Consider the following 224854-nt stretch of genomic DNA (forward strand, 5'->3'; position numbering starts at 1 on the left):
TGCGAGGGCGCTGCGCGGGAGGCGGGGGTGGAGATGCGGGAGCACCGGCGTTATCGCGCGCACCTCACGCTGGCCCGCGGCCGTGACGCGGCGGACGTGCGGCCGTATCTCGACCGGCTCGACGAGTTCGCGGGGCAGGCGTGGACGGTGGACGAGCTGGCACTCGTCCGGAGCAACCTGCCGAGGTCGGGGGTTCCGGGGGAGCAGCCCCGGTATGAGGCGGTCGCCCGTTGGAGCCTGGGGGCGGGCGGCTAGGCTCGGGCACGTGGACCCGAAAACCCGGAACCGGATCATGGCCGGTGTGCTCGTGCTGTTGTTCGTTGTCGTTGGGCTCGCGGCTGCGCTCGGCAAGTGAAAGTGAGGACCGGGGAACTGCGGGTCGGATATCGGCTGTGGGCCGGATGTGGCTGGTCGCGCAGTTCCCCGCGCCCCTGAAAGACGGGGCGTTTGCCCTCACGGCGTCTACCAGGCGAAGGCCTCCGGAGACGGGCCCGGGCCCGGGAAGATCTCGTCCAGCGAGGCGAGGATCTCCTCGCTCAGCTCCAGCTCCACGGCCCGCAGCGCGGACTCCAGCTGCTCGGCGGTGCGCGGGCCGACGATCGGGCCGGTCACGCCGGGACGGGTGAGCAGCCAGGCCAGGGCGGCCTCGCCGGGCTCGATCCCGTGCTTGTCGAGCAGATCCTCGTACGCCTGGATCTGGGCGCGTGAGGTGGGGTTGGCGAGGGCGTCGGCGGCCCGGCCGGAGGCGCGGCGGCCACCCTGGACCTCCTTCTTGATGACCCCGCCCAGCAGCCCGCCGTGGAGCGGCGACCAGGGGATGACCCCGAGGCCGTACTCCTGCGCGGCCGGGATGACCTCCATCTCGGCGCGGCGCTCGGCGAGGTTGTAGAGGCACTGCTCGCTGACGAGGCCGATGGTGCCGCCGCGCCGGGCGGCGATCTCGTTGGCCTGCGCGATCTTGTAGCCGGGGAAGTTGGAGGAGCCGACGTAGAGGATCTTGCCCTGCTGGATGAGGGTGTCGATCGCCTGCCAGATCTCCTCGAAGGGCGTCGCCCGGTCGATGTGGTGGAACTGGTAGATGTCGATGTAGTCGGTCTGGAGCCGCTTGAGGCTGGCGTCGACCGCGCGCCGGATGTTCACGGCGGAGAGCTTGTCGTGGTTGGGCCAGGCGTCGCCGTCCGCGGCCATGTTGCCGTAGACCTTGGTGGCGATGACGGTCTTGTCGCGGTGGTCGGGGCTCTTGGCGAACCAGCTGCCGACGATCTCCTCGGTGCGGCCCTTGTTCTCGCCCCAGCCGTAGACGTTGGCGGTGTCGAAGTAGTTGATGCCCGCGTCCAGCGCCGCGTCCATGATCGCGTGGCTGTCCGCCTCGTTCGTCTGCGGTCCGAAGTTCATCGTGCCGAGGACCAGTCGGCTGACCTTGAGGCCTGTGCGTCCGAGCTGCGTGTACTTCATGAGTACTTAGCCAACGACTTCGAGTGCGCTCTATGCAAGGGGGGTCAGTCGCGGGGGAACTCGGCGGTGGTGAGGGTGAGGCCGACCACGGTGCCGGTGAGATCCATGTCGTCCCCGAAGGCCACCTTCGTCTCGGTCGTGTAGTCGTCGCCCTTGGGGTGGGTGTAGATGTGGCAGCGGCCCTGGTACGGGTCGGCGATGACGTAGACCGGGACTTCGGCGAGGGCGTACGCGGCCTTCTTCGGGCCGTAGTCGTTGACGGCGGTGCCCTTGGAGATGACCTCGGCGACGAACTCGACGTCCTGGTGGCGCCAGCCCCCGCCCTCCGTCTTCTCGGCGCCCTCGGTCATCACCGTCACGTCGGTCGCGAATCCGTTGAGGTGACCCGGGTAGTCGATACGGACGTCGGACTTCACGCGCTTCCGGGGGTACTTGGTCCGCAACTGCTCGACGATATCCAGGATGATCTCCCAGTGGGTGTCCCGCTGTGGCGACATGAAGACGGTCCCCTCGACGATCTCGACCTTGTATCCCTCGGGGGCGGGCATCTTCTCGATCCGCTCGAACCACTCGTCGAGCGTGATCTCGTCGTCGCTCTTGGCCATCGCGATCCTGTCTTCAAGGACGGTCATCCTGGCGCTCCTCCCCGGCCGCCCTCCGCACGAGTGCGGCCGCGCGGTACAACGATACGCACGGTGACCGGGATGCGGAGTGATCACGCCATCGTCACCGTCGTTATTCGGTTGCCGCCCACGCCCCCACCCCCGACCCTGGCCGCCGTGACCAAGCCGACGAACGCGGACACGGACACGTACTTCATCTGCGCCACCCCCCGAACCGGCAGCTCCCTCCTCCTCGGTCTGCTCGACTCCACCGGGGTCGCCGGGCACCCGCAGGCCTATTTCCGGATGCCGGACGAGGCGGCGTGGTCGGAGCGGTGGGGGGTGGCGCATACGCCCCAAGAGGCCCTGGATTACGCGGAGTTCGTACGGGCGGCGCTGCGCGAAGGCCGGACCGGTAACGGAGTCTTCGGGGCCAAGCTCATGTGGGGAACGCACGCCGAACTCGCAACTCGGCTCGCACGACTGCACCCCGACCTCACGGGGGACGAACTGGGCCTGTTGAAGCGGGAGTTCGGGACGCGGATCCGGTTCGTGTATCTGCGCCGGGACGACGTTCTCGCCCAGGCGGTCTCATGGTTGCGGGCGGAGCAGACCGGGGTCTGGTTCGTCGGCGGGAAAGGCGAGATCGGCGGAGGTGCGGGTGGCATCGATGCTCAGCCCCGCTTCGACCGCGACGCCGTCACCCGTCTCCTGCGCACCATCGAGGAGCACAACGCAGGTTGGGAGCGCTGGTTCGAGGCCTACGGCATCCAACCGCATCGCATCCGGTACGAGGACCTCTCTGCCGACCCGCACGCCGTCACGCACGGTGTTCTCGACTTCCTCGGGCTCGCCCTGCCGACCGGACGGCGGATCACCCCCAGTCACCGGCGTCAGGCCGACCGGCTCAATCAGGAGTGGGCCGAGCGCTATCGCCGGCCGGCCGAGGTCACCGCGTCGAAGTCAAAGGTGCCGCCGCCGTCGCCGCCCTCCCCGCCGTCATCCTCGTAGTACTCCTCGCCCCACCCCCACGCCTGATGCATCGCCCCCGCGAACGCCGCCGCGATCTTGTGCTCGCCGGACGCGTTCGGGTGGGTGCCGTCGTACGTGTCGTGGTTGACGTCGTACGACTCCGGGAGGGAGGCCAGGAGGAGGGGGGAGCGCGGGTCGTCGAGGTCGGCGACGGCCTTCGCCTGGAGTTCGTTGAAGAGGGTGACCTCGGCGCCGAAGGGGGCGTCCGTGAGGGCGCGGATGTTCGGGATCACCGGCAGGAACACCATCCGTACGGACGGCTTCGCGGCGCGGGCCTCGGCCACGAAGGCCCGTACGTTGTCGGTGGTCTGCCGTGCGTTCGTGTAGAAGCCCAGGTCGATCAGGCCCAGGGCGACGAGCAGGACGTCGGCCCGGCAGCCGCGTACCGCCTCGCCGATCAGCGGGGCCATGTGCAGCCAGCCCTCGCCCCAGCCGGCCAGGTGGGCGCGGGGGAAGTCCGGGTCGGCGTACTCGTACGAGGTCGGCGTGTCCGTCGCCTTGTCGTACAGCGTCTCGCGCGGGCCGACCAGCGTGAACGGGCCGCCGTATGTGTCGCGCAGGTGCTGCCACATCCGGTAACGCCATGTGTGTTCGCCGGCGCTTCCGATCGTCTGGGAGTCGCCGACGGGCATGAACCTGAGCATCCGCTCATGATGGACGATCGACGGCGGCCGGAGGGCCGGGCGGGGTGTGAGGCCTGCCACCTCGCCGGGGACCGAGACCCGCTGGGCCCGGCACCTCGCCGGAACGCGGGCGCGGGATGGCAGGCTTGGGGCATGCGCCGACCGTTCGCCCTCATCGCCGGGGTCCTGCTCGTGGGTGCCTTCGCGCTCCCCGCTTCCGCCGCCGACGGTGACAAGGGATTCACCATCAAGGACTCACGCATCACGGAGTCCAGCGGTCTCGCCGCCTCCCGCCTGCACCCCGGCATCTACTGGACCCACAACGACAGCGACGACGGGCCCTACCTCTACGCCGTCGACAGCGCCACCGGCGAGACCGTCGCCCGGCTCACGCTCACCGGGATCGGCTCGCCGCGTGACGTCGAGGCGATCTCCATCGGGCCCGACAACCAGATCTACGTCGGCGACATCGGCGACAACCTCGGCGGCACCTGGCCGTACGTGTGGATCTATCAGCTGCCCGAGCCGAAGGTGCTCAAGGACCAGACCCTGCGGGCCACGCAGTACGTCGTGAAGTACTCGGACGGGGCCCGCAACGCCGAGTCGCTCGTCGTCGACCCGAAGACCGGGCGCGCGTACATCATCGACAAGAACGAGGACGGCGGGCACCTGTACGAGGGCCCGGCGAAGCTCTCCGCCTCCGGCACCAACATCTTCAGGCCCATCGCCACGGTCGACCTCTGGGCCACCGACGCGGCCGTCTCCCCGAACGGCAAGCAACTCGCCGTGCGCGGCTACTTCGGCGGCATCTACTACGACTGGAACGGCGGGAAGATCAAGCGCGCGGGCCGCCTCAACGTGCCCCTCCAGGGCCAGGGCGAGTCCGTCACCTACACCGACGACGGCACCAAGCTGATGTACGGCAGTGAGGGCTCCGACAGCTCGGTGCAGGCGGAGGACGCGCCCGGCGGATCCTCGTCCGGCTCGTCCAAGTCGCCGTCCGGGGGCGGGAGTTCGGCGAGCGGTGACAACGGCTCCGGCACGGACGGCACGCTCAAGGTCGGCGTGGTGGCCGTGGCCGTGGTGGCGGCCGTCTTCGGGCTACGACGGCTGTTCCGCCGTAACTGACGGGCGGGGGCGGGCGGTTGACTCCGGAGCCGCCGGGTCGGTGAACGCCTCGCCGTCCCGCTTCGCGCGTACGCACAGCCAGATGTAGGCCAGGTCGAGCACGCTGCACATGATGCCGAGGCCGAGCAGGAACCCGCTGTCCTTCAGGGCGCCGAAGAGGATCGTGGGCGCGAGCGTGCCGAGCCACTTGGCCACGGCGATCGTCACCGACTGCCCGCGCGGTCCGCGCCGGGCGACGAACATCGCGATGAACAGGCCCGACATCAGCAGGTTCTGGAGGAACGCCGCGTACCCCGCCCCGTCGTCCGCGCCGAACCTCGCCAGGAACAGCCACTGCACGGCGAACGACATGGCGAACAGCACCACGCCCCAGCCGACGAACATCCACCGCGTGACGAAGGCCGGGAACTCGGCCCGCCCGTACCGGAAGAACGTGTAGACGATCACGACGTCGGCGAGGCCCCACACCAGGTTGACGCCGGCCTGCGCCGACGGGTCGACGGCAAGGCCGCGCACCGCGTACGTCCACTCCCAGGCGAAGTTCAGGCCCAGCGCCACGGCCGGAATGGCGTAGGTGCGGTCCCGCAGTCCGAGCCGGCTCGCCTCGATGTACACGATCGTCCAGGCGATGCCGCTCACGAGCGTGAGGAACATGTGCATCGGGTTCGTCTCCTGTCGTGGGCGCGTCCCGAGCATTCACCCACAGGCGACCGGAGGACAGAAGAGGCGCCACGCGGCTGAACCAGCCGCGGGGCGCCTCTTGTTGACCTGTTCGAGGTGGCTACAGCTTCTCGATGACGTAGTCGACGCACTTCGTCAGTGCCTCGACGTCCGCCGGGTCGATCGCCGGGAACATCGCCACGCGCAGCTGGTTGCGGCCCAGCTTCCGGTAGGGCTCGGTGTCGACGACGCCGTTCGCGCGCAGCACCTTGGCGACCGCGGCCGCGTCGATCTCGTCGGCGAAGTCGATCGTGCCGATGACCTGGGAGCGCTTGGTGGCGTCCGTGACGAACGGGGTCGCGTACTTGGACTCCTCCGCCCAGCTGTACAGGCGGGTCGAGGAGTCCTTCGTGCGGGACGTCGACCAGGCCAGACCGCCCTGGCCGTTGATCCACTTCAACTGCTCGTTGAGGAGGAACAGCGTGGCGAGGGCGGGGGTGTTGTACGTCTGGTTCTTACGGGAGTTGTCGATCGCCGTCGGGAGGCTGAAGAACTCCGGGACGTGGCGGCCGGACGCGTGGATCCGCTCCGCGCGCTCGATCGCGGCCGGGGAGAAGACGCCGATCCACAGGCCGCCGTCGGAGGCGAAGGACTTCTGCGGGGCGAAGTAGTAGACGTCGGTCTCGGTCACGTCCACCGGCAGACCGCCCGCGCCGGACGTGGCGTCCACGAGAACCAGTGCGCCCTCGTCGGCTCCCGCGACCCGCTTGATGGGTGCTGCCACACCCGTCGACGTCTCGTTGTGCGTGAAGGCGTAGACGTCCACGCCCGCTTCGGCGGCCGGCTCGGGGTGCGTGCCGGGGTCGCTCGCGACGACCGTCGGCTCGGCCAGCCACGGCGCCAGCTTGGCCGCCTTGGCGAACTTCGAGCTGAACTCGCCGAAGGTCAGGTGCTGCGACTTGTTCTCGATCAGACCGTGCGTCGCCACGTCCCAGAAGGCCGTGGAGCCGCCGTTGCCGAGGACGACCTCGTAGCCCTCGGGGAGGGAGAACAGGTCGGAGATGCCCGCGCGCACCTCGCCGACGAGGTTCTTCACCGGAGCCTGCCGGTGGGAGGTGCCGAGGAGTGACGTGCCGGTGGCGGCCAGGGCGTCCAGCGCCTCCGTCCGCACCTTGGAGGGACCCGCGCCGAAACGTCCGTCCGCGGGCTTGATGTCAGAGGGGATCTCGATCTCAGCCACGAGAAGGAGGTTAGCCGCTGGAGGAAACCTGGGTGAAACGTCGTCCGTCGGGTGAGACGGCGTCCATGGTCGGTCGGGCGGCGACTTTGATTTGCTGGAGTCATGACGGAACTCCAGGCAGCGCTCCGCAAGGCCGTCCGCGGCGAAGTGCGCTTCGACGTCACCGCCCGGGCGCTGACCACCATGGACGCGTCCAACTACCGCCGGGTCCCGCTCGGGGTGGTCGCGCCGCGGGACGCCGACGACGTGGTCGCCGTGCTGGAGGTGTGCCGGGAGCGTGGGGTGCCCGTTGTCGCCCGGGGCGGAGGGACCTCCATCGCCGGGCAGGCCACCGGGACCGGAGTCGTGCTGGATTTCACCCGCCGTATGAACCGCATGTTGACGATCGACCCCGAGGCACGGACCGCCGTCGTCCAGCCAGGGCTCGTTCTTGACCGGCTTCAGGAGGCCGCCGCTCCGCACGGGCTGCGGTTCGGGCCCGATCCGTCCACGCACAGCCGGTGCACGCTCGGCGGGATGATCGGCAACAACTCCTGCGGCTCGCACAGCGTGGCGTGGGGGACGACCGCCGACAGCGTGCGCGAGCTGGACGTCGTCACCGCGGGTGGGGAGCGGTTGCGGCTCGGGCAGGAGTGGGCCGGGGCGCCGGAGGGCCTGCGGGCGCTGGTGGAGGGGGAGTTGGCGCGGTTGCGGACCGGGTTTCCGGAGCTGCCCCGCCGTATCTCCGGGTACGCGCTGGACGCGTTGCTGCCGGAGAAGGGCGCCGATGTCGCCCGTTCCTTCTGCGGGAGCGAGGGCACGCTCGGGATCCTCACGGAAGCGGTCGTAGGGCTCGTCGAGGCGCCACGCGCGCGTGCGCTGGCGGTGTTGGGTTACGTCGATGAGGGCGCCGCCGCCGAGGCCGCGGCCGGGTTGTTGCCGCACCGGCCGTTGACGGTGGAGGGGATGGCGGCCGATCTGGTGCCCGCGGACGCGGTCGGGCTGCCGCGCGGCGGGGCCTGGCTGTTCGTGGAGACGGGCGGGGAGTCGGACGGGGAGGCACGCGCGCGTGCGGAGGCGATCGTGCGGGCTGCCGACGTCGTCGACGCGCTCGTCGTCACGGACCCCGGCGGGCAGCGGGCGCTGTGGCGGATCCGGGAGGACGCCAGCGGTACGGCGACCCGGATGCCGGACGGCAGCGAGGCGTGGCCGGGATGGGAGGACTGCGCGGTGCCGCCGGCGCGGCTGGGCGCGTATCTGCGGGACTTCCGGGGGCTGTTGACCTCGCACGGGCTGCGCGGAACGCCGTACGGACACTTCGGGGACGGCTGCATCCACGTCCGGATCGACTTCGACCTGCTCACGGAGACGGGCATCGCCCGCTTCCGGCGCTTCTCGGAGGAGCTCGCCGAAGTCGTCGTCGCGCACGGCGGATCGCTCTCCGGGGAGCACGGGGACGGCCAGGCCCGGGCCGAGTTGCTCCCGAAGATGTACGGCGAGGAGATGGTCGATCTCTTCTCGCGCGTGAAGGGCGTCTGGGACCCCGACGACCTCCTCAACCCCGGCATGCTGGTCCGCCCGGCCCCCCTCGACGCCAACCTCCGCTTCGCCGTCCTGCCCCGCGAACCGGTCGACGTCACCTTCGGCTACCCCTCCGACGGCGGCGACTTCTCCGCGGCGGTCCGCCGCTGCGTCGGGGTCGCGAAGTGCCGTACGACGTCGGTGACCGGCTCCGCCGTCATGTGCCCGTCCTTCCGGGCAACCGGCGACGAGACGCACTCCACGCGCGGTCGAGCCCGGCTGCTGCACGAGATGCTCGCCGGTGAGGTGGTGACGGACGGCTGGCGGTCCGAGGAGGTGCGGGACGCGCTCGACCTGTGCCTGTCCTGCAAGGGGTGCCGCTCCGACTGCCCGGTCGAGGTCGACATGGCCACGTACAAGGCGGAGTTCCTGCACCACCACTACGCCGGCCGGCGTCGCCCGGCCGCCCACTACAGCATGGGCCGGCTGCCGGTCTGGCTGCGCTGGGTGGACCGTACGCGCACCGCGCCGATCGTCAACGCCCTTGCTTCCGTACGGCCGTTGGCGTGGGTGGCGAAGCGGATGGGCGGGATCGCGGCGGAGCGGGGGATCCCGCGGGTGGCGACGCAGACGTACAGCCGGTGGCTGCGGCGGCGGTTCAGGAAGCGGGTGCGGACCTGGCGGGACGAGCTGCGCGCGGGCGGGCGGCCCGGCGTCCCGGAGACGGCCGCGTTCCTGTGGCCGGACACCTTCACCGAGCACCTTGCGCCGGAGGTCGGGCGGGCGGCCGTACGGGTGTTGGAGGCGGCGGGAGTGTGGGTCATGGAGCCGCCGACGCGACCGTGGCGCGTGCACCGGTTCGCCGAGGGCGGGCTGGCGGGCGTCAGCGTGCCCTCGCCGCTCGGGCGCCGCCGGAGCCGGGTCTGCTGCGGACTGACGTACATCTCGACGGGTCAACTCGACCGCGCCCGCGAGGTGTTGCGGCACACGTTGGACCTGATGGACCCCTTCCTGCTCCCGGAACTGGACGAGACCGACCCGTCGCCGGTCGTCGTCCTGGAACCCAGCTGCGCCGCCGCCCTCCGCACCGACCTCCCCGAACTGCTCCACGACGACCCCCGCGCCGCCCGCCTCGCCGCCCGCGTCCTTACCTTCGCCGAGGCCCTCGAACGTCTCGCCCCCGACTGGACCCCGCCCCGCCTGGACCGCCCGGTCACCGGCCAGACCCACTGCCACCAGCACGCGGTCCTGGGCGACGCGGCCGACCGCCGCGTGCGCGCCGCCGCGGGCCTGACCGGTGAACTGACCGGCGGCTGCTGCGGGTTGGCGGGCAACTTCGGCTTCGAGAAGGGGCACTACGAGGTGTCCGTGGCCTGCGCGGAGGACCAACTCCTGCCCGCGGTAAGGGAGTCCCCGGCGGACGCGGTGCTCCTGGCGGACGGCTTCTCGTGCCGGACGCAGTTGGAGCAGGTGGGCGGGGTGCGGGGGCGGCATCTGGCGGAGGTGTTGGCGGAGGGGCTGGAGGGGGAGTGAGGTGACCTTGGGGTATGAACTGGGGTGGGCTGCCGTGGTCACATCGCGGGACCGGCGTCCATGACAGCGCGGGGCAGGCTCGCCCGTACCTCCCACTGACCGGAGCCCGCGCCACCGGCCCAGAACGTGCCGTCGAGGGCCTCGACGCGTTCGCGCAGACCGGTCAGGCCGAAACCGCCGCGGCCGCGCTGATCATGACGGGTGTCTTCGGCGGCTTCGTCGGCGGCGCCGACGCCATGATCAAGTCGCTCGGCCTCGGTCTGGCCGCGGCGGTCGTCTTCGACGCGTTCGTGGTCCGCATGACCATCGTGCCCGCCGTCCTGGCCCTGCTCGGCCAACGGACCTGGTCGCTGCCCGGCTGGCTGGACCGGCGCCTGCCGCACGTCGACATCGAGGGCGAGAAGCTCGACACCGCGATCCCGGCCTCCTCCGAACCCGGCCACAGGGACGCCGACTTCACCCCGACCCACTGAGCGTGTCGCTGAGAACGGCGAACGCCTCCCTGAGGCGGGACTCGTAGGCTGACGGACTCCGTCACCGTAAGGAGCCCCGCCCGTGACCGCCCTCCACCTCCGGCCCATCACCCCCGAAGAGCACCTCGCCTTCGTCGCGACCCTCCCCGCCGCCAGTCACATGCAGGTCCCCTCCTGGGGCGAGGTGAAGCCGGACTGGCGGGCGGAGGGTCTGGGGTGGTTCGAGGAGGACGGGCGGCTGGTGGGGGCGGGGCTGGTGCTGTACCGGCCGTTGCCGAGGGTGAAGCGGTACCTCGCGTATCTGCCCGAGGGGCCGTTGATCGACTGGGCCGCGCCCGATCTCGTCGAGCGGTGGCTGGTGCCGATGCTCGCGTACCTGAAGGGACAGGGCGCCTTCTCGGTGAAGATGGGCCCGCCCGTCGTCGTACGCCGCTGGAGCGCGGACGCGGTGAAGGCGGCGATCGCCGACCCGGACGCCCACCGGCTGCGGGACGCCGAGCCGACCTCGTACGAACCGGGGGCCGTCGAGATCGGTGACCGACTGCGCGGCGCGGGGTGGCGGCAGGCCGAACCGGGCGGTGAGGACGGCGGGTTCGCGGCCGGGCAGCCGCGTTACGTCTTCCAAGTGCCGTTCGCCGGACGGTCGTTGGCGGAGATCCACCGGGGCCTCAACCAGCAGTGGCGGCGCAACATCAAGAAGGCCGAGAAGGCGGGCGTGACGGTCGTCAGGGGCGGTTACGAGGACCTGCCCGCCTTCTACGAGCTGTACGCCGAGACCGCCGAACGCGACCGGTTCATCCCGCGCCCGCTGCCGTACTTCCAGCGCATGTGGACCGCCCTCACCACCGAGGACCCCGACCGGATGCGCCTCTACCTCGCCCGGCACGACGGCGAGGTCCTCGCCGCGGCCACGATGCTGACCGTCGGCGACCACGTCTGGTACTCCTACGGTGCCTCCACCGCACGCAGGCGCGAGGTCCAGCCCAACAACGCCATGCAGTGGCGCATGATGACCGACGCCCACGAACTCGGCGCCTCCGTATACGACTTCAGGGGCATCACCGACACCCTGGAGGAGTCCAACCACCTGCTGGGGCTGCTGCGCTTCAAGGCGGGCGCCGGCGGCGAGGCGATCGAGTACCTCGGGGAGTGGGACTTTCCGCTGAGCCGGGTGCTGCACAAGGCGCTGGAGCTCTACATGGCCCGCCGACCATAAGGCTCCTCTCAGGTTCATAAGGGAACTCTCAGGTTTGGCGCCCGCTCTCAGGGAATGCCAAGGTTTTCACAGGGGTTGTTTGCCTTTCGGTCGCCGACTTTGCCGCTCCTTGGGTTCTGATCCGTGTAGGTTCCTGGGTGTCGGGAATTCCCCGGGCGGTAACACGCTCGACTTTGACGAAATAACCACTGCACAACCCTAGGAGTCCGGAATGAGCCTCAAGAAGCTCGCCCCGCTGCCCCCGAAGCCCAAGTCGAAGCAGCTCCCGCCCCCGCCCCCGAAGCCGCGGAAGAAGCACCAGCCGAAGCCGCTGCCGAAGCCGCTGCCCGGCCAGGACAGCTGATCCGGCGGTAGGAGGAGGGCCGACCCACGCAGTCGGCCCTCTTTTCTTTCCTGAATTCGAACCGGAGCCCATGAATTAATTCCGGTGATGTGGAGCGATGGAAAGCGGAGGGGATGCGAAATGGGCATTGAAGCGGCTGACCTCGAATACGAGGACGATGAAAGCGACGAAACTCCCACCATTCCCGCCCGCACGGCCTTCCGCCGCTTCTGGCCGCTGACCCGCGGCCTGCGACGCTGGCTGATCCTCGTCTGGGTCTGCACGGTGCTCGCCGCACTCGCCGAGACCGAGGCGATCCTGCTCTTCGGCGATCTCACCGACCGCGCCCTGGCGAAGGGGTCGCTGAGCGCGTTCTGGAGCCCGGCGATCAAATGGCTGGGCGTGGCGATCGTCGGCGCGGTCGTCGCGTACGCCGGCAACTCTCTTGCCGCGTGGGCGACCGAGCGCTTCGTGATGCGGCTGCGCGAGCATGTCTTCGACCACGTACAGCAGTTGCCGCCGCACTTCTTCCAACGGCACCGCCAGGGCGACCTGTTGTCCCGCCTGACGAGTGACGTCGAGGCGATCGAGACGCTGGTGGTGTCAGGCGTCGTGGGCACCGCCTCCGCCCTCTTCTCCGCGATCTTCTACGCGGCCGCCGCGTTCTGGTTGCGCTGGGACCTGGCCGCCGCCACCTTCGTGCTCGCGCCGCTGTTCTGGCTGGCGGCCCGCCGTTTCTCCGGCTCCATCAAGGACGTCTCGCGCGAGGGCCGGGTCGCGGACGGCGCGATCACGTCGGTGGTCGAGGAGTCCCTCGGCAACATCGTGCTGACCCAGGCCTACGACCGCCGGGACGCGGAACGCCGGCGGCTGCACGAGGAGGCGACCGCCTGGTTCCGCGCCTCGGTCCGCTCGACGCGGCTGAACGAGGCGTACGAGCAACTCGTCGCCGTCATCGAGACGGTGTGCGTGCTCGCGGTGATCGGCATCGGCGCCTGGGAGATCTCCACCGGCCGCATGACGCTGGGCCAACTCCTCGCCTTCTCCGCCTTCTTGGGCTACCTCTACCCGCCCGTACGCGGCCTGGCCCAGCTCGGCCTGACGATCACCGCGGCGACGGCGGGCGCGGAACGGCTCATCGAGATCCTCGACGTACGCCCCTCCGTCGCCGACCCCCGACGCGGCGCGGACGTCGGCCGCCCCGACGGCACGGTCGAGGTCACGGGCGTCTCCTTCACCTACCCCGGCGCCGACGCCATGGCCCTCTCGGACCTCTCCTTCACCGTCGGCCAGGGCGAGTTGGTCATCGTCACGGGCCCGAGCGGCGCCGGAAAGTCGACCGTGTCCAAGCTCCTGCTGCGCTTCTACGACCCCGACGCGGGCGACATCCGCCTGGACGGCGTCCCGCTGCGCGAGTTCCCGCTCGCCCGCCTCCGTGAGTACGTCACCCTGCTCCCGCAGGAGACGCTCGTCCTGCACGACACGGTCCGCGCGAACATCGCCTGCGGCCGGCCCGGCGCCAGCGAGCAGGCGATCGAGGACGCGGCGCGGGCGGCCGACGCGCACGACTTCATCGTCAAGCTCCCCGCCGGCTACGACACGAGGATCGACCCGGGCACCGCCCGCCTCTCCGGCGGCCAGCTCCAGCGCCTCGCCATCGCCCGCGCGATCCTGCGCGACGCCCCGGTCCTGGTCCTCGACGAACCGACCACCGGCCTCGACGCGATCGCCGCCCGCCGGGTCGTGAAACCCCTGCGCCGCCTGATGGCCGGCCGCACCACGATCATGATCACCCACGACCTCAACCTCGCCCCCGACGCCGACCGCATCCTGGTCGTCGACGGCGGCCGCATCGTGGAGACCGGCCGCCACGAGGAGCTGCTCGCGTGGGGCGGGGCGTACTCCCGCCTGCACCGTTCGCAGAACAACGCGGTGATGGACACGGGGGAGCTGCGCCTGCCGCTGGACCTGGTGCAGTCCGGGTACGGCCACGAGGGCCAGGTTCCGTCCGGCACCTGGCAGGAGCCGTCGTACGCCTACGGCCATCAGCCCCAGGAGTACGCCGCCCACGACCCCTACGCCTGTGCGGCGATGCCGACCACGCTCCCCGACGGCCGCCCTCTCTACCGCGACGAGGTGCCCTGGCCCGGCATCTGATCAGGACGGCCGAGTCCAGCATTCAGGACAGTTCCATAATGGGTTTTCACGCCTGACGAGGTCCACTACCCTGGACTCGACAGTGCATCATGATGGACGTACCCGGAATTGCCGACCGAGCCCCAGGACAGCCCGTGACCACCCCCAGCACAGCCACCACCTCTTCCGCGCCCGCATCAGTGTCCGGCGAAGCGACCGCGCACCGCCGTGGCTCCCTCGGTCCCGTGGGCCTGGTGCTGGCGGGCGGTGTCTCCGTCCAGTTCGGTGCGGCGCTCGCGGTGGGTCTGATGCCGAGGGCGGGCGCGCTCGGAGTGGTGACCCTGCGCCTGCTCGCGGCGGCCGTCGTCCTCCTGGTGATCTGCCGCCCCCGCCTGCGCGGCCACTCGCGCACCGACTGGGGCACGGTGATCGTCTTCGGCGTCACGATGGGTGCGATGAACGGCCTCTTCTACCAGGCGGCGGCCCGTATCCCCCTGGGCGCGGCGGTCACCCTGGAGGTCCTGGGCCCCTTGGCCCTGTCGGTCCTGGCCTCCCGCCGAGCGATCAACTTCGTCTGGGCGGGGTTGGCCCTGGCGGGCGTCTTCCTGCTGGGCGGCGGGGGCTTCGGCGACCTGGACCTGGCCGGAGTCGCCTTCGCGCTGGGCGCGGGCGCGATGTGGGCGACGTACATCATCTTCAGCGCACGGACGGGCAGACGCTTCCCACAGGCGGATGGGCTCGCGCTGGCGATGGGGGTGGCGGCGCTGCTGATGCTGCCGCTGGGGGTCGTGGAGTCGGGCACGAAACTCCTGGACCCGGTGACGATCGCGCTCGGCTCGGCGGTGGCGATCATGTCCTCGGTCCTCCCGTACACCCTCGAACTCCTGGCCCTCCGCCGCCTCCCCGCCTCCACCTTCGCCATCCTCATGAGCCTCGAACCGGCCCTCGCGGCAACGGCCGGCTTCCTGATCCTGAACCAGGCGCTGTCGGCGGTGCAGGCTGCGGCGATCGCGCTGGTGGTGGTGGCGAGCATGGGGGCGGTACGGACGCAGGTGGGGCGGCGGGGGAAGGTGCGGTTGCCGGTGGAGTAGGCCGCACTGGGCGGGAGCCCGCCGGAATCAATCGGCGATCTTCTCCCACACCGACACATGCCGCCGACTCTCACTCGTGAACGGCGTCCGCGCCCAGTCCTCCCACCGGTCCCGCAACCGCATCCCGGCCAGCCGGGCCATCAGGTCCAACTCGGCGGGCCACACGTACCGGAACGGGATGGACGAGTACGAGGCGCTCCCGCCCGGGTCGATCCTGACGTGGTGTGAACTCATCGCCTGGGTGGCGACGTCGTACGTGTCGAACCCGAGCCGGCGCTCGCCCACGTGGAACGGCACCGCGTCCTGCCCGGGCGGCAGCCGCCGCAGATCGGGAACCATCACCTCTACGACGAAGCACCCGCCCGGCACCAGATGCGCGGCGGCGTTGCGGAAGCAGTCGACTTGGGCGTCCTGGGTGGTCAGATTCATGACCGTGTTGAACACGAGGTAGGCGACCGCGAATTGGCCGTCCACGGTGGTGGTCGCGAAGTCCCCGATCGCCACCCTGACGTCCTCGCCCCCGGGCTTCTCCCGCAACCGAGCCACCATCGCCCGGGACAGATCGATCCCGCACACCTCGACACCCCGCCGCGCCAACGGCAACGCGATCCGCCCGGTCCCGACCCCGAACTCCAGCGCCCGCCCGCCCCCGGCCAGCCCCGCCAACACCTCCACGGCCGGCCCCACCACGTCCGCCCCGAACATCTCCGCCGACGACTCGTCGTACGCCGCCGCCACGGACTCCCCGAAGTAACCGTCGTCATCGACCATCGGCCGACCGTACTGCCGGGCGTGTTCGGGGTGCGCGGGATTTTCGGCGCCCCTTTGCAGACCCAGGGATCAGCTTGCCGAAAGGCCCTTGACGGCGGCGCGGACGAAGGCGGTGAAGGCGGCAGGGGTGAGGGTGAGGGCCCCGGCCGAGGGGTTCTTGGAATCGCGGACGGCTATGTGGGGGGTGAGTTCGGAGACCTCGACGCACTCGCCTCCGGTGTCCCCGCTGTAGGAGGACTTGAGCCAGGCGGCCGAGCCAAGAGGGGCGCACTCGACGCAGTCGCCCCCGGTGTCCCCGCTGTAAGACGACTTACGCCAGGTCGCGCCCGTCAGGTTCCGGTTGGTTGCCATACCGCTCCTCCATCACACGGGCGATCAGAGCCGCCGAGTCGTCAACGGAGAACGCGGCGGCCTGCAGATGATCGTAACGGACCGAACCCTCCTTGACGGCTTCCGGATTGGCCGTCATGTGCCCCTGCACGAAGTCCTCGGTGTAGACGATGTCGGGGTCATTGGTGAAACGCAGAAGGTTGAAGGAGCCCATCAGGCCCGTGTGCGCTCCCGCGCCGAACGGGAGGATCTGGATCTCCAGCCACCGCCGCTTCTGCATCGCCAGGATGTGCGCCAGTTGCTCGCGCATGACTTCCCGGCCACCCACTTCCTGGTGCAGTACCGCCTCACTCAACACCACCCACATCACCGGCGGTTCGTCCCGATCCAGAATCCGTTGGCGGTCCAGCCGAGCTGCGACCTTGCCGTCGATGTTCCCTTCGTCCCGTGCGCCGAGCACCGCGCGAGCGTACGCGGGTGTCTGAAGCAGTCCGTACACCAACTGCGCCTGGAAGCTGGAGATGTACGCCGCCTTCGACTCCATCTCCGCATACGGCTGGAACCAGTTCGGCAACTGACTCCGCAGCACCAACCCGACCAACCTTGAAAACGTCCCGTCCGTCCCCAACCCCGCGTCGACCCGTTCGGAGAACTCCCGCGTCGGCACCTTCAACGTCGTCTCGATCTGTCCGATCAGTGATCCCGAACAGAAGACGATCGAGCCCAGCTGCGCCAGCGTCATCCCCGCCGCCTCCCGATGCCGCCGCAGCTCATATCCGTAGTAGTCCAACGGCGACGCACTGGGGTCGAGCTCCCGAATGTTGGCCACAGTCACCACCACCTCCAATCACCGAGAGTAGCCACAAGACCACACGTCGACATCGAGGTTGTGGAAAACCAAATCAATACAAGCACGCTTGATTGGTTCTGGCGTCGCTGCCATGCTCCTCCCATGGCCGACCCCACGCCCGTCATCGACGACCTGCGCGCGGAGAGCGAGGAACTCGACGCCCTTGTGGCCGAGTTGCCCGCGGAGCGCTGGGCTCTGCCCACTCTCGCCGCCGGTTGGACCGTCGCTCATCAGATCGCGCATCTCGCCTGGACCGATCACCACTCCGTGCTGGCCGTGACCGACCGGGAGGCCTTCTCCCGTGAGGTCGAGAAGGCGTTGGCCGAGCCCGGCGAGTTCGTGGACAACGGGGCGGAGGCGGGGGCGGAGAAGGCGCCGGCGCAATTGCTCGCGGACTGGCGTGCCGGGCGGGAGGCGCTCGACCACGCCTTGCGCGCCGCCCCCGACGGTGCTCGTTTCCCCTGGTACGGGCCGCCCATGGCCACCGCCTCCATGGCCACCGCCCGGCTCATGGAGACCTGGGCCCATGGCGGGGACGTCGCCGACGCGCTCGGTGTCGACCGCACCCCCACCGACCGGCTCCGGCACATCGTCCGGCTCGGCGTCCGTACCCGTGACTACGCGTTCGGCGTGAACGGGGCGCAGCCGCCGTTCGAGGAGTTCCGGATCGAACTCACCGCACCCTCAGGGGACTTGTGGGTCTACGGCCCCGAAGACGCCGCCGACCGCGTCACCGGCCCCGCCCTCGACTTCTGCCTCCTTGTCACCCAGCGTGCCCACCGAGCCGATCTCGCCCTGCACGCCGACGGCTCCGACGCCGACCGCTGGCTCGACCTCGCCCAGGCCTTCGCAGGGCCGCCGGGACCCGGCCGCGCCCCGAAGGGTTCCGCCCCGAAGGGAACCGGCCGGTGACCGCACCTGAGGTCCACCCTCTCCGCATAGGCAACGCCTCCGGTTTCTACGGCGACCGTTTCGACGCCCTGCGCGAGATGCTCACCGGCGGCGAACTGGACGTCCTCACCGGCGACTACCTCGCCGAACTGACCATGCTGATCCTGGGACGGGACCGGCTGAAGGATCCGTCCGGCGGTTACGCCCGTACCTTCCTGCGGCAGTTGGAGGAGTCCCTCGGTCTCGTCCACGAGCGCGGGGTGAAGATCGTCAGCAATGCCGGTGGGCTGAACCCGGCCGGACTTGCCGGTCGTGTACGGGAGTTGGCCGACCGGCTCGGCATCCCCGTTCGCGTCGCCCACGTCGAGGGCGACGACCTCACCGCCGCCCACCCCGGCAGCCTCGCCGCCCACGCCTACCTCGGCGGCTTCGGTATCGCCGAGTGTCTGCGGCAGGGCGCGGACATCGTCGTCACCGGGCGCGTGACGGACGCGGCCCTGGTCACCGGTCCCGCCGCCGCCCACTTCGGCTGGCAGCCGGGGGCGTACGACCGCCTGGCGGGCGCCGTCGTCGCCGGCCACGTGCTGGAGTGCGGGACCCAGGCCACCGGCGGCAACTACGCCTTCTTCGCCGAGACGTTCGCCAAGGCCCCCGGAGACCTCCGCCGCCCCGGCTTCCCCCTCGCCGAGATCCACGAGGACGGCACCTGCGTCATCACCAAGCACCCCGGCACCGGCGGCCTCGTCGACGTCGGTACGGTGACCGCCCAGCTGCTGTACGAGACCCAGGGCGCCCGGTACGCCGGACCCGACGTCACCGCCCGCCTCGACACGATCAGGCTCAGCCCGGCCGGGCCGGACCGGGTCCGTATCGACGGCGTGCGCGGCGAGGCCCCGCCGCCCACCCTCAAGGTCGGCCTCAACCGCCTCGGCGGCTTCCGCAACGAGGTCGCCTTCGTCCTCACCGGCCTCGACATCGAGGCCAAGGCCGCCCTCGTGCGCGAGCAGATGGAGCCCGCGCTCGCCAAAGTCGCCGACGCACGCTGGGAGTTGGCCCGCACCGACCGCCCCGACGCCGACACCGAGGAGACCGCCAGCGCACTGCTGCGGCTCGTCGTACGGGATCCGGAGGAGCGGGCCGTCGGACGTGCGCTGAGCGGGGCGGCTGTGGAGCTGGCCCTCGCCAGCTACCCCGGCTTCCATGTGCTCGTCCCGCCCGGAAAAGGCTCGCCCTACGGGGTCTTCGAGGACGCGTACGTGCCGCAGGGAGACGTGGCCCACGTGGCGGTGCTCCCCGACGGGCGACGGATTCCGGTGGCACCGGCGCTCGAAACCGTCGTACTGGAAGAGCCGCCGCAGCCCCCGCTCCCCGCATCCCCGCCCTCGACTCCCGCCCGCCGCGCCCCCCTCGGACTCGTCGCCGGGGCGCGCAGTGGTGACAAGGGCGGGAACGCCAACGTCGGTGTGTGGGTGCGGACCGACGAGGCCTGGCAGTGGCTCGCGCACACCCTCACCGTCGAGCGGTTCCGTGAACTCCTGCCGGAGACCGCCGACTTGACCGTCGTACGGCACCCGCTCCCCAACCTCCGCGCCCTGAACTTCGTCGTCGAGGGAATCCTCGGCGCGGGCGTCGCCGCCCAGCACCGCTTCGATCCGCAGGCCAAGGCCCTCGGCGAGTGGCTGCGCTCCCGCCACCTGGACATTCCGGAGGCCCTCCTGTGACGGTCATCGACTCCGCCCTGGACGTCAACAGCCCCGACTACCGCGCCCATCGCGAGGCCCTCCTCGCCAAGCTCGCCGATCTCGACACCGAGCATGCGAAGGCATTGGCCGGCGGCGGACCCAAGTACGTCGAACGGCACCGCAAGCGCGGCAAGTTGCTCGCCCGGGAGCGCATCGAGCTGCTGCTGGATCCGGACACGCCCTTCCTGGAGTTGTCGCCGCTCGCGGCCTGGGGCAGTGACTACGCCGTGGGCGCCTCGCTCGTCACCGGGATCGGCGTCGTCGAGGGCGTGGAGTGCCTCATCACCGCCAACGATCCCACTGTGCGCGGCGGCGCCAGCAATCCCTGGTCGCTCAAGAAGGCCCTGCGCGCCAACGACATCGCGCTCGCCAACCGGCTGCCCTGCATCAGCCTGGTGGAGTCCGGCGGGGCCGATCTGCCGTCCCAGAAGGAGATCTTCATCCCCGGGGGCGCCATCTTCCGTGATCTGACCCGGCTTTCGGCCGCCGGGATCCCCACGGTCGCGGTCGTCTTCGGCAACTCCACGGCCGGCGGCGCCTACATCCCCGGCATGTCCGACCACGTCATCATGGTCAAGGAGCGCGCCAAGGTCTTCCTCGGCGGTCCGCCCCTGGTCAAGATGGCGACCGGCGAGGAGAGCGACGACGAGTCGCTGGGCGGCGCCGAGATGCACGCACGCGTGTCGGGGCTCGCGGACTACTTCGCCGTCGACGAGCAGGACGCGCTGCGCCAGGCCCGGCGGGTGGTGGCCCGGCTCAACCACCGCAAGGCGTACGAGGATCCGGGCCCGGCCGCGCCGCCCAAGTACGACGAGGACGAGCTGCTCGGCGTCGTCCCGGGGGACCTGCGCGTCCCCTTCGACCCGCGCGAGGTCGTCGCCAGGATCGTCGACGGCTCCGACTTCGACGAGTTCAAGCCGCTGTACGGGACGAGCCTGGTGACCGGCTGGGCGACCCTGCACGGCTATCCCGTCGGCATCCTCGCCAACGCGCAGGGCGTGCTGTTCAGCCAGGAGTCCCAAAAGGCCGCCCAGTTCATCCAGTTGGCCAACCAGCGCGACATCCCGCTCCTCTTCCTGCACAACACCACCGGCTACATGGTCGGCAAGGAGTACGAGCAGGGCGGCATCATCAAGCACGGCGCGATGATGATCAACGCGGTCAGCAACAGCCGCGTACCGCACCTCTCCGTCCTCATGGGCGCCTCGTACGGGGCCGGGCACTACGGCATGTGCGGGCGGGCGTACGACCCGCGCTTCCTCTTCGCCTGGCCCAGCGCCAAGTCCGCCGTCATGGGCCCGCAGCAGCTCGCCGGCGTCCTGTCGATCGTCGCCCGCCAGTCCGCGGTCGCCAAGGGCCAGCCCTACGACGACGACGCGGACGCCGCCCTGCGCGCCATGGTCGAGCAGCAGATCGAGTCCGAGTCGCTGCCGATGTTCCTGTCCGGGCGGCTGTACGACGACGCCGTCATCGACCCGCGCGACACCCGAACCGTCCTCGGCCTGTGCCTGTCCGCCGTCCACACCGCGCCCTACGAGGGCGCGCGCGGTGGCTTCGGCGTCTTCCGGATGTGAGGTCCCAGTGAGTGATTCCATCGCTTCCGTCCTGGTGGCGAACCGGGGCGAGATCGCCTGCCGGATCTTCCGCACCTGCCGTGAACTCGGCATCCGCACCGTCGCCGTGCACTCCGACGCGGACGAGAACGCGCTCCACGCACGCGTGGCCGACGCGGCCGTACGGCTGCCGGGATCCACGCCCACGGACACCTACCTGCGCGGCGAGCTGATCGTGAAGGCGGCCGTCGCGGCGGGCGCGGACGCCGTGCACCCCGGCTACGGCTTCCTCTCCGAGAACGCCGACTTCGCACGCGCCGTCCTGGACGCGGGACTTGTATGGATCGGGCCGCCCCCGGAGGCGATCGAGGCGATGGCCTCCAAGACCCGCGCCAAGCACCTCATGGGCCTGGAACCGCTCAAGGAGGTCACCGAGGCCGACCTGCCCGTCCTGGTCAAGGCGGCCGCGGGCGGCGGTGGACGCGGCATGCGGATCGTCCGCGAACTGTCCGCCCTGGACGACGAGTTGGCCGCCGCCCGCGCGGAGGCCCTGAGCGCCTTCGGCGACGGCGAGGTCTTCGTCGAGCCCTACGTGGAGGACGGCCGCCACGTCGAGGTGCAGATCCTCGCCGACACCCACGGCACGGTATGGGCCCTCGGCACCCGGGACTGCTCCCTCCAGCGCCGCCACCAGAAGGTGATCGAGGAGGCCCCGGCGCCGGGCCTCTCCGAGGAACAGGCGCGGGAACTGCACGAGTCGGCGGTACGCGCCGCCCGCGCGGTCGCCTACGAGGGCGCCGGAACGGTCGAGTTCCTGGTCGCTCCCGACGGCAAGGCTCACTTCCTGGAGATGAACACCCGCCTCCAGGTCGAACACCCCGTCACGGAAGCCGTGTTCGGCGTGGACCTGGTGGCCCTGCAACTGCGGATCGCCGAGGGCGAGCCCCTCGACACCGACCCGCCCCCCGCCCGCGGCCACGCCATCGAGGCCCGCCTCTACGCCGAGGACCCGGCCCACGACTGGACCCCGCAGACCGGCACCCTGCACCGCCTCGCCGTCCCGGACTCCGTCCGCCTCGACACCGGCTACACCGACGGCGACGACATCGGCGTCCACTACGACCCGATGCTCGCCAAGGTCGTCGCCCACGCACCCACGCGCGCGGAGGCCGTCCGCAGACTCTCCGGCGCCCTGGAGAACGCGGTCGTCCACGGCCCCGTCACCAACCGCGACCTCCTCGTACGCTCCCTGCGCCACAAGGAGTTCACGACCGCGCAGATGGACACGGGCTTCTACGACCGCCACCTCACGACACTGACCGAGCCCGCCCCCGACCCGCACGCCCCCTTGGCCGCGGCCCTCGCCGACGCCCACGGCCGCTCCCGCTTCGGCGGCGGCTGGCGCAACCTCGCGTCCCAGCCACAGCTCAAGCGGTACGCGGCGAACGGCACCGAGCACGAGGTCCAGTACCGCCACACGCGGGAGGGCCTGACCGCGGACGGGGTGCGCGTAGTGCACGCCGATGCCGACCTCGTCGTACTCGAAGTGGACGGCGTACGAAGGAAGTTCGAGGTAGCGAGGTACGGCGACCAGGTGTACGTGAACACGACCGCGCTGACCGCTCTGCCTCGTTTCCCCCTTCCGACGGCCCAACTGGCACCCGGCTCCTTGGTTGCCCCCATACCGGGCACGGTGGTCAAGATCGCGGAGGGCTTGAAGGTAGGAGCAGCGGTCCAGGCCGGAGACCCCCTCCTCTGGCTGGAGGCGATGAAGATGCAGCACAAGATCGAGGCCCCGGTCACAGGAACACTGACGGCTTTGCACGCCGTAACGGGCCAACAGGTAGAGCCAGGCTCTCTATTGGCAGTAGTACAGCCGACCTAGGGGCGCGGGGAACTGCGCGACCAGCCACATCAAACCCGCACCCCGAAGGAAACCGAATGACCCACATAGAATCCGAAGAACACAAGGCCCTCCGATCCGCAGTCGCCGCCTTCGGCAAACGCTACGGCCGCGACTACATGACAGACATCGTCGACTCCGGCGGCTACCCCAAGGAACTCTGGCTGGAAGCAGCCAAGTTGGGCTACCTGGGCGTCAACCTCCCCGAGGAGTACGGAGGCGGCGGCGGAGGCATAGCCGAACTCTCCATCGTCCTGGAGGAACTCGGAACCGCAGGCGCCCCCCTCCTCATGATGATCGTCTCCCCGGCGATCTGCGGCACGGTCATCGCCCGCTTCGGCACAGCAGACCAAAAGCAGGAGTGGCTCCCCGCGCTAGCGGACGGCACCCGCACGATGGCCTTCGGCATCACCGAACCCGACGCCGGCTCCAACAGTCACCGCATCACCACCACCGCCCGCCGCGACCCCGACACCGGCGACTGGCTCCTGACCGGCCGCAAGGTCTTCGTCTCCGGCGTCGACATCGCGGACGCGACCCTGATCGTCGGCCGGACCGAGGACGCCCGCACGGGCAACCTCAAGCCCTGCCTGTTCATCGTCCCGCGGGACGCGCCGGGCTTCACGCGCCGGAAGATCGACATGGAACTGCACGGCGCGGAGAAGCAGTTCGAGCTGGCCCTGGACGACGTACGGCTGCCCGCCGAGGCGCTCGTCGGGGACGAGGACGCGGGCCTGCTGCAACTGTTCGCCGGGCTCAACCCCGAGCGGATCATGACGGCCGCGTTCGCGATCGGCATGGGCCGTTACGCCCTCGCGCGGGCCGTCGAGTACGCGCGCGAGCGTGCCGTCTGGAAGACCGCGATCGGCGCCCACCAGGCCATCGCGCACCCTCTCGCGCAGGCGCACATCGACCTCGAACTCGCCCGCCTGATGATGCAGAAGGCCGCGCATCTCTACGACGCCGGGGACGACGTCGGCGCCGGTGAGGCCGCCAACATGGCGAAGTACGCTGCCGGAGAGGCCTGTGTGCGGGCCGTCGACCAGGCCGTGCACACCCTCGGCGGCAACGGGCTCACCCGTGAATTCGGGCTCGCCACCTTGATAACCGCCTCCCGCGTGGCTCGTATTGCTCCGGTGAGCCGGGAGATGATTCTCAACTACGTCTCCCACCAGACCCTGGGCCTGCCCAAGTCGTACTGATCCAGCACAGCGTTGTGCGAGGAGGAACCGTGTTCCGCAGCGAGTACGCAGACGTTTCGCCCGTAGAACTCCCCATCCACGAGGCGGTGTTGGGGAGGGCCGCCGAGTTCGGTGACGCGCCCGCCCTGATCGACGGCACGAACGGCACCACGCTCTCGTACGAGCAACTGGACAGGTTCCACCGGCGGATCGCCGCCGCGCTGGCCGAGACGGGCGTGCGCAAGGGCGATGTCGTCGCCCTGCACAGCCCGAACACGGTGGCCTTCCCGACCGCGTTCTACGGGGCCACGCGTGCGGGGGCGTCGGTGACCACCGTGCATCCGCTCGCCACGGCGGAGGAGTTCGCCAAGCAGCTGAAGGACTCCGCGGCCCGCTGGATCATCACCGTGTCACCGCTCCTGGAGACGGCGCGCCGGGCCGCCGAACTGGCGGGCGGGGTCGAGGAGATCCTGGTCTGCGACAGCGCGCCGGGACACCGCTCGCTGATCGACATGCTGGCCTCCGACGCGCCCGAGCCGGTGGTCGACATCGACCCCGCCCAGGACGTGGCGGCGCTGCCGTACTCCTCGGGGACGACCGGCATACCCAAGGGCGTGATGCTCACCCATCGGCAGATCGCCACCAACCTCGCCCAGCTCGAACCGATGATGACGGCCGGCCCCGGCGACCGCATCCTCGCCGTGCTCCCCTTCTTCCACATCTACGGCCTGACCGCGCTGATGAACGCGCCGCTGCGCCAGGGCGCGACGGTCGTCGTGCTGCCCCGCTTCGAGCTGGACACCTTCCTCGCGGCCATCCAGGACCACCGCATCACCGGCCTGTACGTGGCGCCACCGATCGTCCTGGCGCTGGCCAAGCATCCGCTGGTCGAGCAGTACGACCTGTCGTCCCTGAAGTACATCCTCAGTTCCGCCGCCCCGCTGGACGCACAGCTCGCGGCGGCCTGCGCGCGGCGGCTCGGGCTGCCGCCGATCGGCCAGGCCTACGGCATGACCGAACTGTCGCCGGGGACGCACGTCGTGCCCCTGGACGCCGTCCGCGAGGCCCCGGCCGGCACGGTCGGCAAGCTCATCGCGGGCACCGAGATGCGGATCGTCTCCCTCGACGACCCCGACAAGGACCTCGACATCGGCGAGCCCGGCGAGATCCTCATCCGCGGCCCGCAGGTCATGAAGGGGTACCTGGGCCACCCCGACGACACCGCCGCGATGATCGACAAGGACGGCTGGCTGCGCACCGGTGACGTCGGTCATGTGGACGCCGACGGCTGGCTGTTCGTCGTCGACCGGGTCAAGGAGCTCATCAAGTACAAGGGCTTCCAGGTGGCCCCCGCCGAGCTGGAGGCCCTGCTGCTCACCCACCCGGGCATCGCCGACGCGGCCGTCATCGGCGCGTACAACGACCAGGGCAACGAGATCCCGCACGCCTTCGTCGTCCGCCAGCAGGCCGCGCCCGACCTCTCCGAGGGCGAGGTGATGATGCACGTCGCCGAACGCGTCGCCCCCTACAAGCGGGTCCGCCAGGTCACCTTCATCGACACCGTCCCGCGGGCCGCCTCCGGCAAGATCCTGCGCCGCGAACTCAGGGAGCGCACATGACGTTGATCGGACGGGCACGCACGCGTGGCGTCGAGACCCTCGCCCTGGACTCGCCGGCCAACCGCAACGCTTTGTCGGCCGCCCTGGTGGGTGAGTTGGCCGACGCGCTGACGGACTGCGCCAAGGACACCGACGTCCGCGCGGTCGTCCTCACCCACACCGGCAACACCTTCAGCGCGGGCGCCGACCTCAAGGACCCGCCGCACCCGGACGCCCTGGTGGGCCTGCTGCGGCAGATCGTGGAACTGCCCAAACCGGTCGTCGCCCGGGTCACGGGACACGTGCGCGCGGGTGGCCTGGGGCTGCTGGGCGCCTGTGACATCGCGGCGGCTTCGACCGCGTCGACGTTCGCGTTCACCGAGGTGCGGATCGGGGTGGCTCCGGCGGTCATCTCCCTGCCGCTGCTGCCCATCACCGACCCCCGCGCACTCGCCCGCTACTACCTGACCGGCGAGCGCTTCGACGCCCCCGAGGCGGCCCGCATCGGCCTGCTGACGGCGGCGGGCGAGGACGTGGACGTCGTACTGGAACCGATCCTGGACGGTCTGCGGCGCTCCTCGCCGCAGGGCCTGGCCGAGACGAAACGGCTGCTCACGGCTAGGGTGCTGGAGGCATTCGACCGGGACGCGGCCGATCTCACCGCGCTCTCGGCCCGGCTGTTCGCCTCCCCGCAGGCCCGCGAGGGGATGACGGCCTTCCTGGAACGACGGGATCCCGCCTGGGTGGATCCCGCGTGGGCGCGATCCACGGGGACGGTGTGAGCACGCGATGGGTGTGAGTACGGCGGAACGCGACCGCGCTCCCAAGCAGGACCGCAGCCGAGCCACCCGGCAGCGGCTTCTGGAGGCCGCCGTGGCCTGTCTCGCCGAGTACGGCTGGGCGGGCTCCACGGTCTCCGTGGTCGCCGAACGCGCCGGCGTCTCACGCGGTGCCGCCCAGCACCACTTCCCGACCCGCGAGGACCTCTTCACGGCGGCCGTCGAGTACGTCGCCGAGGAACGCTCCACGGCCCTGCGCGCCCTCTTCCCGGAGGGCGCAGGCGAGGACCGCCGGGTGGTCGTGTCCGCCCTGGTCGACCTCTACACGGGCCCGCTCTTCCGGGCCGCCCTGCACCTGTGGGTCGCCGCCTCCGACGAGGAGCAGCTGCGCCCGCGCGTGACGGAACTGGAGTCGCGCGTCGGCCGCGAGACCCACCGCATCGCGGTCGAGCTGCTGAATGCCGACGAGTCCAGGCCGGGCGTCCGCGAGACCGTCCAGGGTCTCCTCGACATGGCGCGCGGTCTGGGCCTGGCCAACCTGCTCACGGACGACCGCCCGCGCCGCGACCGCGTGGTGGCCCAGTGGGCGGCCCTGCTGGAGGGGGCGCTGGGCTGAGCAGCCCGGGCGCCCGGTCCCGTTGTCAGTGGCGGGAGCTACGTTTCGGACATGCCGTCACGGGCTCAGCCGCTCCACCCGCCAGCCGCCGTCCGGCTCGGTCGTGTAGCGCAGGCGGTCGTGCAGCCGGTTCTCGCGGCCCTGCCAGAACTCCACCGACCGCGGGGCCACCCGGAAGCCGCCCCAGTCCGGCGGGACGGGCACCTGCTCGCCCTCGGGGTAGCGGGCGGCGAGCTCCGCGTAGGAGGCGTCGAGCTCGGCGCGGGAGGCGATGACGCTGGACTGCGCGCTGGCCCAGGCACCGAGCTGGGAGCCGTGCGGGCGGGTGCGGAAGTACGCGGCGGTCTCGTCGCGGCCGGTGCGCCGGGCCACGCCCGAGACGATGACCTGGCGGGCCATCGGATGCCACGGGAAGAGCAAGGAGACGTAGGGATTCTCGGCGAGGTCGGTCGCCTTGCGGGAGCCGTAGTTGGTGTAGAAGACGAAGCCCTGCTCGTCGAAGTGCTTGAGCAGCACCGTGCGGGAGCTGAGCCGGCCCTCGGCGTTCGCCGTGGAGACGACCATGGCGTTCGGCTCGAAGAGCTGCGCCTCGGTCGCGGCCTGCTCGAACCAGCGGGCGAACTGCTCCACCGGGGTGGCGGCCAGGTCGGTCTCGGCGATGCCCTCGGCCCGGTACTGCTTGCGCATCGTGGAGGGATCGAGGGGGACGGCGTCTGGGTCGGTCACCTTGTCATCCTGCCGTATCGCGGGTGCCGTCCGACGCGGAGTCCACGACAGCCGAGTGGCACTCAGTGCCGCAGGGCTCCCCAAAGGTGACACTCCGGGATATCGTGCTGATGCCGTTCCGGTTGGATGACCGCCAGCCGCACGGGGCATCACCAGGACGGCCACACGGGCCGCGAGTCGGGACCGACCGCGGATCCACCGGCCGAGTCGCAGTTTCCGCCGTATGACACGCCGTATGACACATGGTCTTCCCACCCCATAGCGCCATCTGTCGCACACATCACGAGGAGCCGCCTGATGTCCGACTTCGACCCCTCCTTCGTACCTGGCCTCGAGGGAGTCGTCGCGTTCGAGACGGAGATCGCCGAACCGGACAAGGAGGGCGGCGCTCTGCGGTACCGGGGCGTCGACATCGAGGATCTGGTCGGCCACGTCTCGTTCGGCAACGTCTGGGGCCTGCTCGTCGACGGCGCCTTCAACCCCGGCCTGCCGCCCGCCGAGCCCTTCCCGATCCCCGTGCACTCCGGCGACATCCGGGTGGACGTCCAGTCCGCGCTGGCCATGCTCGCGCCCGTGTGGGGCCTCAAGCCGCTGCTCGACATCGACGAGGAGCAGGCCCGCGACGACCTGGCCCGCGCCGCCGTCATGGCCCTGTCCTACGTCGCCCAGTCGGCCCGCGGGCAGGGCCGGGCCATGGTGCCGCAGAGCGAGATCGACAAGGCGCAGTCCGTCGTGGAGCGGTTCATGATCCGCTGGCGGGGCGAGCCGGACCCCAAGCACGTGGCCGCCGTCGACGCCTACTGGACCTCCGCCGCCGAGCACGGCATGAACGCGTCCACCTTCACCGCGCGCGTGATCGCCTCCACCGGCGCCGACGTCGCCGCGGCCCTCTCCGGCGCCGTGGGGGCCATGTCGGGACCGCTGCACGGCGGCGCCCCCTCCCGCGTCCTCGGCATGATCGAGGAGATCGAGCGGACCGGCGACGCCGAGGCCTACGTCAAGCAGGCCCTCGACAAGGGCGAGCGCCTGATGGGCTTCGGGCACCGCGTCTACCGCGCCGAGGACCCCCGCGCGCGCGTGCTGCGCCGCACCGCCCGCGAGCTGGGCGCCCCGCGCTTCGAGATCGCCGAGGCACTGGAGAAGGCGGCCCTGGCGGAGCTGCACGCCCGCCGCCCGGACCGCGTCCTGGCCACCAACGTCGAGTTCTGGGCGGCCATCGTCCTGGACTTCGCGGAGGTCCCGGCGCACATGTTCACGTCGATGTTCACCTGCGCCCGCACCGCGGGCTGGTCGGCGCACATCCTGGAGCAGAAGCGCACCGGCCGGCTCGTGCGGCCGTCCGCGCGGTACATCGGCCCCGGCACCCGCAACCCGCAGGAGATCGAGGGGTACGGGGACATCGCGAACTGACCGACACCGCAACGGAGTTCACGCGGGAGTCAGGAGCCCCGCGTGATGCCGTTCCGCCACCAGCGGGTGCGCCCGCAGCTTGCCCTTCAGCTCGTGGTGGCCGTACTCGGCGAAGAGCGGGTTCGCGGGGTCGTCGGTCACGCCGGGGGCGGCCGAGGCGTACGGGAACGGGAGCGGTTCGATGCGGGCGTCCAGGCGCGGGTTGTAGAAGAAGGGCACGGAGAACCGCTCGGTGGCGCCGGGCGGGGACACCACCCGGTGGTCGGTGGCGATCAGGTACCCGCCGGTCGCCACCTCCAGCAGCTCACCCAGGTTGACCACGAACGCCCGCTCCAGCGGCGGCACATCGTGGTTCTGCGTCAGCAGGGTCAGAAAGCCGTGGTCCTTGCGGGCCGCCGCACGACGACCTACTCCGCCGCTGCCCGGGTGCCGCACGAGCTTGAGATGCGGATGCGCGTGCTCGCCGAGGACCGGGTCGTAGAAGTCGGCGGGCGCCCCGATCGCCGTGAGCAGTTCGTGCAGCAGTCGCCGGGCGACCGCGCTCAGCCGGTCGATCCAGGTCAGCGCGGCGGTACGGAGTTCGGGGAGGGCGGCGGGCCACTGGTTCGGCCCCTCCAGCCACCAGTAGGCGGGCTCGCCCGGCACCGGCACGCGCACGGGCCGCTCGGCGCCCAGGTCCAACTGGTCCCGTGTATAGCCGCGGAAATGGGGCGAGTTGACGTTGTCGAGGGCCAGCCGGTCGGCCTCGGGCAGCCGGAAGAAGGCACGCGTGGCCCGGATGAGCGCGTCGGCCTCGGCGGTCGGGACCCCGTGCCCGACGAGCTGGAAGAAGCCCACGTCATGGGCGGCGCTGTGCAGTTGGGCGTGGAGCAGCGCCCGGGCCTGGGGACCGCGGCCGGCGGCGGAGAGGTCGATGATCGGGAGCCGGTCGTAGGACGGAACCGTCGCGGGATGCGTCATGAGATGCGTCCGAAAGAAGAAGAATTGGGCATACGGGGGCTGGGTCAGGCGGAGCGCCGACAGCCCATGCTCGTGACGCGCACGTAGTCCACGTGCCGGCGTCGAACAAGCATCGGAAGCATTGGCCCAGACTACTGCGCGAGCAAGGATCCGTACCCCGCGCGGTTCAAGGTGGCCGGGGACTCCGTCATGAACGCAGACGACCCGCGAACTCGGGTCCCCCGCCTGGTGGCGGAGGAGCCGGCCGGACGTACCGGCGAGCTCGCGGGTCGGGTGACTGCACTGGATTGGGCCGGCTGCGTGCGACGCGCGCACGCTGGTCCGGCACCGCACAGGGTGGGGTGCTGGGCCTCAGCCCGCAGCCACCTCGCGCGTCCGGGTTTCACTCATGTACCCGATCACCTCCTCTCATGCGTGAGCCACACACTAGGAACCGATCGGCGACCGTTCAACCGATTTACCGGAAGAGGCTTCCGCCTACGATCACCGCATGAATCGACGTGATCCATCGGGGCCGGTCGTAGCCGCGTACGCCGCCGTGTTCGAGAAGCTGTCCGCCGCCACCACGGGCCGCACCCGCCGCGGCCCCGACGGGACGGTCCTGGCGATCTCCGGCGCGCGGATCGCCTCGCTGAACGCGATCATCAGCCCGTCCCCGGACCCGAGCGCCGACGAGATAGCCGCCCTGGCGGCCTCCGAGAGCCCCTGGGAGCTGCCCTGGAGCATCCACGTCCGCGGAGTGCCGACCCCGCCCGTCACCGCGCTGGCGGCCCGCCACGGCCTGACCCGCCTCACCCGCGAACCCCTCATGGTGCGCCACCCCGACCAGGGCCCGCCGCCGGAGCCGGAGATCGACTCCCTGGTCGTGCGGCCCGTGTCGGGCGACGAACTCGATCTCTACGCCGCCACCCTCGCGGACGGCTTCGAAGCACCGCGTGACCTCTTCGGGCTGCTCACCGATCCGTCCCTGGCGAAGATCGACGGCATGACGTTCTACCTGGCGGAACTGGACGGCGTACCGGTCGGCACGGGCATGGCGGCCGTCTCCGGCGAACTGACGGGCCTCTTCAACATCACCACCCTCCCGGCCCACCGCAGGCGCGGTTACGGCCGGGCGATCACCCTGGAAATGGTCCGCGCGGGCTTCACCGCCGGCGCCACCACCACCTACCTCTACGCGAGCGAGATGGGCGAGCCCGTGTACGCGGCGGCCGGCTTCCGCACCGAGGAGTACCTGACGGTGATCTCCGGTGAGTGATCTGCGGATCGAGACCGTACGGGGCGACGCCATGCTGGAGCAGTGGCGGCACGTCCACAACGTGATCGTGCCGCCGGCCGCCATGGACCTGGCCGGGGCGCGGGAGCGGGCGGAGCGGTATCTGCTGGCGAACGCCTACCTGGGGGACGTCCTCGTCGGGTGCTCCACCGTGCGGCCGCCGGAGCGGGCGGGCGGCGCGGCGACGGTCATCGCGCGCGTGCTGCCCGAGCACCGGCGACGCGGCCACGGGACGGTCCTGTACGAGCACGGTCTGGCCCACGCGCGCGTGCTGGGCGCCGGGGCGGTCGAGACGTGTGTGCTCGCCGTGAACGAGGACGGGCTGCGGTTCGCCGAGGCGCGTGGTTTCGTCGAGTTGGAACAGTACGTACTCGACGGGAAATCGGATGTGTGGATCGACCTGAGGTTGGGGTAGGCGCAGCCGGACGGCGGCGTACAACGATTCTCTCAATCTTGGGGAACTCGGTGTGGGCTGCGTCACGTTGAAGTTAGATGATTGTGAGTGAGCGAACCGACGCGCCGTACGTGCGGACGCAGCTTGGCAGGGGGTCCAGGTGAGTGCTTCCCGGCGTAGTGGGGCCACCGACGAACTCGGGCCCGATGAGCCCGAGCGGGCCGGCCCCGTGGGCCCGGACGGCTCGGATCTGCTCGCGGCGCTGCTGGACGGGATGGACGCGGCACTCTGCGCCTTCGACGCGGACGGGGTCGTCACCCACTGGAACCGCGAGGCGGAGCGGATCCTGGGCTGGACCGCGGCCGAGGCCGTCGGGCGGCAGGGGTTCGCCGGCTGGGCCGTGCGCAGCGCCGACGCCGAGGAGGTCGAGGCGCGGCTGATGTCCGCCATGGAGGCCCCCGGGCGCCAGGTGCACGAGTTCGCGCTGCTGACCAAGGACGGCGGGCGCGTGCTGGTGCGTACCCAGTCCGCCGCGGTGCGCGGCCCCGACGGGAAGCCCGCCGGGGTGTACTGCGCCTTCAGCGAGGTGCACACCCAGATCGACCTGGAGCGGTCCATCGCGCTCAGCGAGGCCCTCTTCGAGGACGCCTCCTGGGGTGTCGTGCTCGTCGACGCCGACCTGCGCCCCGCCGTGCTCAACGCGCACGCGGCCCGCTCGCTGGGCATCGGCCGCACCGCCGCGCTCGGCCGCCCCCTCGGTGAACTGCTCGCCCAGGGCGTCGAGGAACTGGAGAGCGCGCTCACCCATGTGCTCGCCGAGGGCGCGCCGCCCGCGCCGGCCGAGATCTGGGTCGGCGTGCGCACCCCGGAGGGCGAGCAGCGCCGCTGCTGGCGCTGCGGCTTCGTCCGGCTGGCCTCGCCGCTCGCCGAGGAGCCGGTGCCGCTGGGTGTCGCCTGGCTCTTCCAGGACGTGACCGAGAGCAAGCAGGGCGAGCAGGAGGCGGCCCAACTGCGCTTCCGCACCAACCAGTTGCACCGCGCCGCCCGGGCCGCCGCCGAGTGCGAGGACCCCGCGGAGGCGGCCACCGTCCATCTCGACTTCGCGCTCGCCGGCTTCGCCGACCACGCCCTGATCGACCGGGTGGCGGGCGGTTCGCTCGCCGACGGCGAGGCCACGGCGGCCCTGCGGCTTGTGCGGGTCGCGGCCACGCCCTCCGGGGCGCCAGGACCGAGCCTGCTGACCGGCCGGGCCGGGCTGCCCGTCCGGTACGCGCAGGGCCATCCCGCTCTGCAGTGCGTGGAGCGGACCGGGTCGGTGCGGGCCAGTGTGGGCGCGGTGCCGCCCGAGCAGGCCCGTGAGTGGGCGGCGGCCCGCCAGTGGCCGACGGACGCGGTGCACGCCCTGTGCGCGGTCCTGCGCAGCCGGGGCCGCACCCTGGGCGTCGTGACGTTCCTGCGCGGCGGCGCCCGCAGCCAGTTCGAGCGCGCGGACGCGGTGTACGCGGAGGACGTGGCGGTCCGGATCGCGGCGGCACTGGACCTGGCGGGGGCGACGGAAAAGACGTAGCGCGCGGGCCCGTACCCCCAGACTCCGTACCCCCAGACCCCGTATCCCCGGCCGCGTGCCGCCTCTACCGCTGGTAGAAGATCCGGTCCGCGTACTCCTTGAAGACGCGTCCGTTCCACTCGTGCCCGCCGTCGACGTTCCCGGACCGCAGCAGCGGGGGTTCGATGCCGCGGTCTGCCAGGGTCGCGGCGGTGGTGGCCATGACGGACTGGAGGATCGCCGAGGTGACGACCGTGGAGGCGGGGGCGAAGGGCGCCGGGATGGTGTCGAGGGTGAGTTCCGCGTCGCCGATCGAGATCTTCGAGTCGAGGACGACGTCGCAGTGGTCGCGCATGTACGTGCCCGAGGTGTGCCGGGACCGGGTCTCGGACGCGTACGCCACCGAGGTCAGGCCGATGACCTTCACGCCCAGCGCGCGGGCGTTCATGGCCATCTCGACCGGGAGGGCGTTGCGCCCCGAGAGGGAGATGATCACCAGCGCGTCGCCCGCGCGGATCGGCGAGGTGTCCAGGACCGCGCTCGCGAGCCCGTCCACCCGCTCCAGCGCGGAGCCCAGCGTGGCCGGGATCTCCACGCCGACGGCACCCGGCACGGCGAGCAGGTTCATCAGGGCGAGCCCACCGGCCCGGTAGACGACGTCCTGCGCCGCGAGCGAGGAGTGCCCTGCGCCGAAAGCGAACAGGCGACCGCCCGCGGCCACGGTGTCGGCGAGCAGCGTGCCGGCCGCGGCGATGCTCTCCGCCTCCTCTTCCCGCACCCGTTGCAACAGGCCGATCGCGGCGTCGAGGAACTGGTCGGCCGGTGTGCCGTCGCTCATGCGGGTCCTTCCAAGGCGGCGTGGGGCGGTCTGTGTCGCGGATCACGGTGCGGTCTGGACCAGCGCCCTGTCAATACGGCGGTGAGGCGCCGGCGGGACGGTGGTGAAGCGCTCGTCGCCGCACAGGCGACGTACCTGTGCGAATGTCGACGCAGACACCGCGGTGCCCCGCGTAACGCCTTGGTTTCAACGGCGCGGCACGGTTGTCAGTGCTATGCGTCAGAATTGAATCCAGGGCCAGCGCACGCGCCGGGAAGCCGTGGCGCTTCCGGCAGATCTCATCGAGGGGCACGTATGTCCGGACTGATCGACACCACGGAGATGTATCTCCGCACCATCCTCGAGCTGGAGGAGGAAGGTGTGGTCCCCATGCGCGCCCGGATCGCCGAGCGGCTGGACCAGAGCGGACCGACCGTCAGCCAGACGGTGGCGCGGATGGAGCGGGACGGACTGGTGTCCGTCGCCACCGACCGCCACCTGGAGCTGACGGACGAGGGCCGCAGGCTGGCCACGCGCGTGATGCGCAAGCACCGGCTGGCGGAGTGTCTGCTGGTCGACGTGATCGGCCTGGAGTGGGAGCAGGTGCACGCCGAGGCCTGTCGTTGGGAGCACGTGATGAGCGAGGCGGTGGAGCGCCGCGTGCTGGAGCTGCTGCGCCACCCCACCGAGTCGCCGTACGGCAACCCGATCCCGGGCCTGGAGGAGCTGGGCGAGAAGGACGGCGCGGACCCGTTCCTGGACGAGGGCATGGTCTCGCTGGCGGACCTCGACCCGGGCCTGGACGGCAAGACGGTCGTGGTGCGCCGGATCGGCGAGCCGATCCAGACCGACGCCCAGCTGATGTACACGCTGCGTCGCGCGGGCGTGCAGCCCGGCTCGGTGGTCAGCGTGACGGAGTCGGCGGGCGGAGTGCTGGTGGGCAGCGGCGGCGAGGCCGCCGAACTGGAGGCGGACGTCGCCTCGCACGTGTTCGTCGCCAAGCGCTGAGCGAGCAAGGAGCGAGCACGCGGCAGGCACGGAGCAAGCACCGAGCCGGCGACGAGTAAGCGCCGAGAGCGTTTCCTCGCGTCAACTGCCGTGATACGGGTGGCAGTTGCGAGGCTCCAAGATTCAGTCCGTCGAATCGCAGCGCTCGGACGCTTCGCGTGCAAGGCTGTCGCGTGAGGCATATGACCTGAGGGGGCGGGAAGATGTGCCGGAGACGTGCTGAGGGCCCCGGCGCCTTACGGCGCCGGGGCCTGCCCTCCCCTGTGCTGACCCGGAGCCCCGAGCTCCCAGGGTCAATCCCCTCGGACCGTTTTCCCCGAGTGGTCCGCCTCCCGCTCAAGATCTCCCCTCGGCAGCGGCGATCATTCCTTGAGGGGGGTCACTCAAACGAGGGGTGTTGCTCACGGAGAGAGTAACTTCGAATGCCCATTCGATAGCCTGCGAGTGACGCGAAACGCGGAATGTGCGCTTCAGGAGTGAGCGCGGAAAGGCAGCTGCACGGCAACGGCAGGACACGGTGCACAGGGCCGACGGCTCGTTCGGTCCGAGCGGAGCTAGGGGGGTGCCAGGACCAATGGCGCGGCGTATCGACGTGACCGGAGCGGGCGGCGTACGCCTCGCGGCCTGGGAGTTCGGGGACCCTCCCAAGAGCGACCCGGCCAAGCTCGTACCGGACCAGCGGGGACCCCTGGACCGACCCGGCCTCCCCGAGCGGACCGGCGGGGCGACCGGCGCCGAGGACACACCCGGCGTGCTCTTACTGCACGGCCTGATGGGCCGCGCCTCGCACTGGGCGTCCACCGCCCGCTGGCTCTCCGGACGCCATCGCGCCGTCGCACTCGACCAGCGCGGCCACGGCCAGAGCGACAAGCCCCCACAGGCCTCCTTCACCCGCGAGGCCTACGTCGAGGACGCGGAAGCCGCCCTCGAACAGCTCGGCCTCACCCCAGTCGTCCTCGTCGGCCACGCGATGGGCGCCCTGACCGCCTGGCAGCTCGCCGCCAAGCGGCCCGACCTGGTCCGGGGCGTGGTCATCTGCGACATGCGGGCCTCCGCCCTCGGCGCTGCCTCGCAGCGGGAGTGGGCGGACTGGTTCAGGGCCTGGCCGATGCCCTTCGCCACGCTGGCCGACGTACGCAAGTGGTTCGGCGAGGACGACCCCTGGGTGGAGCGGCCCAATCCGGCGCGCGGGGAGTTCTACGCCGAGGTGATGCACGAGTGCGCCGACGGCTGGCGGCCCGTCTTCGACCCCGACCAGATGCTCAAGACCCGGGAGACCTGGGTCTACGACGCCCACTGGGAGGAGCTGGCGCAGGTGCGGTGCCCCGCGCTGGTCGTACGGGGGCTGGACGGGGAGCTGGGCCGCGCGGAGGCGCAGGAGATGGTGCGGGTGCTGCCGCGCGGGGAGTACGCGGAGGTGGCCGACGCCGGGCACCTGGTCCACTACGACCAGCCCGAGGCGTGGCGCGCGGCCATCGAACCGTTCCTGGACGCGGTGCTCACCGTCTGAGACAGGGCGCCCGGAGGAGGCGTCGGGAAACGGATACGCCCGCGATACGGGCGCCCGTCTTCAATGAGGGCATGGACAACAGCACCTCCCTGCCGACCCGGGCCCCGCTCCCGGCCCCGCTCCCGCCCCGTCGTACGCGCGGGATCGTGATCGCCGGTCTGGCGGTCCTCGGTGTGGCGGCGCTCGCCGTGTTCGGCCCGCTGCGCGTGGTGCCGCGGATGCTGTCCATGCCGCTGCACTCACGGGAGTCGTTCGTCTGGTTCGGCACGTTCAACGGCATCGCCCTCATCACGGTGATCGCCCTGCCGCTCGCCGCGCTGACGGCATGGGTGCTGGCCCGTCGTCGTGCTGCCGCAGGCGACCCGTCGCCGTGGCGGACGTCGTCGGCCGAGGTCGGCATCGTCTACGGGACCGTGCCGTGGGTCTGGATGATCCTGCTGCCGGGCGACGAGGACGGCGCCGTCCTGAGCCTCGTACCGCTGCGGGACCTGGCCACGATGGACGCGGGCCAGATCGTCGGCAACCTGCTGGTCTTCGCGGCCCTGGGCTTCCTCGTCCCGCTGCGGTTCAGGGCTCTGGCGTCGGTCTGGCGGGTCCTGGCCCTCGGGGCGGCCTGCTCGGTGCTGGTCGAGACCGCGCAGTACGTCCTGCGCCTCGACCGGGTGTCCTCCGTGGACGACGTGCTGCTCAACGCGGCCGGCGCCGGGCTGGCCGCGCTGGCGTCACGACCGTGGTGGCGTGCGACGGCCGAACACTCGTAGAACTCGAGGACGTGTCGGGTTCGCATACGTCGGCGATATCCCGTCCTGCCTAGGCTGCGGGTATGCGTGTGCTAGTCGTGGAGGACGAGCCCTACCTGGCCGAGGCCGTCCGTGACGGTCTCCGGCTGGAAGCGATCGCCGCGGACATCGCCGGTGACGGAGACCTGGCCCTGGAGCTGCTGAGCATCAACTCCTACGATCTCGCGGTCCTCGACCGGGACATCCCCGGGCCCTCCGGCGACGAGATCGCCCGCCGTATCGTCGCGTCCGGCAGCGGCATCCCGATTCTCATGCTGACCGCCGCCGACCGGATCGACGACAAGGCCTCCGGGTTCGAGCTGGGCGCCGACGACTACCTCACCAAACCGTTCGAGCTGCGCGAACTCGTCATGCGGCTGCGGGCGTTGGACCGCCGGCGCGCGTACGCCCGGCCCCCGGTCAGCGAGATCGCGGGCCTGCGTCTCGATCCGTTCCGCCGGGAGGTCTCCCGCGACGGACGCCATGTCGCGCTCACCCGCAAGCAGTTCGCCGTGCTCGAAGTCCTCGTCGCCGCCGAGGGCGGTGTCATCAGCGCCGAGGAACTCCTGACCCGGGCCTGGGACGAGAACGCCAACCCGTTCACCAACGCCGTCCGCATCACCGTCTCCGCCCTGCGCAAACGACTCGGCGAACCCTGGCTCATCGCCACCGTGCCCGGCGTCGGCTACCGCATCGACACCGGCACGGACACACCCGAACACCCCGACGGCACCGACGAGTAGCCGCCGGCAGCGTCAGCCCCCGTTCACCCCTTGCTCACCGCCGACAGGATCTCCGGCAGCCGGGCCGCCGTCCGCGGAGCCGCAAGGCGCAGCCCCGACCACGTGAGACCGGCTCCGTAGACCGCTCCCAGGGGCAGCAGGACCCAGCTCCACCGGTCACCGCCCTCGATCACGTTCAGGGTGATGGTCGCGACGATGACGGGGGCGCACAGCAGGGCCGAGGCGATCATGCCGCCGAAGATGGAGATCCAGGCGATGCTGGACTGGCCGGGGGCCACGTTCTTGTAGCCGTCCTGCGGGATGGAGTACGGGAACCGGGCCGAGGTCCACGCGCCGGTCGCCAGCATCGCGCCGAGCAGCGCGAAGGACAGGCCCAGCACCTCGGGCAGCCGCGCCCAGTCGCCGAGCATCGCGGTCGTCACGACGGTCACGAGCGTGGCGTACGGCAGGGTGATCACCAGCAGGGCCAGCGCCCGGGCGCGCAGTTCCTCGTACGCGTCGCGCGCGGAGGAGATGGTCGTCGCGACCATCCAGAACGCGGACGTGTCCTGCCCGAACTGGTTGTACATCTGGATGCCGAGCATCCCCGCCGCGAAGCAGGCGAAGTAGATCGAGCCGGTGCCCTGGAGCGCGTTGAAGACCGGCACGATCAGCCCGATCGCCAGCGAAGTCACCCACGCCGCCTTGGTCTTGGGGTCCCGCCACACGTACCGCAGACTGCGCTCCATGACCGTCCCGGTGCGCCCGGCGGGCAGCAGCCGGGCGAGGCCGCCGGAGCCGGTGCGGTCGCGGGCGACGGGCTCGGCGGACTGGAGGGTGGAGCCGTCGGGCGCGGTCATCAGCCGGGTCAGATGGCGCGACCAGACCCCGAGCAGCAGCACCAACGCGGCGACACTGAGCGCGAGTTGGGCGGCCGCGATCCCGTACGAACCCTCGCTCACCGAGTCCACCGCGCCGATCGCCGACGCCGGCGGCACCCACCGCAGCACGTCGGCCACCGGGTCGAGCTGCGCGAGCCCGGACGAACCGAGGCGCTGCGCACCGAAGTTGACCAACTGCGCCCCGATCGCGATGACCAGCCCGCTCAGCACCGCCAGATCCCGGCCCTTGCGGCTGGTCAGCAGCCGGATGTTGGCGACGGCCACGGTCCGCGCGAGGGCCACGCACACCAGCAGCGCGAGGCAGAGGGCGAACACCCCGACGACGTAGGCCGCCGCGCCGTGCGCGACCGCGATCACCGAGCCGGCCAGCAGGCAGAGCGTGAACAGCGGCCCGATGCCGACCAGGGAGGCCGCGAGGAGCGCCCGCACCAACGGCCGGGGCCGCAGCGGCAGCATCACGAGCCGGGTCGGGTCGAGGGTCTCGTCGCCGCCGGGGAAGAACAGCGGCATCACCGCCCAGCCCAGCGCCAGTACGGCGATCAGCAGCACGACCAGCGACTCGGCGTGCGCGTGCCCGCGCAGCGCGATCAGTCCGAGCAGTTGCAGCGCCCCGAAGAGCAGCACGACGACGGCGGACGCGATGTACGCGGCCCGCCGCCCACCGGACTGCCGCAGCCCGTTGCGCAGCAGGGACAGCTTCAGCCGGACGAAGACGGGCGTGATGTCGGCCGGTACGAGGGGGCCCTGTGCGCGCGGGGCCGGTGCGAGTGGCGCCGTCATCGCGCCCCGCCCCCCAGCCAGTCGAGGTCGGATCCCGTGTCCCGGCCGCCCGCGCCGACGAGTTCGAGGAACGCCTCCTGCAACGAGGGGGCGTCGCCGCGGACCTCGGCGAGGGTGCCGTGGGCCCGGATGCGGCCGGCGGCCATCACGGCCACCCAGTCGCACAGGGACTCGACCAGCTCCATGACGTGGGAGGAGAAGACCACGGTGGCGCCGGAGCCGGTGTACCGCTCCAGGACCTGGCGGATGGTCTGCGCGGAGACCGGGTCGACGCCCTCGAACGGCTCGTCGAGAAAGAGCACTTCGGGGTTGTGGAGGAGCGCGGCGGCGAGCCCGATCTTCTTGCGCATACCGGTCGAGTAGTCGACGACGAGCTTGTGCTGGGCCCCGGCCAGGTCGAGCACGTCGAGGAGTTGCGTGGCCCGCTTGTCCACCTCACCACCGGGCAGCCCCCGCAACCGCCCGCTGTACGCCAGCAGTTCCCGCCCCGACAGCCGCTCGAACAACCGCAATCCTTCGGGCAGCACCCCGATGCGCGCTTTGACGGCCACGGGGTCGCGCCAGACGTCGTGCCCACCGACCTCGACGACCCCGTGATCGGGCCTGAGCAGCCCGGTCACCATGGAGAGCGTGGTGGTCTTCCCGGCTCCATTGGGCCCGACCAGCCCGATGAACTTCCCGGCAGGCAACTCAAGATCGATCCCGGCGACGGCGATCTGTTGCCCGAACCTTTTCCAGAGCCCTTCAACGCGTACGGCAGACGTCATGGCAGAACCCTACGGCCAGGCGTCCGACCCAAAGGGGCGCGGGGAACTGCGCGACCAGCCCCACAGACCCGCAGCCGCCGAACTACCGATCCCGCCCACACGCATAGGCGAGCGGCGACGCCAGTTCCTCGGCATCAGGCAGCCACCGATTGGCCGCAGTCGGCCGGCAGGCCCACTGCACAGCGCCCCGGGACCCGAACCGCGTGGGCGGCGCGGCCACATACGCCCCTTCTCCGAGCACCGTCAGATCAAGAGACGAGGGAGACCAGCCGAGCTTGCGCACCAGTTCCGGGAACTTCACCGACGCACCCGGCAGAACAAAGAACCGCATCCGACGATCGGGCGTCAACGTGACAGGACCCAGCGTCAACTCCATGCGCTCCATGCGGGCCAGCGCGAGGAACCCCGCCGTCTCCGGGACGGACACCGCGTCGAAGGTCCGCCCCGTGGGCAGCAGGATCGAAGCCGTCGGCTGCTTCTGCCACATCCGCCGGGCGACGGTCGCGCTGCCCGTCGCCTGCGTCGCCCAGTCCTCACGCGCCGGATGCGCGCCGGGGGCGGCGCACGCGGCGTCGCCGCAGGAGCAGCGCTGCACCCCGTCGACGGCTTCCAGCCAGGTGCCGGGGAAGACGTCCCAGTGGCGCTCCTCGGCGTAGCGTACGGCGGTCTCCAGCAGCGATTCCCCGCGCTGCTTCGGAATCTGAGCGGCTTCGGTGCCCGCGATCGTCTCTTCCACGGTGAACACAACTCCCGCACCCACCTGGAGTTACGGGCGTAGCGCGCGCGGGGGAGGGGCATCGATTCCGCAACTGGGGCGCATGGATGCACGTGAGGGGGCGCGCGGGAGGAACCGCGGCGTGGGCTGGGTAGCCAGGAGTGGGGGGTCGGCTGATGCCTTTACCCCGGCAATCCTCGCATGTCTCGCATTGTCGGTATGTCCGCGGGGCATTGATCTTCACGGCCGGATCTTTTCGCTCCAGAGGTTCGCAGGGGGTTACGCCATGGCCGCAAGGCCTCTCGTCGCGCGACAGCCGAACGAACGGTTGCAGGCGCTCATCCAGGAGGCGGGGTGCTCGAACGCCGGGCTCGCCCGCCGGGTCAACATGTGCGGTGCGGAGCACGGGCTCGACCTGCGCTACGACAAGACGTCCGTCGCCCGCTGGCTGCGCGGACAGCAGCCGCGGGGCCGCGCGCCGGCGATCATCGCGGAGGCGCTGGGCCGCAAGCTCGGCCGTACGGTCACGATCGACGAGATCGGCATGGCCAACGGCAAGAACCTCGCCTCCGGCGTCGGGCTCCAGTTCTCCCCGACCGTCCTGGGCGCCATCGAGCAGGTCTGCGAGCTGTGGCGCAGTGACGTGGGGCGCCGGGACTTCCTGTCCGGCTCCTCGGTCGCCGCGTCCGCGCTGGTCGAGCCCAGCCGCGACTGGCTGATCTCCTCGCCGGACTCGCAGGTGGCCCGCTCGGCGGGACCGCGCGTGGGCCAGTCCGACGTGGCGGCCGTGCGCGCGATGACCCAGGCGCTGGTCGACCTCGACCACCAGTACGGCAGCGGGCATGTGCGCCCGGTCGTCGTGCACTACCTCAACAGCGTCGTCTCCGGCCTGTTGGCCGGGTCGTACCGGGAGGCGGTCGGCCGCGACCTGTTCGCCGCGGTGGCCCGACTGACCGAACTGGCCGGGTACATGGCGATCGACACCGGCCAACCGGGCCTGGCCCAGCGGTACTACATCCAGGCGCTGCGGCTCGCCCAGGCGGCGGGCGACCGCGGCTACGGCGGGTACGTCCTCGCCGCGTCCATGAGCCACCTCGCCGCGCAGCTCGGAAACCCGCGGGAGATCGCGCAGTTGGCGCGGGCGGCGCAGGAGGGGGCGCGTGGTCGGGTGACCCCGCGCGCGGAGGCGATGTTCCACGCGGCGGAGGCCCGGGGGCACGCGTTGATGGGCGACGCGCGGGCGGCGCAGACGGCGTCCGGGCGGGCGGTCTCGGCGCTGGAGTCGGCGGATGCCGCGTCCGGCGACGACCCGGCGTGGATCACGCACTTCGACGAGGCGTACCTGGCCGACGAGTTGGCGCACTGTCACCGCGACCTCGGCCAGGCCGAGGCGGCGGCCCGGCGCGCGGAGGAGGCGCTGGCCGGGCTTCCCGAGTCGAAGGCACGCCGACGGGCCATCGGATACGTGTTGTTGGCCACCGCGCAGGTGCAGCAGCGGGAGATCGAACAGGCCTGCAACACCGGCCTGAAGGCCGTCGAACTGCTCGAATCCGTCCGCTCCAACCGGGGCGCGGAGTACCTGGAGGACTTCCAGCAGCGCCTGGAGCCGTACCAGGAAGAGCCGGTGGTACGGGAGTTCGGGGCCCGGATGGAGCTGCAGGCGGCGGCGTGAAGGAGGTTGACGCGGGACCGGCCGCTGCGTGAATACGCGGGGAACGGCCGGTTGACGCGCAGGAGCGAGCAGCGGGTGGACAGACGCCACGGCCTGTACAGGTCCGCTGTTAGTGCTGTCACAGGTAAGGAGGTTGAGGCCTGAGCTGCGTGGCACCCGGCTCGGGGGACCCGGTAGCGTGAGCCGATGATTCCGAAGGTCCCCCATTCGTAGGAGTCCCGGTGACGCAGAGTGGACAGGGCGAGGAGCCCTCGGCGCGGCAGCCGCGCGAAGGCATCGTGCTGCCCTCCGACGGCGGAGAGCCCTTGCTCCCGGGCATGGCGGGCAGGGCGACCCCTGTCCCACCGGGCCCACGCGCCGGCTCCTACGGCGGCCGACAGGACGGGACCTACGGCACCCAGCAGGAGGGGCCGGCCTACGGCGCCGCCCAGCAGGACGGCTCCTACGGCGCTCAGCCGGGCGGTTCCTACGGAGCCGAGCCCGGCACGTCGTACGGCGCCCAGTCCGGCGGTTCCTACGGCGGCGATCAGCAGCCCGGCCCGTACGGCGGCCACCAGGGCGGCTCGTACGCCGGTCAGCAGCCCACCGGCCAGTACGGCGACCGCCAGACCGGGGCCTACGGCGCCGAGCCGGGCGGTTCCTACGGCGAGCAGCACGCCGGGACCTACGGTGACCAGCAGAGCGGCCCCTACCCGGGGCAGCAGCCCGGCCCGTACGGCGGTCAGCAGAACGGCTCCTACAGCGGTGGCCAGCAGTCGAACGGGCCGATACCGGCCTCGGCCCCGCCCAGCGGCCAGGCCTGGGGCACGCCCTGGGGCCCCGACCAGCCCCAGCCCCAGCCCCAGCCCCCGGCGCAGGACCAGAGCTGGCCGGCCCCGCCGGACCAGACCTGGGACACCCCCGCCCCGGACGCCTACGGCACCGACGGCTACGGCGCCTCGACCCCGAGCGCGCCCCTGCCGCCGATCGTGAACGGCCCGTACGGCACTCCGGAGCCCGGTTCCGCCGTGGTCCCGTCCGCTCCCGGTGCCTTCGCCTCCCCGCTCCCGCCCGCCGTCGACGAGGGAGCCACCCAGCTCATCCCGCCCGTGCCCGCCGCGGGCGCACCCGGTGGGGACGAGGGCGCCACGCAGTTCATCCCGCCGGTACCCGCCGCGCCCCTGAACAACGAAGGTGCGACCCAGCTCCTGCCCCCGGTGGGGCCCGGCGCGCTGCCGCCCGAGGTGGGCGGGCCCGCGCAGGGTGAGCAGACGCACTTCCTGGGACGGCCGCCGCAGACGGCGGCGCAGGCCGGGCCCGGTCCGTTGCCGCCCGCCGCGGGCCCCGACGCCGAGGCCACGCAGTACATCCCGCCGGTGACCGACCAGCACCCCGGCGCCGCGTACGGCGAGCGGCAGCCGCCCGCCGAGTTCGACAACCTCTTCCGCAGCGGACCCGGCGGCGCGCAGCCCGCGCCGGCAACGCAGCACCTCCCGCGCTTCGCGCAGCCCCAGGCGCAGCCGTACCCGCAGGCCGGCGGTCCGGGTTACGGCCAGCAGCCGCCTCAGAACGGGTACGGGCAGAACAACGGCCACGAGCCGCAGGACTCGGGCCGTGGCGGCGGGCGTTCGCGCTCCCGTGTGCCGCTCATCGCCGCCGTGGGCATCGGCATCGTCGTGCTCGGCGTCGGGGCGGGCGCGCTCCTCGGGGGCGGCGGGAGCGACGACTCCAAGGACAACAACCAGACCGTCTCCGCGACGGCACCCGTGACCGACGACGGCTCCGGCTCACCGGCCGCCGACCCGGCGAAGGCGCAGGCGGTCGCCCTGGACAAGCTGCTGTCCGACAGCGGTGACAGCCGGGCCTCGGTGATCAAGGCCGTCGCCGACGTGAAGAGCTGCGACAACCTGGGCCAGGCCGCCTCGAACCTGCGGGACGCGGCCAAGCAGCGCACCCAGCTGGTCACCCGGCTCTCCGGTCTGTCCGTCGACAAGCTGGCGGACCACAGCGCGCTGACCACCGCGCTCACCCAGGCCTGGCAGGCGTCCGCGTCGGCCGACAACCACTACGCGGCCTGGGCCGACCAGACCGCCGGCAAGAAGGGCTGCCGCAAGGGCCAGGCCCGCTCCACCGGCCAGACGGCGGCGGGCAACCGGGACAGCGGCACCGCCAGCGCCCAGAAGGCCAAGGCCGCGCAGCTGTGGAACGCGATCGCGAAGACGTACGGCCTGACCCAGCGCCAGCCCACCCAGCTGTAGCAACAGGCCGCCCGGGAGGGTCAGTTCACCTCGGCGGTCTGCAGGGTCTTCGTGACGTCGAGGAAACCCTTGCGGGCCGCGACGAGTTGACCCTTGCGGACCACCTGGAGGGTCACGTCGGCGTTGACCATGCGGGAGAAGCCGATCGTGGCGAGCTTCCCCTGGAAGCCCCACTTCAGCGTCGGCGTGAGTCCGCCCGTCTCCACCTCCAGCCCGTTGTTCAGGGCCCGGCGGACGGTTTCCGCGGTCACCTCGCCGCCGTCCAGGGACTCGATGACCGTCTTGAGGACGGTGTACGCGATCCAGGTCGTCTGCACCCCGGCGTCCGCCGCGTCGATGCGGTTGTCACCGAAGGCCTCTTCGCTGATGACCTTCTTCATCGGGTCCCAGAGCCTGTCGGTGGCCGCCGGGTACCAGCCGGTGATGTACGACCCTTCGTACGGACTCGACGCCCCGCCCGACTCGTTGATCACCGTCTGGTCCACGTTGCCGAGCGTGGCCGCGGTGCTCACGGCGGGGTACTGGTCGCGGGCGCGCCGGAAGGAGTCCATGAAGGTGCCGGTCCGGTCCCCGAGCGTGGGTATCACGCACCCCTTCTTCTCGGGGTCGTCGCTCGCCGCTTCCAGGGCCCGCTCGGCCGGCGTCGAGTACTCGGTGGTGTCGTCCGCCGCGCGTAGGTCGATCGCGACCGCGTGCTTGTTCCACGTCAGGCCCGAGTCGAGCATGGGGGCCAGTTCGTCGCCCGCGATGGTGTCGGGCCGCATCAGCACCACGGGACCGCAGCCGGCGGCCAGTTCCTTGCCGAGACCGGCCAGCAGGGCCGGCTGGCCGCCGTTGACCGGGTAGGACAGCGGGCTGGTGAACTCCGAGTTGGTGATGCCGTAGCCGCCTATGTAGGGGATGCCGGCGCCCTCAAGAGTGGGCAGGTAGGAGTCGCCGTACTGGCTGTAGGAGCCGACGACCGCGACGACGTTGCGCTTGACGGCGATCCGGGCGCACTTCGCGGCGGCCACGCTGTCGTTGTGCTCGTTGCAGGTGAGGACCTTGAGCTTGCGGCCGTTGATCCCGCCCTTGGAGTTGATCCAGCGGGCGTAGGCCTGCGCGAAGGCGGGCATGCCGGGCTTGTTGGTCGCCTTCGTGTCCGAGGGCGCCCAGGTCATGACGGTGATCGAGTCGTCCCCGGCCGCGGCGGTGCCGGGGATGACCCCGCAGCCGACGGCGAGCGACGTACACGCGACCAGGGCCCCCGCCGCGCGGGCGGTTCTCGTGCCGGCCCCGGTGAACCTGGGGAGGAAGGTGCTGCGGGTGCGTCGACTGCCGGTCATGTACGCACACGCTTCCGGGACCCCGCCAATGCACGGGTGACCCAGGGTTAGCGATCGGTGACCTGGAGGTGAATTACGGGGGGCGGCGAGGGGCCGCGCGGTAAGAACGTACGATCGGTGACCGTGCAAGGTTCGGAGAACTCTTCCCGTCGCGGCCGTCGCTCATCCACCATGGGCGACATGCCACAGAACGACATGCCGTGGTGGCGCTGGCGCAGCAATGTGCGCTCCGCGCTGCACATGCTCTCCGACCCGGCCTTCCAGCAGAACGTCTGGCTCGCCGGTGTCGACGGATACGGTGACGTCACCGACGCCGTGTACCGCCTGGTCGAGGACACCTGGCTCGACAACTGGTCCGCCGAGAAGTACGTCGGCACGATCTTCCGGGACTCCCAGGAAGCGGCCCTCGTCGACACCGCCGTGCTCCGGGTGCTGCGGATCATGCACCAGGTCGGACCGGACGCCCATGTCTCGGCGTACGTCGAGCACCAGGCCTGGCCGGACGCGGTACGGGCGGCGCGGGACGCGCACGTACGGCTGGCGGTGGCCGACGGCGACGACCCGGACGTACCGCCGCGCACGCTGGAGGTGCTGCGGATCATGACGAGGTCCGCGTAGCGGACGGCTCGGCTGAGGGTTCGGCCAGGTGTGGGACCCTGTCCTGCATGAATGAGCAGTCCAGCCGAGCGACGGTCGCGTCCGAGCAGTACGTCCTCACCCTCTCGTGCCCCGACAAACAGGGCATCGTGCACGCCGTGTCGAGCTATCTCTTCATGACCGGCTGCAACATCGAGGACAGCCAGCAGTTCGGCGACCACGACACGGGTCTGTTCTTCATGCGCGTCCACTTCTCGGCCGAGGCTCCCCCACAGCCGAAAGCGCGGGAGGTACCCCCAGTGACGGTGGACAAACTGCGGGCCAGCTTCGCCGCGATCGGCGACTCCTTCCACATGGACTGGCAGCTCAACCGCGCCGACGAGAAGATGCGCATCGTCCTCATGGTCAGCAAGTTCGGGCACTGCCTAAACGACCTGCTGTTCCGGGCCCGCACGGGAGCCCTGCCGGTGGAGATCGCGGCGGTCGTCTCCAACCACACGGACTTCGCGGAGCTGGTGGGGTCGTACAACATCCCCTTCCACCACATCCCCGTCACCAAGGACACCAAGGCGGACGCGGAGGCGCGGCTGCTGGCGCTGGTGCGTGAGCAGAACGTCGAACTGGTCGTGCTCGCCCGCTATATGCAGGTGCTGTCGGACGACCTCTGCAAGCAGCTCAACGGGCAGATCATCAACATCCACCACTCCTTCCTGCCGAGCTTCAAGGGCGCGAAGCCGTATCACCAGGCGCATGCGCGGGGCGTGAAGCTGATCGGGGCGACGGCGCACTACGTGACCGCGGATCTTGATGAGGGCCCGATCATCGAGCAGGAAGTCGAACGGGTCGGGCACGAGGTGACGCCGGACCAGTTGGTGGCGGTGGGGCGGGATGTGGAGTGCGGTGCGCTGGCGCGGGCGGTCAAGTGGCACGCCGAGCGTCGTATTCTGCTGAACGGCCGGCGGACGGTTGTGTTCGCCTAGGAGCTCGATCCTTCTGGTTCGAGGGCGGCTGCGGGTGTGTGGGGGCGGTTCGCGCAGTTCCCCGCGCCCCTAAAAGGCCTCTTAAGGGGCGCGGGGAACTGCGCGACCAGCCACGAACTACCCGCAGCCGCCCCCCTACATCCGGCTCAACGACGCAGCCGCGAACAACACATCCCTGATCGCCTCACGATCCCCGAGCTGCCCAGCCGCCGCCTCCGCCGGAGGCACGTGCCCCGCCGCGAGGTGGCAGAACTCCACCCCGTCCAACGCGATATGAGCCACTTCCTCCCCGGCGGAGCCCACCGCGGAGCCGAGCGGGCCATCGAGCGGGATCAACCACTCCCCACCCCCCGACCCCTCGATCTCCAACCTCAGCGTCCGACCGACCTTCCCCGCGCCACCCGAGGGACGCCTCGCCGCGAGGGCGACCGGCAGCATCCGCGCCGCAAGGTCGATCATCCGGTTCAGGTGCCGCCCGGACGGCGGCCCGTAGGGATAGTCCACCGCCTCGGCGATGTCCTCCGCGTGGACCCAGCACTCAAACGCCCGGTCGAGCATCGCGTCATGCAGCGGCAGCGAGAAGTCCCCGTAGGAGACGGCGAGTTTGGCCGAGCCGGAGTCGGAGCCGCCCGCGAAGGACACCGTGCGGACCAGGTCGTGGCTCTGCTCCCGCCACGGCGTCCGGACGGACCGCGTGGGCGGGAAGTGCGAGGTCTGCCAGTACGTCTCCGTACGGACCGCCGGCGCCCGCGTGGGCGCCTTCACGTCGGCCAGCGGGTCGTCGAGGCCGAGCGCGAGCGCGACCAGACCGTCGACGGACAGCAGGTGGGCGATGACCCCGGCGACGGTCGTACGACGGCTCGTGGGGTGTTCGCCGTCGAACCAGCGGAGTCGTACGGGCGCGTGCCACTCGGCGTCCCCTATGTCCTGGAGCAGGGCGTCCAGGCGGGCCGTCTCGGCGTCGTACGGGGCCGCCCACTCGGGCACCGGGATGCGCGGCGGGCGCCGGTCCAGGCAGCTCTCCAGGACGCGGGTGCGCAGGGCCGGGTCCAGGTCGAGGCTCTCCGGCGGATGCAGCAGCCCGACCGCCTCGCGCAGCCGCAGCGCCTCCTCGGCGCAGCTTCCGCAGTCGCCGAGGTGCTCCTCGACGGCCACGGCCTCCGCCGCCGAGCACGCGGCCAGTGCCCACGCCCCGAGCAGCGACTTCAGCACGGGGTGCGCCAGGACGAGGGTCGCCGGGACGGGCGGGTTCTCCTCGGCGGACAGGGTCGGCAGCGGCCGCTCGCCGTCCTCGACCGAGGCGCGGGGCGTGGGTATGCGGGGCGCGCGGTCGGGCGAGGAGGACCGGTCGGCGCCGGTGCCGTCGGCCGGGCCACCGGGGCCGTTCCCCCTGGTCGGGCCGCCGCGGCCGGGCTGTCGGTCATCCTCCGGCCGCTCCTCCTCGCTCCCGTCGTCGGAACGGAACGCGTCGCTCACACCGCACCCCCGTACCCGGGCGGAGCCGCGGCCGTGCCGGCGTCGTGGGCGGTGGACAGGAGCTGGAGGCCCAGGCGGAGCCGGCGTCGGGCCTCGTCTTCGGTGACGCCGAGGTCGACGGCGGTCTGGCGGTAGTCCCGGCGCTGGAAGTAGGCGAGGTCCAGGGCGGCCCGCAGCGGGGCGGGCATGGACGTGACGATGTAGTCGGCACGGGCGGCGACGGCGGCGCGGCGCACCTTGCGCTCCAGTTCCTCGGTGGAGCCGCCGCCGTCCTCGGCCAGCGCGGCGGTCTCGGTGGCGCGCAGCCGCTGCACGGCGAGGCGGTGGGTGAGGGCGGCGACCCAGGAGCGCAGGGGGCCCTGCTTGGGGTCGTAGCTCTCGGGGTGTTCCCAGACGTGGGCGAAGACCTCGCGGGTGATGCCGTCGGCCGCGACCTCGTCGCCGAGGACGCGGTGGGCCAGGCCGTGCACGAGGGAGGCGAACCGGTCGTAGAGCTCGCCGAGGGCGGCCGCCTCACCGCGTGCGAGCCGCTGCTGCATCTTGCGGTCCCAGCGGGGCGGTGCGTCCTTCTTCGTCATGCGGCCCCCTCACCTGACCGTGTGTGTGCCCAGCCTGCGTCCACTGTCACCTCGAATGTAGTCGGCACGTCCGAGAGCGCACGCCCCTTTGTTGCAATGCGCGCCCCCTGAGGGGCCGCAGGTGGTAGTGGACCTTCATCTTCCGTTCCACACCTGATCGAACAGGATCGAAGTCGACTAAAACAAGCCTCTTTCGTTCGCTTCCCGTTTCTCTTGCCGTGTTTCAGGGAACGGCCGGTGGGCAGCCGCGCTGCATGGAAGCGAAGGTGAGGCTTCCGTTTGCGGGGGTGACGGCGAGCGAAAGGCGTGGTGGTGGCGTTCTACGTGATCGACGACGAGCAGGGCGACTGGACCGTGCTCCGGGTCTCCGGCGAACTGGACCTGGTGACCTCGCCCGCGCTGCGCCAGCGGGTGCACGACGCGGTCGCCGAGGGCCGGCACAGCCTGGTCCTGGACCTCTCCGACGTGTTCTTCTGCGACTCCAGCGGCGTCGGCGTGCTGATCGCCGCCCGCCGTCTCATCCGCTCCTGCCAGGGCCGGCTGCGCCTGATACTGCCGGCCCGCGGCGCGGCCGACGGCTCGCACGTCAACCGGGTCCTGGGCGCCCTCGGCGTCCGCCGGCTCTTCGACGTGTACGTCGACGTGGACTCGGCCGTCACGGCGGAGGCGGACCCGCTGTCGGCGTGATCCGGCTCACCCCCACGGGCGGTTCTTTGCCACATCGTTGCCCCAAAATTCCCCCGGTCTTGGCACAAGCGCCGCTTTCCCGCTCCCGGGGACACCTTGCCGTCGTACGCTCCGTACCGATGCACCCGACGTGACGTGAGGCGGCACGAAAAGACATGGTCAGCAGCGAGTACGAGCGCAGGATCGCCGCCCGGTTCGCCGTCTTCGACCAGGACGGCAACGGCTACATCGACCGGGCGGACTTCAGTACGGCGGCCAAGGCGCTGCTCGCCGAGTTCGGCACGGCGGCCCGGTCCGACAAGGGCCAGGAGCTGTACGCCGGCGCGGAGGCGTTCTGGCAGGGCATGGCCGGCATAGCGGACCGGGACGGCGACCAGCGCATCACGCGCGACGAGTTCGTGAACGGCGCGGTCAAGCGCCTGCGCGACACCCCCGACCGCTTCGCCGAGATCGCCCGCCCCTTCCTGCACGCGGCCCTCGCGGTCGCCGACACGGACGGCGACGGCGAGGTCACGGTCGACGACACGGCGCGCGTCCTGCGGGCCCTCGGGGCGAGCGAGGACATCGCCCAGGTCGCCGCCGCCAGCCTCGACACCGACGGCGACGGCAAGATCGGCGAGGCCGAGATCGTGCCCGCGTTCGCCCGCTACTTCACGGTCCCTGAATAGCGCTCCCGCAGCTTGTACTTGAGCACCTTGCGCAGCGCCTCGTTGCGCGGAAGGGCGTCCACGATCTCCAGCTGCTCCGGCAGCTTGTGCACGGACAGCCCTTCCGCGCGCAGGTAGGCCGTCACGGCGGACAAGGTCAACTCGCTCGCCCCGGGCGGCTGTTCGACCACCGCGCACACCCGCTCCCCGCGCTCCGCGTCCGGCAGTCCCACGACGGCCACGTCCCCGACGTCCGGATGCGCGGCCAGCAGATCCTCGATCTCCTTCGCGGAGATGTTCTCGCCCTTGCGGATGATCACGTCCTTGAGCCGCCCGGTGAGGATCAGATGCCCGCTGTCGGTCACCCGCCCCAGGTCCCCGGTGCGCAGGAACCCGTCCGCGTCGAAGGCTTCCGCCGTCTGCGCCGGGTCCACGTACCCCTGGCACACGGCTTCCCCGCGCAGCCGCACCTCCCCGCCCTCGGCGATCCGTATCTCCATCCCCTCCGGCGGCCGTCCCTCGGTCGTCGCGAGGTTCTCGGTCGTGTCCTCCGGGTCGCCCATGGTGATCATCGGGACCTCGGTCATGCCGTACCCGTGGGTGAGCTGCACCCCCATCTCCCGTACGACGGAGTGGTAGACCTCCGGCGGCTTGGGAGCGCCACCGCCCGCGAGCAGCCGTAGCGAAGGAATGACCTTCGTCCCCGGCTGTTTGCGCTGCTCGGCGAGGAACATGGAGTAGAAGGCGGTCGACCCGCCGGCCACCGTCACCCCGTGCTTGCGGTAGCCCTCCAGCGCGTCCGGCAGCGCGAACTGCTCGAACATCACCGCCGGGAAGCCGTACAGCAGCAGCATCACCGTGTAGTCGGGCCCCGCGATGTGCGCGAACGGGAAGGCCATCGAGCCCACGTCGTCCGCCGTCAGGCGCAGCGCGTGCGCGAGGCACGAGCCGCCCGCGAGCAGTGAACGGTCCGTGTGCAGCACGCCCTTGGGGTCGGAGGTGGTGCCGGAGGTCCAGTAGATCCAGCGCACGGAGGTGCCGTCGGCGGGCGGCGGGGGGAGCACGTCCGGATCGCCGTCCGGGAGGGTCTCGTACGCCTCGAAGATCCCCTTGGCGCCGAGCCGGCGGGCCAGCGCCGTGTGGTCGAAGCCGCGCCAGGTGCCCGGTACGGCGAAGAACTCCGCCTTCGACTCCCGTAGCGCGAAGGCGACTTCGCGGTCCCGGTAGAACGGGATGATCGGCGTCTGTACGGCGCCCAGGCGGGCCAGCGCGAAGGACAGCAGAGCCGTCTCGATCCGGGTGGGCAGCTGCCAGGCGACCACCGTGCCGGGGCGTACGCCCATGTCGTACAGGCCGGCCGCGACCCGCTCGGAGCGGTCGCGCAGCTCACCGAAGCTCAGGGCGCGGTCGTCCTGGAGGAGGACCGGCCGGTCGGGGGTCAACTCGGCGCGGCGGACGACCAGTTCCCACAGGGTGCGGGAGGAACTCAGGGAGTGCGGCGTCTCGTTCATGGTCCCCCTCCTTGGCTGACGACTCGTCAGGTGACATGCTATCTGACGGGTCATCAGATAAGTACCGTCCCGGCGGAGGGGAACCCATGGCCACCGAACTGCCCCGCATCATCAGCGTCGACGATCACGTGATCGAACCCGCGCACCTCTTCGAGACCTGGCTGCCGAAGAAGTACCGGGACCGCGGCCCCCAGCCGCTCACCGCGGGCATCGGCGAACTCGCCTACGTGGCAGGCAAGTACCAGATCACGATGGACCCGGACGGCCCGCCCACCGACTGGTGGATCTACGAGGACCTCAAGTTCCCGTACAAGCGCAACATCGCCGCCGTCGGCTTCGACCGCGACGAGATGACCCTGGAGGGCATCACCCGCGCGGAGATGCGGCGCGGCTGCTGGGACCCCAAGGCGCGGCTCGCGGACATGGATCTCAACCATGTCGAGGGCTCCCTCTGCTTCCCGACCTTCCCCCGCTTCTGCGGCCAGACCTTCGCCGAGGCGCACGACAAGGAGGTCGCCCTCGCCTGCGTCCGCGCCTACAACGACTGGATGGTCGAGGAGTGGTGCGGGGACAGCGGCGGCCGGCTCATCCCGCTCTGCCTGATCCCGTTGTGGGACGTCGAGTTGGCGGTCGAGGAGATCCGGCGCAACGCGGCGCGTGGGGTCCGCGCGGTGACCTTCAGCGAGATTCCGACGTATCTGGGGCTGCCGTCCATCCACTCCGGCCACTGGGACCCGTTCTTCGCGGTCTGCCAGGAGACCGGCACGGTCGTCAACATGCACATCGGCAGCAGCTCCCAGATGCCCGCCGCCTCCCCGGACGCGCCCCCCGCCGTCCAGGCCTCGCTCTCCTTCAACAACGCGATGGCCTCGATGATGGACTTCCTCTTCAGCGGGGTCCTGGTGAAGTTCCCGACCCTCAAACTCGCCTACTCAGAAGGCCAGATGGGCTGGATCCCGTACGCCCTGGAGCGCGCGGACGACGTGTGGGAGGAGCACCGCGCGTGGGGCGGGGTAAGGGATCTCATCCCCGACCCGCCGTCGACGTACTACTACCGCCAGATGTTCTGCTGCTTCTTCCGCGACAAGCACGGGGTCGCCTCGCTGGACGTGGTGGGGCGGGACAACGCGACCTTCGAGACCGACTACCCGCACGTCGACTCGACCTTCCCGCACACCAAGGAGGTCGCCCTCGACCATGTGAAGGGCCTCGACGAGGAGACGGTCTACAAGCTGATGCGGGGCAACGCGATCCGCATGCTGGGCCTGGACCTCGACCGCTGATGGACCTCTCGTACACGCCCGAGGAGGAGGACTTCCGCGCGCGGCTGCGGGAGTGGCTGGCGAAGGTGCTGCCGACGCTCGGACCGAAGCCGTCCCCGGACGACTGGCCCGGCCGCCGCGCCCATGACCTGGGCTGGCAGCGGATGTTGTACGACGCCGGGTACGCGGACGTCCACTGGGACGCGTCCCCGACCACCCGCCTGATCTTCCTGGAGGAGACCGAGCAGGCGGGCGCGCCCTACGTGGGCGCCAACTTCGTCGGGCTGCTGCACGCCGGACCGACCATCGCCGCCGAGGGGACGGCCGAGCAGCGGGACCGCTGGCTGCCGCCGATCCTGCGCGGCGAGGAGGTCTGGTGCCAGGGCTTCAGCGAACCGGGCGCCGGCTCCGACCTCGCCGCCCTGCGCACGCGTGCGGTGCGGGACGGTGACGACTACGTGGTCACCGGCTCCAAGATCTGGACCTCGCACGCGGAAGTCGCCGACTGGTGCGAGCTGTTGGTGCGGACGGATACGGATGTCCCGAAGCATCGGGGGATCAGTTGGCTCGCGATGCCGATGGACGCGGCGGGCATCACCGTACGGCCGCTGCGGACGCTCGCCGGGTCCGCCGAGTTCGCCGAGGTGTTCCTCGACGAGGTGCGGGTGCCTGTCGGCAACCGGGTGGGGGACGAGAACGACGGGTGGCGCGTGACGATGGTGACGCTGTCGTTCGAGCGCGGGACGGCCTTCGTGGGTGAGGTCGTCGCCTGTCGGCGGGTGTTGGGTGAGTTGGCCCATGAGGCGCGGCGGAACGGGCGGTGGGACGATCCCGTGCTGCGGCGGCAACTGGGGCGGTTGAACGCGGAGTTCCGGGCGTTGTGGCGGCTCACGCAGTGGAACGTGAGTGAGTCGGAGGCGAGTGGGGGAGTGCCGGGGGTTGGCGGCTCGGTCTTCAAGTTGCGGTACTCGCACGCGCGGCAGGAGTTGTACGACGTGGCGGCGGAGGTTCTGGGGGCGGAGTCGCTGGATCTGGATCGGGCTTGGGTGCTTGATCGGTTGTCGTCGCTCTCGTACACCATCGCGGCCGGCACCTCGCAGATTCAGCGGAACATCGTGGCCGAGCGGATTCTTGGGTTGCCGAAGGGGAGGTGAGCGGTGCGGTTTCAACTGACGGGAGAGCAGAGGGCATTGCAGGCTGCTGTGCGGGATGTGATCGGTCGGCGGTCGGGTGCGGGTTCGTCGTGGCTGGTCGCGCGGTTCCCCGCGCCCCTGGACGGCGATGCAGGGAACGGTGTTTCTCAGCACCGTCTTGATCGGGGGCTGTGGCGGGCCCTTGGGGACCTCGGGTTCTTTTCCCTGCGGTTGTCCGAAGGTGACGGAGGAGCCGGACTCGGGTTGGCCGAAGCCGTGTTGGCGTTCGAGGAGACCGGGCGCGCCCTGGTGTGTGGGCCGTTGGTGGCTACGCACCTTGCCGCCGGAGTGGTGCCAGGGGCCGCCACGGGAGAGACCGTGGTCGCCGCTGCCGATGGGCGGCTCGTGGAGTGGTTGGACGAGGCCGATGTCGTGTTGCCGGGGGCCGAGGGGGCCGTGCCGCTGCGGTCGGTGGATCCGTTGACGCCGTTGCACCGGGTGCCGGCCCCGGCGCGTACCGACCCCGTCGCCGTGCTCCTCACCGCCGCCGAGCAGCTCGGCACCGCCACACGCGTGTGCGAGCTGGCGGTGCAACACGCCCGGACCCGCGAGCAGTTCGGGCAGCCCATCGGCGCCTTCCAAGCGGTCAAGCACCTGTGCGCGGGGCTGCTGGTGCGGGCCGAGGTGGCCCGGGCCGCCGTCTACGCGGCCGCCGTGACCGCCGACCGGACCGACATCGCCGCGGCCCGGCTGCTCGCCGACGAGGCCGCCGTGCGGGGCGCCCGGGACTGCCTCCAGGTGCACGGCGGCATGGGCTTCACCTGGGAGTCCGAGGTGCACCTGCATCTGAAGCGGGCGTGGGTGCGGGAACAGCGTGGTGGCGGGGGCGCGGAGTGCGAGGAACTGCTCGCGGCGGAGCTGGTGGCCTGAGGCGCTGGGGCCGGGTCGTCCGCGGGACCGCTCCCACTTCATGTCGCGGATCGTGGCATGCACCTATCACAGGACACATCACAGAGCGTTGATATCGGGTTGTGTCCTATGTGTGACTCGTCACGGCCCGGAGTCGGGTGTCAGCTCCGGTACCTTGTGTGAGATGCGAGTGGTTCCGAGCATGAGCCATGCCGGTGTTGCCTCTGGGGCGACTCCGGACCGGGCGGTGCGCGCCGCTGCTCGCGAGGCGGGAGAGGTCGACACCCCCGCCTGTTCGACTCCTTATGGCGAGCGTCGCACAGTATGCCGCACGGGTACTCCTTCGCGCTGGAATATGCCCGAAGCGCTTGTTGGGGTGACGGAACGTCAACCATGCTGTCTCGCAAGGGATTCACGTTCCGTGACCCTTGCTCTGGCCACTGTTCTGGCCATTGTTCTGGCCATGCAGAAAATGGCTACGATCGTGGCCCTCGTCGCGGCGCGTGCGTGGCGCGGGGTCATGTGTCCGCCGGTTCGGATGGTGTGAGCGGTGCAGGTGCTTCAAGTGCAGCTGGAGATCCGGCCCGACCCCGCCGAGGTGGGGCGCGCCCGGCGCTGGGCACGTTCCCGCCTGGCGGGGTCCGGCATAGCGGCCGACGAGTCGCTCGCCGAGACGTTGGTCCTGCTCGTCTCCGAGCTGGTCACCAACGCCGTGGTGCACACCGGCTGTCCGGCCGTCCTGCGGCTGTCGCTGCCCCTGGCCGCCGCCGACTCGGCCACCGTCCGCCTGGAGGTGGCCGACACCAGCGACCGGGCCCCGGTGCCCCGCTGCGTGGACGGCGACGCGACCGGCGGCCGGGGCCTGGCCCTCGTCGACGGACTGGCCGACCGTTGGGGCTGGAGCCCTGAGGGCGGCGGCAAGCGCATCTGGTGCGAGCTCGACCGATGTACCGAGCCCCGGGAGACCGCGACGGCGTACGGCGGTGGCGTATCGACGTACGAGGTGCTGGCTTTCGACGTCGTGTGACCCCCGGGGTGAGGCGATGCGCCGGGACGTGCTTCTGTGCGCGCCCACGGCAAAGAGGGCGTAACTGACATATCCCCGTAGTGCTGTTGACGCGTCGTGACCGGCTGATCACGCTGGTGGTCAGCGATTCGCCGCGAGGGGACGGCGAGGGTTTCGTGACGGGGAGCCCTCGGCGAGTGTGGGTCGTGGTTCGGCGTCGGGCGGGAACGCCGGAGTCGGGCCGGCGGCGCGATCGAGGGGTGGGGGTAGGCGCGCCGCCGGCCGATGGCTCTCCCGTCGGTCTCGTGAGTCGTTCACAGGATGGCGACCGGCGCGACCGGAGTGCCCGTCGCGCCGACGAAGGGCTCCGGCATCGCGGACAGCAGGAACGCGTACCGGCCCGCTTCTCCACAGGCTGTGGACAACTCTTCGAGATTCCAGTTCTGGCCCTGCAGCATGCCCATCTCCACCAGGTCCAGCGCGTGCACGGGCAGCCACAGATCCTCGATCTCGGGCGGAAAGATCTCGAACGTCAGCGTGTCATTGGCGACGGCGGCGACATCACGCGCATGGAACCACTCCGGCGTCCGGACCGACAGACCGGGCGAGGGATAGCCGTACGCCTCCTTGTTCCCGGCGAGATAGACCTGCACCTGCCCGGTCCGTACGAGGACGATGTCGCCGGCGCGCACGCGCGTGCCGGCGAGTTCCTCGGCGGCCTCCAGGTCCTCCGGGGTGACCGCGTGCCCGCCCTCCAGTCGGCGCACCCCGCGTGCGCGGGCCACGTCAAGGAGCACGCCCCGCGAGACGATGTGCCGCGCCTTGTCGATGCCGCTGAACTCGGCGCCGCCGTGCGGGGTGATGGTGGTGGCGGGGCGGCCGTTGTAGAGCTGGCCCGAGTGCGAGACGTGGGTCAGCGCGTCCCAGTGGGTGCCCGCCTGCAGGCCCATCGTCACGGCGTCGTCGCTGCACGCGATCGTGCCGGGGCCGAACAGCTCCTGGTTGATCTGCACCATCGCGTGCAGCGGATTGACGCGGCCCGGGATCATGCCGGTCTGCACGCCGTCCTGCTTGAGGGGGAGGGCGAGGGGGATGCGGCGGCCGGTGCGGACGCTCGCGGCGGCCTCCCGTACGACCTCGTCGGTGATCAGGTTGAGGGTGCCGATCTCGTCGTCCGGTCCCCAACGGCCCCAGTTGTTCACGCGCTTGGCTATGTCGTGGAACTCGGCAGGCAGTGACATCCGGTTCCTCCCCGGGGCTTGTGTCCGTGCGTCGGACGCGACATAAAATCTAACGGTCCGTCAGAAACCGCGGGAAGGGGCCGGCGTGGGGAACTTCTTGGCAGGCAAGGTCGTCGCCGTGACCGGTGCCGGGCGGGGCATCGGACGGGCGGTCGCGCTGGCCGCGGCGGCCGAGGGGGCGAAGGTCGTCGTGAACGACTACGGCGTCTCCGTGGACGGCGCGTCCCCCGCGAGCGAGATCGCCTCCGCGGTGGTGAAGGAGATCGAGGCGGCGGGCGGCGAGGCTGTCGCGGTCGCCGACGACATCTCCACGATGGCGGGCGGGCAGCGGGTCGTGGACGTCGCGCTCGCGTCGTACGGGCGGCTCGACGGGGTCGTGTGCGTCGCCGGGATTCTGCGCGAGCGGATGTTGTTCAACATGTCCGAGGAAGAGTGGGATCCGGTGATCGCCACGCATCTGAAGGGCACGTTCACCGTTTTCCGGGCGGCTTCAGCGGTGATGCGGCAGCAGCGGGCGGGGGTTCTGATCGGGTTCACCAGCGGGAATCATCAGGGGTCCGTTTCGCAGGCGAATTACAGCGCGGCGAAGGGCGGGATCATTTCGCTGGTGCGGAGTGCTGCGCTTGGGCTGCACAAGTATGGGGTGCGGGCCAATGCGGTGGCCCCTGTGGCGCGTACGCGGATGTCTGCCAACGTTCCTGTGGAGTTGGCGGAGATGGGGGAGCCGGAGGATGTGGCGGCGCTTGTCGTTTATCTGTTGTCCGAGCGGGCTGCGGAAGTGACTGGGCAGGTTTATACGGTGGCGGGGGCGAAGATTGCGGTGTGGGCACAGCCGCGGGAGCTTCGCGCTGCGTATGCCGAGGGTGGGTCTTGGACGCCGGAAAAGATTGCGGAGTTTCTGCCTGGGTCTGTTGGGGTGGATCCGATGCCGATGCTTTTGCAGTTGTCCGCGATGGAGAAGGCTGCGCGGGGTGGAGATCGGCCCAACGCCTAATGACTCGGGGGGTGTTGTTCGGTGGCGGGTGCGGGTTTGTTGTGGCTGGTCGCGCAGTTCCCCGCGCCCCTGAGTTGCCCGATCCGACCGGCGTTTTGAGGAGACCCTCGTGGAGTTTGGGTTCAGTGGTGAGGATGAGGCGTTTCGGGTTGAGGCCCGGGCTTGGCTTGCTGAGCATGTCGATGTGGGACAGGAGCGTCGGGACTGGGAGCGGGAGCTTGGTAAAGCTGGGTGGATCGGGCTCGGTTGGTCCGAGGCCGGATATGGGAATCGGGTTGCCGGGCTGACTCAGCAGGTTGCCTGGGCCGAGGAATATGCGCGGTCGGGGGCGGCGCCTCGGTCCGGGCATATTGGGGAGAATTTGTTGGGGCCGACTCTTCTTGCTCATGGCAGTGAGGAGCAGAAGGGGCGGTTTCTGCCGGCCGTCGCGGCGGGGGACGAGTTGTGGTGTCAGGGGTACAGCGAGCCGGGGGCCGGGTCGGATCTGGCGGGGGTGCGGACTCGGGGTGAGCGGGATCGGGACGGCGGGTTTCGCGTCACCGGGCAGAAGATCTGGACCTCGCTCGCGCATGAGGCCGACTGGTGTTTTGTGCTCGCGCGGACCGAGGTGGGGTCTGTGCGGCATCACGGGCTGACTTTTCTGCTCGTGCCCATGGACCAGCCCGGGCGGATCGAGGTGCGGCCCATTCGGCAGATGACCGGGACGAGCGAATTCAACGAGGTGTTCTTTGATGGGGCGGTGGCTCGGGCCGAGCATGTCGTGGGGGGTGAGGGGGGTGGCTGGAAGGTCGCCATGAGTCTGCTCGGGTTCGAGCGGGGGGTGTCCACGCTGGCCCAACAGGTCGGGTTCGCGGAGGAGTTGGGGCGGGTGGTGCGGGAGGCCGTGGAGAGCGGGGCGGTGCGGGATGCCGTCGTGCGGGAGCGGTTGCTGCGGCTGTGGGGCGAGTTGCGGGTGATGCGGTGGAACGCCCTGCGGACGCTGGGGAGTTCAGGGGACGCCGGGGCGCCCAGCGTGGCCAAGCTGTTGTGGGCGGGGTGGCATCAGCGGCTGGGGGAGGTCGCGATGCTCGTACGGGGGGCCGGGGCGACCGTCGGGCCGGGGGACTGGTCGGCGGCGGCGCCGTACGAACTCGATGTCTCGCAGCGGCAGTTCCTGTTCTCGCGGGCCGACACGATCTACGGCGGCTCGGATCAGATCCAGCGCACCATCATCGCCGAGCGGGTGCTCGGTCTGCCGAGAGAGCCCAAGGGGGTCGTGTGATGCGCGGTGTGGTGTTCGACGGCAAGCAGGTGGAGGTCGTGGACGACCTCGTCGTACGGGATCCGGGACCCGGCGAGGTGCTGGTCGCGATCTCGGCGGCGGGGTTGTGCCACAGCGATCTGTCCGTGATCGACGGGACGATTCCCTTTCCCGTGCCGGTGGTGCTCGGGCACGAGGGGGCCGGCGTGGTGGAGGCCGTGGGCGCGGGGGTCACACATGTGGCGGCCGGCGATCATGTGTCGCTGTCCACGCTCGCCAACTGCGGTACCTGCGCCCAGTGCGACCGGGGGCGGCCGACCATGTGCCGACAGGCGATCGGGCGGCCGGGGAAGCCGTTCACGCAGGGCGGGCGGTCGGTGTACCAGTTCGCGTCCAACTCGGCCTTCGCGGAACGGACCGTGGTGAAGGCCGTACAGGTGGTCCGTATCCCCAAGGACATTCCGCTGCCGTCCGCCGCGTTGATCGGGTGCGGTGTGCTGACCGGTGTGGGGGCCGTGCTCAATCGGGCCAAGGTGGACCGGGGCGAGTCGGTGCTCGTCATCGGCACCGGTGGCATCGGGCTCAACGTCATCCAAGGCGCCCGGATCGCGGGGGCGTTGCGGATCGTCGCCGTGGACGCGAACCCGGCGAAGGAGGCGGTGGCCCGGCAGTTCGGGGCGACGGACTTCCTGACGTCGACGGAGGGCGTGAAGGACCTGCTGCCGACCGGGGCCGACCATGCCTTCGAGTGTGTCGGGCGGGTCGAGTTGATCCGGCAGGCGATCGACCTGCTGGACCGGCACGGGCAGGCGGTGGTGCTGGGGGTGCCGCCGGCGAGCGCCGAGGCGTCCTTCCTCGTCTCGTCGATGTACCTGGACAAGTCCATCCTCGGGTGCCGGTACGGGTCCTCGCGGCCGCAGCGGGACATCGCGCTGTACGCCGAGTTGTACCGGGCCGGGCGGTTGCTGCTGGACGAGCTGGTGACGGAGACGTATCCGGTCGAGGACTTCGAGAAGGCGCGGGCCGACGCGGAGGCGGGGCGGGTGGCTCGGGGGGTGCTTACGTTCTAGCGAAGTGGTGCGCCGCGGTGGAGTTGTGCGCTGCGGTGAAGTGGTGTGCGGCGGTGCGGAGTTGGCGGTGATTCTTACGAAGCCCGGACGTCGGGCTTCTTGTGGGTCATTTGCCCGCTTATATGCCTTGAGTGAGGCCTAGCGTTGCAGTCGTCCGGCGATGAGCGTGCCGGCTTCTGCTTTCGCATTTCGCACCGAGGAGTACTCACTCATGACTCTCGCCAAGGCTCGTGCCGCCCGCATCGTCCGCACGACAGGTGTGGGCGCTGTCGCCATCGCCGCCGCCGCGCTCTTCGCCGCTCCCTCCGCCAGCGCCGCCAGTGGCGCCGGAGGTTCCACCGTGTTCGTGCAGACCGACGACACGACCGCGAACACCGTCGTCGCCTACGAGCGTGCCGCCGACGGCACTCTGCATCAGAAGGGCGTCCACCGCACCGGGGGCAGGGGCGGTGTGCTGGCCGGCACCGTCGTGGACCACCTGGCCTCGCAGGGGTCGCTCGCCTACGACCGGCGCCACCACCTGCTCTACGCCGTCAATGCGGGCAGCGACACCGTGACCGTCTTCGCCGTGCACGGCACCGACCTGCGGCGGGTCCAGGAGATCTCCAGCGGCGGGAAGTTCCCGGTCAGCGTCACCTTCCACGGCAACCAGGTCTACGTCGCCAACGCGCTGGGCGGCGGTTCCGTGCAGGGCTTCGTGCGGACCGGCGAGCGGCTGGTGAAGGTCCCCGCCTGGCACCGCGAGCTCGGTCTGGACGCGGCCGCCTCGGCCGTCGGGCAGATCGCCTTCACGCCCGACGGTTCGAAGCTCGTGGTCACCACCAAGGCCTCGGGGCAGAGCATCGACGTCTTCCCGGTCGGCGGGTACGGCAGCCACGGCGGACCGTCCGCCAAGCCGGTGGTGACCTCGCTCCCGGGGGCCGTGCCGTTCGGCTTCGACTTCGACTCCGCCGGGCGGATCCACGTGACGGAGGCCGGGACGAACTCGGTCGGCACCTTCGTCGTCGGCCGGGACGGGAAGTTGACGGCGAAGGGCACGGTGCCGACGGGCCAGACCGCCACCTGCTGGGCGGTGACCGCCGGAGGCCACGTGTACGCCTCCAACGCGGCCAGCGGCACGCTGTCCGGCTACCGGGTGGGCCCCCAGGGCAAGTTGACCGCGCTGGGCAACACGGCCACCGACGCCGGCACGGTGGACGCGGCGGCCTCCTCGGACGGGCGGTACCTCTACGTCCAGACCGGTGCCAAGGGCATCGTGGACGAGTTCCGGGTCAACGGGAACGGGTCGCTCACCTCGATCGGGTCGGTCGTGGTGCCGGGTGCCGTCGGTGGCGAGGGGATCGTCGCGGGCTGAGCGATGGGGTGAGGTGCCCGAAGACGCGGGTCCGGGGCGCGGGTCGAGGGGGCGGGTTCAGGAAGCGGCGTCCAAACCGCCGTAACCCTCGGGCCTGTTGCCCCGGATTCCGCTCACGATCCCGGTGCGGAACGTGCGGCGGTAGGTCGTCGGCGTGACGCCGAGCGCCGCCTGGAGGTGCTGCCGCATGGACTGGGCCGTGCCGAAGCCCGCGTCCGTGGCGACCTGGTCGATGGACAGGTCGCTGGATTCCAGGAGGTGGCGGGCGCGTTCGACGCGCTGCTGGGTGAGCCACTGGCCGGGGCTGACGCCGACCTCCTCGCGGAAGCGGCGGGTGAAGGTACGGACGGACATCGCCTCCTGCTCCGCCATGTCGCGCAGTTGGATCGGCTCGTGCAGGCGGCCCAGCGCCCAGGCCCGGGCGGCCGTCGTGGTCGCCAACTGCGGGTCGGGGACCGGGCGGTGGATGTACTGCGCCTGACCGCCGTCGCGGTGCGGCGGTACGACGGTGCGGCGGGCCACGTCGTTGGCGACCGCCGTGCCGAAGTCCCGGCGGACCATGTGCAGGCACAGGTCGATGCCGGCCGCGACGCCCGCCGAGGTCAGCACGTCGCCGTCGTCGATGAACAGCACGTCCGCGTCGACCTCGATCTGCGGGAAGAGCCGCTGGAAGCGTTCGGCGTCCGCCCAGTGCGTGGTGGCGGGGCGGCCGTCGAGACGGCCGGCGGCGGCGAGGACGTAGACGCCGGTGCAGATCGAGGCGAGACGGGTGCCGGGGCGGATGTGGGCGAACGCGGCGGCCAGCTCCGGGGTGAGGACGCCCTCCTCGAAGACCGGGCCGAGCTCGTACGACGCCGGGACGATCACCGTGTCGGCGGTGGCCAGGGCCTCCGGGCCGTTCGGGACGTGCAGGGCGAAGTCGGCGTCGGTGTCGACCGGGCCCGGCGGCCGGATCGAGCAGGTGGCGACCTCGTACAGCAGCCGCCCCTCGGCGTCCCTGGGGCGGCCGAAGATGCGGTGCGGGATGCCCAGCTCGAAGGGGAGCAGGCCGTCGAGGGCGAGCACGACGACGCGGTGCGGGCGGAACTCCGGTTCCTGGCGATACTCCGGTTCGGGGCGGGTCTCCGGCTGCTGGCTCATGGCCCGATCCTAGCGAATACTGTCCTCCGGGCCAGTCGTCCGGAGCGGGCGGAGGCCGGAAGCTGTATGTCGTGACCCAGACAACCGAGGCGGGCGCCGCCACCGAGGACACCCGGCCGGGCAAGCCGATCAAGAAGCACCGCATCCATCGTGCGTGGTTCGTGGCCGCCGTCACCTTCGTGACGATCATCGGTGCCGCCGCGTTCCGTTCCCTCCCCGGCCTGCTCATCGACCCGCTGCACCAGGAGTTCGGCTGGTCGCGCGGCACGATCGGCGCGGCGGTCTCCGTGAACCTCGCGCTGTACGGACTCACCGCGCCGTTCGCGGCGGCGCTGATGGACCGCTTCGGCATCCGGCGGGTCGTCGCGGTGGCCCTGAGCGTGATCGCGCTCGGCGCCGGGCTGACCGTGTGGATGACGGCCGCCTGGCAACTCATGCTGTGCTGGGGGCTGTTGGTGGGACTCGGCTCGGGCTCGATGGCGCTCGCCTTCGCGGCCACGGTCACCAACCGCTGGTTCACCGAACGCCGGGGCCTGGTCACCGGCATCCTCACCGCCGCGTCCGCCTCCGGCCAGCTGATCTTCCTGCCGGTGCTGTCGTGGATCGTCGAGAAGCACAGCTGGCGCCCGGCCGCCGTGACGGTCTCCCTCGCCGCCCTCGCGGTCGTCCCCTTCGTCTGGCTGCTGCTGCGCGACCACCCGGCCGACGTGGGCCAGAAGCCGTACGGCGCCACGGAGTTCGTGCCGAAGCCGGCGCCGGTGCAGGGCGCGGCCCGGCGCACGATCAAGGTCCTGCTCTCGGCCTCCCGCACCGGTACCTTCTGGCTGCTGGCCGGCACCTTCGCGATCTGCGGTGCCTCCACCAACGGTCTGATCCAGACCCACTTCGTGCCGGCCGCCCACGACCACGGCATGCCCGTCACGGCGGCGGCCTCGCTGCTCGCGGTGATCGGCGTCTTCGACGTGGTCGGCACGATCGCCTCCGGCTGGTTCACCGACCGCTTCGAGCCGCGCCGCCTGCTCGCCGTCTACTACGCCCTGCGCGGCGTCTCGCTCCTCTTCCTCCCCATGCTCCTGGCCCCCTCGGTCCACCCGCCGATGCTCTTCTTCATCGTCTTCTACGGCCTCGACTGGGTCGCCACCGTCCCGCCCACCGTCGCCCTGTGCCGCGAGCAGTACGGCGAGGACAGCGCGATCGTCTTCGGCTGGGTCCTCGCCTCCCACCAGGTCGGCGCCGCCCTGGTCGCCTTCCTGGGCGGAGTCGCCCGCGACGCCTTCGGCTCCTACGACATGGTCTGGTACGCCTCCGGGGCGCTGTGCGCGGTGGCGGCGCTGATGGCGTTGGTGATCCGGCGACGGCCGGTGGGTGTGGGGGCGGTGGCGGTCGCGTGAGGGAGGCCCGCACGATGGGCACCCTTGTATTCGGCGCTCGGGGGAACGTCGGCCGCCATGTCGCCGGAGGCCTGGTGGCCGTCGATCTCGAGGTGGCGGCCGTCGCCAACCGCGCCACTACATCGACGCACCGGCACCGTCCCCCAAATCCGTGGTCGCCACGGAGCTCAACTGCCTACGCTCCCATCCATGCGTACGGTCTTCGTGTTCCCCACAGGTGAGCGAGCTGAGACCGTCGCCTCGCTCGATCGGCATCTGCCCGAGCAGCGCGATCCGTGGACTCTGGACGGCAACCTCTACATCGACATCGACGATGGGCAGACCGGCTACCTCTTCGCCGACTGGGACCCCGAAGATGTGGCGATCCTCGAAGCGGGCATCGGACATCACCCCACGTGGGCGGTCCGGATCGACATCTCCGGGCGGATCGATGGCACCGCAGAGGTTCACCAATTGATCGCTCTGCTGCTTGAGGATGGAGGGGTGGCAACGGACGACTACACCACCCACCCATGGACCCTGCCGGAAATCCTGTCCGGAGCAGTGGCCGACGGCCTGCGCTTCTTCGACTTTCGCGGCTATCACGAACTCAAGCGCGAACACGGGCGCTCCTGACTCGATCACTTCACCAGCGAAAGTTCAGAGAAGCCTGCGTTCGCTGCTTCACGATCCGCCGCATGGCGACCAAGGGGGCAGATTGGCCGAGATTCGCGACAACCTCCTGGCCCGCGTCGTCGGTGTGCCGCGCAAGCCCTGCCGGAGGCCGGCACACCCCTGGACATGGCCGCGCTGGCTGTGATGGCGCTGAACGAGCCGGGGCACGGACACCAGGCCTACACGCTGTTTCTGATCAATCGGCGTCGGGAGCCACATAGCAGACGGCGTCGATGTGTTGCCCCGCACCGTAGTGGTGCGTGGCTTGGCCGGTCCTGAGCCAGCCGAGGCGTTCGTAGAGGCGGATGGCGGCAGAGTCCTTGGCCATCACGTCGAGGACCAGGCGGCGGTTGGTGCTCAGCCCGTAGTCCATGGCCGCTCGGACCAGCCGCTCGCCCAGGGCGTGTTGGCGTGCTTCCCGCACGACGAAGAGGCGAGCCAGTACGCCGATGTGCTGCTCGTCGGCCCCGCTCTGACCGGTCCACAGGGACACTCCGTCTTCGCCGTTCGGGCGCATCACCGCGACGTGGCCGACGATCCTCCGGTCGGTCTCCGCGATCCAGGAGGCCAGTACGTCGTCCGACCACAGCCAGGCCTCCGGACGGGCGACGCCTTCGACGGGGTACCCGTCGGTGGCGTGCACTTCCGTCAGCGCCGCTGCCGCACCCGGGAGGTCGGCGGCGCCGAGGGGTCGGATGACGGTGCTGTCCATGCGGGGCTCCTCGTGGGCTGGGAGTTCACTCGACGGGCAGTTCGTAGAGCAGGCCAGTGCGATCGGCGCGGTGTACGTAGCGCGACACCTCGAACGGCTCGCCCTCCTGGTCGAGGCTCGTGTGCAGGACTTCGAGCACGGGGACTCCGGGGAGCAGTTCGAGAACCGCTGCCTCCGCCGGTGTCGGCATGCGCGCGGTGATCTCGTCCCGTACGCGGGTCATCACGTGGCCGAGGTCTTCGAGGCGGCCGTAGATTCCGTCCTTGCCGGTCCTGGCCTGCGTCAGCGGGGTGTTCTGTGCCTCGTCCCACCGGAGGTAGGTCGACACGATCTGCATGGGTTCGTCGTCGGCGAAGTAGTGGTTCTCCCGATGCAGCACGCTCTCGTCGTCGGCCGGGACACTCAGGCGCTCCGCGATGTCCTGGGGCGGCCGTTCCCTGGCGACGCTCACGACGTCGATGCGGGCCTCCTTGCCCTGGCGTCGGGCTTCGAGTCGGAACGGGGTAAGGCCGGTCTCGCGGTTCTTGTGCGCGTATCGGTCACTGCCGAAACGGAACAGCCGCTGTGGCTCCCGTACGAAGACGCCACTGCCGTGACGGGCCGTCACCAGGCCTTCTTCCGCGAGGATGCGAATTGCCTCGCGGGCCGTGTTGCGTGCGGCTCCGTACTGCTGGGCGAGGGCGCGTTCGGAGGGCAGCTTGTCGCCGGGAGCGAGGCGACCTGCCTGCACTGCGGCTCGCAGTTCCTCCGCGATGCGCCTGCTCGGCGGCTGGTTCGAGGAGTGGCTGGAGGTTGTCATACCCGCAGCATAACAACTGGCTTAAGCCAGCCGCTTGACGCCTGTGACCCTCCGTGGGCAGACTGGCTTAAGCCAGTAGTTGGCCGATCTCCTCGGCCGGACCACGCCGGGACGGTGCCCTACCGCCAAGCAGACGCACCGTCCCGGTTCCCTTGGAAGGGAGCTTTCATGATGCCTGTGACACCGGTGGTCGCGGGAGGGGTGAGCGCGTGAGCCACGACCGAAACGGCGTCTCCGCCAGTCCCTTGGGGTTACGGCTGCTGCCCTGGGAGACCGAATCCGGCAAGCCCTGCTTCCTGTCCACGGACGGTACCCATGGTGTGTTGTCCCGCCTCGCCGACGAGATCGAGACGTCTCAACTCCGCGACGGAGCACAGGTTTTCGCGGGTGCGCGGACGGTCTTGGACGATCGCAAAGCCGGCGAGTACGCGCTACGGCGAGCGCTGCGGGCGACCACAGAGGTACTCGGCAATGTGCTGCGCGTCGCCGAGAGCCGGGGCGCCCGACTGCCCCAGCCGGATGGCGATGACGGGGCGGGTGATGAGAACAAGGGCGAGGGCGTCGCGAAACGCGGCGGTGATTACCGATGACGGCAACCAGCGCGCCTGCGCTGTCTGTTGAGTGCACGCTGGCGCGCAGGTCCGGCTACGAGGACGCACACGCCCAGTGCCGCCAACTCAGGGACGTGCCGCTGCCGCACTCCTTGCAGGTACTGCTTGTCGCTCGTTGTCGCTGCTTGTGCCACCGGATGCCGGCGCCGACGAACCGTTTGTGAGGGCGGCCATTGTCGGGTCGTGTGCGCGACCGTGATCACCGATCAGGTCCACGCTTTGGTGCCGGCGTGGGCGTTGTGTTGATGAACACGACCCCTTCGATGCACCCCCATGGCGGCCGCTCCGGGTCAGGGCCGCACCTCCAACTCCCGTACGCCGTTGATCTCCACGACCAGGAAAGAGGCCGATTTCGACGACCGTCGGCGACCCGCGGGAAGCGTTCCCGCATGCGTCCGAGAGCAGGTGCGTGCCCTGAAGTAGCCTTCGCGCCGTCCGACGCCGCCGCCTCAGAACTCCTGACGAAATGAGTGGCGGGGAACGTTAGGCTCGGTGGCCATGAGTCAGAGTGGTGCGCAAGCGGCAGCATTCTTCCGAGACGTTCGCCAGAGCCGAGTGGTCTGGCTTGTCCGGGATGACGATGGAAGTCCCACCCCTCTCGCCGCGGATGGCACGCGAAGTCTTCCTTTCTGGTCGACCTCGGCTCGCGCCCAGAGGGCGGCGAAGATCTGGGGGCATGGGCTACGGGTCGCATCCATGTCCCTGGAAGACTGGCGCGCCTGTGAACTGCCCGATATCGCCCGGGAAGGGCTCATGATCGGCATCAACTGGAGTGGGCCGCGCCTCGTCGGCTGGAGCTTCACCCCGATGGAAGTGCTCAACCGACTGGCGGCGGCTGACTAGTTCACGGGGTGGCTCGCCAGAGCGCCCGGCCGCCGTCGGCAAATGAGTCCGCGGAGGTGCGTGTCAGAGTTCTATATCGGTATCGATCAGACTCGCGTCCCAATTGTGTGGGGCTGCGTGGGCTATCCGCTCCACCAGCCGTCCGCAGAAGACAGGAACGCTGACCAGTACTCGATCTGTTTGAGAAGTGTCGACTGCGTAGGCCGTTGCGTCAGGGGTCAGCAGCACCGTCCTGCCGTTCACATCGCTGGGCTTTGGTGGGCCGTAGCCGTGCAGAAGGGAGCAACGCAGCTTGTAGATGATCCTCGCGTCGTCCGCTGTGACGCCGTGAGAAGTGAGCAGACGGTTCCACCGGTCGCCGACCGGGCCGGAGCCGGAGAGTGTGTCGAGCACCGTCATCGCCAGACTCAACCCGATCCACGATGCGTTGCCCTCTCCCGCTCCTGTCACGAGGTCACGACCGTTGGCCTGTCGCATGTCACGCAAGGCGAGTACGAGGCTGGGGTAGAGAGCGGATCTCCGCAGCTCGCACCGGAGCATGGACGGCGCTGGATCATTCCCGCGGTCGAGTTGTGTCGTCATGAGTGCAAGGTAGACGGAGCAAGTGGTTCTGACGGTGGTGTCTCTGTGTGACGCATCCCAGACGGCGCTCGCGGGCGCCTGCCCGTCTGACGGCCTGTACGTGAGACGCGTAGGCGGCGTCGTTCAGAGGAACCGCCCCTTGTGGAACAACAGCGGCTCTACGTCGGTGTCGTCGCCCGTGCCCAGTGCTTCCACCCGCCCCACCACGATCAGGTGGTCGCCGCCGGTGTGCACCGCGTGGATCGCGCAGTCGATCCATGCGACGGTGCCCGCGAGGCGGGGTGAGCCGGAGATCGGGGACGCGTCGTACGCCACGCCCGCGAACTTGTCCGCGCCGCGTACCGCGAAGCCGCGGCACAACTCGCCCTGGCCGGCGCCCAGTACGTTGACGCAGAAGGCGCCGGCGCGGGCGATGCGGGGCCAGGTGGTGGACGTACGGCCGACCATGAAGGCGATCAGGGGCGGGTCCAGGGAGAGGGACGAGAAGGACTGGCAGGCGAAGCCGGCGGGGCCCGTCTCGGTGTCAGTGGCGGTGGCGGTGATGACCGTGACGCCCGTCGCGAAGTGGCCTAGGACTCGGCGGAACTCGGTCGCGTCGAGCGGTGCGCGCTCGTCCTCGCCGACGCACCGCAACTCCGGTCGGGGCAGCGCCTCCACGCCGGCCGGGGTTCCGGCCGACCTGAGGTAGCGGACGGCTGCCGCTGCTGCCCCTGCGTGTCCCATCACGATTCCATCACCGTTCCCATTAGAGCTGACGGTTCGTCAGAGTGAAAGGGCTAGCGGCCCTTGTAGTCCGGAGTCCTGCGCTCCACGAAACTCCGTACCCCTTCCTGCGCGTCCCGCGTCGTCATGTTGATCTCCTGGGCCGCTGCCTCTGCGGCGAACGCCGTGGCCCGGTCGCTGTCCAGGGAGGCGTTGACCAGCTGTTTGGTCAGGGCGAGGGCGCGGGTGGGGCCGGTGGCCAGGCGGGTGGCCCACTCGCGGGTCGTTTTCTCCAACTCCTCGTCCGGGACGACCCGGTTGACCAGGCCGAGGCGTTCCGCGTCCGCCGCGCCCAGCGCGTCGCCGAAGAACATCAGCTCCTTCGCCCGGTGCGGACCGATCAGCCGCGGCAGCAGATACGCGCCGCCGCCGTCCGGGACCAGGCCCCTGCGCACGAACACCTCGATGAACCGCGCCGACTCCGCGGCCAGGACCAGGTCGCAGGCGAGGGCGAGGTGCGCGCCCAGGCCCGCCGCCGTGCCGTTCACCGCCGCGATCACCGGTTTCTCGCAGTCCAGGACGGCCGCGATCAGGCGTTGGGCGCCGAGGCGGATCGTGCGGGCCACGTCTCCGGGCACCCGTCCGCCGTTCGCCGTCCCGCCTGCCCGCAGATCCGCGCCCGCGCAGAAGCCGCGCCCGGTGCCGGTGAGGACCACCGCCCGTACGGACGGGTCGGCCGACGCCTCCGCCAACAGGCCGATCAGCCGGTCCCGTTGGTCCGGTGTGAGGGCGTTCAGGGCCTCGGGGCGGTTGAGGGTGAGGTACGTGACCTGGTCCGCGACCGTGTGGACGAGGTCGACCGCAGGCTCGGTCGTCGGCTCGGTCATCGGCACACCGCCAGCGCGTCCAGCGCCACCGCGCCCTGTCCGCGGGGCAGCACCATCAGCGGGTTGATGTCCAACTCGGCGAGGTCGTCGCCGAGTTCGAGTGCCATGCGCTGCACCCGCAGGATCACCTCGACGAGGGCGTCGAGGTCGGCCGGCGGCCGCCCCCGCACCCCGTCGAGGAGGGCCCGTCCGCGCAACTCCGCGAGCATGTCCCGGGTCTGTTCCTCGCCGAAGGGCGGTACGCGTACGGCCGCGTCGTGCAGGACCTCGACCAGCACCCCGCCGAGCCCGGCCGTGACCGTCGGTCCGAACAGCTCGTCGTGCGTGACGCCGACGAACATCTCGACGCCCCGCTCGACCATCTGGCAGACCAGGACACCGTCCAGCGTGACCCCTTCGTAGCGGGCGATGTCGGTCAACTCGCGGTAGGCGTCCCGGACCTGGCTGGCCGAGGTGAGGCCGATCTTCACCAGGCCGAGTTCCGTCTTGTGGGCGATCTGCGCGCCGGAGGCCTTCATCACCACCGGGTAGCCGACCAGCCCTGCCGCGCGGACGGCCGCCGCCGCGCTGGTCACCAGTTGCTCGCGGGGGACGCGGATGCCGTAGGCCCGGAGCAGTTGTTTGGCCGCGTGTTCGCTCAGCTGCTGGCCCGGGCGCATCAGGGCCTGTGCCTTGCGGAAGGACGGGGAGTGGGTGCGGGGGGCCTCGTCGAAGGGGGAGCGGTAGCGGGCGGTGAAGCGGTGGTGGTCGAGGTAGGCGCGGACGGCGGTGACGCAGTTGCCGGCCGTGCGGAAGGTGGCGACCCGGGAGGAGCCCAACAGCACCTCGCGGTAGGCCGGTTCGGTGCCGACGGGGGAGCCCCAGACCACACAGACCAGCTTGTCGGTCTGCTCGGCCGCGTCCACCAGGTCCCGCACGAGCCGGTCGCTGAGCGGCGGGAACGGGCCGGTGATCGGGCAGATCAGGACCCCGACCGACGGGTCGTCGAGGATCGCGTCGATGATTTTGCGGCCGCGGTGGTCGCCGACCGGGTGGCCGCCGTTGTCGACCGGGTTGGCCACGCTCAGGAACTCCGGTATCCACTGGTGCAGTTCGGCCTGCTTGGCCTCGGACAGCACCGGCAGGGACAGTCCCGCCCCGGTGGCCAGGTCGGCGAAGTGGGCGCCCGTGCCGCCGGAGATGGAGTAGACGACCACGCCGTCGGCCTGGGGTGGACGGGCGCGGGCCAACAGGGCCGCGGTGTCCTGGAGTTCGTCGAGACCGTCGACCCTGATCACGCCGAACTGCCGCATCGCCGCGTCCACCACCGTGTCCGCGCCGGTCAGCTTGCCGGTGTGGGAGGCGGCCGTACGGGCGCCGGTCTCGGTGCGGCCGACCTTGACGGCGACCACCGGCACCCCGCGCCGGGCGGCCCGGTCGGCGGCGAGCAGGAAGGAACGGCCGTCCTTGAGGCCTTCGACGTAGCAGGCGATGGCGCCGACCTCGGGCAACTCCGCGAAGTAGGAGAGGAAGTCGGCGGTCTCCAGGTCGGCCTCGTTGCCGGTGGGCGCCCAGTGGGAGAGGCGGATGCCGAGCTCCTGGAGCGCGAAGACGGGCCGCCCCTGGTGCCCGGACTGGGTGATCAGCGCGATCGCGGGACCGTCGAGGTCGTCCCGGAACCGCTCGAAGGCGTTGAGGTTGGTGTTGGGCCCCAGCAGCCGCATCCCCGACCGCCGCACGGCGGCCGCGAGTCGGGCCTGTGCGGCCGCCCCCTCGGCGCCCGTCTCCGCGAACCCGGAGGCGAAGACGACCGCGAACTTCACCTTGGCCTCGGCGAGTTCCTCGATCACGGGCAGTGGCTCCGCGACCAACAGGACGGCGAGGTCGACCTGTTCGGGCAGATCGGCGACGGTCGCGACGCACGGCAGCCCGAAGACGGACGTACGTGTGGGATGTACGGGGTGCAGGCGCGCCCCGACCCGCTCCGCCCAGGCCACCAACTGCCGGGTGACACCGGTGTTCGGCCGCCCCTCCGCGTCCGAGGCGCCGATCACTGCGACGGACTCGGGCCGGAAGAACCGGTCCAGATCGGGTACGCCGGCATACAGCGGCCGGCCCCCGACATCGAGGTCGTCCACCTCGGCGGGCCTGCCGTGGACGGCAGGCGCGGGTTGCTCGCCGCAGGCGATGACCCGGGCCCGGCGGGAGTCGGTGGTGAGAGTGCCGTGGGTTGATCCAAGCATCGTCCGCCCGCTCCTGTGAGACAGCCAAATAACTGACGCACTGTCAGATTACTGAACTGACGCGGTGTCAGGAACGGGCGTGCGTGCAAAGTTGAACTAAGTGGTGTGGGTCAGTGCCCCCGGAGGCTCACGCACCGGCTCCCGCCGAGGCGGGCGGGCCGACTCACAGCGCCGCGAGCACCTCCTTCGCCGCCCGCTCGCCGGAACGCACCGCCCCGTCCATGAACCCGTTCCAGTACGTCGACGTCTCCGTGCCGGCCCAGTGGATGCCGTCGACCGGGGTGCGCAGGGCGGTGCCGTACTCGGTGAGGACGCCCGGAGGGGCGTAGGCGACCGGGCCGCCTCGGGTGAAGCCCTCGTTGTCCCAGCGCTGGAGGACGAAGGAGGTTGGGGTCTTGGCCTTTTCGCCGAAGTAGGTGGCGTAGTCCTTGAGGACGGCCGCCTTCACGTCGGCGACCGACGCGGCGTCGTACTCGCGCATCTCGTCGGCCTCGATGAAGCCCATCAGGGCGCCGTAGGAGGCGTCCGGCGGGGAGTTGTCGAAGGTGGAGCGGACGGCGCCGGTGTCGCTGACGACCTGGCCGTTGAGGCCGTCGGCGCGCCAGAACGGGGTGTCGTAGACGGCGATGGCCTTGCCGATGGAGCCCATCGGGAGGCGCTGGCCCAACTGGTCGCGGGCGGCCGGGAGGAGGGGGTCGAAGGTGATGCGGCCGGCCAGCGGGGGCGGTACGGCGACCACGACCTTCTTCGCGGTCACCGTCACACCGTCCGCCGTCACCACGTACTTGGCACCGGACTTCGTGATCGAGCGCACCGGCGCGCTCAGCACCACGCGGTCGCCGAGGGTGGCCGCGAGCTTGATCGGCACCTGCTGGGAACCGCCGACGAAACGGGACTCCTGGGCGCCGTTCGCGGTGTCGGTGAGGCGTTCCAGGGTGCCGGGGGTGGACTCGTTGCCGGCGGCGGCGATGTAGAACAGCACGAAGAGCAGGGAGAGTTCGCGGGGCTGGGCCGAGAAGATGGACGTGGTCGCCACGTCCAGCAGGAACTTCGCCGACGGCACGATCGCGTTGGCGTTCAGCCAGCTCTCGAAGGTCTGCTTGTCCCACTCGGCGGCCTTCGCCGCGGTCCAGGGCGCGTTCACCGGCACCTTGGTCGCCATGTCGTCGAGCGCGGCCTGCACGATCGCGGCGTTGGCCAGGCCCGCCACGTCGATCGGCGGGACCGAACCGAGGAGGCCGTCGGTGGCGTAAGGAGTCTTCTTGCCGTCCTTGTAGAGCAGGTTCTTGCCGGTGTTGTACGTCGTGAAGGTCGCGACGCCGAGCGAGTCGGCCAGCGCCTTGATGCGGTCCTGGGTGGGGCCGATGAACTCGCCGCCGCCCTCGGTGACCCCGCCGTTCGCGAGCGCCAGGTTCACCACCCGGCCGCCGACGCGGTCCCGGGCCTCCAGGACGGCCACGGTCTTGCCGGCGGCGACCAGGTCGCGGGCCGTCGTCAGCCCCGCGAGCCCGCCGCCGACGATGGCGACGTCCACGTCGCGGGTGGCGGCGGCGGCCGTTCCCGCGGCGGTGCCGGTGAGGGCGACGGCTCCGACGGTGGCGGCCGCGCCGCCGATCAGGGAGCGTCGGGAGAGCGATAGCTGTCTTTCACGTGCCACGTGCGTCCTCCGTCGATGAGCGAGAGGTGGGCGGAGCTGAAAGATGCGCACCGGGTGGGGGAACGGGCGCGAAAAGCTGAGCAGCGCTCACATTCTGGACCCATGGCGGGGCGCGGTACAGCTCCTTAACCACATCCGTCTCGGACGTAACAGGAGTCGCAGGTCGGGAAGTTGACGGAACTTACTTCTCGGTATGGGACCGGTTTCTCACGACCGCGTGCGCCGGCGGTCCTTCACGACCGCCTTCGCGATCTTCTCCGCGTCGATGGCCATCTCGCGGAGCATGCCGCTGATGGGGTTGGTGAAGCCGGTGAAGTACAGGCCGGGTGCCTGGCTCGGGGTGCGCGAGCCGTGCACGACGGGCTTGCCGCGCTCGTCCAGTACGTCGAGATGACCCACGAGCCCTTCGAGTCCGCGCGCGTAACCGGTGGCCGCGACGACCGCGTCCGGCGACAGAAGGCTCCCGTCGGCGAGCGCGACCTTGCCGTCCTCGAAACCGGCGACGGCGGCCACGACCTCGACCCGGCCCTTGCGTACGGCGTTGATCAGACCGACGTCCAGGATCGGCACGGAGCCCTCCTTGACCCGGCTGTAGAGCCCGGTGTCCGGTCTGGGCAGCCCGTGCGCCGACAGGTCCGGGATGCTGAGCTTCGCCATCGGCCGGGCCAGCCGGTCGACCAGACGGACCGGCAGCCGTCGTACCAGCACGCTCGTGTACTGGGCGGCCCAGCCGGCCGTCGAGCGGCGCACCATGTGCGGGGTGGTGCGCACGGCGAGCCGCACGCGCGAGGCCCCGCCCTCGACCAGGTCCACGGCGATCTCGGCACCGGTGTTGCCGACACCGACGACCAGCACGTCACGGCCCGCGTACGGCTCGGCGTTGCGGTACGCGCCCGCGTGCAGGAAATCGCCCTTGTACGTGTCGAGGCCGGGCCAGTCCGGGACGTTCGGGGTGTGGTTGTAGCCGGTGGCGACGACCACGGCGGCGCCGGTCAGTTCGCGACCGCCGGTGGCGTGCAGCAGCCAGCCGTCGCCGTCCGCGGAACGCTCGACGCGGGACACCTCCACGCCGGTGACGATCTCCAGCTCGTGGTGCTCGGCGTACTTCTCCAGGTACCGCACGACGTCGTCCCGCGACACCCACCGCCCGAACCGGCGCGGCATCGCCAGCCCCGGCAGCGACGACAGGCGCCGGGTGGTGTGCAGGTGCAGCCGGTCGTAGTGCCGCCGCCAGGACGCGCCGACGTGGTCGGACTTCTCCAGGACGACCGCGCGCATACCGCGGGCACGCAGCGCGTACGCGACGGCCAGGCCGCCTGGACCGCCCCCGATGACGTATACGGGGCGGTTCGTGTGCGTGGGTGCGGCGGCTGGTGCGGACGCTGTGGAGTCGGCCATGAGCGCGAGCGTAATCACGCGCCCCGTTGATGGGTCTCGGTCAAGAGGGGAATTGGTTGCGGATTGATCACGGGTGGGGGAGGAGTGGGTGGGTTATGTGGCGTAGAGGGGTCGGCTAGGGGTGGCCGGTCACCGCGGCGAGGGCCGACGCGGATACGGCTCTGGCGCGACCACTGGGCCAGAGGAGGCCGTCGGGGGTGCGGACGACCACCCATTGGCCGGGGGCGGGGAGGCCGATGACCTCGACGGGTACAGGGTCCTCCGTGCCGAAGGGCGGGTCGCCTTCGTCGACGCGCTTGGCGTAGAAGGAGTGGGGCAGCGCCAGGCTCAACTCATCGGACCACAACACGACGTGCGGGCGCGGGGCTTCGGTGATCGATTCGATGTCGTATTCGTCGTACTGAGAGGGCTCGACATAGACCTTCAACAGCATGCGGGTGACAGGCAGCGCCGGGAGCCGGAGGAAGCGGTGCAGGTGGAAGAAGATCCAGGTGACGTTCACGGAGGCGATCACGGTCGACAGGCTGACGAGGGCGAGGAGGAGCACGACGACCAGCGCGATCTTGCGCCAGTGGCTGTGGTCATCCCAGGCCAGCAGCCGCACGAACAGACTCACGGATGCCGCGCAGCTGAGCAGGGATGCCAGCGCGAACCACGCCTCGCGCGTGAGCCTGCGGTAGACGGGGTCGTGGGATTTGAGGGCGGTGTGGGTGCCCTCGGTCCTGGTGGGCCGGACGGCGGTGGGCCAACTCCCGTTGGTCCGCGCCCGCTTGAAGCCAGCCAGTTGCTTTGCTGACCAGGTCACGATTCCCGTGCCGTCGGGCAGGGCGAACCGCACGTCCCCGACCGGTGTCACCGACGAGACCGGCCGGACCTGTTTCCGACGGATCGTGAATCGCTCCTCGGCGAACCACCACCCCTGAGCCTTACGCCTGCCCCCGGCCGCGACCAGTTCGTCCCGGTGGACGGTCAGCGTCCCCTCCGGTTCGGTTAGCAGGACATGCAGTACCCCGCTGAAGTGGCTCTCGACCATGGGGCGTTCGCTCACGCCGTGGGCGTTCGTGAACAGGGGCCGCAGGTCCGGGAAGTCGGCGACATCGGCCCGCTCCGGCGTCCGCCGCGCCAGCGCCACATGCCCCGCCCGCCCCTCCGTCTTCATCTCCGGGTGCTGCCCCGACCCCCGCATACGGTCATCCACGTACCGATAGACGTCCTCGACCGTCACATACCCGTCCGCACCCACCGCCCCGTGCCGCAGCCCCGCCACCAACGCGGCCGTGAACGGGCTCGGTTGACCGTCATCCGCCGCGTCCGCCGCCGTCTCCAGCAGTCCGCATCCGGTCATCACGAACCGCCCCCGGCCGGCGAACCGGGCCGCCGCCTCGTCCCCCTTGGCCGTGGCCGCCCGTCCGCTGAAGCAGCAGTCCAGGACGACGACGATCGCGCGGGCCGCGCAGTCGTCCATCAGCTCGTTGACGTACGACTGCCGGACCGCGCGGGTGCGCAGCCAGTCGATGGTGGTGTCACGGGTGCACAGGTGCAGCCGGTTGTGCAGGTCGAGTCGGCCGTGGCCGCTGTAGTAGAGGAGCAACTGCTCGCGTGCGGTGGCCCGGTGGAAGAAGGTGAACAGCGCTTCCTGGACCTGCTGGGCCGTCCCGTCCAGGACCGAGGTCACCTCCCAGGGCAGCCCGGCCTCGGGATCGGTGAGCGCGGCGCGCAGTTCCGAGAGGTCGTTCGCCGGGCCGCGCAGCCGCTCCAGCGCCGGTTCGTCGGGGAACTCGGCGTTGCCGATCAGCAGGGCGCGGTACGCAACGGGGGCCTCAGTCACCGGAGTTGCCCGCCTCAGCCAACGGATTCGCCGTCCGGCTCCGGCTCCGCTTCCGGCTCGTCCGCCGCGCCCTGCCCGGCGGAGCCCGTCGCCGCCCGCAATCCATGCTCCAGCGCTGCCTGCAACGTGGCGTTGTCCGCCGTGGAAGCCGTGGCCGTGAACTCGCCCTTCTCGCCGTTCACTTCCCAGGCGAGGTGGACCGTGCGGTCGCGGTCGCGCACCAGCCAGGCCTTCACCACCGCCACCACGCCGGCGACCACGGCCGGGCTGAGCAGTAGGGCGACATCCGGCAGCCAGCCACCCTTCGTGCCGGGTCGGACAGCGGTCGGCCGCCCGGTCACCAGCGGCGTCTGCTGCCCCAAGTCTTCGTGCAGCAGCCGTACTTGGGACAGCCATCTGTCGTCATCGGCGTCGAAGCGATCGCTGGTCGCCGCGACCGACACCCGTAGTTCCTCCACTTGCGCACCACCCCCAGCGGGAGCGTACTAGGGCGCGGTCGTACGTCGTGTCAGATCACGGCGAGCCGGTCCACCAGCAGTTCCGCCCTCCGGTCGGCGTCCCCCGGCGGCAGCCGTCCCGCCCGGGTCAGGGTCGCCAGTCCGTGCAGGGCGGCCCAGAACAGCTCGGTGAACAGTCCCGGGTGGACGCCTTCCCCGGCGACCTCGGCGAGCGTCTCCAGCAGGGCGGCGAAGGCGTCCTTCAGCGGCGCCGGGGTCTCCTCGGCCGCGAACGCCAGGCCGCCGTCGAGCTGGAACATCGCGTCGTAGACCGCCGGATTGCGCTCGGCGAAGTCGAGGTAGGCGCGGGCGAGGGCGGTGACCCGGGCGCGCGGGCCGTCGGCGGCGGAGGCCGCGGTCCGCAGTGCCGAGGCCATCTCGGATGCGCCCTCCAGGGCGACCGCGCCGATGATCTCGCGTTTGCCGCGGAAGTGGCTGTAGAGGACGGGCTGGCTGTACTCGATGCGCTCGGCGAGCCGGCGGGTGGTGACCGCGTCCCAGCCCTGCCGCTCGGCGAGTTCGCGGGCCGTCGCCACGATGAGGCGCTCGCGGACGGCCCGTTCGCGCTCCTTGCGTTCCTGTACCGACATGACTCGATCCTAGCACCGCTAGACAATCAAGCGGCAGTAGGTCTAGCGTTGCACCATCGGCTAGCAACGCTAGATTCGAAGCCGGCACCACTGGATTCCTGAAGGGGCAGTCATGCTGAACGCGCTTGAGATCGGCACCACCGTGATCGTCGGCCTGATGGTGGGCGTGGAGTTCTCCGTCGCCTTCGTCATCAACCGGATCCTCAACGCCCTCCCCGACGACAGCAACCAACTCGGCCGCGCCCACGGGGGCCGGATGCTCGGCGCCGTCATGCCGTTCTGGTACATCGGCTCGCTCGTCCTCGTCGCGGTCTGGGCCGTGGCGGGACGCGACCACGACGGCGTCGGGCTCGTCGTCACCGCCGGCGCGCTGCTGATCGTCAGCGTGGTCATGTCGGTCCTGCTGCTCGTCCCGATCAACAACCGGGGCAAGACCTGGACCCCCGAGAACCGGCCCGCGGACTGGAAGGAGCAGATGAACCGCTGGGACCGCTTCCACTACGTCCGCGTGGCCGTCATCGTCGGCGCCTTCGCTCTGCTGGCCACCGCCCTCGCCTGACCGGACGGTGCTACTTCCGCGCACCCCGATGCCCGGTCACCTGGGCGATCCACTTGATGAAGTCGCCCGGGTCGGTGTTCGCGCCGTGGCCCTCGTCCCAGTAGTAGAGGTGGTTCACGTCGTCGCCGAGGTTGTCCAGGCGGGCCGCCAGATTCGCCGACACCGTCAGCGAGGTGTCCGAGTCCTTGGTGCCGAGGCGGATCCACCAGTGCTTGGAGCGCTTGGAGTTGACCTTCTCCACCAGGTGGTACATCGGGTTCATGAGGTGCAGCAGCTCGGGGATGTCGCTCGCGACCCGCTTGCCGCTCAGGCCCGTCGAGTCGTTCTTCGCGCCGTACGCCGTGAAGTGCCGGGCCAGGGTCGTGCCCGCGCCGAACTCGTTGTTCTCGCCGGCCGACAGGTCGAAGGCGTCGAAGGCGGGGGCGTCCTTCTTGCGGGCGCCGACGTGGGTGAGGAAGTCGGCCCAGGTGAAGGTGGCCTTGCCGCCCGACCAGGTGATGAAGGTGTTGGCGGCGAGGTAGGTCTCGCGGGCCGAGTCCGACAGGGCCGCGAGGTACGTCGTCGCCGACGGCTCCAGGTACTGCTCGACCAGGTACGCGTCGAGGTTGCGGGCGTTCAGCGGCCCGAAGCCGCCGAGGCCGCGCAGCTTCAACGAGGCCTGGTACTCGGCGAATTGAGCTCGCAGTGCCTTCGACACCGTCTGGTCGACCTGCTTGCCGGTGCTGAGGTCGTTGCCGCCCCAGTTCCACTCGTAGGAGCCGTCGGCGTGCTCCAGGTCGGTGATCGGGCACCAGGCGCCGGTCGCGAAGATGGCGTCGGAGGCGTCGGCCGCGCCGATCTCCTTGAGGTACTTGTCGTAGATCGGGCTGTCGCCGGACGCGCCGAGCAGCGAGGACAGGGCGCCACCGGCGCTCGTACCGGCGGAGACGATCCGCTCGACGTTGCCGGGGATTCGGCCCTTGTTGGCCTTCACATACCGGACCGCGGCCTTGAGGTCGACGATCGCGGCGGGGGCGGTGCCGTAGTACTCGCCACTGGAGTTCTTGAGGGTACGGCCGCGGGCGCCGGGCTCGATGACGACGTAACCGGCGGCCAGCGCGAGGAGTTGGTTGCCGGCGGTCGCGCCGCCGGTGGCGTTGGTGTTGCCGTTGGCACCAGGCGCCGAAGCGGAGGCGGAGGCCGAGGAACTGGGCGCACCGCTGGGAGCCGCGCCGCCCCCGCCCATCGCCGAACCCCCGCCGCCGACCTCGGTCGCGTCCGCCACGGAGGCGGGCAGATAGCCGCCGATGGAGTTCGCGAGCAGAATCGGGGCGTTTGCGGGGTCGACCGTCTCGCCGTCGATCTCGACCGGGGCGCTGACGATGAGCGACTGGTAGGTGGCGTCCACCGGGTTCGCGACGTAGGTGATCGCCTTCCAGAAGTGGTAGACGACCGTGTGCTCGTCGCCGTCGGTGTCCGTGACGGTCTTGGTCAGCTTCGTGTAGGCGTCCGGGTCGAAGACCAGGGCGTCCGAGGAGGACGCCGAGGATGCCGAGGACGACGAAGACTTCGCGTCGCTCGCGTTCGCGCTGAGTGCGATGCCGCCGACCGCCGCGACACCGGCGGTGGCGCCGAGCCCCATGACCACTGTCCTGCGCTTCACTGCCCTGCGCTTCACCTTGCTGCCTCTCGCCGCTCCGACGTCATGGCCTGACTTCCTGACCTGACTTCCTGGCCTTGCGCTTGCGAACGTAAGTGGTCGCGAACAAAATCGTCAACAATCCGCGGTGCCTTCATGGGGAGCCCACAGCCCCCTCCTGGACTCACAGGTTTTTCCGACGCTCCCCTCGGCTTCCGCACAGATCTGACGTACCGTCAGATGCCATGGACACGATCTGGCTCAGCGGGGCGGAATGGCTCGCGGTCCTTCGTATAGGACTCGGCCTGTGGTGGCTGGAGAGCTGGCGGCACAAGGACAAGAAGGGCTGGTTCGAGCGCGGGACCGGCATCGAGTGGGCGGCGGGCGTGGCCGCCAAGCACCGCTGGAACGCGGTCCGTTCGGGCTTCGACGTGGTCGTCCGCCCACGCCCGCGGACGATGGCGTACGTCGTCGTCTACGCCGAACTTGCCCTGGGCCTCGGCCTGGTGGCCGGCCTCCTGACCCCCGTCGCCCTGATCGGCGGACTGCTCCTCAACGTCCTCTACTTCACGCTCATGATCCACGACTGGGCCGAGCAGGGGCAGAACGCGATGATGGCGCTGATCTCCCTGGTCGCCCTGTTCGGGATGGCCTGGCAGACCTGGTCGGTGGACAGCGCGCTGGGCTGGTTCGGCGGATGACGACGACCGAGCCCCCGCGCGGTTTCGACGTCCCGGAACCGGACGCCTTCACCCGCGCCTACTGGGAGGCGGCGGCGCGGGGCCGGCTCCTGATCCGCCGCTGCGCGAGCTGCACCCGCGCCCACCACTACCCCCGCGAGTTCTGCCCGCACTGCTGGAGCGAGGACGTGACCTGGGAGCCGGCGACCGGCCGGGCGACCTTGTACACCTGGTCGACCGTCCACCGCAACGACCTCCCGCCCTTCGCCACCCGCACCCCGTACATCGCCGCCGTGGTCGACCTGGCGGAGGGGCCGCGGATGATGACGGAGATCGTGGGGTGCGGGGAGGGGGAGCTGCGGGCCGGGATGGCCCTGGCGGCGACCTTCCCGGACGGCGTCCCGAAATTCAGGCCGCACGGCACGGCTCCAACGACTTGAATGGCCGGATGGCCCACGCAGACGCCCACCACGCGACCGATCCCGCCGACTCCCCGTCCCCCTCCGCCGCTCCCTTCCCCGAGCTGCGGGGCCAAGGGCTCCGCCTGCGCCCGTGGGACGCGGACTCGGACGCCGACGCCGAGGACTGGCTGCGCGGGGTCGCGGACCCGGAGTTCCAGCGCTGGAACACCCCGCTCACGCTGATCAGCGACCTGGACGGCGCCCGCGGGCTGCTGCGCGACCGGGTCCGGCAGCAGGCGGAGGGCACGACGGCGTCGTACTGCGTCACCGACGAGTCGAGCGGTACGACGCTGGGGCACATCAGCGTCAACGGCATCAGCCACATCTTCAGCAACGCCCACATCGGCTACTGGGTCCTGCCCGAGGCCCGCGGCCAGGGCGTCGCCACCCGCGCGCTGCGCCTCGTCGCCCACTGGGCCTTCACCGACCTCGGCCTGCACCGCCTCGACCTGGGTCACGCCCTCGGTCACGACGCCTCCTGCCGCATCGCCGAACGGTGCGGCTTCCGCTACGAGGGGACTCTGCGCGGCTCGATGTTCGAGGCGGGCCGGCACGACGCCTTCCGCGACAGCCACCTGCACGGGCGGCTGGCCACGGATCCGGAGGGGCCGTAGTGGTTCGGAGGTGCGGGCCGCTCCACGGTCGCCGCGGCCGCCACGACCCCTGCGCTCCCTACGGCCAGAGCAGCTCTCGCTCCCAAGTCCCGTCCGTGCGACGGTAGTTCACCCGCACGTGCCGCCGCCGCTCGTCCCCCTGGAAGAACTCCACCGCGTCCGGCCGCAGTCGGTACAGCGTCCAGGACGGCACCGGGGCGTCCGGCTCCCGCTGGGCCCGGTCCCAGGCGGCCTGCGACGCGCTCGCCAACTCCTCCAGTGAGCCCAGGACTTCGCTCTGCCGGCCGGTCAGGGCGGCTGCCAGGGCGCCGGTGGAGCGGGCGTGGAGGTCGGCTCGGCCCTCCTGGGACGGGGCCGCGGTCACCGGGCCGCGGACGCGGACCTGGCGGCCCAGCACGGGCCAGTAGAAGGCGAGCGCGGCGTGCGGGCGGGCGGCCAGGTGGGTGCCCTTGCGGCTGGTCGCGTGGGTGGCGAAGGACCAGCCGTCCTCGTCCGCGCCGTGCAGCATGACGATCCGCACGTCCGGGTCGCCGGCGGCGTCCGCGGTGGCCAGGGACATGGTGTGCGGCTCCGGCTGGCCCGCCGCGACCGCCTCCGCGAACCACGCCGTGAAGAGGGCGAGCGGGGTCGCCGGAGCCGTCGTCGGGTCGAAGGGCGGCAGTGAGGTGACCTCCGGGTCCCACACCCGCAGTGACCTCAGCAGCTCGTGAAGATCCGTTTCCGTTCCCATGCGGGGATTGTCCCGCGGATCACCACGTCGGACGTTCCCTGGTCAGAGCGAGCCCAGGTCCGACGACAGCCACCGCTCCGGCCGCATCCGGACCAGCACCTGGTCGCCGTGGTTCTTCTCGGCGAACTCGACGTAGCCGTCGACCTTCTCGGCGGGCAGATAGCGCGCGCTCATCTCCCGCAGATGGTCGGTCGTGGAGGGCTCGGTCGCGATCACCGGGCCCTCCACCGACACGTACCGGATCGTGGGCTCGAGCCGGTCGATCATCAGGGAGAAGCGCCCCGCCGCCTGGATCAGTTCGTTCTTGCGGGAGTTGAGCGCCGTCATGATCCAGACCGTGCCGTCGGGTTCGTACTGGTACCAGATCGGCACCGTGAGCGGCGCCCGCCCCGCTCCGGCGTCCACCGCCAGCGCGGCGACGTGCGGCTCGGCCAGGAACTGTTCGCGCTCTTCGCGGTTGAGGGCCATGCGGGTTTCCTCCAGCGGCTCGGCGGCGTCGAACTACATCCATACAACGAAGTTCGAGCAAGCCCGTGTTCCCTGGGCCGTGTCGTCCTACTGGCGCCGCCCGCCCAGCACGCAGAACTCGTTGCCCTCGGGGTCCGCCAGGACCACCCACGACTGCTCGCCCTGGCCGATGTCCACGCGCTTCGCCCCGTGCGCCTCCAGGCGGGCCACCTCGGCGTCCTGGTCGTCGGGCCGGAAGTCGAGATGCAGCCGGCTCTTGGCCTTCTTGTGCTCGTCGACCCGTACGAAGTCCAGCCCCGGTACCCGATCCGGCGCCGGGCGGATCTCGAACTCGTCGTCGGAGGAGTGGACGACGACCCAGACGAGAGCATCGGCCCACCACTGGCCCAGGGCCGCCGGATCCAGCGAGTGCACGATTACCTGTTCCCATTCCAAGGTCATCCGGTGAGCTTAGACGAGCCGCCCCGACCCCCTCACCGCCCCAGCACCACCGTCCCCGCCGAGCAGAACCACCCCCCGGTCCCACTCGCCACCCCCAGCCGTGCCACCTCCCCGTCCCGCCCCCGCACCTGCCGCGCCCCCGCCTCCCCGCGCAGCTGCCGCACCGCCTCCACCAGCAGGAACAGCCCCCGCATCCCCGGGTGTTGGGCCGACAGCCCGCCCCCGTCCGTGTTCACCGGCAGCTCGCCGCCCTCGACCCGCAGCCGCCCCTTCTCCACGAACGCCCCGCCCTCGCCCTTCGCGCAGAAGCCGAGGTCCTCCAGCGTCACCAGGGTCATGTAGGTGAAGGCGTCGTAGAGCTGGGCGAAGTCCATCTCCGCCGCTGTGACCCCGGCCCGCTCGAAGGCGAGGCGGCCGCTCACCGCCGCCGGCGACACCGTGAAGTCCGGCCACTCGGACATCGCGGAGTGCGAGACGTGCTCCCCGGTGCCGAGCACCCACACGGGCGCGGTACGGCAGTCCCGTACGTACTCCTCGGCCGCCAGCAGCACCGCCGCGCCGCCGTCGGAGCGGATGCAGCAGTGCAGCTTGGTGAAGGGGTCGGCGATCATCGGGCCGGTGAGGACGTCGTCCACGGTGATCGGGTCGCGGAACATCGCCTCGGGGTTGAGCGCCGCGTTCGCCCGGGCCTGGACCGCGACCTCCGCCAACTGCTCGATCGTCGTACCGAATTCGATCATGTGACGGCGGGCCGCCATCGCGTACTTGGCGATCAGCGTGTGGCCGTAGGGGACTTCGAACTGGAGCGGGCCGCGCGCGCCGAAGGAGAGGTTGCCGGTGCGGCGGCCCGCCTTGATGTCCGCGCGGGCCGTGGAGCCGTAGACCAGCAGGACGGCGTTCGCGTGGCCCGCGGCGATCGCGTCCGCCGCGTGGGCCGCCATGACCTCCCAGGTGGAGCCGCCGACCGCCGTCGAGTCGACCCAGGTGGGGCGCAGGCCCAGGTACTCGGCCACCTCGACCGGCGGGAGCGTGCCCAGGCCCGCCGAGCCGAAGCCGTCGACGTGCCGGCGCTCCAGGCCCGCGTCCGCGAGCGCGCGCCGGGCCGCCTGGGCGTGCAGCGCGTACGGGGTCGCCTGGTCGACCCGGCCGCAGTCGGACAGGGCCACGCCGACCACGGCGACCTTCCGGCCTCCCCGTGTCCCGGCCGGTGTCGCGGCGGAGGTGCCGACCGATGTGCCGACCGGTGTCATGAGGGGCCCGCCTTCCTCTGTGCATATCGTTCCCGGACTCCTAATATGACGGACCGTCAGATCCGGAGGGAAGTGCCATGGACGCGAGCTTCACCGCCGAACAGGACGAGATCCGCCGTACCCTGCGCGAACTCCTCGACAAGCGGTGCGGGTACGAGGAGTTGCGGGCCGCCGTCGACCTGCCCCGCGGGCACGACCCCGCCCTGTGGACGGCCTTGGCCCGCCAACTCGGCCTGCCCGGGCTCGCCCTGCCCGAGACGTACGGCGGTGTCGGCTGCTCGGCCACCGAACTCGCCCTCGCCTGCGAGGAGACGGGCCGGGCGCTTGCCCCCTCGCCGCTGCTGGCGACCGCCGTGCTCGCCGCGCCCCTCGTCCTCGCCCTCGGTACCGACGCCCAGCGCGCCGAGCTGCTGCCCCGCCTCGCCGCCGGCGACCTCACCGCCGCCCTCGCCGTCCCCGGCACCGCCCTGGCCGCCGCCCTCGCCCTGACCGGCGACAACGGCGGCGAGTGGGCCGGCGGCGGACGGGCCGGCGGGGTGCAGGCGCGGCGAGTGGGGGACGGCTGGCGGTTGTACGGGCAGGCCGACCAGGTGCTGGACGGGCACAGCGCGCGGCTGTTGGTGGTCGCCGCGCACGCTGGTGGGTTCGCCCGGTCCCGGACGCTGTTCTTCCTGGTGGCGGAGGAGGCGGAGGGGCTGGTGCGGGCGCGGCAGACCACCCTGGACGCCACCCGGCCGCAGGCCCGCGTCCAACTGCGGGATGTGGAAGCCGAGTTGTTGGGAGAGGAGGACGGGCACGGTGTTCTCGCCGCGCTGTCCTCCGTCGGTGACCGGGCCGCCGCCGCGCTCGCCTGTGAGGCGGTGGGGGCGGCCGACCGGGCGCTGGAGCGGACGGTCGAGTACGTGAAGCAGCGGGAGCAGTTCGGGCGGGCGATCGGGTCCTTCCAGGCCGTCAAGCATCGGCTGGCGGATGTGTATGTGCAGGTCCAGGCGGCCCGTTCGGCCGCCTACTACGCGGCCTGGGCGACCGTCCACGGGGAGCGGGTGGGCGGGGTGGCGCTCGCGCAGGCCCTGGAGGCGCTGCGGGACTCGGCCGCCGAGGGGATCCAGCTGCACGGCGGCATCGGGTTCACCTGGGAGCACGAGGCGCATCTGTACTTCAAGCGGGCCTGCGGCGACGAGCTGCTGTTCGGCCCCGCGCACCGGCTGCGGGCGCACGCGGCGGACGCGGCACGGCTCTTCGAGGGACGGGAGGTGACGGTGTGATCGGCGTCCGGGTGGTGCAGAAGGTCTCGTCGACGCGGGGGTTCGCGAAGGTCGCCCCGCATGTGATCCCCGCGCTCGACCGTGCCGTGCACCGGCTGACGCGGGGGAGGGTGCTGCTCAGCGCCCAGATGCTGCCGGGGGTGATCCTCTCCGCGACCGGCGCCAGGAGCGGGCAGGTCCGGCGTACCCCGCTCGCCTGCATGCCGGAGGAGAAGGGCCGCACCTGGATCCTCATCGGCTCCAACTTCGGCCGCACGGGCCACCCCGCCTGGACCGCCAACCTCCTCGCCCACCCCGATGCCGAGATCAACTGGCGGGGCACGGACATCCCGGTCACGGCCCGCTTGCTGGAGGGGGAGGAACGGGCGGAGGTCTGGAAGAAGCTGCTCGTGTTCTGGCCGCCGTACGCGACGTATCAGGAACGCGTCGAGCGCGAGATCCGGGTCTTCAGGATCGTGGGGAATCCAGGAGTGCGGGGAATCCAGGAGCGCAGGTGATCCGGGAGCGTGGGGAATGACACGGCAGGCGGTGGTCCACCGGGGTGGACCACCGCCTGTCAGACAGGACTTGAGCCGGAGTACTGGAGGTCGAGTACTACTTGGTCGGCTTCTTTCCGGTCACGCCGAGGTGCACCAACAGCGCCAGGTTCGGCTTGAGTTCGGCCTGCTTGACACCCCAGGTCTGGAAGCCCTTCTGGTGCGAGGCGACGGCCGCGAGCATCGCGACCAGTGAACCGGCGACCGCCGCCGGGTTCACGTCCTTGTCGACCTTGCCCTTGGACTGCAACTCGGCGACCGCGTCCGAGAGGGAGTTGTTCACGGAGTTCAGGATCTTCATCCGGATCTTGTAGAACCGTTTGTCGCCCTCGGCGGCACCGAGGTCGACGACCCTGAGGATCGCGTCGTTGCGCCGCCAGAACTCCAGGAAACCGTCCACGAGTTCCTGCGAGGTGGCCCATCCGGCCTTGCCGACCCACGACCGACCGTCGAGCAGCGCCGTCAACTGGCCGCCCTCCGTGGCCATTTGCTCGGCGATCTCCAGGACGGCGCCTTCGACGTCCGGGAAGTACTGGTAGAAGGTGGCGGGCGAAGTGCCCGCCTTCCGGGCGACATCGATGACTTTGACGTCCCGGTAGGGGGAAGAGCTGAGCATCTCGCTCAGGCAGTCGAGCAGCTTCTGCCGGGTCGCCTGCCCACGCCGGCCGGCCACGCGGCCGTCGACGGTACGCACTTGTCCTGTCATGCCGTCAGCTTACCGAGGGGTGATCGGAGCGCGATTCGGCCGACTGCAAATGGGGTGCACGGGTGCTCAGAGGCGGGTGTGCCTGGTCTGCGGGGTGCGTGAGTCGCCGTTAGCTTGGCGGTATGGCCGAAAACAGGGCATCCGCGTACGGAGAGGGCGTCCCCTGCTGGATGGACGCGCAGCTTCCCGACGTCGAGGCGGGCAAGCGGTTCTACGGTGGGCTCTTCGGGTGGACCTTCGAGGAGGCGTACGGGGGGTCCGTGTGGGCCCGCCAGGACGGGGAGCCCGTCGCCGCGCTCGCGCACAAGACGGACGGGCGGATGCCCACCGTATGGACGGTGTACTTCGCCACCCCGGACGCGGAGGCCCTCGCGGACCGGGTCTGGGCGGCCGGCGGCCAGGTCGTCACCGCGCCCCTGCCGGTCGCCGAGCTGGGCACGACGGCGCTGGTGACGGACCCGGAAGGGGCCGTCTTCGGGCTCTGGGAGCCGTCCGGGCACCCCGGCTTCGGGCGGCGCCACGAGCCGGGCACCTTCGCGTGGGTCGAGCTGTACACCCGGGACACCGAGGCCGCGAACGACTTCTACGGCGGTCTCTTCCACGACGCCCTGTTCGGTCCTGACGCCAAGCCCGACTTCGGCCGTGCGGCCGTCTCCGACGTCTTCCCGGCCGAGATGCCCCCGCATTTCCTGGTCCACTTCGCCGTCGAGGACTGCGCGGCCGTGATCGGGGTCGTCCAGCGTCTCGGTGGGCGGGTGCAGGCTCCGCCATTCGAGACGTCGTACGGAAAAGTGGCGGTCGTCACGGACAATCAAGGGGCGTCGTTCGCGGTCCTGGAGCGGCTTCAGGGGTAGTCGGGGGTCGATCGGGGCGGTATCGGGACGGAATCGGGGTGGCATCCGGGGTGGATCGGTGATGGATCATGCCGTTTTGCGCGAGACATCCCGATATGTTCCCGGGTTCGCAACCTGTGGCCCGGACAGGAAGAATCAGGGTGCGTGCCGCCAGGGCGGTGCGGTGGTGAGACGCTGCACGGGGTCGCGTACATATGTGGGTGGCGCGGCCCGTACGGGGAGGTGGCAGGCAAGTGGTGGATCAGCTGACGCAGCACGATCCGCGGCGGATCGGTCCGTTCGAGGTGCTGGGACGGCTGGGTGCGGGCGGCATGGGGCTGGTCTATCTCGCGCGCTCGGCGTCCGGCCGGCGCGTGGCGATCAAGACGGTCCGTACGGAGCTCGCCGAGGACCAGCTCTTCCGGGTCCGCTTCACGCGTGAGGTGGAGGCGGCCCGGGCGGTCTCCGGCTTCTACACGGCGGCCGTGGTCGACGCCGATCCCCGCGCGGCCGTGCCGTGGCTGGCCACCGCGTACGTTCCCGCGCCCTCCCTCGAAGAGATAGTGAACGAGTGCGGGCCCATGCCGGCCCAGGCGGTGCGCTGGCTGGCGGCCGGGGTCGCGGAGGCGCTGCAGTCCATCCACGGCGCCGGGCTCGTGCACCGGGACCTGAAACCCTCCAACGTCCTCGTCGTCGAGGACGGCCCCCGGGTGATCGACTTCGGTATCGCCTCCGGTGTGTCGAACACGCGTTTGACGATGACGAACGTGGCGGTGGGCACGCCCGCCTACATGTCTCCCGAGCAGGCGAAGGACTCCCGCAGCGTCACCGGCGCGAGTGACGTCTTCTCGCTCGGCTCGATGCTGGTCTTCGCCGCCACCGGGCATCCGCCCTTCCACGGGGCCAACCCGGTCGAGACGGTCTTCATGCTGCTGCGCGAGGGCCCGGACCTGGAGGGCATGCCGGACGAGCTGCGTCCGCTGATCGAGTCCTGCATGCAGATGGAGGCCACCGGCCGGCCCAACCCCGCCGACCTCCAGTCCCAGCTCGCTCCGCACCTCTTCGGCTCCGGCTCCGACGACAGCGGCACCGCCTCCGCATGGCTGCCCGAGCGGGCCGTCAGCCTGATCGAGGCCCGCCGCAACGGACGCCCGCCGGCCAAGCCGGGCCCCGGCGGGCCCGGCGGCGGCCGCAGCGGCGGACGTGGCGCCCTGCCGCCCCCGCCCCCGCACGACCCGGTGATCCCGGCCCCCGTCGGCGCCCCGGACACCGGCCCGGTCCGGCTGGCCGGCGGCCAGGTGCCCATCGGCCCCGGGCCCCGCGTCTCCGACGTGCGCGCCGCCGCCGTACAGGCCCCGCGCCCCGAGACCGCCCTGGCCGCCTCCTGGGCCAAGGCCCGCCCCGGCGTCAACGGCGCCGACCCCGGTCTGGGCGTACCCGCCCTGCCGCCCGTTCCGCCGGAGACCGCGAGCGGCTGGCGGCCCTGGCGGTTCCGTATGTCGAACGACGTCTGGGGCACCCCCTCCGTCTCCGACGCGCTCGTCTACGTCACCTCTTTCGAGGTGCACGCCCTGGACGTGGCCACCGGCCGGCGCAGCTTCAAGACGCGGGACGTGGCCTGGTCGATGGCGGTCGCGGACGGCCGCATCCACGCCTCCGACGGGCCCACGCTGTACGCCCTGGACGCCCGCGAGGGCGGCGATCTGTGGCGGCTGTCCCTCGACGCCTGGGTGTACTCCCTCAAGGCCGACCGGGGCACGGTCGTCACCGGCACCCGCGGCGGTGGCGTCCAGGCCTGGGAGGCCTCAAACGGCCAGAAACTCTGGGAGCTCACCGGCTGTCAGAGCGACTTCGAGTCCCCGGAGGCCGGGCCCGCCGTCCACGAGGGCACGGTGTTCGTCTGGCAGGACGCCCGGCTGCGCGCCCTGGACGCCCGCACGGGCGAGGAGCGCTGGTCCTACCCGATCGGCGACGCGGCCTCCTGCGGCGGGGTCCCGGTCCGGCTGACGTACGCGCCCGACGGCTATGTGTACGCCAGCGCCGGCACCCGCGTGCTGGCCATCGACGTGGCGACCGGCCGGGTGAGGTGGCACTTCGAGGCCCCCGCGGCCTTCCTGTGCGCGCCCACCTTCGCACCGGGCCCGGCCGTCACCGGCGGTGGCGTCTACCTCGCCGACTACCTCGGCACGGTCTACGCCCTCGACGCCACCGACGGCCGCGACCGCTGGCGCATCGCCACCGAGTCCCGGGCCTCCATCGAGCCGGTACTGGTGGCCGCGGGCCATGTCCACGTGGGCAGCGGCAAGGGCCTCTACACCCTGGACGCGGTCACCGGGACACCCAAATGGCGGTTCCAGGCGGGCGGCGACATCGTGGGTGCTCCGGCGGTCGCCGAGGGCCGGATCCACTTCGGCTCCACCGACCACCTCCTTTACACGCTCAAGGCCGACGACGGCCGGCTGCGCTGGAAGCTCGCCACCGGCGGCGAGATCACCGGCTCCCCGGTGGTCAAGGACGGCGTGGTGTACGCGTGCAGCAAGGACCGCTGCGTGTACGCGCTGGACGCGGAGAAGGGGACGGGGACGGCGCGGACGTCGTAGCGGACGTCGGCGGATCCATGGCGAGGGCCGGCGGATCCATGGTGGGCGTCAGCGGATACGGAACTCCCTGTTCCGCTGCGTGAACAGCTCCGCCTGGCGTTCCCCCGGCAGATTCCCCAGCGCCACCAGGTGCGGTGCCTGCGCGAACCCGGCGGCCACCGCACTCTCCCGCGCGGCCCACAGCGCCCGCACGGTCCCCTGGACGCCCTCGGGCGGATACCCGGCGAGCACGGCCGCGCACGCCGTCGCCGCCGCCAACGCCCCACCGGGCTCGGTGAGTTCGGAGACCAGGCCGATGTCGTACGCCCGCTGCGCCCCGATCCGCTCGGCGGTTCCCATCAGCATCATCCGGGCGACCTCCCCGTACGGCATCCGCTGCGCCATCAGCACCGACTCGTAGGCGCTGACCATGCCGTACGTGGTGTGCGGATCGAAGAAGCTCGCGCTCGGCTCGGCGACCAGGAACTCCGACTCCCCGAGCAGATAGAACGCGCCCCCGCAGGCCATGCCCCGCACGGCGGCGACGACCGGCTTCCACAGGTCGTTGGCCTTGGGGCCGACGCGTAGCAGCGGATCGTCCGCCATGTAAGGGGAGTTCGGCTGGGGGACGTCCGCGTCCCGGTCGAGCCCGGTACAGAAGGCCCGCTCCCCGCTGCCGGTGAGCACGACGGCCCGCACCGAGTCGTCGAACCGCAACTCCCCCCAGACCTGCTGGAGTTCGTCCCGCATGACCAGATCGATGGCGTTGAGCCGCTCGGGCCGATCGAGGGTGACGACGGCGATCCCGGTGTCCTTGTCGGTGTCGAGCAGGACGGTGTTCATGGCACCTCCGGGGCGCGCGGCGGCCGCCCGGGCGGACGACTCCGCCGCCGCGCGGCCCGCCTTCATGCCCGCTCCAGAACCCACTGCGGCAACCCCGAATCGTCGAAGACGACCTGCACCCGAGCCCCGATCCGGATCCGCTCCGGCGGCACCGAGTCAAGGCGTGCCCCCGCCTCCGCGACCAGGTTGCCGACCAGGCGGATCCTTGGATGCTCGGCGAGTTCGACGACGATCACGTTGTACGGGGCCTGCTCGGCGTAGTCCGGCAGGAGCGGGGGGTGGGGGACGACGTAGGACCAGATGCGGCCGTGGCCCGAGACCCGGCGCCACTCGCTCGCGAAGGACTGGCAGTGCGGGCAGCAGGGGCGGGGCGGGAAGCGGGGTTCGGCGCACTCGGCGCAGGTCTGGACGCGGAGTTCGCCCTGGGCCGCGTACTGCCAGAAGGGGGCGCCGTCGGCGTCGGTGACCGGAGTCAGCATGGGTCAGCTCCTGTTGGTGAGCAGCAGCGCGGAGGTCGGGACGCCCTCGCCGGCGGTGACGAGACAGGTCGCGGCTCCCGGGATCTGGGCGGTGCTGGTGCCGCGGAGCTGTTTGACGCCCTCGTTGATGAGGTTGAAGCCGTGCACGTACGCCTCGCTGAGTCCGCCGCCGCCGGTGTTGATCGGCAGCCGGCCGCCGATCTCCAGGGCGCCCTGCTCGGTGAACGCGCCGCCCTCGCCGCGCCCGCAGAAGCCGTAGCCCTCGAGGGAGAGCGGGACCAGGGCGCTGAACGCGTCGTAGATCTGGGCCACATCGACGTCCTGGGGCGTGAAGTCGGCGTGTTTCCACAGGTGTCGGGCGGCGCTCCAGGCGGGCCCGGTGAGCGGGTCGTCGTTCCAGTAGTTGACCATGCCGTGGTGCTGGGCGGGCAGGCCCTGGGCGGCGGAGTGGATGTGGACGGGCCGCCGGCGGCAGTCGCGGGCGCGGTCGGCGCTGACTACCACGCAGGCCAACGCGCCGTCCGTCTCAAGGCAGTTGTCGAAGAGGCAGAGGGGCTCGCTGATCCAGCGGGAGGTCATGTACATATCGCGGGTGAGGGGGCGCTCGTACATGATCGCGGCCGGGTTCTGGTTGGCGCGGTTGCGGCAGGCGAGGGCGACGTTGAAGAGGTGGTCGCGGGTGGCGCCGTACTCGTGCAGGTAGCGGCGGGTGAGCATGGCGATCTCGTCGGCGGGGCGGAGCAGGCCGAAGGGCCGGGTCCACTGGCCGGGGGTGGGGAGTTGGCGGGTGGTGTTGGACCACGGGCGCGGTCCGCTGCCGCGTTTGCGGGAGCGCCAGGCGACGCCGACCGTGGCCTGGCCGGTGGCGATCGCGGCGGCGAGGTGCGCGACCGTGGCGCACGAACCGCCGCCGCCGAAGCCGACCTTGCTGAAGAAGGTGAGGTCGCCGAAGCCGACGGCCTTGGCCAGTTCGACCTCGTCGGTCTCCTCCATCGTGTACGAGGCGAGCGCGTCCACCTCGCCGGGGGCGATGCCGGCGTCGTCGAGCGCGGCGAGCACGGCCCGGCAGGCCAGGGTCCGTTCGTCGTCCTCGAGGTGTTTCGCGAACGGGGTCTGGCCGATGCCGACGATCGCCGTGGCGTCCTTGATGGTCACGCTGCACGCACCTCCGCACCTTGTGAGGCCTGCTGACAGCCCGTCAGGCTACAGCTAATCTGACGGGTAGTCAGCTAATGCGTCGGACGTTGGAAGTTCAGGTGCGGGGAGGCCGATTGTGGAGTGGCGCAGCATCCCGGAGCTGGTCCGTGCGGCGGCGGAGCGGTACGCGGACACCGAGGCGGTGGTGGACGGGCGGACCCGCGTCTCGTACGCCGAGTTGGGCGCGCGGGTGGAGCGGGCGGCGGCCGCCTGTGTGGCGAACGGAGTGGCGCCGGGCGACCGGGTCGGCATCTGGGCGCCCAACTCCCTGGACTGGATGGTCGCGGCGCTGGGCGCGGTCTCGGCCGGCGGGGTGCTGGTGCCGCTCAACACCCGCTTCAAGGGCACGGAGGCGACGGACGTGCTGCGCCGCAGCGGGACGCGGCTGCTGTTCGTGACCGGCACGTTCCTGGGGACCTCGTACGTGGCGGCGCTGCGGCGGGCGGCCGGGGAGGGTGCGGGGGAGGGACCGCTGCCGGGGCTGCCGGCCCTTGAGCAGGTGGTGGTGCTCTCCGACGACGCACCGGCCGACTTCCGTTCCTGGAAGGACTTCCTGGCGAGCGGGGACAAGGTGCCGGAGGCCGAAGTCGCCGCCCGCGCCGCGGCGTTGGACGGCTCGACGCCGTCGGACATCGTCTTCACGTCCGGCACCACGGGCCGCCCCAAGGGCGCGGTGATCACGCACGCGCAGACGCTGCGGGGCTACGAGATCTGGAGCGAGCTGGCGGGCCTGCGGCACGGCGACCGCTACCTGATCGTGAACCCGTTCTTCCACACCTTCGGCTACAAGGCGGGGGTGATCGCGTGCCTCATGCGCGGCGCGACGATGATCCCGCAGCCGGTCTTCGACATCGACACGGTGCTGGCGAACATCGCGGCGGAACGGGTGTCGGTCCTGCCGGGCCCGCCCACCCTCCACCAGTCCCTGCTGGACCACCCGGCCCGCGACTCCCACGACCTGCCGGCCCTGCGCCTGGTGGTGACCGGCGCCGCCGTGGTCCCCCTGCGCCTGGTGGAACGCCTGCGCGGCGAACTGGGCGTGGGCACCGTCCTCACCGCCTACGGCCTGTCCGAGGCGAGCGGCATCGTCACGATGTGCCGCCGCGGCGACCCGCCCGAGGTGATCGCCTCGACCTCGGGCCGCGCGATCCCCGGCACGGAGGTGAAGGTGGACGCGGCCCCCGGCGAACCCGGCGAGATCCTGGTCCGCGGCTTCAACGTCATGCGCGGCTACTACGAGGACGAGGCGGCGACCGCCGAGGCGGTGACGCCGGACGGCTGGCTGCGCACGGGCGACGTCGGCGTCCTGGACGGCGCCGGCAACCTCCGTATCACCGACCGGATCAAGGACATGTTCATCGTCGGCGGCTTCAACGCGTACCCGGCGGAGATAGAGCAACTCCTCGGCCTGCACGCGGATGTGGCCGACGTGGCGGTGATCGGCGTCCCGGACGCGCGGCTCGGCGAGGTCGGCAAGGCGTACGTGGTGCGGCGCGCGGGCGCGGTCACCACGGGCGAGGACCTGATCGCCTGGGCACGGCGGGAGATGGCGAACTACAAGGTGCCGCGGACGGTGGAGTTCGTGGCCGGACTGCCGCGGAACGCGAGCGGGAAGGTGCTCAAGAGGGAGCTGCGGGCGCGCTAGCGGGGTGCTTGGGCCAGGTGCCCGGACATGCCTCGGCCGCGACGGCTCCCCCTCGGTGCCGCCGCGGCCGGGTCCCCCGTCGGGACGTCGCGTGTACCGGGTCAGACGGTCTCGTCCGAGGCGTGGTTGTCCAGGAGACGGGCTTCCTCGCCGGAGGCGTGGTTGTCCAGCGTGGTCACCTGACCCGGGGTCTGGGTCGTGGCCTGCGGCGCCTTGTCCTTCGCGGCCGTGATGAGGTTCTCCTCCACCAGGGAGGCGTGGTTGTCGAGTGGCTTGACGACGTCGTCGTTCTGCTCGGGCTGGGTCATGATCATCAACTCCTGCGAGACGGTGCACGAAATCTGAGCGGCCCGTCCGACTGCTCCCCCGGGGGCTGTCGGACGGGCCGTCGCGGGCCGTTCACCCTAATGGGGCGCCCTCATCGAGATCCGTCTGCCCCCCGACGCGACGGATCGACTGAGGCAAGACTGGCGCGCGCCGATAAACGAACGATGAACGCGCTATGCGGCGGCCTTCGACGCCAGCAGCGCCCGGACCTCGACGGCCTCGGCCGAGCCCAACTGCTCGTAGATGGTGAGGGCTTCCCGCCAGCAGGCCTGTGCGCGGTCGGACTGGCCGAGCCGCGCCAGGGCCCTGCCCAGGACGGTGAGGACCGTCCCGCGCCGCCACTCGCCGCCGATCCCGCGCAGCGCGATCGCCTGTTCCGCGTGGCTCGCGGCGAGGGTGGGCTGCTGGGCCGCGAGGTGCATCTCGGCGATCCGGAAGTGGGTGACGCCCTCCCAGAGCGGCTGGCGGTGCTCGTGGAACAACGCCAGTGCCTCGGTGAGCTGGTGGAGCGCCTCGGGCAGGCGCATGGCCTCGGTCAGCGCGATGCCTAGGGCGTAACGGCCGTTGGCCAGGCGCAGGGTGAGGCCCATCCGGTCGTAGATGTCGATGCCCTGCTGGGCGAGTTCGATGGCGCTCGCGGTACGGCCCATGGCGAGCCGGATCCGGGAGAGGTTGCACAGCGCGCTGGCCTCGCCGACATCGCTGCCGTCCGCCCGGAAGTTGTCGATGGCCAGCTGCAGATAGCGCTCGCCGTCGGCGTGCCGGTTCTCGTAGAGGGCGATGATGCCCCGGTCGTTGGGGGCCCAGCAGCTCGGCAGCGGGTCGTTCGCGTCGGCCGCCAGGGCCATGGCGTGCTGGGCCTCCTCGTCGGCCTCCTTGAAGCGGCCCGCGATCAGGTGGACGGTCGTCAGCACCGTGCGGGCGCGGCCCTCCGCGTGGGCGTTGCCGACCTCGTGGGCGGCGTCCCGGACGGTCAGCGCGGCCAGTTCGTACACGCGGGCGTTGGCGCCCGACTCGGCCAGGTCCTTGGTGGCCCACAGGAGGTCGACGGCCCGCCGCAGACTCCGGTCGTGGGCGGACTGCCGTACGCAGGCCATCAGGCAGTTGGCCTCGGAGTAGAGCCAGTCCTGCGCGGCGCGGGCGGAGTCGAAGGTGAGCCCCGGATAGGCGGTCCGCTCCAGATGGTGCACCAGGCGGTCGCCGGGCCGTTCGATCGCGTAGACGCCCGCGGCGGTCGCGAGATAGAAGTCCAGCAGCCGGGACATGGCCGCCTCCCGCTCCGCGGGCGGCAACTCGTCCCGTTCCGCGCAAGAACGCGCGTAGAGCCGTACGAGGTCGTGGTAGCGGTAGCGGCCGGGCGCCGCCGACTCCACCAGGGAGGTGTCGACGAGGGACTCCAGCAGGTCCTCCGTCGCCTCCACCGGGAGATCCAGTACGGCCGCGGCGGCGGCCAGCGAGATGTCCGGGCCGTCGGCCAGGCCCAGCAGGCGGAAGGCGCGGGCCTGGGCCGGCTCCAGCTGGCCGTAGCCGAGTTCGAAGGTCGCCTTCACCGCCAGGTCACCGGCCTGGAGTTCGTCGAGCCGGCGCCGCTCGTCCGCCAGCTTCGCCGCCAGCACCGACACCGTCCAGGTCCGGCGCGCCGCCAGCCGGGAGGCGGCGATGCGCAGCGCCAGCGGCAGGAACCCGCAGGCCGCGACCACGTCCAGGGCCGCCTCCCGCTCCGCGGCCACCCGCTCCTCGCCCACGATCTTCGTGAACAGGGACAGCGCCTCGTCAGGGGACATCACGTCCAGGTCGACGAGATGGGCCCCGGCGAGATCGACCATCCGCACCCGGGCCGTGACCAGCGCCGCGCAGCCCGCGGTCCCCGGCAGCAGCGGACGTACCTGCGCCGCGTCCCGCGCGTTGTCCAGCAGCACCAGCACCCGGCGCCCGTCCAGGACGGACCGGTACAGCGCCGAGCGCTCCTCCAGGGTGGCCGGTATCGCCGAGTCGGCCGTGCCCAGGGCGCGCAGGAAGGACCCGAGTACGGTCTCCGGTTCGGCGGGCCGCGGCCCCGCGCCCTGGAGGTCGACGTAGAGCTGCCCGTCCGGGAAGGCGGCCCGTGCCTCGTGGGCCACGTGCACGGCGAGGGTCGTCTTGCCGACACCGCCGATGCCCGCGAGCGCCGACACCGCCATCACCCGGCCCTCCGCCGAGGCGAGGACCTGGCCGAGTTCGGCGACGAAGGCCGAGCGGCCGGTGAAGTCCGGGACCGTGGCGGGGAGTTGCGCGGGGCGGACCGATGCCGTGGCGGGCTCCGGCTGCGGCGCCGAGGGCTCGGCGAGCCCCGGGTCGGCCTGGAGGATCCGGTGCTGGAGCTCGCGCAGGCCGGGGCGCGGGTCGACGCCGAGTTCCTCGGCCAGCAGGCGGCGGGTGTCCGCGTACACCGCGAGGGCCTCCGCCTGCCGGCCGCTGCGGTACAGGGCCAGCATCAGCAGCTCGCGCAGCCGCTCCCGCAGCGGATGCGCCGCGGTCAGCGCGGTCAACTCCGAGACTGCCTCCGCGTGGCAGCCCTGCTCCAGATCCATGTCCAGCCGGGTCTCGGTCAGTTGCAGCCGCCACTCCTCCAACCGGACCCGCTGCGCCTCCGCGTACGGCCCCGGCACCCCCGCCAGCGCCTCCCCGTCCCACAGCGCCAGCGCCCGGCCCAGCACCTCCCGAGCATGGCACAGGTCACCGGCGTTCTTCGCCTTCTCCGCCTCGGCCGCCAACTCCTGTGCCACCGCGAGGTCCAGCGCGCCCTCGTCGAGTCCGCGCACCGCGTAGCCGCCGGACTCGCTGACCAGGACCCCGGCGCCCAGCACCTTCCGCAGCCGGGAGGCGTACGTGCGCAGCGCGGCCAGCGCCTGCGACGGCGGCTCCTCGCCCCACAGGGCGTCGATCAGCTCGGCCGCGGTCGCCATCCGGCCCTCGCGCAGCAACAGGGCCGCCAGCAGGGCGCGTTGCTGCGGGGAGCCGGTGCTCAGCTGCTCCGCGCCGCGCCGGGCGCGCACCGGGCCGAGCACACCGAAGCCCAGCGCCTCCGGGTCCGCGACATCGCGGCGCCGCTGCTCCGGTACTCGCGGTACTCGCGGTACGTCCATGGCCGTCCCCCTAGAGCCTGTCTTCAACCCCGTCAGTTTGCCTTGTTCATGGCGGATGCGTCAGCTGTGGAGGGCACGGTCACAGCCGGCCGCGCGGGATATCACAAAGCCCTCACACGCTCTGTGCATACATCTGCGCGGAGCGGCGGGCCGAGAAGCCGCCAAGAAGCCGTCATCCACCTAGCTGACGACCCGTCAGATCGGCGCTACCGTGGCCGCCATGGACACCCACGACACCGCCCAGGCCGAGTTCCCCCTGATCATCTCCGTGGACGACCACACCGTGGAGCCCGCGGACGTCTGGCAGGACCGCCTCCCGAAGAAGTACCTCGACACCGGACCCCGCATAGTCCGCGCCCCGCTGAAGGAAATGACCTTCCTCGGCGGCCGGTTCGCCCCCGTCATGGGCGAGCCGGGGGACGACGGCCCCATCGGCGACTGGTGGGTCTACGAGGACCTGCACCGCCCCCTGACCCGCCTCGACACCGCCGTCGGCTACAGCAGGGACGAGATCAAACTCGAAGTCATCACCTACGAGCAGATGCGCCCCGGCTCCTTCGACGTCCCGCAGCGCCTGGCCGACATGGACGTCAACCACGTCCAGTCCGCCGTCTGCTTCCCGACCTTCCCGCGCTTCTGCGGCCAGACCTTCACCGAGGCCACCGACCGCGAACTGGGCCTGCTCTGCGTCCAGGCCTACAACGACTGGATGGTGGAGGAGTGGTGCGGCCCCGCCGCCCGGGGCCGCCTCATCCCGCTCACCCTGATCCCGCTGTGGGACCCGGAGTTGGCCGCGGCCGAGGTCCGCCGCAACGCGGCCCGGGGCGTGCGGGCCGTCGCGTTCTCCGAGATACCCCCGCACCTGGGCCTGCCGTCCATCCACACCGACGACTGGGACCCCTTCCTCGCCGCCTGCGACGAGACCGGCACGGTCGTCTCCATGCACATCGGCTCCAGCAGCCGGATGCCCTCCACCTCCAAGGACGCGCCGCCCGCGGTCGGTTCGACGATCACCTTCGCCAACTGCTGCTTCTCGATGGTCGACTGGCTGATGAGCGGCAAGTTCGAGCGCTTCCCGAACCTCAAGGTCATGTACGCGGAGGGCCAGATCGGCTGGATCCCGTACATCCTGGAGCGCGCCGACGTGGTCTGGGAGGAGAACCGCGCCTGGGGCGGGGTCGCCGACAAGGTCCACCGCCCGCCGTCCGAGCTGTTCGCCGAGCACGTCTACGGCTGCTTCTTCGACGACGCCTTCGGCCTGAAGAACCTCGACTCCATCGGCGTCGCCAACGTCCTGTACGAGACCGACTACCCCCACTCCGATTCCACCTGGCCCAAGTCCCGCGAGGTCGGCGAGGCCCAGATGGGCCACCTGGCCCCGGACGTGGTGGAACGGATCGTGCGCGGCAACGCCATCGACCTGCTCGGCCTGACCCCCGAGGGACTGTGGCGGTGACCGCCCCCTCGTACGGCATCCAGCTCCCGGTCCAGTCCCAGAGCACGATCTACGCCGAGCCGTGGGAGGCCGCGGCCGGCGTGACCGACCTGGTCGAGATCGCCCGCGCCGCCGACCGGGCCGGCTTCGGCTACATCGCGGGCTGCGACCACGTCGGCGTCCCGCGCCGCCTGGCCGCCGCGATGGGCACGACCTGGTACGACCCCGTGGCCACCCTCTCCTTCCTGGCCGGAGTGACCGAACGCGTCCGCCTGCTCAGCCACGTGGCGGTGGTCGGCCTGCGCCACCCCCTCGCAACCGCGAAGCAGTACGCCACCCTCGACCACCTCAGCGGCGGCCGGCTGATCCTCGGGGTCGGCGCCGGGCACGTACGGGAGGAGTTCGAGGCACTGGGCGTCGACTTCGACCGGCGCGGCCCGGTCCTGGACGAGTGCGTGGACGCCCTGCGCGAGGCGCTCGGCCCGGACGAGTTCCCCGAACACCACGGCAAGCTCTACGACTTCGAGGGCCTGGGCCAGCGCCCCCGCCCCGCCCAGCCGCGCGTCCCCCTCTGGGTCGGCGGCTCCTCACCCGCCGCCGTCCGCCGCGCCGCGCTCAAGGGCGACGGCTGGCTGCCCCAGGGCGACCCGCGCGACCGCCTCCCCGCCCAGTTCGCCCGCATTCGCGAACTGCGCGAACGGGCGGGCATCGAGGGCCCGTTCACGAACGGCGCGATCACCGAGCCGCTCTACGTCGGCACCGCCGGCTGGGACGTCGGCCGCCGCACCCTCACCGGCCCGCCGGACGCCCTCGCCGAGTCCCTGCGGGCGTACCGGGCGATGGGCGCGCACCAGATCCAGGTCCGCTTCCGCTGCCGCGACCGCGCCGAACTCACCGACCAGATCACCGCGTTCGGCACCGAGGTGGCGCCCCTGCTCTGATCACCCCCTGTTTGAACATGGTCACGCCGAGCCGCGTATGTACGGACGTACGGACGTGATGGCTCCGGCGGAAGGACCCCCGAAGTGCGATCCCTCCAGCGGCTCTCCGTCGTACTGGCCTCCACGGGGGACAGCTGGCCCTACGACGACTGGCCGGCCCCGGACGACGCGTTCGTCGGCAGTCTGCTGCGCGTTCTCCCGCCCTACCGCGGGCTGCGCGAGACCACGGCGGACGTCGTCCTGCTGCGCTGCGAGGATCCGGCGGAGACCTTCCCGGGACTGCTGGCGCACCTCGGCGCCCGGGGCGTTCCGGTGGTCGTCATCAGCCCGCGTCAGGACACCGGGACGGTGGTCGAGGTGTTCCGCAGCGGGGCGGGCTATCTGGTCGAGGGCGACTACTGCGACCAGGTGCTGTCCTCGGCGGCCATGGCAGCCTCCGTCGGGCACACCTACCTCTCGCCGTCCGCGTCCGCCGCCCTGCGGGAGGGTGCCCGCCGGATGGCCGCGACCGACGGCGCGATGCAGCGGCTGCGCGGCCTGCTCTCGCCGCGCGAGCAGCAGATCATGGAGCTGCTGTCGACCGGCCTGGGCGCCCGGCAGATCGGCCTGCGCCTGCGGCTCAGCGAGAAGACGGTCCGCAACAACCTCAGCAACATCTATGCCAAGTTGGACGCCCGCAGCGGCACGGACGCGGTCCTGCGCTGGCTGGGGACCACGCCCGTGCTTCGCACCTGAGAACCGATGCCGGTGGCGGTCAGGGGGCCGGGATCTCCGTCAGCGGTATTTCCACGTCGGTGACATCGGCGCCGCCCTGGCCGAATCCGGGCTCTGACCGGACGGCCTTCGTCGAGTTCGGGACCGCTTCGGCCGCGGCGGTTCCGCATTTCACGTTCCGCAGCCAAAGGCGCCCGTCGGGCGTTCCGTTGTTCAGGATCTGCGGATAGAAGACGTGCACGGTCGCGGCGCCCTCGCTCGGTGAGAAGAACACCGTCTGCCCGTCCTGCGCCTCCTTGTACGTGGCCCGCAGGAATCCGCTGACATCGGTGCGCTTGGCGGACCACATGAAGAAGGCGGTGCTGTCCGCCTGCACGGTGTCCGTCCGGCTGAAGGCCAGGGTGGTCGTCTTGTCGTCACGCGTGATGTTGATGGTCGACGTGCTGTATTCCAGGCCGACCTCGAAGAGCGAACTGCCGAGTTTCGTACCGGCCTCGGTGACGGTTCCCTCCTCCACCTGAAGCGTCCTGGTCACCGAGGTGCTCACATTGAAGGTCTTCGTGGCCGTGCTCGTGGAACCGCAGTTGTCGGTCACCGGGGAGACGCGTTCGTTGGGTCCGAGGCTGTTCGCCTTGAACTGGACATCGACGAACTGGCAGTCGGCCAGCCTGTCGGAGTCCGAGGAGCAGTCGGCCGCCACCTCGGACGGGGTGGCGGCACTCGCCTGGTTCATCAGCGGGACGATCACCGCCAGCGCCGCCACGGGCGCCAGGGCGAGGGTGATGCGCTTCTTCCTGCTCCGGTGGCTTCTGGTGCGGCCGGTCCGGGTCATGGGTGTCTCCAGTAAGGGTGAAGTGGGGGTGAGCTGCGGTTGCTTGACGACCGGCCGGAGGCTCAGCAGTCCTCCAGGACCGCCTTGGAGGTGCCGTCCACGACACCTGGGGCGCCGGCGGCGCCGGGCAGGACGACGGGTCCCTCGACCACGTCCGGCGCGACGAAGTTCTGTTCGGGGGAGGGGTTCACCGCGAAGCTGCCGGGGTCGGCGTCGATCCGCACCCGCCACTCGCCGGTCATGCGCTGCACCTTCGGCGTGAACTCCATGTGGAGCACCTTCCCGACCGGTACGTCCCGCGCTTCCGTGTCCCCGGCCGTCGCCGACTTCACGGTCATGTCCAGGGTGCCCTTGTGCTTGGTCCAGGACCCGCTCAGGAATCCGAAGAGGCCACCCGCGGCGCCCTGTTGGGTGGAGACGTACGTGCCCTGTCCCTGCGCCACGGTCGACGACCAGGTGACGGACACCTTGGCCGGTTCGGTGGCGTTCGGCTCGCAGTTCGGGAAGTCGATGGAGGCCTTCTCGGTGGGCCCGTCGAAGGTCTCGAAATTCGTCTCGACGAAATCGCAGTTGTCGGCCTGGAAACCGTCCGCGAACGCGCCGCCGAAATCCTCCACCGACCGTTGCTCGCCATTCACCACCGCGGACCGCTCACACATGGTCATGATCTGGTCCGCCGTCTTCTCCTCGGCCGCGTTCGCCGACGGAAGCAGGGCGACGACCGCCCCGCCGGTGGCGAGCGCCGCGCCGATCGCCACATACCTGACTTTCCTGTTGCGCAATCTCCGCTGTGCCATACCCGGCATTGTTGGAGCCGAGCAGAGGTATGGCCAGGGTCAAATATCCCTACCCGTAGGTCACTTGATGTGTGCTTGTGCAATGGTCGGACGACTGTCTGACGCTCCGTCAGATCCGGCGCTACGATGCCGGTATCCACCGATGCGAAGGAGTGCGCCATGGGCAAGCTCGACGGACGCGTCGTCCTCGTCACCGGGGCGGCGCGCGGGCAGGGGGAGCAGGAGGCGCGGCTGTTCGCGGCCGAGGGCGCGAGCGTGGTCGTGGCGGACGTGCTGGACGAGCAGGGCAAGGCGCTGGCCGAGGAGCTGGGCGCGCTGTACGTCCATCTCGACGTCGGCGAGGAGGAGGGCTGGGGCGCCGCGGTGGCCGCGGTCAAGGAGGCTCACGGGCGGATCGACGGACTGATCAACAACGCCGGGATCCTGCGCTTCAACTCCCTCGTCGACACGCCCCTGGACGAGTTCATGCAGGTCGTGCGAGTGAACCAGGTCGGCTGCTTCCTCGGCATCAAGACCGTGGCGCCGGCGATGGAGGACGGCGGCACGATCGTCAACACGGCCTCGTACACGGCGGTGACGGGCATGGCGGCCGTCGGCACGTACGCCGCCACCAAGCACGCCATCCTCGGACTCACCCGCGTCGCCGCCCTCGAACTCGCGGACCGGCACATCCGGGTCAACGCCATGTGCCCCGGCGCGATCGACACCGCGATGTCCAACCCGGCCCAACTGGACCCGGGCGCGGACGTGGAGGGGATGTCGAGGGCCCTTGACGACCTGTACCGCAAGCTCGTGCCGCTCGGCCGGATCGGGCGCCCGGAGGAAGTGGCCCGACTCGCCCTCTTCCTCACCTCCGACGACTCCTCCTACATCACCGGGCAGCCCTTCGTGATCGACGGGGGCTGGCTCGCCGGGGTCTCCGTCATCTGACTCCACGTCAGGTATTGACCCTCCATGCGCGTGGTGCAACAGTCGGGCCAACTGAGCTGACGGATCGTCAGAAACCGTGGACACCAGAACCGGGGACGGTGAACCTCCTTGGAATTCGGGCTCTTTGTACAGGGATATGTGGGCAAGCGCGCCGAGACCGACCCGCTCGCCGAGCACAAGGCGCTGATGGAGGAGACCGAGTACGTCATCCAGGCGGACAAGTCCGGCTTCAAGTACGCCTGGGCGTCCGAGCACCACTTCCTGGAGGAGTACTCGCACCTCTCCGCCAACGACGTCTTCCTCGGCTACCTCGCCCATGCGACCGACCGCATCCACCTCGGCTCGGGCATCTTCAACCCGCTGGCCCAGGTCAACCACCCGGTGAAGGTGGCCGAGAAGGTCGCCATGCTCGACCATCTCACCGGCAACCGCTTCGAGTTCGGCTCGGGCCGCGGGGCCGGCTCGCACGAGATCCTCGGCTTCCTCCCCGGCATCACCGACATGAACTACACCAAGGAGATCTGGGAGGAGACGATCGCCGAGTTCCCCAAGATGTGGCTCCAGGACGAGTACGTCGGCTTCCAGGGCAAGCACTGGCAGCTGCCGCCGCGGAAGATCCTGCCGAAGCCGTACGGGAAGTCGCACCCGGCGATGTGGTACGCGGCGGGCTCCCCTCCGTCGTACGCCATGGCCGCGCGCAAGGGGCTCGGCGTGCTCGGCTTCAGCATCCAGAAGGTCTCCGACATGGAGTGGGTGCTGGAGCAGTACAAGACGGCGGTCGTGAACGCGGAGCCGATCGGTGACTTCGTCAACGACAACGTCATGGTGACGACGACGGCGATCTGCGCGCCGACGCATGCCGAGGCGATCGAGGTCGCGGTGAACGGCGGGCTGCACTATCTGCCCTCGCTGGTGTTCCGCTACCACGACACGTTCCCTCGTCCCGAGGGGTTCCCGGTGTGGCCGGAGACCCTGCCCGAGTACAACGCGGAGTTCGTGGAGCTGCTGATCGAGGAGGAGTTGCTGATCTGCGGCGACCCCGACGAGGTGCTCACGCAGTGCAAGCGGTGGGAGCAGGCCGGGGCGGACCAGTTGAGCTTCGGGTTGCCGGTGGGGGTGCCGAAGGAGGAGACGTTGCGGACGATCCGGTTGATCGGGGAGCACGTGATTCCGAAGATCGACACGGATCCGATTCATCGGACGTCGCGGTTCCGTCAGTCCGTGTAGGGGGGATCCGTTCCATGCTCGATCACGTCATCAAAGGTGCCACTGTCGTGGACGGCACGGGTGCGCCCGCCCGTACCGCCGACGTCGGCATACGAGACGGTCGGATCGCCGTCGTCGGCGCTGTCACCGAGGAGTCCCGGACCTCCGAGGACGCCTCCGGGCTCGTTCTCGCGCCCGGGTTCGTCGATCCCCATACCCACTACGACGCCCAGCTCTTCTGGGACCCGTATGCCACTCCCTCCCTCAATCACGGCGTGACCACGGTCGCCGCCGGGAACTGTGGGTTCACTCTCGCCCCTCTCAATCCCTCCCGGCCCGCCGACGCCGACTACACCCGGCGGATGATGTCCAAGGTCGAGGGGATGTCGCTGGTGGCGTTGGAGGAGGGGGCGCCCTGGAGTTGGAGTTCCTTCGGGGAGTACCTCGATGCCCTTGAGGGGCGGATCGCCGTCAACGCCGGTTTCATGGTGGGGCATTGCGCGCTGCGCCGGCACGTGATGGGGCCGGATGCCGTCGGCGGGCAGCCCAGTGAGGAGCAACTGGCCGAGATCGTACGGCTGTTGCACGAGGCCATGGAGGCCGGGGCCTGGGGATTCTCCACCACCCAGTCCTCCACGCACTCCGACGGGGACGGACAGCCGGTCGCCTCGCGGCACGCGAAGCCCGCCGAACTGATCGCGCTCTCCAAGGCCGTCGGAGAGCACGAGGGGACGCAGATCGAGGCGATCGTGGCCGGGTGTCTCGATCAGTTCAGCGATGCCGAGATCGAGTTGTTCGCGGAGATGAGCGCGGCGGCCGGGCGGCCCCTGAACTGGAACGTGCTGACCATCGACGCGTCCGTGCCCGAGCGGGTGCCCCGGCAGTTGTTCGCGAGCGAGCGGGCGCGGAAGGCCGGGGGGCGGGTGGTCGCGCTGACCATGCCGATCCTCACGCCGATGAACATGTCCCTGGGCACGTTCTGCGCGCTGAACCTGATACCCGGCTGGGGCCCGATCCTGGGCCTCCCCGTGCCGGAACGGATCGAGCGGCTGCGGGACGCGGACGTGCGGGCGGAGATGCTGCGGCGCGCCGAGTCCAAGGAGGCGGGCGTCTTCCGGCGGCTCGCGAACTTCGCGCGGTACGTCATCGGCGACACCTACAGCGAGGCGAACGAGGGGCTGACCGGGCGGGTCGTCGAGGACATCGCGGCGGAACGCGGGCAGGACCCCTTCCACACCCTGGTCGAGATCTGCGCCGCCGACGAGTTGCGTACGGTCCTGTGGCCCATGCCGACCGACAACGACCCGGCGTCCTGGACGCTGCGCGCCGAGACCTGGCAGCACGAGGACGTCATGCTCGGCGGCTCCGACGCGGGCGCGCATCTGGACCGGATGTGCGGGGCGCCGTACACCACGCGGTTCATCGGCGACTGCCTGCGCGGACGGAAGCTGGTGGGTCTGGAACAGGCGGTGAAGATGCTGACCGACGATCCGGCGCGGCTGTTCGGGCTGCGGGAGCGCGGGCGGGTGGCGGAGGGCTTCCATGCGGACCTGGTGCTCTTCGACCCGGAGCGGATCGACGCCGGCAAGGCCACCCTGGTGCACGACCTGCCGGGTGACAGCCCGCGCCTGGACGCCAAGGCGATCGGGATACGGGCCGTGTGGGTCAACGGGGTCGAGGCGATCCGGGACGACGTGGTGAGCGGGTCGGTGCCGGGGAAGGTGCTGCGGTCGGGGCGGGACACCAGGACGGTGAGCACCAGGTGAGCGAGGCGACTCGGCCGGGCCAAGTGACCGAGGGGCAGCGGCTGTTCGTCGGCGGCGCCTGGGTGGAGCCGGACGGCGGGCACTACGAGGTCGTCGACCCGGCGACCGAGGAGACCGTCGGCTGGGCGCCGGAGGCCTCGCGGGATCAGGTGCACGCGGCCTGCGCCGCGGCCCGCGAGGCCTTCGGGCCGTGGTCGAGCACCTCGCCCCAGGAACGGGCGGCGGTGCTGGGGCGGGCGGCGGACATCATCGCGAGCCGGTTCGTGCCGTACGCCGAGCTGGCCCGGGCCGAGACCGGCGCCACGACGGGCACGGCGCGCGCGATGCAGGTCGGGGTGGGCGTCGCCCGCTTCCGGCGGTACGCGCGCGTGGAGAGCGCCGAGTGGGCGATCGCGCCGCAGATCAACGAGGCCGGGCCGATGGGGAAGGCCGGCGTCATGGGCGCGCTCGCCGTACGCCAGCCGGTCGGGGTCGTCACGTGCATCACCTCGTACAACAACCCGTGGGCCAACCCGGCGGGCAAGGTCGCGCCGGCCCTCGCCATGGGCAACACGGTGGTCGTGAAGCCGGCCCCGCAGGATCCGCTCTCCGTCTACCGGATGGCGGAGGCGCTGGAGGCGGCCGGTGCGCCGCCGGGCGTGGTGAACGTCGTCTCCGGCGGCTCGGTCGGGGTCGGCGAGGCGGCCGTCTCCTCACCCGACGTCGACATGGTCAGCTTCACCGGCTCCACGGCGGTCGGGCAGCGGATCGCCGAGGCGTGCGGCCGGGACATGAAACGCCAGCTGATGGAGCTGGGCGGCAAGGGCGCGGCGGTCGTCCTGGACGACGCGGACATCGGCTCGGCGGTGGCCGGCATCGGCACGACCTTCTCCTTCTACAGCGGCCAGATCTGCACGGCACCGACGCGCGTGCTGGCCCAACGGGGCGTGTACGGCCGCTTGGTGGAGCAACTGGCCCTGTACGCGGGCCGATTGAAGGTAGGCAACCCCCAGGAACCCGACACGGTCGTCGGCCCGGTGATCTCGGCCGCCCACCGCGACCGCGTCGAGTCGTACGTCGAACTGGGCCGCAAGGAGGGCGCGGTGGTGATGGCGGGAGGCGAACGCCCGCCCCTGGACCGCGGCTTCTACGTCACCCCGACCCTCCTCGCCGAATGCAGCAACGACATGCGGGTCGCCCGCGAGGAGATCTTCGGCCCCGTGGTCGTCGTCATCCCCTTCGACGACGAGGAGGAAGGCATCGCCCTCGCCAACGACTCCGACTACGGCCTCATCGACTACGTCTGGTCCGCCGACGTCGCCAAGGCCTTCCGGGTAGCCCGCCGCCTCCGCGCCGGCGGCGTCGGCATCAACACCGTCGGCCGCAACATGGAGGCCCCCTTCGGCGGCTTCAAGAGAAGCGGGGTGGGCCGGGACGTCGGCTCGTACGCACTGCACGCGTACAGCGAGGTACAGGCGATCGTCTGGCCGGGGTGAGAGAAGGGGCTGGAGAAGAGGCGAGAGGAAGAGGCGAGAGAAGAGGTGTTCACCCCTCCAGATCCACCCGCACGGTCAGCAACCCCGCCCCGATGGCCCGTACCGACCTGCTGTTCATCCGCGGCAGTGTGCGCAGGCGGGCCGTCGTGTCGTCCTCCGGCATGAGGTGGGCCGTGCCGGTGTGCCACCGTCCCCGGATCCGCACCCGCACCCTCGGGTCGGCCTTGATGTTGCGGATGTAGTGGGAGCGTTCGCCGAACTCGGAGACCAGCCAGAAGGTGTCGCCGATGCGGCGGCCGCCCACGGGGGTCGGGCGGGGCAGGCCGGAGGTGCGGCCCGTGGTCTCCAGGACCGTCTGGAGGGGCAGGCGGCACATGACCGGGTTGAGGAGGCGTTGGAAGGAGCGCGCCTTCCGGTACTTGTTCTCGGCGTTGCTGGACATGGCCGCTGAGACTCCTGTCTCGTGTCGTCTCTTTTGTCGTCCGATTCCCGGCGGGCGCCGGTGGCAGCGGCTTCAATGGTCCCAGCGTCCGCTGCAGGCAGGTGAAGGGGTGTCGGCGATGCGTGTGATGACCTGGAACCTGTGGTGGCGGTTCGGCCCCTGGGCGGAGCGGCAGAAGGCGATCCTGGCCGTGCTGCGGGAGACCGACGCGGATGTCGTCGGGTTGCAGGAGGTGTGGGCCGCCGACGGCGAGAACCTCGCCGGGTGGCTGGCCGGCGAACTCGGTCTGCACTGGACCTGGGCCCCCTCACCCGCCTCCGACCGCTGGCAGCGCCGGATCGGCCGGCCGGGCGTCGAGGTCGGCAACGCGGTACTGAGCCGCTGGCCCGTCGTCGAACAGGACGTGCTCCGACTGCCGGCCCCCGAGGAGTCCGACGACGGCCGACTCGCCCTGTACGCGCGCGTGGACGCCCCCGGCCACCAGGTGCCCTTCTTCACCGTCCACCTCACCTCCCAGCTCCACCTCTCCGCCCTGCGCGGCCGCCAGGTCACCGCCCTCGCCGAGTTCGTCGCCGCGCACCGCTCCGGCACCGACTTCCCACCGGTCGTCACCGGCGACTTCAACGCCGCGCCGGACTCGGACGAGGTCCGCCGCTTCGCCGGGACGAGGACAGCGCCCGTCGTACCGAGGCAGGTGTTCTTCGACGCCTGGGAGTACGCCGACCCGTCGACGCCGTCGACCACCTGGGACCACGCGAACCCGTACGTCCACCCGGGCCTCGGCCCCAGCACCCGTATCGACTACGTCCTGGTGGGCGGCCCGGCAGGCCCCGACGGAATCGGCACCGTGCGGGACGTACGGCGGACCGGCCACGGCCCGGTCGACGGCGTCTGGCCCTCCGACCACGCGGCGGTCGTCGCCGACCTCCAGTCGGTCAGCGACGACCCAGGAACACCGGGTTCGTGAACGCCGCCATCACCCCGGGCAGTGGCCCGACCACCGTCTCGTGCCGTAGTTCGGCCCGTACGTAGGTCGCGTACCCGGCGGTCGTGCGCCACTCCACCGTGCCGGAGCCGGAGACCGGCAGTGGGTCGCTGGTGAACAGCACGCCCTGGTCGGTCACGAGGCGGACCGTGCAGCGCGGGGCGCCCTCGGCCGTCAGGCGCACGGTGACCGGGGTGTCGGGGTCGGTCTCCAGCCGCTCGCCGATGCCCGAGACCTGCCTGTCGGCGGACGCGGTGAAGTCCAGGGACACGGACCGCGACTCGGCGACGTACGACCTCCCCGCCCGCAGCCCCTCCAGGAGCGCCTCCCGGGTCAGCTCCTCGGCGTGGACGACCGTCTGCGGCAGCCCGACCACGTCCGGATCGCGGTGCGCGTCACTGTTGCCCATGGCCGGCAGCCAGCCCCGCCCCTCCTCGCGGTCGCGCACGGACGCGACGAGCCCGCCGTCCCACTCCGCCAGCGCCGCCTCGTCGTCCGGCGTCCAGGGCCCGTTCCACACCTCGACGGCGTCCGCCTCCCCGAACCCGAACTTCCAGCCGCAGCCGATGCAGGGGGCGTGCGGATGGGCCGGCACGACGAGCCCGCCGGCGTCGCGGATCCGCCGGGCGAACTCCTCCCAGCGGCCGTCGCGGGCCCGGTACCGCCAGTCGACCCAGGTGCCGGGCTCGATCCCGAGGGCGAGCACGTGCCCGTTCCTGGTCGTCACCTCCTCGCCGAGCAGGATCAACAGGTCCTCGCCCGCCTCGGCGGCCCAATGGGCGTGCGCGGAAGGCGTGTTGTGGTCGGTCGACGTGATGAAGTCCAGCCCGGCCGCCCGCGCCCGCGCCGCGATCTCGGCCGGGGTCCGGCGCCCGTCGGAGTACCAGGAGTGGAGGTGACAGTCGCCCCGGTACCAGCCGGGACCCCGGCCGACGACCCGACCGGGCGGATACGCCGGCTCCGGCGCCGCGTCCCCGGGCTCCCCGTACGTGAACGTGACCACGACCTCGTACGACAGCCCCTGCGGCGCGACCGTGTACGGCCCCAGCGCGACATGCCACGTACCGGCCCGCACGGGCCCCGGCAGATAGCCGGGCGTCGCGGCGTCCGCCCGCACGAAGAACTCGCTCCGGGCCCCGCCCGACCACCCCCGGAAGCCCGCCCCGCCCACCTCGGTGCCGCGCTCGTCGAAGAGGCCGATGTCGAGGGCGTTGCCGAGGGTGCCGGGCGGTACGGACGGCCGGTCGTAGGAGTACGAGACCCACAACTCCCGGACGCCGTCGGGGACTTCGAAGGGAACGTAGACATAGTCCGGCGCCCCTGGGGGAAGGGTGCCGCTGAAGGTCCTCGTTTCCTGTTCCCGGTCGAGGGTCACGCGTCCACCGTAGATCCCGGAGTGGTCTTCGTCACCGGCATGGATGAGGCCGACCGGTCGGTATGGACATCTGAGGGCGCGGCCGGTACAGATGGGGAATGCGCATCGCCGTAACGATCTTCCTCACCGACGAGACGATCGCCCCGACCCGGCTCGCTCGTGAGCTGGAGCAGCGCGGGTTCGCCGGCCTGTACCTGCCCGAGCACACGCACATCCCGGTCGAGCGGACGACTCCGTACCCGATGGGCGGCGAGCTGCCGCCCGAGTACGGCCGCACCCTCGACCCCTTCGTCGCCCTCGCCCAGGCCGCCGCGGTGACCGAACGGCTCGACCTCGGCACCGGCATCACCCTGATCGCCCAGCACGACCCGATCGACCTCGCCAAGCAGATCGCCACCCTCGACCACCTCTCCGGCGGCCGCTTCACCCTCGGCCTCGGCTTCGGCTGGAACGTCGAGGAGGCCGCGGACCACGGCGTGACCTGGCGGACGCGGCGGGAACTGAGCCGGGACCGGATGGGCCTCATGCGCGCCCTCTGGTCGGCCGAACCCACCGCCTACGACGGGGAGTTCGGCGGCGTACGGGCCAGCTACGCGTTCCCCAAGCCGGCCCAGAAGCCACGCGGCCCGGTCATCGGCCCCCGCACCCTCATCGGCGGAGCGGCGGGCCCGAAGCTCTTCGCCCACATCACGGAGTACGCCGACGGCTGGATGCCGATCGGGGGGCGGGGCCTGACGGAGACACTGCCGGTGCTGCGGGGAGTGTGGGCGGACGCGGGCCGCGACCCGGCGGCTCTTCAGGTTGTCCCTTACGCGATCTACCCGACGGCGGGCAAGCTCGCGCATTACGGGGACTTGGGCATAGAGGAGGTGGTGGTCCAGCTGCCACCGGCGGGAGAGGCAGAGGTGCTTGGGGTCCTGGACGAATACGCAGAGCACTTGTAGTCGAGGGTCATGGCCAACCGCCTCAGGGGCGCGGGGAACTGCGCGACCAGCCACAACGAACCCGCACCCCGCAACGCACAGCAGCCTCCCTGCACCCCCCGGACCCTGCTGAACAGGCGGAGCCGATACGTATGCTCACTAAATGACGACTTCCGCGACTCCTGGAACCGGGCCGACCGACAACTCCATGCGCCGCGCCCTCAAACGTGCCCGTGACGGCGTCGCCCTGGATGTCACTGAGACCGCTGTCCTGCTCCAGGCCCGCGGCGAAGCACTCGACGACCTCATGGCATCGGCGGCCCGAGTACGCGACGCCGGCCTCGCGGCAGCGGCTCGCCCCGGCATCATCACGTACTCGAAGAGCGTCTTCATCCCCCTCACCCGCCTGTGCCGCGACAAATGCCACTACTGCACCTTCGTCACGGTCCCCGGCAAACTCCGCCGAGCCGGCCACGGCATGTTCATGTCCCCGGACGAGGTGCTGGACATCGCGCGCAAGGGCGCGGCCCTGGGTTGCAAGGAAGCCCTGATCACCCTCGGCGACAAGCCCGAGGACCGCTGGCCCGAGGCGCGCGAGTGGCTCGACGCGCACGGTTACGACGACACGATCGCCTACGTCCGCGCCATCTCCATCCGCATCCTGGAGGAGACGGGCCTGCTGCCCCACCTCAACCCGGGCGTCATGAGCTGGACCGACTTCCAGCGGCTCAAGCCGGTCGCACCGAGCATGGGCATGATGCTGGAGACGACCGCGACCCGGCTCTGGTCCGAGCCCGGCGGCCCCCACTACGGCTCCCCGGACAAGGAACCCGCCGTACGTCTGCGGGTGTTGGAGGACGCGGGCCGCTCGTCCGTCCCCTTCACCTCCGGCCTTCTGATCGGCATCGGCGAGACGTACGAGGAGCGCGCGGAGTCCCTCTTCGCGCTGCGGAAGGTGGCGCGGGCCTACCACTCGATCCAGGAACTGATCATCCAGAACTTCCGCGCCAAGCCGGACACCGCGATGCGCGGCATGCCGGACGCGGAACTCGACGAACTGATCGCCACGGTGGCCGTCGCCCGGCACATCATGGGCCCCGGCGCCAACATCCAGGCCCCGCCGAACCTGGTCGACAGCGAGTACGAGCGGCTGCTCGGCGCCGGCATCGACGACTGGGGCGGGGTCTCCCCGCTGACCATCGACCACGTCAACCCGGAACGCCCCTGGCCGCAGATCGAGGAGCTCACGGCACGCTCCGCGGCGGCCGGTTTCGAGTTGAGGGAACGTCTCTGCGTGTACCCGGAGTTCGTGCAGCGCGGCGAGCCCTGGCTGGACCCGCGCCTGCGCCCGCACGTGGCCGCGCTGGCCGACCCGGAGACCGGCCTCGCCCGCCCGGACGCGGTGGTGGAGGGCCACGCCTGGCAGGAGCCGGAGGAGGCCTTCGTCTCGACCGGCCGTACGGATCTGCACTCCACGATCGACACCGAGGGCCGTACGTCCGACCGCCGTGACGACTTCGACGAGGTGTACGGCGACTGGGGCGCCCTGCGCGAGGCGGCCGCCCCCGGCATGGTCCCGGAGCGCATCGACACGGACGTACGGCAGGCGCTGGCGACGGCGGCGGACGACCCGACGAAGCTGACCGACGCGGAGGCCCTGGCGCTGCTGCACGCGGACGGTCCGGCGCTGGACGCGCTGACGCGGATCGCGGACGACGTACGCAAGTCGGTGGTCGGCGACGACGTGACCTACATCGTCACGCGGAACATCAACTTCACCAACGTCTGCTACACGGGCTGCCGTTTCTGCGCCTTCGCGCAACGCCGTACGGACGCGGACGCGTACACGTTGTCGTTGGACCAGGTGGCCGACCGCGCCCAACAGGCGTGGGAGGTCGGGGCAGTCGAGGTCTGCATGCAGGGCGGGATCCATCCTGACCTGCCCGGGACGGCGTACTTCGACATCGCGAAGGCGGTCAAGGAGCGCGTCCCCGGGATGCACGTCCACGCCTTCTCGCCCATGGAGGTCGTCAACGGCGCGACACGGACCGGCCTTTCGATCCGCGAGTGGCTGAGCGCGGCGAAGGAGGCGGGCCTGGACACCATCCCCGGCACCGCCGCCGAGATCCTCGACGACGAGGTCCGCTGGATCCTGACCAAGGGCAAGCTGCCGACGGCGACCTGGATCGAAGTCGTCACGACCGCCCACGAGTTGGGCATCCGGTCGAGCTCGACGATGATGTACGGCCACGTGGACCAGCCGCGGCACTGGCTCGGCCACCTGCGGACGTTGGCGGGCATCCAGCAACGGACCGGCGGCTTCACGGAGTTCGTGACGCTCCCCTTCATCCACACCAACGCGCCGGTGTACCTGGCGGGGATCGCGCGGCCGGGCCCGACGATGCGCGACAACCGGGCGGTGACGGCGATGGCTCGTCTCCTCCTGCACCCGTACATCCCCAACATCCAGACGAGCTGGGTGAAGCTGGGCACGGAGGGCGCGGCGGAGATGCTCCGCTCCGGCGCGAACGACCTCGGCGGCACGCTGATGGAGGAGACGATCTCCCGCATGGCCGGTTCCTCGTACGGCTCGTACAAGTCGGTGAAGGACCTGATCGCGGTGGCGGAGGCGGCGGGGCGTCCGGCGCGGGCGCGTACGACGTTGTACGGCGAGGTGCCCCAGGAGCGGCAGCGGGCGGCGGCGGCCTCGGACGGGCACCTGCCGGAGCTGCTGCCGGTCCTGGACTGAGAGGCCGGAGGCTTCGGGCCGGGCGGCCGGAGGCTGTCGGCTGGGCGGGCGTCGAGGTCGGGGCCGGTACGATGATCCGACGCCCGTTCTCCGTTTGACGGGGATCCTTAGTCGAGGAGATGCGAGCCGTGCCAGCCCCGAAGGTCTGGGTTACCGGTCTGACGGTGGGAGCGATCGCCGCTGTCGTCGTCCTGGCCGTGCAGGCCGACAAGGGAACGAAGCCGGAGGCGGCCACCGCCCGGCCGAGCGCGTCCGCGACGGCGCATCCCAAGCCCACGAAGACGGCGGCACCGGCGGCCGTGCCGGACGGCTCCGGTACGGGGCGCCGGATCGTCTACTCCCTGGGCCAGAAACGCGTCTGGCTGGTCGGCGCGACCGACACCGCGAGCCGCACCTTCGCCGTCTGGCCGGGGACGGTCGCTCCGGACGCCGGCACCTACACGGTCGGTCAGCGCACGGAGGGCCCGCTCACCGGCTCCGACGGCGTGCGGGTCGAGCACGTCCTCTACTTCACCGTGAAGTCCGGCGTCAACGTCGCCTTCTCCAACGCGGTCGACGGCTCCTCCCCACCGCCCGCCTCCGGCGTCCAGACCGGCGGCATCCGCATGGGTACGGCGGACGGCGCGGCGGTGTGGACGTTCGGCTCGGCGGGCACGAAGGTCGCGGTCGTCGACTAGGGGCTGTCGTTCGCACGCCGGGCGACCGCGCTTTCGCCGCAGTTCCGCCGTGTGATCGGATCGGCCCGTATCAGCAGGCAGCGGCCCGGGGAGGGGCCGCCTAGGGGGGAATTCGTGATGCCCGATATCGCCAGAGAAACGACGCAGTCGTGCCCGGAATGCGGCACGGAGATCCGCGGCGACAGCCGGTTCGCCGTCTGGTGCGCCGCCTGCGACTGGAACGTGGATCCCGAGGAGTCGCGGCCGGACAAAGGACGGCTGGACCGAGCTGAGCGCGCGCTGGCGCGACGACATGGCGAGCAGCTGCTCGCCGAGATGCTGAGCGGGCGGGAGACGCGCCCGCGGCGCGACGCCTCGGCGGTGGCGGCCACCGCGCTCGCCCTGACCGTGCACGGCGTCACCCTCGCGCTCGCCGTCGGTGGTGTCTGGTGCGTGGTGGCGGGCTGGGGCGGCATGGGCATGGTGGCGGGGCTGGTGCTTCTGGCGCTGGCCTGGGCGCTCGCCCCGAAGGTGCGCCGCCTGCCCGACGACTGGCCCGTGCTGCTCAGGGCCGACGCGCCCGAACTCTTCGCCTCGGTGGACGAGGTGGCGCGGGCGGTCGGCACCCGGAGCGTGCACGCGATCGCCGTGGACGGGAGTATCAACGCCGCCGTCATGACGTACGGCGTGCGCCGCCGGCGGCTGCTGGTGCTGGGCATGCCCCTGTGGGAGGTCCTCACGCCCGGGGAGCGGATCGCGCTGCTCGGCCACGAGCTGGCCCACTACGCCAACGGTGACACGCGCAACGGCCTGGTGGTGGGCAGCGCGATGCGGACCCTGTCCCTCTGGCACCACACCTTCCAGCCGATTCCGCACCCGTCCCTGATCGAGATGGCCGTCAACGCCCTCTACGTGGTGCCACGTCTGCTGGTCCGGGGAGCGCTGGTGCTGCTCGTCCGGTTGACGTCACGGGCCGGGATGCGGGCCGAGTACCTCGCCGACCGGCTGGCCGCCCGCACCGCTTCCACTCAGGCGGCCGTGGGCCTCATGGACCGGTTGCTCATCACCGGCTCGCTCGATGTCCTGCTGCGCAGCGAGGCCAACCGTGCCGGCCTCGCCGGGTCGCGGTCCGTCCGGGCGGCCACGGCCCGGGCCGACGAGCTGTGGGGGCTGCTCACCGCGTTCGTGGCGTCCGTCCCCGAGCGCGAGTACGAACGGCAGCGGCGCGCCGGAGTCCGGCGCGGGCACCAGGTCGACGCCACCCATCCGCCGACCCATCTGCGGCGGGCGTCCCTGCTCGTCGGGGAGCCCGTGGCGGCGGCGGTGCTGCCGCGAGCCGGCCGGACCGAGCGGATCACCGCGGAACTCGCCGCGGCCCGTACCGAGGTGGCCCGGCGCCTGCTGCGCGACGGCCCCGGCGCCTGAGCCTCGCGGGCCGCCTCGCCTCGTCCGGGGCCGCTCAACCGGCGTCGGGCGCGGCGCCGGGCAGGTGGATCACCAGCAGCACCACCCCGCTCAGCACGAACACCCGAGCCGCCGCCTCCAGCCCGTTCCAGTCCTCGGACTGCCACATCGCGAACCACTCACCGCCGATCCCGATGAACCCGGCCCCGAACAACACCATCAGCATCAGCAGCCCGTACGTGGAGACCTGCCGGGCCCGCCCGTACTCCCGCCGCCCCCAGAACCAGGTCCCGCCGATCAGCACGACCGCGGCCACGACCTCCCAGGCGATGATCACGACATACGCGGCGTCCTGCAGCCCATGACTGGTGACCGCCCGCCACATCAGGTCGTCGTCCTTGAACGTCGTGTCCATCGCCAGCACATGCCGCACGAACTGCTGATTGCTGTCGAAGTCGGTGATGTTCCCGAACGCGACCAGGGTGATGTAGAGCGCGACGGTCGCCGTGAGAAGGGTCGCGGCGAGAGGAAGGGCACGCGGGGCATGCGGGGCGCGTGAGGTGGGAGTGGTGGTCATGGGGGATGTCCTTCCCCACATGACGGGGTGGGTCGCGTCGGCTTTGAGCCAGAACTTGTTCGGTGGCGCGGACATCGGCGGCGCGGACAGGGGTCAGTCGGTGTCCTTGGGGTGGCGGGTGGACGCGTACACCAGGTGGACCGTGCGGCGGATCTCGTCGACCAGGTAGCGCACGCGACCCCCTGCGGTCACCTCGTACTCCCACTGGGGATACTCCTGACCGCCGAGGCTGCCCGTGGCCAGGCGACCGCGCAGCCGGTGCTGGCGGTCGGGATCCGCCCGGCACAGCGGGTCACGGCGCAGCGCCTCGAAGCAACGCCGGGTGTTGCCAGGTGCCTCCGCGCCCAGCTCGCCCCAGCCTTTCGCCGCTTCGTTCGTCGCGAACCGCAGGCGCCATTCCTCGCCCACCGGCGGAGGCGCGGCGTCGTCCCCCCGCTTCGGGCTCACGGCGCGGTCACCTCGCCGTGGTCCTCGCCGGGCAGCCGGCGGGTGAGCTGCGTGGTGAGCTCGGGGTCGGCGAGGACGCGGGCCGTCGCGCGCCATTCGACGACGACTCGATGGAGGTTGGCGTGGACGTCCAGCTGGGCCGCGTCGTACGTGGCGTCGATGAGCTCGACGACGAACTCCTTGAGCTCGTCCGCCGACAGATGACGGACCCACGGGAACACCGAGGGAAGCGCCCGCAGTATCGCCCGCTCACCGGCATCACTGCGCACGAGCGCGGCGAGGAGACGGGCCGTGATGTCCGCAGTCTCCTCGCGCTGCTGGTCATGGCGTGCCGTCGTCAGATAGAGATCCTCACCGTCCCGCCGCGTGATGTGCACGCGCTGGGCCCGGTCGAGCGTGTCCGCGACACGCTTCGAGTTCTTCGAGAGCTCGGAGAAGGCGACCGTGGGAGTGGGCATGATCCGACGGTACTTCGGAACGTATTCCGAAGTCAATCGACGGGCTTGCCCTTCCCCACCCTTCCCCACCCTTCACGGACGCTCACCGCATGCGGCGACGCGGCGCTCCCGCCCGTACGGCCGCTGGGCGACAATGGCCCCACCCGGCCCCAGAGGCACCCGCCCGACAAGGGAGCGTAAGCGTGGCGCAGGCTCGGCCGTCGATGCAGGAGCTCATCCGGCGGCGCCGGCGGGCCGGGTTTGTCGGGCGGGGTGCTGAACGGGCCGTCTTTCGGGGGAACTTCGATCTTCCGCCCGAGGACGAGCGGCATCGGTTCCTGTTTCATGTGCACGGCAATGCGGGGGTCGGGAAGACCTTCCTCGTGCGGGAGTTGGAGCAGATCGCCCGGGAGAAGGGGGCGCTCACCGCGTACGTCGACGAAGGTGTCGGCGGTCTGCCCGAGGCCATGGGGGTCATCGCGCGCCAATTCGCCTCCCAGGGGCGGCGGTTGAAGGAAGTCGAACGGCTGCTTGCCGCGCAGCGGGCGCGGCGGCACGAGGCCGAGGCCGGCCTCGCGCTCGAGGGGGAGGCGGGTGGGCCCTCCGTCGGGAGCGTGGTGGCGGCGCGGGCCGGGCTGGTCGGGCTGGGGATGGTGCCGGGAGTGGGGGCCCTCGCGGGGGTTCTCGACGCAGGTCAACTCGCCCAGGGGGCCGAGCGGTTGAGAGCCGGGCTCAGTGCGCGCTTCCGCAGTCAGGAGGACGTGCAGTTGGTGTTGGCGCCCGAAAGAGTGCTCACGCCGGTGTTGCTCGGTGAGCTCAACGAGGCGGCGTCGGCCGTTCCTTGGGTCGTCCTGTTCTTCGATACGTTTGAAAGGACCGGGGTTTTCCTCGATGAGTGGCTGCACGACCTGATGGACAGTGATCAGTACGGGACCCTGGCCCCCAACGTCGTCGTCGTGACTTCCGGCCAACGCCCCTTCGACACCGCCCGCTGGGGCGCCTTCGCCGACTTCATGACGGACCTGCCGCTGGGGCCGTTCACCGACGCGGAGGCCCGAGGGCTGCTGGCGGGCAAGGGAGTCGTGGACGAGCCCGTGGTCGAAGAGGTGCTGCGGCTCACCGGCGGGCTCCCGGTACTGGTGTCGACGCTGGCCGAGCAGCACCCCGCCGACCCGGACGACGTGGGCGATCCCAGCGCCACGGCGGTCGAGCGCTTCCTCAAGTGGGAGCAGGACCCGGTGCGCCGCGCGGTGGCGCTCGCGTGCGCGCTGCCCCGCAGCCTGGACATGGACGTGTTCCGGGCCGCCGCCGAATGCCCGGCCGAGGAGGCGGACGCACTGTTCGCGTGGCTGCGCGGGCTGCCGTTCGTGGACGACCGGGGTGGCGATCGCGTCCGCTACCACGACCTCGTGCGCGAGCCGATGCTCCGGCTGCAACGCCGCCGCTCCCCCCGCGGCTGGGCCGAACGGCACAACCGGCTCGCCGAGGTCTTCGCCCGGTGGCGAGCGGAGGCCGAACTGGGCCGCGAGCCCGCGGAGTTCAGGGCCGACGAGGAGTGGCGCGCACTGCGCCTCGCCGAGTCGTACCACTCCCTGTGCGCCCGGCCCCGGACCGCGCAGACCATGCTCCCCGCCGACCTCGTCGCCGCCTGCGCGGACGGGGACGACGTGGTGGGGCGGTGGGTGCGGCTGGTCGCGGAGGCCGGGGAGGACACGGACGCCGAGACCGTACGGACGTACGGGCGGGCCCTGACGGACGCGTTCGCGGACGGTGGGGCGGCGGGGCTGCTGCGGCTGTTGCTGAGTCGCGCGCGAGGGGACGAACCCTGGCGGGCCGAGGCCTGGGCGCACCACGGCGACGCCCTGGCCCGGGCCGGTGACTTCGAGCGGGCGCTGGAGAGTTGGGACCGTGCGCTCGCCCTCGAGCCGGACCTCGTACGGGCTCTGCGGGCGAAGGCCGTGACGCTGGGCGGGATGCGTGACTACCGGGAGGCGCTCGACGCGCTCGACCGGGTGGTGGCGCTGGAGCCGGCCAACGGCTACCACCACATCCTGCGCGGCGAGCACCACCGTATGGCGGGCCATCCGGACGAGGCGGTCCGGGACCTGGACGAGGGGCTGCGGCTCGACCCGGGCAGCGACTTCGGCTGGGCGTCCCGTGGCACCGCCCACTTCGCCCGGGGCGAACTCGACCTGGCCCTCGCCGACTTGAACCGCGCGCTGGACCTCAAGCCCGCCTACGCCTGGGCGCTCGTCCGGCGGGCCCGGGTGTGGCGCGACCTCGGCGACCCCGAGCACCGGCTGGCCGACCTCGACCGCGCCGTCCAGCTGCAACCCGACTGGGCGTGGAGCTACTGCGAACGCGGCGACGCCCTGCGCACCACCGGCCGTGACGAGGAGGCCCTCGCCGACTTCGACCGGGCCGTCGCCCTCGACCCCGACTACGCGTCGGCGTATGCCAGCCGCGGTGCGAGCCTGGCGAACCTGGGCCGCGACGAGGAGGCCCTGACCGACCTGGACCGCTCCCTGGAGCTCAACCCCTCCTCCGCCTGGGCCCAGGAACAGCGGGCGGCCGTACGGCGACGGCTGGACGCGATATGACCGGATATGGCTGATGTTCGACCGTTCATGGCCGACCATCGAACATTCCGTGCATCCTCCCGCCCCCTCAACCCACCGTCCCCGTTCGATTACAGTGCTGTGCTGTCGTGCGTAGAGGCGGTGCCGTCGGGGAGGTCTTGGTGGGTGCGACAGCCGGGGCCGTCTGGGGCCGTGCCGAGCAGCAGGACTTCCGCAGCCGGGTGCGCGGGACGCTCCTCGGGGTGTCCGTCGGGGACGCGCTGGGCGCGCCCGTCGACGAACTGGACCTGGAGGAGATCAAGGAGGCGTACGGCGCGGAAGGCGTCGCCGACCTCGTCTTCGCCTACGGGCGGCGCGGTGCCGTCACCCACCTCACGCAGCTCACGCTGTTCTCCGTGGACGGGCTGATACGGGCCCAGGTACGCCGTGACACGGGCGCCTGGCATCCGCCGACCGATCTGCACCGGGCGTATCTGCGCTGGGCCTCCACCCAGCGGGACTGGGGGCCGGACGAGCGTCGCAAGGACGACGGCTGGCTGGCGCGCGAGGAGTGGCTGTACGCCCGGCGCGAGCCGACCCGCGCGCTGCTCATCGGGTTCGGCGACGACACCATGGGCACGCTGGAGTCCCCCAAGAGCCCGGCCGAGCTCGGCCCGGAGGCGACCGCCCGCTCGGCGCCCTTCGGGCTGCTCGTCGGCTGGGAGCCGCAGCTGGTCGTCCAGCTCGCCGTGGAGTGCGCGGCGCAGACCCACGGGCATCCCACGGCGTACCTGTCGGCGGGGGCGTACGCCGTCATCGTGCACGGGCTCGCGCGCGGTGAGAGCCTCGACGCGGCCGTGCAGCGGGCGCTGGGGCTGCTGGCGGCCCGACCGGGGCACGAGCACGTCTCCGACGCCCTGCAGCACGCCCTGGGCGCCGTCCGGCAGGGCATGCCTACGCCGGCGCGGGTGGAGGAGCTGGCGGCGGACGGCTCGGCGGACGGGGTGCTGGCGGCCGCCGTGTACTGCGCCCTGGTCGGCGAGGACGTCCGGCACGGTCTGTGCCTCGCGGTCAACCACGACGGTCCCTCGGGCGCGACCGGCGCCCTCACCGGCGGCCTCCTTGGTGCCCTGCACGGCGAAACGGCCCTCCCGCCGGCCTGGCTGGCCGAGCTGGAGGGCCGTCCCACACTGCTGGAACTGGCGGACGACTTCGCGATGGAGATGACCCAGGGTCCGGCGCTGCACGGTCCCGGGGGATCGTCCCCGGGGTGGCTGGTGCGCTACCCGCGGGCCTGAGCGGTCGGTCCCTGGCCGGTGACGTCGGTCAGTCCTTGGTCGGTGACGTGGCGACCGTGTCCTCGACCGGGCCGGCCGGGGCCGGTACGGCGACCGCGGTGCTGTCGTCGTCCGTGTTGATCGTCTCGATGACCGCGAGGCGCTCCGGGGTGTCCTCCGGCTTCAGGTAGCCGACGAGGATGTACAGGACCAGCGACACGGCCAGCGGGATCGACACCTGGTACTGGAGCGGGACGCCGCCGTCGACGTTCCAGTTGATTGGGTAGTTGACCAGCCAGAAGGCGAGCAGACCCATGGACCAGCTGGTGAGCGCCGCCGTCGGGCCGGAGCGGCGGAACGGGCGGAGCAGACCCAGCATCATCGGGATCGCGATCGGACCCATGAGACCGGCGACCCACTTGATCACGACGGTGATGATGTCGTTGAAGGTGGGGGAGTTGACCTGGGTGGCCACCGCCATGGACAGACCGAGGAAGAGGACGGTGGTGACACGGGCCGCGATCAGCCCGGCCCGCTCGTTCCAGGCCCGCGCCGCCTTCGACACCACCGGCGCCACGTCACGGGTGAAGACGGCCGCGATCGCGTTGGCGTCGGAGGAGCACATGGCCATGGTGTGCGAGAAGAAGCCGACGATGACGAGGCCCAACAGACCGTGGGGGAGGAGCTGTTCGGTCATCAGGGCGTACGAGTCGGAGCCGTCCGGCTTCTTCGCGGTCACCAGCAGCGGCGACATCCACATCGGGAAGAACAGGACCACCGGCCAGATCAGCCACAGCGCTGCCGACAGCCGGGCCGAGCGCTCGGCCTCGCGCGGGCTGCCCGTGGCCATGTAGCGCTGGGCCTGGTTGAGCATGCCGCCGTTGTACTCGAAGAGCTTGATGAAGAGGAAGGCGAGCAGGAAGACCGTGCCGTACGGGCCGACCAGCGGCTTGCCGTGGCCGTGCAGGGCCGGCTCGTCCCAGGCGCCGAGGAAGCCGATGCCCTTGTCGTTCAGCTTCAGCACGACGGCGACGAACATCGCGACGCCGGCCAGCAACTGGATGATGAACTGGCCCAGTTCGGTCAGCGCGTCGGCCCACAGGCCGCCGATCGTGCAGTAGACCGCCGTGATCGCGCCGGTGATGAGGATGCCCTGGTTGAGGGAGATCCCGGTGAACACGGACAACAGGGTCGCGATCGCCGCCCACTTGGCGCCGACGTCGACGATCTTCAGCAGCATGCCGGACCACGCGAGGGCCTGCTGCGTCTTCAAGTCGTAGCGGTTCTTGAGGTATTCGAGCGGGGAGGCCACGTGCAGCCGTGAGCGCAGCCGGTTGATGCGCGGCGCGAACAGCTTGGAGCCGATGGCGATGCCCAGCGCGATCGGGAAGGACCAGGTGATGAACGACGTGACGCCGTAGGTATAGGCGATGCCCGCGTAGCCCGTGAACATCACCGCGCTGTAGCCCGACATGTGGTGCGAGATGCCGGACAGCCACCAGGGCATCTTGCCGCCGGCGGTGAAGAAGTCGCTGACGTTGTCCACTCGCTTGTGCGACCAGACGCCGATGGCGATCATCACGCCGAAATAGGCGATGAGCACAGCCCAGTCGAGACTGTTCATGGGTCCCCTTCCATGTTCCCGCTGCCGGGGTCGGGCATGTGAACTCTGGGCGGGGTGGCGTGCCCACGGCAAGCAAGTGGAAGGTCAAGAGACTGTAAAATCGTTCCGATTGCTGTCCTGGGTTTATGTATCTGAACAGTCGATCGACTGCGAAAGTGGCGTCATCGCATCAACTCACCCGCGTTGACCAGCAAAGACTGTCCCGTGATCGCCCGCGCGCGGTCCGAGGCGAGAAAGACGGCCGCGTCCGCCACGTCCTCGTCCGTGGCGAGGTCCGGCAGCGCCATCCGATCCGTCAGCCGCTTCAGTACGTCCGCCTCCGGCACCCCCTCCGTGTGCGAGGTGAATTGCACGAACGCCTGCACCGGCGGCCCCCACATCCAGCCGGGCAGCACGGTGTTGACCCGGATCCGGTCGGGCCCCAGCTCCCGCGCCAGCGAGTACATCGCGCTCGTCAGCGCCCCCTTGGAGGCCGCGTACGCCGCCTGCCGCACCTGCGAGGGCGCCGCCACCGCCGACTGCGTCCCGATGAGGACGACGGACCCGCCCCCGGCCGCCCTGAGCCCCGCCAGACAGGCCCGCGCCATCCGCAGCGACCCCAGCAGGTTCACGTCGATCACCGACAGCCAGGTCGCGAAGTCGGCGTCCTCCACCCCGCCGAAGTAGCTGTCCCAGGCGGCCACCTGGACCACCGCGTCGATCCGCCCGAACCGCTCCAGCGCGAGCGCGGCGAGGGCCTCGCACTGCGCCTCGTCGGTGATGTCGGTCGCCCGGTACGCCGTGTGCGCCCCGTCCGGATCGATGTCGGAGGCGCTCTTGGCGAGGTTCGCCTCGGTGCGCGCCCCGAGCACCGCGTTCCCGCCGTCGCGCACGACCGCCGCCGCGACCTGATGACCGAGCCCGGCGCCGACTCCCGACACGACGACCGTCTTGCCCGTGAGCAGTGACATGAGAGACCTCCGACCCAGCGCTTCCCTGACCCTGGCGCTTTTTCTGACGGGGCGTCAGAGTATGGGCGACCGGCGGACGAAGGAAGGGGAGCGCCCATGTCCGAGGGCCCCGAAAAGACAGACACCCGCAGTCAGACGTACGCCGAACTGGCCGCCGTAGGCCCGTACGGAGTCCGCCCGGGCCACGCGCTGATCACCATGGTCGAGCCGCACCCGGGCCACGAGTACGCGTACAACAGGTGGTACGAGGACGACCACTACTACGCCGGTGCGATGGCGATGCCCTGGATGTACGCCGGGCGCCGCTGGGTCGCCACCCGGGACCTCCAACTCCTGCGCTACCCCGAGAAGTCGGCGATCGCCCAGCCGGTCGCCGCCGGCTGCTACCTCTCCACGTACTGGATCACCGACGGCCGCTACGACGACCACATGAAGTGGACCGTGGGGATCAACAAGCGGCTCAACCGGGACGCCCGGGTCTACCAGGACCGCACGCACGTCTTCACCGCCTTCCAGGACCACGAGGCGAGCGTGTACCGGGACGGGGCGGCCGGGCCGCGGGACTTCCACGCCCTCGACCACCCGTACGCGGGGCTGGTGTTGGAGGTGATCGACGCCGAATCGGCCGAGCAGCGGGCCGAGTTGGCGGAGTGGTTGCGTTCGCGCCATCTGCCCAAGCGGGTCGCCGGATCACCGGCCGCGCTGGTGACCGTCTTCCGGCCGACGCCCCTGCCCGGTGATCGGATGACCTACGTCAAGCAGGTCGAAGGGGTCGGTACGCGGCTGACCCTGCTGTGGTTCCTGGAGGCGGACCCGCGCGAGTGCTGGGAGGAGTACTTCACCGGACTGGACGAGCAGGTCGCCGAATCGGGCCTGGGGCGGGTCGAGTTGGTGGCGCCGTTCATCCCGACCGTGCCGGGGACGGACACCTACGTGGACCGGCTCCGCTGACCGGAACCGTCAGGAATGTCGGGGCACAAGCCGAGCCCCCTCGGCAAGGACGGCGGGCTGGTCGAGAGGGCTCTGATGGTGCAGCTTGTGAAGTTGTCGCATGTGTGACAGACGTGCCGTTACGCCTTGACCGAGGCCACGAAGGCGTTCCACGCGTCGGAGGGGAAGGCCAGTTCCGGTCCTTCGGTGACCTTGGAGTCACGGACGGACAGGCCCTCGATGACCGGGGACTTGACCTCGACGCAGGCCCCGTTCCCGGTGGAGTAGGAGGACTTGGTCCAGGTGGCCGTGGCGCCCTGACGAATTGCCATTTTTGCTCCGTATTGCCAGATGACGAGTTGCTGGTTTGCGCCAACCTTGGTGTCTGATTGGCGTGATCGACGGTACTCGCCAACCCCCGCGTACGAAGCGGCTATTCACTCGTCTGAATGGCATATTCCAGGTGGGTCTTCCAATTCGGCCTACGGAAGGTGTACTCTGCGGCCGCTTCCGTCGAAGACCGCCTCGGAAGGCCCTGGTTCACCTCATCGCGCGTACTCCTTGGCGATGTCCGCGATGAACTGCCGCGACTGGTCCGCGTTCAGCGCCTGCGCCCTCAAGTGCTCGTACATCACGCTGTACTTCTGGACGTCGTTCGCCTTCTCCAGATACAGGTCGCTGGTCACGCCCTCGATGTAGACCACGCTGGAGTCGGCCGCGTCGGGGAACTCCAGGATCGCGTACTGGCCGTTCACGCCCGGGTGCGCGCCCATCTCGAAGGGGATCACCTGCACGGTGACGTGCGGCAGTTGGGACTGCTCGACGAGATGCTCCAACTGGTCGCGCATCAGGGAGCGGTTGCCGACGACCCGGCGCACCGCCGCCTCGTCCATCACCGTCCACAGGCGCAACGGGTTCTCCGGGGCGGTGATTCGTTCCTGCCGGCGCAGCCGCACCTGGACGCGCTTCTCCACGTCCGCGGCGGCGGTCTCCGGCAACGCGCCCGCGATCAGCGCCTCGGCGTACTGCCGGGTCTGCAACAGACCGGGGACGACCTGGGGATCGTAGACGCGCAGACTCGCCGCGTCCGTCTCCAGTCCGATGTAGACGCTGTAGGGGATGTCGCCGAAGGAGTGCCACCAGCCCTGCTGGCGCGAGTCCTTGGCCATCTGCATCAGCGAGTCGACGATGCGGACGTCCTCGACCTCGTAGACCCCGCACAGATCGCGGACGTCACGCTGGCTGATGCTGCGCCGGCCGTTCTCCAGCCGGCTGATCTTCGACTGCGACACCAGCAGTCGCTCGGCGACTTCTTCGGCCGTCATGCCTTTCAGCTCACGGAGCCGGCGCAACTCTTGACCCAGCCGGCGTCGCCGGACGGTGGGATTGACACTGGACGCCACGGGACGTGCACCTCCGGCTGCGAACCTACGTTTGCCACTTTGCGTATCTGCTGTTGAGCAGATTGCCACCAAGGTGGTTACTACCGCTGGGAAACGTTGGATATGCGGCAGGTCCAGGCCGTATTCGGGTTTTCCGAAAGCCCTTGTGGACGTGGCCGAGACGCGGCCGAGCGGGGTGAAGAGACGTTACGTCTGCTTCACCCCGCTCGGTCCAGCGGCTCCCGTACCGGGTCATGGGGACTTGCGGTGCGGCGCTTGGCGGTGCGGTTCTGCGGTTGTCATGCCGTTGTGCTGTACGGCGATGTCGTGGAACTGCGGCTCAGTGGGCCACGACACGCGCCATGGAACTGCGGTGCGGCTGCATCGGAACACCGCGAGCGGGTTCGGACACCTGCCTGGCCGGTGGTCCGACCGCCTGCCGGCCGGCCGGGGCCGGACTGCGACGCGGCTGGGCCGCCACACCGTTCTGGACGTCCATCACGGCGTGTGCCACGAGGCCGCCCATCGGGTCGTGCCGGATCAGATCCCGCAGCCGGGAGCGGGACGAGCGTCCCTCATTACCCGGATACAGGTGCTTGCCGAGGCCGACAGCGTGAGCGAGCGCGGCCAACGCCGCGGTCCGTGGGTCCGGCGGAACGCCGGTACGGATCGCGGAATCCAGCCGGGCACGGATCTCCCGGCTGATGGCGTTGTCCGTCGCCTGATAACGAGTCGTCGGCAACACCCCGCACATCTGTCCCGCCACGGCATGCACCATGCCGCACCGCTCCAGATGCGAGAGGTAGGTCTGGCGCAACCCCAGTCGGGGCCCGCCGATCCAGTGGACCGCACGCACCGGAGCGCCACGCCTTCGCAGCAACTCCAACGCGCAGTCCAGTGTCGGATCTCCAGTCGGCCGTGGTGCCACCACGGCGATACGATCCCCGTCTGGGGCTATCCGTCCGGCCAGCGCCAGCTCTACTAGCTGTGCTCCGGCCAGACCGAGGTCGAGCGACTGCGGCTGTGCAGTGGTACCCGTGGCCGGGTCCAATGCCAGCAGCAGAAGCTCTTCCGGAAGTGTTCTGCGGCTCCTGCCCATCCATGCCTCCCCGCGTGGATGAAAGACAGGGTGACCCCTCTCACATTGGTCTGTCGAGGGTGCGTGACCTCTTTGTAGTGGAACCGGTAGGTATGTCGTTCTCGTCTACCGCAGAGGTTAAGCCCGCACACAGGACACTGGTACATGGTTCGGACAGCGTCGGGGAGGCGTGGTCCGAGCGGGCGGTCAGACGGTTCGGTAGCCGCGCGGACGGCGTGCGGCAAGGAGGAGGCACCGGTGGCGGGCGAGTCCCCCGACAGGTCGAAGCAGCGCGAGTCGTCGACAGGATCGACGTCGGGGAGCGCGGGTCCGGTTCCCGAGGCGAGGACGCGGCAACGCGATCCGCGCCTGGCGGTGAGCCGGGATCCGGAGCGGACGCCTTCCGAGACGGAGGCAGGGGCCCGGGGCGGGGTGGACACGGCGACGCGGGTGTTCTCGGTACGGGATCTCGCGACGGACGCGGAGCCCGATGCCGGGGCTGAGGCGGAGGCTGACGCGAAGCCCGATGCCGAGGCTGAGGCGAGGCCCGCGGGGTCGGCCGAGGCCGATGAGTCCGCCGAGGACACCAAGGGCGCCGAAGGTGCCGAGGGCGGCGAGAGCGGCGGAGGGACGGCCGGAGGCGAGGGCGCGTCCGACGACGGGACCTCTCAGGCCTCCGATGATTCCGAGCGCGCCGAAGACTCAGAGGGCTCCGCGGGTCCTGGGGACGCCGACGGGACCGGGGACGAGTCCGAGGCCCCCGAGGACGCCATCGGCGGCGCTGACGGCGAGGAGTCGGCCGCGGAGGTCGACGGGGTCGTCGTGGACGACGAGCCTGCGGACGTGCCTGTGGACGCCGTCCCGGCGGACGCGGATGAGCCCGAGGACGCCCCGGTGGACGCCGGCGTGCGTGACGAGGCCCCGGAGCCCGCCGACGCGGTCGTCGTGGACGACGAGTCTGCGGACGCCCCTGTGGACGCCGCACCGGCGGACACGGCCAGGACCGAGCCCGAGGACGCCCCTGTCGACGCCGCCCGGGCAGACGCGGCCGAGCCCGAGGACGCCCCGGTGGACGCCGACGTGAGCGACAAGGCTCCGGAGCCCGCCGACGCGGTCGTCGTGGACGACGAGTCTGCGGACGCCCCTGTGGACGCCGCACCGGCGGACACGGCCAGGACCGAGCCCGAGGACGCCCCTGTCGACGCCACCCAGGCAGACGCGGCCGAGCCGGAAGACGCCCCCGTGGACGCGGGCAAGGCCGCCGACGTCGAGGACGCGCCCGAGGGCGGCGGTGGTGGCGACGGTGTTGCCGACGAACCCGTCGGCGATCAGCACACCACCATGCTCAAGCGGCCCCAGGTCGACCAGCCGACCACCATGCTCAAGTTGGGCGACTTCAGGGCTCCCAAGGCATCCGATGCCGCCAGGACATCCGATGTCCCCAAGTCCGCTGACGTGCCCAAGCCCGCTGACGCGCCCAAGTCCGCCGGTGCGGCCAAGGCGGAGCAGCCCTCCACGGCCCCCGCCGCCAAGGCGCCCGCCGCCAAAGCCCCCGAGCAGGAGGCCGAGCGCACCAGCAGGTTCGTCGCGCTCAGGCCGCTGGACGAGCCACCCGTCCGCAAGCCGGCGGACGCCACCGCGGCCATTCCGCAGGTCTCGCCCGAGCGGACCACCCAGCAGCCGTTGCCGCCGAAGCCGCCGCTGGACCTGCTGGCCGAGCTGACCAACACCCCGCCGCCGCCCCAGACACCGGTCCGCACGTTCGTGCGGCGGGTCAAGATCTGGACCCCACTGGTCCTGCTGCTGGCCGTCGTGTTTGCGATCGTGCAGGCCATGCGCCCGCTGCCGACCCCCTCGCTCCAGCTCACCGCCGACGACTCGTACACCTTCGACGGCAGCAAGGCCGACCTCCCGTGGCCGTCCGAGGGCCAGGGCAGCCTGGACATCAACGGCATCGGCACGATGGGCGCCTTCGGCAAGCAGACGCCCGTCGCGATCGGCTCGGTGGCCAAGGCCATGACGGCGTACATCGTCCTCAAGGACCACCCGCTGAAGGCGGGCGCCGAGGGCGAGAAGATCACCGTGGACGCGCTGGCGGAGAAGGAGGGCGGCTACGACAAGGACGGTGAGTCCACCCTCAACACCGTCAAGCAGGGCGACATACTCACCGAGCGGCAGGCGCTGTCGGCGATCATGATCCCGTCCGCGAACAACATCGCGCGTCTGCTGGCCCGTTGGGACGCCGGTTCCGAGGCCGCGTTCATCAAGAAGATGAACGACACGGCCAAGGAACTCGGCATGACGAACACGACGTACACCGACGCCTCCGGCCTCAAGGAGACCACCGTCTCCAGCGCCGCGGACCAGGTGAAGCTCGGCAACGAGCTGGTGAAGATCCCGGCGCTGATGGAGATCACCAAGCTGCCCAGCTGGAAGGACCCGTCGGGCAAGACCTGGAACAACTACAACCGTCTCGTCCCCTACAACGGCGCCCTCGGCATCAAGACGGGCACCACCACCAAGGCCGGCGGCAACCTGCTCTTCGCCGCCACCAAGGAGGTCGGCGGTGAGACGGTCACCGTGGTCGGCGCGATCCTCGGCCAGCACACGGCGCCGATCATCGACACGGTCAACGCCGTCAGCAAGACCGCGATGCTGGCCGCGCAGGACGCGTTGACCTCGGCGAAGATCCTCAAGAAGGACACCGTCGTCGGCTACGTGGACGACGGTCTCGGCGGTCACACCCCGGTCGTGCTCACCAAGGACGTCACCGCGGTCGGCTGGGCCGGCCTCGAGGTGAAGCTGTCCTTCGCCGCCGACGAGGTACCGCACACCGCGAAGGCCGGCACCAAGGTGGGCACCCTCACCGTGGGCGACGGCTCCGGCGGCGCGGTCAAGGTGCCGGTCGCCCTGCAGTCCGACCTCACGGAGCCCGGCTTCACCTCCAAGCTGACGCGTATCGGCTGATCCGGGTCGCCGGAAGACAACTGACGCCCGCGCACCCCGTCGGTGGGCCCCACCCGGGCGCTCCCCGGCGGGGTGCGTGCTAGCGTCACGAAACGGGGCAGGCCGGAGCGCTCGGGACGCGTACAGACGGCAGACCTGAACGAGAAGAAGACCTGAACAGAAGACGGGACACCACGGGGAGTGCCTTCAGGTGGCCACAGCGGAGCCGACACGCGCCGACGACGCCGATCCGGGCCCGGTATCCGGCCCGCGAATACGTGTGTCCGCAGATCGGTCCGAGGGGCGGGAGACCCGGCCCACGGGTACGGACGAATCCACCGCCACGACCGCCGCCAAAGATAGGACCGCCGCCGCGCGGGCCGCGCTGCTCGCCCTGCGGGAGCGGCTGCTGCGGCACCCGGTGCTGTCCTTCACGGCCCTGTCCGGCGTCCTGCACATCGCCTGGTTCTTCACGTTCGCGAACAGTGGCGGCGACCTCGCAGCTCAGGACGCGTGGGCCGAGTTCGTCGGCCGGCACCCCGACTCCGCGTACAACCTCGCCTGGTACGGCGGTATGCACCCGGTGTCGTACAGCATGGTGTCGCCGTATCTGATGTCCGTCCTGGGCGTCCGTACGACGATGATGATCGCCGGCACGATCTCGGCGGGGCTGCTGACGCTGATCCTGCTGCGCAGCCGGTCGGTGCGGAACCCGCTGTGGGCCTCGCTCGCCGGCGTCTTCGCCTTCCTGTGCAACGCGGCCTCGGGCCGGGTGACGTACGGACTCGGCACGGTCTTCGCGCTCGGCGCGGTCGCCGTCGTCTTCTGCTGGCCGCACCGCTGGCGCTACAAACGCTGGGCGAAGGCCCTGTGCGCGGCCCCGCTGGCGGCGCTCGCGACCATGGCGTCACCGGTGGCGGGGCTGTTCGTGGGGCTGGTGGCGGTGGCCCTGTTCCTGCAGAAGCGCCGCCCGGGCGCGTGGGCGCTGGGGATCGCGCCGGTCGTGGTCGTGGCGGTCTCGGCCTGGCTGTTCCCGTTCTCGGGCACCCAGCCGATGAAGTTCGCGTCGGTGATCCTGCCCTTCACCTCGGCCGTCCTCGTCTTCACGCTGGTCCCCAAGGAGTGGAAGACGGTCCGGCTGACCTCCGCGGTCTACGGCCTGTCCATCCTCGGTGTGTGGCTGGTCAGTTCGCAGATCGGCTCCAACATCACCCGCCTCGCGATGCTCTTCGCGGGCGTGGCGCTGGTCGCGGCGCTGCCGTTCATGGTGCCGCGCTCCCGCACCTGGTACGTGACCGTGCTGGCGATCGTCGGCTTCACCTTCTGGATCGGCTTCAAGTCGGTCGACGACGTTGTCATCACGACCCCGACCGCGTCCTGGGCGCGCGAGCTGGCGCCGCTGGTGAACGAGCTCCAGGAGGTCGGCGCGGCCAAGGGCCGGGTCGAAGTCGTGCCCGCGGCCTCCCACCGCGAGGCCTCCGCGCTCGCCCCCTACGTCAATCTCGCCCGTGGCTGGAACCGCCAGGCCGACATGGAGCGCAACCCGCTCTTCTACGACGACACCCTCAACTCGGCGAACTACCACGAGTGGCTCCAGCGCTGGGCCGTCCACTTCGTCGTGCTGCCCAAGGACCAGCCCGACGGGGACGGCGGCGCGCGCGAGCGGCAGCTGGTGCAGCGGGGGATGCCGTATCTGAAGCAGATCTGGGGCGACGCCAACTGGCAGCTGTTCCAGGTCACCGACCCGACCCCGCTCGCGGACTCGCCCGCGACCGTCGACCGCGCGGAGCAGGGCGAGTTGACCATCGAGGTCAAGAAGCCGGGGCGGGTCCTGATCCGCGTCCCCTACTCGCCGTGGCTCGGCCTGGTCGACGCCAAGGGCAAGGGCGTGAAGCCGCCGCAGGAGACACAGGCGTCCAAGCACCGGGCGGAGGACACGCCGAAGTCGTTCGACAACGTCAACGGCTGTCTGATGCAGACGGAAGAGGACGACAAGGGCGACAAGTGGACGATCCTGGTCGCACCGAAGGCGGGCACGTACAGATTGGGTGCCCCGTACCAACTGCCCCGGGGCACCCCATGTCCGGACGAGCTGAAATGACCGCCTACTGAGACCGAGTGGGTCAGGTCAGCCCAGCTGTGCCTCCACCGCCGCCACAACCTCCGCCGAATCCGGCTCCGTCTTCGGGGAGAAGCGGGCTACGACCTCGCCGTCTCGGCCGATGAGGAACTTCTCGAAGTTCCAGCGGATGTCGCCGGTGTGGCCCTCCGCGTCGGCGAAGCCGGTGAGGCGCTGGTAGAGCGGGTGCCGGCCCTCGCCGTTCACCTCGACCTTCTCGGTCAGCGGGAAGGTCACGCCGTACGTCGCCGAGCAGAACTCGGCGATCTCCTCGGCGCTGCCGGGCTCCTGGCCCATGAACTGGTTGCAGGGCACGCCGAGGACGGTGAAGCCCTGGTCGGCGTACTGCTCCTGGAGCTTCTCCAGGCCCGTGTACTGCGGGGTCAGGCCGCACTTGGAGGCCACGTTGACGATGAGGACCGCCTGGCCTGCGTACTGGGAGAGGTCCGCGGAGCCGCCCTTGAGGGCACCGATCTCGACGTCGAGGGGGGAAGAACCATCTGTAGTCGTCATAAGCGGATGCTAACTCCGCTCGGTGTCGGCCCGGTTCTGGGCCTCCACGAGCACCTCCCCGGCCGCTGCCCGCGAGTACAGCACCGACCGCCCGGCCCGCCGCCGCTCCACAAGCCCCGCGTCCAGCAGCACCTTCAGATGTCGGCCGACGGAACCGAGACCCTGGCCGGTCACCGCGACCAGCTGGCTCGTGCTCATGGGGGAATCCAGGAGGACGAGGACGCCGGCGCGGGCCGGGCCGAGCAGGGTGGCCAGGCTGCTGGGCACGGTCCGGTTGCCCGGGTCGGCGAGGGCGCCCGCGCAGGCGTAGACGAGCGCGTAGATCTCGGACTCCTCCCAGGACACCCAGCCGGTCCTCGGGGTGACCGGCATGAAGACGAGCTCGGCGCCGGAGATCTCGCGGGGCGGGTACTCGTGCAGGTTCACCTGGAGCCGGTTCTCCCCGAGCCAGCGCATCCGCCCGGGCCGCAGGGAGTCCAGTACGGCCGCCCAGCCGCCCCGGCTGACCAACGCGGTCCGGGCGACCACGTCCGCCTCCAGCACCCGCCGACGCCGGTCCCAGTCCGGTCGTACGGTCTCGGTCCAGACGTACTCCAGGAGCGCGGCGGCGCGGTCGGGGAGGTCGTCGCGGTCCAGTACGGCGGGCAGCGGGCCGGCGAGGGAGACGGCGAGGTGGGCGCGGGCCGCGGCCGGGTCGGCGGACCGTACGCGGGCGACGACCTCCTCGAAGGACTGCCCGTCCTTCGGGGTGGGGGTCATGAAGTCGGCGATCCAGGCCCGGCCCAGGCCCGCCCGTACGAGGTGCGCGGCCACCGGGTCGGCGGCGAGGCGGGCGCGGTAGCCGGGCAGCCGGTCCCGCAGCCAGGCCTGTTCACCTGGGTGCGTGGCCGTGCCCGCGTGCAGCAGTTTCAGGGCCGCGAAGGTCTCGGCGAACGGGGAGACGACGAAGCGGCTGCGGGCGAGCGTGTCCGCGTTGAGCTGCCACCACCCCATCCGCGCCCCCCGGTGTTTCGCGTCCGCGCGAAAGAATACGACTCCCGCGCGCACCCCCGCAGACTCCGCCCATGCGCAGCTACCGCGAGCTCTTCCGCACGCCCGAGTACACCCCGTTCTTCTTCTCCTTCGCCGCCCAGAACGCGGCCCTGACGATCGGCGGGCTCTCGCTCGCCACGCTGGTCTACCGGGCGACCGACTCGCCGCTGCTATCGGCGGTGAGCATGTTCGGGCCGCAGCTCGCGCAGATGCTGGGGGCGACCTTCTTCCTCTCGGGCGCCGACCGACTGCCCCCACGCGTGACGCTGACCGGCATCAACCTCGCCTTCGCCGGCTGCACGGCACTCCTGGCGCTGCCCGGCCTGCCGATCGGGGCGATCTTCGGCGTCGTATTCCTGCAAGGCCTGATCGCCTCGCTCGGCGGCGGGGTGAGCGGCGGGCTGCTCAACGAGATCCTGCCCAAGTCCGGCTATCTGCTGGGGCGTTCGGTGTTCAACATGGTCTCCGGGCTGATGCAGGTGATCGGGTTCGCGACCGGCGGCGCCCTGCTGGCGCTGCTGTCTCCCCGGGTCTGTCTGCTCCTGGCGGCGGCCCTGTACGCCACCGCGGCCCTCGGCATCCGGCTGGGTCTGACCGCCCGGCCGCCGCGGGCCGAGGGGCGTCCGTCCGTCAGGGCGACCTGGCGGACCAACGCCCTGCTGTGGTCCTCCCGCCCCCGCCGCCTCGTCTACCTGGGCATGTGGCTGCCCAACGGCCTGGTGGTCGGCTGCGAATCCCTCTTCGTCTCCTACGACTCCGGATCCGCCGGCGCGCTGTTCGCGTGCGCGGCGCTGGGCATGTTCGTCGGTGACCTGAGCGTCGGCCGCTTCCTGCCGTCCGCCCTGCGCCCCCGGCTGGCCACCCCGCTGCTCCTGCTCCTGGCCACGCCGTACCTGTTCTTCGCGCTGCGGCCGGGCATGCCCTGGGCCGCCCTCGCCGCGGGCGTCGCCTCCGTCGGCTTCGGCGCGAGCCTCGTCCAACAGGAACGCCTGATGACCCTGACCCCCGACGAACTCGCGGGCCACGCTCTTGGATTGCGCGGCGCCGGAATGCTGACCATGCAGGGCGTGGCGGCGACGCTGGCGGGCTCGGTGGCCCAACTCACCTCGCCCGCCACGGCGATGACGGTGATGGCGACCGCGTCGATCCTGGTGACCTCGGCCCTGTGGGCGGCCGGCAGGCGCGAGGAACGCCGTCCGTCGGTCACTCGGCCGGAAGGGGAATCCGTTCGACGTGCTGTTCGCCGTACTCCTTGAGATAGGCGTCGAGCCCTGGCGGGTCGTAGGCGGGCCTGTCCTCCCGGTGGCGGCGCAGGGCCGTGTCGGCCAGGTACTCGCGGCCGTCGAGGAGGTTGGTCTTCTTGTCGGCCGCCCGGCCGATGGGGCGGTGGAGGGGACGGAAGAGGCGGTACAGGCGGGTCCGGGAGTTGTGCAGCTCGCCCAACGGGCTGGGGTCCACGGTGAATTGGACGCTGTCGTCCTCGTCCGTGGGGTCCGGGTCCTGATCCATCGTCATCGGCTCCGGCTCGCCCGACTCCGCCCGGTCGGGACCTGCGGAGGTGAACGCGTCGGCCTCGAACTCCAGGCCGTACGCGCGGGCGTGGTCGACCATCCAGTGCAGGGTGATGTCGGACAGGCCCGACTCCGGGTAGCCGCCGCCGACGTCGGTGTGCACCCCGGCGAACCAGACCTGCTTCAGCTCCTGGCCCTTCGCGAACGCGCCGGGCTGCTGGTGCCACAGCGTCGGGGCGAACGCCGAGCGCTGTTCGTCGATGGCGAGGGCGTGGAAGGCGCCGTTCACCCAGCTGCTCAACTCGGTGTCGTGGAAGGACCAGCGGCGGTTGAACCGCTCGACCAGGCGCCGGAAGAGACGGGGGCCGGGCAGCGCCGGGATACCGAGGGCGCCGACCGTGTCCCACACGCCTATGAAGCGGATCTCGGTCTCGTACGAGTACGCCCGGCGGAAGAGGGTCGCGGCCACGCTGGTCGGTCTGCTCGCGCGGCTGCGGTACAGGGCCCACGCCTCGCCGATCCGGTCGGCGTGCTCCGGGCGCGGTATGCCGCAGTTGCGGATCAGCCCCGCCAGGCTGCGGGCCGTGAAGGCGCCCCGGCTGAACCCGAACAGGTAGAGCTGGTCGCCGGGTTGGTAGGTGTGGACGAGGAAGCGGTACGCGTCGAGGACGTTGCGCGAGAGGCCCGCGCCGAAGGCGCCGCCCCGCAGCCGCTCGCCGCGCAGGGTGCCGACGCCCTTGCCGTAGTACACCCGTTGCTCGGTGCCCACGGCCGAATGCGGCCGTACCGCCAGGGCCACCTTGGTGACGTTGGTCTTGCACTGCTGGTCGGCGATGTTCCAGGTCCCGTCGCAGCAGATGACCAGATGTTTGGCCATGGAGATGCCTCCTCCGGGTTGCGCTCACTCCACAGAGCCGTCAGGGCGGTCCCGGGGAGGTCCTTTTCGGACAAGACCCCGAGACCGCCCGGAAGATACAGCGGGAAGATACAGGCGGAAGATGTAGGTGGTGGGGAGAGGGAGTGAGCGGCGCGTGGGCCGAGCGAGGCGGCTGATATCGGTGGCCGTGGCCGCCGGTATCAGGCGACCACGGTGAACAGGCCCGTCGCGTCGCCGAGTTTGCCGAGGGAGATCTTGCCCGGGATGCCGTTCGCGTCGGCGCCCGTGTAGTGCAGGTGGTGCTGCCACTTGGCGTACGCGGCGATCGTGGTGGAGCCGAAGGAGCCGTCGCCGGCGTACGTCTTGGACAGGTAGCCCAGTTTGACCAGCGCCGCCTCGACGAGGTTGGTGCCCGCCAGGTAGCTGACGTGACCCTGCTTGGCGCCGGGGTCGGTCTTCGCGGCCTTGACCAGCCGGGAGAGGTCGACGCGGGGCTTGTTGGCCTTGCCGGGGAGCGGCTTGCCGGGCGTGGACTTGCCGACCGGGAGGGCGAGTTGCTTCTTCACGTCGGCCCGGAAGTCGTCCATGTCGAAGCTGGGGTCGATCTTGCCCGGCTGGACCTCCTTGTGTCCGGCGACGGACTTCTCCGACCAGCCGTGCGCCCGGCACAGCGCGGCGGCCCACAGCACGGCCTGCCGGTACTGCGTGTCCGGGTAGGGGTCCTTGCCGTTGCCCAGGTTCTCGATCTCCAGGCCGTACAGCACGTCGTTGCCGTCGGCGTTGGCCTGGTCGTCGTGCGGGAGCGACTTCTCCTCGCGCAGCGCGTTCAGTACGTCGAGGTCGACGGAACCGGCGTGGTTGGCGCGGCCGTGGCCGATCATCCACAGCCCGTCCGTCTTGCCGAGCCAGGAGTGGCACAGCGGACCCGGGAGATCTGCTCTGCCCTTGTAGCAGAGCTCCTTGTCGCCGTGTCCCGCGGTGTGGTGGATCAGCACGCCGATCACCGGACCGAAGGACTTGCCGGTCGCCGCGTCGCGGTTGTGGGTCTTCCAGCCGGTGTGTTCGTGGACGGTGAGTCCCTCGGCCTTTAAGGCGGACAGCGTCTTCGCGGCGGAGAGAGGTGTGGCCATGAGTGGTGTCCTTTCGGGACGTCGGGTCGGTGGATGGAGGTCGTGCGCGTCAAGATCATGCGTACCTGGGCCGTGGGGGGTACCCGGGCCGTGCGTGTCCGGGTTGTGGTCAACCAGGTTCCGCGTCTCGGGATCGTGTGCAAAAGAGGACGCGCGGTTCGGGTCGTTCGTTTCGAGATCGTGCCTTCAGAAGCTGTGAGTTGTGATCAGGATCCCGGAAGTCACGCTCCGTCGGGGGCGATTCGGATAATTCGCCCGCCTTCGTCGCCTCCGTCACGCCGGTGGCCCTCATTCCGGTGACGCGTTGTCAGCCACCAGCTCCGGCCCACCGCCCACAGCACGAGCGCGGCCACGACCGGGCCCCCGAACAGGATCGTCAGACCGGCACCGATGTTCGCCCCGATCACCCCCGCGGTCAGGATCCGCAGCCCCGCCCCGACGATCAGCCCGGCGACCGCCAACGGCCCCAGCACTCCCCACCAACGCCGGTCCAGCGCCCCGCTGTTGCCGGCCCGCGCCAACAGCGCCCCGGCCGCGACCACCAGCGCCAGCGCGAGCGCGCCGATCAGCGCGGCCGTGCCGTCCGTGACGGACAGCGGCCGGTAGGCGTGGTCGAGTTCGGACGCCGTGAACCCGTCGGCGTTCTGCTGACCCATCAGCCCCCAAGTCGCCATCGGTACACCGGCGTTCAGGACGACGGCGGCGGTAAGAAGTGCTCCCCGTGTGCTCATACGGCCATGGTGACCGGGCCGTCGGACGCGGTCCTGAGCACGCGTACTCATCCGGAGGCGGCGCGGGCACCTATGGAGGGAGCGGCGACCTCACCTGGACGTGGGTCCACGACTCACCCGGTGGTGCGGATGGCCCTGCCGTCCGTCGTGCCGTCCGTCGCGTGCGCGGTCCCGTCGCCCGGCGGTCCCGTGGTCGTGTCCGATATGAACCACTCCGGCAGCCGATGGGCCATCACGCAGAGGCAGATCCCCAGCCAGCCGATGGCGAACAGCCAGCCCCCGACGACGTCCGTGAACCAGTGCACCCCGAGATAGACGCGGCTCGCTCCGACCAGCAGGGCCCAGCAGCCGGCCGTCACCGCGAGGGCCCGGCCGCCGCGCGGGGCGCGCAGGGACAGGGCGACCATCAGGAGCCCGGCGGTGATCGCGGCCGTGGTGGTGTGACCCGAGGGGAACGCCCAGCCGGAGGCGTGCGTCGTCGCCCAGTCGGCCCGCGGCGGGCGGGCACGGTGGACGAGGTCCCGCACGCCGTACCGCACGGCCTGGCCCGAGGTGAGACAGACGAGGGCGAGGGCGGCGGCCGTCAGCCGACCGCGCGCGGTCCGGCCCGCGACCATGCCGGCGAGCACGACGAGCAGGTAGGGGACGACGCCGGTGCCCGTCGAGGTCACCCCTCGGGCCAGTGCCACCAGGACGTCCGGGCGGTGCCCGACGGACCAGCTCAGCGAGGTGTCGTCGAGCCACAGCGGAGCCCCGCCGCCGCCCACCACGACCATCGCCAGCACACCGAACCCGGTCCACGCGCCCACACCGGCGCTGCCCGCGAGCTCGGCGGCGTCCCGGCGGTTCATGACGACGCGGGCTGCGACGATGGAGCTGCGGTTGTGGTCATCGCGTGCACCTTTCCGGTCGACGGGCGGGCGGGCGAACAGACGGACACTTCCGCGCGCCGACTACAATTATGTAGACGGTCTACGACACTGTAGACGATCTGAGGGTGAGGATCGTTCCCCATGACCGACGAGAAGCCCGATGAGAAGACCGACGAGAAGTCGTCCCAGGAGAGAGACGAGCGCCGGCCCGCGGGTGAGCTGGAGGCGGCGGTGCTGGCCGCGCTCTGGGCCGCCGGCGCGCCCCTCACCCCGGCGCAGGTCCAGACGGAACTCGCGTCCGGCCTCGCGCGCACGACGGTGACGACGATCCTGTCCCGGCTGCACGAGAAGGGGACGCTGGAGCGGGACCGGCAGGGCCGTGGGTACGCGTACCGGCCGGTCCAGGACCCGCAGGGCCTCACCGCCCTTCGTATGCACAGCGAACTGGACCGGGACAGCGACCGCGAGACCGTGCTCGCCCGCTTCGTCGCGCAGCTCAACCCGGACGACGAGCAGGTGCTGCGCCGGCTGCTGGAGGACGGCGAGTGACGCCCGCGTCGCCGGTGATCCCGCCGCTCCAGGTGCCGCTGCTCCAGGTCCTGTTGCTCCTGGTCCCGCTGCTCCTGCCGTTCGCCGCGCCCCCGCTGGCCCGCCGCGTCCTGGACCGTTGCCCGCCGGTCGCGGCCCTGTGGACCCTGACCGCCTCCGCGCTGCTGCTGGCCGGCGGCACGGTCGCCGCGCTCGGCACGCTCGCGCTGACCGGCCTGCTGAAGATCCCGGCGTTCGCGGCGCTCGGCGAGCTGACCCACCCGCTGCGCACCCCGTCCGCCCACCTGATCCTCCCGCTCGCGGCCCTGGCCGCCGGCCTGCTCACCGTCGGGGCCCTCACGCTGGGCCGTTCGGTGCTGCGCCAGGTCACCGGCTTCCGCGCGGCCCGCTCCGAGGCCGACCGCAGGCCCGCGGCGGGCGACCTGTGCGTCGTCGACTCACCGCACCCGGACGCGTACGCCCTGCCCGGCCGGCCGCAGCGCATCGTCGTCACGACCGGCATGCTGCGCAGCCTGGACGCGGCGGAGCGCGAGGCGCTGTTCGCACACGAGCGGGCCCACAACGCGGGCCGGCACCACTACTTCCTGGCCGCCGCCGAGCTGACCGCCCACTGCCACCCCGCCCTGCGCCCGGTCCGCGCCGCCATCCGGCTCGCCGCGGAACGGGCCGCCGACGAGGTCGCCGCCGGCGCGGTGGGGGACCGCCGCCTCACGGCCCGGGCCATCGCCCGAGCGGCCCTGGCCTCGGCCGCGCCGCGCTCGTCCGTCCTGCCCGGGATGGCGACGGGCCCGGTCCCGCACCGCGTCACGGCGCTCCTCAGCCCCGTACCCCTCCGCGCCCGGACCTGGATCGCCGCGCTCCTCACCACCTGCGCGCTGCTCTCCTCCGCCACGGCGGCGACGGTGGCCCTCCAGGTGCACGAGAACATCGAGATCGCGCAGGGCGAAGCAGGGTGAGGGAGGGCAGGCCGACCGGTTGATGCCGACGCCCCGGCCGCACCTCGGCGAGGTGCCCCCGCATCCGGCACCGGGTCGGCAGCCCCGGGCTCGGCTCTCACCGGCCCGCCGACGGCTGCACATGCGCCCGCGACCGGACCGGCAGGCTCACTCCGCGCCGCCGCCCGGCCCGGCGCCGACGGGACGCGCGCCGCGAGGGCGGCAGGAGGCCTGCCCGCCGGCGTTCACGCGTCCTGCACCGGCCCCCGAGGCCGTCGCGTCAACTGCCCCGCGTCCAGCCGCAGATGCCGGCTGTTGCGGCGGCGCAGGGTCGCCAGGTCGGCCGCCAGCGGGGACGGGGGGACGGCGAGGACCGGGCAGGTGGCGTGGCTGAGGCAGTAGCGGCTCACCGAGGGGGCGAGGAGCCGGTGCAGACGGCCGCGGTGGCCGGCGCCGAGGACCAGGACGTCGGTGTCGCGGTCGGCGATCTCGACCAGGGCCTGGCCGGGGCGGCCGCGGGCGACCAGCGCGTGCAGGGGGACACCCGGGCCGGCCGCGCCGAACATCGTGTCGAGGATGCCGAGGAGTTCCTCCCGGGCGAGCTGCTCGCAGCGCTCCCGCAGCAGCGGCGGGACGGACGAGCGCGCCGCGTGGAACTCGCCGCCGGGCAGCTCCCACGCGATCACCGGCCACAGCTCGGCGCCCCGGCGCGCGGCCTCCTGGGCCGCCCGGCGCAGGGCCGTCAGACTGCCCGGCGAGCCGCTCACGCCGGCCACCACACGCACCGCTCCCGGCAGACCGTCACGGGCACCGGAATCAGACATGGCTCACCGCTCCTCGTACACGCGCACCCGGCAGGTACTGCCCAGGGCCTGTTGCCTGCCTCCATCACACTCCCGTGCGCGCCCTACGACCACCCCGTACGCCGCACTTTGGCGCCCTTCTGACGCCGTGCGCGGGGCCTCCCGGTCGGCCGCGTAAGCAGCACGTCAGCGTCCGCGCGATCTCCGTCAGCATCGCGTCATGAGCCGTCGGCGGGCGGGACAGGGAGGGGGAGCGCGGGCATAGCGTCCTTCGCAGGTCCCGTCCTCCTCCCCGCGGCGGGGCCGTCGCACATCACCCGCGTTCGATGGAGGCATTCCATGACGGAGACCGGCTACGGCGAGGACCCCGAACCCTCCGATCGGTTCCCGGCCGGACCCCTGTACGTCCCGGTCCGGCCGGGTCCGTCGGGGTGCGTGACCCGCGTCTTCCGCACCCCGCTCGGCGACCGCACCGCGGTCGGTTTCACCTCCGCGCGGCGGCTGACCGCGACCCTCGGCGCGGGCCAGGCGTGGATCAGGCTCGCCGAACCCGCCCTGCGCGCGCTCACCGCGCCCCTCGGCGTTACCACCGTCACGGTGGATCCCCAGTTCACGGCCCCGGCTTCGGCTCCCGCCCCGGCTCCCGCCCCGGCTCCCGCTCCCGCGTCCACGCCCCGGTCCGCGCGGCCGGCGAACCCCGTCGTCCCCGTCGTCCCTGCCGTACTCGCGCTGCGCGTCGGCTGAGAGAGGGCTGTCCCGATGACCACCGTTCACGACCCCTCGGTCGCCGCCCTCGCCGACGACCTGTCGGTCTGGCCCGCCTCCACCGCCGAGCCGCACCCCGGCGAACTGTCCGTGGGCGGCGTACCGCTCGCGGAGCTCGCCGACCGTTTCGGCACGCCCGTCTACGTCCTCGACGAGGCCGAGGTGCGCGACCGCTGCCGTACCTATCTGCACGCCTTCCCGGACACCGAAGTCCTGTACGCGGCCAAGGCGTTCCTGTGCCGGGCGATGGTCCACTGGATCGAGGAGGAGGGCCTCGGTCTCGACGTCTGCTCGGCCGGTGAACTGGAGTTGGCGGTCACCACCGGTTTCCCGCCCGAGCGGATGGTGCTGCACGGCAACGCCAAGTCCCCGCGCGACCTGGAGACGGCCCTGCGCCTCGGTGTCGGCCGCATCGTCATCGACAGTCCGTCGGAGATCGCCAGACTGGCGGCGGCAGTTGGGCCCGGCGGTCACCAGAAGGTCATGGTCCGGGTCGTGCCCGGGGTCAGTGCGGGCGCCCACGAGAAGATCCGTACCGGCACCGACGACCAGAAGTTCGGGCTGTCCATCGCCGACGGGCACGCGCAGCACGCGATCGCCCGCATCCTCGACCAGCCGCAGCTCGAACTCACCGGTCTGCACTGCCACTTGGGCTCGCAGATCACCACGGTCAAGCCGTACCTGGCCGCCGTGCGCCGCGTCGTCGGCCTCATGGCCCGCCTGCACGAGCAGCACGGCCTGGTCCTGCCCGAACTCGACCTCGGCGGCGGCCACGGCATCGCCTACCGCCCCGGCGAACCGGCCCTCGACCTCACCGAACTCTCCCGCCGGGTCCGCGCCGAACTGCACGACGCCTGCGCCGCCGCGGGCCTGCCCGTACCCCGTCTGACCATCGAACCGGGCCGGGCCATCGCCGGACCCGCGGGCATCGCGCTCTACCACGTGCTCGCCGTCAAGCGCACCGGCACGCGCACCTTCGTGGCGGTGGACGGCGGCATGAGCGACAACCCGCGCCCGGCCCTCTACGGCGTCCGCTACGCCCCCCGCCTGATCGGCCGCCGCACCACCATCGACCGCACCCCGGTCACCGTCGTGGGCCGGCACTGCGAGGCCGGCGACACTCTCGCCACCGACGTCGAACTCCCCGCGGACGTACGCCCCGGAGACCTCCTCGCCGTCCCCGTCGCCGGCGCGTATCACCTCTCCATGGCCTCCACCTACAACCTCGTCGGCCGCCCCCCGATCACCGCGGTCCGCGACGGCCACGCCCGCCTCCTGGTCCGCCGGGAGTCCCTGGACGACATCCGCAGCCGGGACGTGGGCTTGTAGGCGAGGGGGATTCGGTTGGCGTGAGGGGGGATTCGGCTGCGAGCGGCTGATGCGGGCGGCTGAAAATCCCGAGCGGCCGGGACGAGGTCGGCGGCACCCTGGAGCCATGGGCCGCTGGAAGCCCTACGACAACTCCAGCGCCGGGAGAGCGAACCGCGGTGAGCGCCCGACCGGCCTGCCCGTACACGCCCTAACCGAGTCGTACGCGCCCCACCACCGGAAGGTGATCACTCCCGGTCGCCTCCAGCGTCGACACCTCCGTCACCTCGACCCCTCTCCCGAGCACCTGGTCGATCCGCGCCACCGGCAGGGAGGCCGGCCAGCTGAACGCGAACCCCGAGCCCGGGGCGGTGAGTTGGGAGATGACGGGGTCCAGCCCACGATCCCGCACGGTGCCGTTGAAGTCGCCGACGACCAGGAGCCGGTCCGCCGGTTCGGCCGCGATCCGGGTCCCGAGCAGCGCCGCGCTCTCGTCCCGCGCCGCCGACGCGAAACCGCCCGCGCCGAGCCGGATCGACGGCAGATGGACGACGTACACCGCGATCTCGCCGTCGGGCGCGGCGACCGTGGCCCGCAGACCGCGCTGCCAGCCGTCGGGGAAGCCCGCGGGCCGGATGTCGACGGCCCGCACGTCCGAGAGGGGGTACGCGGACCAGAGCCCGACCGTGCCGCGGACCGCGCGATGGGGATGGGTGGCGCGCAGGACATCCTCGTACGAGGGCCGCGCCGCGGGCGTCAGCTCCTCCACGGCCACCAGCTCCGCGCGCGTGGCGAGCAGCACCCGGGCGGTGCCGGCGGGGTCGGTGTTGTCGTCGGCCACGTTGTGCTGGACGATGCTCAGGTCGTACGGGCCCGGCGGCACCCACAGTCCGGCGAACAGCCACAGCCAGGCGAGGGTCGGCGGCAGACAGGCGACCAGGCCCCACACGGACCGCAGGACCAGCGCGAGGCAGGCGAGCAGCGGTACGGCCACGCCCAGCCACGGCAGGAACGTCTCCAGGGCGCTGCCGAGACGTCCGGGGCGGTTGGGGACCAGGGAGTGCAGGGTCAGGAGGGCGGTGACGGTGACGGCGCAGCCGATCGGCCAGTACTCCCGGCGCCGTACGCGCCTGTGTATCGCTGTGACGACCACGCGCCCCCTTGCCAGAGTGTCCGTGCCGGGGGCTCGCCGCGACACCCGGGCGACAGGCGGCCATGATAGACAACGCCGGTGACGGTCAGGGCTGTTCTGTGCCCGGTCCGCGGGCGACCGCACGACAACGGGACAACGGGAAGGGGCAACCGGTGCTTCTGAAGACCTTCCGCTGGTCGTTCGTGGCCACCGCGCTCGGACTGGCCGTAGGAGTGCTGTACGGCGGGTGGACGGCGTTCGGCGTCATCGCGATCCTGACCGTCCTGGAGATCTCGCTGTCGTTCGACAACGCGGTGGTCAACGCCGGGATCCTGAAGAAGATGTCGCCGTTCTGGCAGACGATCTTCCTCACGGTCGGCGTCCTGATCGCCGTCTTCGGCATGCGGCTGCTCTTCCCGGTCGCCATCGTCGCGATCACCGCCAAGAAGAACCCGTACGACGCGGTCAACCTGGCGCTGACCGACAAGGACCAGTACCAGCAGCTCGTCACCGACGCGCACCCGGCGATCGCCGCGTTCGGTGGCATGTTCCTGCTGATGATCTTCCTCGACTTCATCTTCGAGGACCGGGACATCAAGTGGCTGGGCTGGTTGGAACGCCCGCTCGCCAAGCTCGGCAAGGTCGACATGCTGGCGGTGTGCATCGCCCTGATCGTCCTGCTGATCACCGCATTCACCTTCGCGACCCACGCCCACCAGCACGGCGGCGGCCACGCCGACAAGGCGCAGACGGTCCTCATCTCCGGCATCGCGGGCCTGATCACCTACATGGTCGTCGGCGGGCTCTCCGGCTTCTTCGAGGACCGCCTGGAGGCGGAGGAGGAGCGCGAGCAGGAGGAGCAGGAGGCGGCCGAGCGGAGCGGGCGGAAGCGGGCGCCGGTGGTACTGGCGGGCCAGGCGGCCTTCTTCATGTTCCTGTACCTCGAGGTCCTGGACGCGTCCTTCTCCTTCGACGGCGTGATCGGCGCGTTCGCCATCACGAACGACATCGTGCTGATGGCGCTGGGCCTGGGCATCGGCGCGATGTACGTCCGGTCGCTGACGGTCTACCTGGTCCGGCAGGGCACGCTCGACGACTACGTGTACCTGGAGCACGGGGCGCACTACGCGATCGGCGCGCTGGCCGTGATCCTCATGGTCACCATCCAGTACCAGATCAACGAGGTCATCACCGGCCTCGTCGGCGTCGTCCTGATCGGCTGGTCCTTCTGGTCCTCGGTGCGGCGCAATGCCGCGTTGGCGGCGGCGGAGGCCGAGCCGGGGGAGCCGGTGGAGGCGGATTCGGCCAAGGTCGGGTAGCGGTCGCAGGCGGTGGCCGCGATCAACACGCGTGTCCCGACGGTGAGTTCCCACGCAAACGGATGAAGTGTGATTGGCCAAGATTCGTCACGCTCTGATTGCATGTGAATGCAGAGCGTAACGATACTTCACCGGTTACTTCACCGGTAACTTCACCGTCAGGGAGCCACCATGCGTGACCAGATCGACATGACCCCACCCCTGCTCGACTACGTCCGTGACATCTCCCTGCGCGAGGAACCCGCCCTGCGGCAACTGCGGGAGGACACCGCCGCGTTGCCCAACCGGATCATGCAGATCCTGCCGGAGGAGGCCCAGTTCCTCGCGCTGCTGATCCGGCTCACCGGGGCGCGTGAGGTCCTGGAGATCGGCACCTTCACCGGTTACAGCTCGCTGTGCATGGCCCGGGCCCTGCCCGCCGACGGAACGCTGCTCACCTGCGACGTCAGCGAGGAATGGACGGCGATGGCACGCCACGCGTGGCAGCAGGCGGGGGTGGACGACCGTATCGAACTGCGCCTCGGCGACGCCGTGGAGACCTTGGACGCGCTGCTCCTGGAACGCGGCCCTTCCTCCTTCGACCTGGTCTTCATCGACGCCAACAAGGCGAACTGCCCGCAGTACTACGAGCAGTCCCTCGCCCTCACCCGCCCCGGCGGCCTGATCGTCCTGGACAACACCCTCTGGTCCGGCCGGGTCGCCGACCCCACGCAGCAGGACCCGAACACGGTGGGTGTGCGCGCGGTCAACGAGGCGCTGCACGGCGACGAGCGGGTGGACCTCGCGATGCTGCCCATGGCGGACGGGATCACACTGGCCCGAAAGCGCTGAGGCACAGCCGGGGCTGAACGGGCCGACCTGGTCGAACGGGCTGAACTGGTCGAACGGGCCTGACGGGCTGAACTGGCCGGACGGGCCGAGCTGATCAATCTGTCGAACTGATCAAACTGGTCGAGCTGATCAAACTGGTCGAATCGAACTGGGCGGAACGTTTTGGTGCCCGCCGGGCGTCGTTGCTCTCCAGGACACGGACACGGTGACCGTGTCCCGGAGAGGGGGCCCGACGTGCGGACCGACGGATTCGCCAAGTGGACACAGCGGTTCGAGGACGAACGGGAGGCGCGGCAGGCCCAGGGCGACCCGGACTGGACACAGGGGGCGACCCTGCACCCGGCGACCTGGTCCAGCGTCCAACGCTTCCAGGTCGGCGAGGACGGCGACGGCGCCAACCTCGTCGCCAAGGCGGACCAGGCGGGCGACGCCGACTACGCCCGGGCGGTCCGCCTCTTCGTCGCCGAGGAACAGAACCACGCCCGCCTCCTGGCCCGCCTCCTCCAGTCCGGCGGCGAACCGACCCTGACCGGCCACTGGACCGACACGGTCTTCGTCCGGCTACGCCGCCTCATGGGCCTGCGCCTGGAACTCCTGGTCCTGATGATCGCGGAGGTGGTGGCCCTCCGTTACTACCGCGCCCTGCGCGACGGCACCGACGACCCGCTCACCTCGTCGGTGGCGTCCCGCATCCTCGCCGACGAGGAACGCCACGTCCCCTTCCACTGCGACCGCCTGCACGAGTCGCTGACGGAACTCCCCCGCATAACCCGCCGCCCGGTCATGCTCACGTGGCGCCTCCTCCTCCTGGCAGTCACCCTGGTGGTAGCGGCGGACCACGGCCGCGCCCTCCACCAACTCCAGGTCGGCCGCCTCCGCTTCGTGGCGGACGTCATGACGACGGGGGGTGGGGTGGTGGACGCGGTGCTGGCGCCGAGCCCGGACACGTGGACGAGCGGGCGCTGACATCCCGGCGGGAAGCCTCGCCGCTGCGGCGCGGTGACCGTATGGTGCGGGGACGGGTGGCTGGCCGGCACGTATCGAAGTCCCTGATCTGGTCGGGATGACGGGGCAGGAAGCGCGCTCTCTCTGCCGTGATCTGGGGCTGTTCCTGGGCTACTACAACATGGATCAGCAGCTGCCGCGGAGCATGGTGATCGCTCATCAAGAGCCCTCACCCGGAACCATGGTGGAACCTGCCGCGGCGGTCAGGATCTGGACGACCTTGGATCCGCTGCCCTGATCCCTGTGGCTCAGGGCGGAACCAGCGACCAACGCCCCACATCAAGACGAGGTAAATGCCGCCTGAAGCGGCACTGGTCGCTGAATGAGGCTCGCCTAGGGTCCGCCCCATGGACTGGCAGAAATGGCACAACGCCTACGACACCCCCGAATCGCCCCTGGCTCAGCGGCTGTTGACGGTCCAGCACCGCATCAGCCTGGCCCTGGACACCTGCCCACCCGGCCCCCTCCGGGTGATCAGCCTGTGCGCCGGCCAGGGCCGCGACCTCCTGGGTGTCCTGCCCGCCCACCCCCGTCGCGACGACGTACACGCCCGGCTGGTCGAACTGGACCCGCAGAACACCGAGTCGGCCGCGTCGGCCGCCCGATCGGCAGGCCTGCACCAGATCGAGACGGTCAACGCCGATGCCGCACTCCTCGACCACTACGCCGGCCTGACCCCGGCCGACCTCGTCCTGATCTGCGGGCTGTTCGGCAACATCACGGACTCGGACATCGAGCGCACGATCACCGCCTGCACCCAACTCACCAAGACCGGCGGCCGAGTCATCTGGACCCGCCACCGCAAGACCCCCGACCGGGTCCCACTGATCTGCCGGTGGTTCGAGGAGCGGGGTTTCGCCGGCGAATGGCTCACCGGCGAGGGGCAGGTCCAGTCGGTGGGGGTGCATCGCTTCGACGGGACTCCTGCGCCGCTTCAACTGGGGGTTCGGGTCTTCGAGTTCGTGGGTTACGACAGGCTCCGCGAACTGGGCGTTCGCTCTGAACAGCGGAGTGAAGGGCGCACGTAGGGGGCGCACGATGTTCGCGAATGCACCGGTCCCAATGTCGCGAAATGGAAACAGGCCTTCCGCTTTGCGGCAAACCCTTGAAGTCTTGACCAAGCAACAGGACGGGGGACCTGTGAAGTTTTCGAGGGGGTTCGCGAAGATCACCGACCGTACTTCGGTCACGTTCAGGCAGGGGGCCTGGACAGGTCGGTGACGCGGTGAGGGTTCGACGTCGGCATGTGTGCAATCCGACCGGGATTCGGCTGACGCTCCCACACCGCTTCCTGCAGTACCCGACGCCGCGACTGCCTGCTTCAGGAGCAGCCAGTTCGCATCTCAAGGGCGCCGTCTTCCGGTTCGCGCATGTTTGCGAGCCGGCTCAAGGGGAGGAAACCACCATGCACGTTTGCGTGCTCGGGCAGGGCTATGTCGGCCTGCCTCTGGCTCTCAGGGCCGCCGAGACCGGACACACCGTGACGGGCTACGAACCCGACCGGAAACGCTGCGAGAAGCTCGCGGCCGGATCGTCCTACATCGAGGACATCGACTCCAACCGCCTGCAGCGGGTGCTGCGTTCGGGCGCGTACACCGCGAGCTCGGACCCGAAGGACCTCAAGGGCTTCGAGGTCGCGGTCATCACCGTGCCGACCCCGCTGACCGACCGCGCGCCGGACCTCAGCTGCGTACGGGAGGCGGGCGCCGTACTCGCCGAGTGGCTGGAACCGGGAGCCACCGTGGTGCTCGAGTCGACCACACATCCGGGCACCACCCGTGACGTGCTCATCCCGCTGCTGGAGGAGGGCTCCGGCCTGGTCGCCGGGCGGGACTTCCACGTCGGATTCAGTCCCGAGCGCATCGACCCCGGCAACGCGGACTGGCGGTTGGAGAACACACCCAAGATCGTCGCCGGACTCACCGATGCCTGCCTGCGTCAGGTGAAGGCCTTCTACGACTCGGTCACCGAAGTCACCGTCCCGGCATCGGGACTCGAAGAAGCCGAACTGGCCAAGGTGTTCGAGAACACCTACCGGCACGTCAACATCGCCCTGGTCAACGAGCTCTCCCGGATGGCTCACACACTCGGCGTGGACGTGTGGCACACCTTGGAGCTGGCCGCGACCAAGCCCTTCGGCTTCACCAAGTTCGTACCCGGACCGGGTGTCGGCGGACACTGCCTGCCCATCGACCCCGTCTACCTCAGCCATCACGTCAAGGCGCGGCACGGGCAGACCTTCCGGCTCATCGAGCTGGCTCAGGACATCAACGAAGGCCAGCCGGACTACGTGGTGCGCCGGCTGCAGGACTCGCTCAGCCGTCGCTTCAGCCGCAGCGTGCACGGCGCCCGCGTCCTGGCCCTCGGCGCCGCGTACAAGCCGGGAACCGCGGACGCCCGCCAGTCGCCGGCCGTCCAGGTCATCGACCGACTGCGCACCATGGGGGCTGACGTCACTGTCGTAGACCCCTATCTGCCGGACGGTGGCTCCAGGGAGATTCCTTTCGCCACCGCGGAACACGACATGAGCGTCGCCGACTTCGACGCGGTCGTCCTGCTCACCCCGCACGGTGAGTTCGATCTCGCCCGACTCGCCGCCGAGGCCGCCTACGTGCTGGACACCCGAGGCGTCATGGCGACAGCCCCGCACGTCGAGCGGCTCTAGAGCGCGAGAAGGCTCAACAGCCGTAGCTCGGCGCCCGCGTGCAGGACATGCGCGGTGCCATGCCGACCGGCCACGACGTCGAGCGCCCGAGGCGCTCCGGAAAGAGGCAAGCATGTACGGACAGAATGGTGTGGGCGCCGCAATCGGTACGGCCACCGGGGGAGCGGCACTGGCCGCCACCGGCGGTACGGCGCTGGGATGGATCGTGCTGGGGGCCATGCTCCTGGTGATGAGCGGCGTGGCGGTCTTCCGCCTGGCGACCCGCGCCGAGCGGGTGACCGCTTGAGCACTTCATCGCGGATCCGATTCATCGCGGTGACCGCTGTGGTGGTGGCGGCTCTGGCCGCTGCCACCGTGGTGGTGCACCTGCAGTCGAAGAGCCCGATCCTGACGTTCTACTGGTGGCTGGGCATGATGGTGATCGTGCTCTGCCTGGTCTCGTTCCTGAAAGGCAGATCCTTCACCCACCTGCCCGTGGCTCCCGGCCGGACGGTGGCCATCATCCCCGCCTTCGAGGAGCCCACCGAGAACCTGCACCGAACGGTGTGGTCACTGCTGGCCCAGACTCATCCGGTCGACGAGATCCACGTGATCGACGACGGCTCGAAGCAACACCCCGTGGAGCCCTTCGAGCACCCGCGGGTCTTCTGGCACCGACAGGAGAACAAGGGAAAGCGCGGCGCCCAGGTCACCGTGCTGCGTCATCTCCAGGCGCGGAACAAGCACTTCGACTTCGTCCTCACCATCGACTCGGACGGCGAGCCCTTCCCGGACGCGCTGGAGCAGCAGCTCCGGGCCATGAGCAATCCGAGGATCCAGGCCACCACCGGGATGATCTACATCCGCAACTTCGAGGAGACCTGGGTCTCCAGGGCCGCCGACATCGACATCGGCACCTCGTGCGTGATGATGCGGTCCTCGCGTTCCATGCTCGGAGCGCTGGAGACCACGTCGGGCGCACTCGCCCTCTATCGGGCCGAGTTGCTGTACGACCACCTGGACGCCTACGAGGTGGAGTGCGGAACCGGCGACGACCGCTGGCTGGCGCTGCGGGCCCTCATGCGCGGTGAGGTCGTGGCCGTCAACGAGGCCGGCGTGATCACCGACATGCCGACCACGCTGAAGAAGACGTACCGGCAACGCCTGCGCTGGGCCCGGTCCTGGTGGTGGATGCTCCCGTTCGTCTACTCCCGGCTCTCCCTGAAACAACTCATCTCACCGACCTTCGGCCTGCTCCAACTCGTCATCACTCCAGTGATGTTGGCCTGGACCCTCGTGATGACGGTGATGACTCTGGGCGGCCGCTACCACAACCCCGGCGTGGCCCTGGTCTACCTCGCTGTCTATCTCGTCGTCCGATACGGCCAAGCGGGCCTCTACGTACTCATGCGGCCGGACATGACCACCCGCCAACGGCTGCACTCGTGGCTCGTCGGAACTCCGACCGCGGTCTTCATGAACATCGTGCTGCTGTGCCCCACCCGCTACTGGGCCCTGTTCAAGCTCCGTGACAACGCGTGGCAGTCCCGAGGACTGACGGCCAAGACGGCTCTGCCGAAGGGCCGGCACCGTGCCGAGGCGCAGGACCTGATGAAGGTGTGAGCGTCGACGACGACGTGCTCGCCGCGCTCGACGGCCCCAACACGCGCCTGCACCACGGCCACCGACCCCAACCTGCGGCGCGCCCGACTGGGCGGCGGTCAGGTCACCAGTAGAAGGAGAACTTCGGGACGGGGGAAGGGAGTTGCCCGAGGAAGCCGGTGGCCCTCAGTAGCAGCCGTCCAGTGGGTCGAGTGTGCCGTTCAGCTGCCGCGGCACCCGGTCGAGGTCTCCACGCCGGTCCCGCCACGCGCGCTGTTCCTCGGAGTCGGCCGCGGCCTCGACGAAGGCGCGGGCCTGCCGTACGCCCGATTCGCTCACCACCGACCGCCGGTCGCCCGCTTCGGTCTGGAATCCGCCGAAGCGGGCGACCGGGCTCCAGGCGGGGCTGATCTCCGGGAGCGGGGCGGCGATGTTCTCGTAGTCCCCCGGCCGCATGCACGATCTTGCCGCCGGCCACGAGGAGGCCGGTGTCGCGCATCGCCCGGACGGGCGGGGCGGTCGCGGCGCGTTCGGGGCCGTAGCGGTCGATGAAGGCCTCGCCCTGGAACATCATGCGGTTCTGCACCGAGACGGCTCCGCCCAGCGCCTTGATCCGCTCCAGACTGCGCCGGCTCACCGTCTCCGCTTGGTCGAACAACCACCGTGTCCCGTCCGGGAATCCGCCGTCTTAGGTGGCGTGCAGACGGAAACCCCAGCCGTTGTCGAGGACCAGGCGAAGTTCTCGCCGGCGCCGTTGCAGCGCAGGCAGCGCAGGCAGCGCAGGCAGGGCAGGCAGGGCAGGCAGGGCGGACATGGAGGCTCCTTGGAGCGGCAGTGGGGGATGGGTCGTCCGGCGACGCCATCGACGCTAGGTCTGCGACAATGAATCGGCTCAACACATGGTTCTGCTCGTATTGATCTGTGGCAGAGATGAATGGAAGGTCGAGCGAGCGATGGACCTGAGGCACCTGAAGTACTTCCTCGCCGTCGCCGAGACCCGCAACTTCACGCAGGCCGCGGCCAGTTGTTACGTCGCCCAGTCCGCGCTCAGCCAGCAGATCGCCCGCCTGGAGAAGGACGTGGGCGCCCGGCTGTTCAGCCGCACCAGCCGTTCCGTACGGCTGACGGCCGCCGGAGAGCTCCTCGAACCGCTCGCCCGCCGCATCCTCGCCGACGTCGACAACGCCCAGGCCGCCCTCGACGCCCTGTCCGGACTGAGGCGCGGGCGCCTGCGCCTGGGGCTGTTGCAGACGCGGGCCTCCTCGGTCGACCTGGTCGAGGTGATGGCCGACTACCACGCCCGCTACCCGGGCATCGACTTCCACGTCACCAACGCGCCCAGCGCGGAGATGGCCGCCGCGGTCCTGGCCGGGGACCTCGACATCGCCGTAGTGGGCCTCGGTCCGCGCCAAGTCCCGGAAGGGCTCGACCACTTCGTCCTGGACGGCGACCCGCTCGTCCTCGTCGTGCCCGCGGACCACGCCTTCGCCGACGGCGGTGACGTCGTCGACCTCGCCGACCTGCCGGAGAGCCACCAGCTCATCCAGTTCACGCAGGGCAGCGGACTGCGGCGGCAGGTCGAGGCCGCGTTCGCCCGCGCGGGAGTGGAACCGGGCCGGCACTTTCAGGTCGGCCAGATCCAGGACATGGTCCGGCTGGCGGCACGGGGGATCGGCGTGACGGTCGTACCGCGGTCGTCGCTCTTCGGCGGTGACGGCGTGCCGGGCGAGGGCGAGGTCGGGAGCCAGGACCCGGACCAGGGTGGGAGCCAGGGCTCAGACCGGGCCGCGGGCCCGCTGGCCGGACCGCTGCCCTACGGCGCCCGCGCGCTCCGTATCGCGGACGAGGCGGCGGTGCACACCATCTGCGTGGTCCACGACAGCAAGCGGCTGGCGCCGGCGGGTGCCGCGTTCCTGGAAGTGGTGGAACGGCACGCGGTCAGGAGCTGACGGCAGGCTCGGCCCAATCGATCGCTCTCGCCGATTGCTGCATCCGTATCCATATGTTGGACGGAACGTTCCCTGTGGAGAGAGGCTCGGAAAGGGCCGGGAGACCGGAGCCCAGGAGACCTCCAGCGAAGGGGAGCAACGCCATGTCTGCCGCTGCCGTACTGCGCGACGCGTGGGCCACGGTCGTCCCCGACAAGGACGACCGACACGGCCCGCTCCCACCCCTGATGCTCGCGCTGACCGTGGTCACCGGCCTCGTGGACGCCTTCAGCTACCTCGTCCTCGGCCACGTCTTCGTCGCCAACATGACCGGCAACGTCGTCTTCTCCGGCTTCGCGATCGCCGGCGCGGCCGGTTTCTCCCTGGCCGCCTCGCTCGCGGCACTCGCCGCGTTCGCCGCGGGCGCCCTGGCCGGCGGCCGCCTCGCCCACCGGGTCGGGGCCCACCGAGGCCGCGTACTGCACCTCGCACTCCTCCTGGAGACCACCCTGGTCCTGGCGGCGTACGTCGTCGCGCAGACCACGGCCGCCCCCCACACGGGCGCCGTCCAGTACACCCTGATCGCCCTCCTCGGCCTCGCCCTGGGCATCCAGAACGCCACCGCCCGCACCCTCGCCGTCCCCGACCTGACGACCACCGTGCTGACCCTGACCATCACCGGAGTCGCCGCGGACAGCCGCCTCGCGGGCGGCAAGGGCGGCAAGGCCGGCCGCCGGATGCTCTCGGCCGGGGCGATGTTCGCCGGGGGCCTCGCGGGCGCCGTCGCCGTCGAACACGGCGGAACGGCCCTGCCCCTGCTCTTCGCCGCGGTGCTGCTGGTGGCGACGACGATCGCGGCGTTCACGCTGACGCGGTCGGACGCCTCGTGGACGAAGCCGCTGTGACGAAGAACGATGTGCGCGGTACGACGGTGAGGGCGACGTAGACAGGACTAACCCCCCACCCCACCTGGCGCCACACCCTCCACTCCGCCCTCCTCGAACTCACCCTCACCGCACTGATGATGTTCACCGTGGCCACCACGGTCCGCTGGCTGATGGGCACCCTCGACCCGGCCGCCGACGGCTGGGAACACCCCCGAGGGCAGGCTGGTCGCCGCGGCTCCCCTGTCCGGCTACACCGTCACCGCCGTCATGCTCTCGCCCTGGGGCAGGGTGACCGGCGGACACGTCAACCCGGCACGGGAGTTCGGCCCGGCGGTGTTCGCCGGCGACCTCTCACTCCTGCCCGTGTACCTGCTCGCGCCGCCGATGGGGGCACTCCCCGCGACCGCGGTGATCAGACGGGTCGGGTGAATGGGACGTATCGAATCCGCAGAGGCTCACTCTTTCGAAGGCGGGAATCCCCAAGGCAGCCAGGGTTGTTCGGCGTCCTCCTCCGAAATCCCGCGCGCCTGCTCGGGGATGACCGTTCCGGTATCCGCGGAAGGCGCGGGAGACGGCGCGGATTCGACGGGCCTCCGCGCATGCCGCCCGATCACCCCGTCGTGACTGTCGTTGATGTTGAAGTCGAGCAGGAGCAGTTCAAGTAGTTCCGTCTCCTCACGGGCCCCCACTTCTTCGAGTCGTTTCTGGACCGCTCGGACGAGCCGTTCAATCTCGATCTTCGCGCGCCGTTCCATGTTCGACCGCTGCGCCTGAGCGAGCTGGACCGCTTGTTCGGCCTCGGCGCGCAGCAGATCGACTTCCTTGAGCATCCGGTCGGTTGCGGCCGCCGCCTTTTCCCGGTGCTCCCGGGCGCTCTCGATGGCGCGTTGTTTGAGCGCGCTCGCCTCCTGCTGCGCCTTGCGGCGGATCGCGTCGGCCCTGTCGTTGGCTTCGAGCGTTATCTGGTCGCGCTCCGAGCGGCCCAACAGCGCGTGCCGGTCTGCCTCGGCACGCGCGTCCCCGAGGATCGACTCGGCCTGCCGTTCCACCGCAGGCAGCCGCTCATGCGCCTGCCGGGTCTGGTCCAGTGCCTCCGCGAGCACCGAGCGTGCCTGGGCCTCAAGAGCCGTGGCCTTGTCTATCCGGGCCGCTGCGGCCTCGGTCGCGGCCTTCGCCTGCGCGATGACGGAATCCGGGTGAAAGGTCAGCGCGAGCAGCCTCTTGTTCTCGAACTCCAGCCTCGCGACCTGGGCTTCAAGAGTGTCTCCGTCGCGCGCGGTGACCGCCTGGAACTCGTCCTCCGCCTCCCGCAGCGCCTTCAGTTGTACGAGCCACGCCGCATCGTCTCCGCCGAGTGCCTGGACGACGTCACACACAAGGTCGTCGCTCGGCATTCTTTTCGCGTTGAACAACTCCGAGAGGCGGGGCTGGCCATAGCCGGTCAGCTCCGCCAACTCGGTCAGGCTCGGGGAACCGGCCTTCTCACGCAGGGCACGCAACCGCAGCGCGAAGCCTGTCAACGGCCGCCCGTCGTCGGGCAGGGCATTGACCCTGCGCCCCATGAGCCCCCCTTTGCCACGCCTCCTCAGATGGTGGGCCATTCTTCCCGGGCGAGGGCGCCGTAATCCACCTGATCCGCATATGTCGGGGCGGGGGGCTATGAGGAAACGATCCCTCAAGATTCTTCCGCGCTGAGCGACGAAGAAGGAAGCGAAGAACGGGAGGAATTCCGTACGCGGTTCCGTCGGCGGCCGGACGCCGATTGTTCGATGTTTCATCGACTTGAACTATCGCGTTTGGCTGGAAGTTCAGATCCGCCTTCACTGGATATGCCAAGTACAAGTCCAAGCAAAAACCTGACCACTAGCCCAAGCGGAAGCCGAGGCCAAAGCCGAAACCGAACACGGCCGGCAATCAGCACTGGAGCTGCACATGCCTTCTCAGCGTGACACGAAGAAGAGCCCTCCGGGCGGGAACGCAGCCAACTTCACCCGAGAGCGCGATTCCGCCTCGGACGTACGAATCCTGGACGCGGGCCGCCGCAGCGTCTGGCGCCTGGAGGTGCCGGCCCCGCGGCTGCCGGCGATCCCCACCATCACCGCCGTCGGCAGCAGCGGAGGCCTCGCGACCGCCATCGCAACGGGCCACGTCCAGCCCGGCGTTGTCTGGCCCGCCGTCGCCCTCGCCATCGCGGGACTGGCGTACGACATAGCCATCCGCGCGCTCAACAGGCCGCACGAGGCCTGAAGCGGCCCGAAGAAAGGGGCAGCCCAGGAAGACTTCCCGGGCTGCCCTGTTCCGGTACGGAGGTCAGGCGGGCCGAGGCACGATGCTCACCGCGCGATAGTCGTACCCGTCCTGCTTGAAACCGGGAGCCTCCCACGTGAGGTCGACCCGCTGCCCGGGCGACAGCGTGCGGAAGCCCTCCGCCCGGATGTCGGCGAAGTGCCCGAAGCAACCGCCGGGAGTCTCGGGCGAGTCGAGAACACCCCACCCCTCCTCGTCGCTCCACTCACGGACGACCGCGACCACCGTGGAAGACCGCATGCCCTGCTCCTCATCTTCTTGCTCCGCGCGGGAACCAGTGTGCCCGGAGATACGTGATCACCGCGTCGCGCGGACAACCGCGGCCGCCAGCAGGCTGGTTCCGGCCAGGACACCCCACAACAACCCCGGCCCCACCGTGAGCAGCGCGGTGAGCGCGGCCGGCGCGGCGGCCCGGCCGATGCCGGTGGACACCTGCCAACGGGCGAGCGCCCGACCGCGCGACCGCGCCGGTGTCGTGGCGAGGACGAGCGCGGTGGCGCTGCCGGTGTAGAGGATCTCGCCGGCCGTGTAGAGCACCGACACCGCGGCGACGGCCATCGCGCCCGCCCCACCACCGAGTGCGCCCGCCGCCCAGAACCCGAGGTAGGACAGGGCCAGTACGACCCCCGAGGACGCCAGCACCGAACGCCGCGAACGCCGTGCCAGCCACAGCACCACCGGCACCTGAGTGACGATGACCAGCACGGTGTTGGCCACGAAGATGCCCGCCGACCAGGAAGGGGAGGCGTGCAGGTAGGTCACCAGCAGGGCGGGCAGGGCGACTTCGAGAACGTCGTAGCAGAAGGCGTACGGGAGATTGGCGAGGCTGAGGACGGTGACGTGCCGCAACGGCCCACCGCGCGTATCGCCTTCGGTGCCGGCACCACCACCGACAGGAGGCACGTCACCCCGCTCACTTCCACTCCCACCCGGCCCGTCGGTATCAATCCGCACCGACCCCACCAGCACGGCCGCCACGAGATACCCGACAACCGTCACCAAGGCCAGGACCCGCAGCGCACCCGTACCCCCGGCCACCGCAACGGTGGCGATCAACGCCCCCGCTCCCAAACCGGCGTTGCGCAGCGACCGTGCCGCCGCCAGCGCCGCGTCGCGCTGCCGGTCGTCCGTGAGGGCGGCGACCACGGCCGCGTGCGCGGCGGGCCAGGACTGGACCCCGATGCCGAGCAGCACCGCCGCCACCGTGTAGCCGACCGGCCACCAACAGCACGAGGGTCCCCGCAACCCGCACCAACATCGTTGCGGCCACCGGCGCCGCGAGGCCCCCGCGGTCGATCCACCGCCCGGTCAGAGGTACGGCGCCCAGCCCCGCCAGCATCCCGACGGACAGCGCGATCCCGGCGTCGCCCGCGCCGAGGTGCAGCACGCCGATCCCGTACAGCAGCAGAAACGGCCGCATCAACCCGGCGGCAAGAGCGTCCACGACAACGGCCGAGGTGTACCGCCCACCGCCGGAAACCCGCAGCAAGGCGACCGGCGGGAGAAGACTCCCGCCCTTGCCGGCCGCACCCGTACCTCTCCCCGTACCCGTACTCGTACCCGTACCCGTACCGGTGTCCGTACTCATGGCCGTCACGATCCCCACCGCTACCACCACCGGGCACGCGGATTGACGATCAGCGCCAATGCGCTTCCCACAGCCCGGGCAGGCCGGCCTCCGACTCCAACCATGAAGACCATGAGCGTGACGATCGACATCACGGACCTACCGCCCGAGCAGATCCGCTTCATGCCCTCCCCGCTGGCCGAGCTGACCGCGATGCTGCACGTTCTGTCCGAGCCCAACCACCATCCGGAGCTGCGGGGTTGGGCCACGGCCACCACCTCCGCGCTCCCGTCCGGCCTGGCCGACCGCCTGCTGGACGCGGAGGCACTGTGGAGATCGGCCCGCGCGGACTTCCTCATCCCCGGCCGCCCCGGAGCGACCCTGGCCGACGAACTGGACGCGGTGGACCGGGTCTCGGACGAGGCGTACGCCACCGCGGCGTTTACCTCCCAACGCGCGACGGCATCCGCACTCGCGGAACCGTCGTCACCGCTCACCGACGAGACAGCCCGCGAACGCGCCCTGGAGGTGGCCAGAGCGGGCGGCCCACGACAAGCGGCCTTCGCGGAACGGCTGTTGGCGGACCCTCCGGCCGTACGGACGTGGGTACGCAGACTCCTCCAGGACTGCGAGAAGGCGTTCTTCGACGGGGCTTGGCAACGCACCCGCCCTCACCTGGCGGCAGACGCCCGCCAGAAGACGGACCTGCTGAACAGACAGGGCCCAGAACAAACCCTGGCGGCGGTCTCCAGCGCGATCACCCTGGACACGGCACACCAGCGCCGGCGCATCGTCATCGACAAACTCCAGGACGTCAGCACCGGCACGACCACCGAAACCGGCCTGACCTTCATCCCCAGCGACTTCGGCCGCCCCCACCTGACCATCGTCTTCTCACCCGGCTGGCACCCGGTGGTCCAGTACCCCGCCACCATCCCGGGCCTGACCCACCCGGCACCCCCCGAACTGGTCCAACGCCGCCTGGACGCCCTGGCCCACCCCGTACGCCTCCGCCTCTGCCGCACCCTGGCCCGAGGCCCCCACACCACAGGCGAACTGGCCGCCTACTGGCAACTGACCGCCCCCGAGGTCTCCCGCCAACTCGCGGTCCTCAAGAAGGCAGGCCTCCTCATCACCCACCGCCGGGGCAGGTACGTCCGCTACGAGTTCGACCTCACCACGGGCGCCCGCCTGGGCACGGATCTGCTGGAGGCCCTCCTGCGCTGACCCCACCCCAGGGAGCGCAGCACAAAGGCCCTCCCGTCCACCGGACGAAAGGGCCCCTGACCAGGTACTTCACTGTGCCCCCGGCAGGATTCGAACCTGCGACACCCGCTTTAGGAGAGCGGTGCTCTATCCCCTGAGCTACGAAGGCGAGGGTGGTGCGGTGGTGGCACGCCGATCTACGGTCATGCCGCCGCCCACAGTGTAGCGGCTGACCATGTGACGACCGGCAAGCCTTTTCCGTCCCGGCACCAACGCCACCGGACCCCGTCCCGGCACCAACGCCACCGGACCCCGTCCCGGCACCAACGCCACCGGACCCGGACTCCTGCTCCGCCCCCGGCCGTCAGTCCCGCCCCTCCTCCGTTCCCGTTCCCGTTCCCGCCCCCGGCACCAGCGCCACCAGAATCTCCCGCACCCGCTCCGCGATGTCCGCCCGGTCGTTCAGGACCCAGGAGATGTGCTGGGCGCCGAAGAACGCGGAGACCAGGACGCGGGAGGTGGACTCGGGGGAGGTGCCGGGGGGGAGTTGGGACTGGGACTGGGCCTGGCGGAGCCAGCGGGTGAGGGACTCCGTGTAGCCGAGGTAGGGCATCGGCATCTCGACGCCGATCAGGGAGCGTTCGATCTGGAGGCGGGCGCCGGCCTGGACCATGGTGTCGTCGCGGAAGGCGCGTGCCGTGCGTTCGAGGAGTTCCGCCACCGCCGCCAGCGGGGACAGGCCCGCCTCCTCGACCTCGCTGCCGATGACCCCCAGGAGGTGGTAGAACTCCTCGGCCACGGCCTGGGCGAGAGCCTCCTTGTTGGCGAAGTGGAAGTAGACCGCGCCCTTGGTCACGCCCGCGAGTTCGGCCACGTCGAGGACGGTCACCGCGGGGAAGCCCTTCGTGGCGAACGCCTCCGCCGCCGCGTCGAGGACCTGGCCCCGGGTGCGTACCGCGCGCTCCTGCTTGAGGCCCGTGTCCCGGTTCCGAGGAGAGGCGCCGCGGGGCCCCTGGCCGCTCACGCCGGTACCGGCACCGTCTGTCTTGGCCATCGCGTCCGTCCTCATGTCCTCGTGCACATCCTCAGGGCGTCCTTGAAATATACCTTCGGGAATGTATTGTAAGCGGGCGGCTCGATGAGCAGAAGCGTCGGGCCGGTGTTGCTGTCTGTGTGAATACATTCACTGGGGGTTCAGACCATGCATCAGCCTGCCGCCGTACCGGAAACCAAACCGGTCGTCATACCTGTGCCCACGCGCACGTCCACATCCGCACCCGCACGCCCACCCGCGCTCAGCTACCTCCAGCCCGTCCCCCGCCACATGGTGCACCGCGCAGCGATCGCCGAGGTCTTCCTCACCGACGCCGTCCGTACCGGCGAGCACAGCTTTCTCGTCGCCGCGCAGTGGCCGCGCGATCACGCGCTCTACTCGCCGGGGAGCGACGGGACGAGCGATCCGCTGCTGTTCATGGAGACCATCCGGCAGGCCCTGGTCTACCTCGCGCACGCCTACTACGACGTGCCGCTCAGCCACCGATTCATCGGTTTCGGCTCGGAGTTCCGGATCACCGACCCGGCCGCGCTGCGCATCGGCGGGGAGCCGGTGCCCGTGGTGCTGGAAGCCCAGTGGGTGTGGGTGGGGAACCGGCCGCCGAATCGATTCGGCATGCGGTTGGAGGTCGTCCTGACCGTGGGCGGACGGGCGTGCGGGCGCGGGGCGTTGCACGTCGTCGCCGTGGACGACAAGCGGTACGCCATGCTGCGCGGGCGGGGTGCCGTGCCGCGCGGCGCAGAGGTGAGCGCGACCACGCGGGCGCCGCGTCCGGCGAACGGCCGGCCCGTCGAGCGCGTCCACCCCGCCGCCGTGGGCCGCCTGCGCGCCAAGGACAGCGTGCTCGTGCGTGAACGCACCGACGGGCCCTGGCAGTTGCTCGTCGACGTGGAGCACCCGATCTTCTTCGACCACCCAAGTGACCATGTGCCGCTGATGGTCACGTTGGAAGGGTTCCGGCAGCTCGGACATCTGCTGCTGCACGCGGAGGTCGGCGGCCCGCGCGCCCCCGAAGTGGCCGGTGCCCCGCGCGCCCTCCTCGGTATGGAGGTCGACTGCCTGGCCTTCGGGGAGTTGGACCAGCCCATCGACCTGGTGGTGGGGGAGCGGGAGACCGGCCCCGCGGGGGTGCGGTTGACGCTCGGCGCCGTACAGGGCGGTACGGCGCTCGCGTCCTGCCGGGCCACCTGGGGTCCCGGCGCCGCTCACCGGGACGTACCGCTCAGCGCCTGACCGTCCGTCGGGAACGCGTCCCACAGATCGCGCACCCGCTCCGCCAGCCCGCGTCGGTCCGGGTCGGGCGCCGTGCAGTAGGCGCCCACCAGGATCACGACGGCGAGATCGGCGAGGGGCGCGGTCGGTGGGCGCTCTCCCAGGGCGCGCAAGTCGGCCAGGACCTTGGGCGGTCGGGGCGTCGAGTGGATCTCGTCCATCACCAGCCGCAGGGCCGCGTTGACCCGTACGTCCGACTCGATCCGTTCGGCCAGGGCGCAGGTCAGGGTGCGCAGCCGGTCCCTGGCCGGCAGGTCCTCGGCCGTGGTCCGCGCGACCAACTCGTCGACCACCTCGTCCAGATGGGCGGTCAGCGCCTGCGCCAGCTGCTCCTTGGAAGCGAAGTGGCCGTACAGCGCGCCCTTGGTGAGCCCGGTGCGGTCCGCCACGTGCTGGAGGTTGGCGCGCGGATAGCCGTGCCGCAGGAACTCGGCCGCGGCGGCGTCCAGGACGAGTTCGTGGGTTCGGCGCGCGCGTGCCTGCTTCGCCATGGCTGGTCCGTCCCTTCGTCCTTGGTCCCAAAAGAATACCTTCTTGAACGCACTTTTCTGTAGACGGGAGCTGCTCCATGTCCTCGAATCCCTCCCCTGATCTCACCGACGACGTCCTCGTCCTCGCCGCCGAACACGCCCGACTCGCCGACCAGGAACGGCAGTTGACCGGTGAGGTCGTCACCGTGCTCACCTCCGCCGGTCTCGCCCGGCACTTCGTGCCCCGGCGGTGGGGCGGTACCGAGGGGAGTTTCCTCGGGGCCCTCGAAGACGTCGCGGCCGTCGGCGAGGCCTGCACGTCCGCCGCCTGGGTCGCCATGCTGTGGGCCGCGCACGGGCGGTTCGCCGCGCTGTTGCCCGAGGAGGGCCAGCGGGAGGTGTGGGGCGGCTCGCCCGACCTACGGATCGCCGCCGCACTCGTGCCGCCGGCCGGGCGGGCCGAACCGGCCGACGGCGGCTGGCGGGTGACCGGGAGCTGGGCGTGCGTGAGCGGGGTCGAGCACGCCGAGTGGGTGCTGGTCGCCGCGCCGGAGGCGTACGGCGACGGGGTACGGGTGTGCGCCGTGCCGGCTGATGCCGTGGACGTCGAGAACACCTGGGACGCCACCGGGTTGCGTGGCACCGGGAGCCATACGGCCGTGGTGCGGGACGTCTTCGTCCCGCACCGACGGACCTTCCCGCTCGCCGAGTTGATGCGCGGGAGCGATGCCCCGGAGGCCGCCCGCTGTCATCGCGTCCCCGCTCACCTCCCCGGCGGTCTCCTGTTCTGCGCCCCGGCGCTGGGCGCAGCCCGGCGGGCCGTTGCCGTCTGGTCCGAGTGGGCGGCGGCGAAGGGACCCGGCGGCCGCCCCCATCACGACAGCCCGGCGGTGCGCGAGACGCTCGCCGTGGCCTCGGCCCAAGTCGACGCGGCCGGGCTGCTGTTGGAGCGCGCGGCCCGCCGAGCGGACACCGCTCCCGTCACCGAGGCCCTGGTCGCCGGCAACCGGCGTGACGCCGCCGTCGCCGCGCGGATGCTCGCCGACGCCGTCGACCGGCTCTTCCGTACCGGCGGTGCGCACATCCGTGACGGCTCGGGCGAACTGACCCGGCTGTGGCGGGATGTGCACACCGTCGCCTCGCACGGCGTGCTGCGACTGGAGCCGGTGGCGGACGCCTACGCCTCCGCCGTGCTCGGGGCGGACGCGGCGGAGGCCCGTACGAGGGCTGCCTCCCGCTCCAGGTAGAAGCCGATCTTCCAGTCCAGGTAGCGCAGCGTGGAGTCGTGCTCGCGGGCCTGTCCGCGCAACAACTCCCGGTGCGCTTCCAGGAGTTCGCGCCGGGCGGCGATGGTGGAGTCGCCCGCCCGGTACAGCTCGACGTAGTGGTTCATATCGGCTGGCGACATCCCGGTGCTGCGCAGGTGGTTGAGGAACTCCAGCCAGCGCAGATGCAGCGGGCTGTAGGCGCGCCCGCCGTACGGGTCCTCCGCGGCGCCCTCGATCAGGCCCTGGTCCTCGTACCAGCGCAGGGTGTCGGCGTCGAGGCCGCTGATGCGGACGACGTCCTCCAGGGAGAAGGTCTCGGCGAGCGAAGTGACGTACGCGGTGGGGCGGTTGTCGTGGGTCGCCCGCGTGCTCGGGCCCGTCGGTGTGACAGGGGTCGTCTGCATGGTGATCGTGCTCCTCCGGGTCAGTGGTGCCAGGACGTGGCGGCGCGGTGCGGGGTCAGCGTGGGGCGGTGCCAGGTCGGTACGGGCCGGACGGGCGCGGGCTCCTCCGCGGCAGGCGACCGTCGGGCCAGTTCGAGCAGGACGGCGGTGGCGGCGGCCAGTTCCTCCGGGGTCGGGGCGCCGCGCACGACACGCAGGATGAACTCCTCGTTGAAACCGGCGACTTCGGTCCTCCCGCCGTGCTTCCTCTCGTCGCTCATGTCGGCTGGTTCCCGTGTTTGCGGGAGGGCAGGTCGCGGTGCTTGGTACGGAGCATGGCGAGCGAGCGGATCAGCACCGCGCGGGTGTCGCGCGGGTCGATGACGTCGTCGACCAGACCGCGCTCGGCCGCGTAATAGGGGTGCATCAGCTCGGACTTGTACTCCGCGATACGCCGGGACCGGACCGCCTCCGGGTCGGCCGCGGCGGCGATCTCCCGACGGAAGACGACGTTCGCGGCCCCCTCGGCGCCCATCACCGCGATCTCGTTGGTGGGCCAGGCGAGCGCCAGATCGGCGCCGATCGAGCGGGAGTCCATGACGATGTACGCGCCGCCGTACGCCTTGCGCAGCACCAGCGAGATACGCGGGACCGTCGCATTGCAGTACGCGTACAGGAGCTTGGCGCCGTGCCGGATGATGCCGGCGTGCTCCTGCCCCACCCCCGGCAGAAAGCCCGGCACGTCCACCAGCGTCACCAACGGGATGTTGAAGGAGTCACAGAACTGCACGAACCGTGCGCCCTTCTCGGACGCGGCGATGTCCAACACCCCAGCCGTCGCCGCCGGTTGATTCGCGACCACGCCGACCACATGACCGTCGAGCCGGGCAAGCCCGCACACCAGGTTGGCCGCCCAGGAGGGCTGCACCTCGAAGAAGTCGCCGTCGTCGACGACCTCCTCGATCACCCGGTGGATGTCGTACGCCTGGTTCGGCTCGGCCGGCACCAGGTCGAGCAGCGCCTCGCAGCGCCGCTCCGGATCGTCCGACGGCGGTTCGTGGGGCGGAAGTTCGCGGTTGTTGGCGGGCAGCAGGGACAGCAGATGGCGTACGTCCTCCAGGCAGCTCGCCTCGTCGTCGTACGCCCCCGCGGCCACCCCGGAGACGCCCGCGTGGACGTCGGCGCCGCCCAGCCCGTTGTGCGTGACCTGCTCGCCGGTCACCGCCTGGACGACGTCCGGGCCGGTGATGAACATCTGCGAGATGCCGCGGACCATGAAGACGAAGTCGGTGAGCGCGGGGGAGTAGGCCGCGCCGCCCGCGCACGGGCCGAGCATCACGCTGAGCTGCGGGATCACGCCGGACGCGGCCACGTTGCGGGTGAAGATGCCGCCGTAGCCGGCGAGTGCGCTGACGCCTTCCTGAATGCGGGCGCCGGCTCCGTCGTTCAGGCTGACCAGCGGGGCGCCGGCGGCCAGCGCGAGGTCCATCACCTTGTGGATCTTGGCGGCGTGCGCCTCGCCGAGCGCGCCGCCGAAGATACGGAAGTCATGGGCGTAGACGAAGACGGTACGGCCGTGGACCGTGCCCCAGCCGGTGACCACGCCGTCCGTGTAGGGCCGCTTGGCCTCCAGGCCGAAGCCGGTGGCGCGGTGCCGGCGCAGCGGCTCGATCTCGGTGAACGAGCCCTGGTCCAGGAGGAGTTCGACGCGCTCGCGGGCGGTCAGCTTGCCGCGCGCGTGCTGTTGGTCGCTCGCACCCGGGGCCGGACCCTCGTGCGCGAGCCGCCGTATCGACTCCAGTTCGGTGAGGCGGCAGTGGGTTGTCGGGGGCGGGGGTGCGGGTGGAGTGAGTGGGCGTTCCTCGGTGACGGTCATGGGTCCAGCATGACGTATTTAAATTCCTTCGTGAAGGTTTTTTAGCGTGACTTTGCCCGGGCGGGGAGCGGGCATCCGGACATGCAGAGACCCCGCGCCCCAAAGGGGCGCGGGGAACTGCGCGACCAGCCACAACGAACCAGCAGCCGGCCACCGACCTCAAGTGAAACGGCGAGGCGACTACGCCTGACCGCCGGAGGCCTTCGTCAACCGCGGCAGCAGCAACGCCGTCACCGCCGCCGTCGTCAGCAACATCACCACGCTGATGACGAAGCTCGTGTCGAAGCCGTGCTGGAAGTGCGCCGGGTTCGCGATCAGCGCGCCGAACGCCGCCACCGCGATGCAACTGCCCACCTGCCGGAAGGTGTTGAGCACCGCGGCCGCCGTGCCCGCCCGCTCGCCGTCGATGTTCTCCAGGATCGCCGCCGTCAGCGACGGCACCGCGAGCCCGCCGCCCAGGCCGATCGGGACCAGCAGCAGCACCGGGATCAGGTACGAGGTGGAGGAGGTGACCGTGAGCATCAGCAGCGCACCGGCCGCCATCACCACCTGCCCGATCGCCATCGGCACCCACGCACCCTTGCGGGCCGCGAGCTTGACGCCCGCCATGTTCACCACGGAGATCAGCGCGCACATCGGGATGAACATCGCGCCGGTGCTGATCGGGGAGGCGCCGCGCACCTGCTGGAAGTACATGCCGAGCAGGAAGATGGCGCCGTAGAAGACCGCGTTGATGGTGAAGCCGGCCGCCAGGCAGACCACGACCGTGCGGGACTTGAAGATGCTCAGGGGCACCATCGGGTGCTCGCGGCGGGACTGCGTCAGGACGAAGGCCACCGTGGCGACCGCCGAGAGCGCCAGCGTGCCGAGCACGTCGGGGCTGCTCCAGCCCGCGCGCCCGCCCTCGATCACGGCGTACGTCAGACCGGCGAGCGAGGCCACCACCGACAGCTGGCCGAACAGGTCGACCGGCGCGGCACGGCGGGCGGAGGGGGCGATACGGGTGAGGAGGGCGAGTCCGATCGCGCCCACCGGAAGGTTCAGGTAGAACACCGCGCGCCAGCTCAGTCCGCTGGTGAGCATGCCGCCGATGACCGGTCCGAAGGCGACCGCGACGGAACCCGCGGCCGTCCAGATCGCGATGGCCCGGGCCCGCTTGCCCGGGTCGGAGTACGTCTGCCGGATCAGGGCGAGCGAGGCCGGCACCATCAGCGCGGCGGCCCCGCCCTGCACCATGCGGGCGCCGATCAGTGTGCCCAGGTTGGGTGCGACACCGCAGGCCAGGGACGCCACGGTGAAGGCGGCCAGGCCCCAGGCGTAGGCCCGGCTGGCGCCGATCCGGTCCGAGAAGGTGCCCGCGGAGAGCATGAACGCGGCGAACATCAGGGTGTAGCCGTCGACGATCCACTGGAGATCGGCCATCGAGCCGCGCAGGTCGTGGGAGATGGCGGGCAGCGCCACGTTGACGACGGAACCGTCGAGCGAGATGACGAAGAAGGCGAGCAGGGCCGCCGCGAGGACGGTGGTGGGGGAGGACGTGCGCGGCGGAGCCGGTTCGCCCGGTACGACCGGGGTCCGGTCGCTCCGGTCGGTCCGCGCGGACCGGGTCAGGATGGCCATGGGAACTCTCCTTGGAAGAGGCCGAGTTGGGGTGGGGGGAGCAGAGAGACAACAGGTGGGGGAGGGCCGTCAGACCTGAGCCGGCGCGGCCCGGCGGCGGCTGAGTTCGGCGAACTCGGGGTTCGTGCCGAGCACCCCGCCCTCGCCCCAGCGGTTCTGCGGGATCTCCTGGATGAAGACGGTGATCTTGTCGAGGGGCGCGCCGATCACGCGGTGCACCGTGGCGGTGAGCTCCTCGATCAGCTCCTGGCACTTCTCGTCGGTCTGGTTCGGCCAGGTGGTCATGTGGAGGATGGGCATGACGAAGCTCCTTGTGGCGTAAGGGATTTCAGGCGTACGAGAGTCGAGTGCCGTACGAGAGGTGAGGGGTCTGCGCGTCGAAGGGGCGCGGCGGGCTACAGCCCGGCCGAGGCTCCGCCGTCGACGGTGATCGCGGCGCCGGTCACGTGCCGGGCGGCGGGGGAGAGCAGGAAGGCGGCGAGCCGGGCCACGTCGGCCGGTTCGGCGAGCGTGCCGAGCGGTGTCCCGTCGGCGACCTGAGCGCTGACCTCCTCGGCGGTGGCGCCGACGCGGTCGCCGATGGCCTTGGCGATCTCGTCCCACAGCGGGGTCCGTACGGCGCCGGGGTCGAGCACGTTGACGCGGATCCCGGCGCGGCCGAGGTCCTTGGAGACGGACTTCGCGAAGGCGGCGACGGCGGCGTTGACCGCGCTGTTCACCGGGAAGAGCGGGTCGGGGTCCTTGCGGAAGACCCCGCTGACCAGCACGACCGAGCCGCCGCCGGCCGCGGTCAGCGGACCGGCCAGCGCCCGGACGAGCCGGACCGCGCCGAGCAGCTTGCCGTTGAACGTGGCCTGCCACATCGCGTCGGTCGTCTCGGCGAGCGGGGCCAGCGGGCCGTCGCCCGCGGTGTGCACCAGCCCGTCCACCCGGCCGAGTTCGCCGACCAGGGCGTCCACGGTGGCGTCGACCTGCGCGGTGTCGTTGATGTCGGTCTCGTACGTCACGAGCCGGCCGGCACCGCCGGTGCGGGCGTCGATCTCGCGCCGGACGCGGTCCAGACCGTCCGCGTCCCGGCCGAGCAGGGCGACGGTGGCATCGGAGCGGGCGAGCTCCTCGACCACGGCGGCGCCCATGCCGCCGGTGGCACCGCTGACGACGATGACGGGGGTCTCTGCGACGGGGGCGACGGTCTCCATGGGTTCCTCGATTTCCGGGGCATCGCCCCCAGTTGACGGAACGTCAGATCAACAGGCGCGGTCCGAACGCAGCGGTTCCGGCCTGGTGATGAAGAAGGTAGCCGGGTTCGGAGAGCATCGCAACCATCTAGTTGGTTTTCTGCTGGACCCGCCTCCCGAAAGGCCCTCCCGGGTAGCCGCCCGCACACACTCCGACCAGCAAAAGGGGAGCCCGGAACAACCCGAACTCCCTTGCCGGCGAACCGTCTTACCGTGAACCGCCTTACCGCGGAGCGCCCCGTCAGACCGACCCCTGCAGCACGTTGTCGATGATCGAGTGGCCGTGCGCCACGATGCTGGTGCGCAGCAGCGCCCACCCCGACTCCGTGTCGCCGTCCGGGCCCAGCATCAGCCGGCGCTGCTGGGGCACGATGAACGGCCAGGAGGCGATGCCGACCAGGATGATGAGCACCCGGGCCGCCGCCGAGGGGTCGTCGATGCCGAGGGCGAGGCTGAGCGCGGCCGTCTTGTGGACGTAGTACGCCTCGCGTTCCTTCTCGTCCGGGATCGGTCCCGCGCCGTAGTGCAGACCCTCCCAGGCGAGCAGTCGCACCAGGTCGGACCGGCGGTGGTAGTCGAAGACCTCGCCGACGTAGGAGCGCAGGCCCTCCTCCGTGGTCGGGATCGGCACGACCTCGGACATGTGGGCGTACACCTTGCTCATCACGGCCGCGAACAGGGCTTCCTTGTTGCCGAAGTAGGCATAGATCCGCTGCTTGTTGACGCCGGAGCGCTCGGCGATGCGGTCCACGCGCGCACCCGCCAGACCGTGCTCGGAGAACTCCGCCTGGGCGGCCTCCAGGAGCTTGGCGCGGGTCTGCAGTCCCTTGGGTGTCTCAGCCATGGGGCGAGCGTAGTCCACGGTGAAACCAACTGGATAGTTCTGAAAAACCAACTAGATGGTTGCGTTCTCGTCCGGACTCCTCTACGTTCTTCACATCGGCCCCGCCACACCGGCAGAAACCGGCAGGAAACCGTCATGAGCCGGCAGGTATCGGCATCGACGAAGGCGGCAGGCCTCTGCAAGCGAGAAGCGACAGCTGTATCCCCACCAAGGAGAAACGCATGTCAGCCACAGCGACCCCCCGCACCCTGCTGATCGTCGGCGACCGTTTCGTCGGGTTCGCCGCACAGGACGACGTCCTCACCGTCACGCAGTTCGTCGAGGAGATGCGCCTCGGCGTGTACTCCTGGGACACCCGGCCGATCCTGGTCCGCGCCGGACAGGGCGTCACCGCCGAGGAATGGGAGCTCGTCCGCGGCCAGGCCCAACTCCTCGGTCTCGCCGACCGGTTGGACCTCGACTACCGGGCGCCGGCACTCGCCGGGCGCGGTGAGGCGCACAAACACCGAAGCTGCAACACCCTCATAGCCGACCTGCGGCGGGACGGCGAGGACCTGTTCTCCGCGACCCTGCGGGTGCACAACGACAACGAGCTCCTCATCGACCACCAGACCGGCGAACACGTCCAGGGCATGGTCGTCGTCGAGGCCGCCCGCCAGATGTTCCTCGCGGTCAGCGAGCGCTACCACGCCTCCCGGCACCTGGACCGCTCGTACTACTACGTCATCGAGTCGCTGAACACGGACTTCGAGAACTTCCTGTTCCCGGTCGACGCCACCGTCGTCTACCACACGCTCCGCGCCGAGACCGACGACCCGGACCGGCTCTCCTTCGCCGCGGAGATCTCCCTCCACCAGGCCGGCCGCCGCGCCTCGATCACCACGGTGACCTACACGGCCTTCGACAGCCCGGTCATCGAGGCCAAGGAACACCGCCGCGCGCGCCACGCGGTCGAGCACTCGGTGCGTACGGCGACGCAGGCGGCCGTGGCGGCGGGGGCCACGGCGGCGGGCGCGGGCACCAAGGCCGGGCAGCCGGTGCTGGTCGGCGCCTGAGCGGATCGGGCCGACCGCACAACTCACGTCGTAGACACGTCACTTCACCACGCACGACCGCGATCTTCGCCATCCACCACCTCTCAGCAGCACTCACTCAAGGAGACAGCCATGTCCGCTTCCGCTTCCGCCGCTCTCATCACCGCCACCGAGCTCTTCGCCAAGCCCGAGCAGATCGACGCCGTCGCCGAGGCCTGGCAGGCGCACAACGACGCCGCCGGGTTCGCGGGCCGCATTCTCTACCGCGGTCTGGAGAGCAACTCCGTCCTCGAACTCGCCCCGCTGAAGGGCTTCGAGGAGATGGAGGAGCTGCGCGCCGACTGGTGGAAGCTGTGGGAGGCCGTCGGCCCGCTGGGCGAGGGCGACTTCCGCCGCCAGTTCCTTCAGTTCGTCGAGGCGCCCAAGCCGGCCGCGGGGGCGCTGCCCGACACCCGGTACGTGCAGATGCGGCACGTCGAGGTCGTGCCGCGGGTCTACCGGCAGTACCGCGCCTGGCGCGAGGAGACCATATTCGACGTCGTCCGCGGCTCCGAAGAGGTCGTCAGCTTCCAGGCGTTCCACTCGCTGGCCAGCACCGAGCCCGGCGTGATGTTCGTGTCCGGCTTCGACGCGGACCCGGCGACGTACATGGAGGCCTTCACCTCCCCGCGCTACCAGCAGATCGTCCGCGAGGCCGGCGACACGTACATCACCGGAGGCGACAACGGTCTCTACACCCGCATCTACGAGCGCTTCACCGCCTGATCCCGGCCGACTCGACCGACTCCCCTCCTCCCACGGCCGGTCGCGGAACCCCCTCTGCACTGCGGTGCACCGAGCAAGGCGTCCCGCGGCCGGCCGTTCGTATCGGCTTCGCACCGGCGAAGGAGCACCCGACATGACCATCGCACCCGACCTGACCACCGCGCCCGGGACGCCCCCGGCACCCGGGGCGGTCGCCCCCGAGACCCCCGCCGCCCCCATGACCCGCACCTACGACCTGAGCGTCACCACCCAGGGCCCCCTCTACCCGCCGAGCGAGATCGTGGACGCGAACGGTGACTTCGTCGTCGTCGGGCGCGTCAACCGGCCCGGCCCGGACGGCGCGACCGTCTCCGAGTGGGGGAGTGCGGTGGTCTCCCCGGACAGCCCGCTGCCCCCGCTCGGCACCAACCTGCCCTACGACGTCGTCCGCGAGCTGGACTTCGCCGACCCGACCGGGCCGGACGCCCAAGTCCAGCTGTACACCCTGCCGTTGCCGCTGCCCTGCAACAACTACCCGATGCTGTTCGCCCCGGAGCAGCGGCCGGACGCGCACGACGTGCGGCGGCCGAGCTATCCGCTGCACGGTGCCCCCATCCCGGATCTGCGGGAGGAGGACGGGCCCAAGGTGCGTGAGCCGATCACGCTGGGCCAATGGGTCAAGGCCCGGGGCCAGTTGGAGGTGCACGTGCCGGCGCACCGGCGCGGCGCCGACTTCTCGTTCGCCTTCACCGGTCTGATCCCCGACAGCCTCTACACGGTGATGTCGCTGCGCGAGCACGACCTCGACCCGGCGGGCCCGACCCGCCCCGGCCCGCTCGGCGTGCCCAACGCGTTCATCAGCGACAGCAACGGCATGGCCCACTACCGCGCCACCCTGCCCAACCCCTTCCCCGCGCCCGGCACCCCGGGAGCCAACCGCGTGATCAACGTGGTCGTGCTGTGGATGAGCTACCAGCAGAACTACGGCGGCGCCATCGGCCACTTCGGCCTCGGTGGCGACATCCACGCCCAACTGAAGATGCGGGGCCCGAGCTTCGGCGAGTTCACGACGGTCCCGGCGAACTGACCTTTCCAGACCAGTAGTTCATCGCCAACTCAGGAGAGACGCATGAACACCAGCACCTCGATCGGCATCATCGCCACCGGCTCCTACCTGCCCGCCACGGTCGTCGACAACGCGGAGGTCGGCGCGGCGGCGGGCGTGAGCGCCGAGTGGATCGAGCACAAGACCGGCATACGACGACGACACCGCGCCGCCCCGCACGAGGCCACCTCGGACCTCGCCGCCCGGGCCGCCCAACGGGCCCTCGAACAGGCCGGACTGACGCCTGATCAGGTGTCGTACGTCGTCGTCGCCACCTCCACCCCCGACCACCCCCAGCCCGCCACCGCGGCCATCGTCACCGACCGCATCGGCGCCCGCCGGGCCGCCGCCTTCGACGTCAACTCGGTGTGCAGCGGCTTCATGTTCGCGCTCACGGCGGCGGACCGGATGCTGCGGGCGGACGTGGCCGACGCGGCCGGTGCCAAGCGTCCGGACCCGAACCGTCCGCCCGCGCAGGGCCCGTACGCCCTGGTCATCGGCGCGGACGTCTACTCCCGCATCCTGGACGAGGGGGACCGCAAGACGGCCATCCTGTTCGGTGACGGCGCCGGCGCGGTGGTCCTCGGTCCGGTGCCCGCCGGAACCGGATCCCTCGTCACCAGCCTGACCACCCGCGCCGACCAGCACCGGCTGATCAGCGTGCCGGCGGGCGGCAGCAGGCGGCCGGCGTCGGCGGAGACGCTGGCGGAGGGCGCGCACTGGTTCACCATGGACGGGCGCGGTGTGCGGGGCTTCGTGCACGACAACCTGCCCGGCGCGATCCACGAGTTGCTTGCGAAGGCGGGCGTACCCGGCCGCGCGGTCCGGCACTTCGTCCCGCACCAGGCCAACGGTGTGATGCTCGCCGAGGTCTGGCCCGCCCTCGGCCTGGACGCGGCCCGCATGCACCTGGCCCTCGCCCTGCACGGCAACACGGGTGCCGCGTCCGTCCCGATCACCCTCGATCTCGCCCACCGGCGGGGCCTGTTCACCGAGGGCGACCTCACCGTCCTGTCGGCCTTCGGCGGCGGGATGTCGGTCGGCTCGGCCCTGCTGCGCTGGGCACCGACCCGGCACGCCCGCCCGGCCAGGCAGCGCGGGGCCGTTCCGGCGGGGGCCGAGGCGACGGGGGAGCCGGTGCTGGTGGGAGCGCGGTAGCGGCAGCCGGCCCGGACACAGACGACCACTTGAGAGGTGAGCGAGATGCGACAGCGCAGGACGAGAAAAGACAAGACCGTCCCGGCCACGCCCAGAAGGACACCCGCCACCGCTCCGCGAGCGAAGGCACCCGTCCTCCGCCTCGCGGGCGACAGCGAGGACGCCTGGCTGGAACCGCACATCTGCCGGAGCATCGACTGAGCCGGCACGCACGTCGAGGGACGGAGGAGACAACTCCCCGTCCCTCGACGCATGTCGTCCTGTCTCGACGCGCCCTTTCTCCGTCAGCCCAGCGGCAGCGCGCAGTCCCCCGAGCACCCCTCGGAGTGCTCGTCCCGGCCCATCGACCAACAGGCCAGCGCGCAACCGGCGTTGGAAACCCTCACGGTCCCCGCGGCCCCCGCACTCCGCCGCGCGAGATGCTCCCGTACCGCCGGATCGTCGCCGACCGCCCGCGGATGCCCCACGCAGTCGAGCATCGGGAAGTCCGAGGGGTGGTCGCCGTAGGCGAAGCAGTCGCGTGGGTCGACGCCGGGGTGTTCGGCCAGCAGCCGCAGGACCGCCGCCCGCTTGCCCTCGCCGATCACGGGCTCGGGGACCTCGCCGGTGTAGTGGCCGTCGTGGACGACCGGCGAGGTGCACAGCACGTGCCGGGCGCCGACGCGTTCGGCGATCGGGTCGAGGCAGGGCGCGAAGGACCCGGAGACGAGGACGACCTCGGCGCCCGCGGCCCGGTGCGCGTTCAGCTCCGCCACGGTGGAGGTGATGAAGAACCCGGGGTCCTGCGAGGCGAGGTCGAACCACGCGCGGCCGAGCGTCGTCATCGTCGCCGCGCTCTCACCGGTGTAGGCGCGGTAGTAGGACCGGTTGACGGCTTCCCGTGGTGCCCCGGCCGCGGACTGACGGCGCATCTCCCCGGCGAGTTCCTCGTACCACCGTGCCCCGGCGTCCCCGTACCGGCGCACGCGCTGGAAGCGGGCGAACTCGAACATGCTCTTGCAGCTGATCAGCGTCTCGTCGACGTCACAGAAGACGAGGTACGCGGGCCGGTGGACGCCACCCGCACCGGCGTCGCCTCCGGCCCCCGACTGTGTGCCCGTCTCCGTACCTGCCAGTACCGTCATCGCTCGGACTCCCCCTCCGTCGAATAACATTCCTTCGCGAAGGTATCAGGTGAGCGGCACCGCCCGGAAGCGCCCAGCGATCCGCACGTCCGCCTCGATGCGGTCGGCGGTGGCGCGCAGGGCGGGCAGGATGTCGTGGACGCACTCCTCGGCGGTGCGGCGGCTGCTGTGCAGGGCGACGTTCACGGCGGCCACGATCTGCCCGCCGCGCTCGCGCACCGGGACCGCGATCGACCGCAGTCCCTCCTCCAACTCCCCGTCGACCAGGGCGTATCCGTTTGTGCGGACCCGGTCCAGCTCGGCCCGCAGCGCGTCGGGGTCGGTGAGGGTGTGGCGGGTCAGGGGGCGCAACTCGGGGAAGTGGGGCGCGGGTTGGCCGGCCAGGATCACCCGGCCCATCGAGGTGGCGTACGCGGGCAGGCGGGTGCCGATGGTGATGTTGACGCTCATGATGCGGCTGGTGGCGACACGGGCCGTGTACTGGATCTCGTCGCCGGTGAGGATCGCGAGGGACGCCGACTCGTGGACCTGCGCGGAGAGTTCGGCCAGGTGCGGGGTGGCGATCCCGGGGAGGGCGACACGGGACAGCGGGGGGTAGCCGAGGTTCAGGACGCGCGGGGTGAGGCGGAAGACGCGGTCCTCGGCGGCGATGTAGCCCAGGTGCTCGTAGGTGATGAGGGCGCGGCGGGCGGTGGCGCGGGCGAGCCCGGTGGTCTGGGCGACCTCGGTGAGGGTGAGGGCGGCGCGGCCCTCGCCGAACGCCGTCAGGACGGTCAGTCCGCGGGCGAGCGACTCGATGAACTCCCGGCCCAGTTCCTGCTTGGAGGCACCGGTCCAGCCGGCCAGTCCTGAGGGGGCCGCGCCGGGCGCGGGCGCCGGCGCCGTGCGCAGTTCCTCCTGCATGTCCGCGACCGCCGCCCGCAGCCTCGGCAGCAGGGTGTCGCGCAGGCCGGCGGCCGTGTGCCGGCTGGTGTGGCTGACCACGCTGACCGCACAGGCGATCTTCCCGGTGCGGGGGTCGCGTACCGGCATCGAGACCGCGACCAGGCCCGGCTCGATCAGCTCGTCGTCCAACGCCCAGCCGTCCTGGGCGGCTTGGGCCGCGCGCCGCTGGAAGTCCGCCTCCCGGTCGGTGTGTTCGTGGGGCGGCAGGGCCGGGAAGCCGCGGTCCTGCGGGTCCGCTGACCGGCGCGTGCGCCAGGTGCGCCACTCGCGTGCCGTCCACTCCGTCGCGAACAGCGGTCCCGGCGCGGTGCGTTCGGCCGGCAGCAGGTCGCCGATGCGGAAGCTGAGGGACATCGCGCGGCGGCGGGTGGCCTGGTGGATGAAGCGGATGCCGTCGCGGTCGGCGACCGCCAGGGACACCGACTCGTCCAGCTCGTCGGCGAGGGCGTCGGCGCGCGCGTCCAGCAGCGCGGGCAGCCGCAGGGCGGAGAGATAGGCGTTGCCCAGTTCCATCAGACGGGGGGTGAGGATCGCGTCGCGGCCGTCGAGTCGGACGTACCCCATGCGTGCGAGGGTCGCGGTGATGCGGTCGACCGTGGAGCGGGCGAGGCCGGTGGCCCGCTCCAGGCCGCTGAGGCTGACCGTGCCGCCGGCCTCGGTCAGCTCCCGCAGCACGGCGATCCCCCTGATCAGGGGCGTGACCGCCTCCTGGGGCACGACGGAAGCATCGGCAAGGGCATCCAGCGTGCGGTTCGCGGCCATCACATCTCCGGTACGGCAATCAGGGCAGGCCTACCGTAATGCGCCGACCCGTGCGCCCACCGCTCCGCGGTCCGTCACCTGCGGGTGACCCGCACCCGGTAGTCCCCGGCCAGATCGGCCCCCGCCACCGTGATCTGGATCCCGCGGCGCGGGTCCTTGAAGGTCTCGCCGGGGGTGAAGGGGGCGTCGGAGAGTTCGGCGTTGACGTTGGGGCTGCGGGTGCAGCCGCCGCTGTCGCGCTTGGAGTCGTAGACCGTGACCGGGCCCATGCCGGTGTCCACGTCGGCGTCGACCTTGTAGACCAGGATGCCGGGCCGGCAGACGGTCTCGTCATTGCCCTCGCGGGTGCGCAGCTCCAGGGCGTAGCCGGTGCGGGTGCCGGTCGGGACGAAGATCAGCTTCGCGCCGCCCGGGCGGGCCAGCGGGGTCAGCGTGTACTCGGTCGTGCCGCGGCTCGCCGCGCAGCCGACCTGCGCGGCGTCCAGCCAGCCCAGCTTCCACTTGTGCCAGCCGAGCAGGTCGTTGTTGGCGCCCCAGTCCTCGCTCATGATGTCCCAGTGCCCGACCGAGCCGCCGCCCTCCTGGGTGTAGAGGTCGGGCAGGCCGAAGACATGGCCGTTCTCGTGGGGGAGCACGCGGTAGCCGGTCTGCGCGTAGGAGCCGGAGCCGTCGTCCTGGCGGGAGTAGACGAAGGAGGCGTTCGCCACCGGGACCCCGTCGGCGACCGGGGCGTCCATGTTGCCCGCGAACGTCACCGACAGGACGGTGTCCAGCGCGGAGGGGCCCGCGTTCGGGGTGACCAGCACGTTCAGGAAGTCGTACGAGCGGAAGTCGACGTCGGGATCGGCGGCGGACACGATGTCCTGGACCAGGTCGCGGTAGCCGGGGTCGAAGGGCGCGCCGCGCTCTATGCCGTACGCCCGGAAGGACCTGGGCATGCGCAGCCAGTGCGTGATCGGGGTCTCGGGGCGGTAGTCGAGGCGGCCGTAGGAGGCGGCGGTGAACCACTCCTGGGTCTGCGGGAAGAACTCGTGGAAGCGGTCGAGCGCGGTGCCTTTGCCGGGCGCGTCCGAGAAGTCGACCATCAGGGTCAGGGCGCGGACCGTGCCGGTGGAGCGGGAGTAGCCGCCGGGGGTGGGTACGCCCTCCGACATCTGGACGGTGTGGCCGCCGCTGATCATGCAGGGGCCGAAGGCGGCGGAGCGGGCCAGGGCGACCGAGCCGGCGCCGGCCGTCGTGGAGCCGGCCGTGAGGTGCCCGGTGCCGGCCGAGGTGCTGACCGCGAGGGTCAGCGCGGTCACCGACGCGAGGGCGGCCACGCGGCGCGCGGATATCCGGCGGCGGAGCGGCTGGGATCGCTCAGGCGGCATGCACGGGCCCTTCGTCCATGGCAGCCGCCGGTCTCTGGCTGCGCCCTTTCGATCACCCTGGGTCGCGGGTCGTGGGGGCGCGCGCTGGAGGAACCCGAACGGAGGTTTCCGCCCGAAGGGCATGTGACTCAGGTCACAGGAAGTCTTCGTCAGGTCGGGAAATAACCGGGGATCGTTTCCCCGTTTAATCAGGCGTCCGAGCGAAACGGGGACTGCCTCCCCGGATCCCGGGATCCGGCCTCAGCACCCGATCGCAGAACCATCTACTTGAAGGAGTACGCCGTGACCGCCATGACGACCGCGAACCCCGTGCAGCGCAAGGTGCCCCGGCCACGAGCCGACGCCCTGCGCAACCGGGAGCGGATCGTCGCCGCCGCCCGCGAGATGTTCACGGAGTTCGGCCCCGACGTGCCGCTCGACGAGATCGCCCGCAGGGCAGGCGTGGGCAACGCCACGGTGTACCGCAACTTCCCCGACCGCGACGCGCTGGTCCGCGAGGTCGTCTGCTCCGTCATGGACCGGACGAACGAGGCGGCCGAGGCAGCGCTGGCGGAGACCGGGGACGCCTTCGGGGCGCTGGAGCGCTTCGTGCACACGGCCGCCGACGAGCGGGTCACCGCGCTGTGCCCGATGATCTCCAGCACCTTCGACCAGCACCACCCGGATCTGGTGGACGCCCGCGAGCGGTGCGAGCAGCTCATCGGGGAGATCATGGGCCGCGCCAAGGCGGCAGGTCAGCTCCGCACCGACGTGGACGTCGGCGACATCATGATGGCAGTCGCCCAGCTGAGCCGGCCCCTGGCCGGTACGGCGTGCTTCAGCGTGGACCGCTTCGTCCACCGCCATCTCCAGCTGTTCCTGGACGGACTGCGGGCCCCGGCCCCCTCCGTGCTGCCGGGTACGGCGATGACCATGGAGGACCTGCGCAGGGTCTGACGACGACAACCGACCGATTAGTCAGGAGTCACGGGGGAGTCTCAACACCGCGAAACGTTCTCGACAGCTGAAGAACCGACTCAGTGCCGCGCCGCACCTTCCACAGCGCGTCCGGCACGCCACCGGCCGTCAACGACGAGGGCCGTTCAGGACCACAGTCTTCTTTTCCGTATTTTTCCGTCCCGAAGTACCGAAGTGGGTACCCCCATGTCTGAAACAGCCACCAAGGCCAACGGCGTGCCGGCGACGTCCGGCGACGCCAACCGCTGGAAGGCGCTCGTCTTCATCGCGCTCGCCCAGCTGATGGTCGTGCTCGACGCGACCATCGTGAACATCGCCCTGCCCTCCGCCCAGCAGGACCTGGGCATATCCGACGGCAACCGGCAGTGGGTCGTCACGGCCTACGCCCTCGCCTTCGGCGGGCTCCTCCTCTTCGGCGGCCGGATCGCCGACCTCTGGGGGCGCAAGCGCGCCTTCGTCGTCGGTCTGACCGGTTTCGCCGCGGCCTCCGCGCTCGGCGGCGCCGCCACCAGCGGCGCCATGATGTTCGGCGCCCGCGCCCTCCAGGGTGTCTTCGGCGCCCTGCTCGCCCCGGCCGCGCTCTCCCTGCTCGCCGTGATGTTCACGGACGCCAAGGAGCGCGCCAAGGCCTTCGGCATCTACGGTGCGATCGCCGGTGGCGGTGGCGCCGTCGGCTTCATCCTCGGCGGTGTGCTGACCGAGTACCTGGACTGGCGCTGGACGTTCTTCGTGAACATCCCCTTCGCCATCGTCGCCGCGCTCGGCGCGTACTTCGTCATCCGTGAGCCCGAGGGCGGCCGCAACCGCAACCCGCTCGACATCCCGGGCGTGCTGCTGTCCACCCTCGGTCTGGTCTCGCTGGTCTACGGCTTCACCCGCGCCGAGTCCAACGGCTGGGGCGACTCCTCGACCGTCGGCCTGTTCATCGCGTCCGCGGTCCTGCTGGTCTCGTTCGTGGTCGTCGAGGCCAAGGTCAAGGCCCCGCTGCTGCCGCTGCGCGTGATCACCGACCGCAACCGCGGCGGGATCTACCTCTCGCTCGGCATCGCCATCATCGCGATGTTCGGCACGTTCCTCTTCCTGACCTACTACCTCCAGGTCGTGAAGGGCTTCACGCCGATCAAGACCGGCTTCGCCTTCCTGCCGATGATCGTCGGCATGATGGTCGGCTCGACCCAGATCGGCACCCGCCTGATGACCCGCCTGCCGGCCCGCCTGCTCATGGGCCCCGGCTTCCTGGTCGCCGCGGTCGGCATGCTCCTGATGACGCAGCTGGAGATCGGCTCGTCGTACGCCTCGATCATCCTGCCCGCGATGCTGCTGCTCGGTCTCGGCATGGGTACGGCGTTCATGCCCGCCATGTCCCTGGCCACCCTGGGCGTCGAGCCCCGGGACGCGGGTGTCGCCTCCGCGATGGTCAACACCTCGCAGCAGGTGGGCGGCGCGATCGGCACGGCCCTGCTGAACACGATCGCCGCGTCCGCGACGACCGCGTACATCAAGGACCACATCGCCTCCGCCGGTACCTCCAAGACCCAGCAGCAGCTCGTCGCGCTGCAGGGCCAGGTGCACGGCTACACCAACGCGATCTGGTTCGCGGTCGGCATGCTGGTCGCCGCCGCCGCGATCGTCTCGGTCCTGGTCACCGCCGGCAAGCAGGGCGGCGGCCCGGTCGCCACCGGTGACGCGGTGGAGGACGAGCTGGCGGTGCCGGTGATCGCCCACTGACGGCGGCCACCCAGGTACCCCTTCGGAAAACTCGTACGTGCGGGGAAGGGGACGCCCCGCACGTACAACCCGGCGGACCTGTCCGGCATGCTGAGCGAGCGGCTCAGCGCAGCCAGGGCAGGTCCGCACCCGCTTCCTTGGGCTGAAGGCCCTCGGCGACGATCTCCATGATGTCGCCGAGGGCCTTCTGCTGCTCCGGGCTGAGCCGCTCGAACACCGCCTGCCGTACGGCCGCCACATGGCCCGGCGCGTTGCGCCCGAGCACCTCGAAACCCTGGTCGGTCAGCACCGCGAACTGGCCCCGCTTGTCCGAGGGACAGTCCTCGCGCCGCACCCAGTCGCTCTTCTCCAGTCGCGCGATCGCGTGCGAGAGCCGGGAGCGGGTGATCTTCGCCATCCTGGCCAGCTCGGTCATCCGCAGCCGCCGCCCCGGCGCCTCGGCGAGCACCACGAGCAGCCCGTAGTAGATGTGCGGCATGCCCGCGTCCCGCTGGAGCTGACGGTCGAGATGGTCTTCGAGGAGTGTGGACGCCTGCAGGTAGGCGCGCCAGACACGCTGCTCCTCGGCGGTCAGCCAGCGGGGTTCTTCCGAGTTCATGCACTCCACTGTACGAGAACTCTCCTTGAAGGTTAAACAAATGAGGCGTAACCTCTTCTCGTAGAAGTTGAGAGTTCAAGCATGGGGAGTGACCGTCATGTCCACCGCCGCACCGGAGCGCATGCCCGCCCTCTACCTCAGCCACGGCGCCCCGCCCCTCGCGGACGACCCGATCTGGCCCGGCGAACTCGCCGCCTGGTCCGCCGACCTGCCCCGCCCCAAGGCGATCCTCATGGTCTCCGCCCACTGGGAGGAGGCCCCCCTCGCCCTCGGCGCGGTCGACCCGGTCCCGCTGGTCTACGACTTCTGGGGCTTCCCCGAGCACTACTACCAGGTCCGCTACGACGCCCCGGGCGCCCCCGAACTCGCCGAGTCCGTACGGAAGTTGCTGCGCGCCCCCGGTATCCCCGTGCAGGACGTCCCGGACCGCGGCCTCGACCACGGGGCGTACGTCCCGCTCGTCGAGATGTTCCCGGCCGCCGACATCCCCGTCCTCCAGGTCTCCATGCCGACCCTCGACCCGGTGAAGCTCATGGAGATCGGCCGCAGGCTCGCGCCCCTGCGCGACGAGGGCGTCCTGATCGTCGGCTCCGGCTTCTTCACCCACAACCTCGCCGCACTGCGGCACACCGGCGGGGGAGTGCCCACCTGGTCCTCCGAGTTCGACGACTGGGGCCGAGGTGCGCTGGAGAAGCGGGACTGGGACGGGCTGCTGGACTTCCTGCACAAGGCCCCGGCCGGCCGCTACGCCCACCCGCGCACCGAGCACTTCGCCCCGCTCTTCGTCACCATGGGCGCGGCCGAGGTGACCGGCGAGCTGGACGCGCAGAAGTCGGTGATCGACGGGTTCTGGATGGGGATGGCGAAGCGGTCGGTGCAGTTCGGCTGAGGCCCGGCCGTCCGGTGCTTACAGCTCCTTCTCGTACCAGGCGACGTCCCAGTAGCGGCCGAACTTGCGGCCCACCTCCCGGTAGGTGCCGACGTACCGGAACCCGAAGCGTTCATGCAGCCGCGTGGACGCTTCGTTGGGCTGTGCGATGCCCGCGTAGGCGCGGTGCAGGTCCTCGGCCGCCAGGGACTCGAAGAGGGCCTTGTAGAGCAGCGTGCCGATGCCGCGGCGGCCCGCGCGCGGGGCGACGTAGACCGTGACCTCCACCGAGGTCGAGTAGGCCGGCTTCGCGCGGTAAGGGCCGGATGTGGCGTAGCCCAGAATCTCCTGTGTGTCCGCATCTACGGCAACCTTCAGCCGGTGCGGGCCGTCTTCAGGATGGGAGAGCAACCAAGGGCGGCGCTCTTCCGGAGTGAAGGCAGCGGTATCGAATGTGATGGGCGTCTCACGAACGTAGTGGTTGTAGATGTCGGTGAGGGCTTCGAGGTCTCCCTCGACTCCCGCCCTGACCTGCACTTCTGTACGTTCCGACGACACCGGACCACCTCCGTGGCGGCACAGGGTACTGCATGATCAGAAAAATCGGGGGGCAGGTTGGGAATTCTGTCCGGATTCCAGTCGTTGTTTCCTTCGGATGCAGGGCACCCGAGAAAGGTGCTGAGAGGCACTCGACGGTGAGTGCCGGTGTCCGACAGACCACCCGCCAGCCACCATCGCAAGGGAGCTCGCATGGCAACCCGTGCCGTCGCCCGTCGTAAGTCCGCCTCTGGCGAGACGGCCGACAGGGCAAGCAGTGTTCGCGCCCACGCCGGCGAGATCGCCGACCGTGACCTGGTCGGCATGTACCTCGACGAGATCGCGCGCACACCGCTGCTCGACGCCGCCAAGGAGGTCGAGCTGTCTCAGATCATCGAGGCGGGTGTGTTCGCGCGACAGGTTCTCGAGGGATACGAGGATTCGCAGGCCGAGGCCAGCCGCGAGGAGCTGCAGGCCCTGGTCGACGAGGGAGAGCGCGCCAAGGACGTCTTCATCCGCTCCAACCTCCGCCTGGTCGTGGCCGTGGCCCGTCGCTACCCGCGCAGCGGCCTGCCCCTGCTGGACCTGGTCCAGGAGGGCAACGCGGGCCTGGTGCGCGCGGTGGAGAAGTTCGACTACCGCAAGGGCTTCAAGTTCTCGACGTACGCGACCTGGTGGATCCGCCAGGCGATCACCCGCTCCATCGCCGACCAGTCCCGCACCATCCGGCTCCCCGTCCACCTGGTGGAGGAGCTCGGCCGGATCCGCCGCGTCCAGCGCGAGTTCAACCGCGAGCACGGCCGCGACCCGGAGCCCGCCGAGATCGCCGCCGAGCTGGCGTCCACGCCGGAGCGCGTCGTCGACGTCCTGGACTGGGCCCGCGACCCGGTCTCGCTGAACATGGCGGTGGACGACGAGGGCGAGACCCAGTTCGGCGACCTGCTGGAGGACACCTCCGCGGTCTCCCCCGAGCAGTCCGTTCTGACCCTGCTGCGCAGCGAGGAGCTGGACGACCTGATCGGCCGCCTGGACCCGCGCACGGCGTCCATCATCAAGATGCGCTACGGCATCGACGACGGCCGTGAGCGGACGCTGACCGAGGTCGGCAAGGAGCACGGACTGACGCGCGAGCGCATCCGTCAGATCGAGAAGCACGCACTGCTGGAACTGAAGAAGCTGGCCCGCGACACCGGCTTCGAAGCGGCGGCGTAGGCGGCACGGAGGAGCGCACGTCACCCGGCAGATGCCAGTGGCGTACGACAGCCTCCACCGCGTACGCCGGGTGGCGGAACACCGGCGCAAACATGGCCGTGTTCCGCCGCTTCAAGCCTCCGGGCCCTGGGAACAAGACTTCAGGGCCCAGGAGTTCGGGTCAGGGGACACCGTCCCCGCGACCCCCTTGGACCACGTCCCGACGCACTCCCCCCCGGCGCCGGGACCTTCCCTGAGCCGGGCTTCGGCGCCCTCCCCCCGGGCGCCGGAGCCCGGCTCTTTTTGCCGTCCGCCGCCGCCGTCCGCTTTTGTCACCCGTCGCGGGGCAGGGCAGAGTGGATGGCGGGGCACCCCGAACCTGAACCCCGGGGTGGCCCGCCGAATGGCAGATTGTGCCACATGGGCATAGCCTGCCGGGGTGAGCAGCTCCACCCCCGCACAGCAGTCCCGCGCGTCCTCGCTGACCGAACGGCGCAAAGCCGCGACCAGGATGGAGATCGCGCGGGCCGCGGCCGGACTGTTCGTACGACACGGACTGCGCGCCACCCGGGCCGAGGACATCGCCCAGGCGGCCGGTATCGCCCCGCGCACCTTCTACCGCTACTTCGCCTCCAAGGAAGAAGCCGTCGCCCCGCTGTACGCGGCGGGCGCCGAGCGCTGGGGCGAGGCGCTGCGCGCGGCCCCCGCCGACCTCTCCGTGCCCGAGGCGCTGGAACACGCGGTACGCCACACCCTGACCCCGGGCGTCGGCGTCTCCGCGGCCTCCTGGGAACTGGTCCGCACCCTCATCCGCCTCACCGACACGAGCCCCGCCCTGCGCAAGGTGTGGGCGGAGGTCTCGCACGACGCGGAGGGAAGACTGGGGGAGGTGCTGGCGGTGCGGCTGGGGATGTTCCCGGCATGGGGTTCCGACGGGGATCCGGTACCGGGTGACGGGGGCCCGGTACGGGGTGACGAGGGTCCGGTACGGGGTGACGGGGATCCGGGTCGCGGCGCGGACAACGTTGGCAGCGGCCCCGCCCAGGCTCCCGGCCTGCGCTTCGCGGCCGCCGTGGCCAGCGCCGCCGTACGGGTCGCCGTGGAGGGCTGGGCGGCGGGCGAGGCACCCGCGTCGGGGCCGAAGGGGCCGGCCGCGATGGCGCTACGGAACCTGGAGGCGCTGCGGGACTTCCCGTGGGCGGACGTGGCGAGGACGTAGGCCGGCGGCGGGGATCCTGGCTCGGCGGTCGCCGGCGACTTCAGCCGGGGAGGACGGCGATCACAGTCGGGCAGGACGGTGATCACAGCCGGGTAGGCCGGTGGCCTTCGCTGGGCAGGGCGGCGATCGCAGCCGGGCAGGGCGGCGGCCTCTGCTGGGCAGGGCGGCGATCGCAGCCGGGCAGGGCGGCGGCCTCTGCTGGGCAGGACGGCGATCACAGCCGGGCAGGGCGGCGGCCTCTGCTGGGCAGGACGGCGATCACAGCCGGGTAGGCCGGTGGCCTCTGCTGGGCAGGACGGCGATCACAGCCGGGTAGGCCGGTGGCCTCTGCTGGGCAGGACGGCGATCGCAGCCGGGTAGGACGGTGACCTCCGCTGGGCAGAGAGGCGACCTCGGCTGACTCGGGTGGCGACCTCAGCCGCCCGCCGCTCGAGTCAGCCGGCCACCCAACTCCCGTACGCACTCCGCCAGTTCCGCCGGTTCCTGGACCGTGAACTCGAAGCCCAGCAGGGCGAGCCGGACCGCCAGCCATTCCTTCTTGTCGCCGACCGCGGCGCGCAGCCGGCAGCTGTCGGCGGTGAGGGGTTCGGGCGTGCCCAGCCAACTCGGGAGGCGGGCCGCGACGGACTCGGCGGGGGCGGCGAACGTGACCTCGAAGTCGTACGACTCGTGCTGGCGCTGCATCGAGCGCCGCAGGTACTCCGCCGCGCTCCCCGTGGGCAGCTCCCGCGGAGCGAAGCGCGCGCCGGTCGCGAAGGGGTCGGCGACCCGGTCGACGCGGAAGGTGCGCCAGTCGGCGCGGTCGAGGTCGTAGGCGACGAGGTACCAGCGGCGGCCGGTCGAGACCAGGCGGTAGGGCTCGGTGAGGCGGCGCGACTCGGTGCCGTCGGCCGCGCGGTAGCCGAACCGCAGACGCTCGTGCCCGGCCACCGTCGAGGCCATCACGGTCAGCGTCTCGGGTGCGATGCTCGCGCCGTCGCCGCTGGTCAGCGGGGTGGTCGCGGCCTGGAGGGTGGAGACACGGTGGCGCAGCCGGGAGGGCAGCACCTGTTCCAGCTTCGCGAGGGCGCGTACAGAGGCCTCGTCGACGCCCTCCAGGGCGTGTCCGGCGCCCGCGCGCAGGCCGACCGCGATGGCCACCGCCTCCTCGTCGTCTAGGACGAGCGGGGGCATCGCCTTGCCCGCGACGAGCCGGTAGCCGCCGTCGGAGCCGAGGGAGGCCTCGACCGGGTAGCCCAGCTCACGCAGGCGGTCGATGTCGCGGCGGATCGTGCGGCGCGAGACGCCGAGCCGGTCGGCGAGTTCGCCGCCGGGCCACTCGCGGGGCGTCTGGAGGAGGGAGAGGAGTTGGAGGAGCCGGGCCGGGGTGTCCGTCGTCATGAGTTCGAGGATGCCGTAGAACTAGGACACGATCTGACCTAGTGGCCTTCTAAGTTCGTTCCATGACCTCAACGGAGACCACCCCTCTCAGCGTCCAGCCGGCGGTGACGGCAGTACCGGACGACGATGTGCAGCCCGCCCCGGGCGACCGGCGACGCTGGTTCGCGCTCGCCATCGTGATGACCGCGGCCTTCATGGACCTCGTCGACGTCACGATCGTCAATGTCGCGATCCCGTCGATCCAGCGGGACGCGGGCGCGTCCTTCAGCCAGATCCAGTGGATCACCGCGGGGTACGCGCTCGCGTTCGCCGCGGGCCTGATCACGGGCGGCCGGCTCGGTGACATCCACGGCCGCAAGCGGCTGTTCCTCATCGGCATCGGCGGCTTCACGCTCGCCTCCGCGCTGTGCGGCTTCGCCGCGAACCCGGAGATGCTGGTTGCCTCGCGGATCCTCCAGGGCGGGATGGCGGCGCTGATGGTGCCACAGGTGCTGTCGATCGTGCACGCGACCTTCCCGGCGCACGAACGGGGCAAGGTATTCGGTCTGTTCGGCGCGATTGTCGGACTCGGCGCGGTCTCGGGCCCGCTGCTCGGCGCCCTGCTGACGGAGTGGAACCTCTTCGGCCTCGAATGGCGCCCGATCTTCCTGATCAACCTGCCGGTCGGTGTCGCGGGCCTCGTCCTCGGCAGCCGCTTCATCACCGAGTCGAAGGCCCCGCGCGCGCTGAAGCTGGACCTGGTGGGCGTCGCCCTGGTCACGCTCGGCCTGCTGATGCTGCTCTACCCGCTCACCCGCGGCGAGGAACTGGGCTGGCCCGCCTGGGGGTTCGTGTCGATGTCCGGCTCGGTCGGCGTCTTCTGGGGGCTGGTGGCGTACGAGAAGAAGAAGGCGGTACGGGACGGCTCCCCGCTCGTCGAACTCTCCCTGTTCAAGGTGAAGAGCTTCGCGGCCGGCATCGCCGTGCAGACCGTCTTCGGCGTCGGACTCGGCATCTTCTTCCTCGTCTGGACGCTGTACATGCAGATCGGCCTGGGCTGGAGCCCGCTGCGGGCGGGGCTGACCGGAGTGCCGTTCTCGATCGCGGTGTCGGTGGCGGCCGGGATGTCGGTACAGAAGCTGGTGCCGCGGGTCGGCGGGCGCAACGTCCTCCAGGCCGGTGCGCTGGTGATGGCCGCGGGCGTGCTGCTCTACCTCTGGGAGTCCGAGCGGTACGGACTGGCCATCGCCTCCTGGCAGATGGCGCTCCCGCTGGTCGTGATGGGCGCCGGCATGGGCCTGATCTTCGCCCCGCTGACCGACACGATCCTCTCCGAGGTGCCGCGTGAGCACGCCGGTTCGGCGTCCGGGCTCATCAACACCGTTCAGCAGATGGGCAATGCGCTCGGGCTCGGGCTGGTCTCGGTGGTCTTCTTCGGCACGATGGACGACCACCTGACGCCGGAGCGGGTGGGACCGGCGTTCGTGGACGCGTTCCAGGGGGCGCTGGGGTGGGTGGCCGGCGTGATGGGGCTGATCTTCCTGCTGATGTTCGCGTTGCCGGGGCGGGGCGCCAAGAAGGAGGCGCTCTGACTGCCTCGCACGCTTGTTCACTAGTCGACATTTGAGGGTGTGCGAGGGCGAACTGCGGATTCCCGTACGGGGATCCGCAGTTCGCGTGGAAACACCGTATTCTCCGTCGACTCCGAGTCGACTCCGAGTCGACTCGGATTACCTCTCGAAAAGAAATCCATGAGTCGGCGGCGGGGTCAATTGGACGGGTGGGGGCGATCCGCACCCGCAGAGCCCGGCGGGTGTGTTTCTGGCCGTCGCGGGCGTCGGGTGAGCGGGGGTGTGGTGGCCGAATCTGTTGACTCTTGATCGGTGGGCGCCATTTGATAACGCTGTCACGGCCCTGTGAGCTTGGAGTCTTCTCGCCCCCGCGTGGATAAAGGGGGTAAAACGTGCGGCGGGATGGGGTGGGGTGTCGGCATGTGCGGGGTGCCGTGGTGTCCGTAACGAACCCCCGCGGGCGGGGGTTTCGGCTGGCCGTCCGGTGGCGGGGGCGGACTGCCGCCTGACGGGGAGTGACCAAAAGGCCGTCCGTGGTGTTTACTGGGCAGCGGTCTGATCCCTGGTGGGTCCGGACCTTTCCGGGAGGTCCTGGGGGTGGTGCCCCGGGGCCTCTCGTTTTTGCTTTCGGTTTGCGTGGACGTCATATGCGGCTCACCCGGGAAGGGTTCTGTCGGGCCCGTGGGGGTGCGTCGATAACCGCGATCGGCAATTGAGTAAAAGAGCTCCGGCTTTCCTGTCCGGATTGCGCGTGATCTTCTGTAACAAAACCCCGTGGCGAGGGGGTCCGCGCCATGATCGATATCTGCCGACGCGCCTCGGAATACACGACTGGCTCTGCACTCGCGGCGAGGGGTAGCTTTATCTCGCTCAACTGTCTCCACCCGCCCGGCCTCACCACCCGGGCGCTGTCGCACCTCTCGGAGAGGGAGCAGGACCCACCACCCGGAACCCCGCTGACCAGTGAGGTTCCAGAGCGCCAACAGAACAGGGATCAACGTCAATGCGCACCGTCAACGACGACGGCGTCATTCCGCCGTCGGGCCGCGGGCACCGCGGTACCTCACCCGTGACACACCGTCACCACAGCGCGCGGCAGGGCGTGTTCGCCGGGACGCGCGCCGCCACGGGCGCCGGAGCGGGGGAGTGAGTCGGGGAGTGAGCATGCCCGCGACCGTCGACACCTCCCGGCCGACCGGCCTCCTCTTAGGCCACGAGGACAAGCCGGAGGGAAGCTTCCTGCAACGCCTGCCCGCCGAGGACTGGCAGACCCTGCTCCAGGCCGGACTGCGCGGCCTCGTCTTCGGCCGGGACGAACTCCTGCCGCTGGGCCCTGACGGCCGGGACGTCTACATCATCTGGGAGGGCGTCGTACGGCAGGACCGCTTCCCGCTGGGGGAAGGGGAAAACGTTCCCACCGTCACCCGGTTCCGGGGCGGCGGCCAGCTGGTCGGCGAGGCCAAGCTCATCACCCCCGGCTCCGGCGTCCGCACCAAGTGCCTGACCAGAACCGTGGCCATACCCTGCCGCGCCCGCCACTTCAACATCCTGATGCGCCGGCGCCCCGAGATCCAACTCGCCCTCCTGTGCAGCCTGGAGGACCGCAGCCGCAGCGACGAACTCGTCTACGCCATGGCCACCCGGCCGCCCCTGGAGCGCATCGGCCGGCTGCTGGCGCACCTCGCCGACACCGCGGGCGTCCGCGACCCGCGCACGGGCTGGACCGTCATCAGCGGCCCGGGCCAGAAGGACATCGCCGCCGCCCTCCAGATCGCCATGTCCACCGTGGAGAACGCGATCCGGACCCTGCGCTACCACGGCGCCATCGAGGCCCGGTACCGCCAGTTCATCGTCCACGACGTGGACGCGCTGCGTCAGTTCGCCGCCGGGGCCGACCCGGCGGGCGCGAGCTGACTCCGTCACCGGAAGCAGAGGGCGTCGTGCGGTCCGACCCTCGCTGATCCGCGCCGACCCGCGCCGACCCGCGCCGACCCGAGCCGGAGTCCTGCCCGTTTACGTCTGAGTCGTGTCCGAACCCGTTTACTTTCCGGAAATCCGGGCGTAGCCTCCGAGTGAAACCACAAGTTCGGGCATTGATCGGGCACGGTCAGGCACTCAGTCGGAGGCGAACGGACATGTACGCACCGGAGCGGCAGCAGGAGATCCTCCGGCTCGCCCGTGACGGCGGCCGGGTCGACGTCGTGTCGCTGGCCGAGGAGTTCCAGGTGACGGCGGAGACGATCCGCCGGGACCTGAAGGCCCTCGACCGCGCCGGACTGCTCCGCCGTGTGCACGGCGGAGCCATACCGGCGGGGCGTCTCGACTTCGAGCCCGACCTCGCCGAGCGCGAGAGCACCGCGGCCGACGAGAAGGACCGCCTCGCGAAGGCCGCCGTCGCGGAACTGCCCGGCGAGGGCACGCTGATCCTCGACGCCGGTTCGACCGTGGCGCGGCTGGCCGCCGGCATCCCGCTGGAGGCCTCCCTCACCGTCGTCACGCACAGCCTGCCGATCGCCGCGCGCCTCGCGGACCACCCCGGCATCCAGCTCCACCTCGTCGGGGGGCGCGTGCGCCACCGTACGCGCGCCGCTGTGGACGCCTGGGCGCTGCGGGCGTACGGCGAGATCCGGGCGGACGTCCTGTTCGTGGCGGCCAACGGCTTCTCCGCCGACCACGGCCTGACCACCCCGGACCTCGCCGAGGCCGCGGTCAAGCGCGCGGCGATCGCCGCCGCCCGGCGCGTGGTGCTGCTCGCCGACTCCTCCAAGTACGGTCAGGAGCACTTCGCCCGCTTCGGCGACCTGAGCGACGTGGACCTGCTGATCACCGACAGCGGGCTGAGCCCGGAAGACGCCGCCGACATCGAGCGCGGCGGTACGGAAGTAGTGCGCGCATGATTCTGACGGTCACCCCCAACCCGTCCCTGGACCGCACGTACGAAGTCCCCTCGCTGGACCGCGGCGAGGTCATACGCGCCACCGGCGAACGCATGGACCCGGGCGGCAAGGGCGTCAACGTCTCGCGCGCCGTCGCGGCCGCCGGACGGCGCACGGTCGCCGTCCTGCCCCTGGGTGGTGCGCCGGGCGCGCTCGTCGCCGACCTGCTCGACGCGCAGGGCATCGAGGTCGCGCCGGTCCCGGTCGCGGGCGCCACCCGCTCGAACATCGCGCTCGCGGAGGCGGACGGGGTGCTCACGAAGATCAACGCGCCGGGGCCCGAACTGTCCGCGGAGGAGCAGGAGTTGCTCCTGGAGACGGTCCGCGCGCAGTCGCGCGACGCGGACTGGATCGCCTGCTGCGGCAGCCTCCCGCGAGGGCTCGCGCCCGCCTGGTACGCCGATGTCGTCGCGCGGGCGCACGCCGGCGGCGCGCGGATCGCCCTGGACACCTCGGGGCCCGCGCTCCTCGCGGCGCTGCGCGAACGGCCCGACGTGGTGAAGCCGAACGCCGAGGAACTCGCCGAGGCCGTCGGGCGTCCGCTGGCCACGGTGGGCGACGCGATGAAGGCGGCCGAGGAGTTGCGCGAGATGGGCGCACGCGCCGTCCTCGCGAGCCTGGGCGCCGACGGGCAGTTGCTCGTGGACGACTCGGGCGCCTGGTTCGGCAGCGCGCGCGTGGACGTCGTACGCAGCAATGTGGGCGCCGGCGACTCCTCGCTCGCCGGTTTCCTCATCGCCGGCGGCAGCGGCCCCGAGGCCCTCGCCTCCGCGGTCGCGCACGGCGCGGCGGCCGTCCAGCTGCCGGGCAGCGTGATGCCGTCCCCGGGCGACCTGGACCCGGCCGCGGTGACGGTGACGGCGGAGGTTCCCGCGGATCGCGTGCTGAGGGAGCCGGTGTCATGAACGCTGCCATGAACCTTCGTACGGCTCCCAGCGACTGTCCTCGCCCCGTTCGGCGCGGTCCTCGTCGCGCCCCTGTGCGACCGGTCCCCGGGCGGCGAGGCGATCCCTTACTCACCGCCCCCGGTCTCCCCCACTCCCCGCTCCCCACAACCCCCCGCACCGCCCCCGTCCCCATACGCGCCCACTCCACTCCCCGGGCGATACGCGAGCGAAGGAGCCCGCGATGAGCGACCTCATCACCGCGGACCTGGTCGACCTCGACCTGTCCGCCGATACCAAGGAAGCCGCGGCACGCGCCCTGGCCGAGCGCATGGTGACCCTGGGCCGGGTGACCGACCTGGAGGGTTTCCTCGCCGACGTCGCCGCGCGTGAGGCGCAGATGCCGACCGGTCTCGACGGCGGCATCGGCATCCCGCACTGCCGCAGCGAGTACGTCACCGAACCGACCCTCGGCTTCGGACGCAGCGCGGCCGGGATCGACTTCGGTGCCCCGGACGGCCCCGCCGACCTGATCTTCCTCATCGCCGCGCCGGCCGGCGCCGACGACGCCCACCTGACGATCCTGTCCTCGCTGGCCCGGCAGCTGATGAACTCCGAGTTCACCGACGCGCTGCGGTCGGCGGGCGACGCGGAGGTGGCCGCGGCGCTGATCCGCGGGGACGAGCCCGAGGCCCGGTCCGAGGCCGAGCCCGAGGGCGGCACAGACTCCGTGGCGGCGTCGGTGGCGGCCTCCGCCGACGCCGCCACGGACAGCACACCACCGGCGTCCGACGACGAACGCCCCTTCCGGGTCGTCGCCGTCACCTCCTGCCCGACCGGCATCGCCCATACGTACATGGCGGCCGAGTCCCTGGAGAACGCGGGCCGCGAGGCGGGCATCGAACTCGTCGTCGAGCCGCAGGGCTCGGCCGGCTTCACCCGCCTCGACCCGGCGGTGATCGCGGCGGCGGACGGCGTGATCTTCGCCCACGACGTGCCCGTACGGGAGAAGGAACGCTTCGCCGGCAAGCCGACCGTCGACGTCGGCGTGAAGGCGGGCATCAGCCGCCCCGGCGAGCTGATCTCCGAGGTGCGCGCGAAGGCGGAACGCGGTGAGGTGACGGCCGGTTCGGGCGCCGCGACCCCCGTCGAACGCGGCGGCGACGCGGGCGAGGGCTACGGCTCCAAGCTCCGCAAGTGGCTGATGTCCGGCGTCAGTTACATGGTCCCGTTCGTCGCGGCGGGCGGTCTGCTGATCGCCCTCGGGTTCGCGATCGGCGGCTGGGAGGTCAACAAGGCACCGTCGGTCATGGACCACTTCGCGTGGACCCAGGTGGACAGCTGGGGCGCGCTGCTGTTCCAGATCGGCGGCGTGGCCTTCCAGTTCCTCGTCCCGGTCCTGGCCGGCTACATCGCCTACGGCATGGCCGACCGACCCGGTCTCGTGCCCGGCTTCGTCGGCGGCGCGATCTCCCTCACCATCAACGCGGGCTTCCTCGGCGGTCTGGCCGCCGGTCTGATCGCCGGTGGCGTGGTGATGGCCATCCAGAAGGTCAAGATCCCCGCGGCGGTGCGCGGCATCATGCCGGTCGTGGTGATTCCGCTGATCTCCTCGGCGATCGTGGGCTTCCTGATGTTCGTGGTGATCGGCAAGCCGATCGCCGAGGCCCAGAAGGGGATGACCGACTGGCTGAACGGCCTGTCCGGCGCCAACGCCGTCCTGCTCGGCGCCCTGCTCGGCCTGATGATGTGCTTCGACCTCGGCGGCCCGGTCAACAAGGTCGCGTACACCTTCGCCACGGCGGGTATCGCGGTCGCGAGCCCCAGCGACTCCGCGATGAAGATCATGGCCGCGGTGATGGCCGCGGGTATGGTCCCGCCGCTGGCCATGGCCCTGGCGACGACCGTGCGCGCGAAGCTCTTCACCCCGGCCGAGCGCGAGAACGGCAAGGCCGCCTGGGTCCTCGGCGCCTCCTTCATCTCCGAGGGCGCGATCCCGTTCGCCGCGGCCGACCCGCTGCGCGTGATCCCCGCGTCCATGGCGGGCGGCGCTGTCACCGGCGCCCTGTCGATGGCCTTCGACGCCACGCTGCGCGCCCCGCACGGCGGCGTCTTCGTGGTCCCGCTGATCGGCAACCCGTTCCTCTTCCTGATCGCCCTCGCGGCGGGCGTGTGTGTCACGACCGCCCTGGTGGTCGTCCTGAAGGGCATGCGCAAGCCGGCCCCGGGAGCCGTGACAACGGGCGCCCCGGACGGCAAGGCCGCGCCGACGGCGGAGAAGAAGCAGCCGGTGGCGGCGTGACCCGCTAAGGGGCAACTGCGCCATCTGCGAGATACATCACGGTCCGGGACCAAAGTCCCGGACCGTGATGTCTACTGGGGCACATGGCCGATGAGAGCGTCTCGATCCTCCAGTCACTCGGCGTGGCCCTGCTCGCCTTCGCCACGGTCGTCTGGCTGATCGGCCTGGGCCGCCTGCTGCGCCGCGCCCGCTCCGGCGCCGCCCTCTGGGGCACCGACCCCACCCTGCGCGCCCTCCCGCACCAACGCCGAACGGCACCCCACCTGGAGTCGGTCGAACTGACCCCGGCGGAGAAGGCCGCGTTCGCCGGTCTCGTACGACAGCTCAGCAACGGCGGTTGAGGCCGCCGGCGGGCACTGGGGCGCGGGTCAGGAGACCTGCGCCGCCCGCCGCTCGATCGCGTCGCGGGCCGCGTCCTCGGTGACGTACACCTCGCACATGTGCCGCCCGTCCGGCGTCGCCGTGTGCTCGACCTCCCACAGGGAGACCTCCGCGCCGTCGCACAGCAGGAACGCGTGCTCGTAGAGCGCGAAGCACAACCCGGCGCGCACCGTGCGGCACGGGCGCCCGAAGGCCTGCGTGATCTGGTGCGCGCACGCCATGGTGAGCAGGTCGGCGGTGGCGGCGTCCGGCCTGTCGGTGTTCTCCGCGCGGCGCAGGAGCCGGCGCGCGTGATCCGCCGAGTCGTCCGGCACGTACGCGTGCCGCGGCGCGGGGACCGGCGACAACTGCACCGTCACCGGCAGTTCGAAGTCCGGGGCGTCCGGCGGCAGCGGCAGGCGCGCGGTGGCGGCCCGCAGCTCCTCCTCGTCCACGTACACCTCGTGCTGCGCGGTGTTGTCCGGCGCGGTGTTGTGCACGAGCTCCCAGAGGGTGAGCGCCGAGCCGTCGGCCAGCAGCCAGGTGTGCCGGTACGTCTCGCGGTGCAGGCCGGCGCTGTGGTGCGCGGAGTGCAGTGAACTGTCGTGCGCCAGCGCGCAGTCGAGCCGCCGTATGGTCTCGTCCGGCAGTTCGAAGGAGTTCAGGGCACGGCCGAGGAGCCGTTCGAGATGCTCCTCCGGAGACTCGAACGACTCGGGTGGTTCGTACGCTGCCGTCTCGTACGGAACGCTCAAGGTTTCTCCCGGCGTTGCTGCATGTCACCTTGTGGGTGCATACCGTAGCCCCTCGGTCGGACATCATGTCCGGGAACCGAGAAAACGTACGTCCACAAAACGCGCGGGCCGTGCGGGGAGTTCCCGCACGGCCCGAAGATCCGTCAAAACCCGCCGGTCAGGCGGCACTTCCGGCGGTCCACTCGCTCCACGGCAGGTTCCAGCCGTTGAGCCCGTTGTCCGGGGAGACCGTCTTGTCGGGGGAGTTCTTCACGATCACTACGTCCCCGATGAGTGAATTGTCGTAGAACCACTTGGCGTTCGTCGCGCCCTGCGCGCCCTGCACGTCCGCGAGCCCGACACAGCCGTGGCTGGTGCCCGTCCGGCCGAAGGGCGGGTTGCCCTTGTCGTACCAGTAGTTGCCGTGGATGAACGTCCCCGACGAGGTCAGTCGCATCGCGTGCGGCACGTCCGGGATGTCGTACTCGCCGCCGAGCCCGACCGTCCGGCTGTTCATCCGCGTCTGCGTGAACTTCTCGGAGATCACCATCTGCCCGTTGTACGTCGTGTGCTCCGGGCTGCCCGACGAGATCGGGACCGACTTGAGGGTCCGGCCATCGCGTACGACCGTCATGGTCTGTGTGTTGACGTCGACCGTGGAGACCTGCGAACGCCCGATGGTGAAGGTGACGGTCTTCTTCTGCACCCCGTAGACACCGTTCGCGCCCTGCACGCCGTCCAGGTCGATCTTCATCGTGACCTTGGAGCCCGCCTTCCAGTACTCCTCGGGCCGGAAGTCGAGCCGCTGCGCCCCGAACCAGTGCCCTTCGACCTGCTGCCCGCTGGTCGAGGTGACCGTGATGTGCGACTGCACGGCCTTCGTGTCGCTGATCGCCTTGTCGAAGGTGAACGACACCGGCATCCCGACACCGACCGTGGTCCCGTTGTCCGGCGTGTACGTGCCGATGAAGCTGTTGGCCGAAGAGACCGTCGTGAAGATCGAGTTGGCCGCGGAGGTCTTGCCGCTCGCGTCCTTCGCGGTCGCCGATATCTCGTACTTCGTCCCGCGCTCCAACTGCTCCTTCGGCTGCCAACTGCTGCCGTTCGCCGACAGCACGCCCTCGACGGCCTGCCCCGACCCCGCGACCGTCATCTTCACGGCGGCCAACTTGCCGCCGCTGACCTTCACTCCGGTCGTGTTGATCGACGCGTTGGTCGAGCCGTCCTTCGCCGAGATGACGATCTTCGCGACGGACGTCCTGACCGCCGTGTCACCGTTCTTGCCACCGCTCCCGGCGTTGGTGTCGGCATTGGCGTCGCCACCGCAGCCACTGAGGGTGAGGGTGCCGACCACCAGGGCGGCGATGGCCCCCAGTACGCGCCGCGCTGCTATGTCCGGCGTTGTCACGGGCTGCTCCAGGTTCGTGTGATGTGCGTGATCCGCTCCGATGCGTGAACAAAGAGGGCCCCCACCCGGGGTGAGGTTCCCCGCGTTCCCCATGAACGCCATCGCGTGACAAAACCCGGACAATCACCCGCCCAACTTCCGTGCCCTACGGACGCGTCCGCGTGCCGGTCCCCGCCCTCGCCGCCCTCGCGCCCTCGCCGGCAGCGCCCGGCACGCGGTCAAGCTCCCTGTCCCGGGCTCCCGGGCTCCCGGTGCCGCGCCGGGGCGCCGTGTCGAACCTCCGCGGCTGCGCCGCCGCACCATGCAGCCGTGCGGGACTCCCGCGCCGTTGCGCCAGGCTTCTGCGTTGCGCAGGCGCGCTGTTGCGCCGTCCGCCGGACTTCCGCGCCGAGCCGCCGCGCCAGGCTTCCGCGCCGGACCGCCGAGCCGATTTCCCGCCACGCCACTCCGGCCGCCGCGCCACCCCCGGCCGCCGCGCCACCCCCGGCCGCCGCGCCACCCCCGGCCGCCCCGCCACCCCCGGTCGCCGCGCCGTCGTAGCGAACGCCGATGCCCTCCCCCCGCGTCACCTCTCCCCGTACAACTCCCCATACGACGGCCACTCCCCGCCCGCCCCCGTCACCGGCCTCGCGGCGTGCACCGCTCGTACGATCGCGCGGGTCACCAGGTCCGCGCCTGCCGCGAGGAGGTCGTTCAGGGCGAGGGGGTTCTCGGCGTCGAGCGGGTGGGCTCCGGTCGCCAGCGTGAACACCGTGTCTCCGTCGTGGAGCAGGTGCACCGGCCGCACCGCGCGCGCGATGCCGTCGTGCGCCGTACCGGCCAGCTTCTGCGCCTGCGCCTTGGACAACTCCGCGTCGGTGGCGACGACAGCGAGCGTGGTGTTGAGCGGGGGGCGGGCGTTCTTCGCCTGGGTCTCCGCGAGGCGCCGGCTCGCGGCCTCGTGCACGCCCGCCTCCGGATAGCGCACGCGCCCTTGGAACAACTCCCCGTACAGCACGCCCGTTTCGGGATCCACCACCGACCCCGCGGCATTGGCCACGACCAGCGCGGCCACCGTCACCCCCGAGTCGAGTACGACGCTCGCGGTACCGATCCCACCCTTCAGCGGTCCTGTCGTGGCCCCGGTGCCGGCACCCACGCACCCCTCCTCCACCCGAGCGCCGGCCGCACTACCTGCCGCCGCCTCGACCGCCGCCCTTCCGGTGGCCGCGTCCGGGCGGGCGGAGAAGTCGCCGCCCCGACCGAGGTCGAAGACGCAGGCGGCGGGGACCACCGGCACGACGTGCGCGGGATCCGGCCCGACGCGCACTCCGCGCCCCTGTGCCTCCAGCCACGCCATCACCCCGGACGCCGAGTCGAGCCCGTACGCGCTGCCGCCGGTCAGGACGATCGCGTCGACCCTCTGCACGAGGTTGCGCGGGTCGAGGGCGTCGGTCTCCTTGGTGCCGGGACCGCCGCCGCGTACGTCCACGGCGGCCACGGCGCCTCCCTCCGGCGCGAGGACGACGGTGGTGCCCGTCAGCCAACCGTCGCCGATGCGCGTCGCATGACCCACCCGCACACCGGCCACGTCCGTCAATGCGTCAACTGTCATGGGCCCAGTCTCGCCCGGCGTGAGGCACGGTTACGTGAGCGGCGTGGGGTGCCCGTATTCGGGGCGCGGGCGCCCGGCGTCCCGGTGCTCCGGTCACACCTCCTGCGTCGCCCCGCGCTCCCCGGCGACCATGCGCGCCGTCAGCGTCACCCCGGTCGCCACCGTCAGCGCGGACACGATGCCGGCCGCGAGCACCGCCCAGTCGCCCAGGAACGTGCAGAGGATCACCAGCAGGGCGGCGGTCGGCAGGACCAATTGCTGGACCGTGCCCACCTTGTAGAACCGTGCGTGCAGCAACCAGACCGTCAGCAGGTACAGCGCCGTCGGCAGCGTCACGGCCGCCGACGCGGCCAGCGTGGAGATGTGCGCCTCGCCGACCGCCTGCTCCACCGCCACCTCCAGACCCGCGCCGATCGCGGCCGCCGACGCGAAGATCACGTAGTGGCCGTAACCCCACAGGAAGGACTGCCGGTTGGAGCGCAGGTGCCCGTGGATGGGCACCACGAAGTAGATCCACCAGGCGGCGAAGATGATCAGCAACCCGCCCGCGGCGATGGGCAGCAGCTCGCCCAGGGCGTCGTTCTCGTCGACACCCGTCTTCACGGCGACGGTGGCCGAGGCGATGGTCTCGCCGAGCACGATGATCGTGAACAGCCCGTACCGCTCGGAGATGTGGTGCGGGTGCCAGGAGGTGGGGTGGTCCTTCTCCGCGTAGAGCGGGACGCACATCTCCAGGATCGCCATCACCAGGAAGACCCAGGCACGGCCGCCCTCGGGCAGGACCAGCAGCCCCAACCAGCCGACCTGGCACAGCAGTACTCCGCCGGCGTACCGCAACGCCGTCGTTCTCTCCGCGCCCTCGCTCGACCGCGCGACCCGCAGCCACTGCGCGCTCATGGCGACCCGCATGATCACATAGCCCAGCCAGACGGCCAGGAACTCGTGGTCCTCGAAGGCCCGGGACACCCCGGCCGCGAGCACGAGCACTCCGGCGATCTGGATCAGGGTGACGACCCGGTAGAGCACGTCGTCGTTGTCGTACGCCGACGCGAACCAGGTGAAGTTCATCCACGCCCACCAGATGGCGAAGAACACCATCGCGTAGTTGAGGATCCCCTCGCCCGGATGTCCTTCGGCCACGGAGTGCACCAGTTGGATGCCCGCCTGGGCGACGGCCACCACGAAGCACAGGTCGAAGAAGAGCTCGAGCGGTGAGGCGACGCGGTGCGCCTCGTCCCGGCCCCGGGCCGTGATCCTGCGCAGGGGTCTGTGGCGTGCGGGGTCGCCGGAGGGCGCCGACGACGGAGTCGAGCTGCTGGTCATGGGTCCAGCACACCAGATAATCGGCGGAAATTCTTGTGAAAGCATTCACAAGTGCACAGGGGTCGTATCCTGGAGACATGACCACTGCCCCCGAGCCTGCCTCGCAGTCGCCTGAGCCGAAGCCCTCGCTCGTCTTCGACGACCCGCTGGACCAGCAGTCCTCGGACGACACGGACCGCGGCTGGGGCGAGCGTCCCGGCGCCGACGGCGGCGCGGCGGACCTGAAGCGGTTCCTCGACGAGAAGCCGCCCCACCACATCTGAACCGCGCCGACCGCCGCCCGCCAAGCTGCCCGCCGGGCCGGACCGACCCCCGCCGCTACTGCTGCTGTCCGCCGGGCCCGGAGCCGCGCTGCGCGACCAGGGCGTCGCGGATCTCCTTGAGCACCTCCAGCTCGGTCAGCTCGATGACCTCGTGCGTGCCCTCCTTCGCCTTGTCCCGGGCCGCCTGCCGCGCCAGGTACTTCGACATCGGCAGGACCATCAGGAAGTAGACGACGGCCGCCGTGATCACGAAGGTCAGCGTGGCGCCGAGGACCGAGCCCCACATGAGCTGGATGCCCTCGTCGCCCGAGCAACTGTCGCTCAGGCACGAGCTGTAGCTGTCGAGGTTCTTGGTGCCGATCGCCCCGACGAGCGGGTTGATGAGTCCCTTCACCACCGCGTTCACGATGTTGGTGAACGCGGCGCCGATGACCACCGCGACCGCCAGGTCCACGACGTTCCCGCGTGTCAGGAAGGCCTTGAAGCCCTGCCAGACATTCGGATCCTTCTTCTCGCTCACCGCGGGGCCTCTTCTCGCATGCGCCGGTTGTGGAACAAACAGCTCCGCAACCTACGTCAGGGCAAGGTCGCCCTGTCCAATTGGGTAGCTCGAACGAGGGACTTGACAAGCGAGGCAGCAGAAAACGGACGCCATGTACAGCCCGATTCAGCACAGCGTCACCGCCAACCGCGCCGTCGCCCCGGCGCCGGCCAGCCGCGCGGCGAGCGAGCGCGGAACCGACAGCACCACCAGCGCCCCGCTGTCGACCGAACCGTCCAGCGGCTCAGGCACCTTGGTCACCCGCGCCCCGCGTGCGACCACGTGCGCGTCACCGCCCGTCGCCGTCTCCCGCGCGGCGATGACGTCGACCCGGTCGCCGGGCCGCAGGAGCCGGACCGTGGCGCCGTCGGTGATCCGCACCGGCGCGGCCACCATCTCGACGGCACGGTGGTGTCGTACGGGATCCGCCACCGGATGTCCGCGCGCCCGGTCCGTGTGCTGCGGTCCCGCCGCCACCAGCGCGGCCGCTGTCACGGCCAGGCCCGCGGCCAGCGCCCGCCGTCGATGCCGTACCAGCCGCCCCAGTTGATACCGCCCGCCGCGCACCCGCACGGGGGCGAAGTGCGGGACCTCGCAGGTGGCGGGGGTTTCGGTGCGGGGCGGGGGAGAAGGGTGCGTGAAGGACATGGGGGTCACCACCTGCGTCGAGGGATCGGCTTGCGAACCCACGATGGGGCTTTTCGCCGAAGCTCGCCGAGGCCGGTGGACGACCGCCGGGTTGTGGACAACTCCCTCACCCGAACGGGACGTTCCGCACCCTCCAGCTGTCCACAGCCGCACAGCCCTCCGCGCCCGCACCCCGCTACGGCAGCGGGAACCCCGGATCCATCCCGCCCAGGGCCGTCGTGCACAGGCAGTCCCGGTCCTCGGTGGACGGCAGGTCGGCCACCGCGTCGAACAGCACCCCGCGCAGTCGGTCCACGTTCGCCGCGAACACCCGCAGCACCTCGTCGTGCGAGACGCCCTCGCCGGTCTCGGCGCCCGCGTCGAGGTCGGTGACCAGGGTCAACGACGTGTAGCAGAGCTCCAGTTCACGGGCGAGGGACGCTTCCGGGTGGCCGGTCATGCCCACGATCGACCAGCCCTGCGCCTGGTGCCAGAGCGACTCGGCGCGGGTCGAGAAGCGCGGACCCTCGATCACGACCAGCGTGCCGCCGTCCACCGCCTCCCAGTCCCGTCCACGCGCGGCCTTGAGCGCGGCGGCACGGCCGGTGGGGCAGTACGGGTCGGCCAGGGACACGTGCACGACGTTCGGCACGTTTCCGTCGGGCAGTGGCAGGCCGTCGAAGTACGTCCCGGCCCGGGACTTCGTACGGTCGACCAGTTGGTCCGGCACGAGCAGCGTGCCCGGTCCGTAGTCGGGGCGCAGGCCGCCCACCGCGCACGGGCCGAGGACCTGGCGCACCCCGACCGACCGCAACGCCCACAGGTTGGCCCGGTAGTTGATGCGGTGCGGGGGCAGATGGTGGCCGCGTCCGTGCCGGGGCAGGAAGGCGACCCGGCGGCCGGCGACCTCGCCCAGGAAGAGGGAGTCGCTGGGTGGCCCGTACGGGGTGTCCACCTGGACCTCGGTCACGTCCTCCAGGAATGAGTAGAAGCCCGAACCGCCGATGACACCGATCTCTGCGTTCGCCATGACGAGCACAGTAATCGGCCCGGGCGGCGGGCGGTGAGCCGCTCCGGGAACACCTCCGGGAACACCTCCGGGAACACCGAAGACCCTGCCGTCCTACGACGGCAGGGTCCTGGGAGCGAGTCCTATGCGGCGGAGCTGCTGCTGGAGGAGCCGGTGCTCGACGACTTCGACTTCGAGTCCGAGGAGGACGAAGACGAAGAGGACGACGACGAGTCGCTCGAAGAGGACGACGACGTCGACTTGGACGACGAGCCCGACGACGCCGGCGCGCTGCTCGAAGAGGAGCCGCGGCTGTCGTTGCGGTAGAAACCGGAGCCCTTGAAGACAATGCCGACCGCGGAGAACACCTTCTTCAGGCGGCCACCACAGTTGGGGCACTCGGTGAGGGCGTCATCGGTGAACTTCTGCACCGCCTCGAGGCCCTCGCCGCACTCGGTGCACTGGTACTGGTAAGTGGGCACTGTCTTCCTCCTGGCACTCTCACTCAGTGAGTGCTAACGACGGTCCATAGTGACGTATTCCTGAGGATCAGTCCACCGTCACCGGCACGCGGTGACCGACGCCACGTGCCACGGTCCGGCTGCGGGGCCGCACCGCGAGGCGTGAGCGGAGGGTCAGGAGAGTCGCCAGAGCCAGTATCGTGCCCGCCGCCGGCACCAAGAACCCGGCGCCCGTCCAGAAGCGGTCCTCCAGCTGTCCGGCGAGGGTGACGGCGGCCGCCTGACCGAGTGCGACCGCGCCGGTCAGCCAGGTGAACGCCTCGGTGCGCGCGCCCGCCGGGACCAGGCCCTCGACGAGCGTGTAACCGGTGATCAGCGCGGGCGCGATGCACATGCCGACGAGCAGGCCCAGGCCCGCCAGGCCGAGCACCGAGTGCGCGGCCCACAGCCCGGAGGCCGTGAGGGCGAGCGCGCCGTAGCCGACGACCAGGCGCCGCCGCGGGGCCGTCTTCCACGCGATCGCCCCGCAGACGATGCCGGAGAGCATGTTGCCCGCCGCGAAGACGCCGTACAGGACGCCGTTGAGGCCGGGTTCGCCGATCGACTCCGTGAACGCGGCCAGGGAGACCTGCATGCCGCCGAAGACGGTGCCGATACCCAGGAAGGTCACGATCAGGACGCGCACCCCGGGGATGCTCAGCGCGGAAACGTGCTCCACGCGTGCGTGCCCGCGGACCGCGACCGTGGGCTGGGTGCTCTTCTGCGCCGCGAACAGCAGGCCGCCGATGAGCGTCAGGGCCGCCTCCGTCACCAGGCCGGCGGCCGGGTCGACGGCCGTGCACAGGGCGGTGGCGAGCAGCGGGCCGAAGACGAAGGTCAGTTCGTCGGTGACGGACTCGAAGGCGGCGGCGGTGGTCAGCAGGGGCGAGTCCTGGAGCTTCACGCCCCAGCGGGCGCGCACCATGGGGCCGATCTGCGGTACCGAGGCGCCCGTGGGCACGGCCGCCACGAACAGCGCCCACAGCGGCGCGTGGGCCAGCGCGAGCGCGGTCAGGGTCAGACCCGACACGGTGTGCACGAGGACGCCGGGGAGCAGCACCGTGCGCTGTCCGTAGCGGTCGGCGAGGCGGCCGCTGTAGGGCGCGAACAGGGCCATCGAGACGCCCGTGACGGCCGCGGCGGCGCCCGCGGCGCCGTACGAGCCGGTGGTGTGCTGCACGAGCAGCACGATGGAGATGGTGAGCATCGCGAACGGCTGGCGTGCCGCGAAGCCGGGGAGCAGGAAGGTCCAGGCGCCGCGGGTGCGCAGCAGCTGTCCGTATCCCGGGCGGGTGGGAGCCGGCGAGTTCTCCGACGGCTCGGTGGTGACCGTGGATGCCACGGCCCGTGCCTTTCTGCCACCTGGTAGCGCGCCCGTGCGGGGGCGCCGAGAGCTGTCCTCTTGCGCGGAACTGCGGTAGATGCCGGAGCCCGCTGTCTCCGCCGTGGAGAGCGTTCCGACCGCCATACGGTCGCGCCAGCTCTGCGTCAGGCAGAGTTGGTTCGATCAAAGTCTGCTTGCATTCTACAGGGATCGAAGGCTTGCAGGACCAAGGGCCTACAGGATCGAAGGCCCGGCTCGGCGGAGCGCGTCACCGCCCCGCGCCCGCCCCGTCCGTGCCCAGCCAGTCCGCCAGCTTGCCGCCGTGGCCCACGGCGCGCAGGCGTCGTTCCGCGGCGTCCCGGACGGGGTCGGTGGCGACGACGAGGAGTTCGTCCCCGTGCCGCAGGACCGTGGTCGGCAGCGGGACAAACGATTTTCCCTCGCGGACGACGAGGGTGACGGCCGCTCCGGCGGGCAGCCGCAGCTCGGCCACCTCGACGCCGTGCATCTTGGAGCCGTCGGGAATGGCGACCGACAGAAGATGTCCGCGCAGTCGCTCCAGGGGCGCCGACTCGATGCCGAGGTCGGCGGCCTCGGCGTCCCCGCCCAGGCGCAGCTTGCGGGCCAGCCAGGGCAGGGTCGGGCCCTGGATCAGGGTGTAGACGACGACCAGCACGAAGACGATGTTGAAGATGCGGCGGCTGGCGTCGACGCCCTCCACCATGGGGATCGTCGCCAGGATGATGGGCACCGCGCCGCGCAGCCCGGCCCAGGACATGAGGGTCTGCTCCTGCCAGGGCACCCGGAACGGCGTCAGGCAGACCACCACGCTCAAGGGCCGCGCCACCATCGTGAGCACCATGCCGATGACGAGGGCGGGCCAGATGTCGTCGCCGAGTTCGTGCGGGGTGACCAGGAGGCCGAGCAGCACGAACATGCCGATCTGGGCGATCCAGCCGAGCCCGTCGGCGAACCCGCGCGTGGCGGGCCAGTGCGGCAGCTTGGCGTTGCCCATCACCATCGAGGCGAGGTAGACACCCAGGAAGCCGCTGCCGTGCGCCAGCGCGCCACCCGCGTACGCGGTGACGGCGATCGCCATGACGGCGATGGGGTAGAGGCCGGAGGCGGGCAGGGCGACGTGCCGCAGGCCCCAGGCGCCCAGCCAGCCCACCGCGAGGCCGATGGCGGCGCCGATGGCCAGCTCCAGCGCTATCTCGCCGATCAGCGCGTACCAGTGGTCGACCGGGCCCGCCGTGGAGAAGGCGACGACCAGGATGACGACGGGGGCGTCGTTGAAGCCGGACTCGGCCTCCAGGGTGCCCGTCACGCGCGCGGGGAGCGGGATCTTGCGCAGCACGGAGAAGACCGCGGCCGCGTCCGTCGAGGAGACGACCGCCCCGATGATGAGCGCCTGGCGCCACTCCAGCCCGATCAGGAAGTGCGCGGCCGACGCCGTGACCCCGACGCTCACCCCGGTGCCGACCAGTGCCAGCGCGGTGGCGGACGGCAGGACGGGCTCGACCTCCTTCCACTTCGTGCCAAGACCGCCCTCGGCGAGGATCACGACCAGGGCCGCGTATCCGATGACCTGGGTCAGTTCGGCGTTGTCGAAGTGGATGTCGCCGATGCCGTCCTGTCCCATGGCGACGCCGATCCCCAGGTACACGAGCAGGCTGGGGAGTCCGCTGCGCGAGGAGATCCGGACCGCGGCCACGGCTACGAGCAGGACGAGCGAGCAGACGAACAGGAGCTGGTTGAGGTGGTGGACAGTCAGCGGCCGTTCCCTTCCCTGGCTCACGCGCATCCCGCGCGGGAGCTCACGTACATAGGACACGAGCCCATGGAGCTCCGCATCCAGGTACTTCGTTACCTTACCTAACTCTTGACGATTCCTTGACACTCGGCGAGGCATGATCGAACGCTCGTCCGCGCTCGTTGCGGACACCGCGTCAAGGGGCTGTGGGCCCTGCGCCTATGGTTGCTCCAGCGCTCAGTCACATGGACCAGCCCGCCTGCCGCTCGCGGAAGGACAGCAAGGACAGCGATGCCCCCCAACACCACCGCCTCAACGGGTCGCAAGGCCCGCAAGTCCGGCAGGAAGAAGGGGCGCAAAGCCCGCCTTGTCGTCCTCGTCCTGGTGCTGGCCATCATCGGAGGCGTCGCCTACGGGGCGTACTGGTCGATCAGTACCGTCCGTGCGTCCTTCCCGCAGACGAAGGGCTCCATCACGCTCGACGGTCTGTCAGGACCCGTCGACGTCAAGCGTGACGGCTACGGCATCCCCCAGATCTACGCCTCCTCCGACGAGGACCTGTTCATGGCGCAGGGCTATGTCCAGGCGCAGGATCGGTTCTACGAGATGGACGTGCGCCGGCACATGACGTCCGGGCGCCTGTCGGAGATGTTCGGCAAGGACCAGGTCAAGGACGACGAGTTCCTGCGCACCATGGGCTGGGACCGGGTCGCCAAGGAGGAGTACGACACCAAGCTGTCGGCCTCCACCAAGAAGTACCTCCAGGCCTACTCCAAGGGAGTCAACGCCTACCTCAAGGGCAAGGACGGCAAGGACATCTCCCTGGAGTACGCCGCCCTGGGCTTCGTCAACGACTACAAGCCCGAGCAGTGGACCCCGGTCGACTCCGTGGCGTGGCTGAAGGCGATGGCCTGGGACCTGCGCGGCAACATGGACGACGAGATCGACCGTGCCCTGATGACCAGCCGGCTCGGCCCCAAGCAGATCAAGGACCTGTACCCGGAGTACCCGTACAGCCGCAACCAGGCGATCGTCCAGGAGGGCCAGTACGACGAGCTCACCAAGACGTTCGAGCAGGGCGACAGCGGCACTTCCGGGACGTCCACGAGCGGTACGACGGGCTCGTCCACCTCGTCGGCGGGTTCGGCCCTGGAGAGCCAGCTCTCGGGCCTCTACGACGTCCTGGACGACGTCCCCACGGCCGTCGGCGTGAACGGCCAGGGCATCGGCTCCAACTCCTGGGTCGTGGCCGGGAAGTACACCATCACCGGCAAACCGCTGCTGGCCAACGACCCGCACCTGTCGGCCTCGCTGCCGTCCGTCTGGTACCAGATGGGCCTGCACTGCCGCACGGTCTCCGCCAAGTGCCAGTACGACGTGACCGGTTACACCTTCTCGGGCATGCCCGGCGTGGTCATCGGCCACAACCAGGACATCGCCTGGGGCATGACCAACTCCGGCGTCGACGTCACCGACCTCTACCTGGAGAAGCTCAGCGGCGACGGCTACCTGTACGACGGCACCGTGAAGCCCTTCAAGTCCCGTACCGAGACCATCAAGGTCGCCGGCGGCGACTCCAAGAAGATCGTCGTCCGCGAGACGAACAACGGCCCCCTGCTGTCCGACCGCGACAGCGAGCTGGTGAAGGTCGGCAAGAAGGCCACCGTCGACACGGCCGCGCCCGACAGAGGCGACGGCTACGGCATCGCCCTGCGCTGGACCGCGCTGGACGCGGGCACCACCATGGACGCCGTCTTCGCCATCGACAAGGCGTCGAACTGGACCGAGTTCCGCTCGGCGGCCGCCAAGTTCGACGTGCCCTCGCAGAACCTCGTCTACGCCGACACCGACAACCACATCGGGTACACGCTGCCCGGCCGGATCCCCATCCGCGCGAAGGGCGACGACGGTTCGATCCCCGCGCCGGGCTGGGACTCCAAGTACAAGTGGACCGGCTTCATCGAACAGGACGAGCTGCCCTACGAGTTCGACCCGGAACGCGGCTACATCGTCACCGCCAACCAGGCCGTCATCGACCCGGACAAGTACCCCTACACGCTCACCACGGACTGGGGCTACGGCACCCGCAGCCAGCGCATCACCGACCTGATCCAGTCGAAGATCAAGGGCGGCGGCAAGATCTCCACCGACGACATGCGCCAGATGCAGCTGGACAACAGCAGCGAGATCGCCAAGCTGCTCGTCCCCAAGCTGCTGAAGCTCGACATCGACGACAAGGACGTCCGCGAGGCGCAGGAGCTGCTGGAGGGCTGGGACTACACCCAGGACGCCGACTCGGCCGCGGCCGCCTACTTCAATTCGGTCTGGCGCAACATCCTCAAGCTCGCCTTCGGCAACAAGCTGCCCAAGGAACTGCGGGTCGAGGGCCAGTGCCTGTGGGTCGACCCCGTCAACGACACCGGGCCCGTGGACGACACCCAGAAGGTCAGGGAGTGCGGTCAGCGCGACGCCGACCAGGCGCAACCCGACGGCGGCGACCGCTGGTTCGAGGTCGTGCGCAACCTCATGAACGACCCCAAGAGCGACTGGTGGACCACGCCCAAGTCGGGCACCCGGCCCGGCGCCACCGACAACCGTGACGACCTGTTCAAGCGCGCGATGATCGACGCCCGTTGGGAGCTGACCGCCAAGCTCGGCAAGGACATCGACACCTGGAGCTGGGGCCGGCTGCACCGCCTGTTCCTGAAGAACCAGACCCTCGGCACCAGCGGTCCCGCCGTCGTGCAGTACATCCTCAACCGCGGCCCCTGGAAGCTCGGTGGCGGCGAGGCGACGGTCAACGCCACCGGGTGGAACGCCGCCGGCGGTTACGGCGTCGTGTGGGTGCCGTCGATGCGCATGGTGGTCAACCTCGACGACCTCGACAAGTCGAAGTGGATCAATCTCACCGGCGCCTCCGGGCACGCCTTCAGCGCGCACTACACCGACCAGACGAGCAAGTGGGCCGACGGCGAACTGCTGCCGTGGTCCTTCTCGGACAAGGCCGTCGACGACAGCACGAGCGACACGCTGGTCCTGAAACCGTGAGCCGCCCGCGGTAAGCGGCTACGACCTCAAAGGGCCCTCCACGCACGCGTGGAGGGCCCTTCGGCGTATCCCGCAGGACGTCACCCGCCGCTGCCCCGCTACCGGAAGCGGTGCACCGCCGACGGCGTCACCGCGGCGTGCACCGGCCGGTCGTGCTCCTCCGCCGGAACACGCTCGACGACCTCCGTGTCGTAGAGGAGCACCACCAGCGCGGGACGGACGTCCGCGCGCTCCAGGCGCGCGAGCACCCGGTCGTACGACCCTCCGCCGCGTCCCAGCCGCATCCCGCGCGCGTCGACCGCGAGGCCGGGCAGCAGCACGGCGTCCGCCTCGGTGACGGCGTGCGGGCCGAGACGTGTGCCGGTGGGCTCGAACAGGGCCATCTTTCCGCCGTGTTGGACCCGGGCGAGGGAGCCCTCGCCGGCGTAGGAGCCCCAGTCCAGGTCGTTGTCCGGCAGGAGCGCGGGGAGCAGCACCCGCACGCCCCGCGCGTGCAGCGCGTCCAGCAGCGCGAGCGTTCCGGGTTCGCTGCCCACGGAGACGTACGCCGCCACCGTGCGCGCGTGCGCCAACTCGGGCAGTTCGAGCGCGCGCGTGGCCAACTCGCCCGCGGATTCCCGCACGTCATCCGCCGTCAACCTGTTCCTCACCGCGAGGAACTCTCGCCGCAACATTTGCTTGCCAGGCTCGGCCGCACGTCCGATGTGACTCACAGGTCGCACCCGTACCCTTCCTAATGCGCTCATATGAGAGCTAATTAACCGGAGCCACAGATTCACTGCAAAGGCACCGGATAAGGTTACGGACATGACTCAGTCGCACCCCAGGATCAGCAAGGCTGTCATTCCCGCAGCCGGCCTCGGCACCCGGTTCCTGCCGGCCACGAAGGCCACTCCCAAGGAGATGCTGCCCGTCGTCGACAAGCCGGCGATCCAGTACGTGGTCGAGGAGGCCGTGTCCGCGGGCCTCGACGACGTCCTCATGATCACGGGGCGCAACAAGCGTCCCCTGGAGGACCACTTCGACCGCAACTACGAGCTCGAGTCCGCCCTTCAGAAGAAGGGTGACGCCAGCCGGCTGGCCAAGGTCCAGGAGTCCAGCGACCTCGCGACCATGCACTACGTGCGCCAGGGCGACCCCAGGGGTCTCGGTCACGCCGTGCTCTGCGCGGCCCCGCACGTGGGCCACGAGCCCTTCGCGGTCCTGCTCGGCGACGACCTGATCGACCCGCGCGACCCGCTGCTCGCGCGCATGGTCGCGGTCCAGGAGCAGCACGGCGGCAGCGTCATCGCCCTCATGGAGGTCGAGCCGGAGCAGATCCACCTCTACGGCTCCGCGGCCGTCGAGCCCACCGCGGACGGCGACGTCGTCAAGGTGACCGGCCTGGTCGAGAAGCCCGACCCGGTGGACGCCCCGTCGAACTACGCGGTCATCGGACGCTACGTCCTCGACCCCCACATCTTCGACATACTGCGCAAGACCGAGCCGGGCCGCGGCGGCGAGATCCAGCTCACCGACGCCCTCCAGCAGCTCGCCCAGGACGAGAAGGTCGGCGGCCCGGTGCACGGCGTCGTCTTCAAGGGCCGCCGCTATGACACCGGCGACCGCGGCGACTATCTGCGTGCCATTGTCAGACTCGCGTGCGAACGTGAAGATCTGGGCCCGGACTTCCGGACCTGGCTTCGCAGTTACGTAGCCGAGGAGATGTAGCGATTTGAGCAGCGCCGCGCCCCGCACCGCCGGCCCGGACCACCTGTGGTCGGTGGAGGAACACCTGGAGGACATCCTCGCCACCGTCCGCCCCCTCGAACCCATCGAGCTGAACCTGCTGGACGCCCAGGGCTGCGTCCTCGTCGAAGACATCACGGTGCCTCTGTCGCTGCCGCCCTTCGACAACAGCTCCATGGACGGGTACGCGGTACGGGTCGCGGATGTCGCGGGCGCGAGCGAGGAGTTCCCCGCCGTCCTGGAGGTCGTCGGCGACGTCGCGGCGGGCCAGGCCGACCTGCTCCACGTGGGCCCGGGCCAGGCCGCCCGCATCATGACCGGCGCCCCGCTGCCGCCCGGCGCCGAGACCGTCGTCCCCGTCGAGTGGACCGACGGAGGCCTCGGCGAAGGACCGGTGACCGGGATGCGCGCCCGCAGCCTGGCCCCCGAGGCCGCCGAGGGCCATGTGCACGTGTACCGGCCGGCCGAGGCACGCGCGCACGTCCGCGCGAAGGGCAGCGACGTGAAGGCCGGGGACCGCGCCCTGGACGCGGGCACCGTCCTGGGCCCGCCGCAGATCGCCCTGCTCGCGGCGATCGGCCGCGGCACGGTACGCGTGCGCCCGCGTCCACGCGTGGTCGTCATGTCCACCGGCAGTGAACTCGTCCAGCCCGACGAGCAGTTGGGCAGCGGCCAGATCTACGACTCCAACAGTTTCGCCCTCACCGCGGCCGCCATCGACGCCGGAGCCATCGCCTACCGGGTGGGTGCCGTCGCCGACGACGCCGAGACCCTGCGCGCCACCATCGAGGACCAACTCGTCCGCGCCGACCTCCTGGTCACCACCGGCGGCGTGAGCGTCGGGGCGTACGACGTCGTCAAGGAAGCGCTGTCCCACGTCGGCGACGAGGACGCGCCGGGCAGCGGCATCGAGTTCCGCAAGCTTGCCATGCAGCCGGGCAAGCCCCAGGGTTTCGGCTCCATCGGCCCCGACCACACCCCGCTGCTCGCCCTGCCGGGCAACCCGGTGTCGTCGTACGTCTCCTTCGAGCTGTTCGCGCGGCCCGCGATCCGCGCGCTCATGGGGCTCGACGACATCCACCGGCCCAGGACCCGGGCCACCCTGACCGCGGCCAAGGCGCTGACCTCGCCGAAGGGGCGCCGGCAGTTCCTGCGGGCCACGTACGCCGACGGCTCGGTGAGCCCGGTCGGTGGTGCCGGATCGCACCTGGTCGCGGCCCTCGCGCACGCCGACGCGCTGATCGTCGTACCCGAGGACGTGGAGTCCGTGGAGCCCGGCAGTGAGGTCGAGGTCGTCCTGCTGGGCTGAGCCCACGCGTGCGTGCCGGTCGAAGAGGCCGTGCTGGTCCGTTGTCCGCGCCGACTTGGCGGTACCGTGTCGCGCACAACAGGCCCGCGCGCCGCATCGCGACGGGCCCGGACCGGGAGCGCCACACGCCATGAGCACGCAGGACCGTCTGACCCACATCGACGACGCGGGTGCCGCCCGCATGGTCGACGTATCCGGGAAGGACGTGACCGCCCGGACCGCCCGCGCCAGCGGGCGCGTCCTCGTCTCGCCCCGCGTGATCGAACTGCTGCGCGGTGAGGGCGTCCCGAAGGGCGACGCGCTGGCCACCGCGCGGATCGCGGGGATCATGGGCGCCAAGCGCACACCGGACCTCATCCCGCTCTGTCACCCGTTGTCGGTGTCCGGTGTGAAACTGGACCTGTCGGTCGCGGACGACGCCGTGGAGATCCTGGCCACCGTGAAGACCACGGACCGCACGGGCGTCGAGATGGAGGCGCTCACCGCGGTCTCCGTCGCCGCGCTCACCGTGATCGACATGGTCAAGGCGGTCGACAAGGGAGCGGTCATCACAGACGTGCGCGTGGAGGAGAAGACGGGCGGCAAGTCGGGCGACTGGAGCCGGTCATGAGCCTCGACGCGCCCATAGGCGGTGCCCTTGCCGCGCCCTACAGCGCCCTCGTCGTCACGGCCTCCAACCGGGCCGCGGCCGGGGTCTACGAGGACAAGGGCGGTCCGCTGATCGCCGAGGGACTCAAGGGCCTGGGCTTCGCCGTGGACGGGCCGCGGGTCGTGCCCGACGGCGACCCGGTCGAGGCCGCGCTGCGGGCGGGCACCGAGGCCGGCTACGACGTGATCGTCACCACCGGCGGCACCGGCGTCTCGCCCACCGACCGCACGCCGGAGGCGACCTGCCGGGTGATCGACTACGAAGTACCGGGCATCGCCGAGGCCGTCCGGGCGTTCGGACGGGAGAAGGTGCCGACCGCCGCGCTCTCCCGGGGACTGGCCGGGGTGGCCGGTCGGACACTGATCGTCAACCTGCCGGGTTCCACCGGCGGGGTGAAGGACGGTCTCGCCGTCCTGGAACCCCTGCTGGTGCACGCCGTCGACCAGATCCGGGGCGGCGACCACCAAAGACCCGGCGTCACCAGTGGGGGTGCGAGCTGAACAGCCCATCCTGGCCCGCCGTGCTGGCGGACGGCGACATCGTCCTGAGGCCGATAAAACTGCGTGACCAGCGCGCCTGGCGCGAGGTCAACCGGCGCAACCGGGACTGGCTGCGCCCCTGGGAGGCGACCATTCCGCCGCCCACGCCCAGCGGGCCCATCGCGCACCGGCCGACCTACCGCCAGATGGTCCGGCATCTGCGGTCCGAGGCGAACTCGGGCCGGATGCTGCCGTTCGTCATCGAGTACCAGGGGCGCCTGGTCGGGCAGTTGACGGTCGCCGGGATCACCTGGGGCTCGATGTGCTCGGGCCATGTCGGCTACTGGGTGGACGAGTCGGTGGCCGGGCGCGGTGTGATGCCGACGTCCGTGGCGCTCGTCGTGGACCACTGTTTCCGCACCGTTGGTCTGCACCGCATCGAGGTCTGCATTCGCCCCGAGAACGGACCCAGCCGCCGCGTGGTGGAGAAACTCGGATTCCGCGAGGAGGGGCTCAGGCCGCGTTATCTCCACATCGACGGAGCCTGGCGCGACCATCTCGTCTTCGCGCTCACGGCGGAAGAGGTCCCCGACGGGTTGCTGAACCGCTGGCAGCGGGCACGCTCTCAGCGGAACCCGCAGAACACGCCGGGGAATCCCGGATAGGTCCGGCGATAGGGCCGGCGTTAGACCCAGAAATTGAATAAGTGTTCGAAATTGATCGCTCGGCGACCGCCTGAAGGCATTAATTTCGCGCCCTCGGTGGGCTGCTGATCGCATCGGTCACAAAAAAAGTTCGAAATATCAGCCAGATCGTGCGACACACCGGCTCAATTGGCAGATGGCCTCACGCAAACCCCTCTACCGTGTGAGGCGTGAGCAGCAGCGGCCTCATCTACGCAGTCATTGTCGGGGCCTGGGCCGCCTACTTGGTGCCGATGTGGCTCCGTAGGCAGGACGAGCTGAACGAGGCCCGTCCGACGGAACGCTTCAGCACAGCCATCCGGTTGCTGTCCGGACGGGCGGGCATGGAGCGCCGGTACGCCAAGGACCTGCGCGCGCGCTCCACCGAAGAGGGGGAGCCCAGCGCCGACGCTCCGGACGTCGTCACCGACTCGGTGGACGTCCGGGCCTTCGCCATGCCTCCGGCGCGCGCCCAGGTGCGCGCGGACGTGAAGGCGCCGGCGGCAGGCACCGGGTCGGCACAGGCGCCGAGTCCCAAACCCGCCCGTACATCCGGTCCCGCATCGAGTCATACGTCCGCTCCCGCGTCCGGTTCCGCGCCGGCGCGCGCGTCCCACTCCGCACCGGCGCCCGCATCCGGCTCCGCGCCGGCACGCAAGCGCGTCCCGGCCGCCCGGCGTTCGGCCGCGGCCGAGGCGGCCGCCGCACGCGCCCGACGTACGAAGGTGCTCGCGCGCCGTCGGCGTACCACCGTGATGCTCTTCCTCGCCTTCACGATGGGCACGATCGTCGCGGCGGTCGGGGGACTGGCGTTCCTGTGGGCGCCGGGTGTGCCCGCGATACTGCTGAGCGGCTACATCGTGTACCTGCGCTCCCAGGAGCAGCGCCGGTTCACCTACCAGATGGACCGGCGCCGGGCCGAGGCCGCCGCGCAGCGGCTGCGGGAGCGGCAGCGCCAGCCGCGCCGACGGGCCACCGCGGAGGCCGAGGCCGAGTCGCCGGAGGGTGCGCCAGAGCAGGAACTGGATCCCGGCATGTCGGCGCTCGCCGCCGACCGTCGCGCCCTCGTCGAGCAGACCGACCACGCCGAGTGGGTCGACCAGCAGCGCGAGCGCCAGCGGCGGCCCGGACACGGCGACAGCTGGGACCCGGTGCCGGTGCCGCTGCCGACGTACGTGACCGCGCCGGTCGCTCCGCGGGCCACCTCGGACGTGGACCTGGGGGCGCCGGACGCGTGGAGCTCGGCGCGGTCGAGCTCGGTCGCCGGGGGCCAGGAGGCGGAGGCCGGTTCCGGTGCCGAGCCCGGCGCGGACGCCCACCTGGATCCCGCCGACGACCAGGCGGAGACGGAGACGGACGACGAGGGCCGCAGCGACGCCCGCCGGGCCGCGTCCGCGAGGCGTGCGCGGGAGCGCGGGCGTACGCCGCTGTTCGACCAGTACGAGGACGGGGAGCGGCCCCGGGCCGCCAACGAATAGGCCGGCCCGGGGCGCTCGCCCTCCGCATCCGCCCCCGCCCCCACCTGTGCCGCGGCCGTCTGCCGGGCCCGGGAACGGATTTCCAAGCACGCGGACCGGGATGCTAGAGTTTCACTCGTTGCAAGGGCCTGTGGCGCAGTCTGGTAGCGCACCTCGTTCGCATCGAGGGGGTCTGGGGTTCAAATCCCCACAGGTCCACCGCAGCTCAGAGCCCCAACCGGTTTGGTCCGGTTGGGGCTCTTTGGTGTCGTACGGGCGATGCCCCGGACACCCTCATCGGCGTGCCCGGGGCGGTGTGACCTCAGCAGATGGACATGGTGTTGAAGTCGTACGTCGCCGCGTTCGGGAATCTCCAGATGGTGTTGGAGTTGGCAGGGGCGCGGTACGTGCCCACGTTGGGCCCCGTGAAACGGACTTCGGCTCCGCCCGTCTGGTTGTTGAGCACAGAGAGCGCGTCGATGAAGTTCGAGAGCGACCGCGAACCGCACCTGTACAGGTGGAAGATGCTCTGCTTGCCGTCGCCCTGACCGACCGAGATACAGGCGATGCCTGAGGCCAAGGCGCAAATCTTGAGCGCCTGGTCAGCATTGTCACCACCTTGTACGTCCCGCTGCACATACTCGCCTGAGTACAAGGGGGAGATCCCCGGCGTCCACGCGGTGGCGGCGGCCTGTGCCGGTGCCTGCGCGGCCAGCGGAAGAAGGAACGCGGCGATCAGCGTCGCGACCGTCGCAGCCGCTCGTTTTCTCAGTCCCATGGGGTCTCCTCTGTAGTCTTGATCGACGACCCGAACCGTAGACCGCACCAGGGACGTCGTGACCCTGACAGCTATCAGGGTGGGTCGGCTCGGGGCGCGCAAGCGGGTGTGCAGCGCCTGCCAAGGGCCGTACCGCCCGTCGGGATCAGGGCCGCGATGACGGCTACCGCCGCGCAGCACGTCGTGGTCAGGGCGAGGGCGGGCCAGGGGAGTCGGAGCGGGGTCCATACCGACTGGCGGGCCAGGGCCGTCCACATGCCGAGCAGGTTCAGGGCGGCGACCAGCAGGCCCAGGAACGCGCCCAGTGCCACCGTCGTCAATGACTCCGCCGTGATCAGACGCAGGAGTTGGCCCCTCGTGGCGCCCGTCAGGCGGAGGGTCTCCAGGTCGCGCAGCCGGTCGGTGGCCGCCATGACCAGGGTGTTGGCGAGGGAGATGCCGGTGTAGAGGAGGGCGATCCCGAGGACGAGGAGGAAGCCGAGGCGGGTCGTGCGGTCCGTTCCGGCGCCCAGGCCGACCGAGGGGGAGGGGGCTGTGCGTCGTAGCCAGTCGGCCCTCGTGAGGATCTCGGCTCCGGTGCCGTTCACCGCCTTCCGCAGCTCCGCCGCCACCTCGCTCGCACTCCCGCCCGCCCGTACCTTCACCTCGACCCGGTCGACGGGGGCGCGCGGGGCGTTGGCCGGCGTCACGTACGCGCCGTTGTCCCCGGTGCCGACCGGCATCACGGCCGCGATGCGCAGGGACTTCCGGGTGCCGTCGCCCAGCCAGACGCTCACGTGCCGGCCCACGGTGTGCCTGGCCCATTCCTCGTTCACGATGATCGAGTCGTCGTCGAGGTCGGTGACGCGGCCGGCGGTCAGCGGCAGGCGCACGGTCGCGGCGAGGGCGTGCGGATCGGCCGCGCGCGCCTGCGACTTGATCAGGGCGACTCCGTCCTCCACGTAGTGGACGGAGGTCGTCGCCGTGGGGGAGACGACCGTGTGGGGGACCGTGCGCAGGCGGCGCAGAGTGGTCGGGGTGAAGCCCGTTCCGGATGGTGGGGTGAGGACGAAGTCGGCGACCGTCCGCTCCCGAGCCTCCGTCGCCCGTGCGCCCTCCAGCGTCGCGGTGGCGCCCAGCAGGGAACCGGTCAGGGCCACCGTGACCAGGACGGGGGCCGCGACGGCGGCGGTACGGCGGACACCGGCGGCGGCGTTCTCGCGCACCAGCATGCCGACGGCGCCGGGCAGCCGGACGACCAGCCGGACCAGGGGGCGCACCACCGCGGGTGACAGCAACGCCACCGCCGTGATCAGCAGCATCGGGCGGCTGACGTACGTCTTGCGGTGCAGCAGGTCACCCGGGTCGGTGAGCAGGGCGAACGCCTGCGTGGCGACGGCCGCGAGCAGCAGAGCCGTACCGGACAGGAGGCGGCCGCCGGTCAGGGGCGCGGTGTCCACCGACGCCTCCCGCAGCGCGTCCACCGGGCTGGTTCGGCCCGCCCGGCGGGCCGCGGCCAGCACTCCGCACAGCGAGACCAGTACGCCGGTCCAGAAGGCCAGGTGGTACGGCCAGATGTGGTCGCCGATCGCGAACCACGCCGGTGCGAGACCGCCGTCGACCACCCGGGACGCCAGATGCGGGGCGGCGTACGCCCCCAGCGCGCAACCCGTGGCCGAGGCCGCGACGCCGACCAGCAGTGCCTCCGCGCAGACCGTGCGGCGGAGTTGGGCCGGGGTCGCGCCGGCCAGGCGCAGCAGCCCGAACTCCCGGCGCCGCTGGGCGACCGCGAAGGCGAAGGTGGACGCCACGACGAACACCGACACGAACCCGGTGACCCCGCCGGCCGTGCCGAACAGGGCGTTGAGCGCGGTGAGGGCCTCGGCGTCACGGTCGGGGTCGGCGTCCGCGAGGCGCCGGGCGTCGCCGGTGAGCACCCGCGCGCCTGAGCCCGTTGTTCCGCCTGTCCCGGTCACCGCCCGTACGCCGGAACCCGTTTCGCGCGCACCGGTCACCACCCGCCGTACCGCCCCCGCGTCGGCGTCCACCACGAGTTGCGTACTCACCGGCGAGAGGCGCGCGGCCCGGGAGTCGGTGTAGAAGAGGGCGTTCTCGAAGGAGCGGGCGCCAACCGTGCCGCCCACGCCGACCGTGCCGCCCACCTCAACCGTGCCGACCACGTGGACCCGCCCGAAAGCGGTCCACACCTGTCGGCCCACCTCCGTCCAACTCCCGGTCGCCACCACCTCGTCGGCGGCGCGGGGCGCGCGCCCGGCGGTGAGTTCGTACGGGGCGTACGCCGCCGTCGACCACGGGTGGCCGACGAGGTCGCGGGGGCCGTCCGCGGTGGGTACGGCGAAGGCGCGGTCCTCGGTGACCCTGCCCAGGTGGCGCAGGGCGGCGATCGTCCGCGCCGGGACCGGGCGTGGCAGGGCGAGTTGCTCGGTGCGGACGCCGTTCGGGGTGCGGACGCGCAGGGTGTCCTGCCCCTTCACCACCACCTCGGCCGCCGCGAACCGTTCCGGCCGGCGCTCGGGGGCGTCCAGGGAGGCGGCGAGGGACTGGCCCATGACGGCGATCAGCGCGACGCCGAGCGCGAGGGCGACGAAGCTGCCGACGAAGGTGACCCAACGCGTGCGCAGGGTCTGGACGGTGACCGTCAGCACGGCACGGCCTCCAGCGTCGTCATGCGGGCCGCGATGTCGGCCGCGGGGGCACCGGCCAGTTCGCCGTGCACGCGGCCGTCCACCAGGAACACCACGCGGTCCGCGTACGACGCGGCGACCGGGTCGTGGGTGACCATCACGATGGTGCTGCGGCTTTCCGTGTCGACCATGGCGCGCAGCAGGGCGAGTACGTCCCTGCCGGTCCGTGAGTCGAGGGCGCCGGTCGGTTCGTCGGCGAACAGGACCTCGGGGCGGGTGATCAGGGCGCGGGCAAGGGCGACGCGTTGCTGCTGGCCGCCGGAGAGTTCGCCGGGGCGGTGCCGGGCGCGGTCGGTGAGGCCGACGCGGGCCAGGGCCGCCCGCACGTCCGCCTTCGGCACGCGGCGGCCGGCCAGGCGCAGCGGGAGGGCCACGTTCTGTTCCGCCGTCAGGGACGGGAGGAGGTTGAAGGCCTGGAAGACGAAGCCGACGCGTTCACGGCGCAGGAGGGTGAGGCGGTGTTCGGTGAGTGTCGTCAGTTCCGTTCCGCCGAGCCGGACCGAGCCCGAGGTGGGGCGGTCCAGGCCGGCCGCGCACTGCAACAGCGTGGACTTGCCCGAGCCGGACGGGCCCATCACGGCGGTGAAGGTGCCTTGCCCGAAGGCGAGCGACACGCCGTCCAGGGCGGTGACTTGGCCGTCTCCCGACCCGAACGTCCGCCGCACGCCTTGTAGTTCGATCGCGCTGGACCGCATCCGACCCTCTTCCCGTATGCCCGCCCGTACGACCGTCGTCGGCAGGTGGGATCAGCGAACCGCGGGACGGGCCGGTCGATCACTGCGGCAGGGACGAGACTTGGGGTAGGGCCAGGCATACCTCCCGGCCTCGCCCAGGACGGATGGCCCGGCGCGCCCGTCGCTCCTACCGTGATCCTCATGACTGTGTGGCGGGCGCTCCGAGGGCGCGGGTACCTGTGGTCGGCGTGGCCGTGGCGGGCGTTGGCGTACCTGGGCAGCGGGGCGCTGTTCGGGATCGTCGTCCTCGTGGTGATCGGCTGCGGAGCCGTGCTCGGGGGCGCCCTCGCCGTCGTACTCGTCGGACTGCCGCTGCTAGGGCTGACCGTGCTGGCCGGGATACCCGTGGCCGCGGTCGAACGGTGGCGGTTGCGGCTGGTGGGGGTCCGTGCGGAGCCCGCCGGGCGGCATCGGGTGCCGGAGCGGGCGGGGTTGGGGGCGTGGCTGTCGACGCGGTTGCGGGAGGCGGCGACCTGGCGGGAGTTGGCGTACGCCGTGCTGGTCGGGGTGGTGCTGTGGCCGCTCGACGTGCTGGTGGTCGTCCTCGCGGTGGGGGTGCCGGGGCAGTTGGTGGCCGCGCCCGTGCTGGTCGGTGTCCAGGGCGAGGCGAAGGTGGTGAAGGTGTGGGCCGTCGACACGCTGCCCGGGGCGTTCGCGGTCGCCGCGCTCGGGGTGGTGCTGCTCGCGGCAGGGGCGTACGCGCTGGGGGTGTTCGCGGGAGCGCGTGCCGAACTCGCGCGTGCCATGGTCGCGCCGCCGGTCCGTGCGGAGGACAGCGTGCGGGTCACCGAACTCGTGCGCTCCCGCGTGCGGTTGGTGGACGCCTTCGAGGCGGAGCGCCGACGGATCGAGCGCGACCTGCACGACGGGGCTCAGCAGCGGCTCGTCGCCCTCACCATGACCCTCGGGCTCGCCCGCCTCGACGCCCCGCCGGGACCGCTCGCCGAGCAACTCGCCAAGGCGCACGAGGAGGCCGGACAAGTGCTCGCCGAGCTACGGGAGTTGATCCACGGCATCCATCCCAAGGTGCTCACCGACTACGGACTGGAGGCCGCCGTCGCCGACGCGGCCGACCGCAGTCCGGTGCCTGTCGACCTCTCCCTGGACCTCGAACTCGGCCTGGACGGACGGCGGTTGCCCGGGGCGGTCGAGTCCGCCGCGTACTTCGTCGTCTGCGAGGCGCTCGCCAACGTCGCCCGGCACAGCGGGGCGCGCCGGGCCGAGGTGGGTGGGGAGTACGAGGGCGGGCGGCTGGTGCTGCGGATCGGGGACGACGGGCGCGGGGGCGCCTCGCCGGGGGCCGGCAGCGGGCTGACCGGGCTCGCCGACCGGGTGTCGGTGCTCGATGGCAGACTCACCCTGTCCAGCCCGCCGGGCGGACCGACCCTGCTGCGTGTGGAGATCCCTTGCCGACCGACCGACCGCTCCGGGTAGTCCTCGCCGAGGACAGCGTGCTGCTGCGGGACGGACTGACCGGGCTGCTCACGCGCTTCGGGCACGAGGTCGTCGCGGCCGTCGGTGACGCGGACGCGCTGCTCACGGCGGTCGCCGCGCAGGGTCCGGACGGGCCGGACGTGGTCGTGACGGACGTACGCATGCCGCCCGGCTTCCAGGACGAGGGGTTGCACGCGGCGCTCCAACTGCGCGCGGAGCGGCCGGGGTTGCCGGTGCTGGTGCTGAGTCAGTACGTGCAACGGGCGTACGCGGCCGAGCTGTTGGACTCCGGGGACGGGACCGGGGTCGGGTATCTGCTCAAGGACCGGGTGGGGCAGGTCGAGCAGTTCGTGGACGCGCTCCGTGACGTGGCGGACGGTGGCACGGTCGTGGACCCCGAGGTGGTGCGGCAGTTGCTGCGCCGGCGCCGTGATCCGCTGGCTCGGCTGACCGCGCGGGAGCGGGAGGTGCTGGCGTTGATCGCGGAGGGGAAGTCGAACGGGGCGATCGCGCGGGCGCTGGTGGTGTCGGACGCGGCCGTCGGCAAACACATCGGCAGCATCCTCACCAAGCTGGACCTGCCACCGGCGGACGACGCGCACCGGCGGGTGCTGGCGGTGCTGGCGTATCTCAGGGCGTGAACACCCTTACGGGTTCAGGGGTTTGGCGAAGCACCGGCTGTCCTCGTGGAACCGGTAGTAGCCGAACTTCTCGCACGGCTCGTACCCGCTCGACGTGTACAGGGCGATCGCCTCCGGCTGCTTGGTCCCGGTCTCCAGAACCATCCGTCGCCGCCCCGCCACGCGCGCGTCCTCCTCCAACGCGGCCAGGATGCGCCGGGCGAGCCCCAACCCCCGTGCCCGCTCGACCACGTACATCCGCTTGAGCTCGGCGTCGCCGTCGAGGTTGCCCTCGCCGTTGGCGTCCTTGGCGCGCCAGCCGCCGGTGGCGATCGCGCTGTCGTCCTCGTCGTACGCGATGAGGTAGACGCCGTTGGGCGGTTCGAAGTGCGTCGGGTCCATGACGGTGGCGTCGCCGCCGTCGCCGTAGCGGACGTGGTACTCGGCCTGGACCTGGTCGTTCAGCTTCACGGCGTCGGGGTGGTCGAAGGGGACCCGGCGTATATTCATGTCGAAGATCGTACACCTATGCACAGAGTGGGGCATCTGACTGTCCCCAGTGTGCCGGTATCGTTCCCGCGTGCTCACTGTGACGACCGCCAACGTGAATGGATTGCGTGCCGCCGCGAAGAAGGGCTTCGTGGAGTGGCTCGCCGGGACCTCC

212 protein-coding genes, 2 tRNA genes and 1 pseudogene (2 of these 215 running past the window's edge) are annotated in these 224854 nt (G+C 71.0%); 117 read left to right on the forward strand and 98 right to left on the reverse strand.

Translation table 11 applies throughout. From position 1 onward, the window contains the following. Positions 1–255, forward strand: the final stretch of a protein-coding gene (gene thpR / locus ACIP6U_RS13495) for an RNA 2',3'-cyclic phosphodiesterase (RefSeq protein WP_401715996.1). 318 nt of this gene lie to the left of the window's left edge; the window shows 255 of its 573 coding nt (coding positions 319–573); its start codon lies beyond the left edge, outside the window; the stop codon is at positions 253–255. A 207-nt stretch (positions 256–462) separates the two neighbouring features. Here thpR and ACIP6U_RS13500 read toward each other — a convergent pair whose 3' ends face one another. Both ACIP6U_RS13500 and ACIP6U_RS13505 read right to left on the reverse strand, forming a co-directional pair. Beyond that, positions 463–1455, reverse strand: coding sequence for an aldo/keto reductase (locus ACIP6U_RS13500; protein WP_401715999.1), 993 nt, complete (start codon positions 1453–1455; stop codon positions 463–465). 44 nt (positions 1456–1499) lie between these two features. Continuing rightward, entirely contained in the window at positions 1500–2087 is a 588-nt protein-coding gene (locus ACIP6U_RS13505; protein ID WP_401716000.1) for a Uma2 family endonuclease, read from the reverse strand. A 147-nt stretch (positions 2088–2234) separates the two neighbouring features. On the opposite strand from ACIP6U_RS13505, the gene ACIP6U_RS13510 reads away from it, so the two are divergent. Further along, on the forward strand, positions 2235–3068 hold the full coding sequence (locus ACIP6U_RS13510; protein WP_401716002.1) for a Stf0 family sulfotransferase: 834 nt from the start codon (positions 2235–2237) through the stop codon (positions 3066–3068). Here ACIP6U_RS13510 and ACIP6U_RS13515 read toward each other — a convergent pair. After that, on the reverse strand, positions 2987–3733 hold the full coding sequence (locus tag ACIP6U_RS13515) for an SGNH/GDSL hydrolase family protein (protein WP_401716003.1): 747 nt from the start codon (positions 3731–3733) through the stop codon (positions 2987–2989). The two genes, ACIP6U_RS13510 and ACIP6U_RS13515, sit on opposite strands and share 82 nt — an antisense overlap. A gap of 132 nt (positions 3734–3865) precedes the next feature. Here ACIP6U_RS13515 and ACIP6U_RS13520 point away from each other — a divergent pair, with 132 nt between their 5' ends. Next, positions 3866–4840, forward strand: a complete 975-nt coding sequence (locus ACIP6U_RS13520; RefSeq protein WP_401716006.1) for a WD40 repeat domain-containing protein — start codon at positions 3866–3868, stop codon at positions 4838–4840. Here the strand turns inward: ACIP6U_RS13520 and ACIP6U_RS13525 are convergent. Together ACIP6U_RS13525 and serC are read right to left on the reverse strand one after the other, a co-directional pair. After that, positions 4814–5500, reverse strand: coding sequence for a hypothetical protein (locus ACIP6U_RS13525; RefSeq protein ID WP_401716008.1), 687 nt, complete (start codon positions 5498–5500; stop codon positions 4814–4816). The two genes, ACIP6U_RS13520 and ACIP6U_RS13525, sit on opposite strands and share 27 nt — an antisense overlap. Positions 5501–5621: 121 nt before the next feature. Next, positions 5622–6740, reverse strand: a complete 1119-nt coding sequence (gene serC, locus ACIP6U_RS13530) for a phosphoserine transaminase (RefSeq protein WP_401716011.1) — start codon at positions 6738–6740, stop codon at positions 5622–5624. Positions 6741–6842: 102 nt separating this feature from the next. On the opposite strand from serC, the gene ACIP6U_RS13535 reads away from it, so the two are divergent. The 6 genes from ACIP6U_RS13535 to ACIP6U_RS13560 all read left to right on the forward strand — a co-directional run bounded on the left by ACIP6U_RS13535 (position 6843) and on the right by ACIP6U_RS13560 (position 15011). Continuing rightward, positions 6843–9773: an FAD-binding and (Fe-S)-binding domain-containing protein gene (locus ACIP6U_RS13535; protein ID WP_401716013.1), complete on the forward strand. Its 2931-nt coding sequence runs from the start codon at positions 6843–6845 to the stop codon at positions 9771–9773. Positions 9774–9787: 14 nt separating this feature from the next. Beyond that, positions 9788–10246 (forward strand): MMPL family transporter, encoded by a 459-nt coding sequence (locus ACIP6U_RS13540; RefSeq protein WP_401716016.1) that lies wholly within the window; start codon positions 9788–9790, stop codon positions 10244–10246. Positions 10247–10328: 82 nt separating this feature from the next. Then, on the forward strand, positions 10329–11462 hold the full coding sequence (locus ACIP6U_RS13545; RefSeq protein ID WP_401716019.1) for a lipid II:glycine glycyltransferase FemX: 1134 nt from the start codon (positions 10329–10331) through the stop codon (positions 11460–11462). Positions 11463–11673: 211 nt separating this feature from the next. Beyond that, a complete protein-coding gene (locus tag ACIP6U_RS13550; RefSeq protein ID WP_019057298.1) occupies positions 11674–11805 on the forward strand; it encodes a hypothetical protein in 132 nt (43 codons plus the stop codon). A gap of 120 nt (positions 11806–11925) precedes the next feature. Next, positions 11926–13941 (forward strand): ABC transporter ATP-binding protein, encoded by a 2016-nt coding sequence (locus ACIP6U_RS13555; protein WP_401716023.1) that lies wholly within the window; start codon positions 11926–11928, stop codon positions 13939–13941. Positions 13942–14075: 134 nt separating this feature from the next. Beyond that, complete coding sequence (locus ACIP6U_RS13560) at positions 14076–15011, forward strand: EamA family transporter (RefSeq protein WP_401716025.1); 936 nt, start codon at positions 14076–14078, stop codon at positions 15009–15011. A 27-nt stretch (positions 15012–15038) separates the two neighbouring features. Here ACIP6U_RS13560 and ACIP6U_RS13565 read toward each other — a convergent pair whose 3' ends face one another. The 3 genes from ACIP6U_RS13565 to ACIP6U_RS13575 all read right to left on the reverse strand — a co-directional run bounded on the left by ACIP6U_RS13565 (position 15039) and on the right by ACIP6U_RS13575 (position 16941). Beyond that, entirely contained in the window at positions 15039–15782 is a 744-nt protein-coding gene (locus ACIP6U_RS13565) for a class I SAM-dependent DNA methyltransferase (protein ID WP_401716028.1), read from the reverse strand. A 69-nt stretch (positions 15783–15851) separates the two neighbouring features. Next, positions 15852–16133 (reverse strand): DUF397 domain-containing protein, encoded by a 282-nt coding sequence (locus tag ACIP6U_RS13570; protein ID WP_401716030.1) that lies wholly within the window; start codon positions 16131–16133, stop codon positions 15852–15854. Then, positions 16093–16941, reverse strand: a complete 849-nt coding sequence (locus ACIP6U_RS13575) for a helix-turn-helix domain-containing protein (protein WP_401716972.1) — start codon at positions 16939–16941, stop codon at positions 16093–16095. The genes ACIP6U_RS13570 and ACIP6U_RS13575 overlap by 41 nt, the downstream gene beginning before the upstream one ends. Before the next feature lie 123 nt (positions 16942–17064). Between ACIP6U_RS13575 and ACIP6U_RS13580 the strand changes: the two genes are divergently transcribed. From ACIP6U_RS13580 to ACIP6U_RS13615, 8 genes are read left to right on the forward strand one after another with little or no spacing between them, the layout of a single operon-like run. After that, complete coding sequence (locus ACIP6U_RS13580; protein ID WP_401716033.1) at positions 17065–17874, forward strand: TIGR03084 family metal-binding protein; 810 nt, start codon at positions 17065–17067, stop codon at positions 17872–17874. Continuing rightward, positions 17871–19574, forward strand: coding sequence for an acyclic terpene utilization AtuA family protein (locus tag ACIP6U_RS13585; protein WP_401716036.1), 1704 nt, complete (start codon positions 17871–17873; stop codon positions 19572–19574). Before ACIP6U_RS13580 ends, ACIP6U_RS13585 begins: the two co-directional genes overlap by 4 nt. Then, positions 19571–21169 carry an acyl-CoA carboxylase subunit beta gene (locus ACIP6U_RS13590; RefSeq protein ID WP_401716039.1) on the forward strand — a complete coding sequence of 533 codons (1599 nt, stop codon included), beginning with the start codon at positions 19571–19573 and terminating at the stop codon, positions 21167–21169. The genes ACIP6U_RS13585 and ACIP6U_RS13590 overlap by 4 nt, the downstream gene beginning before the upstream one ends. Positions 21170–21176: 7 nt before the next feature. Then, on the forward strand, positions 21177–23033 hold the full coding sequence (locus tag ACIP6U_RS13595) for an acetyl/propionyl/methylcrotonyl-CoA carboxylase subunit alpha (protein WP_401716040.1): 1857 nt from the start codon (positions 21177–21179) through the stop codon (positions 23031–23033). A gap of 56 nt (positions 23034–23089) precedes the next feature. Beyond that, complete coding sequence (locus tag ACIP6U_RS13600; protein ID WP_401716043.1) at positions 23090–24253, forward strand: acyl-CoA dehydrogenase family protein; 1164 nt, start codon at positions 23090–23092, stop codon at positions 24251–24253. A 29-nt stretch (positions 24254–24282) separates the two neighbouring features. Further along, on the forward strand, positions 24283–25851 hold the full coding sequence (locus ACIP6U_RS13605; protein ID WP_401716045.1) for a 4-coumarate--CoA ligase family protein: 1569 nt from the start codon (positions 24283–24285) through the stop codon (positions 25849–25851). Further along, positions 25848–26612, forward strand: coding sequence for an enoyl-CoA hydratase family protein (locus tag ACIP6U_RS13610; RefSeq protein ID WP_401716048.1), 765 nt, complete (start codon positions 25848–25850; stop codon positions 26610–26612). Before ACIP6U_RS13605 ends, ACIP6U_RS13610 begins: the two co-directional genes overlap by 4 nt. A gap of 7 nt (positions 26613–26619) precedes the next feature. Beyond that, entirely contained in the window at positions 26620–27225 is a 606-nt protein-coding gene (locus tag ACIP6U_RS13615; protein WP_401716050.1) for a TetR/AcrR family transcriptional regulator, read from the forward strand. A gap of 57 nt (positions 27226–27282) precedes the next feature. Here the strand turns inward: ACIP6U_RS13615 and pdxH are convergent, their stop codons facing one another. Continuing rightward, a complete protein-coding gene (gene pdxH / locus ACIP6U_RS13620; protein ID WP_401716053.1) occupies positions 27283–27951 on the reverse strand; it encodes a pyridoxamine 5'-phosphate oxidase in 669 nt (222 codons plus the stop codon). 297 nt (positions 27952–28248) lie between these two features. Here pdxH and ACIP6U_RS13625 point away from each other — a divergent pair, with 297 nt between their 5' ends. After that, positions 28249–29361 carry a citrate synthase 2 gene (locus ACIP6U_RS13625; protein WP_401716056.1) on the forward strand — a complete coding sequence of 371 codons (1113 nt, stop codon included), beginning with the start codon at positions 28249–28251 and terminating at the stop codon, positions 29359–29361. 18 nt (positions 29362–29379) lie between these two features. Here ACIP6U_RS13625 and ACIP6U_RS13630 read toward each other — a convergent pair whose 3' ends face one another. Then, complete coding sequence (locus tag ACIP6U_RS13630; RefSeq protein ID WP_401716057.1) at positions 29380–30321, reverse strand: isopenicillin N synthase family dioxygenase; 942 nt, start codon at positions 30319–30321, stop codon at positions 29380–29382. 490 nt (positions 30322–30811) lie between these two features. Between ACIP6U_RS13630 and ACIP6U_RS13635 the strand changes: the two genes are divergently transcribed. From ACIP6U_RS13635 to ACIP6U_RS13645, 3 genes are all read left to right on the forward strand, one after another. Continuing rightward, entirely contained in the window at positions 30812–31579 is a 768-nt protein-coding gene (locus tag ACIP6U_RS13635) for a GNAT family N-acetyltransferase (protein ID WP_401716061.1), read from the forward strand. Further along, positions 31572–32012 carry a GNAT family N-acetyltransferase gene (locus ACIP6U_RS13640; protein ID WP_401716063.1) on the forward strand — a complete coding sequence of 147 codons (441 nt, stop codon included), beginning with the start codon at positions 31572–31574 and terminating at the stop codon, positions 32010–32012. Before ACIP6U_RS13635 ends, ACIP6U_RS13640 begins: the two co-directional genes overlap by 8 nt. 139 nt (positions 32013–32151) lie before the next feature. Continuing rightward, positions 32152–33558 (forward strand): PAS domain-containing protein, encoded by a 1407-nt coding sequence (locus ACIP6U_RS13645; protein WP_401716066.1) that lies wholly within the window; start codon positions 32152–32154, stop codon positions 33556–33558. 64 nt (positions 33559–33622) lie between these two features. On the opposite strand, the gene ACIP6U_RS13650 is transcribed toward ACIP6U_RS13645, so the two are convergent. Further along, on the reverse strand, positions 33623–34375 hold the full coding sequence (locus ACIP6U_RS13650) for an SIS domain-containing protein (RefSeq protein ID WP_401716068.1): 753 nt from the start codon (positions 34373–34375) through the stop codon (positions 33623–33625). Between the two features lie 294 nt (positions 34376–34669). Between ACIP6U_RS13650 and ACIP6U_RS13655 the strand changes: the two genes are divergently transcribed. From ACIP6U_RS13655 to ACIP6U_RS13670, 4 genes are all read left to right on the forward strand, one after another. Continuing rightward, the gene (locus ACIP6U_RS13655) at positions 34670–35362 is read left to right on the forward strand and encodes a metal-dependent transcriptional regulator (protein ID WP_124004016.1); all 693 of its coding nucleotides are present in this window, start codon (positions 34670–34672) and stop codon (positions 35360–35362) included. 574 nt (positions 35363–35936) lie between these two features. Further along, the gene (locus ACIP6U_RS13660; RefSeq protein WP_401716071.1) at positions 35937–36872 is read left to right on the forward strand and encodes an alpha/beta fold hydrolase; all 936 of its coding nucleotides are present in this window, start codon (positions 35937–35939) and stop codon (positions 36870–36872) included. Positions 36873–37090: 218 nt separating this feature from the next. After that, complete coding sequence (locus ACIP6U_RS13665; protein ID WP_401716975.1) at positions 37091–37633, forward strand: VanZ family protein; 543 nt, start codon at positions 37091–37093, stop codon at positions 37631–37633. Positions 37634–37695: 62 nt separating this feature from the next. Continuing rightward, positions 37696–38394: a response regulator transcription factor gene (locus ACIP6U_RS13670; protein WP_401716074.1), complete on the forward strand. Its 699-nt coding sequence runs from the start codon at positions 37696–37698 to the stop codon at positions 38392–38394. A gap of 23 nt (positions 38395–38417) precedes the next feature. Here the strand turns inward: ACIP6U_RS13670 and ACIP6U_RS13675 are convergent, their stop codons facing one another. From ACIP6U_RS13675 to ACIP6U_RS13685, 3 genes are all read right to left on the reverse strand, one after another. Then, positions 38418–40055 (reverse strand): transporter, encoded by a 1638-nt coding sequence (locus tag ACIP6U_RS13675; RefSeq protein WP_401716076.1) that lies wholly within the window; start codon positions 40053–40055, stop codon positions 38418–38420. Then, the gene (locus tag ACIP6U_RS13680) at positions 40052–40822 is read right to left on the reverse strand and encodes an ABC transporter ATP-binding protein (protein ID WP_401716079.1); all 771 of its coding nucleotides are present in this window, start codon (positions 40820–40822) and stop codon (positions 40052–40054) included. Before ACIP6U_RS13680 ends, ACIP6U_RS13675 begins: the two co-directional genes overlap by 4 nt. A gap of 82 nt (positions 40823–40904) precedes the next feature. Further along, on the reverse strand, positions 40905–41567 hold the full coding sequence (locus ACIP6U_RS13685; RefSeq protein ID WP_401716082.1) for a bifunctional DNA primase/polymerase: 663 nt from the start codon (positions 41565–41567) through the stop codon (positions 40905–40907). Between the two features lie 256 nt (positions 41568–41823). On the opposite strand from ACIP6U_RS13685, the gene ACIP6U_RS13690 reads away from it, so the two are divergent. After that, positions 41824–43209, forward strand: coding sequence for a transcriptional regulator (locus ACIP6U_RS13690; RefSeq protein WP_401716085.1), 1386 nt, complete (start codon positions 41824–41826; stop codon positions 43207–43209). 221 nt (positions 43210–43430) lie between these two features. Beyond that, entirely contained in the window at positions 43431–45446 is a 2016-nt protein-coding gene (locus ACIP6U_RS13695) for a hypothetical protein (protein WP_401716087.1), read from the forward strand. A gap of 20 nt (positions 45447–45466) precedes the next feature. On the opposite strand, the gene ACIP6U_RS13700 is transcribed toward ACIP6U_RS13695, so the two are convergent. Next, positions 45467–46771: an ABC transporter substrate-binding protein gene (locus ACIP6U_RS13700; protein WP_401716089.1), complete on the reverse strand. Its 1305-nt coding sequence runs from the start codon at positions 46769–46771 to the stop codon at positions 45467–45469. Between the two features lie 117 nt (positions 46772–46888). On the opposite strand from ACIP6U_RS13700, the gene ACIP6U_RS13705 reads away from it, so the two are divergent. Both ACIP6U_RS13705 and purU read left to right on the forward strand, forming a co-directional pair. After that, positions 46889–47389 carry a hypothetical protein gene (locus tag ACIP6U_RS13705; protein ID WP_124004006.1) on the forward strand — a complete coding sequence of 167 codons (501 nt, stop codon included), beginning with the start codon at positions 46889–46891 and terminating at the stop codon, positions 47387–47389. 47 nt (positions 47390–47436) lie between these two features. Then, positions 47437–48348 (forward strand): formyltetrahydrofolate deformylase, encoded by a 912-nt coding sequence (gene purU / locus ACIP6U_RS13710; protein WP_401716092.1) that lies wholly within the window; start codon positions 47437–47439, stop codon positions 48346–48348. A 135-nt stretch (positions 48349–48483) separates the two neighbouring features. On the opposite strand, the gene ACIP6U_RS13715 is transcribed toward purU, so the two are convergent. Together ACIP6U_RS13715 and ACIP6U_RS13720 are read right to left on the reverse strand one after the other, a co-directional pair. After that, positions 48484–49824 (reverse strand): zf-HC2 domain-containing protein, encoded by a 1341-nt coding sequence (locus tag ACIP6U_RS13715; protein ID WP_401716095.1) that lies wholly within the window; start codon positions 49822–49824, stop codon positions 48484–48486. Next, positions 49821–50402 carry a sigma-70 family RNA polymerase sigma factor gene (locus ACIP6U_RS13720; RefSeq protein ID WP_401716098.1) on the reverse strand — a complete coding sequence of 194 codons (582 nt, stop codon included), beginning with the start codon at positions 50400–50402 and terminating at the stop codon, positions 49821–49823. Before ACIP6U_RS13720 ends, ACIP6U_RS13715 begins: the two co-directional genes overlap by 4 nt. Before the next feature lie 306 nt (positions 50403–50708). On the opposite strand from ACIP6U_RS13720, the gene ACIP6U_RS13725 reads away from it, so the two are divergent. Together ACIP6U_RS13725 and ACIP6U_RS13730 are read left to right on the forward strand one after the other, a co-directional pair. Next, positions 50709–51089 (forward strand): STAS domain-containing protein, encoded by a 381-nt coding sequence (locus ACIP6U_RS13725; protein ID WP_401716101.1) that lies wholly within the window; start codon positions 50709–50711, stop codon positions 51087–51089. A gap of 155 nt (positions 51090–51244) precedes the next feature. Continuing rightward, the gene (locus tag ACIP6U_RS13730) at positions 51245–51757 is read left to right on the forward strand and encodes an EF-hand domain-containing protein (RefSeq protein ID WP_401716104.1); all 513 of its coding nucleotides are present in this window, start codon (positions 51245–51247) and stop codon (positions 51755–51757) included. Here ACIP6U_RS13730 and ACIP6U_RS13735 read toward each other — a convergent pair. Then, the gene (locus tag ACIP6U_RS13735) at positions 51736–53247 is read right to left on the reverse strand and encodes a class I adenylate-forming enzyme family protein (protein ID WP_401716106.1); all 1512 of its coding nucleotides are present in this window, start codon (positions 53245–53247) and stop codon (positions 51736–51738) included. The two genes, ACIP6U_RS13730 and ACIP6U_RS13735, sit on opposite strands and share 22 nt — an antisense overlap. Before the next feature lie 86 nt (positions 53248–53333). Here ACIP6U_RS13735 and ACIP6U_RS13740 point away from each other — a divergent pair, with 86 nt between their 5' ends. The 4 genes from ACIP6U_RS13740 (at position 53334) to ACIP6U_RS13755 (ending at position 57578) form a co-directional block, all read left to right on the forward strand. Beyond that, positions 53334–54530, forward strand: a complete 1197-nt coding sequence (locus ACIP6U_RS13740) for an amidohydrolase family protein (RefSeq protein WP_401716109.1) — start codon at positions 53334–53336, stop codon at positions 54528–54530. Beyond that, complete coding sequence (locus ACIP6U_RS13745; RefSeq protein ID WP_401716112.1) at positions 54530–55663, forward strand: acyl-CoA dehydrogenase family protein; 1134 nt, start codon at positions 54530–54532, stop codon at positions 55661–55663. The genes ACIP6U_RS13740 and ACIP6U_RS13745 overlap by 1 nt, the downstream gene beginning before the upstream one ends. A 3-nt stretch (positions 55664–55666) precedes the next feature. Next, a complete protein-coding gene (locus ACIP6U_RS13750; protein WP_401716114.1) occupies positions 55667–56572 on the forward strand; it encodes an acyl-CoA dehydrogenase family protein in 906 nt (301 codons plus the stop codon). A gap of 544 nt (positions 56573–57116) precedes the next feature. Next, positions 57117–57578 (forward strand): ATP-binding protein, encoded by a 462-nt coding sequence (locus tag ACIP6U_RS13755; RefSeq protein WP_401716978.1) that lies wholly within the window; start codon positions 57117–57119, stop codon positions 57576–57578. Between the two features lie 293 nt (positions 57579–57871). Here ACIP6U_RS13755 and ACIP6U_RS13760 read toward each other — a convergent pair whose 3' ends face one another. Beyond that, entirely contained in the window at positions 57872–58798 is a 927-nt protein-coding gene (locus tag ACIP6U_RS13760) for a cyclase family protein (RefSeq protein WP_401716116.1), read from the reverse strand. 85 nt (positions 58799–58883) lie between these two features. On the opposite strand from ACIP6U_RS13760, the gene ACIP6U_RS13765 reads away from it, so the two are divergent. From ACIP6U_RS13765 to ACIP6U_RS13780, 4 genes are all read left to right on the forward strand, one after another. After that, on the forward strand, positions 58884–59792 hold the full coding sequence (locus ACIP6U_RS13765; protein WP_401716119.1) for an SDR family oxidoreductase: 909 nt from the start codon (positions 58884–58886) through the stop codon (positions 59790–59792). 109 nt (positions 59793–59901) lie between these two features. Next, entirely contained in the window at positions 59902–61053 is a 1152-nt protein-coding gene (locus ACIP6U_RS13770) for an acyl-CoA dehydrogenase family protein (RefSeq protein ID WP_401716121.1), read from the forward strand. After that, entirely contained in the window at positions 61053–62102 is a 1050-nt protein-coding gene (locus ACIP6U_RS13775; protein WP_401716124.1) for a Zn-dependent alcohol dehydrogenase, read from the forward strand. Before ACIP6U_RS13770 ends, ACIP6U_RS13775 begins: the two co-directional genes overlap by 1 nt. A gap of 211 nt (positions 62103–62313) precedes the next feature. Beyond that, on the forward strand, positions 62314–63456 hold the full coding sequence (locus tag ACIP6U_RS13780; RefSeq protein WP_401716127.1) for a lactonase family protein: 1143 nt from the start codon (positions 62314–62316) through the stop codon (positions 63454–63456). Positions 63457–63513: 57 nt separating this feature from the next. On the opposite strand, the gene ACIP6U_RS13785 is transcribed toward ACIP6U_RS13780, so the two are convergent. After that, on the reverse strand, positions 63514–64596 hold the full coding sequence (locus tag ACIP6U_RS13785; RefSeq protein WP_401716129.1) for a GlxA family transcriptional regulator: 1083 nt from the start codon (positions 64594–64596) through the stop codon (positions 63514–63516). Positions 64597–64667: 71 nt separating this feature from the next. On the opposite strand from ACIP6U_RS13785, the gene ACIP6U_RS13790 reads away from it, so the two are divergent. Next, complete coding sequence (locus ACIP6U_RS13790) at positions 64668–65987, forward strand: MFS transporter (RefSeq protein ID WP_401716131.1); 1320 nt, start codon at positions 64668–64670, stop codon at positions 65985–65987. 189 nt (positions 65988–66176) lie between these two features. Continuing rightward, on the forward strand, positions 66177–66602 hold the full coding sequence (locus ACIP6U_RS13795) for a hypothetical protein (protein WP_401716134.1): 426 nt from the start codon (positions 66177–66179) through the stop codon (positions 66600–66602). A gap of 235 nt (positions 66603–66837) precedes the next feature. Here the strand turns inward: ACIP6U_RS13795 and ACIP6U_RS13800 are convergent, their stop codons facing one another. Both ACIP6U_RS13800 and ACIP6U_RS13805 read right to left on the reverse strand, forming a co-directional pair. Further along, positions 66838–67353 (reverse strand): GNAT family N-acetyltransferase, encoded by a 516-nt coding sequence (locus tag ACIP6U_RS13800; RefSeq protein WP_401716136.1) that lies wholly within the window; start codon positions 67351–67353, stop codon positions 66838–66840. Between the two features lie 25 nt (positions 67354–67378). Continuing rightward, positions 67379–68152, reverse strand: a complete 774-nt coding sequence (locus ACIP6U_RS13805) for a GntR family transcriptional regulator (RefSeq protein WP_401716139.1) — start codon at positions 68150–68152, stop codon at positions 67379–67381. Between the two features lie 209 nt (positions 68153–68361). On the opposite strand from ACIP6U_RS13805, the gene ACIP6U_RS13810 reads away from it, so the two are divergent. Both ACIP6U_RS13810 and ACIP6U_RS13815 read left to right on the forward strand, forming a co-directional pair. Next, a complete protein-coding gene (locus ACIP6U_RS13810; RefSeq protein WP_401716142.1) occupies positions 68362–68742 on the forward strand; it encodes a hypothetical protein in 381 nt (126 codons plus the stop codon). Between the two features lie 519 nt (positions 68743–69261). After that, positions 69262–69606, forward strand: coding sequence for a DUF2750 domain-containing protein (locus tag ACIP6U_RS13815; protein ID WP_401716145.1), 345 nt, complete (start codon positions 69262–69264; stop codon positions 69604–69606). A 63-nt stretch (positions 69607–69669) separates the two neighbouring features. Here ACIP6U_RS13815 and ACIP6U_RS13820 read toward each other — a convergent pair whose 3' ends face one another. From ACIP6U_RS13820 to ACIP6U_RS13860, 9 genes are all read right to left on the reverse strand, one after another. After that, on the reverse strand, positions 69670–70188 hold the full coding sequence (locus ACIP6U_RS13820; protein WP_401716148.1) for a hypothetical protein: 519 nt from the start codon (positions 70186–70188) through the stop codon (positions 69670–69672). Between the two features lie 123 nt (positions 70189–70311). Beyond that, positions 70312–70911 (reverse strand): flavin reductase family protein, encoded by a 600-nt coding sequence (locus tag ACIP6U_RS13825; protein WP_401716151.1) that lies wholly within the window; start codon positions 70909–70911, stop codon positions 70312–70314. A gap of 53 nt (positions 70912–70964) precedes the next feature. After that, positions 70965–71777, reverse strand: a complete 813-nt coding sequence (locus tag ACIP6U_RS13830) for an enoyl-CoA hydratase/isomerase family protein (protein WP_401716154.1) — start codon at positions 71775–71777, stop codon at positions 70965–70967. Beyond that, entirely contained in the window at positions 71774–73999 is a 2226-nt protein-coding gene (locus ACIP6U_RS13835) for an acetate--CoA ligase family protein (RefSeq protein ID WP_401716157.1), read from the reverse strand. Before ACIP6U_RS13835 ends, ACIP6U_RS13830 begins: the two co-directional genes overlap by 4 nt. Positions 74000–74162: 163 nt before the next feature. Continuing rightward, positions 74163–75656, reverse strand: coding sequence for a flavin monoamine oxidase family protein (locus tag ACIP6U_RS13840; protein WP_401716160.1), 1494 nt, complete (start codon positions 75654–75656; stop codon positions 74163–74165). 207 nt (positions 75657–75863) lie between these two features. Next, positions 75864–77054 (reverse strand): flavin-containing monooxygenase, encoded by a 1191-nt coding sequence (locus tag ACIP6U_RS13845; protein ID WP_401716163.1) that lies wholly within the window; start codon positions 77052–77054, stop codon positions 75864–75866. A gap of 115 nt (positions 77055–77169) precedes the next feature. Continuing rightward, positions 77170–78882 carry a caspase domain-containing protein gene (locus ACIP6U_RS13850; protein ID WP_401716165.1) on the reverse strand — a complete coding sequence of 571 codons (1713 nt, stop codon included), beginning with the start codon at positions 78880–78882 and terminating at the stop codon, positions 77170–77172. A gap of 14 nt (positions 78883–78896) precedes the next feature. Then, complete coding sequence (locus ACIP6U_RS13855) at positions 78897–79325, reverse strand: hypothetical protein (protein ID WP_401716168.1); 429 nt, start codon at positions 79323–79325, stop codon at positions 78897–78899. 65 nt (positions 79326–79390) lie between these two features. After that, positions 79391–79969 (reverse strand): TetR/AcrR family transcriptional regulator, encoded by a 579-nt coding sequence (locus ACIP6U_RS13860; RefSeq protein ID WP_401716171.1) that lies wholly within the window; start codon positions 79967–79969, stop codon positions 79391–79393. Positions 79970–80081: 112 nt separating this feature from the next. Here ACIP6U_RS13860 and ACIP6U_RS13865 point away from each other — a divergent pair, with 112 nt between their 5' ends. Continuing rightward, positions 80082–80528, forward strand: a complete 447-nt coding sequence (locus ACIP6U_RS13865; RefSeq protein WP_401716173.1) for an anthrone oxygenase family protein — start codon at positions 80082–80084, stop codon at positions 80526–80528. A 10-nt stretch (positions 80529–80538) separates the two neighbouring features. Here the strand turns inward: ACIP6U_RS13865 and ACIP6U_RS13870 are convergent, their stop codons facing one another. Beyond that, complete coding sequence (locus ACIP6U_RS13870; RefSeq protein WP_401716980.1) at positions 80539–82149, reverse strand: subtype B tannase; 1611 nt, start codon at positions 82147–82149, stop codon at positions 80539–80541. Positions 82150–82391: 242 nt separating this feature from the next. On the opposite strand from ACIP6U_RS13870, the gene ACIP6U_RS13875 reads away from it, so the two are divergent. From ACIP6U_RS13875 to ACIP6U_RS13885, 3 genes are read left to right on the forward strand one after another with little or no spacing between them, the layout of a single operon-like run. After that, positions 82392–82847, forward strand: coding sequence for a DoxX family protein (locus ACIP6U_RS13875; RefSeq protein ID WP_401716176.1), 456 nt, complete (start codon positions 82392–82394; stop codon positions 82845–82847). Continuing rightward, on the forward strand, positions 82844–83266 hold the full coding sequence (locus ACIP6U_RS13880; protein ID WP_401716178.1) for a Zn-ribbon domain-containing OB-fold protein: 423 nt from the start codon (positions 82844–82846) through the stop codon (positions 83264–83266). The genes ACIP6U_RS13875 and ACIP6U_RS13880 overlap by 4 nt, the downstream gene beginning before the upstream one ends. 8 nt (positions 83267–83274) lie before the next feature. Then, positions 83275–83901: a GNAT family N-acetyltransferase gene (locus ACIP6U_RS13885; protein ID WP_401716180.1), complete on the forward strand. Its 627-nt coding sequence runs from the start codon at positions 83275–83277 to the stop codon at positions 83899–83901. Positions 83902–83959: 58 nt separating this feature from the next. Here ACIP6U_RS13885 and ACIP6U_RS13890 read toward each other — a convergent pair whose 3' ends face one another. From ACIP6U_RS13890 to ACIP6U_RS13905, 4 genes are all read right to left on the reverse strand, one after another. Continuing rightward, on the reverse strand, positions 83960–84631 hold the full coding sequence (locus tag ACIP6U_RS13890; protein ID WP_401716182.1) for a pyridoxal 5'-phosphate synthase: 672 nt from the start codon (positions 84629–84631) through the stop codon (positions 83960–83962). 42 nt (positions 84632–84673) lie between these two features. Continuing rightward, positions 84674–85099 carry a pyridoxamine 5'-phosphate oxidase family protein gene (locus ACIP6U_RS13895; RefSeq protein WP_401716184.1) on the reverse strand — a complete coding sequence of 142 codons (426 nt, stop codon included), beginning with the start codon at positions 85097–85099 and terminating at the stop codon, positions 84674–84676. Positions 85100–85186: 87 nt separating this feature from the next. Continuing rightward, the gene (locus tag ACIP6U_RS13900; RefSeq protein WP_401716187.1) at positions 85187–85540 is read right to left on the reverse strand and encodes a VOC family protein; all 354 of its coding nucleotides are present in this window, start codon (positions 85538–85540) and stop codon (positions 85187–85189) included. Positions 85541–85572: 32 nt separating this feature from the next. Further along, positions 85573–86790 (reverse strand): thiolase C-terminal domain-containing protein, encoded by a 1218-nt coding sequence (locus ACIP6U_RS13905; RefSeq protein ID WP_401716190.1) that lies wholly within the window; start codon positions 86788–86790, stop codon positions 85573–85575. Positions 86791–86867: 77 nt separating this feature from the next. Here ACIP6U_RS13905 and ACIP6U_RS13910 point away from each other — a divergent pair, with 77 nt between their 5' ends. Both ACIP6U_RS13910 and ACIP6U_RS13915 read left to right on the forward strand, forming a co-directional pair. Beyond that, the gene (locus tag ACIP6U_RS13910; protein ID WP_401716193.1) at positions 86868–88055 is read left to right on the forward strand and encodes an acyl-CoA dehydrogenase family protein; all 1188 of its coding nucleotides are present in this window, start codon (positions 86868–86870) and stop codon (positions 88053–88055) included. Next, positions 88052–88552, forward strand: a complete 501-nt coding sequence (locus ACIP6U_RS13915) for a nitroreductase/quinone reductase family protein (RefSeq protein WP_401716196.1) — start codon at positions 88052–88054, stop codon at positions 88550–88552. The genes ACIP6U_RS13910 and ACIP6U_RS13915 overlap by 4 nt, the downstream gene beginning before the upstream one ends. A gap of 97 nt (positions 88553–88649) precedes the next feature. Here the strand turns inward: ACIP6U_RS13915 and ACIP6U_RS13920 are convergent, their stop codons facing one another. Further along, on the reverse strand, positions 88650–89285 hold the full coding sequence (locus ACIP6U_RS13920) for a TetR family transcriptional regulator (RefSeq protein ID WP_401716983.1): 636 nt from the start codon (positions 89283–89285) through the stop codon (positions 88650–88652). Positions 89286–89419: 134 nt separating this feature from the next. Between ACIP6U_RS13920 and ACIP6U_RS13925 the strand changes: the two genes are divergently transcribed. Both ACIP6U_RS13925 and ACIP6U_RS13930 read left to right on the forward strand, forming a co-directional pair. Continuing rightward, positions 89420–90151, forward strand: a complete 732-nt coding sequence (locus ACIP6U_RS13925; protein ID WP_401716199.1) for a VOC family protein — start codon at positions 89420–89422, stop codon at positions 90149–90151. Between the two features lie 233 nt (positions 90152–90384). Next, the gene (locus ACIP6U_RS13930) at positions 90385–92730 is read left to right on the forward strand and encodes a PQQ-binding-like beta-propeller repeat protein (RefSeq protein ID WP_401716201.1); all 2346 of its coding nucleotides are present in this window, start codon (positions 90385–90387) and stop codon (positions 92728–92730) included. Positions 92731–92778: 48 nt separating this feature from the next. On the opposite strand, the gene ACIP6U_RS13935 is transcribed toward ACIP6U_RS13930, so the two are convergent. The 3 genes from ACIP6U_RS13935 to ACIP6U_RS13945 all read right to left on the reverse strand — a co-directional run bounded on the left by ACIP6U_RS13935 (position 92779) and on the right by ACIP6U_RS13945 (position 95186). Further along, positions 92779–93552 carry an enoyl-CoA hydratase/isomerase family protein gene (locus ACIP6U_RS13935; protein WP_401716986.1) on the reverse strand — a complete coding sequence of 258 codons (774 nt, stop codon included), beginning with the start codon at positions 93550–93552 and terminating at the stop codon, positions 92779–92781. 62 nt (positions 93553–93614) lie between these two features. Continuing rightward, on the reverse strand, positions 93615–94031 hold the full coding sequence (locus tag ACIP6U_RS13940) for a Zn-ribbon domain-containing OB-fold protein (RefSeq protein WP_401716204.1): 417 nt from the start codon (positions 94029–94031) through the stop codon (positions 93615–93617). Between the two features lie 3 nt (positions 94032–94034). Continuing rightward, positions 94035–95186 (reverse strand): lipid-transfer protein, encoded by a 1152-nt coding sequence (locus ACIP6U_RS13945; protein ID WP_401716206.1) that lies wholly within the window; start codon positions 95184–95186, stop codon positions 94035–94037. A gap of 118 nt (positions 95187–95304) precedes the next feature. Here ACIP6U_RS13945 and ACIP6U_RS13950 point away from each other — a divergent pair, with 118 nt between their 5' ends. Beyond that, positions 95305–96873 (forward strand): FadD3 family acyl-CoA ligase, encoded by a 1569-nt coding sequence (locus tag ACIP6U_RS13950; protein WP_401716208.1) that lies wholly within the window; start codon positions 95305–95307, stop codon positions 96871–96873. A gap of 101 nt (positions 96874–96974) precedes the next feature. Here ACIP6U_RS13950 and ACIP6U_RS13955 read toward each other — a convergent pair whose 3' ends face one another. Further along, positions 96975–97181, reverse strand: coding sequence for a hypothetical protein (locus ACIP6U_RS13955; protein ID WP_401716211.1), 207 nt, complete (start codon positions 97179–97181; stop codon positions 96975–96977). Between the two features lie 192 nt (positions 97182–97373). Beyond that, a complete protein-coding gene (locus ACIP6U_RS13960; RefSeq protein ID WP_401716213.1) occupies positions 97374–100325 on the reverse strand; it encodes a BTAD domain-containing putative transcriptional regulator in 2952 nt (983 codons plus the stop codon). Between the two features lie 220 nt (positions 100326–100545). On the opposite strand from ACIP6U_RS13960, the gene ACIP6U_RS13965 reads away from it, so the two are divergent. The 3 genes from ACIP6U_RS13965 to ACIP6U_RS13975 all read left to right on the forward strand — a co-directional run bounded on the left by ACIP6U_RS13965 (position 100546) and on the right by ACIP6U_RS13975 (position 103436). Then, positions 100546–101781 (forward strand): amidohydrolase family protein, encoded by a 1236-nt coding sequence (locus ACIP6U_RS13965; RefSeq protein WP_401716215.1) that lies wholly within the window; start codon positions 100546–100548, stop codon positions 101779–101781. Further along, complete coding sequence (locus tag ACIP6U_RS13970) at positions 101778–102701, forward strand: LLM class F420-dependent oxidoreductase (protein ID WP_401716217.1); 924 nt, start codon at positions 101778–101780, stop codon at positions 102699–102701. Before ACIP6U_RS13965 ends, ACIP6U_RS13970 begins: the two co-directional genes overlap by 4 nt. Positions 102702–102785: 84 nt before the next feature. Beyond that, positions 102786–103436: a response regulator transcription factor gene (locus ACIP6U_RS13975; protein ID WP_401716219.1), complete on the forward strand. Its 651-nt coding sequence runs from the start codon at positions 102786–102788 to the stop codon at positions 103434–103436. 19 nt (positions 103437–103455) lie between these two features. On the opposite strand, the gene ACIP6U_RS13980 is transcribed toward ACIP6U_RS13975, so the two are convergent. Together ACIP6U_RS13980 and ACIP6U_RS13985 are read right to left on the reverse strand one after the other, a co-directional pair. Further along, the gene (locus ACIP6U_RS13980; RefSeq protein ID WP_401716222.1) at positions 103456–104247 is read right to left on the reverse strand and encodes a hypothetical protein; all 792 of its coding nucleotides are present in this window, start codon (positions 104245–104247) and stop codon (positions 103456–103458) included. Positions 104248–104309: 62 nt separating this feature from the next. Beyond that, positions 104310–105044: a hypothetical protein gene (locus ACIP6U_RS13985; RefSeq protein ID WP_401716225.1), complete on the reverse strand. Its 735-nt coding sequence runs from the start codon at positions 105042–105044 to the stop codon at positions 104310–104312. Positions 105045–105203: 159 nt separating this feature from the next. On the opposite strand from ACIP6U_RS13985, the gene ACIP6U_RS13990 reads away from it, so the two are divergent. The 4 genes from ACIP6U_RS13990 to ACIP6U_RS14005 all read left to right on the forward strand — a co-directional run bounded on the left by ACIP6U_RS13990 (position 105204) and on the right by ACIP6U_RS14005 (position 110421). Next, the gene (locus ACIP6U_RS13990; RefSeq protein WP_401716227.1) at positions 105204–105974 is read left to right on the forward strand and encodes an SDR family NAD(P)-dependent oxidoreductase; all 771 of its coding nucleotides are present in this window, start codon (positions 105204–105206) and stop codon (positions 105972–105974) included. A 108-nt stretch (positions 105975–106082) separates the two neighbouring features. Next, positions 106083–107201, forward strand: a complete 1119-nt coding sequence (locus tag ACIP6U_RS13995) for an LLM class flavin-dependent oxidoreductase (RefSeq protein WP_401716230.1) — start codon at positions 106083–106085, stop codon at positions 107199–107201. Positions 107202–107215: 14 nt separating this feature from the next. After that, positions 107216–108946 (forward strand): amidohydrolase family protein, encoded by a 1731-nt coding sequence (locus tag ACIP6U_RS14000; protein ID WP_401716233.1) that lies wholly within the window; start codon positions 107216–107218, stop codon positions 108944–108946. Further along, a complete protein-coding gene (locus tag ACIP6U_RS14005; protein WP_401716235.1) occupies positions 108943–110421 on the forward strand; it encodes an aldehyde dehydrogenase family protein in 1479 nt (492 codons plus the stop codon). Before ACIP6U_RS14000 ends, ACIP6U_RS14005 begins: the two co-directional genes overlap by 4 nt. A gap of 49 nt (positions 110422–110470) precedes the next feature. Here ACIP6U_RS14005 and ACIP6U_RS14010 read toward each other — a convergent pair whose 3' ends face one another. Beyond that, entirely contained in the window at positions 110471–110863 is a 393-nt protein-coding gene (locus ACIP6U_RS14010) for a nitroreductase/quinone reductase family protein (RefSeq protein ID WP_401716238.1), read from the reverse strand. 118 nt (positions 110864–110981) lie between these two features. Here ACIP6U_RS14010 and ACIP6U_RS14015 point away from each other — a divergent pair, with 118 nt between their 5' ends. Beyond that, positions 110982–111830: an endonuclease/exonuclease/phosphatase family protein gene (locus ACIP6U_RS14015; protein WP_401716240.1), complete on the forward strand. Its 849-nt coding sequence runs from the start codon at positions 110982–110984 to the stop codon at positions 111828–111830. Here the strand turns inward: ACIP6U_RS14015 and ACIP6U_RS14020 are convergent. Then, positions 111799–113238, reverse strand: coding sequence for a CehA/McbA family metallohydrolase (locus tag ACIP6U_RS14020; protein WP_401716989.1), 1440 nt, complete (start codon positions 113236–113238; stop codon positions 111799–111801). The genes ACIP6U_RS14015 and ACIP6U_RS14020 overlap by 32 nt on opposite strands. 83 nt (positions 113239–113321) lie before the next feature. Between ACIP6U_RS14020 and ACIP6U_RS14025 the strand changes: the two genes are divergently transcribed. The 4 genes from ACIP6U_RS14025 to ACIP6U_RS14040 all read left to right on the forward strand — a co-directional run bounded on the left by ACIP6U_RS14025 (position 113322) and on the right by ACIP6U_RS14040 (position 118976). After that, positions 113322–114167: an LLM class F420-dependent oxidoreductase gene (locus tag ACIP6U_RS14025; protein ID WP_401716242.1), complete on the forward strand. Its 846-nt coding sequence runs from the start codon at positions 113322–113324 to the stop codon at positions 114165–114167. A 142-nt stretch (positions 114168–114309) separates the two neighbouring features. Continuing rightward, a complete protein-coding gene (locus ACIP6U_RS14030; RefSeq protein ID WP_401716245.1) occupies positions 114310–116895 on the forward strand; it encodes a bifunctional FO biosynthesis protein CofGH in 2586 nt (861 codons plus the stop codon). Between the two features lie 119 nt (positions 116896–117014). Further along, on the forward strand, positions 117015–117572 hold the full coding sequence (locus ACIP6U_RS14035) for a hypothetical protein (RefSeq protein ID WP_401716247.1): 558 nt from the start codon (positions 117015–117017) through the stop codon (positions 117570–117572). Positions 117573–117689: 117 nt separating this feature from the next. Next, on the forward strand, positions 117690–118976 hold the full coding sequence (locus ACIP6U_RS14040; RefSeq protein WP_401716250.1) for a M48 family metallopeptidase: 1287 nt from the start codon (positions 117690–117692) through the stop codon (positions 118974–118976). Positions 118977–119010: 34 nt separating this feature from the next. Here the strand turns inward: ACIP6U_RS14040 and ACIP6U_RS14045 are convergent, their stop codons facing one another. The 3 genes from ACIP6U_RS14045 to ACIP6U_RS14055 all read right to left on the reverse strand — a co-directional run bounded on the left by ACIP6U_RS14045 (position 119011) and on the right by ACIP6U_RS14055 (position 120437). Beyond that, positions 119011–119532, reverse strand: coding sequence for a DUF2165 domain-containing protein (locus tag ACIP6U_RS14045; RefSeq protein ID WP_401716252.1), 522 nt, complete (start codon positions 119530–119532; stop codon positions 119011–119013). 93 nt (positions 119533–119625) lie between these two features. Continuing rightward, complete coding sequence (locus tag ACIP6U_RS14050; RefSeq protein ID WP_401716254.1) at positions 119626–119979, reverse strand: hypothetical protein; 354 nt, start codon at positions 119977–119979, stop codon at positions 119626–119628. Beyond that, the gene (locus ACIP6U_RS14055; RefSeq protein ID WP_401716256.1) at positions 119976–120437 is read right to left on the reverse strand and encodes a prevent-host-death family protein; all 462 of its coding nucleotides are present in this window, start codon (positions 120435–120437) and stop codon (positions 119976–119978) included. The genes ACIP6U_RS14050 and ACIP6U_RS14055 overlap by 4 nt, the downstream gene beginning before the upstream one ends. Before the next feature lie 182 nt (positions 120438–120619). Here ACIP6U_RS14055 and ACIP6U_RS14060 point away from each other — a divergent pair, with 182 nt between their 5' ends. Both ACIP6U_RS14060 and ACIP6U_RS14065 read left to right on the forward strand, forming a co-directional pair. Continuing rightward, positions 120620–123016, forward strand: coding sequence for a tetratricopeptide repeat protein (locus ACIP6U_RS14060; protein ID WP_401716259.1), 2397 nt, complete (start codon positions 120620–120622; stop codon positions 123014–123016). A 140-nt stretch (positions 123017–123156) separates the two neighbouring features. After that, positions 123157–124272 carry an ADP-ribosylglycohydrolase family protein gene (locus ACIP6U_RS14065; protein ID WP_401716261.1) on the forward strand — a complete coding sequence of 372 codons (1116 nt, stop codon included), beginning with the start codon at positions 123157–123159 and terminating at the stop codon, positions 124270–124272. Positions 124273–124300: 28 nt separating this feature from the next. Here ACIP6U_RS14065 and ACIP6U_RS14070 read toward each other — a convergent pair whose 3' ends face one another. Further along, positions 124301–125875, reverse strand: a complete 1575-nt coding sequence (locus tag ACIP6U_RS14070) for a sodium:solute symporter family protein (protein ID WP_401716264.1) — start codon at positions 125873–125875, stop codon at positions 124301–124303. 161 nt (positions 125876–126036) lie between these two features. Further along, the gene (locus ACIP6U_RS14075) at positions 126037–126825 is read right to left on the reverse strand and encodes an SDR family oxidoreductase (RefSeq protein ID WP_401716267.1); all 789 of its coding nucleotides are present in this window, start codon (positions 126823–126825) and stop codon (positions 126037–126039) included. 96 nt (positions 126826–126921) lie between these two features. Between ACIP6U_RS14075 and ACIP6U_RS14080 the strand changes: the two genes are divergently transcribed. Continuing rightward, complete coding sequence (locus ACIP6U_RS14080) at positions 126922–127776, forward strand: hypothetical protein (protein WP_401716269.1); 855 nt, start codon at positions 126922–126924, stop codon at positions 127774–127776. A gap of 119 nt (positions 127777–127895) precedes the next feature. Here the strand turns inward: ACIP6U_RS14080 and ACIP6U_RS14085 are convergent, their stop codons facing one another. From ACIP6U_RS14085 to ACIP6U_RS14095, 3 genes are all read right to left on the reverse strand, one after another. Then, positions 127896–128087: a DUF397 domain-containing protein gene (locus ACIP6U_RS14085; RefSeq protein WP_401716272.1), complete on the reverse strand. Its 192-nt coding sequence runs from the start codon at positions 128085–128087 to the stop codon at positions 127896–127898. Positions 128088–128300: 213 nt separating this feature from the next. Then, complete coding sequence (locus ACIP6U_RS14090; RefSeq protein WP_124003940.1) at positions 128301–129158, reverse strand: Scr1 family TA system antitoxin-like transcriptional regulator; 858 nt, start codon at positions 129156–129158, stop codon at positions 128301–128303. A 319-nt stretch (positions 129159–129477) separates the two neighbouring features. Continuing rightward, positions 129478–130236, reverse strand: coding sequence for a GPP34 family phosphoprotein (locus ACIP6U_RS14095; RefSeq protein WP_401716276.1), 759 nt, complete (start codon positions 130234–130236; stop codon positions 129478–129480). A gap of 411 nt (positions 130237–130647) precedes the next feature. Between ACIP6U_RS14095 and ACIP6U_RS14100 the strand changes: the two genes are divergently transcribed. After that, positions 130648–133182, forward strand: a complete 2535-nt coding sequence (locus ACIP6U_RS14100) for a D-alanyl-D-alanine carboxypeptidase (RefSeq protein WP_401716279.1) — start codon at positions 130648–130650, stop codon at positions 133180–133182. A gap of 190 nt (positions 133183–133372) precedes the next feature. Then, positions 133373–135262, forward strand: coding sequence for an MFS transporter (locus ACIP6U_RS14105; protein ID WP_401716282.1), 1890 nt, complete (start codon positions 133373–133375; stop codon positions 135260–135262). Between the two features lie 27 nt (positions 135263–135289). On the opposite strand, the gene ACIP6U_RS14110 is transcribed toward ACIP6U_RS14105, so the two are convergent. Together ACIP6U_RS14110 and ACIP6U_RS14115 are read right to left on the reverse strand one after the other, a co-directional pair. Further along, on the reverse strand, positions 135290–135793 hold the full coding sequence (locus ACIP6U_RS14110) for a glutathione peroxidase (RefSeq protein WP_401716285.1): 504 nt from the start codon (positions 135791–135793) through the stop codon (positions 135290–135292). Between the two features lie 9 nt (positions 135794–135802). Continuing rightward, a complete protein-coding gene (locus ACIP6U_RS14115; protein ID WP_401716288.1) occupies positions 135803–136786 on the reverse strand; it encodes a helix-turn-helix domain-containing protein in 984 nt (327 codons plus the stop codon). Between the two features lie 71 nt (positions 136787–136857). On the opposite strand from ACIP6U_RS14115, the gene ACIP6U_RS14120 reads away from it, so the two are divergent. After that, positions 136858–138081: an MFS transporter gene (locus ACIP6U_RS14120; protein ID WP_401716291.1), complete on the forward strand. Its 1224-nt coding sequence runs from the start codon at positions 136858–136860 to the stop codon at positions 138079–138081. Here the strand turns inward: ACIP6U_RS14120 and ACIP6U_RS14125 are convergent. The 4 genes from ACIP6U_RS14125 to ACIP6U_RS14140 all read right to left on the reverse strand — a co-directional run bounded on the left by ACIP6U_RS14125 (position 138029) and on the right by ACIP6U_RS14140 (position 141925). Then, on the reverse strand, positions 138029–139213 hold the full coding sequence (locus tag ACIP6U_RS14125) for a DUF2235 domain-containing protein (protein ID WP_401716294.1): 1185 nt from the start codon (positions 139211–139213) through the stop codon (positions 138029–138031). The genes ACIP6U_RS14120 and ACIP6U_RS14125 overlap by 53 nt on opposite strands. A gap of 200 nt (positions 139214–139413) precedes the next feature. Continuing rightward, positions 139414–140343 (reverse strand): N-acetylmuramoyl-L-alanine amidase, encoded by a 930-nt coding sequence (locus ACIP6U_RS14130; RefSeq protein WP_401716297.1) that lies wholly within the window; start codon positions 140341–140343, stop codon positions 139414–139416. A gap of 221 nt (positions 140344–140564) precedes the next feature. Beyond that, positions 140565–141074, reverse strand: a complete 510-nt coding sequence (locus ACIP6U_RS14135) for a hypothetical protein (protein WP_401716300.1) — start codon at positions 141072–141074, stop codon at positions 140565–140567. 113 nt (positions 141075–141187) lie between these two features. Then, positions 141188–141925, reverse strand: coding sequence for a phosphatase PAP2 family protein (locus ACIP6U_RS14140; protein WP_401716301.1), 738 nt, complete (start codon positions 141923–141925; stop codon positions 141188–141190). A 162-nt stretch (positions 141926–142087) separates the two neighbouring features. On the opposite strand from ACIP6U_RS14140, the gene ACIP6U_RS14145 reads away from it, so the two are divergent. After that, complete coding sequence (locus ACIP6U_RS14145; protein WP_401716304.1) at positions 142088–142495, forward strand: BlaI/MecI/CopY family transcriptional regulator; 408 nt, start codon at positions 142088–142090, stop codon at positions 142493–142495. After that, a complete protein-coding gene (locus ACIP6U_RS14150) occupies positions 142492–143451 on the forward strand; it encodes a M56 family metallopeptidase (protein ID WP_401716306.1) in 960 nt (319 codons plus the stop codon). The genes ACIP6U_RS14145 and ACIP6U_RS14150 overlap by 4 nt, the downstream gene beginning before the upstream one ends. Before the next feature lie 224 nt (positions 143452–143675). Here ACIP6U_RS14150 and ACIP6U_RS14155 read toward each other — a convergent pair whose 3' ends face one another. Next, the gene (locus tag ACIP6U_RS14155) at positions 143676–144254 is read right to left on the reverse strand and encodes a universal stress protein (RefSeq protein WP_401716309.1); all 579 of its coding nucleotides are present in this window, start codon (positions 144252–144254) and stop codon (positions 143676–143678) included. Between the two features lie 318 nt (positions 144255–144572). On the opposite strand from ACIP6U_RS14155, the gene ACIP6U_RS14160 reads away from it, so the two are divergent. Then, on the forward strand, positions 144573–144977 hold the full coding sequence (locus ACIP6U_RS14160) for an SAV_915 family protein (protein ID WP_401716312.1): 405 nt from the start codon (positions 144573–144575) through the stop codon (positions 144975–144977). Positions 144978–144992: 15 nt separating this feature from the next. Then, positions 144993–146327, forward strand: coding sequence for a diaminopimelate decarboxylase (lysA, locus tag ACIP6U_RS14165; RefSeq protein WP_401716314.1), 1335 nt, complete (start codon positions 144993–144995; stop codon positions 146325–146327). A gap of 190 nt (positions 146328–146517) precedes the next feature. Here lysA and ACIP6U_RS14170 read toward each other — a convergent pair whose 3' ends face one another. Further along, on the reverse strand, positions 146518–147459 hold the full coding sequence (locus ACIP6U_RS14170; protein WP_401716316.1) for an endonuclease/exonuclease/phosphatase family protein: 942 nt from the start codon (positions 147457–147459) through the stop codon (positions 146518–146520). 152 nt (positions 147460–147611) lie between these two features. Between ACIP6U_RS14170 and ACIP6U_RS14175 the strand changes: the two genes are divergently transcribed. The 8 genes from ACIP6U_RS14175 (at position 147612) to ACIP6U_RS14210 (ending at position 154860) form a co-directional block, all read left to right on the forward strand. Then, on the forward strand, positions 147612–148757 hold the full coding sequence (locus tag ACIP6U_RS14175) for a DUF475 domain-containing protein (RefSeq protein WP_401716319.1): 1146 nt from the start codon (positions 147612–147614) through the stop codon (positions 148755–148757). Positions 148758–148928: 171 nt separating this feature from the next. Further along, complete coding sequence (locus ACIP6U_RS14180) at positions 148929–149588, forward strand: O-methyltransferase (RefSeq protein WP_401716322.1); 660 nt, start codon at positions 148929–148931, stop codon at positions 149586–149588. 234 nt (positions 149589–149822) lie between these two features. Further along, complete coding sequence (locus ACIP6U_RS14185; protein WP_401716325.1) at positions 149823–150554, forward strand: ferritin-like domain-containing protein; 732 nt, start codon at positions 149823–149825, stop codon at positions 150552–150554. 73 nt (positions 150555–150627) lie between these two features. Beyond that, positions 150628–150831 carry a PASTA domain-containing protein gene (locus tag ACIP6U_RS14190; RefSeq protein ID WP_401716992.1) on the forward strand — a complete coding sequence of 68 codons (204 nt, stop codon included), beginning with the start codon at positions 150628–150630 and terminating at the stop codon, positions 150829–150831. A 109-nt stretch (positions 150832–150940) separates the two neighbouring features. After that, entirely contained in the window at positions 150941–151621 is a 681-nt protein-coding gene (locus ACIP6U_RS14195) for a class I SAM-dependent methyltransferase (protein WP_401716328.1), read from the forward strand. Between the two features lie 377 nt (positions 151622–151998). Next, entirely contained in the window at positions 151999–153258 is a 1260-nt protein-coding gene (locus ACIP6U_RS14200) for a nucleotide sugar dehydrogenase (RefSeq protein ID WP_401716331.1), read from the forward strand. A 112-nt stretch (positions 153259–153370) separates the two neighbouring features. Then, the gene (locus tag ACIP6U_RS14205) at positions 153371–153544 is read left to right on the forward strand and encodes a peptidase (RefSeq protein ID WP_124003915.1); all 174 of its coding nucleotides are present in this window, start codon (positions 153371–153373) and stop codon (positions 153542–153544) included. Next, positions 153541–154860 (forward strand): glycosyltransferase, encoded by a 1320-nt coding sequence (locus ACIP6U_RS14210; RefSeq protein WP_401716334.1) that lies wholly within the window; start codon positions 153541–153543, stop codon positions 154858–154860. Before ACIP6U_RS14205 ends, ACIP6U_RS14210 begins: the two co-directional genes overlap by 4 nt. Before the next feature lie 165 nt (positions 154861–155025). Here ACIP6U_RS14210 and ACIP6U_RS14215 read toward each other — a convergent pair whose 3' ends face one another. Both ACIP6U_RS14215 and ACIP6U_RS14220 read right to left on the reverse strand, forming a co-directional pair. Continuing rightward, positions 155026–155295 carry a hypothetical protein gene (locus tag ACIP6U_RS14215; protein ID WP_401717038.1) on the reverse strand — a complete coding sequence of 90 codons (270 nt, stop codon included), beginning with the start codon at positions 155293–155295 and terminating at the stop codon, positions 155026–155028. A gap of 70 nt (positions 155296–155365) precedes the next feature. Further along, positions 155366–155476 (reverse strand): annotated as a pseudogene (locus ACIP6U_RS14220) (hypothetical protein); the annotation flags it as partial. A 316-nt stretch (positions 155477–155792) separates the two neighbouring features. Here ACIP6U_RS14220 and ACIP6U_RS14225 point away from each other — a divergent pair. The 3 genes from ACIP6U_RS14225 (at position 155793) to ACIP6U_RS14235 (ending at position 158083) form a co-directional block, all read left to right on the forward strand. After that, positions 155793–156788 carry a LysR family transcriptional regulator gene (locus ACIP6U_RS14225; RefSeq protein WP_401716337.1) on the forward strand — a complete coding sequence of 332 codons (996 nt, stop codon included), beginning with the start codon at positions 155793–155795 and terminating at the stop codon, positions 156786–156788. Positions 156789–156931: 143 nt separating this feature from the next. Continuing rightward, the gene (locus ACIP6U_RS14230; RefSeq protein ID WP_401716340.1) at positions 156932–157672 is read left to right on the forward strand and encodes a YoaK family protein; all 741 of its coding nucleotides are present in this window, start codon (positions 156932–156934) and stop codon (positions 157670–157672) included. A gap of 249 nt (positions 157673–157921) precedes the next feature. Continuing rightward, positions 157922–158083, forward strand: a complete 162-nt coding sequence (locus ACIP6U_RS14235; RefSeq protein WP_401716343.1) for an aquaporin — start codon at positions 157922–157924, stop codon at positions 158081–158083. A 26-nt stretch (positions 158084–158109) separates the two neighbouring features. On the opposite strand, the gene ACIP6U_RS14240 is transcribed toward ACIP6U_RS14235, so the two are convergent. After that, complete coding sequence (locus tag ACIP6U_RS14240) at positions 158110–159216, reverse strand: helix-turn-helix domain-containing protein (protein WP_401716346.1); 1107 nt, start codon at positions 159214–159216, stop codon at positions 158110–158112. A 370-nt stretch (positions 159217–159586) separates the two neighbouring features. Between ACIP6U_RS14240 and ACIP6U_RS14245 the strand changes: the two genes are divergently transcribed. Next, the gene (locus ACIP6U_RS14245) at positions 159587–159901 is read left to right on the forward strand and encodes a hypothetical protein (protein ID WP_401716349.1); all 315 of its coding nucleotides are present in this window, start codon (positions 159587–159589) and stop codon (positions 159899–159901) included. Between the two features lie 63 nt (positions 159902–159964). Here ACIP6U_RS14245 and ACIP6U_RS14250 read toward each other — a convergent pair whose 3' ends face one another. Together ACIP6U_RS14250 and ACIP6U_RS14255 are read right to left on the reverse strand one after the other, a co-directional pair. Further along, on the reverse strand, positions 159965–160201 hold the full coding sequence (locus ACIP6U_RS14250) for a cold shock domain-containing protein (protein WP_401716352.1): 237 nt from the start codon (positions 160199–160201) through the stop codon (positions 159965–159967). A gap of 57 nt (positions 160202–160258) precedes the next feature. Next, positions 160259–161206 (reverse strand): MFS transporter, encoded by a 948-nt coding sequence (locus tag ACIP6U_RS14255; RefSeq protein ID WP_401716355.1) that lies wholly within the window; start codon positions 161204–161206, stop codon positions 160259–160261. A gap of 454 nt (positions 161207–161660) precedes the next feature. Between ACIP6U_RS14255 and ACIP6U_RS14260 the strand changes: the two genes are divergently transcribed. Beyond that, positions 161661–162755, forward strand: a complete 1095-nt coding sequence (locus tag ACIP6U_RS14260; RefSeq protein ID WP_401716358.1) for a DUF5937 family protein — start codon at positions 161661–161663, stop codon at positions 162753–162755. A 75-nt stretch (positions 162756–162830) separates the two neighbouring features. Here the strand turns inward: ACIP6U_RS14260 and ACIP6U_RS14265 are convergent. Further along, positions 162831–162903: transfer RNA gene (locus tag ACIP6U_RS14265), tRNA-Arg, on the reverse strand. A 195-nt stretch (positions 162904–163098) separates the two neighbouring features. Then, on the reverse strand, positions 163099–163788 hold the full coding sequence (locus tag ACIP6U_RS14270) for a ScbR family autoregulator-binding transcription factor (RefSeq protein ID WP_401716360.1): 690 nt from the start codon (positions 163786–163788) through the stop codon (positions 163099–163101). A gap of 195 nt (positions 163789–163983) precedes the next feature. On the opposite strand from ACIP6U_RS14270, the gene ACIP6U_RS14275 reads away from it, so the two are divergent. Continuing rightward, positions 163984–165021, forward strand: coding sequence for a ScbA/BarX family gamma-butyrolactone biosynthesis protein (locus ACIP6U_RS14275; protein WP_401716362.1), 1038 nt, complete (start codon positions 163984–163986; stop codon positions 165019–165021). Here ACIP6U_RS14275 and ACIP6U_RS14280 read toward each other — a convergent pair. After that, the gene (locus tag ACIP6U_RS14280; RefSeq protein WP_401716365.1) at positions 164994–165551 is read right to left on the reverse strand and encodes a TetR family transcriptional regulator; all 558 of its coding nucleotides are present in this window, start codon (positions 165549–165551) and stop codon (positions 164994–164996) included. The genes ACIP6U_RS14275 and ACIP6U_RS14280 overlap by 28 nt on opposite strands. A gap of 77 nt (positions 165552–165628) precedes the next feature. Between ACIP6U_RS14280 and ACIP6U_RS14285 the strand changes: the two genes are divergently transcribed. After that, positions 165629–166777 (forward strand): acyl-CoA dehydrogenase family protein, encoded by a 1149-nt coding sequence (locus tag ACIP6U_RS14285; protein ID WP_401716368.1) that lies wholly within the window; start codon positions 165629–165631, stop codon positions 166775–166777. Here ACIP6U_RS14285 and ACIP6U_RS14290 read toward each other — a convergent pair. From ACIP6U_RS14290 to ACIP6U_RS14320, 7 genes are all read right to left on the reverse strand, one after another. After that, complete coding sequence (locus ACIP6U_RS14290) at positions 166708–167202, reverse strand: MerR family transcriptional regulator (protein ID WP_401716371.1); 495 nt, start codon at positions 167200–167202, stop codon at positions 166708–166710. The two genes, ACIP6U_RS14285 and ACIP6U_RS14290, sit on opposite strands and share 70 nt — an antisense overlap. Before the next feature lie 20 nt (positions 167203–167222). Further along, the gene (locus ACIP6U_RS14295) at positions 167223–167462 is read right to left on the reverse strand and encodes an acyl-CoA carboxylase subunit epsilon (RefSeq protein ID WP_401716373.1); all 240 of its coding nucleotides are present in this window, start codon (positions 167460–167462) and stop codon (positions 167223–167225) included. After that, positions 167459–169057 (reverse strand): acyl-CoA carboxylase subunit beta, encoded by a 1599-nt coding sequence (locus tag ACIP6U_RS14300; protein WP_401716375.1) that lies wholly within the window; start codon positions 169055–169057, stop codon positions 167459–167461. The genes ACIP6U_RS14295 and ACIP6U_RS14300 overlap by 4 nt, the downstream gene beginning before the upstream one ends. Positions 169058–169237: 180 nt before the next feature. Next, on the reverse strand, positions 169238–170677 hold the full coding sequence (locus ACIP6U_RS14305; RefSeq protein ID WP_401716378.1) for an MFS transporter: 1440 nt from the start codon (positions 170675–170677) through the stop codon (positions 169238–169240). A 69-nt stretch (positions 170678–170746) separates the two neighbouring features. After that, positions 170747–170977, reverse strand: coding sequence for a tautomerase family protein (locus ACIP6U_RS14310; RefSeq protein WP_124003895.1), 231 nt, complete (start codon positions 170975–170977; stop codon positions 170747–170749). Between the two features lie 95 nt (positions 170978–171072). Continuing rightward, positions 171073–171876, reverse strand: a complete 804-nt coding sequence (locus ACIP6U_RS14315; RefSeq protein ID WP_401716381.1) for an SDR family NAD(P)-dependent oxidoreductase — start codon at positions 171874–171876, stop codon at positions 171073–171075. A gap of 280 nt (positions 171877–172156) precedes the next feature. After that, positions 172157–172759 carry a TetR/AcrR family transcriptional regulator gene (locus ACIP6U_RS14320; RefSeq protein WP_401716384.1) on the reverse strand — a complete coding sequence of 201 codons (603 nt, stop codon included), beginning with the start codon at positions 172757–172759 and terminating at the stop codon, positions 172157–172159. Positions 172760–172980: 221 nt separating this feature from the next. Between ACIP6U_RS14320 and ACIP6U_RS14325 the strand changes: the two genes are divergently transcribed. The 5 genes from ACIP6U_RS14325 to ACIP6U_RS14345 all read left to right on the forward strand — a co-directional run bounded on the left by ACIP6U_RS14325 (position 172981) and on the right by ACIP6U_RS14345 (position 177001). Then, positions 172981–173814, forward strand: coding sequence for an AfsA-related hotdog domain-containing protein (locus ACIP6U_RS14325; RefSeq protein WP_401716386.1), 834 nt, complete (start codon positions 172981–172983; stop codon positions 173812–173814). Positions 173815–173925: 111 nt separating this feature from the next. Then, complete coding sequence (locus ACIP6U_RS14330) at positions 173926–174558, forward strand: hypothetical protein (protein WP_401716389.1); 633 nt, start codon at positions 173926–173928, stop codon at positions 174556–174558. A 133-nt stretch (positions 174559–174691) separates the two neighbouring features. After that, positions 174692–175624 (forward strand): hypothetical protein, encoded by a 933-nt coding sequence (locus ACIP6U_RS14335; protein WP_401716392.1) that lies wholly within the window; start codon positions 174692–174694, stop codon positions 175622–175624. 42 nt (positions 175625–175666) lie between these two features. Beyond that, entirely contained in the window at positions 175667–176800 is a 1134-nt protein-coding gene (locus ACIP6U_RS14340; RefSeq protein ID WP_401716395.1) for a 3-oxoacyl-ACP synthase III family protein, read from the forward strand. A gap of 45 nt (positions 176801–176845) precedes the next feature. Further along, positions 176846–177001 carry a hypothetical protein gene (locus tag ACIP6U_RS14345; RefSeq protein ID WP_401716397.1) on the forward strand — a complete coding sequence of 52 codons (156 nt, stop codon included), beginning with the start codon at positions 176846–176848 and terminating at the stop codon, positions 176999–177001. An 83-nt stretch (positions 177002–177084) separates the two neighbouring features. Here ACIP6U_RS14345 and ACIP6U_RS14350 read toward each other — a convergent pair whose 3' ends face one another. From ACIP6U_RS14350 to ACIP6U_RS14360, 3 genes are all read right to left on the reverse strand, one after another. Then, positions 177085–177924: an HAD family hydrolase gene (locus ACIP6U_RS14350; protein WP_401716399.1), complete on the reverse strand. Its 840-nt coding sequence runs from the start codon at positions 177922–177924 to the stop codon at positions 177085–177087. A 45-nt stretch (positions 177925–177969) separates the two neighbouring features. Further along, positions 177970–179631, reverse strand: a complete 1662-nt coding sequence (locus tag ACIP6U_RS14355) for an IclR family transcriptional regulator C-terminal domain-containing protein (protein ID WP_401716401.1) — start codon at positions 179629–179631, stop codon at positions 177970–177972. Positions 179632–179705: 74 nt separating this feature from the next. Then, positions 179706–181001, reverse strand: coding sequence for a M6 family metalloprotease domain-containing protein (locus ACIP6U_RS14360; protein WP_401716403.1), 1296 nt, complete (start codon positions 180999–181001; stop codon positions 179706–179708). 291 nt (positions 181002–181292) lie between these two features. On the opposite strand from ACIP6U_RS14360, the gene ACIP6U_RS14365 reads away from it, so the two are divergent. Both ACIP6U_RS14365 and ACIP6U_RS14370 read left to right on the forward strand, forming a co-directional pair. After that, complete coding sequence (locus tag ACIP6U_RS14365; protein ID WP_401716994.1) at positions 181293–181937, forward strand: TetR/AcrR family transcriptional regulator; 645 nt, start codon at positions 181293–181295, stop codon at positions 181935–181937. Between the two features lie 207 nt (positions 181938–182144). Next, the gene (locus tag ACIP6U_RS14370; protein ID WP_401716406.1) at positions 182145–183686 is read left to right on the forward strand and encodes an MFS transporter; all 1542 of its coding nucleotides are present in this window, start codon (positions 182145–182147) and stop codon (positions 183684–183686) included. Between the two features lie 103 nt (positions 183687–183789). On the opposite strand, the gene ACIP6U_RS14375 is transcribed toward ACIP6U_RS14370, so the two are convergent. Next, entirely contained in the window at positions 183790–184284 is a 495-nt protein-coding gene (locus ACIP6U_RS14375) for a MarR family winged helix-turn-helix transcriptional regulator (RefSeq protein WP_401716409.1), read from the reverse strand. A 97-nt stretch (positions 184285–184381) separates the two neighbouring features. On the opposite strand from ACIP6U_RS14375, the gene ACIP6U_RS14380 reads away from it, so the two are divergent. Beyond that, positions 184382–185173, forward strand: coding sequence for a dioxygenase (locus ACIP6U_RS14380; protein ID WP_401716412.1), 792 nt, complete (start codon positions 184382–184384; stop codon positions 185171–185173). Positions 185174–185191: 18 nt separating this feature from the next. Here ACIP6U_RS14380 and ACIP6U_RS14385 read toward each other — a convergent pair whose 3' ends face one another. Continuing rightward, on the reverse strand, positions 185192–185710 hold the full coding sequence (locus ACIP6U_RS14385) for a GNAT family N-acetyltransferase (protein WP_401716415.1): 519 nt from the start codon (positions 185708–185710) through the stop codon (positions 185192–185194). 192 nt (positions 185711–185902) lie between these two features. On the opposite strand from ACIP6U_RS14385, the gene ACIP6U_RS14390 reads away from it, so the two are divergent. Then, positions 185903–186901, forward strand: a complete 999-nt coding sequence (locus ACIP6U_RS14390) for an RNA polymerase sigma factor RpoD/SigA (RefSeq protein WP_401716417.1) — start codon at positions 185903–185905, stop codon at positions 186899–186901. A 490-nt stretch (positions 186902–187391) separates the two neighbouring features. Continuing rightward, the gene (locus ACIP6U_RS14395) at positions 187392–188099 is read left to right on the forward strand and encodes a TetR/AcrR family transcriptional regulator (RefSeq protein WP_401716997.1); all 708 of its coding nucleotides are present in this window, start codon (positions 187392–187394) and stop codon (positions 188097–188099) included. 414 nt (positions 188100–188513) lie between these two features. Here ACIP6U_RS14395 and ACIP6U_RS14400 read toward each other — a convergent pair whose 3' ends face one another. Next, entirely contained in the window at positions 188514–189479 is a 966-nt protein-coding gene (locus tag ACIP6U_RS14400) for a helix-turn-helix transcriptional regulator (protein WP_401716420.1), read from the reverse strand. A 62-nt stretch (positions 189480–189541) separates the two neighbouring features. Here ACIP6U_RS14400 and ACIP6U_RS14405 point away from each other — a divergent pair, with 62 nt between their 5' ends. From ACIP6U_RS14405 to ACIP6U_RS14430, 6 genes are all read left to right on the forward strand, one after another. After that, entirely contained in the window at positions 189542–191050 is a 1509-nt protein-coding gene (locus ACIP6U_RS14405) for an MFS transporter (RefSeq protein WP_401716423.1), read from the forward strand. Between the two features lie 1143 nt (positions 191051–192193). Further along, positions 192194–192943 carry a Crp/Fnr family transcriptional regulator gene (locus ACIP6U_RS14410; RefSeq protein WP_401716426.1) on the forward strand — a complete coding sequence of 250 codons (750 nt, stop codon included), beginning with the start codon at positions 192194–192196 and terminating at the stop codon, positions 192941–192943. A 221-nt stretch (positions 192944–193164) separates the two neighbouring features. Beyond that, positions 193165–193926 (forward strand): DeoR/GlpR family DNA-binding transcription regulator, encoded by a 762-nt coding sequence (locus ACIP6U_RS14415; RefSeq protein WP_401716429.1) that lies wholly within the window; start codon positions 193165–193167, stop codon positions 193924–193926. Beyond that, positions 193923–194870 (forward strand): 1-phosphofructokinase, encoded by a 948-nt coding sequence (gene pfkB, locus ACIP6U_RS14420; protein ID WP_401716432.1) that lies wholly within the window; start codon positions 193923–193925, stop codon positions 194868–194870. Before ACIP6U_RS14415 ends, pfkB begins: the two co-directional genes overlap by 4 nt. Positions 194871–195093: 223 nt before the next feature. Beyond that, positions 195094–197151: a fructose-specific PTS transporter subunit EIIC gene (locus ACIP6U_RS14425; protein ID WP_401716435.1), complete on the forward strand. Its 2058-nt coding sequence runs from the start codon at positions 195094–195096 to the stop codon at positions 197149–197151. An 83-nt stretch (positions 197152–197234) separates the two neighbouring features. Beyond that, on the forward strand, positions 197235–197492 hold the full coding sequence (locus tag ACIP6U_RS14430) for a hypothetical protein (RefSeq protein ID WP_401716438.1): 258 nt from the start codon (positions 197235–197237) through the stop codon (positions 197490–197492). 27 nt (positions 197493–197519) lie between these two features. Here the strand turns inward: ACIP6U_RS14430 and ACIP6U_RS14435 are convergent, their stop codons facing one another. The 4 genes from ACIP6U_RS14435 to ACIP6U_RS14450 form a co-directional block, all read right to left on the reverse strand. Further along, the gene (locus ACIP6U_RS14435; protein WP_401716441.1) at positions 197520–198266 is read right to left on the reverse strand and encodes a DUF6227 family protein; all 747 of its coding nucleotides are present in this window, start codon (positions 198264–198266) and stop codon (positions 197520–197522) included. Between the two features lie 157 nt (positions 198267–198423). Next, the gene (locus tag ACIP6U_RS14440; RefSeq protein WP_401716444.1) at positions 198424–199653 is read right to left on the reverse strand and encodes an Ig-like domain-containing protein; all 1230 of its coding nucleotides are present in this window, start codon (positions 199651–199653) and stop codon (positions 198424–198426) included. 565 nt (positions 199654–200218) lie between these two features. Continuing rightward, positions 200219–201247: a P1 family peptidase gene (locus tag ACIP6U_RS14445; RefSeq protein WP_401716447.1), complete on the reverse strand. Its 1029-nt coding sequence runs from the start codon at positions 201245–201247 to the stop codon at positions 200219–200221. Between the two features lie 93 nt (positions 201248–201340). Then, the gene (locus tag ACIP6U_RS14450) at positions 201341–202570 is read right to left on the reverse strand and encodes a low temperature requirement protein A (RefSeq protein ID WP_401716450.1); all 1230 of its coding nucleotides are present in this window, start codon (positions 202568–202570) and stop codon (positions 201341–201343) included. Between the two features lie 77 nt (positions 202571–202647). Here ACIP6U_RS14450 and ACIP6U_RS14455 point away from each other — a divergent pair, with 77 nt between their 5' ends. Beyond that, a complete protein-coding gene (locus tag ACIP6U_RS14455) occupies positions 202648–202833 on the forward strand; it encodes a hypothetical protein (protein ID WP_401716451.1) in 186 nt (61 codons plus the stop codon). Between the two features lie 55 nt (positions 202834–202888). Here the strand turns inward: ACIP6U_RS14455 and mscL are convergent, their stop codons facing one another. The 6 genes from mscL to ACIP6U_RS14485 all read right to left on the reverse strand — a co-directional run bounded on the left by mscL (position 202889) and on the right by ACIP6U_RS14485 (position 208638). After that, the gene (gene mscL, locus ACIP6U_RS14460) at positions 202889–203353 is read right to left on the reverse strand and encodes a large conductance mechanosensitive channel protein MscL (protein ID WP_401716454.1); all 465 of its coding nucleotides are present in this window, start codon (positions 203351–203353) and stop codon (positions 202889–202891) included. A 147-nt stretch (positions 203354–203500) separates the two neighbouring features. Next, entirely contained in the window at positions 203501–204022 is a 522-nt protein-coding gene (locus ACIP6U_RS14465) for a hypothetical protein (RefSeq protein WP_401716457.1), read from the reverse strand. Between the two features lie 175 nt (positions 204023–204197). After that, entirely contained in the window at positions 204198–205031 is an 834-nt protein-coding gene (locus tag ACIP6U_RS14470) for an S-methyl-5'-thioadenosine phosphorylase (RefSeq protein WP_401716459.1), read from the reverse strand. Between the two features lie 122 nt (positions 205032–205153). Continuing rightward, positions 205154–205492, reverse strand: a complete 339-nt coding sequence (locus ACIP6U_RS14475; RefSeq protein ID WP_401716462.1) for an FmdB family zinc ribbon protein — start codon at positions 205490–205492, stop codon at positions 205154–205156. Between the two features lie 67 nt (positions 205493–205559). Beyond that, positions 205560–206852 carry an MFS transporter gene (locus ACIP6U_RS14480; protein ID WP_401716465.1) on the reverse strand — a complete coding sequence of 431 codons (1293 nt, stop codon included), beginning with the start codon at positions 206850–206852 and terminating at the stop codon, positions 205560–205562. Positions 206853–207102: 250 nt separating this feature from the next. Beyond that, positions 207103–208638: a potassium/proton antiporter gene (locus ACIP6U_RS14485; RefSeq protein ID WP_401716999.1), complete on the reverse strand. Its 1536-nt coding sequence runs from the start codon at positions 208636–208638 to the stop codon at positions 207103–207105. Positions 208639–208878: 240 nt separating this feature from the next. Here ACIP6U_RS14485 and ACIP6U_RS14490 point away from each other — a divergent pair, with 240 nt between their 5' ends. After that, complete coding sequence (locus ACIP6U_RS14490) at positions 208879–211635, forward strand: penicillin acylase family protein (protein WP_401716468.1); 2757 nt, start codon at positions 208879–208881, stop codon at positions 211633–211635. A 98-nt stretch (positions 211636–211733) separates the two neighbouring features. Here the strand turns inward: ACIP6U_RS14490 and ACIP6U_RS14495 are convergent, their stop codons facing one another. Next, positions 211734–212348, reverse strand: coding sequence for a 5-formyltetrahydrofolate cyclo-ligase (locus ACIP6U_RS14495; protein WP_401716471.1), 615 nt, complete (start codon positions 212346–212348; stop codon positions 211734–211736). Positions 212349–212442: 94 nt separating this feature from the next. Between ACIP6U_RS14495 and galU the strand changes: the two genes are divergently transcribed. The 7 genes from galU to ACIP6U_RS14530 all read left to right on the forward strand — a co-directional run bounded on the left by galU (position 212443) and on the right by ACIP6U_RS14530 (position 218159). Continuing rightward, complete coding sequence (gene galU, locus ACIP6U_RS14500) at positions 212443–213345, forward strand: UTP--glucose-1-phosphate uridylyltransferase GalU (protein WP_401716474.1); 903 nt, start codon at positions 212443–212445, stop codon at positions 213343–213345. 4 nt (positions 213346–213349) lie between these two features. Then, a complete protein-coding gene (glp, locus tag ACIP6U_RS14505; RefSeq protein ID WP_401716477.1) occupies positions 213350–214672 on the forward strand; it encodes a gephyrin-like molybdotransferase Glp in 1323 nt (440 codons plus the stop codon). Between the two features lie 130 nt (positions 214673–214802). Then, complete coding sequence (gene moaC / locus ACIP6U_RS14510) at positions 214803–215282, forward strand: cyclic pyranopterin monophosphate synthase MoaC (RefSeq protein ID WP_124003858.1); 480 nt, start codon at positions 214803–214805, stop codon at positions 215280–215282. After that, positions 215279–215821 carry a molybdenum cofactor biosynthesis protein B gene (locus ACIP6U_RS14515; RefSeq protein ID WP_401716480.1) on the forward strand — a complete coding sequence of 181 codons (543 nt, stop codon included), beginning with the start codon at positions 215279–215281 and terminating at the stop codon, positions 215819–215821. Before moaC ends, ACIP6U_RS14515 begins: the two co-directional genes overlap by 4 nt. Positions 215822–215841: 20 nt before the next feature. Then, complete coding sequence (locus tag ACIP6U_RS14520; protein ID WP_401716483.1) at positions 215842–216465, forward strand: GNAT family N-acetyltransferase; 624 nt, start codon at positions 215842–215844, stop codon at positions 216463–216465. Positions 216466–216674: 209 nt separating this feature from the next. Further along, positions 216675–217961 (forward strand): gephyrin-like molybdotransferase receptor GlpR, encoded by a 1287-nt coding sequence (gene glpR / locus ACIP6U_RS14525; protein WP_401716485.1) that lies wholly within the window; start codon positions 216675–216677, stop codon positions 217959–217961. Between the two features lie 124 nt (positions 217962–218085). After that, positions 218086–218159: transfer RNA gene (locus tag ACIP6U_RS14530), tRNA-Ala, on the forward strand. Positions 218160–218262: 103 nt separating this feature from the next. Here ACIP6U_RS14530 and ACIP6U_RS14535 read toward each other — a convergent pair. The 3 genes from ACIP6U_RS14535 to ACIP6U_RS14545 all read right to left on the reverse strand — a co-directional run bounded on the left by ACIP6U_RS14535 (position 218263) and on the right by ACIP6U_RS14545 (position 222097). Continuing rightward, entirely contained in the window at positions 218263–218718 is a 456-nt protein-coding gene (locus tag ACIP6U_RS14535; RefSeq protein ID WP_401716487.1) for a hypothetical protein, read from the reverse strand. 74 nt (positions 218719–218792) lie between these two features. Continuing rightward, positions 218793–221363 carry an ABC transporter permease gene (locus tag ACIP6U_RS14540; protein ID WP_401716489.1) on the reverse strand — a complete coding sequence of 857 codons (2571 nt, stop codon included), beginning with the start codon at positions 221361–221363 and terminating at the stop codon, positions 218793–218795. Next, positions 221357–222097 (reverse strand): ABC transporter ATP-binding protein, encoded by a 741-nt coding sequence (locus ACIP6U_RS14545; RefSeq protein ID WP_401716492.1) that lies wholly within the window; start codon positions 222095–222097, stop codon positions 221357–221359. The genes ACIP6U_RS14540 and ACIP6U_RS14545 overlap by 7 nt, the downstream gene beginning before the upstream one ends. A gap of 180 nt (positions 222098–222277) precedes the next feature. Between ACIP6U_RS14545 and ACIP6U_RS14550 the strand changes: the two genes are divergently transcribed. Together ACIP6U_RS14550 and ACIP6U_RS14555 are read left to right on the forward strand one after the other, a co-directional pair. Beyond that, positions 222278–223570, forward strand: coding sequence for a sensor histidine kinase (locus ACIP6U_RS14550; RefSeq protein WP_401716494.1), 1293 nt, complete (start codon positions 222278–222280; stop codon positions 223568–223570). Further along, positions 223543–224211: a response regulator gene (locus ACIP6U_RS14555; protein ID WP_401716497.1), complete on the forward strand. Its 669-nt coding sequence runs from the start codon at positions 223543–223545 to the stop codon at positions 224209–224211. The genes ACIP6U_RS14550 and ACIP6U_RS14555 overlap by 28 nt, the downstream gene beginning before the upstream one ends. Positions 224212–224217: 6 nt before the next feature. Here the strand turns inward: ACIP6U_RS14555 and ACIP6U_RS14560 are convergent, their stop codons facing one another. After that, positions 224218–224700 (reverse strand): GNAT family N-acetyltransferase, encoded by a 483-nt coding sequence (locus tag ACIP6U_RS14560; RefSeq protein WP_401716500.1) that lies wholly within the window; start codon positions 224698–224700, stop codon positions 224218–224220. A gap of 70 nt (positions 224701–224770) precedes the next feature. On the opposite strand from ACIP6U_RS14560, the gene ACIP6U_RS14565 reads away from it, so the two are divergent. Continuing rightward, positions 224771–224854, forward strand: partial view of an exodeoxyribonuclease III gene (locus ACIP6U_RS14565; protein WP_401716503.1) — the start only. The gene runs 720 nt beyond the window's last position; the window shows 84 of its 804 coding nt (coding positions 1–84); its start codon is at positions 224771–224773; the stop codon falls past the right edge of the window.

Origin of the sequence: Streptomyces sp. NPDC088794 (assembly GCF_044750545.1) — a bacterium.
In the GTDB taxonomy this organism is placed as follows: Bacteria; Actinomycetota; Actinomycetes; order Streptomycetales; family Streptomycetaceae; genus Streptomyces.

Excerpts from the sequence above, each read along its gene's own strand:
- ACIP6U_RS13500 (WP_401715999.1), bottom strand. The coding sequence starts at position 1,455 with ATGAAGTACACGCAGCTCGGACGCACAGGCCTCAAGGTCAGCCGACTG.
- ACIP6U_RS13505 (WP_401716000.1), bottom strand. The coding sequence starts at position 2,087 with ATGACCGTCCTTGAAGACAGGATCGCGATGGCCAAGAGCGACGACGAG.
- ACIP6U_RS13515 (WP_401716003.1), bottom strand. The coding sequence starts at position 3,733 with ATGCTCAGGTTCATGCCCGTCGGCGACTCCCAGACGATCGGAAGCGCC.
- ACIP6U_RS13520 (WP_401716006.1), top strand. The coding sequence starts at position 3,866 with ATGCGCCGACCGTTCGCCCTCATCGCCGGGGTCCTGCTCGTGGGTGCC.
- ACIP6U_RS13525 (WP_401716008.1), bottom strand. The coding sequence starts at position 5,500 with ATGCACATGTTCCTCACGCTCGTGAGCGGCATCGCCTGGACGATCGTG.
- ACIP6U_RS13535 (WP_401716013.1), top strand. The coding sequence starts at position 6,843 with ATGACGGAACTCCAGGCAGCGCTCCGCAAGGCCGTCCGCGGCGAAGTG.
- ACIP6U_RS13540 (WP_401716016.1), top strand. The coding sequence starts at position 9,788 with ATGAACTGGGGTGGGCTGCCGTGGTCACATCGCGGGACCGGCGTCCAT.
- ACIP6U_RS13550 (WP_019057298.1), top strand. The coding sequence starts at position 11,674 with ATGAGCCTCAAGAAGCTCGCCCCGCTGCCCCCGAAGCCCAAGTCGAAG.
- ACIP6U_RS13555 (WP_401716023.1), top strand. The coding sequence starts at position 11,926 with ATGGGCATTGAAGCGGCTGACCTCGAATACGAGGACGATGAAAGCGAC.
- ACIP6U_RS13565 (WP_401716028.1), bottom strand. The coding sequence starts at position 15,782 with ATGGTCGATGACGACGGTTACTTCGGGGAGTCCGTGGCGGCGGCGTAC.
- ACIP6U_RS13570 (WP_401716030.1), bottom strand. The coding sequence starts at position 16,133 with ATGGCAACCAACCGGAACCTGACGGGCGCGACCTGGCGTAAGTCGTCT.
- ACIP6U_RS13580 (WP_401716033.1), top strand. The coding sequence starts at position 17,065 with ATGGCCGACCCCACGCCCGTCATCGACGACCTGCGCGCGGAGAGCGAG.
- ACIP6U_RS13600 (WP_401716043.1), top strand. The coding sequence starts at position 23,090 with ATGACCCACATAGAATCCGAAGAACACAAGGCCCTCCGATCCGCAGTC.
- ACIP6U_RS13610 (WP_401716048.1), top strand. The coding sequence starts at position 25,848 with ATGACGTTGATCGGACGGGCACGCACGCGTGGCGTCGAGACCCTCGCC.
- ACIP6U_RS13615 (WP_401716050.1), top strand. The coding sequence starts at position 26,620 with ATGGGTGTGAGTACGGCGGAACGCGACCGCGCTCCCAAGCAGGACCGC.
- ACIP6U_RS13625 (WP_401716056.1), top strand. The coding sequence starts at position 28,249 with ATGTCCGACTTCGACCCCTCCTTCGTACCTGGCCTCGAGGGAGTCGTC.
- ACIP6U_RS13630 (WP_401716057.1), bottom strand. The coding sequence starts at position 30,321 with ATGACGCATCCCGCGACGGTTCCGTCCTACGACCGGCTCCCGATCATC.
- ACIP6U_RS13635 (WP_401716061.1), top strand. The coding sequence starts at position 30,812 with ATGAATCGACGTGATCCATCGGGGCCGGTCGTAGCCGCGTACGCCGCC.
- ACIP6U_RS13650 (WP_401716068.1), bottom strand. The coding sequence starts at position 34,375 with ATGAGCGACGGCACACCGGCCGACCAGTTCCTCGACGCCGCGATCGGC.
- ACIP6U_RS13655 (WP_124004016.1), top strand. The coding sequence starts at position 34,670 with ATGTCCGGACTGATCGACACCACGGAGATGTATCTCCGCACCATCCTC.
- ACIP6U_RS13660 (WP_401716071.1), top strand. The coding sequence starts at position 35,937 with ATGGCGCGGCGTATCGACGTGACCGGAGCGGGCGGCGTACGCCTCGCG.
- ACIP6U_RS13665 (WP_401716975.1), top strand. The coding sequence starts at position 37,091 with ATGCTGTCCATGCCGCTGCACTCACGGGAGTCGTTCGTCTGGTTCGGC.
- ACIP6U_RS13670 (WP_401716074.1), top strand. The coding sequence starts at position 37,696 with ATGCGTGTGCTAGTCGTGGAGGACGAGCCCTACCTGGCCGAGGCCGTC.
- ACIP6U_RS13675 (WP_401716076.1), bottom strand. The coding sequence starts at position 40,055 with ATGACGGCGCCACTCGCACCGGCCCCGCGCGCACAGGGCCCCCTCGTA.
- ACIP6U_RS13680 (WP_401716079.1), bottom strand. The coding sequence starts at position 40,822 with ATGACGTCTGCCGTACGCGTTGAAGGGCTCTGGAAAAGGTTCGGGCAA.
- ACIP6U_RS13690 (WP_401716085.1), top strand. The coding sequence starts at position 41,824 with ATGGCCGCAAGGCCTCTCGTCGCGCGACAGCCGAACGAACGGTTGCAG.
- ACIP6U_RS13700 (WP_401716089.1), bottom strand. The coding sequence starts at position 46,771 with ATGACCGGCAGTCGACGCACCCGCAGCACCTTCCTCCCCAGGTTCACC.
- purU (WP_401716092.1), top strand. The coding sequence starts at position 47,437 with ATGAATGAGCAGTCCAGCCGAGCGACGGTCGCGTCCGAGCAGTACGTC.
- ACIP6U_RS13720 (WP_401716098.1), bottom strand. The coding sequence starts at position 50,402 with ATGACGAAGAAGGACGCACCGCCCCGCTGGGACCGCAAGATGCAGCAG.
- ACIP6U_RS13730 (WP_401716104.1), top strand. The coding sequence starts at position 51,245 with ATGGTCAGCAGCGAGTACGAGCGCAGGATCGCCGCCCGGTTCGCCGTC.
- ACIP6U_RS13735 (WP_401716106.1), bottom strand. The coding sequence starts at position 53,247 with ATGAACGAGACGCCGCACTCCCTGAGTTCCTCCCGCACCCTGTGGGAA.
- ACIP6U_RS13740 (WP_401716109.1), top strand. The coding sequence starts at position 53,334 with ATGGCCACCGAACTGCCCCGCATCATCAGCGTCGACGATCACGTGATC.
- ACIP6U_RS13745 (WP_401716112.1), top strand. The coding sequence starts at position 54,530 with ATGGACCTCTCGTACACGCCCGAGGAGGAGGACTTCCGCGCGCGGCTG.
- ACIP6U_RS13760 (WP_401716116.1), bottom strand. The coding sequence starts at position 58,798 with ATGTCACTGCCTGCCGAGTTCCACGACATAGCCAAGCGCGTGAACAAC.
- ACIP6U_RS13775 (WP_401716124.1), top strand. The coding sequence starts at position 61,053 with ATGCGCGGTGTGGTGTTCGACGGCAAGCAGGTGGAGGTCGTGGACGAC.
- ACIP6U_RS13780 (WP_401716127.1), top strand. The coding sequence starts at position 62,314 with ATGACTCTCGCCAAGGCTCGTGCCGCCCGCATCGTCCGCACGACAGGT.
- ACIP6U_RS13785 (WP_401716129.1), bottom strand. The coding sequence starts at position 64,596 with ATGAGCCAGCAGCCGGAGACCCGCCCCGAACCGGAGTATCGCCAGGAA.
- ACIP6U_RS13795 (WP_401716134.1), top strand. The coding sequence starts at position 66,177 with ATGCGTACGGTCTTCGTGTTCCCCACAGGTGAGCGAGCTGAGACCGTC.
- ACIP6U_RS13800 (WP_401716136.1), bottom strand. The coding sequence starts at position 67,353 with ATGGACAGCACCGTCATCCGACCCCTCGGCGCCGCCGACCTCCCGGGT.
- ACIP6U_RS13805 (WP_401716139.1), bottom strand. The coding sequence starts at position 68,152 with ATGACAACCTCCAGCCACTCCTCGAACCAGCCGCCGAGCAGGCGCATC.
- ACIP6U_RS13815 (WP_401716145.1), top strand. The coding sequence starts at position 69,262 with ATGAGTCAGAGTGGTGCGCAAGCGGCAGCATTCTTCCGAGACGTTCGC.
- ACIP6U_RS13820 (WP_401716148.1), bottom strand. The coding sequence starts at position 70,188 with ATGACGACACAACTCGACCGCGGGAATGATCCAGCGCCGTCCATGCTC.
- ACIP6U_RS13825 (WP_401716151.1), bottom strand. The coding sequence starts at position 70,911 with ATGGGACACGCAGGGGCAGCAGCGGCAGCCGTCCGCTACCTCAGGTCG.
- ACIP6U_RS13830 (WP_401716154.1), bottom strand. The coding sequence starts at position 71,777 with ATGACCGAGCCGACGACCGAGCCTGCGGTCGACCTCGTCCACACGGTC.
- ACIP6U_RS13835 (WP_401716157.1), bottom strand. The coding sequence starts at position 73,999 with ATGCTTGGATCAACCCACGGCACTCTCACCACCGACTCCCGCCGGGCC.
- ACIP6U_RS13845 (WP_401716163.1), bottom strand. The coding sequence starts at position 77,054 with ATGGCCGACTCCACAGCGTCCGCACCAGCCGCCGCACCCACGCACACG.
- ACIP6U_RS13860 (WP_401716171.1), bottom strand. The coding sequence starts at position 79,969 with ATGTCGGTACAGGAACGCAAGGAGCGCGAACGGGCCGTCCGCGAGCGC.
- ACIP6U_RS13865 (WP_401716173.1), top strand. The coding sequence starts at position 80,082 with ATGCTGAACGCGCTTGAGATCGGCACCACCGTGATCGTCGGCCTGATG.
- ACIP6U_RS13870 (WP_401716980.1), bottom strand. The coding sequence starts at position 82,149 with ATGGGGCTCGGCGCCACCGCCGGTGTCGCGGCGGTCGGCGGCATCGCA.
- ACIP6U_RS13875 (WP_401716176.1), top strand. The coding sequence starts at position 82,392 with ATGGACACGATCTGGCTCAGCGGGGCGGAATGGCTCGCGGTCCTTCGT.
- ACIP6U_RS13880 (WP_401716178.1), top strand. The coding sequence starts at position 82,844 with ATGACGACGACCGAGCCCCCGCGCGGTTTCGACGTCCCGGAACCGGAC.
- ACIP6U_RS13885 (WP_401716180.1), top strand. The coding sequence starts at position 83,275 with ATGGCCCACGCAGACGCCCACCACGCGACCGATCCCGCCGACTCCCCG.
- ACIP6U_RS13890 (WP_401716182.1), bottom strand. The coding sequence starts at position 84,631 with ATGGGAACGGAAACGGATCTTCACGAGCTGCTGAGGTCACTGCGGGTG.
- ACIP6U_RS13895 (WP_401716184.1), bottom strand. The coding sequence starts at position 85,099 with ATGGCCCTCAACCGCGAAGAGCGCGAACAGTTCCTGGCCGAGCCGCAC.
- ACIP6U_RS13900 (WP_401716187.1), bottom strand. The coding sequence starts at position 85,540 with ATGACCTTGGAATGGGAACAGGTAATCGTGCACTCGCTGGATCCGGCG.
- ACIP6U_RS13905 (WP_401716190.1), bottom strand. The coding sequence starts at position 86,790 with ATGACACCGGTCGGCACATCGGTCGGCACCTCCGCCGCGACACCGGCC.
- ACIP6U_RS13910 (WP_401716193.1), top strand. The coding sequence starts at position 86,868 with ATGGACGCGAGCTTCACCGCCGAACAGGACGAGATCCGCCGTACCCTG.
- ACIP6U_RS13925 (WP_401716199.1), top strand. The coding sequence starts at position 89,420 with ATGGCCGAAAACAGGGCATCCGCGTACGGAGAGGGCGTCCCCTGCTGG.
- ACIP6U_RS13935 (WP_401716986.1), bottom strand. The coding sequence starts at position 93,552 with ATGAACACCGTCCTGCTCGACACCGACAAGGACACCGGGATCGCCGTC.
- ACIP6U_RS13940 (WP_401716204.1), bottom strand. The coding sequence starts at position 94,031 with ATGCTGACTCCGGTCACCGACGCCGACGGCGCCCCCTTCTGGCAGTAC.
- ACIP6U_RS13955 (WP_401716211.1), bottom strand. The coding sequence starts at position 97,181 with ATGACCCAGCCCGAGCAGAACGACGACGTCGTCAAGCCACTCGACAAC.
- ACIP6U_RS13960 (WP_401716213.1), bottom strand. The coding sequence starts at position 100,325 with ATGGACGTACCGCGAGTACCGCGAGTACCGGAGCAGCGGCGCCGCGAT.
- ACIP6U_RS13965 (WP_401716215.1), top strand. The coding sequence starts at position 100,546 with ATGGACACCCACGACACCGCCCAGGCCGAGTTCCCCCTGATCATCTCC.
- ACIP6U_RS13980 (WP_401716222.1), bottom strand. The coding sequence starts at position 104,247 with ATGACCCGGACCGGCCGCACCAGAAGCCACCGGAGCAGGAAGAAGCGC.
- ACIP6U_RS13985 (WP_401716225.1), bottom strand. The coding sequence starts at position 105,044 with ATGGCACAGCGGAGATTGCGCAACAGGAAAGTCAGGTATGTGGCGATC.
- ACIP6U_RS13990 (WP_401716227.1), top strand. The coding sequence starts at position 105,204 with ATGGGCAAGCTCGACGGACGCGTCGTCCTCGTCACCGGGGCGGCGCGC.
- ACIP6U_RS14000 (WP_401716233.1), top strand. The coding sequence starts at position 107,216 with ATGCTCGATCACGTCATCAAAGGTGCCACTGTCGTGGACGGCACGGGT.
- ACIP6U_RS14010 (WP_401716238.1), bottom strand. The coding sequence starts at position 110,863 with ATGTCCAGCAACGCCGAGAACAAGTACCGGAAGGCGCGCTCCTTCCAA.
- ACIP6U_RS14015 (WP_401716240.1), top strand. The coding sequence starts at position 110,982 with ATGCGTGTGATGACCTGGAACCTGTGGTGGCGGTTCGGCCCCTGGGCG.
- ACIP6U_RS14025 (WP_401716242.1), top strand. The coding sequence starts at position 113,322 with ATGCGCATCGCCGTAACGATCTTCCTCACCGACGAGACGATCGCCCCG.
- ACIP6U_RS14030 (WP_401716245.1), top strand. The coding sequence starts at position 114,310 with ATGACGACTTCCGCGACTCCTGGAACCGGGCCGACCGACAACTCCATG.
- ACIP6U_RS14035 (WP_401716247.1), top strand. The coding sequence starts at position 117,015 with ATGCGAGCCGTGCCAGCCCCGAAGGTCTGGGTTACCGGTCTGACGGTG.
- ACIP6U_RS14040 (WP_401716250.1), top strand. The coding sequence starts at position 117,690 with ATGCCCGATATCGCCAGAGAAACGACGCAGTCGTGCCCGGAATGCGGC.
- ACIP6U_RS14045 (WP_401716252.1), bottom strand. The coding sequence starts at position 119,532 with ATGACCACCACTCCCACCTCACGCGCCCCGCATGCCCCGCGTGCCCTT.
- ACIP6U_RS14055 (WP_401716256.1), bottom strand. The coding sequence starts at position 120,437 with ATGCCCACTCCCACGGTCGCCTTCTCCGAGCTCTCGAAGAACTCGAAG.
- ACIP6U_RS14070 (WP_401716264.1), bottom strand. The coding sequence starts at position 125,875 with ATGAACAGTCTCGACTGGGCTGTGCTCATCGCCTATTTCGGCGTGATG.
- ACIP6U_RS14075 (WP_401716267.1), bottom strand. The coding sequence starts at position 126,825 with ATGTCACTGCTCACGGGCAAGACGGTCGTCGTGTCGGGAGTCGGCGCC.
- ACIP6U_RS14080 (WP_401716269.1), top strand. The coding sequence starts at position 126,922 with ATGTCCGAGGGCCCCGAAAAGACAGACACCCGCAGTCAGACGTACGCC.
- ACIP6U_RS14085 (WP_401716272.1), bottom strand. The coding sequence starts at position 128,087 with ATGGCAATTCGTCAGGGCGCCACGGCCACCTGGACCAAGTCCTCCTAC.
- ACIP6U_RS14095 (WP_401716276.1), bottom strand. The coding sequence starts at position 130,236 with ATGGGCAGGAGCCGCAGAACACTTCCGGAAGAGCTTCTGCTGCTGGCA.
- ACIP6U_RS14110 (WP_401716285.1), bottom strand. The coding sequence starts at position 135,793 with ATGACGACTACAGATGGTTCTTCCCCCCTCGACGTCGAGATCGGTGCC.
- ACIP6U_RS14115 (WP_401716288.1), bottom strand. The coding sequence starts at position 136,786 with ATGGGGTGGTGGCAGCTCAACGCGGACACGCTCGCCCGCAGCCGCTTC.
- ACIP6U_RS14120 (WP_401716291.1), top strand. The coding sequence starts at position 136,858 with ATGCGCAGCTACCGCGAGCTCTTCCGCACGCCCGAGTACACCCCGTTC.
- ACIP6U_RS14125 (WP_401716294.1), bottom strand. The coding sequence starts at position 139,213 with ATGGCCAAACATCTGGTCATCTGCTGCGACGGGACCTGGAACATCGCC.
- ACIP6U_RS14130 (WP_401716297.1), bottom strand. The coding sequence starts at position 140,343 with ATGGCCACACCTCTCTCCGCCGCGAAGACGCTGTCCGCCTTAAAGGCC.
- ACIP6U_RS14135 (WP_401716300.1), bottom strand. The coding sequence starts at position 141,074 with ATGAGCACACGGGGAGCACTTCTTACCGCCGCCGTCGTCCTGAACGCC.
- ACIP6U_RS14140 (WP_401716301.1), bottom strand. The coding sequence starts at position 141,925 with ATGAACCGCCGGGACGCCGCCGAGCTCGCGGGCAGCGCCGGTGTGGGC.
- ACIP6U_RS14145 (WP_401716304.1), top strand. The coding sequence starts at position 142,088 with ATGACCGACGAGAAGCCCGATGAGAAGACCGACGAGAAGTCGTCCCAG.
- ACIP6U_RS14155 (WP_401716309.1), bottom strand. The coding sequence starts at position 144,254 with ATGTCTGATTCCGGTGCCCGTGACGGTCTGCCGGGAGCGGTGCGTGTG.
- ACIP6U_RS14160 (WP_401716312.1), top strand. The coding sequence starts at position 144,573 with ATGACGGAGACCGGCTACGGCGAGGACCCCGAACCCTCCGATCGGTTC.
- lysA (WP_401716314.1), top strand. The coding sequence starts at position 144,993 with ATGACCACCGTTCACGACCCCTCGGTCGCCGCCCTCGCCGACGACCTG.
- ACIP6U_RS14180 (WP_401716322.1), top strand. The coding sequence starts at position 148,929 with ATGCGTGACCAGATCGACATGACCCCACCCCTGCTCGACTACGTCCGT.
- ACIP6U_RS14195 (WP_401716328.1), top strand. The coding sequence starts at position 150,941 with ATGGACTGGCAGAAATGGCACAACGCCTACGACACCCCCGAATCGCCC.
- ACIP6U_RS14200 (WP_401716331.1), top strand. The coding sequence starts at position 151,999 with ATGCACGTTTGCGTGCTCGGGCAGGGCTATGTCGGCCTGCCTCTGGCT.
- ACIP6U_RS14205 (WP_124003915.1), top strand. The coding sequence starts at position 153,371 with ATGTACGGACAGAATGGTGTGGGCGCCGCAATCGGTACGGCCACCGGG.
- ACIP6U_RS14215 (WP_401717038.1), bottom strand. The coding sequence starts at position 155,295 with ATGCGGCCGGGGGACTACGAGAACATCGCCGCCCCGCTCCCGGAGATC.
- ACIP6U_RS14225 (WP_401716337.1), top strand. The coding sequence starts at position 155,793 with ATGGACCTGAGGCACCTGAAGTACTTCCTCGCCGTCGCCGAGACCCGC.
- ACIP6U_RS14230 (WP_401716340.1), top strand. The coding sequence starts at position 156,932 with ATGTCTGCCGCTGCCGTACTGCGCGACGCGTGGGCCACGGTCGTCCCC.
- ACIP6U_RS14235 (WP_401716343.1), top strand. The coding sequence starts at position 157,922 with ATGCTCTCGCCCTGGGGCAGGGTGACCGGCGGACACGTCAACCCGGCA.
- ACIP6U_RS14240 (WP_401716346.1), bottom strand. The coding sequence starts at position 159,216 with ATGGGGCGCAGGGTCAATGCCCTGCCCGACGACGGGCGGCCGTTGACA.
- ACIP6U_RS14245 (WP_401716349.1), top strand. The coding sequence starts at position 159,587 with ATGCCTTCTCAGCGTGACACGAAGAAGAGCCCTCCGGGCGGGAACGCA.
- ACIP6U_RS14250 (WP_401716352.1), bottom strand. The coding sequence starts at position 160,201 with ATGCGGTCTTCCACGGTGGTCGCGGTCGTCCGTGAGTGGAGCGACGAG.
- ACIP6U_RS14260 (WP_401716358.1), top strand. The coding sequence starts at position 161,661 with ATGAGCGTGACGATCGACATCACGGACCTACCGCCCGAGCAGATCCGC.
- ACIP6U_RS14270 (WP_401716360.1), bottom strand. The coding sequence starts at position 163,788 with ATGGCCAAGACAGACGGTGCCGGTACCGGCGTGAGCGGCCAGGGGCCC.
- ACIP6U_RS14280 (WP_401716365.1), bottom strand. The coding sequence starts at position 165,551 with ATGGCGAAGCAGGCACGCGCGCGCCGAACCCACGAACTCGTCCTGGAC.
- ACIP6U_RS14285 (WP_401716368.1), top strand. The coding sequence starts at position 165,629 with ATGTCCTCGAATCCCTCCCCTGATCTCACCGACGACGTCCTCGTCCTC.
- ACIP6U_RS14290 (WP_401716371.1), bottom strand. The coding sequence starts at position 167,202 with ATGCAGACGACCCCTGTCACACCGACGGGCCCGAGCACGCGGGCGACC.
- ACIP6U_RS14295 (WP_401716373.1), bottom strand. The coding sequence starts at position 167,462 with ATGAGCGACGAGAGGAAGCACGGCGGGAGGACCGAAGTCGCCGGTTTC.
- ACIP6U_RS14300 (WP_401716375.1), bottom strand. The coding sequence starts at position 169,057 with ATGACCGTCACCGAGGAACGCCCACTCACTCCACCCGCACCCCCGCCC.
- ACIP6U_RS14305 (WP_401716378.1), bottom strand. The coding sequence starts at position 170,677 with ATGGCCATCCTGACCCGGTCCGCGCGGACCGACCGGAGCGACCGGACC.
- ACIP6U_RS14310 (WP_124003895.1), bottom strand. The coding sequence starts at position 170,977 with ATGCCCATCCTCCACATGACCACCTGGCCGAACCAGACCGACGAGAAG.
- ACIP6U_RS14315 (WP_401716381.1), bottom strand. The coding sequence starts at position 171,876 with ATGGAGACCGTCGCCCCCGTCGCAGAGACCCCCGTCATCGTCGTCAGC.
- ACIP6U_RS14320 (WP_401716384.1), bottom strand. The coding sequence starts at position 172,759 with ATGGCTGAGACACCCAAGGGACTGCAGACCCGCGCCAAGCTCCTGGAG.
- ACIP6U_RS14325 (WP_401716386.1), top strand. The coding sequence starts at position 172,981 with ATGTCAGCCACAGCGACCCCCCGCACCCTGCTGATCGTCGGCGACCGT.
- ACIP6U_RS14330 (WP_401716389.1), top strand. The coding sequence starts at position 173,926 with ATGTCCGCTTCCGCTTCCGCCGCTCTCATCACCGCCACCGAGCTCTTC.
- ACIP6U_RS14335 (WP_401716392.1), top strand. The coding sequence starts at position 174,692 with ATGACCATCGCACCCGACCTGACCACCGCGCCCGGGACGCCCCCGGCA.
- ACIP6U_RS14340 (WP_401716395.1), top strand. The coding sequence starts at position 175,667 with ATGAACACCAGCACCTCGATCGGCATCATCGCCACCGGCTCCTACCTG.
- ACIP6U_RS14345 (WP_401716397.1), top strand. The coding sequence starts at position 176,846 with ATGCGACAGCGCAGGACGAGAAAAGACAAGACCGTCCCGGCCACGCCC.
- ACIP6U_RS14350 (WP_401716399.1), bottom strand. The coding sequence starts at position 177,924 with ATGACGGTACTGGCAGGTACGGAGACGGGCACACAGTCGGGGGCCGGA.
- ACIP6U_RS14355 (WP_401716401.1), bottom strand. The coding sequence starts at position 179,631 with ATGGCCGCGAACCGCACGCTGGATGCCCTTGCCGATGCTTCCGTCGTG.
- ACIP6U_RS14360 (WP_401716403.1), bottom strand. The coding sequence starts at position 181,001 with ATGCCGCCTGAGCGATCCCAGCCGCTCCGCCGCCGGATATCCGCGCGC.
- ACIP6U_RS14365 (WP_401716994.1), top strand. The coding sequence starts at position 181,293 with ATGACGACCGCGAACCCCGTGCAGCGCAAGGTGCCCCGGCCACGAGCC.
- ACIP6U_RS14370 (WP_401716406.1), top strand. The coding sequence starts at position 182,145 with ATGTCTGAAACAGCCACCAAGGCCAACGGCGTGCCGGCGACGTCCGGC.
- ACIP6U_RS14375 (WP_401716409.1), bottom strand. The coding sequence starts at position 184,284 with ATGAACTCGGAAGAACCCCGCTGGCTGACCGCCGAGGAGCAGCGTGTC.
- ACIP6U_RS14380 (WP_401716412.1), top strand. The coding sequence starts at position 184,382 with ATGTCCACCGCCGCACCGGAGCGCATGCCCGCCCTCTACCTCAGCCAC.
- ACIP6U_RS14390 (WP_401716417.1), top strand. The coding sequence starts at position 185,903 with ATGGCAACCCGTGCCGTCGCCCGTCGTAAGTCCGCCTCTGGCGAGACG.
- ACIP6U_RS14395 (WP_401716997.1), top strand. The coding sequence starts at position 187,392 with ATGGAGATCGCGCGGGCCGCGGCCGGACTGTTCGTACGACACGGACTG.
- ACIP6U_RS14400 (WP_401716420.1), bottom strand. The coding sequence starts at position 189,479 with ATGACGACGGACACCCCGGCCCGGCTCCTCCAACTCCTCTCCCTCCTC.
- ACIP6U_RS14405 (WP_401716423.1), top strand. The coding sequence starts at position 189,542 with ATGACCTCAACGGAGACCACCCCTCTCAGCGTCCAGCCGGCGGTGACG.
- ACIP6U_RS14410 (WP_401716426.1), top strand. The coding sequence starts at position 192,194 with ATGCCCGCGACCGTCGACACCTCCCGGCCGACCGGCCTCCTCTTAGGC.
- ACIP6U_RS14415 (WP_401716429.1), top strand. The coding sequence starts at position 193,165 with ATGTACGCACCGGAGCGGCAGCAGGAGATCCTCCGGCTCGCCCGTGAC.
- pfkB (WP_401716432.1), top strand. The coding sequence starts at position 193,923 with ATGATTCTGACGGTCACCCCCAACCCGTCCCTGGACCGCACGTACGAA.
- ACIP6U_RS14425 (WP_401716435.1), top strand. The coding sequence starts at position 195,094 with ATGAGCGACCTCATCACCGCGGACCTGGTCGACCTCGACCTGTCCGCC.
- ACIP6U_RS14430 (WP_401716438.1), top strand. The coding sequence starts at position 197,235 with ATGGCCGATGAGAGCGTCTCGATCCTCCAGTCACTCGGCGTGGCCCTG.
- ACIP6U_RS14445 (WP_401716447.1), bottom strand. The coding sequence starts at position 201,247 with ATGACAGTTGACGCATTGACGGACGTGGCCGGTGTGCGGGTGGGTCAT.
- ACIP6U_RS14450 (WP_401716450.1), bottom strand. The coding sequence starts at position 202,570 with ATGACCAGCAGCTCGACTCCGTCGTCGGCGCCCTCCGGCGACCCCGCA.
- ACIP6U_RS14455 (WP_401716451.1), top strand. The coding sequence starts at position 202,648 with ATGACCACTGCCCCCGAGCCTGCCTCGCAGTCGCCTGAGCCGAAGCCC.
- ACIP6U_RS14465 (WP_401716457.1), bottom strand. The coding sequence starts at position 204,022 with ATGTCCTTCACGCACCCTTCTCCCCCGCCCCGCACCGAAACCCCCGCC.
- ACIP6U_RS14470 (WP_401716459.1), bottom strand. The coding sequence starts at position 205,031 with ATGGCGAACGCAGAGATCGGTGTCATCGGCGGTTCGGGCTTCTACTCA.
- ACIP6U_RS14485 (WP_401716999.1), bottom strand. The coding sequence starts at position 208,638 with ATGCGCGTGAGCCAGGGAAGGGAACGGCCGCTGACTGTCCACCACCTC.
- ACIP6U_RS14490 (WP_401716468.1), top strand. The coding sequence starts at position 208,879 with ATGCCCCCCAACACCACCGCCTCAACGGGTCGCAAGGCCCGCAAGTCC.
- galU (WP_401716474.1), top strand. The coding sequence starts at position 212,443 with ATGACTCAGTCGCACCCCAGGATCAGCAAGGCTGTCATTCCCGCAGCC.
- moaC (WP_124003858.1), top strand. The coding sequence starts at position 214,803 with ATGAGCACGCAGGACCGTCTGACCCACATCGACGACGCGGGTGCCGCC.
- ACIP6U_RS14515 (WP_401716480.1), top strand. The coding sequence starts at position 215,279 with ATGAGCCTCGACGCGCCCATAGGCGGTGCCCTTGCCGCGCCCTACAGC.
- ACIP6U_RS14535 (WP_401716487.1), bottom strand. The coding sequence starts at position 218,718 with ATGGGACTGAGAAAACGAGCGGCTGCGACGGTCGCGACGCTGATCGCC.
- ACIP6U_RS14545 (WP_401716492.1), bottom strand. The coding sequence starts at position 222,097 with ATGCGGTCCAGCGCGATCGAACTACAAGGCGTGCGGCGGACGTTCGGG.
- ACIP6U_RS14550 (WP_401716494.1), top strand. The coding sequence starts at position 222,278 with ATGACTGTGTGGCGGGCGCTCCGAGGGCGCGGGTACCTGTGGTCGGCG.
- ACIP6U_RS14560 (WP_401716500.1), bottom strand. The coding sequence starts at position 224,700 with ATGAATATACGCCGGGTCCCCTTCGACCACCCCGACGCCGTGAAGCTG.